Below are 227828 nucleotides of genomic sequence, written 5' to 3'. Positions count from 1 at the left end.
CTCGACCTGGTAGGCGGCGGCATCCAGCTCGTTGCGGGCATCTATGACCTCGCGCAGGGCCAGGTCGGAGCTGCGGTGGGCCTCGGCTTCCTGGATCATCCGCTCGACCTCGGACGGGTCGAGGTTGGAGCCTTCACTGATGGTGATGCCCTGCTCGGCTCCGGTGTCCTTGTCCTTGGCGCTGACCTTGAGGATGCCGTTGGCGTCGATGTCGAAGGTGACCTCGATCTGGGTCTCGCCGCGGCGGGCCGGCCTGAGGTTCTCCAGTCGGAAGCGGCCGAGCACCCGGTTGTCGGCGGCCATCTCGCGTTCGCCCTGGAGCACCACGATGTCCACGGCCGGCTGGTTGTCCTCGGCGGTGGAGAAGGTCTCCGAGCGGCGGGCCGGGATGGTGGTGTTCCGCTCGATGATCTTGGTCATCACGCCGCCCGCTGTCTCCACGCCCAGAGACAGCGGGATGACGTCCAGCAGCAGGACGTCCTTGACCTCGCCCTTGAGCACGCCGGCCTGGGTGGCGGCGCCCAGCGCCACGACCTCGTCCGGGTTGACGCTCATGTTCGGGTCCTTGCCGCCGGTCAGCCGCCGTACCAGCGTCTGCACGGCGGGGATACGGGTCGAGCCGCCGACGAGTATGACCTCGTCGATGTCGTTTTCGGTGATCTTGGCGTCGCTCATCGCCTGCTTGACCGGGCCGAGGCAGCGCTCCACCAGGTCGGCGGTGATCTGCTCGAAGGTGGCGCGGCGGAGCGTCTCGGTGAGGTGCTTCGGCCCGGAGGCGTCTGCCGTAACGAAGGGCAGACTGACCTGGGTCTGGGTGACCGAGCTCAGTTCGGTCTTCGCCTTCTCTGCCGCCTCGAACAGGCGCTGCAGTGCCTGCGGGTCCTTGCGCAGGTCGATGCCCTCGGCCTTCTGGAATCCGTCGGCCAGATGGTCCACCACCCGGCGGTCGAAGTCGTCGCCGCCCAGGTGCGAGTCGCCCGCGGTGGCGCGGACCTCCACAACGCCGTCCCCGACGTCCAGGATGCTGATGTCGAAGGTGCCGCCCCCGAGGTCGAAGACCATGACCGTCTCGTGGCCCTTCTTGTCCAGCCCGTAGGCCAGCGCGGCGGCGGTCGGCTCGTTGATGATCCGCAGGACCTCAAGACCGGCGATCTTCCCGGCGTCCTTGGTTGCCTGGCGCTGCGCGTCGTTGAAGTACGCCGGCACAGTGATGACCGCCTCCGTGACCCGCTCGCCGAGCGCCTTCCCGGCATCGTCGGTCAACTTCCGCAGCACCTGCGCGCTGATCTCCTCCGGCGCGTACTGCTTGCCCTTCACCTCGAAGCGAGCCACACCGCCCGGCCCCTCGACCACGTCGAAGGAAACCGCCTTGGCCTCGTCGGAGACCTCGTCGTAGCGACGGCCGATAAACCGCTTGGCCGAGGTGATGGTGCCTTTGGGATTGAGGATCGACTGCCGGCGCGCGAGTTGCCCGACCAGCCGATCACCACTGTCGGAGAAGGCGACGACCGACGGGGTGGTCCTGTTCCCCTCGGCGTTCGGGACAACGGAGGGCTCACCGCCCTCCCAGACCGCGATGACCGAGTTGGTGGTACCGAGGTCGATACCTACTGCCTTCGCCATGGGAATCTCCTCCGTCGCGGCTTAAGACCTTGTCGGCGGGCTGCCGGGACCGCACACCTCGCAGCCTTGCTGGAACGGCGGCGCGTTTCCTCGTCCCGGCAGGACCAAACCGCCCCGCCGTTCCAGTCCGCCAGGACGGGAACGCGGCACAGCTGGCAGCAGGGACCCGCGCCGAGCGGCGTAACGTGGAAGGGGAAGCCGCTGTCGAGCCGCGAAGGGACCTGCGATGGGCGCTGTTCCCTCTCCGACCGCCGGACCCACCCCCGCCATCCCAGGGCCGGGGGCCGCGCGACACGCGCTGCTGCGGCTGGTGACGGTCATGCTCGACGGCGGCGACGAGCGCGAGGTGCTGTGGGGTGCCATGGCGGCGATCGTCGCCACCGGCCCTTTCACCGCCGAAGCCGCGTATGCCATGCACCACGGCCTGGCGCGGCGCTGCCCACCGCGCCGGATGGCTGCATTCGCCCTGGGCCGGCCGGGGGACCCGGCAGCGCGGGAGCCAGCGGTAGACGCCAGTGGCGAAGCCCCGGATGAAGCCACCGCCGCCGAAGTGGCGGCCGCTGACAGGCTCGACCAGCAGATCGACGCTCTGGACGGCCACAGCCAGCACCTGCACGAGCCCGGCCGGCCGTGGGTATGGGCCATCGCGCTGCGGTACCGGAACCACTGCCTCGGCTATCTTGTCGTCCGCTCCTTGACCACTCCCTCTGTCGAGGAGATCACCCTCACCGATCTGCTCGCACAGCAGACCGGGATCGCCCTCGCGCGCCACACCGGGCGCCGGGGAGAGTCAGACCACGCCGGGTCGGAGAGCTTGCGGGGGATTGAGGGCGCCGGCCCCCGCGCAGCGATCTCCGCCCTGACCTCGCAGCTCGCCGTCCACGAGGCGCTGTCTCGCGCCGCCGTCTCCGGCAGGGGCGAGGCAGGAATCCTGCAGGTCCTGTGCGACCACACGGGATTCGCTGTTCTCACCGAGGACCGCTTCGGCAACCCGCGGGCCTGGGCGGGTCCCGGTCGGAGCGAACCCCGGAGAGGATCCCCCGCGGAGCGGGCGCGGGGCCGGAGAGCCGGCGCAGGAACGCCCTGATGGACCGCGCGCGGTGTCGGCCCGGCGCTGTACGGGACCGGAACCGGCTGATCGCCCCCATCGAGATGGCCGGTGACCTGCTCGGCGTGGTCGCGCTGGTCGATCCGGACCGGCGGGCGGCGGAAACGGACACCTCGACGCTCGAACATGCCGCTCTGGTGCTGGCTCCCCTGCTCTTTCACGAGCGCAGGCTGGCTGAGCTGGAGCAGCCCCACCTGAGGTGCGACGTAGTCGACCGGCTGATCTCGGGTGAAGCAACCGAAGACGTCCTCGCCCAGGCGGCATCCCTGGGCCACGACCTGCGCCGTCAGCACCGGGTCGCCGCACTGGAATGGGCCGGGATGACCGGAAGGGCCGCGCTCGGCGACGCGGTGCTGCGCGCGGCCGGGCGGCTGCGATGGGACGTGCTCATCGGCTCTCGTGGCGAGACCACCGTTGTCCTGATCGCCGGTGAGGACCGGCGCGATCCGGGAGGCGAGCTGCATCGGGCCGTCTCGGACGAACTCGGCACCGGGACCGGCGCGATCGGGGTCGGCGGCCACTGCGACGTCTTCACCGATCTGCCGCACTCCTACGACGAGGCCGTCCGCGCCCTCACCGTCCGCCGCCAGTCCCGGCATCCGTACGGCAGCACCGGTTTCGAGGAGCTGGGCCTGTGCCGCATGATGGGCACCGGCGACGGCGAACGGGAAGCCGACCGCTTCGTCCACGAATGGCTGGGTCGGCTGCTGCACTACGACGCCCGCCACCACACCGAGCTGGTGACGACACTCTCGCGCTATCTGGAGAGCGGCGGCAGCTACGACGCGACCTCCGAGACGCTCCTCATTCACCGCAGCACCGTCCGCTACCGCCTCCAACGCATCCGCGAGATCACCGGACACGACCTCAGCAACGTCGAGACCCGCCTCAATCTGCACGTCGCCACGCGTATCCGCAACGTGCTCGACACACCCCGCTGAGCCGCGGACGTGCCCGTTCAGTCACTGCGTGAGCCGCCGACACCGTCCGGGCCGCCGAGGGGGTGATCCCCTCTTCATACAGATCATGGAGGTCAGAACCGAGAGCCCGGCCGAACGAGGTGCGTTCCCCGGCCGCCACCGTGCGCAGGACGCTGTCCTGGAGGACGCGTCGCCCGATGGCCGCAGCCTGCCTGCCGTGCACGCCCGGTGCCCCGGCGGCCAGTTGCATCAGTGCCGCCCTCGCCGCTGGCCACGTTCCCTAATCCACCGGCCACTGCTCGGACTCGGCAGCCGCGACGAGGCCGGCCATGACCACCGCAGTCGGCGCCCGGCCATGTTCACCCTCCCCCGTCCGGCGATCTGCGGCTCGTTCCGCAGCTCCTGCTCGACGAGCACCGCGTAGATGCGGCCGAGCCTCTCGTCACCGAAGTCCTCGGCCCGCAGCCAGCCACACAGGTCCCTGGCTGCGGCGGGCTGCGTCATCAACGCTGCGAGCAGCGCCTGCTCGCTGGACTCCCCGTCCTCACCGAGAGGCCTATCGACCGCCGCGCCGGCCACGACCTGCCCGTAGTCCACCACCAGGCTCGGGTCCGGCACCGCGTCGGCCGCCAGCCACGCCACGTACTGGCCGACCTGCTCCCACCCCCGTATTCAGGCTCCGTGCCGGCTGCGCCTGAGCGCGAAGGCGCTCGACAACGGCAGTGACCAGCCCTGCGGTCGCCGCCCCTGCTCCTCTCCGACGTATCGTCCCTGACCTGGGCGTAGAGGACCTGCGCGACCAGGACGGTGTAGATCTCCCGGTGCCAGACCGGCGGGAAGTCGGCGGCGCGCGGCCACGTGCGGATCTGCCGGGCCTGCCGAGGTTCTCGCAGGACATCGCCGAGGACGGCCGCCTGCACGGCTTCGCTCACCGCCCGTCGGCCGGCCCCGGGTTGGTCCGGCACGGCCGCGGCGGTGGCCGGCCGCCACCGGGCCGCGTCCTGGTCACGCACGGCGGCCGCCGCTTCGTCCAGCGGCTCCCACGGCCCGCTGTGGGTGACGTGTCGGGGAAGGTCTACGGCGGGGTGCGCGAGGGTCCGTGTGCTGACGTGTTCGGGTGGCGCGTGGTCGTGTACGCGGGCGGCCGGCTGGCGCTGCCGCCGGTCGCTGTGCTGGTGCGTGTGCTCGGTCTGCGGCGCTGGCACCTGAGCACTCGGGCCGGGGAGAGCTCCGAACCGGTCACCGGGGCGGCCGCCCCCGCTCCTACCCGGGCCCGGTGATGGCAGCCGTATGTGGTGCGGGTCGGCGGTGGGGGCCGATTCAGTGGCCGGCGGTCGGGCGTCGGGTCCGTGCGCTCAAGGTGTGGGCGGGTGGCCGCGGTGGTGGCGGGTGGTGTCGAGGGCGTGGCGCAGGGCGGGCAGGTCGGTGAGGGTGGCCTGTTCGGCGAAGCGGGCGAGGAGCCGGCGCAGGCCTCGTTGGTCGCGGTCGTGGACGGCTTCGGTGATGGCGGCCGCCAGTGATGCCTGGGTGTGCGGCGCGGGTGGGCGCACCGCGGGCTCTGCCTGAGGTCCTTCCACTGCCGGCCTTTCGTTCGTTCGTGGCCCCGGGGGTGCTGGACGCGCGGGGCTTCCTCCGTCCTGCGTTGCGGCCGGCCCCGGTCGCAACCCCCGTGGTTGTGGTGAGCGGGCCGCCTCTCGTGCGGGAGGGAGGATACCTCTCCAACACGTGCGGAAAAATCTGCTCTCGCTGGAGTAGACATTGGCCATTGGTGTGGCTAGTGTTTGTCTCGTAGGAAGTAGTCGAGAGGTACCCGGCAGACACGAACTGCCGGGAGAAGTTCGCAGTTCGGCACGGCGGCAGGGTCCTGAAGCCAGGAAGCCTCAGCAAGGTGACAGGACCGGCGGCCGGGCCGGGCGGCCCGCAGGTGTCAGGGGCCGCCGCAGCGGTATCGCAGTACAAGGCAGTACAGGTAGGTGCAGTACCGGCAAGTGAAGTTGAGTGAGCGGTACCGGCAGTCGCAGGACGCGGTATCCCAGCAAATGGCGCCAGGCTGCCGGCGTGCGTGCTGGGAGGTCCGGGCAGTGGGGTTCCAAGCCGAGCGGGTGAGCAGGACGGGCGACGGGGCTGGCTGCCGGACAGGGGCGGGCCCTCGGGACCGCCACAGCAGTAGGGCAGTTCGCAGTACCAGTGGTTGGCAGTTCAGCAGTTCCCGCAGTTGCAGTAAGTCAGTTCCCGGTCGGTACACAGAGGAATGGAGGGACAGAGCGCCATCAGGATCGCCCGGCCCGTGAGGTGGTTACCCGGGCGGACACCGCAGACCCCTGTGAGTACGAGGACGGTGGTTTCCGGTCACGCATACGCGATCCCCGCACGCCCCATGGGCGATGCGGACCTAAAAAACCCGGCCCAGGGCCGGTAGATGGTGTTGTTTCCCCTTCGGGGCCCCGGAGCCACTACGGCACCGGGGCCCCTCGACGCGTCCCCGGCCCCCGACAAGAAGAGGTGCAGTGACCACGACCGCCATCCGACCCCACACCCCCCACACCCCCGAAACCCCGCACACACCCGATCGTCTCGACGACGACGACTACCCCGCCTACACCATGGGCCGCGCCGCGGAGATGACCGGCACCACACCCGGCTTCCTACGCGCCCTCGGCGAACACGGCCTCATCACCCCACTGCGCTCCGGCGGCGGACACCGCCGCTACTCCCGCTACCAGCTGCGCATCGCGATGCGCGCCCGCGACCTCGTCGACCAGGGCACCGCCATCGACGCCGCCTGCCGCATCGTCATCCTCGAGGACCAACTCGAGGAGGCCCTGCGCATCAACGAACAGCTCCGCCGCTCCCCGCACGGCCAGGAGCCGGAAGCCGACACCTGACGCCTTGGGCAGCGGGAGCGGTCCATGGTGGGCGGCATCCGCTCACCGCAGGCCGCCAGCGAGGCAGGGAGCGTGCCGACGTGCTGCTGGACCGGAGTTCACACCCGGGGCGTTCATCCGCTCCCGTTTTGCGCCGGTCATGACGCCTGCCCCGCGGCGTGGGCCCGGGCCCGGCGCCGTTTCGTCGACCGGACCGCGCCCACGCTCCCACCACGCCGCGGGCAGCGCCCGGTCGATGCTCACCCCGCGACCGTCGGCGCCGCGCGTGAAGCGGCCGGGACGCGGAAGCCCACCGGCAGCCCGGCGGCTCCGGCGAGGGCGACCCGCGTTCGGCATGCCGGCCCGAGGTGCTCGTGGCCCTCGTTTCACCCGTTGCCGAGCACCTGCAACCATTCCCGAGTGGGCGGCCCAGGGCGGTGCGGGGGCCGGGAGCCGGTGTCCTAGTCTGGGTGTCATGTCGAACCCTGACGGGCTGCTCGTCGACATCGCCGCGATGGTCGAATCCGAGCACAATAATCAGATGTCGTTGACAGTGGTGGTTCCCGGTGCGGTGATCACCGGCCGGCTCGCGCCGGTGGCCCTGTGGTGGGAGCGGGTCGCGGAGGTCCTCCGGGCCTCGGAGCACCTGAAGCCGTTCGCGGCCCTGTTCACCCCGACTGTGGGGGTCCGCCGGCGCGCCCCACCCACCTCCACCTGCACCGGGCGAGGATCCTGCAAGGTAATTTCGGGCTCCCTCACACCGGCGGGATGTACCGCATCGCGATCGAGGACATCAGCAGCTGGACGGTTGGGGACCTCAGCTACTCCGATATCTGACGATCACTTCGGGTGATCGGCCCGCACCTGTAGCAGCGCCCGCCGGCTCGACACGTCATATCGTCGATGGGTGCGCGGTCGCCTGCACACCGGCTCGGCCCGGCCGCTACCTCCCGCGTCGGCCGGGCCGCGCCTATGCCGGCGTCGGCCTCCGTTCCCGCAGACAGGGGCGCACACGCACCGCTTCACTCCGGTGTGCCGCACCGGTCGGCGCGTCGGTGCTCGCGCTGTCGTGAGTGGTCGGGCGGACTGTGCAGCGCATCGTTTCCGCTTGGGTGCTCGCCAGTCGCCTGCGGACGGTGACGCCCCGCAGGGGGCCGGGTACTCGCGCTCCCGGTCACCCGCTTTCGTGTCTGCGCCCGTAGGAGCTTGCATCTCCGCTGGTCGGTCAGGCCGGGACCAGCGGTGGCCCGCACTGATCTGGTCCGCCAAGGGGCCGCACTGGCCCGGAAGATACCGCTACGCCCGCCAGGCGCCGCCTGCGGCCGGGCCGGAGGCATCATGACCCGACGGCCGGTCACGGTTCGGCACTCGCCCGCGGCCGCCTCGCCCCGACGTGACGAGCATCCGGATGTGCTCCACAGCGGTGCGCTCGATGGGGGCCAACGGCAAATGTGAAACCGGGGCCCTCCGGAGAAATCGAATTCGCGGAGCGGAAGGTTGACCGCACGGTCAACCTTCCGATGGATGGAAATCGCAGTAGTGCGCGGTGCACCCGGCCCGTCCCTGGCTGCCGGGAAGGGCGTTTCCGCCGACTGATCCCTGCCCGCTGCGCCACTGTGCGCCGGGCGCCTCTGCAGGTTCCCCTGCTCGGTCTGAGCCTGCGGCCAAGTCGGCAACTACCCCAGGAGGCATGCATGCTGGCGGCTGTGACCCCGCAGCGCCGTCGCCTTGGGGGAGGAGCCGACACTACTGGGACGGAATATTCCACCACCGCGCACTCGGGCCTGCTACAGTTCAGGGTAGTTGCAGTAGTGGTTCCCATGAACTTTGTGTGCGCCTGCTGATGTATTGCAGGCGCATTTTTGTTTCCCGGCTCTTCCCCGGGTGGGTGCTCATCGCGGCGACTCGGAGCCCGCACTGTGTGTGCTTCGGACAGCCCCTTGAAGGAGATTTCTTTATGGCTAATGGCACTGTGAAGTGGTTCAACGCGGAAAAGGGCTTCGGCTTTATCGAGCAGGACGGTGGCGGCGCTGACGTGTTCGCCCACTACTCGAACATCAATGCCAATGGCTTCCGTGAGCTGCTCGAGGGCCAGAAGGTCGAGTTCGACGTCACGCAGGGCCAGAAGGGCCCGCAGGCCGAGAACATTCGTCCGCTGTAGTTCTTCTGCCACGGCACCCGCCTAGCAGCGAGGGGCCCGCACCGCGTACACGCCCGGTGCGGGCCCCTCGGCATTGCACCAACGCGCCCCATCCTGGCCGTTCCGGCCCCCGTGGCTCCACCACTGGCGGCCATCCTCACGCGAGATGCCCAGCGCCGCGTCCGGATAGGCGCCCTGCCGTGACATCCCACGGTTCGAGGATCTTCGCTCCCGCCCTGCCGGTGAGCGCTGGCCTGAGGTGACGTGCCGCACGGTTTTACCGTCCACGCCCCGCTCTCCACACTTACGGCCCGTTCCCTCGCGGCCTCCTGCCGGCACCCCGCGCTGCGGAGCCGCCTCGCAACGTGCCGACCCAGGAAGGTTTCCCATGAACCGCTCCAGTCGCTCCTCGTACCAGAACACCAACTCCCGCTCCTCGGCCTCTTCCCGCGCTGGAGGTGGCAGCGGCTCCAGGGCCGGGTCCGGTGGCAGCTCCTTCTACGGCGACCGCCCCTCTGGCGGCCGTAGCGCTCGTCAGAGCTTCTCCCCGCAGGGCGAGTTCGCGATGCCGGTGAGCACCATCCCGGCGCTGCCGGCCGTCGAGGCCTTCGACGAACTGAACATGCCGAAGGCCCTGCTGGCGGTGCTGACCCGCCAGGGCGTCACGGCGCCGTTCCCGATCCAGGCCGCGACGCTGCCGAACTCGCTGGCCGGCCGTGACGTGCTGGGACGAGGTCGTACCGGCTCCGGGAAGACCATCGCGTTCGGCCTGGCCGTGCTGGCCCGCACCGCCGGGCAGCGTGCCGAGCCGCGCCGCCCGCTGGCCCTGGTGCTGGTCCCCACCCGCGAGCTTGCGCAACAGGTCACCGACGCCCTCACCCCCTACGCCCACGCGGTGCGGCTGCGGATGGCTGCCGTGGTGGGCGGGATGTCGATCGGCCGCCAGGCGCAGGCGCTGAACCGCGGGGCGGAGGTCGTGGTGGCCACCCCCGGCCGGCTCAAGGACCTGATCCAGCGGGGCGACTGCCAGTTGGACGGGGTCGGCATCACCGTCCTTGACGAGGCGGACCAGATGGCCGACATGGGTTTCCTCCCGCAGGTCACCGAGCTCCTCGAGCAGGTCGCTGACGGCGGCCAGACGATGCTGTTCTCCGCCACCCTGGACCGCAACGTCGACCGCCTGGTGCGGTGCTTCCTCAACGACCCGGTCACCCACTCGGTGGACCCGTCTGCCGGGGCGGTCAGCACCATGGAGCACCACGTGCTGCACGTGCAGAACTCCGACAAGAACGCCACCATCGCCCACATCGCGTCCCGCGACGGCGGGGTGATCATGTTCACCGACACCAAGCACGGCGCGGACCGCCTGGTCGAGGACCTGCTCGCGAACGGCGTGAAGGCCGCGGCCCTGCACGGCGGCAAGTCCCAGCCCCAGCGCACCCGCACCCTGGAACAGTTCCGCACCGGCCAGGTCACCGCGCTGATCGCCACCAACGTCGCCGCCCGGGGCATCCACGTCGACGGCCTCGACCTGGTCGTCAACCTGGACCCGCCGGCCGACCACAAGGACTACCTGCACCGGGGCGGGCGCACCGCCCGCGCCGGCCAGTCCGGCACCGTCGTCACCCTCGTGCTGCCCAACCAGCGCCGCGAGATGGCCCGCATGATGATCACAGCCGCCATCACCCCCGTCACCACCCGTGTCAGCGCCGGCGACGCGGACCTGGCTCGCATCACCGGCGCCCGCGTCCCCACCGGCATCCCCACCGTGATCACGGCCCCCATCGTCGAACGCCCCCGCCGCAGCCCGTCCACCACTCGCGGCCGCCGCAGCCGCCCCGCCAACGCCGGCCGCAACGCGCAGAGCGCCAACGGCTCCAGCAGCACCGCTCCCGGGCGCCTCGCCGTCGCCGCATAGCCCGGCTGGATGCTGCCGACCGGACCCGACAGCCTGCCGCCGCCCGCTGCCCGCGACGGCCGCACGTGAAGTCTGTCAGCAGTACCGCGGCCCGCTCCGGCGGATCGTCGGCCGTCCCACCGCCAGTGATCCGCTCGCCGCGGCCACGGCGGGCCAGACACCAAGGAGTCCGCCCATGACCACCACCCTCGACCGCCCCGCCACCACCCTCACGGTCGGCGACCTGATGACACGCCCGGAGCTGCAGATCAGCGACCACGTCACCGTCGACGCCGCGATAGACGTCCTGCTCAGCTCCGGCGCCGACCACCTCCTGGTCCGCGACGAGGACGGCCGCTGCGCCGGACTGCTGACCCGCCTGCACCTCGCGCCGTTCCAGGGCCGGCCCTGGTATACCGAACGCACCCCGGTGCGCGACATCGTCCTCGACCGTGCCCCGTTCGCCACCATCGGCATGCCCGCCGCCGCCGCGGCCGCCGCCATGCGCGCCCGCGGCCTGGACATCTGGCCGGTAGTGGACCACGACGGCCACGTCATCGGCCTGCTCAGCTTCTAGGACCGGCCACAGGCGCCAACACGCCGCATAGGGGCGCCTGCTCTCCACGGCTCCGATACGAGGGGCAGTGGAGTCCGTGAGTCGGCGGGTTTCCCAGCCGGGCCCGTAGCCGCCGCTACCTGCGCAGGCGAACGGAAAGCCGGCCCGCGCCGGAGCCGGCGGGGAGAGGTAGTCGCGCGCTGAGCGCGGTTTGGACGATCCGGTCCTCATGGAGCGGTCCGACGGGTGGGTCTCGCGGAAACCGTGTCGACGCGGAGCGGCGGTCACGTAGCGACCACCGGGTGCAGCGGCGCGCCGGACGCGCGCGTGGGCACGGTCCGGCCAACGGGTAGCGTCACGGCCGGGCCGAACGGTAGTTCGAGGTATGGCAGCGGTCGCGGTCGTCTACCGGGTGTCGGGCGGCCTCGAACGGCTCTGCGCCGGTACGGCAAGGTCTTGGGCCGCCGAGACGGCGAAGACGGCCTGGCGCGCAATCGAGGCTTGGCTGCAGCGAACCCCGCTGTGGTTGGTCCCGCATGACCCGGAGGACCGCGCAGTACAGGTTCCAGCGATGAAGAGACGAGGTCGCGGGCGCCTCAACGAGCGGTTCCGCCGTTACCCGCCCGGCTGGAAGCACCCCGCACCCGACCTGCCCGGTGCGGCCGGAGACGAGTGCGACAGTCGTTCACTTCGGGCCTCAGCGCGACCCGGTGGCTCCCATTCCCGAGAGCTCGACCGTCGGTACGCCGGGAGCCCGGAACTGGTCTCCAGAGCGTCACGAATCGGGCAGACCGCCCCGCCGGGGGCCGGAGCGCAAGCTCATACCGAATGGGGCCACGGGCAATGACCCCTCAATCGGCTCCCGCGCAAAGCTGGTTCGTGCAGCACGCGTCGCACGCGCTCATCCGCCGTGGCTACGCGTTCCGGCTTCAGCTTGCCCTGGTGGTGGGCCGGGTGTCGATCGCTCGTCAGGCCCAGACGCTGGCTGCGGGAGTGCTGCATCGGTGACGCCGACACCGTCCCCCGTCGAGCCGGGGGACCGGCTGCTGATGGCCGCGACGGGGTGATCGATGCTCGCGACTCCGGGCTGATCTTCTACCTCTTCGACGAGCGGATCGGCCGCTGGGCCCGGGGTTCCCCGGCCGCGCTGCTCGCGAAGCTGCGGCGCGACCTGCGGGCGCATGCCGGCGGTCACTTCGGCGCCGCCGCCGCGCTGGTCGCCGTCGAGCGGCTTCGCCTTGGCCCGGACGAAGCCGCGCCTAGGATCTGAGCAGACGCTTCCGCCGGCGGACCCGGACGCGCGCATGTGGCCGACTGTGCGCATCCTGCCGCTCCGCGGTCAGCCGCCGGGCTGTGGCCGGGGCGGCAGTGGCTGCGGCCCGGGCGGCAGCGGGACCGGCCATGGCGGCGGCCAGGGCGGCGGCCAATTCGCTGTGCCGTTGCGCCAGGCGGGGCGGGTGGGGGAGCGCCCTCGGCGGCTGGGCCCAGGGACGCGGCGGTGAGGATCCAGGGGGCCAGAGTGCTGTTGCCAGGGGCGGCCGCCGAAGCCATCGCGGTGCGGGCCGCGGCCGGACGGGTCCGTGGCGGGACGACCAGCAACAGGAAGCGGTCCTGGTGTCCGTCGCCCACACCGATGGTGTGGACGCTGGAAGAGAAGCGATTGATGCGTACCACCTGCCCGTCGACCGTGACCCGGTGCGGCACCGTGTTCCTGGCCGTCCGTTCCACGCTGACGGGCAGGATCGGGCCGACTCGGCCGCGCAGCGCGGCGATCAGAGAGGGTGGTTCGCTTCTCGGCTCGTGCGAGCGCGGCCACCGGGCACCGTCGAAGAGTCCGGTGATCGGGTACGGGAAGGTGCGGTCGGTGGCCATGGCGTGCCCGTCTCCGGCTCGCGACGAACCGGCTGAGTGCCCGAGGTTGACGCCGGTTCGGGTGCGGGCGTCTGTAACGTCCTCGGTGCGTCAACACTACTGCGGGCAGGGGCCGATCCGGGGTCGTCCGGAGAGCTGGATCCGGCCGGATCTCGCGTACACTCGGCGGTACCGAAGGCTTTCCGCATGCCGGGCTCCGTTCCCGGCGTCGTCTCCGGAGAACGACAACGCCGGCTCCATGCGAGTGGCGCCGGGGACTGGTCCCACGAGATGACCGCGACCTTCGACCGTACGACGATGTCCCCCGCCCAACCGTCCACCCCCGACGTGGTGACCCGCCTGTCACTGTCTCCCGCCGGTCTGCGACCTGGCCGGCTTGACGGCGCCTGGTGGCCCGGGTCGTACGACCTCCTGCTGGAACTCCCCGCCTTGGTGGCGGTCCTGGACGCCCGTTGGGGCCGGGTCACCCGGGTCACACTGAACCCGACCCACTGGCCGGTGATCCCGTCCCGGATCCCGGTCGCCGGACACGTCGTCCACGGTGGCTGGTTCGGCGTGGAGCAGGATCCGAACGCGATCATGGTGCGTTCCTTCAAGACTGCCCGGCTTGACCTGCTGGTCGTTCCGCCAGGGACGGACGACGCCGCGGCGGCCCGGCTTATGGCGGCGGCGGCCGACCCGGCCAACGTCCGCACCGCCTCCGCGCTGACCGCAGCCGAGGCTGCCGGACTCCTGGCGGGAGCGGCCTGCCAATCCTGAGCCGCCGGGCAGGCCCGCTCCCCGCCCGGGAGCGTCCGGTTTCCGCCGCACAGGTCGCCGCCCGTCGCGCAGGTCCTGCCCTCTCATGCCCGGGCACCCCGACCCGGTGGCGCCGGGCTGTCGTCGTCCACTCCTGAGCCAGGTCCTCCGGTCGAGCACCACGCGCCTCCCAAGGCCGGGCCTCGCACCCGCTGACGTCCGGCCGGGCGAACTTGTCGGAAGGAGTCCTGGGCCCCGGCCGAGTCGCCACGGGACCCGCTGGCGACTCCGGGAGCGTCAACACGCTCACCCGCGCCCACCTGCGCGCCCGCGAGGTGGGCGCCGTGCTGCATTCGGTGTCCCCGGCCGGACAGGTGGTGGCACTGTGGTGCCGCACCGAAGTGGACCAGCTGCTGCTGCACTCAGCCTCAGCGGCTACCCGCGCCGCGAGGAGCTCCCCGCGCGGGAGAGGCGCTCGCGTGTGGGGGCGAGAGGTGCACCCGGGGCAGTGGGGCTGAACCACCGGCTGTGCCATACCAGCGGCTCAGCAGTGGCTGCGCCGGTTGCCGGAATCCGCCCCTTACGTCTTCCGGTAGCGGTTGAACCAGCCGCCGGCCCGCTACTCGGGCTTGACGGCTCGGAGTCGGCCATCGTCTGCGAGCCCGCCGCAGTGGCCGGGCCGGCCATCACCGGGGTGTGACGGCGGTTCATGGCGGGTCGCTCAGCCCGACGGTACCCGGAAGGCGAGAAGTGCCGTGTCGTCGGTGCTGCCGGGAGGCACGACCCGAAGGATCTGGTCGCAGAACTCCTCCAACGGGTAGCCCGCCACCTGGGCGGCGTGACGGCGCAGCTTTTCCAGTCCGGCCCCGAGATCGGCACCCGGGACTTCCACGAGGCCGTCCGTGAACAGCAGCAGCGTTGAACCGGCCGGTAGCTCCTCTGTGCCGTCATGACGTTCGGGATCCCCACCCGCTCCAAGGACGAGCCCTTGCCCGGCCTCCAGATATCGCGCCTCGCCGCGGGACGGCGTCGCGGCCGCGGGAAGCAGCAGCAGCGGCGGCGGATGCCCGGCACTTGTCCACCGCAGCCGCCACGACCCGGCCAGAGGCTTCTCGACGTAGGCGAGGATCACGGTCGCCATGGGCACATCGGTCAGGCTCGTCATCGCGTCATCGAGTCGCGCCATGACGGCGGCCGGCGCCTCGTGCCGATCCCAGGCCAGAGCGCGAAGGATGTTGCGCAGCTGGGCCATCCGGGCCGCCGCCTGGAGATCGTGTCCGATCACGTCGCCGATCACCAGCGCCATCGCGCCGTCGCTGAGCCGGAACGCGTCGTACCAGTCACCCCCGACCCGCGAACCGGCAGGAGCGGGCTGGTAGCGGGCAGCCAGCGACATGTCCGGGTCGCGCGGCAGTTCGGTGAGCAGATGGCGCTGCATGGCAGTCGCGATATCGCGCTGCTCGCCGAACAGGCGGGCGTTGTCGATGGCCACGCCGGCCCGGTGACCGATGTCGGCGAGCAGGGCCAGTTCGCCCTCGGTGAAGGGCCGGCCCGCACCGGTGCGTACCGCCGTGAGCGCCCCGGTGGTCTCGCGGGCACTGGTCAGCGGGACGACAGCGGCGGAGGTCGCGCCCAGGGCGCGCAGGAATCCCGTCTGGACGGCGGCGAGCGGCGCATCGGGCGGCTCGGCCATCTCCCGCACACCGAGCACGACGGGCGCTGCGCCGTGCAGCACCCGCACCAGCGCCGAACGCGACAGGGCCGTCGGCGGCGGCAGCGGGCCCCGCCATGCCTCCAGAGCGGAGTCCCGCCCCGCCGGGCCGAGGACGGCGACCCGGCGGACGTCGCCCTCGGGGGTGCGCAGATCCACGGCCACCCAGTCCGCCAGCGCGGGGACGAGCAGCGGGCCGAGCCGATCCACGGCCTCCTCGACGTCCAGCGTCTCGGACAGCACCTCGGTGATCGCGCCGACCAGGGTCAGCCGTTCGGTCAGGCCCTCCAGATGGCTCATCCGGGCGGCTTCCCGCCCATTGGGCGCAGTGCTCCCCGCGACGTCGGCGAACAACACGGCCAGACCCACCGTGCGGCCCCCACGCAGGACGGGTGCCGCCGACCAGCGCACCGGCAGAGACCTGCCGTCACCGGTCAGAAAGGCGTCGCTCTCACCCCAGGCCGGCCGCCCCTGCGCGGCGACCGCCAACAGCCGGCACCGCGAGCGCGGAACCGGGGCGCCGCCGGGACCCCGATGCAGCAACTCGTGGGCATCCGCCCCCGCCATCGCCGCTGCCGTGCGGCCCAGCAGTCCTTCGGCCCACGGATTGACGGCCAGAATCCGTCCCTCCGCGTCGAGCAGGAGCACCCCGGCCGCCAACCCCGCGAACGCCGGGCCCAGCAACCGCTGCTCGTCTCTCCGACCATCGCCGCCGGGCATCACCGCGCCACCGTCAGCCCGCCTACAGGCGCTGTTCAGGACTGGAAGTGGCCGGCGCCCCGAGGCTGCCGGTCACCAGCGCGTACGCATGCGCCAGCTCCACCAGGGCCCGATGGTGCTGCCCGCTGTACTCGCCCAGCGCCCGGGTCTCCGCGCTGATTGCCTTCAGCAACTCGTTGCGCGCCTCCGCCTCCGGCGAGACTTCCGAGGCCGGAGACTCGTTCGACACCATCACAACTCCTTTGCGCAGTCCGTCGGCGGCCTGGACACAGCGGCTACCCCAACGATTCCATACTGCAACCCTGCCGCCGCCGCGCCGTCAGTGCCTGTAGCTGGATCGGCCCGCCCGCCGTATGGGCGAGCCGAGGTCCGGCGGGCGCGGTGTTGTGGGACAGGCGCCCAATGACGTCCTCCACTGGCGGCACCGCCGGCCGACCGCACGTGCTGCCGCCTCCAGGGCCACCTCGGCGGTGGTGGCCTCTTCCCCGTACCCGAGAGCGCACTGCTGCCAGACTCGGACCGGTGAGCGGATCCCGCCCGTAGCCCCGTTCAACTCCCAAGCCCACTCCACGCCGTGCTGGGCGAGCTGCGCGAGCTGTCCCGGCGTCAGGTTCGGCCGCCTGCTCTTCTGGTTGTTGAGCCACACACCCAGGGCGAAATATGATATAATCACCTGTTACTCACCCCCGGGGCCGGCCTCCACGGCCTCCAGGAGCTCCTTGTGCGGGCGCCTGACGTTGGCGTGGCGCTCACGCTCAACGAACTGCGCTAGCGCCGCCAGACCCTGCTGGAACCGGTCCACACGGGACACCCTGAGCTTCCCCTCCGCGGCCTGCCGCGCAGCCACCAGCTCCTCGTCGGCCTCGATGCCGAGCGCCGCGAGGAGATCCTGCTGATCGGGATCCAGGCCGGGCCAGCCGGCCCGCTGCGTCACGATCCAGCGGCCGAGCTGCTCGCCCTCGAACACCGTCTCCTCGGGCAGTGCCGGCTAGTCCACCTTGCCGGCGGACTCCAGCCACCACATCCGTGCCACAGAGTAGGCGCGCTGCCGGACGATGGGCCAGGTGGGGCACCAGAACGGGTCGATCTCCTCCAACGAAGCCCGCCTCGCCGCAGCGAGCGCTCCCGGCTCCCCGGCCGGCACCTGGGCCGCTGCCCGCAGTTCTGACAACCAGGTCCCGATCGGGTAGGACCCGATCGAGGCCCGCGCAGGAGCAGCGAGCGACGAACCGTGCTCCTTCGCCCAGACCCGCGCCCAGGCCAGGCCGGCCTCGAACCGTGCATCGGACACCGACCAGATCATGCCGAGCGCATCCAGCATCTTCGCCCGGTGCGGGCCAATTCACCCGCGGCGTGCTCAGATCGCCTGTCGGGCACCCACTTACCAAGCGGATAATTCCCCTCCGGACCAACCATTTCTGAAGATGGAACGTCAAGCCCGCCCGTTTCCTAAAACCGGCGCCGAGCATGATTGATACCCTCCCGCCAGAACTGATTCTTTCCCTTCAGTACCCGCGAGGCGAAGAACAACGCGAGCACGTTCTCGTCCACCGGCGTCCGGAACCGCACCGGCAACGTGAACGCATCCGACCCACCCTCACCCGACCCACCCTCACCAGGCAAAACAGCAGCCTCCGCGCTGTGCCCCTTGGTACGCTTGCCGGACTGCTGAGGCACCGCCAGGGCCTCCACCACGCGCTCGTCGTGAGACCTCAAAGCAGACAAAATACGGACCGGAGGTCCGTAACTGTCCGACTCCAGAACCTCTCCGGGTGCCAGGAAAATAGGCACGATAAGAGAAGCGGTCTTGCCTTCGCCGGGCTGGATCTGCAGGGCCCGGCCGATGGCCTGGACGATATCGACCATGCTGCCACGTCCGTTTAGTACGACAGAGTCTGCGTTCGGGTGTGAAGTTGCAGTTCGTTGTCGCGGGAGAACCTGCAGCGGCCTGTGGTGGCGGGTGAGGTTCAATGCCTGGTCAGGGGCGGTGACGGGCAGGGCGGCGACTGCGGGGTGCGGTTTCCAGCGTCATGCTGGTGCTGCGCATGTCCGGCGTGCACTTCTGCGACTCGGGCGGCCCCAGCGCGGTCATCCGCATCCACCTGCGCACCGGCGAGGCGGGCGCCGTGCTGTGCCTGGTGTCCCCGGTGCGCAGGTGGCGGGGCGGTTCCGGCGCACCGGTGTGAACCGGCTGCTGCGGTGAACTCCGGCGGCGCCCGTTCCCGGCGCACGCGCCTCACGGAGCGTGGTTCGGCGAGGGGCGTCCCGTCGCCCCTTCTCGTTGCTCCGGGGTGTCGGAGCCGCGTCCTCGACCGGCACTGCTGCCGGGACGGCCGACTGCGCCCGCGGTCTCCAGGTCACCCTCACCGGACTGGAGCGGGCCGACTTCTCGAGTCCGGGCACAGGGGCGGGCGCTGCTGCCGCGCCGGGATCGCAGCGCCGGACCCGTGCATGTTTCCAGACCGGGCGTGTGTCCTGTCCGCGTCTTGCCGTGTCGTCTGTCCCGTCCGGCGGCCTCATGCCGCGTCACGTCGCTGTGCGGCCGGCCCGGGGCGGTTGTGTCGGGCTGCCTGCGGGGTGTCGGGGGTGGGTCGGGTCTGCCGCGGGTTTGTTGTGCAGTGGCGGTCGGCGGTGTGTGCGGGGCGTCTGCCAGAGGCTTCGGTGGCCGGCGCGGGTTGTCGTGGTGCGACGGCCGCAGGCTTGCCGGGAGCGGCGCGTGGGGGCCGGGGGTCCTGGGCGAGGCTTTGGCGGATGGCGTCGAGGTGTGCGAGGCGGCTGTCGAGGGCGGCGGTGGCGGCCGCGCTGGTCTCGCGGATCCGCTGTTCGAGATCTGCGATCCGGTCCTGGATGCGTTGCCAGCGCTTCTCCGCGGTGTCGCTGTGGCGGTCAGGCGCGTCGTTGGTTGCTGTCATGGCGGAGGTGGTCGGTGTGGTGGGTGAGGTCGTCGAGGCGGGTGGCGAGGTCGGCGTGGCCGGTTTCGAGGTGGGGTCGCATGGCGGTCAGCGGTGCCACGAGGTCGGCTGGGTCGGCGGTGCCGAGGGCTGTGGTGAGGGTGGCCCGGTGGGAGTCGGCCGCGGGGGCGAGGTCTGTGAGAGCGGCGATCTGGGCGGCGAGGACGCGCAGTTGGGTGGCGTTCTCGCGGGCCCAGGTGGTGACGGCGCGTTCGGCGGCGCGGCGGTCGCGGACGGTCTTGACCCGCTCGGCGCCGGTGCCCGTGCCTGCGTGGGGGGTGCCAGGGGCGGGTTTGAGGCGCAGGTAGCGGTTCTCGGCGGCCTGGCGGCTGGCGACGCCCATGGGGTGTGCGAGGTCGGCCCAGGTGGCGCCGGCGGTGCGGGCGTTCTCCACGAGGCCTGCTTCCCAGCCGGCGAGTTGGGCGCGCAGTTCGCGCAGCAGGAGGAGGGCGGCCAGGGCCGGTTCGGGGCCTTCCTGGGTGTCGTGGGGGCCGCGCCGGCCCTCGGGGCCCGGGGCGTGGGCGGTGCGGACGGCGTCGTCTATGGCCGCCAGCGCCGCTGCGGCGGCGACGAAGGAAGCGGGCTCGAGGGGCGCGGGAGGACCGGCGGTGGGTGTGGGTGGCCTGTCGTTCATGAAGTCACTCTATAGGCGACGTGCAGACTTGTCATCGGATGGATGACGCGCTAGAAAGGTGTCAGGTGAAGCGCACTGGCCCCTTCGATCCCTTCTGGAGGTGTTTCGCGATGCTGATGCGCACCGACCCGTTCCGCGAGCTGGACCGGCTGACCCAGCAGTTCCTGAGCACGACGGGTACGTGGTCGCGTCCGACCCCGATGCCGTTGGACGCCTACCGTGCCGGCGACGAGTACGTGATCTGCTTCGACCTGCCGGGTGTGGACCCGGAGGCGATCGACATCGACGTCGAGCGGAACATGCTGACCGTCAAGGCCGAACGCCGCCCGCGCCGCGAGGGCGAGGACGTGAAGTGGGAGATGTCCGAGCGCCCGCTGGGCATCTTCTCCCGCCAGGTCATGCTGTCCGACACCCTGGACCCGGCCGGGATCAGCGCCGACTACGACGCGGGCGTGCTCACCCTGAAGATCCCGGTCGCAGAGAAGGCCAAGCCCCGCAAGATCGCCATCAGCCACAGCGGCGACCGCAAGCAGATCCGGGCCTGACCCCTCCCGATGCCGTTCCGCACCGCTCCCGAACCCCCGAGGAGCGGTGCGGAACACCCCGCACCCCGCCCGCCGGCCCCCTCCCATCCCAGGGCCGTCCTCGCTGCGGAGCAGCCGGACCCCCGACCAACACCACGCACGGCCGGATACCCGACACCTCCTGGTGCGGGGCGCGACGACCTCGACCTCGACCTGGCCCCCTTGCTGCGCCGTGCTGTGACTGCCGCGCTCGAGTCGTATCAGGAGGCGGTGCCCGATGCTCAACCTGTCGGAGGTGACGTTCATGGACGGCTCGGGCCGGGGAGCCCTCGTCCGAGCCCGCAACCCGGCCGACCGGCGCAGCACTCACCCGGCCCTTCACCGGGCCACCCGCTGCGTGGTCCCGCCGCTCGGGGTCACCGGCCCTCACCGGCGCCTTGCCGCGCGGCACGGAATGCCCCGTCCACTCGGTGAACTCCTTCGAAAGACGGAGGGAGACATACGGTGACTGTCCGCTGGGAGGCGTTCCTGGACCAGGTCCGGGAACGCGGTGAATACGGCACACCCGAGGAGGCCGAACGGGCCGCCCGTGTCGTCCTGGCCCTGCTCGGGGCCCACTTGGTCGGCGATGTCCGCACCGCCCTTGCCGCGCGTCTGCCCGAAACCCTCGCTCTGGTCCTCCTCAACCCGCTCCAGGCCGCCGAACCGCTCAGCCCGGAACGGTTCGTGCGGGCTGCCGCGGCCTGGATCGAAGGCGCCACCGAGCAGACGGCCCTGTGGGACACCGGCGCCGTGCTGAGCACCGCCGCGGACGCCGCCGGCGACGACCTCATGGACCGCGTCCTGTTCCAGCTGCCCCCGGATACGACCTCCTCTTCGGCCGCCCCGATCCCGGCCACCGCCCTTGATGTCCCGTGCCGCCGCGCGCCGCGCGGCCGGCCCCACTCCTGGAAGGCCACCGTCATGACCCGGCACCGCCGTCTTCTTCAGCAGGTCCGCACCCTCGGCCGCTACACCACCGACGATGAGGCCGAACGCGTCCTCGACGCGGTCCTGGCCGTCCTCGGATCCCAGCTCACCGGCGAAGAGCGCTGCGACCTCGCCGTCATGCTGCCCGAACGGGCCCGCGCCGTGTTCGCCACCCAGATCCCCTCCCCGAGCCGGTCCCCGCCCCCGCCTTCGTCGAGGCCGTCGCCCGCAACCTGGACACCAGCCTCACCGCCGCCCGCTGGGACACCTCCTCCGTCCTGGCCGCCCTCACCGACCTCGCCGGCGACCACCTCACCGACCGCCTCCTCGCCCACCTGCCCGGCGGCTACGCGCTCCTGTTCGGCCGCGCCGATCTGACGGTCGCCGCCTGAGGAGCGGAGCCTGAACGCCCGCTGAGGCGTTCCCGGTCCGACCGGGCGTCGCTCCAGGTGGCGCCGTGCGCCGGGCGAAGCCCGGGCAGCCAGCGACATATCCGGATCGCGCGGCAGCTCGGTGAGCAGATGGCGCTGCATGGCAGTCGCGATATCCCGATGCTCACCGAACGAGCGCGCGTTGTCGATAGCCACGCCGGCCCGGTGACCGCTGTCGGCGAGCAGGGCCAGCTCGCCATCGGTGAAGGGCCGGCCCACACCGGTGCGCACCGCCGTGAGCGCCCCATTGGACTCGCGACTGCTGCTCAGCGGGACGACAGCCGCCGAGGTCGCACCCAGGTCACGCAGCCCGGCAACCGCTGCTCGTCTCTCCGACCATCGCCGCCGGGCATCACCGCGCTGCCACCGGCCTACAGGCGCTGTTCAGGACTGGAAGTGGCCGGCGCCCCGAGGCTGCCGGTCACCAGCGCGTACGCATGCGCCAGCTCCACCAGGGCCCAGTGGTGCTGCCCGCTGTACTCGCCCAGCGCCCGGGTCTCCGCGCTGATTGCCTTCAGCGACTCGTTGCGCGCTTGCGCCTCCGGCGAGACTTCCGAGGCCGGAGACTCGTTCGACACCATCACGATTCCCTCGCGCGGTCCGTCGGCGGCCTGACACAGCAACTGTCCCAACGGCTCCATACTGCGTCCCTGCCCACCCTGCCGCCGCGCCACCGGAAGTGCCCGTGGCTGGATCGGGCGGCCGCCGTATGGGTGAGCAGGGTTCGGCGGACGCAGTGTGGGGGACAGGCGGGTAATGACTCCCTCCACCTGTCGGCAGGGGCCTGGACGCCCGTGATCAGGGCCGACCGTTCGGTGCTCTGGGGACCTCGTCACGGGTGGCACCGAGTTTCCTCAGCGTATTGGCGACGTGATGTTCGACGGTCCGGGGGGACAGGGGCCACGGTCCGCGCCATGTCCTGGTCGCTGGCGCCTATGGCGAGGAGCTCGGCAATTTGCCGTTCGCGCGGGGACAGATCGGTGCCGGAGCCGCGGCGACCGCGAGGCTCCGGGCGGAGCCGGCCCCGGTCGCGCAGGGTCTGTCGGCAGCGGTCCCCGTCTGCGGTGGCGTCGAGGCGGGCCAGTGGATCCCACTACGGCGCGCCTGTTCACCTGGCTGGCGAAAGGGTTCCAGGTCACAGCCCTGTTCTCGGTGAGCGGGCGGGGCTGGCATTCCCGGCGCGGCAGACCCGTGGCCCCCTGCGAGGTGCTGCTCGGCAGAGCGGCCGCGCCCCCACCGCGGCCGGACCTCCCTGCCGCCGGAACCGGGACGTCCCCCGCCCCGGTGCCAGCCGGCTGCCACCACCCTCTCGCCCGCCCCCGTGCCTACCCCGGCCCCGCTCCCGCTGGGCAGGGTCTCGCCGGCGTCGGCCGGTCGGCGAGCCGTCCCGCCGTCGGCGGTGTCGGCGCTTACGGTCGACTGCAGGAGCCCGATCCCAGTCCAGCTCCGACCACGGCCCGGCCTCTCATCAGGGGGCCGGGCCGCACGGTTTCCTCGCGCGTCCACCGCTGCGAGCCCGGTCATGCAAATCGACGCGAGAGGAAACATTTTTCGACGCGGGAGGAATTGACGCACCGGCAGCCGAACCCGCCCGCCCCGAGAGCGGCACCGCGCTGCGCACCGGCGGCACCGGCCGGCGCCCCCTCCACTGCGGCCGCGGCTGCTCCTTCACGGCGTCCCGGCGGCGTCGTCAGGAGGCGTCGGACGCCGCGCTGGCCGTGGCCGTCCACACGGCGCGGCAGAATCCGCGCCCGCGCACCACGGCGGTTCCATCTGTCTGCTGAGCCCCGGTCTGGTGTTGCCCTGCCTCGGCGCCGCTGTGGGGGTTGGCCCTGTGTCAGTTGGGCGGCCGTCCTGCAGGGGCATTGGACGCGCGGTCGGTTCCGCCTGTGCTATTTTTTGTGAGCAGTCGTTCAACTACTTGGGGTGGGGATGGGGCGTAAGCAGCTCTGGGAGCAGGACGAGGTACTGGCCTCGGCAATGCGGCTGTTCCGGCACCGGGGGTATCTCGGTGTTTCGCTGCGGGACATCGAGGAGGCCACCGGTCTGCACCCGGGGAGCCTGTACCGGACCTTCGGGAGCAAGGACGGTCTGTTCCATGCGGCTCTGAACGCCTACAACGAGCGGGTCGTGCAGGGCCGTGTCCGGGTCCACCTGCTGGAGCCCGCCGATCCTGTGGCCGGTATCCGCTCGTTCTTCACCTCGGCGATCGAGACCGGGGCCGAGCCCGACCCGGGCTGCCTGCTCACCAACACCGCCGTCGAGTCCTTCACGCTCCCTGGGGTCACCGACGGCGTGCACCACGGCCTGGCCGCGATCGAGAGCGGCTTCGCCGACGCGTTGTCCCGTGCCCGAGGCCGTGGCGACACCCCGGCGGACCTCGACGTCGGGGCCACTGCCGCCCACCTGCTCGCCGTCTACCAGGGCCTGCTGGTGCTCGTCCGGGCCGGCCTGCCCCGCACCACACTGCACAGCGTCACCGACGGCGCGATGGCGTCGATCGGCTCCCTCAAGACCCATGAAAGCAAGGACGACCATGAGTGACACCCAGCAGCTCTGGAACGACTACGCCGCCTGCTGGTCGGCCGAGCCCGCCGACCGGGTCGCCGCACTCGGCGCGGTCGCGGCGCACGAGGTCGCCTACCGCGACCCGGGGACGGAGGTCGCCGGCCTGACCGAACTCGCCGCCTACATGGCCGGCTTCGCCGCGGCCTTCCCCGGCCACCGGTTCCGCATCGACGAGGTGCTGGAACACCACGACCGTTCCCTGGCCCGCTGGACCCAGCTCGACGCCCACGGCACAGCGGCATCGACCGGCATCAGCGCCGCCCGCCACCACGAGGACGGGAGCCTCGCCGACATCACCGGCTTCTTCCTGCCGGCCTGACCAGCTCCCCGCCACCCGACCACCCCCGACCACCCGCTGCGGGCGACGCCGTCGTCCGGCGGCCCGCCTGCGCCCCGCCAGACGTGGCGCGGCGCCGTGCCGCTGATCCCGGCAGCCAGGTGCTCGCCCGTGGCCGAGCTGGTGGCGTGGTGGACAGTTCAGTGTCGGGGAAGGGGTTCCAGGTCTGGCTGGTGTGGGCGGGCCGGTGCGCATGACCCACACCGGCCAACCGGCCGGCGGGTGCCCGGCCGCCAGGGATCCCGAGGCGGTTGGCGATCCAGCCCACCACCGAGAACACGGCATCCGCCGGATCGCGGCCGTCCACTGCCTTCTCCGCCATCGCCGGCCTCGTCTCCGACCGCACCGCCACCGCCTGAACAAGGTCCCAGCTCGGGCCGGCATATCCCCGCCGCAATCACGCACCAGCTCGTTACTGGCTGGCAGCCTGTACGGCGAGCAGCGGCCCCGCCGACCACATCGTCTGCTGGGCCGCCGACGCCCGGAGCGCCCCGAAGCGCTCCGTGGCTCATGCACACCTTTACTACAGGCTTGCCCGGACCTGCCGCCCGCGGAGTGGTCAGCTGATCCTCTGGGACCGTGGGACCTCCTCCCCGAGCCGCGCCGACGGGCGTGACCGGCGCCCCGAAGCGTCTAGCGGCTGACTGAGGGCCTCCGGCGCGCTTCAGTAGCGCAGGACGGCGGCGATCCGATTGTGGTCGGTGAGGTGGTCGTCGGGGAGGAAGACCACTTCGGCGCCGTTGTCCAGTGCGGCTTCGACGAGTTCGTCGACGATGTCCTCGCGTACCCCGTCCTCCCACCCGCCGGCGGGTTCGCCGTTCAGTGGGGTGAGGTGCCCGTCGGTCAGGCGCACGGTGCGCCGGAAGTGCTCCTCGACGGCGACGAGGTGGGCACGGCCTGTGGTGACGGCGTCCCAGACCTCGTCCAGGCCGGCAGCGAAGGTGCGCCGGCTGCGGGCGTCATCGAGCGCGGCGTCGATGCGGCTTGCCGCCTGCTGCACAAGCCCGGCGCGGGCAGGGGCGAGTTCGTCGAGCAGCACGCTCTCGGGGCCTTCGGTGAGATTGCCCTTGAGAACGGTGGCCGCAGGGGTCCTGGCCGCTTGGCCGACCTCCTGGAGCAGTGCCACCGCCTGGGCGAGGCCAACCAGGAGCAGCGGGCGGGGGTCGTCGGCGAGCACGGCGGCCAGCGCGGCGTCGACGGTGCGCAGGAAGCGGCGGGTGTCCTCATCGCGGAAGGTGCTCGGCTGGTCGCCGACGCGTTCCTTGTGCTGGACGTCCCACTCGCCCTCCTCCAGCACGGCAGGGAAGCCGTCGCGCTCGTGCTGGTGCAGGGAGTCGCCTGCGCCACTCCAGAGTGTCGCCCTGTCGGCAGCGGCAACCAGGACCCAGTAGGGGAGCGCCTGTGCCTTCGCTGCCACGAGGTTGCGGGTGAGAAACGTGTCACTGAGGACCACTCGCTCGGGTACCTCGCGGGGCAGATGCCAGATCTGGTGGCTGTCGGTTGTCGCATACAGGACGAGGCCGTCCTGGGCGTGGCGCAGGTCTGCGTCGGCCAGGGCGCGTTCCAGCTGCTGGCGCAGGTCGATGCGGGCCTGGCGCGCGACCGCCGGGTCCTCGTCGATCCGGCGCTCGGCTTCGGCGAGAAGGTTACGCAGCCGCACCGGGTCCTGGGCGTTGTCCGGCTCGCGTCGGTGGGTGGGCATCGTGAGGGAGACCACCGGGTACGGCCGCACGGTGCGCAGGTCCCGCAGGAGATCGGCGGTCAGCTCGTCGGTTTCCATAGGGTCCTCACCGGGCGTCGAAGCAAAGGCGATGGGCAGGCGAGAGGTGTGCGAGCCGTTTGGCGCTCCGGCGTCGCAGCCGTTCCTGCAGATTCCCACGGCCCGCGCCCTGGCGCCCCCGAAGGCGTGAGTCACGGTGCGGACCGCACGCGCCAGCGTCCGACACGTGTCGTTGCGGTCACCAGCGAATAGGCATTCAAGGTGTGCGTCGCGCTGATCGACGCGACCCGTCCCAGATGGATGACGACGGACCTTCAGCCGGGCGGTGTGGCCGAGAATGCTGCCGACACATGGCAGTCCTGGACCGGCAAGTGGAGGGCGACCCTGGGGTTCAGGCCCGCGCATGGTGCCGGCGGCCGGCCGGGCCGCTCGTCTCGCTCTCAGTCCTGTGGTCCGACGCGCGCCAGGTAGGCGCGGTAGGCGGCTGCCACGTGCTCGAGGTAGCGCAGGGCCCCTTCGCGCTCCTGGTCGCTCAGGCCGTCGGAGGCGTCGAAGAGCAGGCCGAGCAGTGGTGCCAGTTCACCCATGACGTGGTCGAGTCCGCTGGGAGTGACGCCCAGGACTTGGCGGCGTCCATCGAATGGGTGCGGGTCCCGCGACAGGTGACCCTCCGCGACAAGGCGGTTCACGGATTGCGTTCCCGCCGCGCTGGTGACTCCCAATCGCCGGGAGAGCTCGACCGGGCCGATCGCGTTGCCGGCCCCCTGCGCCATGACGACGTGCTCGACGGCCTCGACATTCGTCAGCGGCATGCCCAACCGCTCTGCCAGTGCGGCGCGGGCCAGCTGGGTGAGGGTGAGAACCTCGCGCAGGGCCTCCGACAAGTCGTCGCCCGCCGGAACTCCGGACGTTGCCGCCGGTCCGCTGGCGCCATCCGAACGGCGGCCGGCTCCGAAACCTGGTTGTTGCGCCATGCAGGTAAGTCTGACACGGTAGAAATCGCTAAGTTACTTAACGATCCGAGAGAGTGCGTTCCCTTGACCTCACCCCCGACCGGCAGGCTGCGGTCCACACCTGACTCTCCCCAGGCCGCCGACCGACCGAGGCGACCGCGCGCGACGGCCTGGCTGGTCCTGCTCCTCACCCTCATCGGGCTGGGCGCGGCCTTCATGCTCGGGCCCTCCGGCGCGACCACCACTGATGCCACGGGCACCGGGCTGCCCGCTGCCTCGCAATCCGCCCGTGTCGCCGACCTCGTGAAGACGTTCCCGGCCGGCGCGGTGGCACCGGCAATCGTCGTCTACAGCAACACCGACGGCACACCCCTTACCCCGAACCAGCAGGCTCTCGTGGCCGCGCGGGCCGAGCCGCTCGGAGCACTGGGTCTCGCACCTGGGGCGGCACGGCCGGAGACCGTCCAGGGCAAGGTCGCCACCGTGGCAGTCCTGCTGTCCACGGGCGCCAGTGACACGGAGAACAGTTCGGCCGTCGATCGGATCCGGCGCACCGCCGCGGAGGACCTCCCCGCCCCGCTGCGGGCCCAGGTCACCGGAGCGCCCGCGATCCGCGCCGACATCGGCAAGGTCTTCGAGGGCGCCGACACCAACCTCCTGCTCGCCACCGCCTCGGTCGTCGCCGTTCTGCTGCTGATCACCTACCGAAGCCCGATCCTGTGGCTTGTCCCGCTCCTCGTCGTGGGCGCCGGAGACCGCCTCGCCGGCATTCTGGTCGGCGTCCTGGCCCCGCATGCCGGCGTCCAGGTCGACGCCTCGGCGGCAGGCATCCTGTCTGTCCTGGTCTTCGGCGCCGGCACCGATTACGCCCTGCTGCTGGTCTCCCGCTATCGCGACGAACTCCATCTGACGGACGACCGCTTCGCCGCCATGGCCAAGGCGTGGCGCGGCACCGCCCCTGCCGTCCTGGCGAGCGGGACCACCGTCGTCCTGAGCCTGCTCACCCTGCTGACTGCGGAACTGACCGGTAACCGAGGGCTCGGCTTCGCGGGCGCCATCGGCATCCTCACCGCCATGCTCTTCGGTCTCGTCGTCCTTCCCGCAGCACTCGTCCTCCCCGGCCGCTGGCTCTTCTGGCCGCTCGTGCCCAAGGTCGGCGATCCCGTCACCGCCGACCGCCGAGGCCTGTGGTCACGCATCGGAGCTGCGGTCGCCACCCGCCCCGCACAGGTCGCCGTCGCCGGAACCGCCGTCCTGCTCCTCCTCGCTTCCGGAGCCCTCGGACTGCGCACGGGCCTCGCCCAGGGCGACTCCTTCCGCAAGACCCCCGAAGCCGTCCTCGGCCAGCGCACCCTCGCCGCCGTCCAACCCGCCGGCGCGGCCGACCCGCTGACTCTCCTTTCCACCGCAGCCACCGGCGACCAGGTCGCGGAAGCTGCCCGCCGGGTGCCCGGGATCGCCTCGGTCACCCCGACGGACCGCACCGACCGCTACGCCCGCGCCGATGTCGTCCTCACGGCCGCCCCCGGCACGAAGCAGTCCGACCGAGCGATCGAAACCCTCCGCGCACGGGTCAACGCAGTCCCCGAATCCGCCGCCCTGGTCGGCGGCGCCACCGCCGAGGCCTACGACACTGCACAGGCCAACGCGCACGACACCCGCGTCGCGGTGCCCTCGTGCTCACCATCGTCTTCGTCGTCCTCGTTGTGCTCCTTCGCGCCCTCGTCGCCCCGGTACTCCTTGTCGCCACCGTGATCGCCTCCTACTTCGCCGCCCTCGGCGCGAGCTGGATCCTCTTCCGCACCGTCTACGACTTCCCCGCCCTGGACACCAACGTCCCCCTGCTGTCCTTCCTGTTCCTGGTCGCGCTCGGAGTCGACTACAACATCTTCCTGATCGCCCGTACCCGCGAGGACACCGTTGCCGGACACGACACCCGCCGAGCGGTGCTGCGCGCACTGGCCTCCACCGGCGGAGTCATCACCAGCGCCGGCATCCTGCTCGCCGCGGTCTTCGCGGTCCTCGGCGTCCTACCGCTCATCACGCTCACCCAGATCGGCGTCATCGTCGGCATCGGCGTCCTCCTGGACACCCTGCTGGTGCGCACGGTCCTGGTCCCGTCGCTCGTCCTCCTCGCCGGCCGCCGCTTCTGGTGGCCCGGCCGGCCCGAGAGAACTCCCTGATCGCCCGTCCGCCGACGACACCCGGAGCAGGCGGGGCCGGCCGCCACCGCGCTCGGCCCCCACGCCCCCGTCCAACGCCCTTATCCACGAACGGATCACCGCCCATGACCGGGAACACGACCACGCAGGCTCCGGCCGACACGGCGTCGTCGCCGCGTACTCGATGGTGGGGGCTGGTCGCGATCAGCCTCGGCGTCGCACTGATCATCGTCGACTCCACCATCGTCAACGTCGCCATCCCCAGCGTCATCCAGGATCTCGGCATCAGCTCCAGCGACGCCCAGTGGGTGCAGGAGACCTACACGCTGGTCTTCGCCGCCCTCCTGCTCGTCGCCGGACGCACCGGCGACCGCCTCGGGCGTCGGCGCCTCTTCCTGATGGGGACCGCCGTCTTCACCCTGGCCAGCGTCGTGGCCGCAACGGCGGCCTCGGGTGCGTTGCTGATCGCCGGCCGGCTGCTCCAGGGCGTCGGCGGGGCCATGATCCTGCCCACCTCGCTGTCCCTGATCAACGCGAACTTCCGCGGCCCCGACCGGGCACGCGCCTTCGCGGTGTGGGGCTCCACAATTGGCGGTACCGCCGCCCTCGGCCCGCTCCTCGGTGGATGGCTCACCTCCCACCTGTCCTGGCGCTGGGCGTTCGGCATCAACCTTCCTCTCGGCATCCTCGTTGCTGCCGGGGTCTTCCTGCTCGTGGCCGAGAGCAAGGACCCGCATGCCGAACACGGCGTCGACCTGCTCGGCGCCGTCCTGTCCGTCATCGGCTTCACCGGTATCGTCTTCGCGCTCATCGAGGGCCGTACCTACGGCTGGTGGCAGATTGAGCGCCCCTTCTCCGTGTTCGGGGCCCGCTCGGCAGAGGGCCTGTCCCCGGTGCCCGTCGCCCTCGCCCTCGGCGTCCTCGCCCTGGGAGCCTTCGGCGCCGTCGAACTCCGCCGCAACCACCAGGGCCGCACCGCCCTCCTCGACCTGCGCCTCTTCACAATCCCCTCCTTCCGGAACGGCAACATCGTCGCGGGGGTGGTCAGCCTCGGTGAGTTCGGCATCCTCTTCTCACTCCCGCTCTGGTTCCAGAACGTACTCGGCTACACAGCCTTCGACGCAGGCCTCGCCCTGCTGCCGCTGGCCGTCGGAAGCTTCGCCGCCAGCGGCCTCAGCGCCGTCCTCGCGCCCCGCATCGGCACCATCAACCTCGTCCTCGCCGGCATCACCTGCGAGATCATCGGCGTCGCCGGCATCGGCCTGATCCTCTCCCCCACGGCAGCGGCTGGCAGGTCGCCCCCTTCCTCCTCATCTACGGCGTCGGCGTCGGATGGGCCACCGCGCAGATCACCGGGATCGTCCTCACCGACATCCCCGTCACCCGATCCGGCCAAGGCTCGGGCATCCAGAGCACCACCCGCCAAGTCGGCTCCGCCCTGGGCATCGCCCTCCTCGGCACCGTCCTGTTCACCACCCTCGGCACCGACCTCCGCAGCACCCTTCTAAACCACGGCACGCCGGCCGACCGTGCATCGGCGCTGACCACGAGCGTCCAGTCCAGTGCCGGGACCTCCATCCAACCACTGCTCCACGACCCGGCGACCCGCCAGGCCGGCAAACTGGCCCGAGAGTCCTTCACGACGGCCACCTCGGTCGCCGCCTACACCGCCGCCGGCGCCCTCACCCTCGGCCTGGTCGCAGCCGTCCGCCTCAAGCGCAGACTCGCTCCCACGAACGAATCCATCGCTACGTCCCGAACTCCGTGACGAATCCGCAGACCCGAGCCGAGCCCCAGGAAATCAAAGGGACTTGATGAGGGAGTGCAGGGGACGTTTCCCGCGTTCCGAATCGTCGGGTGACTCCTCCTTCGGCAGGAGCCGGTGGCTTCTCGTCGGCCGGGTCGGCATGGCGACGTGCCGGCCCGGTCGAGAGAACGTTGACGGCTGCCACGGTGTCGATGTGCGCCGTTGCCCCGCGGTCGCCTCCAGTGAGCTCCGGCAGTTGGCGCGTCGGCGACTTCGCCGAGCAGCTGCCTGGGCGGCGGCGCGCTCACGGGTGTCCGCGCGAGTTTCCGGCCCAGGGCTACCCCGGTTGTGGTGCGGCGTTCTCGCGCCATGGTTCGTTTGTGGGCCGGCGCAACTGTGGGCACCTGCCTCTTCGCTGCGTAAGCAGTGCAACCGGCGCCACCCGCCGGACGCGCAAAGAGTGGGAGCACAGCCCCGCCCCCGCCCCGCGCGGCTACGCCCCTGGCAGCGCCGGGTACAGCGGCGTCGGCGACAGACCGGCCAGGTCCAGCCACAGCTCGCTGAACATCGCGTTTGCCCAGCCGAACCAGGGGCGTGTGAAGCGGGTTGGGTCGTCCACATGGAAGCTCTCGTGCATCAGGCCGGTGCCTCCGTCGGTCGCGGCGAGCAGCTCCAGCAGCCGCAGTTTCTCGTCCCGGTCGCTTGAGGTCAGTCCCTGCATCGCCAGCGCGATGGGCCACACGAAACTCTCCGGCGTGTGCGGACTGCCGATGCCGCGGGCGGCGCGCCCCTGAAAGAACCACGGGTTGGCCGGGCCCAGCACCGCCTCCCGGGTGCGCAGGTACAGCGGGTCGTCGGGGGTGCACCAGCCCAGGTAGGGGAGCGACAGCAGGCTGGGCACGTTGGCGTCGTCCATCAGCAGCGCTCCGCCCAGGCCGTCCACCTCGTACGCGTACACCCGTTCTCCCTGGTGCGCCATGGTGCCGTATGCCCGCACCGCCGCGGCGAGCTCCGCCGACAGGGCCGACGCCTCGGCCGCCAGGGCCGCCCGGCCGGCCGCCGAGGCGAGCTCCCCCAGACCGTGCAGGGATACCGCGGCCAGCGCGTTGGACGCCACGGGGTAGCCGTACGCGCACCGGTCGTCGCTGGGTCGGAAGCCTGACCAGGACATGCCGGTGACCGCCACCGGTGCGCCGCGTCCGCCGCGCGGCAGGGTGTCCCCGGCGGCCGGGCCGCCCACCCGCCGGAAGGTGTACGACGATCGCGCCTCGTGGTCCTGCTCGGTGCGCATCACCTTCAGCACGGCCCGGCAGGCCCGGGCGAATTCTTCGTCCACGTGTTCCAGGGAGCCGGTGGCGCGCCACAGGGCGTACCCGACTTGCAACGGCGCGCACAGCGAGTCCAGCTCGTACTTGCGCTCCCAGATTCGTGGCCCGGGCCGCGGCTCGTCGGGGTAGCCGGCGCCGGCCCCGTCCGCGGTGACGTTGAAGGCGTTCGCGTACGGGTCGATCAGCACGCAGCGGACCTGCCGTCGCAGCACGCCCCGCAGCACCCCGCCGACCTCGGGATCGGCGGCGGCCGGCAGGTACGGGCGGACCTGCGCGGCGCTGTCGCGCAGCCACATGGCGGGAATGTCGCCGGTGATCACGAAGACGTCCCCGTCGGCGGTCGGACGCATGCTCGTCAGCCAGGTGTCGGCGAAGCAGCGCGCGAAGCACGCGGCAGCGCGCGGACCAGCGCCGACCTGGGCCTTCCGGGCCCGCTCGGCCAGGTCCCGCAGGGCCTGCGGCAGGCGGCGATCGGGTGCGGGGTCGTGCGGGGTCACGTCGGCTCCAGTCGTCCGCCCGTCGGGAGGGGCACGGCCCGGGAGTGAACGGCCGTGCGACGGCGTCGCCGTGCGACGACACCGCAGCGACCGTAGATCGGCCCGGCCGGACCCGACCATGCCTTCCAGTCACCTGTTCCTGCCCGCCCCGCGCACTGACGTTCTCCTCCGGTGACGCTCCGCCATTGACGCCGGGCCTTTGAGCGGCTTTCAACAGGGTGACGTTGCCTGATGCGGCACCAGTTGTGGCGGAATGGCGATGTGCGGGCTTCGGTCTCCTGCGGCCCGGGTGGTTCGCTGTGCTGCCTGTTGCCGCGGTGCTCCGAGAGACTCGCCGCACACCTGGACCAGGGGCCGGGCCGCGCACGGGTGGGCGGAGGATCAGGTGTGCGCGGCGGCCGGTCCCGCTGGCAGTGGACCTTGACGGCGTTCCTACCGCCATCGCCCGCGTTCCCAACGCCCTGTGACCCGCGGCCACCCGGCGAGGTCGACCTCGTCCATGCCACCCGCGACTGCGAACCATCGTCGGTCCGCTGCGGACCCAGCACGACGTGGATCGTCAGGGATCCGGCTGCGGCCGGTGCGCCGCCGCTCGAGGGCCCAGGTCCTGCAACGGTGCCGTCAGGGCGGGATCGTCCATGATCCGGTGATCAACCGCCATGGCCGCCGCCGCGAACCCGGGACCACGATGGTCGCAGCGGGGCCGCGGCGGGTGCCCGGTTTGCGGCGGTGCCGCCGGAGTTGGACGGCAGGTGGGAGAGACATGACGACGACTGGCGGGCGCCCCGACCGGGTAGCCCGGGGCTCGGTGGCCGAGTGGGTGTTCGACGCCCGCGGGTGCCACCCCAACCCGTATACCGATGTGGTGGTCTCGGCCGAGTTCTGTGGCCCCGGTGGGCAGGTCTGCAGCATCGAGGGCTTCTTCGACGGGCAGCGGTTCCGCGTGCGTTTCAGTCCTGACGAGGTGGGGCCCTGGCACGTCAAGGTTTGCTCCCGGCCGCACGACGACGGACTGTGCCTGGAGGCCGCCTTCGAAGTGCTGCCGGGCACCAGCGGCCCGGCCCGCGTCGCACCTGGCACTGGCTGGGGCTTCACGGACGCCCGGGGCCGGCCGCTGTTCGTCCTCGGGGACACCGCGTACCACCTGTTCGGTATGGCGCACTGCGGTGCCGACGTGGGCGCCTATCTGCGACGGCGGCGCGAGCAGGGCTTCGACCTGGTCCGCGTCCGGGTGCCGGTCAGCCCGTTCCATCCCCGAACGGGCACAACGACTGGCAGGCGCGGTCCTGCTGGCCGTGGGGTGGCAGTCCGCAGTACCCGCTCTTCGACCGGTTCGACGCGGCCTGGTTCGCGACCGTCGACCAGGTGGTCGCTGAGGCCTCCAGGATCGGCATCGGGCTCGAACTCATTGTCGAGGGCTGGGGGACGGAGTTCCCCTTCAATGCCCGCGGGACGTTCACCGCGGAGTGGGAGGACCTGTGGCTGCGCCATCTGGTCGCCCGCTACGACGCCTGGGACAGCGTCTGGATCTGGACGCTGATGAACGAGTACGAGTTCTACCCGGACGGCGTTGCCCGGTACGACCGGGTCGCCGACCTGTGGGCCCTGCGGATGGCCCGCCGCCTGAAGCAACTCGCGCCGCATGGAAAGGCGGTGGCCGTCCACAATGGCCCGGCCGGTCCCCCGTTCGCTGAGCGATTCGCTGTCGACCCGGGTGCCGTCGACGCTGTCATGGTGCAGTCCTGGGGCAGCCACGACGCCCACGAGGGCTGGCTGGCCACCGGGTTGGAGACCAGGATCGGGGAACTCCTCGACGGCTGGCAGGGATCGGCCCTGCTGTCCGAGTACGGCTACGAGCGCAACCCCGCCCTGCCGCTGAACCTCCCGCTGCACGAGTTCTGCGACGTCGAACACACCCGGCGCGGAGCCTGGCGCGGGGCGATGTCGGGGCTGGGCGTCGTGCACGGGTTCGACAACACCTGGGGCCCGTTCCTGAACCTCCAGGACGACCAGGAGGGAGTGGCGGCCCTGGTGCACCTGGCCCGGTTCTTCCGCGAACATGTCGACTTCCACCGGCTGCGTCCCGCCCCCGGCCTGGTCGCCGGACCGCGCGCCGAGGAGGGCCGCTCGGCCCTCGCGATGCGCGACTGCGCGGACGGCACGGTGGTGCTCTACCTGCCCGTCGGCGGCAGCGTGCGCCTCACCGGGCTGGGCACGGCGACGGCGGCCGTCCGTGGCTACGACCCGTGCACCGGAGTCCTGTCGGAGCCCCGGGTGCAGGCCTGCGACCTGCCGTTCGGCGCGGCCGTCGGTGCGGGGGACGACCTCCGGGACCACGTGCTGCTGATCACGCCGGGCTGACCGCCGCCCGGCCGGCCGACCACGGCGACCCCTTCCCGAACCTGTCGGGAAAGGGCCGCCGTGCCGGGTTCGAGCCCGGACTCACCGCTCCACGAGGTCGTTGACGCAGCGCACGGTCAGCGGGTGCTGCCAGCGCGGGTCGTCGGCCGGCGCCGTGGTGCGGGCATGGAAGACGTGCTCCTCCCCGGGGAGCAGGGTGACCATCTGCTCGTCGACCGAGGCGTCGTCGTCAAGCCGGTCCGCGTGCAGCACGACGTCGCGCAGGAAAGTGCGGGCCAGGACGCGCACGCGGACGCCGTCCGGGACGGCTTCGGTGGTCACGGAGAAGCGCGCGGCGGGCAGGTCGGCTGCGATGTCCTCCACGGTGAGAATCCGGTCCCGGACGGCTCCGTCCTCACACACCGTCACCACCATCGGGAAGCCCGCCGGGTGGTCCGGCGCCAGTTCGACCGGCACGGAGGCGGTCGCGCCGACCGACAGGGCTACCGGGTGGACGGCCTGCGAGAGCAGCTCGCCGGTCACCGTGTGGACCTGGACGGTGATATCGGTCCGCCAGGCGTCGGCGCCGTTGTTGGTGAGCCGGACGAAGGGGCGGCGGCCGGTGGCCAGCGACACGGCGGCGTGCCGGGGCCGGTAGGCGGCGCGCAGCGCGTACCAGGCGAGCTTGCGGTGGCCATCACCGTCGACCGTCGCCCAGGAGGCGACCGGCCAGCAGTCGTTGAGCTGCCACAGGATGGTGCCGGAGCAGCGCGGCCACTGGCCGCGCAGGTGGTCGACGCCGAAGCGGACGGCACGGGCCTGGTTGAGCTGGGCGAGGTAGATCCAGTCGGCCATCTCCTGCTCTGGGTCCTTGCTGCGCCGGTCCGGCAGGTGCGGCAGGATGCCGCGTTGCAGCTTGGCGACGCCGTCCTTGGCCTTCTGGTGCGCGTCGGCGACCGGTCCGGTCGGGGCGGGTGGCCCGTCGTCGATCGCGCGCCGCACGGTGGGCCAGCAGGCCGGCCCCTGGAAGCCGAACTCGGCGACGAAGCGCGGCTGGTACTCGGCGTAGGCGGTCCAGTCGCGTTCGTTCCAGACGTCCCAGATGTGGATCGGCCCGTGCAGCGGGTCGTTCGGGTGCAGGTCGGAGGAGCCTGACCAGGGGCTGCCCGGCCAGTACGGACGGGAGGGGTCGAGCTCGGCTACGATCGCGGGCAGCAGTTCGGTGTAGTAGCCGAGCCCCCAGGTGCGGTCGCCGAGGACCTCGGGCCAGCCCCAGTCGCGGTGGCCCCACAGGTTCTCGTTGTTGCCGTTCCACAGCACCAGGCTGGGGTGCGGGGCGAGCCTGGTGACGTTGTCGCGGGCCTCGGCGAGGACCTCGCCGCGCAGTGGCTCCTCCTCGCTGTAGGTGGCGCAGGCGAACAGGAAGTCCTGCCAGACCAGCAGGCCCCTCTCGTCACACAGGTCGTAGAAGTCGTCCTTCTCGTAGATGCCGCCGCCCCACACCCGCATCAGGTTGACGTTCGCCTCGACTGCGTGGTCGAGGGCGGCGGCGTAGTCCTCGCGGCTGAGGCGGGAGACGAAGCAGTCCTCGGGTATCCAGTTGACGCCGCGGACGGGCACGTGGACGCCGTTGACCAGGATCTCGAACGGGGTCCCGGCCCGGTCGGGCGCGGTGTGCAGGGCGGTGGTGCGGAAGCCGATCCGGCGCGTCCAGCGGTCCTCGGTGCCGACGCCGGACGACAGGCCGACCTCCAGGTCGTAGAGCGGCTGTTCGCCCAGGCCGATCGGCCACCACAGGCGGGCGTCGGGCACCTCGACGGTCAGTTCGGCGGTGTCCGCCCCCGCGGGGACCGGGCCGGTGGCGCGCCGCCCGGCGATGGTGGCGGTAAGCAGCAGCTCGGAGTCCGGGGCGTCGGGGTCCCGGCGCACGGTGACGTGCGCGGTGGCCGCGGCGGGGCCGTCCTGGCCGGGGCGTTCGACGGTGACGACGGGCCGGACGGACTCCAGCCGCGCGCCGCTCCAGCTGAGCAGTTCGACTGGCTTCCAGATGCCCGCGGTGACCAGCGTGGGGCCCCAGTCCCAGCCGAAGTTGGCAGCCATCTTGCGGACGTGGTTGAACGGCTCGTCGTAGGTCGTCGGCAGCTCGCCCGACTCGGCCCGGCGGGCGTCGGTGTAGGCGTACACCGAGTCGATGCGCACCCGCAGTTCGTTGCCGGCCGGGACGAGCAGGTCGGTGACGTCGAAGACATGGGTGCGGTGCATGTTCGCGGTGCGGCCGACGACGCGGCCGTTGATGCTGATCTCGGCAACGGTGTCTAGGCCGTGGAAGACCAGTTCCCGCCGGGTGGCGCCGGCCGCAGCTGGGAGGTCGAAGACGGTGGTCCACGTCCAGCCGGAGCGGCCGATCCAGTGCTGCTCGGCCTCGTTCAGGCCGACGTACGGATCGGGGAGCAGGCCTGCGGCGAGCAGGTCGGTGTGGACGCAGCCGGGGACGGCGGCCGGCACGACCCGCCCGTGGAGGTCGGCGGGTGCGTCGGGGTGCGGGTCGGTGAGGGTGAGGCGCCATCCGGCGTCGATGGTCGACCTGACGGTCATGGTGGTGCTCCTGGGTGGGTCGAGTCGGGGGCCTGAGGGGGTCAGGGGGCGGTGCGACCGGTGACCTGCGCCACGAAGGCGACGTGTTCGGCGAGCTGGTGGTCGCCGCCGCCCTCGTGAGCGGCGTACTCCCAGACCCGGATGGCCTTGTCGGCGCCGCCGGCGTGCTCGCCCCAGCGGTGGTATGCGGCGAAGACCGTGGACGGCGGGCAGACCGGGTCCATCAGCGCGACGGAGTACCGCACCGGGGCGGTGGCCCGAGCCGCGTGGTTGGCGCCGTCCAGGTAGGACAGCGTGGCGAAGACCCGGGCCACCTCGGCGGGGCGGCCCCGCAGGTAGTCGGTGATCTCCCGGTACGGGTGAGCGGCGGTGATCTGCGTGGCACGCCGGAAGTGGGAGAGGAACGGTACGTCGACGCACGCCCCGGCCAGGCCGGGGCGCAGGCCCGCCACCGCGGTGGCGATGCCGCCGCCCTGGCTGCCGCCGGCAACCACGATCCGGTCGGGGTCGACCTCAGGGAGAGCAGCGACGGTGTCGACCGCCCGGACGGCGTCGGTGAACAGCCGCCGGTAGTAGTGGTACTCGGGGCCGGCCAGGCCGCGGGTCAGCACGCCGCCGGTCTGCGGGGCGAGGTCACCGTCGTGGGTGTCGGCCGCGCCGTACGGGCTGGACTGGCCCCGACTGTCCATCAGCAGGTGCGCGTAGCCGAGCGAGGACCACAGGGTCGGGTGCAGGGTGGTGCCGCGTCCGCAGCCGTACCCGAGGTACTCCACGACGGCGGGCAGCGGGCGCCGCACCCCGCGCGGCAGCCACAGCCAGGCGCGGACCGGCTGGCCGTCGAAGCCGGAAAATGTGACGTCGTAGGTGTCGACGTGGATCAGGCCGTTCTCGACGCGCCTCAGTAGGGGCGGTAGCGGCGGCGCGGGACTCCGCCAGCGTCTTCGTCCAGAAGGCGTCGAAGTCCTCGGGCTCGGCGCCGTCGAAGCGGTAGGCGTGCAGGTCTGCCAGGGGAAGGTCGGTGAACACGGGGACCTCGGGGAGTGCTGGGCCGTGAAGGCGGGGAGCCCGGAGCGGGATGCCCGCGGCGTCGGCGATGGAGAGCCCGGGTGCGGGGCTGCGGTGACGTGCGGTTCACCGTAGTCGGGGACGGGTCGCGGGAGGAGGGGCGGAACCCGACTGCGCACGGTCGTCCATGTTCCGCAGCCGCGGTGCTCCGCACGGGACGCGCCGGTCACGGGCGTCCATGCGACGGGCATCCCGGGCCATGTCGGCCGGACCGGCAGGTGCCTACGCTGCGGGTCTCGACGGCCCGGGAGACGGGCACACCGCCGGACCACCGGCACCAGGGACACGGAGGCGCACATGCTCGCCCGCTCGCTCAGTAGACCCGCACCGTACCGCCGGGCCACGGACCCGCCCCGGCGCCGCCGGGCCCGGACTTCGGCGGCCGCCGGATTCGGACTGCTCCTCGCGCTCGCAGTTCCGGCCCTCCCGGCGCAGTCCGCGGCGGCGGCAGCGGACCGTCAGGAGAGCGCGGCCTGCGCCGGCGCCAGGGCCGCCGACTACCGATGGCAGCCGCTGCGGATCGGCGGCGGCGGCTTCGTCACCGGCCTAGTGATCCACCCCCGCACCCCAGGTGTCGTCTACGGCCGGGAGGACGTCGGCGGGCTGGTCCGGTGGGACGAGGTGACCCGCAGCTGGACGCAGCTGCTGCGCGCCGACCGGGTGCCGGATCCGAGGGACGCCGACTACGGCGTGGAGAGCGTGGCCGTGGCCGCGAGCGACGACCGGGTGGTGTACGCGGCCGTCGGTGACGGCGGCCCGGACGGACGGGTGCTGGCCAGCCGGGACCGCGGCGCGCACTGGAGCGACGGCGGGCAGCGCTGGCTGGTCGAGGGCAACAACAACTACCGCACCGGTCCGGAACGCCTCGCGGTCGACCCGGCCGACGCGCGGACGGTGTACTTCGGCACCCGCACCCAGGGTCTGTACGTCTCCACCGACGCCTCCCGGCACTGGACGCAGGTGGCGCCCGCCCAGCTCCCGGTCGGAACCGGCGGCACCGGCGTCGTCTCGGTGCTCTTCGACCCGTCCGGCGGGACGCTGGGCGGCCGTACCCGCGGCATCTGGGCGACGGTCGCCGGTGCGGGCGTCTACCACTCCACCGACGCCGGCAACAGCTGGCAGCTGGCGTACCCGGAAACCGGCCGCACCCCCACCGACGCCAAGATCGCCGATGACGGCACCCTGCTGGTGGCGTTCGGCCCCGCCGGCGGCGCGGCCTCCTCGATCCGCCGGTTCACGGCCGCCGACCCGGCCGGGCACGACCTGACCGCGCCGCTCGCGCAGGGCGGCTCCTGGTTCGTGGCCGTCGAACCCGGCGACTCCGCCAAGCTGCTGGCCGCCGACGACGCCGTCCGGGCGGGCCACCTGTTCCGCTCCATCGACGGCGGCGCGAGCTGGCAGCCGCTCGGTTTGACCCTCGACTACCCGGACATGTCCTGGCCCAAGGACACCACCGAGAGCGGCTGGCTCTCCACCGGCACCCTGGTGTTCGACCCGACCGCGCCCGGCCGGGTCTGGTTCCCGCAGGGCATCGGGGTGTGGCGCGCCGACGACGCCTTCGCCGCCGATCCCGTCCTGCACTGGCGGTTCGTCTCCGCGGGCATCGAGGAGACGGTGACCTACGACCTGGTCACGCCGCCCGGCGGCGACCCGATCAGCGCCGTCGCCGACCGCAACGGCTTCCGGCACACCGACCCCGGCGCGTACCCGGCCGCCCCGATCCTCACCGACCAGTTCTCGGCGGGCACCAGCCTCGCCTATGCCGGCCTGAACCCCCGGTACGTCGTCGCCGTCTCCAGCGACACCCGCGCCCAGTATGCGCCGCTGGACGCGAGCTGGACCAGCGACCCGGCGTCCGGCTACTCCACCGACGGCGGTGCCACCTGGACCCGCTTCGGCGGGCAGAAGTCCGATATCACCCGCCGCTACGGCGGCAACATCGCAGTCTCCGCCGACGCCTCGTCGATCGTCTGGATGCCGACCATCCCCGCGAACTACGCCGCGGACCCGGCCAACGCCGACCGCCCGGCGGAGCAGGCCCAGCCGCTGAACGTCCCCTACGTCAGCCGCGACAACGGGCGGACGTGGACCGCCGCCACCGGCGTGGACCCCGGTCCCGGCATCCACGACATGATCTGGTGGGGCGCCAAGCGGGCGCTGGACGCGGACCTGGCCGCCCCCGGCACCTTCTACCTGGCCACCACCCGCGGCGACGGCGAGTTCTTCCGTTCCACCGACGGCGGCTCGACCTGGGCCCGGGCCACCGGGACGCCCCCGCCCACCGCCGGGACCGACGCGCACGTCTTCGGTCAGGTCCACGCGGTGCCCGGCCGTGCCGGGAACGTCTGGCAGAGCACTGCCCAGGGCGGCCTCTGGTACACCCTCGACGGCGGCGGCTCCTGGACCAGGACCGCCGGGGTGCAGCAGGCCCGGGCGTTCGGCTTCGGCCGGGCCGCCACCCCTGGCGGCTACCCGACGGTCTTCGCGTACGCCCAGGTCGGCGGCTTGTGGGGCGTGTGGAGTTCCGCCGACCGCGGTACGACCTGGACCCTGACCGCCCGTTACCCGGCCTGCTACTACACCGGTGTGAACGTCGTCACCGGCGACATGAACACTCCCGGTCGGGTCTACGTCGGCTTCACCGGCAACGGTTTCGTCCAGGGCGACCCGGCGCGCCCCCGCCACTGAACACCCCATCCCGTGACGGTCGTCCATGACCCCGTGCCCATCCGTCATGGACGGCCGCCCGCGGAGCGTCCAGGCTGTGGAAGTGCGGCCCGTCGACGGGCGGCGGGACGGAGTGGCGCGTGGACGGGACCGGGCAGGGGATCCGGCTGGTGGTGCGGGTGGACGATGCCGGGCTGAGCGAGGGCGTGAACCGGGCCGTTGTCGAGGCGCTGCGCGGCCCGGCCGCCCGCAGCGTCTCGCTGATGGTTCCCGGACCGGCCGCCGCGCACGCCGCCGCGCTGATCGCCCCGCTGCCCGGCGTCGTCTGCGGCCTGCACGTCACCCTAACCAGCGAGTGGGAGCGCCCGCGCTGGCGGCCGGTGCTGCCGGCCCGCGCCGTCCCCTCGCTGCTGGACCGCGACGGCTTCCTGCCGCGCACCGCGGACGAACTGCACGCGCGCGGCGGCGTCGACCCGCGTGAGGCCGCCGCCGAGATCACCGCCCAGCTCGACCGGGCCCGCGAGTGGGGCCTGCAGGTGCGCTACCTCGACGAGCACATGGGCGTCGGTTGGGTCGCGGGCGCGGGCGAAGCCGTCCGTGCGGTCGCCGCCGCGCAGGGCCTGATCGACGCCGATCGCCTGGTCCCCGCGCTCCCCGTTCCGACCTGCGGCGACCTGCAGGCCGCGCTCCGGCAGACGCGACCGGGCCCGCATGTCCTGATCACCCACCCCGGCCACGACGACGACACCCTGCGGGCCCTGCGTGGCACCGGCTTCCCCGACGGCGGCGTCGGCACCGCCCGCGACGCCGACCGCCGCCTGCTCACCGACCGCGCGCTGTGGTCCGCCGTGCGCGCGGACGGCACCGAACTCACCGACTACGCCGCCCTGTTCCGGCCTTAGGGCACCGTCCCGGCCGGGACGGCCGCGGGTGTTCGTGCCCTACCCACCGCCCCTCCCCATTTCCGCACCCGACCGAGGAAACCCGTGTCCCACACCCCCGACCCCGCCCGCTACGACTCCATGCCCTACCGTCGGGCCGGCCGCAGCGGACTGCTGCTGCCCGCCGTCTCGCTCGGCCTGTGGCACAACTTCGGCGCGGACAACCGCTTCGAGACCCAGCGCTCCGTGATCCGCCGCGCCTTCGACCTCGGCATCACGCACTTCGACCTCGCCGACAACTACGGGCCGCCCCCGGCGCCGCCGAGGAGAACCTCGGCCGGATCCTCGCCGGCGACCTGCGCCACCACCGCGACGAACTCCTCGTCTCCACCAAGGCCGGCTACCACATGTGGCCCGGCCCGTACGGCGAGTGGGGCTCGCGCAAGCACATGCTCACCGGCCTCGAACAGAGCCTGCGCCGACTGGGGACCGACCGGGTCGACGTGTTCTACTCGCACCGGCCCGACCCGAACACCCCGATCGAGGAGACCATGGGCGCCCTCGCCACGGCCGTCCAGCAGGGCAAGACCCTGTACGTCGGCGTCTCCAACTACTCGCCCGCGCAGACCCAGGAGGCCGCACGGGCGCTCGCCGACCTCGGCGTGCCGCTGCTGCTCCACCAGCCCTCGTACTCGATCTTCAACCAGTGGGTCGAGGACGGCCTGCTCGACACCTTGGACGAGTTGGGCGTCGGCTCGGTCGCCTTCTCCCCGCTCGCCCAGGGCCTGCTGACAGACCGCTACCTGACGGGCGTGCCGACCGGCTCCCGGGCGGCGGGCCCCAGCCCCTTCCTGTCCGTGTCGAACATCAAGGACGAGACCCGGACCAGGATCGGCGCGCTGAACGAGATCGCCCGCTCGCGCGGTCAGAGCCTCGCCCAGATGGCCATCGCCTGGGTGCTGCGCGGCGCCCGCGTCACCTCCGCGCTGGTCGGCGCGAGCAGCGTCGCCCAACTGGAGGACAACGTCGTGGCCGTCCGCAACCTGGCCTTCACCGACGAGGAGCTCGCCGCCATCGACGAGCACGCCAACCCGCCGGCCGAATGACCCAGAGCCCGGTCGGTGTGGCCGCCGCCGCGTCGACCGGGCGATCCGTCACGGGTGCGGCCCGCAGAACCGATCGGTCACGATCCGCCATGCTGCCCGGCCGAGCGCCGCGCCTAGGCTCGGGGAGTCGATCAGCGAGGAGACCCCCATGACCGTGGTCCACCACGACCCGGCCGCCCGCCTGTGGATGCTCACCACCGCGCACAGCAGTTACGTCGTCCGGCTGGACGACCGAGACCGGCTGCGGCACCTGCACTGGGGCGCCCGGCTCACCCCCGAGCAGGCGGCCGCCCTGCCGTACGTTCTGGACGTCGCCACCAACTTCGACGGCGAACTCGCCGAGGAGTACCCGGGGAGGGCGGTGCCCGCTTCGGCGCTCCGGCGCTGCGCGTAGTGCACCCCGACGGCAGCCGCAGCACCGAGTGGCAGCCGGACGGGCACCGTGTCGAGGACGGCCTGCTCGTCCTCTCCTTCCGCGAGCGGCTCGGACCGCTGGAACTCGACCTCTTCTACCGCGTCCACCCGGACAGCGACGCCGTGGACCGCTGGACGGAGCTGCGGCACACCGGCGCGGACGGGCAGCCCGTGCGGATCGGTCAGCTATCCGCCGCCCGCTGGACGGTGCCGCTGCGCGCCGACTACCGGCTCGGTCACGTCACCGGCGGCTGGAGCGCCGAGAACCAGCTCGTCCGTGAGCCGCTGGCCCGCGCCGAGACGGTCCTCACCAGCCGCCGCGGCATCACCGGGCACCAGGCCAACCCGTGGGTCGCCATCGACGCCGGGGACACCGGTGAGGAGTACGGCGAGGTGTGGACCAGCGCGCTGGCCTGGAGCGGCAGCTGGCGCATCACCGTGGAGCGCACCGTGCACGGCTTGGTGGCCGCCACCCACGCGGCCGGCCATGAGGGCCCCGAGGTCGTCCTGCGCCCCGGGGAATCCTGGCGCACGCCCGTCTCCACCGGCCTGTACGCGGCGGACGGCTTCGGCGGTGCCAGCCGCGCCTGGCACGCCCACGTGCGGGCCCACGTCCTGTCCCGCCCGGACGAGCTGCGGCCGGTGCTGTACAACTCCTGGGAGGCGACCGGCTTCGACGTCGGCCTGGCCGGACAGCTGGACCTCGCCCGCCGGGCCGCCGCGCTCGGCGTCGAGCTGTTCGTCATGGACGACGGCTGGTTCGGCGCCCGCAAGGACGACACCGCCGGACTCGGCGACTGGACCCCAGCCCCCGACCGGTTCCCCGACGGCCTCACCCCGCTCGCCGCCGAGGTGCGCCGCCTCGGCATGCGCTTCGGCCTGTGGGTGGAACCGGAGATGGTCAACCCCGACAGCGACCTGTACCGCGCGCACCCCGACTGGGTGCTGCACGAGAGGGGCCGCCCGCGCACCGAGCTGCGCAACCAACTCGTCCTCGACTTCGGCCGCCCCGAGGTCGCCGCCTGGGCCCACGCCTGGCTGGACGGCCTGGTCCGCGAGCACGGCGTCGACCACCTCAAGTGGGACATGAACCGGGTCCTCACCGAGGCCGGCCGCCCCGGCGACCCGGACGCCGACCGGCTCTGGCACGGCCACGTCCACGCCGTCCACGCCCTGATGGACCGGCTGCGCGCCGACCACCCCGACCTGCGCATCGAGGCCTGTTCGGGCGGCGGCGGCCGCACCGACCTGGCCATGCTGGCCCGCACCGACCAGGTGTGGACCTCCGACAACACCGACGCCCTCGACCGGATCGCCATCCAGCACGGCTACGGCCAGATCTACCCGCCCGGCACCATGGGGGCCTGGGTCACCGACAGCCCCAACCCGCTGACCGGCCGCCGCCTGCCGCTGGAGTTCCGCTTCCACGTCGCGATGACCGGCGCGCTCGGCATCGGCGGCGACCTCACCCACTGGCGCGGGGACGAACTCGCCGCGGCCGCCGAACTCGTGGCCCGCTACAAGCGGATCCGGCCGACCGTCCAGCACGGCCGCCTGTACCGGCTGCGCAACGCCGTCCAGTACGTCCACGGCGACGAGGTCGTCCTGGTGGCCTGGCAGCTGGCCGAACCGCACGGCGCCCCGGTCGTCCCGCTGCGGATGGCCGCCCTCGACCCCGACGCCCGCTACGTCGACCAGGACACCGGCGAGGTCCACCACGGCGCCGTCCTGACCGCCCGCGGCCTCACCACCGGGCTCACCCGGGACCACAGTAGCCGCCTGCTGCACCTGCGCCGCCAGGACTGACCCCGAGGACCGCCACCGGAGCGCACCGGCCCCCCGCCGCCGCGCCCCGGCGGTCCCGCACGCCCCGAACCTTCCAGAGAACGCAGCACGGAGGCCCCCTCATGTCCGCTCGCCCCCGGGTGGGAATCGTCGGAACCGGTTTCATGGGCGGCGTGCACGCCCGCGCCGTCACCGCCGTCGGCGGCCGGATCGCCGCCGTCCTGGGCTCGAACCCGGCGCGCACGGCCGCCGCCGCGGCGCGCTTGCCCGGTGCCCGGCCCGCCGCCGACCTCGACGACCTGCTCGCCACCGGCCTCGACGCGGTCCACCTATGCACCCCCAACCACCTGCACGCACGCGACGCCGAGCGGATCATCGCGGCCGGAGTCCCGGTGGTCTGCGAGAAGCCGCTGGCCACCACCGTCGCCGACGCCGAGCGACTGACCGCCGCGGCGCAGGGCGCGGGCCTGGTGACCGCCGTTCCGTTCGTCTACCGCTACCACCCGCTGGTGCGCGAGGCCCGGGCCCGGATCGCCGCCGACCCCGACGCCGGCCTGTGGCTGCTGCACGGCTCCTACCTGCAGGACTGGCTCGGCGACCGGACCGCCGACAACTGGCGCACCGACCCCGAACGGGGCGGCGCCACCAGAGCGTTCGGCGACATCGGGGTCCACTGGTGCGACCTGATGGAGTACGTCACCGGCCACCGCATCACCCGCGTCCTGGCCCGCTTCGGCCGGGCCTTCGACGCGCGCGGACCGGTCGGCGCCCGCACCGCCGTGGCCACCGAGGACGGCGCGGTGGTCTCCTTCGAGACCGACCGCGGCGCCATCGGCTCGCTCGTCGTCAGCCAGGCCAGCGCCGGCCGCAAGAACCGCCTGTGGTTCTCCTTCGACGGCCCCGACCGCTCCTACGCCTTCGACCAGGAGGACCCCGAACAGCTCTGGATCGGCGGCCGCGACGCCAGCACCGTGCTGCGGCGCAACCCCGCGCTGCCCACCGCGCACGCCGACCGCTTCGACCCGCTGCCCGCCGGCCACCCGCAGGGCTACCGCACCTGCTTCGAGGACTTCGCCGCCGACGTGCACGCCGCCCTCGAAGGCCAGCCCCACGACGGCCTGCCCACCTTCGCGGACGGCTTGCGCGCCGCCCGCATCAGCGCCGCCGTCACCGCGTCCGCGGTGCACGGCACCTTCACGGAGGTCCCCACATGAAGCTCGGCTTCCTGACCGCCTGCCTACCCGACGTCCCCCTGCCGGAACTCGCCGCCTGGGCCGCCGACCACGGCTACCGGGCCCTGGAGGTCGCCGCCTGGCCCGCCACCGGCGACCGCCCGTTCACCGCCTCCCACCTCGCCGCCGAATCCCTCGACCGGGCCGGAGCCGAACAGGTCGCCGCACTCCTCGACCAGCACGGCCTGACGCTCTCCTCCCTCGCCTACTACGACAACCCGCTGCACCCCGACCCCGAGGAACGCGCCCGGGTCCACGCCCACCTGCACCGCTGCATCGACGCGGCCGCCCTGGTCGGATCGCCCACCGTCGGCACCTTCGTCGGCCGCCACCCCGGCCGGACCGTCGCCGAGAACCTCGCCGACGCCGAGCGGATTTTCCCCGAACTGACCGGCTACGCGGGCGAACGCGGCGTCAAGGTCGTCATTGAGAACTGCGTGATGGAGGGCTGGCACCCCGACGGCTACCCGGGCAACCTCGCCTACTCGCCCGAGCTGTGGGAATGGATGTTCTCGCTCGGCCTGTACCTCAACTACGACCCCTCCCACCTGGTCTGGATGGGCATCGACCCGGTCGCCGCCCTGCGGCCCTACGTCGACAAGGTCGCCCACGCCCAGGCCAAGGACATCCAGACCGACCCGGCGGCCCGCACCCGCTACGGCTGGCCCGGACGCGCCGTCACCCGCCCCGACCCCTGGGACACCGGCTGGTGGCGCTACCGGGTGCCCGGCCTCGGCGAGGTCGACTGGCGCCGCCTCGTCGACACCCTGGACGAGGGCGGCTACGACGGGGTGCTCTCCGTCGAGCACGAAGACCCCGTCTGGTCCGGCGACCGCCACCGCACCGAGACCGGCCTGGAGATCGCCCGCCGCACCCTCGCCCCGCTGCTGGCCGGCTAAACCGCCGCTCCCCGCACGACAACCATCCCCCACCCCGCCGCCGACCGGTGCGCGCGGCCCCCGCCCGCACCGGCCGGCCCGCCTCCCCAGGAGCGCACCACCGTGGACATCACCAACGTCCAGCACAGCCCGATGGGAGCACACGCCTCCTTCACCCTCGGACACCCCGGCCCGCACGGCGGCCTCGGCCTCGGCCTAGCAGGACCGGCCGGGCAGAACGTCTACGTCGCCGTCGAGGACGCCCCCGGCAGCGGCACCTACCACGCGCTGCCGTTCTTCGCCGCCGACCAGGACGACCAGCTCGCCCGCTTCCAGGGCGGCGAGGAGGGCCGCCCCCGGCGCCCGCCGGACCGCTGACCGCACTGGCCGCCGACCAGGTCCGGCGGGTGCTCGACCCGGTGACCGACCGCTGGACGGCCGGCCCGCTGGACTTCGCCGTCCACTCCCCGCTCGGCGCGCTGCCCGAACCCGGCACCGCCCCCGACGAGGCGCTGCGCCGCGCCGTCCTGCCCGCCGTGCTCGCCGAGTTCACCGTCGACAACACTGGTGGCACCGCGCCGCTGCGCGCCTTCGTCGGCTACGCGGGATCCGACCCCTACGCGGGGATGCGCGTCGTCGAGGGCCCCGGCTTCACCGGGATCGGCGAGGGCACCAGGACCGCGATCGCCACCGACGCCCCCGGGGCCCGCACCGCCATCGGCTTCGACATTCCGTTCATCCTCGGCGACGAACGCCACCCGGGCGACGGCTTCGGCCTCGGCCAGACCGGCCTGCTGGTCTTCGAGGTGCCGCCGGGCGAACGCCGTACCCACCGGCTCGCCCTGTGCTTCCACACCGCCGAGTACCTGACCACACCCGAGCGCTGCCGCTACCTCTACAACCGCTACCACCCGGATCTGGAGGCGGTCGCCGCCACCGCCCTGACCGAGTTCGACACCCTACTCGCCGACTGGCGACAGGCCCACGAGGACCTGGGGGCGGAAGCTCTGAGCGAGGACCGCACGTTCATGCTGGCGCTCGCGATCCGCAGCTACTACGGCAGCACCGAACTGCTGGAGGACGCTGACGGCAGACCCGTCTGGATCGTCAACGAGGGCGAGTTCCGGATGATGAACACCCTCGACCTCACCGTCGACCACTCCTTCTTCGAAGCCCGCCAGCACCCCTGGACGCTGCGCAACGTGCTGGAGCGCCACCTCGCGCACTACAGCTACACCGACCGCTACGGGATCAGCTTCACGCACGACATGGGCGTCGCCAACGTCTGGTCCCCGCACGGCCACTCCTCCTATGAGCGCCCCGGACTGACCGACTGCTTTTCCTACATGACCGGCGAGCAACTGCTCAACTGGGTGCTCGCCGCCGCCGTCTACGCCGCCACCGGCGACACCGCCTGGTGCGCGGCCCACGCCCCGACCCTGCGCGCCTGCCTGGACAGCATGCTGGCCCGCGACCCGGGGGCGGACGGCGTCCAGACCGTCGACTCCGACCTGGTGGCCGGCGGCGCCGAGATCACCACCTACGACAGCCTCGACACCTCGCTCGGCCAGGCCCGCTCCAGCAGCTACCTGGCCGTCAAGGGCTGGGCCGCCTACCGCTGGCTGGAGCGCACCCTGCACGCCCTCGGCGACACGGACGCGGCCGCCGAGGCCGGCTTCCGCGCCGGACGCGCCGTCAAGGCCCTGCTGGCCTCGGTCGGCCCGGACGGTACGGTTCCGGCGCTGCTCGACGAACCGGACGGCGCCCGGATCATCCCGGTCGTCGAGGGGCTCGCCCTCGCCCACCTCACCGGCACCGATGTGCACGGCGAACCGGAGCTCACCGCGGCCCTCCGCGGCCACCTGCTGGCCGTCCTCGGCTCGGGCCGGTGCCGATTCCCGGACGGCGGCTGGAAGCTCTCCGAGACCAGCGACAACTCCTGGCTGTCCAAGATCTACCTGTGCCAGTACGTCGCCCGCGCACTGCTGGCCGTCCCCGACGACGCCGACATGGCCGCCGCCGACCGCGCCCACGCCGACTGGCTGCGCCACCCCACCGAGTCCCGCTGGTCCTGGAGCGACCAGATGATCACCGGCGTCGCCGCGGGCAGCCGCTACTACCCGCGCGGCGTCACCGCCGTCACCTGGCTGCTGGAGAGCGGCGCCCGCTGAGGCGGAGTCAGGAGCGCACCATCGTCCATGCGGCCGTGCCCATTCGTCATGGGAGCGGGGACCGGACCAGGACATCCTTGAGACGGATCGAGCGGGGCGAGCCGCAGCCGCGGTATCCCCACCACCGCTGTGCCCCGCCCGGTCCCTCCCACCCCCACGGACCCATGGAGCCACCGTGAACCTCCTGCACCGCTTCGCCCGCACCCGCCGCGGCGCCGCCACGGCCGTGCTGGCCGCCGCTCTGCTGACCGGCGTCGCCGCCGCCCCCGCCCAGGCCGCCACCGTGCAGAACTGCGCCGTCGAGGGCACGATCATGTACGGCAAGTACTACGCCCACAACAGCGAGTGGGGAAACACCTACAACGGCTGGGGCTACGGCAGCCAGTGCGTCTCGCACTCGGACACCGAACTCGGCAACAACTGGTACTCCAGCTTCAACTGGTCCAACAACAGCAGCATCCCCGACGACGAGTGGCACATCAAGGCGTGGCCGTCCGTCGTCAGCGGCTGGCAGTGGGGCTACGCCAACCCCGACCACGGCGGCTTCCCGGTGCGCCTCGGCGACGAGCACCAGGTCGTCACCAACTGGGACTTCGAGGTCAACGCCAGCAACTGGAAGGGCGACTCGATCTACGACCTGTGGGTCGACCCGTCGCAGAACCCGAGCAGCCAGCCGCAGAACGAGGTAATGGTCTTCCTTAACTACAGCGACGGCGCTATCCCGAGCTCCGCGGACAAGGTCGGCAGCGTCTGGGCCAACGGCGCCAACTGGGACGTCTACCGCAGTTACGGCTCCTGGCAGGTCATCAGCTACGTGCGCACCTCGCAGACCTGGAGCGTGTCCGGCCTGAACCTGCGCGACTTCCTGGACCACTCCCAGAACGCCGGCTGGCTCGACCCCAACCTCTACCTGGTCAGCGTCCAGGCCGGCCACGAGATCTGGCACGGCTCGGGCACCACGCACACCTGGAACTACAGCGTCGACGTCTCCTGACGCACCCGCGCCACCACACGGCCGCCGTCCCTCCCGGAGACCCCGGGAGGGACGGCGGCTCGCGCCGCCCGCAGTGCGGACGGGCTCAGAAGTCATCTCATTTGGGCTTGTAGGCTGCTCGCGTGACGATCGTGGAGCGCCTGGTGCCGGACGAGCTGTGGGAGCTGTTCCAGCGGGTGGTGCCGCCGGCGCCGACCCGGCCGCAGGGCGGCGGCCGACGCCGCCACGGGGACCGGGAGGTGCTGGCCGCGATCGTGTTCGTCGCCACCTCCGGGTGCACGTGGGCCCAGCTTCCGCCCTGTTTCGGGCCGTCCGGGCCGACCGCCCATCGCCGGTTCGCGGAGTGGACCGCGGCCCGGGTGTGGGCGAAGCTCTACCGCCAGGTGCTGGACGAACTCGGCGCCCGGGGCGAGCTGGACTGGTCGCGGTGCGCGGTCGACTCGGTGAACATGCGCGCCACGAAAACGGTAACGGGGACCTGACGGGTCCGAATCCTGTCGATCGGGGCAAGTTCGGGTCGAAGATCCACTTGCTCACCGAACGTACCGGTCTGCCCCTGTCGCTGGCGGTCTCCGGCGCGAACCTGCACGACAGTCAGGCCCTGATCCCGCTCGTCGAGGCGATCCCGCAGATCCGCTCCCGCCGCGGCCCTCGTCGCCGGCGGCCCGGGAAGCTCCACGGCGACAAAGCCTACGACCACCGTTTCACCCGCTCCTACCTGAAGCGACGGCAGATCACCCATCGCATCGCCCGCCGCGGCATCGAGTCCTCGACCCGCCTCGGCCGGCACCGCTGGGTCATCGAGCGGACTGTCGCCTGGCTCGGCGGCTTCCGCCGCCTCCACCGCCGCTACGAACGCAAGGGCACCCACTTCGCGGCCTTCGCCACCATCGCCGCCGCCCTGATCTGCCACCGCAGAATCACCAAATGAGATGACTTCTCAGATGCCGGTCAGCCGCACGAGCGTCCGCACCGCCGGGCTGTCGCAGCGACGGACGGCGGCCTCCGGGGTGCGGCGGAAGACCTGCGGAGCCAGCCCGTGGGTGGCCCGGAAGCGGCGCGAGAAGTGCAGCGGATCGGCGAAGCCGCAGGCACGGGCCACCTGAGACACATTCAACTCGCCAGCCTCCAGTAGCTGTTCGGCATATGCAAGCCGCACCTGTTCGAGCGCCGTGATCGCGCCGACACCGAAGTGGGCCTGGAACATCCGGGCGAAGTGCCCCCGCGAGACGGCGGCGGCATCGGCCAGCTCCACCAGGGTCAGCGGGCGCGGCCCCTCCCGCCAGGCGTCCCGAACGTACCGCAGAGCGGCCGCCAGCTCCGGCCGCCCGGGCTCGACCCGCCCCTCCGACTCGTGCCCGCCGACATCGGGGAACCGCGGGTCGGCGCTGCGCGGGGCAGGACGGCCTGGCGCGTCGACGTGGCCCGTCTGCAGGCCGGTCGGCGGGCAGCCCTCCAAGAGGACCGAAAGCACCATCCACAGGGACTGCGCGGCCAGCTCGCGCCACCGTTGCGGGCGCGCGGTGCCCAGCCACAGCAGGTACTCCAGCAGCACCGGTGACGGGTCGGGGGAGCGCGGCATCCGCACCCACGGCTGGGCCTGCTCCGGCGGGTGGCCGGGCCAGCAGAACTCCGCCTCGCCGAGCGCGGTAGACGCCGCCGCCGCCTCGATCCAGTCGGACCGGTGCGGGGGCACCAGGGCGATCGCCCCCGGTGGGAGCAGCGGCCGCCAACCCGGCACCGCCGCCCTCCGATCCCCGCCGGCCCGTGGTGGGGGTGGGGCGCCGAGCGACCAGACCAGCCGCCATACCCGCTCGGAGGCGGCGTGCTGCACTGCGGCGGCCGGGTGCGCGGCACCGACGGCCGCCCGTGCCCGGAGGGCGCCGGGCAGATCGTGCTTGCGCGGTTCGGCGCGGCCGTGGTCAGGGCGCGGGCGCATGCCGGTGCGGCCGGTGCTGGCCTGGGTCGGGACCGGCCCGCGGCTCCGGGCGGGCCGGACAGTCGGTGCGGATCGGAGCACCGGGAGCGCCACCGCCTGGACGGCGGCGGCGTAGCGGGCAGGGGTGGCTGCGGGGGCGGGAACACGCGGTACCTCCCAGGGGCCCGTGACCGGGCCACGCGGCTGTGTTCGGGAACCAGGTTCCAGGCTGTGCGACCGAGCGGGCCCGGTGCGGCCAGAACGCGACGGATGGTGGCGGATCCGAGGGCCGTCCCGGCCTGACCGCCACGGAAAAGTTTCGGTAAGATTTACCGCCCGGAAGTCTAGGAGCGCCGTTTGCAGCGGTCAACCTCCACGCACCGCCGACCGACGTCCCTGACCGTGTCTCGCTACCCTGGCTGCCACCGCAGGGCCGCAGGTCGGCCCCGCCGGCGGCGGACGCGTCCGGCACGGCCACACGAGAGGAACTGCGGATCAGATGACAGAGGACACGACCGGCGGCGGCCGGGGCGGACGCGTCACCCTCGCGGCCGTCGCCGCGGACGCCGGGGTCTCGGTGGCGACCGTCTCCAAGGTGCTCAACGGCCGGGGGACATCTCGGCACTCACCAGGAGCAAGGTGCAGAGCCTGCTGGTCCGCCACGGGTACCAACTGCCGCTCGGGCGACGCCAGGTGGGCATCGTCGACATGCTGATCGACAACATGTCCAGCTCCTGGTCGGCGGAACTCGCTCGCGGCGCTGTCGAGGCGGCGGCCGAGCACGAGGTCAGCGTGGCCATCACCACCCGCCAACTGCGCGGCGCGGCCGAGTCGCGCTGGATCGACCAGGTGCTGCGCCGCGGGACCGACGGCCTGATCGTGGTCCTCGACTCGCTGACGGCCACCGAGCGCGAACTGCTCGAAGCGGGCGTGCCGTGCGTCCTGCTCGACCCGGTCGGCGAGCCGCAGCCCGGGTTCCACATGGTGGGGGCGACCAACTGGCAGGGTGGCCTCGACGCGACGCTGCACCTGGTCGAGCTGGGCCACCGGCGCATCGCCTGCCTCGGCGGGCCGCCGGAGCACTGGTGCGCCCGGGCCCGCCTCGACGGCTACTACGCGGCGCTGGCCCGCAACGGTTTGCCCATCCGGCCCGAGCTGGTGCGCACCGGGCTCTTCCAGGAGGAGTCCGGCCACCGCCTGATGAGCGAACTGCTGGAACTGCCCGAGCCCCCGACCGCGGTCTTCGCCTGTGACGACGTGCTCGCCATGGGCGCCATCAAGGCCGCAGCCGAACGCGGGCTGACCGTGCCCGGCGGGCTCAGCGTGGTCGGCTTCGACGACGTGCCCTTCACCCAGTGGACCGCTCCGCCGCTCACCACGGTGCGTCAGCCGCTCGCGGCAATGGCCAATACGGCCGTGCGTATCCTCATGCAGCAGCGTGACCGGGCCCTCCAGGAGCCGCAGCGAATGGAGATGGCGACCACCCTGATCGTCCGGGGAGCACCGCGCCGCCCGCCCCCTGACCTGTTGCCCCGGCCCGCGCGACATGGACGTTCGTGCTCTCCGTGCCCCGATCAGCCGGTATTCGGGCCGATCTGCCCCCTAGTTTTCGGAAACAAAGCGAAAATTCTGTGGGATGCCTTGACAGGCAAGGCCGCTGGGGCGGAGCCTCACTGCGGTCGGGATCACCGCCTGACCGGCGGACAGTCGACGGAGCCAGACTCCCGAGCCGCCCGCACAGCCCCCACCCACCCGCAGACCGGTTTCGTCACCATGCCGAAACCGGGCCGACGCCCAGCCGCAGGGCCCGGCCCGCCCCACCCGCACCGCCGGGCGACGGTCCTGCGCACCCACGCCAAGGCACGGCAGCGCCCGTCGCCGCAGGCAGGGAAGGAACGACGATGTCCGTAGAACAGGTCGCGAGGGAACGCCCCCACGCCCGCCCCACGCCGAAGGCCCGCCCGGCCGGATCGCTGCGCACCCGCATGTGGCGGGCCCGCACGATGTACCTGATGATGCTGCCTGGCCTGCTGTACTTCGTAGTGTTCTGCTACGTCCCGCTGCTGGGCAATATCGCCGCCTTCCAGGACTACTCGCCCTTCCTCGGCTTCTCCGCCAGCCAGTGGGTCGGCTTCCACAACTTCGCGGTGATGTTCGACGACCCCCAGCTGGTCACCGCGGCGAAGAACACGGTGGTGCTGAGCTTCCTCCAGATCGTCTTCGCCTTCCCTGCGCCGATCGCCTTGGCCGTGATGCTGAACAGCGTCATGAGTGAGCGGATCAAGCGCTGGGTGCAGGCCGTGGTCTATCTGCCGCACTTCGTCAGCTGGGTGATCGTCATCGCCATCTGGCAGCAGCTGCTCGGCGGTGACGGGCTGCTGACCAACCTGATCTCCGACCACGGCACCCAGTCGGTGGCCATCATGAGTGATCCGCACTGGTTCAAGTCCTTGATCACCGCTCAGGTGATCTGGAAGGACACGGGTTGGAACACCATCATCTTCCTCGCCGCCATCACCCGGATCGACTCTCAGCTCTACGAGTCGGCCGCGGTGGACGGTGCCGGGACGTGGCGCCGGCTCTGGCACGTCACCCTGCCCGGCATGCGTGGCGTGCTGGTGCTGATGCTGATCCTGCGGCTGGGCAACGTCCTGACCGTCGGCTTCGAGCAGATCCTGCTCCAGCAGCACACCGTCGGTGCGGAGACCGCGCAGGTCCTGGACACCTTCGTCTACACCCGCGGCGTGGTGGGCGGGGACTGGGGCCTCGCCACCGCGGCGGGCCTGCTCAAGGGCGTGATCGCTACGACTCTCGTGGTCGCCGCCAACAAGTTCGTCAAGCGGACCGGATCGGAAGGGGCCTTCTGATGGCCGACACCACCACCCGGCCGCGGCCCCACAGCACGGCGGCCCCGACTCCCGGCAACCGGCCGCGCCCGACCCGTCGTCCCTCCGCCCGGCCCGTGTGGGCCGAGCGCCCCTCCCGGGTCGGCACCGCGGCCAAAGGGTTCGTCCTCGCGGTGATCTGCCTGGCCGTCCTCTACCCGATGGTCTACATCCTGGCCGTCAGCCTCAGCGCCCAGAACGACCTGGCCGGCGACGGCCTCCTGCTGTGGCCCGAGCACTGGTCGCTGCAGTCCTACCGGACCATCCTGGAGGGCGGCCTGGTCACCCGGGCTCTGGTGGTCAGCATTCTCGTCACCGTCGTCGGCACCGCGCTGTCCATGGCGCTGACCGTCCTCACCGCCTACTCCCTCACCCGCACCCGCGAAGTGCCGGGCTCGCGCTTCGTACTGTGGCTCGTACTCGGCACCATGCTGTTCAGCGCGGGCATCATACCGAACTTCCTGATGGTCAAGCAGACCGGCCTGCTCAACAGCTACTGGGCACTGATCATCCCCGGTGCGATCAACGCCTTCAACCTGGTCGTCGTCCGCAACGCCTTCATGGAACTGCCCGCCGAACTCCTCGACTCGGCCAGGATCGACGGCGCCGGCGAGTGGCAGATCCTCTGGCGGATCGTGCTGCCGCTCTCCAAAGCAGTCCTCGCCGTGGTCTCGCTGTTCTACGCCGTCGCCCTGTGGAGCGACTTCTTCAGCGCGATGATCTACCTCAACGACACCACGAAGTGGCCGATCCAGCTGGTCCTGCGGCAGTACGTCCTTGAAGGACAGTCGATGACCCAGCTCGCGCCCAACCCCAACCGCCCCCTCCCGCAGCCGCAGACTCTGCAGATGGCCGTCACCGTGGTCGCCACCCTGCCGATCCTGATCGTGTACCCCTTCGTGCAGCGGTTCTTCACCAAGGGCATCCTGGTCGGCGCGATCAAGGGCTGAGCCCCTGCCCTCTACCCCTCCCCTCTCCACCACGACGCCGCACACCACGGCGCGGTCAGCCCTGCGCCGACCCCACCCTCACCCGGACACCAGAAAGGCCCCGTCATGAGACAGCCGATCACCTCCCCCTGACCTCCCGTCGCACCCTGCTCGCCGGCGCGCTCGGCCTCGGCGCCGGACTCACCCTCGCCGCCTGCGGAAGCAGTGGCAGCGGCAGCAGCGGTCACACCCCCGGCGCAGCCTTCCGCACCCCCAGGCCGGCCCGGTCCCCTCCCCGATGCCCGGTGAGCACCGCGACCCGATCCACGGCGTCCCCGCCGCCTACGACCGCTACCCGTCCGCCGCCGAGCAGTTCACCTCCGTGGCCAAGGCACCCGGCAGCGGCGGCACCATGACCGCCCTGATGCAGCTGGCCACCACACCCGCCCCCGGCCGCGGCGACAACCGCTGGTGGCAGGAGCTCGAGAAGCGGCTCAACCTCACCTGGCAGCCCACCCTCGTCGGCGGCTCCGACATCGGAGACCGCGCCCAGACCATCATCGCCAGCGGTGACATGCCTGACCTGTTCAACGTCAACCACTACTTCTCCCCGGCCATCGACCGCAGCGTCAAGCAGGGCGCCTTCACCGAACTCTCCGACTTCGTCGGCGGATCGGCGATCCTCGACTACCCGAACCTGGCCCGGCTGCCCGACTGGGCGTGGCGCAACAGCTCCATCGACGGCGGCATCTTCGGCGTGCCCCGCCCGACCCCGCTGGTCAACAACGTCGCCTTCTACCGCCAGGACTGGCGCAAGAAGCTCGGCATGGACGTGCCGCGCAACGCCGACGAGGTGTACGCGCTCCTGACCGCGTTCACCAAGTCCTCCCCGGCCGGCGCCGGCGTGAAAACCTGGGGCCTGTCCGACCTCAACAGCGGATTCTTCGCCGCGATGCACCGCGTCCCGTCCACCTGGCGCCTCAACCAAGACGGCACCCTCACCAAGGACCACGAGACTGACGAGTGGGAAGCGATGCTCGCCTACATGCGCAAGCTGTGGGTCGGCGGCGCCTTCCACCCCGACGCCCCCACCATGCCCTGGGACCAGCAGCGCCAGCTCTTCCTGAACGGCTCGATCGGCATGCACGCCGAAGGCTTCAACGGCATGGTCTCCGTCGGCGGCGACCTCGGCGTCATCCAGCGCAACAGCCCCGGCGCCGACCTCCAGCCGATGCTCCCGCCCGGCTTCGACGGCGGCAAGCCGCTCGTCGCCCAGGACACCGGCTACTGGGGGTACTACAGCATCCCCGCCAAGCTGCGCGGCAACAAGGACAAGATCCGCGAAGTCCTCCGGGTCTGCGACTACTTCGCCGCGCCGTTCGGCAGCAGCGAGTACACCTTCGTCAACTACGGCATCGCCGACCACCACTTCACCTACGCCCAGGACGGCTCCCCGGTCCCCACCAAGAACGCCGCCCGGCTCTCCGAACTCAGCATGGCCTACATGTGCCAGCCCTCCGAGCTGAACTTCTTCTTCGCCGGCCAGCCCGCCCAGGTCGCCAAGGACGCCCAGACCTTCCTGCACGACGCGATGCCCGTCAGTGCGCCCAACCCGGTCGTCAACCTGTACTCCGAGACCGCGATCTCCAAGACCCCGGTGCTCAATCAGCTCATCGACGACCTGATGGTCGCCGTCGTCACCGGACGCAAGCCGATCAGCGCCCTGGCCGAGGCCCGCAAGGCGTGGAAGAGCCAGGGCGGCGACCAGATGCGGGCCGAGTACGAGAAGGCCCTGGCGAAGAAGAACTGACCCGCCGCCCCGCCCGCACCACCCACTGGAGCACCCGTGACCATCAGCATCGGCATCGTCGGAGCCGGGCAGTTCGCCCGCGCGTTCATCCCGCTCTTCCAGGCCCACCCCGGCGTGCACGACGTGCGCCTGACCGAGGCCGTCCCCGAGCGGCTGGAACGCGAGGCCGCCCGCCACGGCATCACCACCACCTACGCGTCCTTCGAAGAGATGCTCGCCTCCGACGTCGACGCCGTCGCGATCTTCACCCAGCGCTGGACCCACGGCCCGCTCGTTGTCCAGGCCCTGGAGGCCGGCAAGCACGTCTACTCCTCCGTCCCGATGGCCGTCTCCGAGGAGGAGATAGCCGCCGTCGTCGAGACGGTCGGCCGCACCGGGCTCACCTACATGATGGGTGAGACCAGCTACTACAACCCGGCCGCCGTGTACTGCCGCAAACGGCGCGAGGAAGGCGCGTTCGGCGAGATCTTCTACGCCGAGGGCGACTACGTGCACGACATGGACCTGGGCTTCTACGACGCCTACAAGTTCAGCGGCGGCGACGGGTGGAAAGCCGATGCCAGCTTCCCGCCCATGTACTACCCCACCCACGCCCTGGGCGGGGTGCTCGCCGTCACCGGCTCCCACGTCACCCACGTCTCCTGCCTGGGTGTCACCGACACCCGCGGCGACGGGGTCTTCGACCGCGAGGTCAGCCGCTGGGGCAACGACTTCTCCAACGCCACCGCGCTGTTCCGCACCGCCGACGGCGGCGTGGTGCGCACCAACGAGATGCGCCGCGTCGGCTACCCGTCACCGCTGCGCGAGTCCCGGTTCCGCTTCTTCGGCACCGAGGGCAGCTTCGAGCAGCTCGCCACCACCACGCTGTGGCAGGACCGCGAGAAGGCCGAGGACATCGAGGAGCTGATGCGCACCGTCCCCACCGCCCGGCTCGACGACGAAGCGCTCGCCGACATCGACCCGTCGCTGCGCGACGCCTTCGTCAGCGGCTTCGCTCCCGTGCACGACCTGAGCCGGCTGCCCGCAGAGTTCACCGGGCAGCCCAACGGGCACGAGGGCTCCCATCAGTTCCTCGCCGACGACTTCGTCACCGCCTGCCTCACCGGTGACCTCCCGCCGGTCAACGCCTGGACCGCCGCCCGCTACACCCTGCCCGGACTGGTCGCCCACCGCTCCGCGCTGGCCGGGGAGTCCAGCTGGAGGTCCCGGACCACGGAGACGCCCCGCGCTGACCCGTCACCGCCGTCCCGCCCGCCCCTCCCCGGACGGGCGGGACGGCCGCACCCTGCCACCGCACCGGAGGAACCGACCACTGTGACCGCAACCACCCCGCTGGCCGTCCAGCTCTACGGCCTGGAGAAGGCCGTGACCGCCGACCGGCGCGACACCCTGCGCCGGCTCGCCGCCATGGGCTACTCCGGCGTCGAACCGTACGACGTGCTCACCGACCCGCACCGACTGCGTGCCGACCTCGACGAGTTCGGCCTGCGAGCGTGCAGCGCGCACGCCTGGATCACCGGCGACCAGCAGGCCGAGATCCTCAAGGCGCTGCCCGTGGTCGGCGCCGACACCGTGATCCTGCCCTACGCCGCCCCCGAGCGGTTCGCCGACCGCGATGCGGTCGCCGCCCTCGCCGGCGAGCTCAATGCCGCCGTCCGGGCCGCCGCCGAGCACGGCATTCGGGTCGGCTACCACAACCACGAGTTCGAGCTGTCCACGCTGCTCGACGGCGTCCCCGCGCTGGAGGTGCTCGCCGACCTGCTGAACCCGGCCGCGGTCCTGGAGGTCGACACCTACTGGGCCGCCGCCGGGGGCCAGGACGTGCCTGCCCTGCTCGGCCGCCTCGGCGACCGGGTCCGCCTGCTGCACGTCAAGGACGGCCCGATCACCGTCGACCGGGAGCAGCCGAACACCGCGGTCGGCGCTGGCCGGATGCCTGTCCCCGCGGTCCTCGCCGCCGCGCCCGCCGCCGAGTGGCACATCGTCGAACTCGACCAGTGTGCTGGGGACGTGTTCGACGCCATGGCGCAGAGCCACACCTACCTCACCACGGAGGGCGTGCGATGACCCCCGCGAACCAGCACCGTACCGGTCCGATGGGCGTCGCCGTCGTCGGCTGCGGCACCATCAGCGACCAGTACCTGACCAACCTGACGGCCTTCCCCGACCTGCGGGTGCTCATCTGCGCCGACCTCGCCCCGGAGCGCGCCCGCACCCAGGCCGAGGCGTACGGCGTCCCCGCCTGGGGTGGCGTCGCGGAGGCGCTCGCCCACCCGGACGTCGAACTGGTCGTCAACCTGACGGTCCCCGCCGCGCACGCCGAGGTCGGCCGGGCCGCCATCGAAGCGGGCAAGCACGTATGGAACGAGAAGCCACTGACAGCAGACACGGCCGGTGCCCGCGAGCTGCTCAAGGAGGCAGAGGCCGCGGGCCTGCGGGTCGGCGGAGCGCCGGACACCTTCCTCGGCGCCGGTCTGCAGAGTGCGCTGCGCCTGATCAGCTCCGGCACGATCGGTGCGCCGCTGACCGCGCTCAGCCTGATGCAGATCCCCGGCCCGGAGTCGTGGCACCCCGCCCCCGAGTTCCTCTACCGCGCGGGCGGCGGCCCGCTGTTCGACATGGGCCCGTACTACCTGACAGCCTTGGTCGCGGCCTTCGGCCCTGTCCGCCGGGTCAGCGCCGTCGGCTCCCGCTCCCGGGACCGCCGCACGATCGGGTCCGGCCCTCGGGCGGGTACCGAGTTCGACGTCACCGTGCCGACTCACGTCTCGGCGCTGCTGGAGTTCGCGGAGGGCGGCTCGGCCACCACGGTCTTCAGCTTCGAGTCCCCGCAGCTGCGGCTTGGGTTCGTCGAGGTCACCGGCACGGACGCCACCCTCGTCCTGCCCGACCCCAACCACTTCGACGGGCCTTCGCGGATCGAGGATGGTGGCCCCGGTCGCCAGGTCGCGGCCACCGGCACCACGGCGGGGCGCGGCACTGGCGTCCTGGACATGGCCCGTGCGATCCGCTCCGGCGAGCCGCACCGGGCGACCGGCGAACTGGCTCTGCACGTCCTCGCCGTGATGGAGGCGGTTGAGGCCGCCGTGGACACCGGCTCGCCCGTCGAGGTGGCGATCGGCGCCCCGTCGCCGCAGGCCCTTCCCGAGGACTGGGACCCGTACGAGACCACCCTCCGTACCTGACCTCTCCGCACGACCGCGGCCGGTAGCGACTCTGATCGGTACCGGCCGCGACGATTGCCCTAAAGAGGAGCTAACACAAGCCCTCGTGCGGCCATGTCTCGTGGTCTGTCAGCTCGTTGGTCCATCCGTGGGGAAGGTGAAGGGACCGCCGTGGGTGGTATCAGACGATCGGCTCTGTCGCTGATTCGGTGGTGACGGAGAGCGTCATCATGTGACGATCTGTTGTGCTTGATGCCAATGAGCTTGTGAACACGGTGTTTTCGGGACTGTTGCCGCTGGTCCTGGAGAGCGTGGCGGACGAGGTGGAGCTGATCCGGGTCCGTGCCCGGACGCCGGGCGGTCCGGTCACGTGCCCGACCTGCGGGGTCGAGACCGAGCGGGTGCACGGCTACCACTGGCGGACCGTGGCAGACGTGGCCGCGGACGCGCGCCGGGTCGTCGTGGTGGTCCAGGTCCGGCGCCTGGTCTGCCCGACGCGGGGCTGCCGCCAGACGTTCCGCGAAAGCTCCCCGGCGTCCTGGAACACTACCAGCGCCGCACACCCCGGCTGTCTTCGCAGGTCAGCGCCGTGGTCCGCGAACTGGCCGGCCGGGCTGGCGCGCGGGCGTTATCGGCCCTGGGCATGCGCGTTTCCCGACATACCGCCCTGCGCATGCTGCTGCGGCTGCCCTGGCAAAGCCCCGGACGCCGCGCGTGCTCGGGGTGGACGAAGCGTGGGTCCGCAACGATCCGAGGCGAACCGTCGCCCGGGTCCCGTCTCACGGAGGCACCCCAGCCATGACCGCCACCGGCTCCGAGCTCACCGGGGACTACGTCCTCGACCCCGCCCACACCCGGATCGGCTTCGTTGCCCGCCACGCCATGGTGACCAAGGTCCGCGGCTTCGAGGGCACCGCCCACCTGGACGGCACCGATCCCGCCCGGTCCACCGCCCGGGTGGTCATCAAGACCGAGAGCATCGAGACCGGTGTCGAACAGCGCGACCAGCACCTGCGCACCAACGACTTCCTGGACGCCCCCGACTTCCCCGACATCACCTTCCGCAGCACCGCGGTCGAGGCCCGCTCCGACATCGAGTACCGCGTCACCGGCGACCTGACCATCAAGGAGACCACCCGCCCGGTCAGCATCGACTTCGAGTACACCGGCAACGCCGTCGACCCCTACGGCAACCTGCGGGTCGGCCTGGAAGGATCGGTGACCATCTCCCGCAAGGAGTTCGGCGTGAGCTGGAACGCGGCCCTGGAAGGCGGCGGCGTGCTGGTCGCGACAAGATCCACCTGGAATTCGACATCTCCGCGATCAAGCAGAGCTAGCAGCACGGGACCGGCCTCCGTACCCGTCGCAGGCAGTCGAACGTGCGGCGCGACTGCCGTCCCCGCTCTGCACGGCAAACATCGTGCGGGAGCGGGCGGTGAGCCGCCGTCGATGCCGGGCGCCCGGCTGCGCTGGTGGATCCACTGCGATGCCCAGTCCATCTGCCCGGGGAAAGTTTCCAGGTCACGGCACTGTCCTCGGTGCGTGGGCGGGACTGGCATTCCCGGCCCGGCAGCCCCATGGCCCTCATGAGGTGCTGCTCGGTAGAGCGGCCGCGTCCATACGGCGGCCGAACCTCCCACGGCCGAAACCCGGGACGTTCCTCGCCCCGGTTCCGGCCGGCTGGATCACCCGCCCGTCCCCGTGCGTACCCGCGGCTCCACCGCACGGTCGTGCCGGTGCTATGCGTTGACGGACGCCGGCGCGGTGCGCTTCGCGCAGGTCTGTCCGCCTCCGGCAGCCGGCCGATCTTCGGCGCCGACCTCGCCCGCGACCGCAGCCCCGGAGTCGCCGTGGCGCAGCGGCGCCGCAGTCCGCCCCGCGGCGGGGCGGTCGTGCCCGGTCCCGCCTCGGAACCCGCCCCAGGCCCTCGTCGCCAGGCGACCGGACACCGCGACGCAGCTCCTCGCCCCCTGGCGTGAGATCCGAGGAGCACGCCGTCGGCGTCGCCCCCGGCACCTCCACCGGCGTTCCGCGTAAGCGCTGCGACGCCGCGATGGTCCGCGGCGGCTGGCTACCTTGACGAACGTGCCACACCGTCCCAGTTCCAGCGGACCCAGCCCCTGCTGCGAGTTTCCGGGACGGGGGAGGCCGAGGGCGATCCTCACCCGTCCCGGTAGGTGCAAGAGGAGAACTTCTGCCGGACTGCGTCCCCACGTGGTGAGGCCCACCGAGCTGGTCTCGGTGGGCCTCGTTCGCGCTGGTGGCGTCAGCAGACCGGGGTGCCTGCGTACAGGTTGCTGTCTGCGACGCCGTTGGTCACGCTGCGGGTGTAGTAGCCGCAGGTGGGGCGGTTCTTGAAGTCGTAGGTGGCGCCGGGGCTGATCCGCCAGATCTTGTAGTTCGAGTAGGTCAGGGGCTTGCCGGACGCGGCCTGCTCAGGCTGGTGGTCGCCCAGGACCACGTAGGCGTCCTGGCCGTAGAGGGTGGCCAGGCCGTTGTTGTCGATGAACAGGGAGCCGCCTTCCTCCACGCCTACGCCCCATGCCTTGCCGCCGGTGGTCAGGCCGTCCTTGATGGCCCGGGCGACGAAGGCCATGGTGCGACCCATCCGATCCCTTGTGACGAAGTGTGAATCGTTGATCGTGTCGGCATAGTTGGGCCAGTTGAACATGCCGGTGGTGAAGGTGATGCTGCGGTCGTAGGGGTTCGCGAGCGCGGTGGCGGAGTCGGTGCTTGCCGTGCACGCGTCGTAGACGATGGCGCTGTTGACGTGGTGGCCCGCACTCCCGCCGCCGACGCCGCCGCCCTTGTTCACCACCGACTGAACGGAAGCTTGCAGGGGAGTTCCCTTCCAGTGCACGTAGTTGCACTGGTTTCCGCCGGCGAAGTACACGAACTCTGCGTTCCGCACGTCCGTGTTCACCTGGGCGTTGGAGGCGTCCTGGGTGGCGGTGAGCACGTCTGTGGTGCAGGAGTTGACGTTCGGGAGGCCGATGATGACATCGCACTCGGGGGTGGGACTGCCCGAGGCGGTGGAGGCTGCCAGGACGACGACGTCGATGGTGCCGCTGCCGCCGCGTACTGCGTCCACCGCTCGGGTCATGCTGGCGGGAATGATGGCTCCCGACCCGTTCATGGTGTAGGCGGGCCCGCTCCATGAAGGGCGCGTGACGTCGGTCGCGCTTCCCTGGCGGTAGCGGCTGACCTTGGCTTCTGCGACGGCCGGCAGGGCCAGCACTGTGCCTGCGGTGAGAAGGCCTGCGAGCAGAACCCGCACGGCTCGGCGTCTCCGGGCGGGAGACGGTGGTGTGGTGGGCATAGTTCCTCCAGCTCGCGATGGGGGGTGATGAGCCGACTCGACCCTGCAGGGGTGGAACGTAAAGTACAGAGTCGCGAGAAGTTGCGGTAGATGTATCTCTTGTTTCTCTGGTGGCGTTCGAGCGACGCCTGGCCCGAGGCGGAGGGGTAACGGGGCGGCGGACCCCGGCCGTCGCCGAAGGTGCGGGTCGCGGCCGTGGTGTCATCTGCTCCCCGCCGCTCCGCGCCGGACCCCCACCGCCAACGGACCGGTGCGCCGAAGGCGGCGGTGGCCCAGCAGCGACAGCCCTCCGGATTAGTGCCGCCTCACGCTTCGGCCCATGCGTTCCGATCAGTCCAGGGCGCCGTTGATCGTCGCCTTGGGGATCGCGATGCCGGGCAGGTGCCGGGCGGCCAGGATCTTGCCGTATGTGCCGTCGTCCATCAGGGACTGCAAGGCGCCCTGGATGGCCTCCTTGAGGCCGGAGGCACTCTTCGAGACGCCGATTCCGATGGGGGAGGCGCTGGTCTCGCCGACCGCCTCCCGGCCGGTCACGGCGTCGAAGACGGTGCCTCCCTCCGCGGTCTCGGAGACGTAGACCGCCGTCACCTCGTCCAGGAAGTCCGCCACCACCTTCCCGCTGCGCAGGGCGAGCTGCGCCTCGGAGTCCTTCGGGAAGGCCATCACGGTGATCGGAGGCTTGCCCTGGGACTTGCAGAGCTCCTGGCGCTGGTCGAGGATCTTCTGGTGGTTGGTGCCGGTCTGCACCGAGACGGCCTTGCCGCACACGTCGGTGACGACCTTGATCCCGTCCGGGTTGCCCTTCTTGACGAGCCATCCAGGGCCGGCGTTGATGTAGTCGACGAAGTCCACGGCCTTCTCGCGTTCCTTCTTGTCGGTCATGGCCGACATGACAGCGTCGAATTTCCCGGCCTGGATCGCCGGGAGGATCCCGTCGAACTTCTGGGCCTGGAAGTCGAACCTGATGCCGAGGCGGGCTCCGACGGCGGCGCCGAGATCGACGTCGATGCCGACGATCTTCTTGCTGCCCTCGCTCTCGTACATCTCGAACGGCGGGTACGGGACGTCCGAGGCCACCCGGATGACGGCCGCCTTCCTGATGTCGGCCGGCAGCTTGGCGGCGAGCTCGGGCGAGGCGCTGATCGCGATGCCCTGGACGGACACGGGGGCAGATGATGCCGGAGCTGAGTCCGAGCCGGTCCTCGCAGTGCTTCCGCATGCGCTGAGGAGCGGGCTGCAGAGGGCTGCGGTGGCCGTGATCACGGCGAATCTGGTCATGGTCGAGCGGTTCGCGGGCATGGGGGCCTTCCAGAGCTGCAGGAGGTGAGCGGCGAGCGCGCCGAGCCGGCGTGAACAGAAATTACATGTAGTCGAAGTCAGTCGTGAATGTATTGAAGGTTACGTTCCAGCAACATGCGGTCGGCGTCGGCAAGAAGGTGCCCTGCGGTGGCACCGTCCGGCACGCCGGCGTCCCAGGCATCGCTCACTGTCAGCGCGAACGCGAGCCGCATCTGAGCCCACCTGCTCCGGGGCTGCCATGGACGCGCCTGTCTGCAAGGCGCAGGGGATGGCGATCTGTTAGTTCGGCGCCAATCGGTGGCCATGGCAGCGATCCGCGGCAGGAGTGCAGGGCGCGCAATGAGTCCGCCGTGCGGGCGGGGGTGTTGATCGAAGCGAGGGGCTCCCGAGTGGCACCGCCAAAGCCGACTGGCATGGATCAAGCGAAACATCTATCGCATAGACAGCTGAAAATGTAACGTATAAGACAACCGGGCAGTGCAGCCCACCGATTGAGACGGGCGTTCATGGACCCTCAGCGACTCGAGCATGACCTGATCGGCGATCGGCATGTTCCGGCGGACTCGTACTACGGCATCCACACCCTGCGTGCCCTGGAGAACTTCCCCTTGTCGGGCGTGCCGATCTCGGCCCACCCCGAACTCGTCGTCTCGCTCGCCGAGGTCAAGCTCGCCTGCGCCCGTGCGAACTCCAGCCTCGGGCTCCTCGACTCGGCGCGGGCGCACGTGATCATGGAAGCTGCTGATGAGATCCGCCATGGACTTCTCCATGAGCACTTCGTCGTCGATGTGCTGCAGGGCGGTGCAGGGACGTCGTCCAACATGAACGCGAACGAGGTGATCGCCAACCGGGCCCTCGAACTGTGGGCCGCATGCGCGGCGACTACAACCACCTCAGCCCCAACGACCATGTGAATCTCGGGCAGAGTACCAATGACGTCTACCCGACAGCCGTCAAGCTCGCCCTGCACGCAGCTGTCGGCGGTCTCCTGCCGGCGATGGGGCGACTGGCGGACACGTTCGCCGACCGAGGGCGGGCCTTCGCCGATGTCGTCAAACTGGGCCGGACCCAGCTCCAGGACGCCGTCCCGATGACACTCGGGCAGGAGTTCGCCGTCTTTGCGCTGACTGTCAGGGACGACCGCGACCAACTCGAGCGAGCGGTCGGGCCGCTGCGCGAGGTGAACGTTGGTGGGACGGCGATCGGCACAGGATTGAACGCAGCCTCCGGCTATGCCGCGGCCGCTGTCAACGAGCTCGCGGATCTCACGGGGGTGGCAGTGAGGCCAGCGCGCGACCCGATCGAGGCGACCCAGGGAGTGGGGGCCTTCCTGCAGCTCGCTTCGGCGTTCAAGTGCTTCGCCATGCGGCTGTCGAAGATCTGCAATGACCTCAGGCTGCTGGCTTCGGGCCCCCAGGCCGGCCTTGCAGAGATCAGGCTTCCGGCACTGCAGGCCGGGTCGAGCATCATGCCAGGCAAGGTGAACCCGGTGCTGCCGGAGGCCGTCAACCAGGTCTGCTTCGAAGTCGTCGGAGTCGAGGCTGCTGTCGCCCTCGCGGGGCAATCGGGGCAGCTGCAGCTCAATGCCTTCGAGCCGCTGATGGCGCATCTCCTGCTGACGGCCGCCAACCGGCTGGAGCGCGCCTGCGATCTCCTGGCAATCCGTTGCGTCGCAGGGATCGAGGCCGACGCCGGCAGACTCCGGGGTTATGCCGAAGGAAGTGCGGCCCTCGCCACGGCGCTCAATCCTGTCCTCGGCTACCAACGTGCGACCGAGGTTGCGCAGCGGTCGGTCGCTGAGCGCCGGCCAGTACGCGAGATCGCGCTGGAGGGGGCTTGGTTTCGGCGGCCGCGCTCGGCGATCTGCTCGACCCGATGCGTCTTGCAGGTCGATGACCGAAGGGCTCTTGGCCGGGCGTTGAGAACCCCTCCGATTTCGGGTCGGCATCGCGATGCGTCAGCAGAGGGAGGAGTGGGCGGGGCGGGTCGGCGAAGGGGCGGCGCAGCTGCTCCTCCAGGTCCGGTGGCTGGCACGCCCTTGTCCAGCGTACGTGCAGGGGTTCGACGTTCTTGCCTGGAAGTTGGCCGGGCGTGACACCCGAGGGGGAGTTCCACCCCAGCTTGTGAACGGTCTGCACAGATGAGGTGCCGCCGGCGCCAGATGTAACAGCCAGTGAAGATGATCTTGGCGCTGACATGCGAATCTTTGGCCTCGGGCTACGCTCTGTGCCGTTACACCTTTGTATCCTGCGTTACATCTAGATATTTAGATGGCGCATGTGTAATTTTTGATCTCGTTCGATGGACCGGCCCAGAAGGTCGGACGTGCCAGCCCGAAAGAAGTTGCGACCATGAAGATCTCCAGCTCCGGCAGACTCGCATCCGCTGCGGCTCTCGCCCTCTGCGTCAGTCTGGCCACCGCCGCATGCGGGAGCAGCGGCGCCGACTCAGCTGGGTCCGCCGATACGCGTGCCGGAGCGGCGGTGACCGTCGCAGGCATCGAGGTCCGGCCGGACGCGGCCCTGCACGCCGGTCTCCCGGATGCTGTGAAGAAGGCCGGCAGGGTGCGGGTCGCCACCGACATCCCCTACCCGCCGTTCGAGATGTACGTCTCGGAGGGCAGTAAGGAGATGACCGGCCTCGACTACGACCTGGGCCAGGCCATCGGCGCGAAGCTCGGCGTGAGGTTCGAGTTCCAGGCGCAGAAGTTCGAGGGCATCGTGCCGGCCATCCAGGCGGGCAAGTACGACGCCGCGATCAGCGCCATCACCGACAACAAGGACCGCGAGCAGGTTGTCGACTTCGTCGACTACTCGGCCTCCGGGACAGGCCTGATGGTGGCGAAGGGCAACCCCGAGAAGATCGTGACCCTGGACGACCTGTGCGGCCGCAGCGTCGCGGTGCAGACCGGCACCAACCAGCAGAAGCTGCTGGAGAAGCATCAGGACGCCTGCCGTACCACCAATCGCGGGCCGATCCACATCCAGGCGTTCCCCAAGGACTCCGACGCCCAGCTCGCCCTGCGCTCCGGCAAGGCCGTCGCCGATGTGCTCACCAAGCCCGCGGCCGGCTGGACGGCGAAGACCGCCGACGGCGGTGCCTCCTTCGAGGTCGTCGACGACCCCGCAGCGGCCGGCGGCTACAACGCCTCCCCGAACGGGATCGCGATCGCCAAGAACCTCCCGCAGCTCACTGACGCGGTGCAGAAGGCGCTCCAGGAGCTGATCGACGACGGCTCCCTCGCCAAGATCTACGACAAGTACGGCGTCGCCTCCATCGCCGTGAAGCAGGCCACCAGGAACGGCGCGGTGGACTGACATGGCACCCACCACCCACCAAGCCACGACGGCGCCCGCGGGCGAAGCCGCCGCCGATCGACTGATCGCCGTCCCCGTGCGGCACTGGGGACGCTGGATCGCCGCTGCCCTCGCCCTGCTCTCCCTGGTCGGACTCGTCGGCTCGCTCGCCAAGAATCCGAACCTGCACTGGGACGTGGTCGGCCACTACCTGTTCGCGGACCTGATCTTCGAGGGTCTGGTCACCACCCTGTGGCTCACCGTCGCCGCGATGGCGATCGGCCTCGGCCTCGGCACGCTCGTCGCCGTGATGAGGCTCTCGAACAACTCGGTGCTTTACGGATTCTCCTCACTGTTCGTCTGGCTCTTCCGCGGCACGCCGCTCCTGGTGCAGATCATCTTCTGGGCGTACGCCGCCGCCCTCTACAAGCACCTGATGATCGGCATCCCGTTCACCACCGTCACCTTCGTGCAGTTCGACACCAACAGCCTGCTCACCCCCTCGATCGCCGCCCTGCTCGCACTCGGACTCAACGAGGCCGCCTATGCCTCCGAGATCGTCCGCGCCGGCATCCAGTCCGTCGACCCGGGCCAGGCCGAGGCCGCACACTCCTCGGCATGAAGCCCGCGCTGACGATGCGCCGCATCGTCCTGCCGCAGGCCATGCGCGTCATCATCCCCCGATGGGCAACGAGACCATCAACATGCTCAAGACCACCGCCTACGTCTCGGTGATCGCCGCCCACGACCTGATGTCCAACATCCAGGACGTGTACGCCCAGAACTACCAGGTCATCCCGATGCTCGTGGTCGCGGCACTCTGGTACCTCGCGCTGACCACGGTGCTGTCCGTCCCCCAGGCCTGGCTGGAGCGCCGCTACGGCCGCGGCACCGCCCGTATGGGCCAGGTCTCACCACTGCGCCGCATGTTCGTGGGCGTCACCGACCTCTTCACTGCCAACCGCAACCGGAAGGGCTGAACCCGTGGCCCAGCCCATGGTGCACGCCGAGGGCGTGCGCAAGCACTACGGGAAGCTCGAGGTCCTCAAGGGCATCGACCTCACCGTCGAACGCGGCCAGGTCTGCTGCCTGCTCGGCCCCTCCGGCTCCGGCAAGTCGACCTTCCTGCGCTGCATCAACCACCTGGAGAAGGTCGACGGCGGCCGCCTGACCGTCGACGGCGACCTCGTCGGCTACCGCCAGGCCGGCAACCGGCTCCACGAGCTCCGCGAGACCGAGGTCGCCGAACGCCGCCGCGAGATCGGCATGGTCTTCCAGCGCTTCAACCTCTTCCCCCACATGACCGCCCTCGAGAACATCATCGAGGCTCCCGTCCGGGTGAACGGCGTCAACAAGAGCGATGCCCGTGCTGAGGCCCAGCGCCTGCTGGACCGGGTCGGCCTCGGCGACCGCGCAGACCACTACCCGTCCCAGCTGTCCGGCGGCCAGCAGCAGCGCGTCGCGATCGCCCGGGCGCTGGCGATGAAGCCCAAGCTGATGCTCTTCGACGAGCCGACCTCCGCGCTCGACCCGGAACTCGTCGGCGACGTCCTGGATGTCATGCGGGACCTCGCCTCCGAGGGCATGACGATGGTCGTGGTCACCCACGAGATCGGCTTCGCCCGCGAGGTCGGCGACACCGCCGTCTTCATGGACGACGGCGTCGTCGTCGAGGCCGGCGACCCCCGCACCGTCCTGGTGAACCCGGAGCAGGAGCGCACCAAGGCGTTCCTGTCCAAGGTCCTGTGAGCGCCAACGCCAACCAGGCGCCGACCACGGACCGCCCGCGGGCCAGCGCCGCCGACCTGCGGGCCGCTGCCGAGGCGGCCATGCCGTCCTACCTCGCGGACCTTGCCGACCTAGTCGCCATCGACTCCGGCTCCTACAGCCCCGAGGGTGTGAACCGGGTGGCCGACTGGGTCGAGCGGCGTCTGGAGCGCATCGGCTTCACCACTGAACGGATTCCCGCCCGCCTGCCCGGCGGACCGTGCGGCGACGTGCTCGTCGGCCGTCTCGCCGGCACACTGCCCGCCGCCGACGGTGGGGCCCGGATCGTTCTCGTCGGGCACATGGACACCGTCTTCGAGGAGGGCACCGCTGCGGCCCGCCCCTTCCACACGGACGGTCACCTGGCCCACGGGCCCGGCGTCAGCGACGACAAGGGAGGCCTGCTCGCCGGCATCACCGCCGCCGACCTCCTTGTCCGGCAGGGCCGGACCGCCTTCGCCGAACTGGTCGTCCTCGCCACCCCGGACGAGGAGATCGGCTCGCCCGCCAGCCGACCGATCACCGAACGTGTCGCCGCCGGAGCCGACTACGCCCTCGCGCTGGAGTGCGCCCGGGAGAACGGCGACCTTGTTGTCGAACGCAAGGGCGTCGCCGACCTCCTCGTGACGGTCACGGGACGCGCAGCCCATGCGGGCATCGAACCCGAGCGCGGCGCCAATGCCGCCCTTGCCGCCGCGCACCTTGTGGTCGACCTCCAGGCACTCAACGACCGCTGGCCCGGCGTCACCCTCAACGTCGGCGTCGTACGGGCCGGCACCCGCACCAACATCGTCTGCCCCCAGGCCGAATTGCAGGTCGAGGTTCGCGCCACGACCACAGCCGGCCTGCACACCGCGATCACTGCGATCCGGCAGTCCGCCGCCCGCACCGCGGTCGAGGGCACCACCGCCCGCGTCGACCAGCTCGACCTGTGCCCGCCGATGGAGAACACGCCAGCCGCGCAACGCCTGCTGGCCCTCGCCCGCGGGGCTGCCGCCGACCTCGGCCTCGACGTTAACGGCGCCTCCACCGGCGGCGTCGGCGACGCCAACCTCACCTCCGGCCTCGGCATCCCCACCCTGGACGGACTCGGCCCGATCGGCGGCGCCGACCACACCCCCAGGAGTGGCTCGACACCGCCAGCGTGCCCAGCCGCATCGCCCTGCTCGCGGTCCTCGTCGACCGCCTGCGCAAGGCCTGACCCCGACCACCGGGTGCGCGCCGCCGGCGGGCCGCACGCACCCGGCCCTTCCGCTCCATCCCTTTCGGCTCCACCCCCTCACCCCGACGGGAGACCCCGGATGCACCGAATCCCGCTTTCCCCGCGCGCAGGTCGCGCGGCCCTTGCCCTGACTGCCGCCGTCATCCTGACCGCGGCAGCCGTCCCGGCCGCCTGGGCCCACACCGAACAGGACAGTGGAACACTGATCCTCGTCGGCGGCGGCCTGAAGGACAACAACTCCGAGATCTACGGCGAGATCATCACCAAGGCCGGCGGCGAAGGCCACGCCCGCATCGGCGTCCTCACCGCCGCATCCGTCCCCGAGAGCCAGGACCCGAACGCCGGCGACCCGGCCACCTGCTCCAACTCGGCCTGCAACGGCGCCTACTACGCCGACCTGTTCAAGCAGTTCGGCGCCGCGGACGCCCAGTGGATCCCGATCGACATCGAGCACGTCGACGCTGCCGACTCCGACGCCGTGGTCGCACAGGTCAACTCCATGACCGGGTTCTTCTTCGGCGGCGGCGACCAGTACCGCTACGTCACCAGTCTCCTGCACGGCGCAGCGCACACCGACTCCAAAGTTCTCGCCGCGATCCGCGCGAAGCTGGCGGCGGGCGCCGTCGTCTCCGGTTCCAGCGCGGGTGCCCAGATCGCCTCCGGCCCGGACATGGTCACCGGCGGCGACAGCTACCAGGCCCTGCGGGACGGCTCCGCACCGGGCTACTTCGACGACGCCACCAAGCTCGGCTACCTTCCCGACGGTGGATTCGACTTCCTCCGGGCCGGCCTGCTCGACACCCACACCGGCACCACCGGCCGGGAGGGCCGGGCCATCCGGCTCGCCGCAGACACCGGCCAGGACCGGGTCTTCGCCCTCGACGAGGACACCGCCATCGAGGTCGAGAACGCCGGCACCCGCCGGGAGAGCCTGCGGGTCCTGGGCAGCCACGGCGTCTCCGTCCTCGACCTGAGGAATGCCCGCACCCGCCAGCGCGACGCGGGCTGGTCCATCGACAACGTCCGCTACAGCTACCTCACCGACGGCGACCGCTACAACCCCCTCACCTGGCACGCAGAACCCGCCACCGGGAAGACCGTCCTGCGCGCCGACTCAGCCACCCCCGTGCCCTCCAACAACGACGTCTTCTACTCCGTCGACAACCCCGAGGGCACCCCGTACTCGTTCTCCGGAACCGCTCGGGCCCTCACCGCCACGACGGCGCAGCGCACCGCCACCGCCACGACCTACGAGTCCGCCCCCACGTTCCAGGTCACGTTCACCAAGACCGGTGCCACCCGCGCCTGGACGACCGACGGACACACCGCGGCCTCGCTCACCGAACTGACCATCGCCATCGCCCCGCACTGACACGTTCCGGGTCGACCGGGCCCAGCCCGGACCGGCACGATCAGCAGGCGTCACCTCCGCAGCCCGGCCCGCTAGGCTCGGAGGTGACGCCCCTACCCCGTCCCTCTCCGGACGCGGGCACACATTCGGAAGGAACCTCCCCCATGGCCACTGGCGCCCTCGCCGAAGAGATCCGCCAGCGGCTGGGCCAGTGCAGCCCCGCCGAACGCAAGGTCGGCCGGGTCCTCCTCGCGGGCTGGCCGGCAGCCGGCTTCGAGACCATCGCCACCCTCGCCGACCGTGCCGCCGTCAGCGCACCCACCGTCATCCGCTTCGTCAACCGCCTGGGCTACAAGGGCTTCCCGGACTTCCAGACCGCACTGCGCGCCGAACTCGACGAACGCAACGCCTCCCCGCTCTCCCTGTACGCAAGCGGCTCCTACGCCGACGAGGCCGAAGGGTCCGCCGCCGGAAAGGCCGGTCCTGCCGGGCTGTTGCGTCACGGCAGCGAGGTCTTCACCACCGCCGTCGGCCGCACCCTGGCGGAGCTGACCCCGCACGACGTGGAATGTGCCGTCCAACTGCTGGCGGACCCGAAGCGCAGGATCACTCTTGCCGGTGGCCGGTTCACCCATCTCCTCGCCCAGTACCTCGGACTGCACCTGATGCAACTGCGCGACGATGTGCGCTTCCTGCCGGACCGGCCGGTCGAGCGCACGGCGGTGCTGGCCGCGCTGAACCGCCGGGACGTCCTGGTGGTCTTCGACTACCGCCGCTACGAGGACGACAAGGTGACCATGGCCGACATCGTCCAGGAACGCGGCGGGAAGACCGTACTCTTCACCGACACCTGGCTCTCCCCGGTGGCCTCCCGGGCCGAGGTCGTGCTGCCCAGCCAGGTCGCCGCACCGTCGCCGTACGACAGCCTGGTGCCGACCCTGGCCGTGGTCGAAACCGTCGTGGCCGGCATCCTCACCACACTCGCCGAACCGGGCCACCGTCGCATGCAGGTGGGGGAGGACACCGCCAAGCGCCTCGGCCTGGCGTAGCCCCCGCATCGATCCAGGAACGATCGCTTCCCCAGCGGGGCAATGAGATGAGCTACCCCAACGCTGGATTGCGGCCAGATCTTCTTGCGCTGGCTCGTTGGTCCGTCCGTGGGGAAGCTTAAGGAGCGGCCGCGCGCGTGGTGCCGGACGATCTGTGGGATCGGATCGAGCCGTTGCTGCCGGTGCGGGAGCGCAGGTCGCGCAATCCGGGCCGGTTCCCTGTAGATGATCGTGGGTGTCTGCAGGGATCCTGTTCGTGCTGCACACCGGCATCCAGCGGGATTGGCTGCCCCAGGAGCTGGGTTTCGGCTCGGGGATGACGTGCTGGCGCCGGTTTCGGGACTGGCACGAGGCGGGCGTGTGGGACCGGCTTCACCAGGTCCTGCTGACCGAACTGCACCGCGCGGGGAAGCTGGACTGGTCCCGGGCGGTGATCGACGGCTCCCATCACCAGGCTCGTAGGGGCGGCACAAAACAGGCCCGAGCCCGGTCGACCGCGCCCGGCCGGGCTCGAAGCACCCCGCTCGCATCACTCGGACCAGCGGCAACCGCCACGACGCCATCCGGGTGCCGCCGCTGCTGAACGCGATCCGGCGTATCCGCCGCGCCACCGGCCGCCCCCGTCATCGCCCGCGCCAGCTGTTCGCCGACCGCGGCAACGACTACGACACGTTCCGCCGGATGCTGTGGCAGCGCAAGCGCGGCATCAAGCCGGCCACGCCCGCCGAGGAGTCGCGCAGGGCTCCGGCCTGGGCACCGTCCACTCGGTAGTGGAGCGCACCAACACCTGGATCCAAGGCTTCCGACGCCTCCGCATCCGCTGAGGATACGCGACGACAACCACAAGGCTTCCTCAAGCTGGCCTGTCGCCTGATTACCTACAGACGCGTCCGCGCTGTGCGTGTCATCCACTCAATGTAACGCCAACTACACGTGCCTGAAAAGATCTCGTCTAGTGGTTCGAAGTAGCTTCCCCTGGAGATTCCTCCTGCATGCAGGGGTGATCTCTGCGGTTGGGAAAATCTTTGCTGTTGAAGCATGAGTTACATGTTCCCAGGCTGTTCATTCATCTGTATGTTCCATTTCGACGCCATCCCCACGATGGGTCACCCCCACGCCCCCGCAGCCAGGAGGACTCGTGAGACCGAGCCTGTCCAGACTTCCGCGTCGACCCGCCATCGTCCTTGCCATCGCCCTGCTGGCCGGCGCGAGCGCCGTGGCCGTACCGCAGACTGCCCACGCCTCCGTCAGCCGGGTGCGCCTCGGCAGCTCCACCGATGTCAGCCGGAGCAGTTGGAGCGGCCCGGCCTTCACCATGAACGGCGACGGGGCCGTCGTCCCCGCCACCATGACCAAGGCGATCAACGCCATCACCGGCGGGACGGGCAGCATCGACGTCACCGTCCTCGCCGACTCCGCCCCGAGCTCCGGCAGCGCCACCCCGGAGTGCGACGTCATCATGGGCCTGAGCGGCATCAACTCCTGCACCACCGACGTCGTCACCTCCGCCGCCGACGGCAACAGCAGCCAGGTCAACACCGATGTCCGCAATGCCGAGTTCGTCTACTTCGCCGGCGGCAACCAGTGCGTCTACGCGTCCTGGAAGGGCACCGCGCTCCAGGCGTCCGTGCAGTCCGTCGTCGCCAAGGGCGGCGGTTCCGGCGGCGGCAGCGCAGGCACCCACATCAACAGTGCGATCGTCTACGACGCCTGCGGCGGCGGCACCGACTCCCCACCGCGCTCGCCAACCCGTACGACAGCACCGTCACCTTCACCACGGGCATGTTCTCCTGGCCCAACTACGCGGACACCATCGACGACTCGCACTTCGTCACCCGCGACCGGATGGGCCGTACGATGGCGTTCGTCGCCCGGGCGGTCAAGGACGGCCTGACCACCTCCGGCAAGGCCTGGGGGTCGGCATCGAGCAGGGCGGCGGGTCGCTCTTCCTCGACAGGAACGGCCTCGGCACGCTCTCCGGCGCCGACGCCTACATCGTGCTCGGCGACCACCAGCCCGAGAAGGCCGTCTCCGGCAGCCCGCTCACCTACTCCGGCTACAAGATCTGGCACCTCACCGACGGCAGCACCTTCGACTTCAAGAACCGGCCCACCTGCGGCTACTACCTCAGGAGCGTCACCAACGGCGTCGCCGACGCCAACCTCTACAGCGGCACGCCGGTCACCACCTGCCAGAGCGGCGGCAACACCGTCACGGTCACCTCCCCCGGCAACCGGACCACCGCCCTCGGGACGGCCGTCAGCCTCCAGCTCAACGCGACCGACTCGGCGGCGGGCCAGACCCTTTCGTACACCGCGACCGGCCTGCCCGCCGGACTGTCCATCAGCGGCAGCGGCCTCGTCACCGGCACCCCGACCACCGCCGGGACCTCCACCGTCACCGTCACCGCCACCGACACCACCGGCGCCAGCGGCTCCACCACGTTCACCTGGACGGTCACCAACAGCGGCGGCGGCTCGACATACACCGAAGCCGAGCCGAACGACTCCACCAGCGCCGCCAACAACATCTCCGCACTCGCCTTCCCCCTCACGCTCACCGGAAGCATGAAGAGCACCTCCGACCGCGACTACTACGCCCTCACACTCACCAACGGTCAGACCGTCACCGTCAACTGCTCCATCCCGACGGCCTACGACGCCGACCTGTACCTCCTCAACTCCAGCGGCAGCACCCAGACCCGGTCCGTCAACAACGGCAAGGGCGTGGCCGAGGCACTCACCTACACAGCCGGCAGCTCCGGCACCTACTACATCGACCTGGAGGCCTACAGCGGCTCCGGAAGCGCGACCTACAGCTGCGCCGTCAGCAAGAGCTGACCCCGAGGTGGGGCGAGCTCGGGCGTGCCGGCGGCGAGCGGTCGAATGAACCCAATGTTCGCCCGTCCGCCGGTGCGTGATCGCGTTGTACATGTGCCACGGGTCCGGGATGGCGAGATTCTGCTCCCCCGAGCATGCCAGTCCGCTCGTCGGCACGAATCGGCCCGACTCGCACACGGTCAGGGCAGCAGTGCGTACCACCGCGCTGAGCACACTCGGGGTAGATCCTTCACCAAATCGATCGAGCCGTCGGCCGCTGCGGGCAGCTCCGCACGGTCGGCGGTCTCATCGTCGGTGAATCGGGCTGTGCGCGCGTTGTTTCGAATCGCCGGCCTGGAGCCGAGCGCACCCGGTTCCGGACCGCAGTTCCGAACCCATGGGCGGCGTCGGCCCGGATCTGCCGGTCGTGCGCGTCCGCTGCAGACTATCGTGTGCCGACTGCCACCCAGTGCATCGACGCCAGCAAGAAGATCCTCGGAGGCAAACGCAGCATCGTCGTCGACACGCTCGGCCTCCTCCTACTCGTCACGGTCACCGCCGCCGGCGTCTCCGACACGACGCCGGCAAGCAACTCCTGACCCGACTCGCCGAATCGCACCCCGCAATCACCAAGCATGGGTCGACACCGGCTACAAGACCCAGGCGATCGAACACGGAGCGAAGCTCGGCATCGACGTTGATGGCGTCCCGCGAAACGCCCAGGTCAAGGGCTTCTCGGTCGTGCCCAGGAGATGGGTCGTCGAGCGCACCTTCGGCTGGATCATGATGCACCGGCGACTCGCCCGCGACTACGAGACCAAACCCGAGCACTCCGAAAGCGTGATCCGCCTCGCGATGATCTCCAATCTCGCCGAGCGGGCAACGGGCGAAACCGTCATAACCTGGCACAATCCATGAATTATCCCGCAAACGAGCAGGACGTCCTCTCAAAGATGGCGGCCGCCACCCGTGGCGGCGAGGTGGACGGCGTGATTTTCCACGGTGACCGCGGCAGTGAATATACGAGCGAGGCGTGCAACGGCCTTGGCGACACGTTGGGCGTGGTGCAGTTGACGGGGCATGTGGGCTCGGCGCTGGACAATGCCGCCGCCGAGAGCTTCAAATCGCTGATCAAGGTCGAATACATCCACCGGCACCATTTCACCGCGCGGGACCAGGCCCGGATCAAGATCGCCACCTGGATCACCGACTTCTACAACACTCGCCGCAGGCATACCTCGGCGGCCGGCCATGCACCCGCCGAGTTCGAACGGCTCATCAGCAACGCCCGCGCCGAACACATTCAGCTGGACCGACCGCGTAAGGAAGGTCTCTACGGTTCGAGGGGATGGACACCTGGCGCCGTCACCAGGCCCGTGTCCGTCAGGGCACGCAGGCTCGGGGGCCGTGGCCGCGTCCTGCCCGGGAGCTGGTCCGCGATGCTGCCCGCCGGCACACGCTCGAGCACCCGGCGTGGGGTCATCGGAAGGTGTGGGCGATGTGCCGCCGCGACGGCCACCGCGTCTCGCAGGCCACCGTGCGGCGGCTGCTGCGCGACGAGGGTCTGCTGCTGGAGGCGAACTCCCAGCGCGAACGGCGACAGCTTGCAGCCCGCCGCAAGGCCGCCTTTGCCACCGGACCGGTCCGAACCAGGTCTGGCAAATGGACTTCTCCGAGTTTGAGACCACCGTTGGCGGCACCTGGCGACTGGCCTGCTGCCGGGACTACTGGTCGAAGTACGAGCTGGGCTGGCACGTCGCGCTGACCGGGACGCTTCGATCGCCGCGATCGAGCTTGCGCTCGCCAAGGCCGAGTTCCTGGCCCGCTCCCGGCTGGCCGACCTGGCCCCGCGCGACGCCGACGGCGCCGTGCAGCCACTTGTCATGATGGTCACGGACAACGGCGGACCGTTCCGCTCGTTCCGCTGTCCCATGTTGGTGCGTGGGTTGGCTGTCACGGAAGATTCCAAACTCTTCAGTCACCAGTTCCTGGGCAGCCCCGGGATGTTTGGTGGCAGCTGATGTTGTGGTGGGTGAACGAGGTAGATGATTCCGCCGCCGGCCATCCATACGCGTTCGAAGTCGCCGCGCGGGTAGGTTCGGCGTACGTCCTTGTCCGTGGGAGAAAGCGGATCGTTGACAACGACATCGCCGTTCTCTTCGAAGCCGCGCACGACCATGATGTTTCCCGCGGTGGAGTAGCCGCCGAGTTCGTTGCTCCGGGCGGACTGTGCTGTGGCAATGGGGATTCCGGCGGTGATGAAGTGCTCGAGTTCTGTGAGTGACCGGAGGCGGGTGACGATGCCAAGTAGGCCGTATCTGGCGGGGTAGGCGGCGTTGAATGCCCAGTTGCCGCAGCCTTTGTAGGCGTAGTCGTAGACGGCGCGGGCGGTGAAGTCGACGTCGGGGGCCGGATCCTTCGGATCGATCCAGAGCAGTTCGTCGTCGGCGGGGCCACGGCCGAAATATGCGGTGAGCATGGCGGTGCAGGCGGGGCCGGCCCAGGCCTCGCCGCCCCCGTCGTACTGCGGACAGTGCCCGGTGTGGACTTCCTGTGAGCGCTGGGGTACTTCGAGGATGGTGCCCCAGGCGCCGCCGTGGCCGCTGACCGTGTGGCGCGTCGGCGCGGCCTTGTTGGAGACCATCATTGTGAGGGAGTGCAGTGCGGGTGGGGCGTCCGAGGTGGCGGTCCCGCGGGGATCGGGTTCCTGGTCGTCGGCGAGGAGGAGGAGGGTCTGGATCCGGAAGGCATGGGTGGTGCGTCCTGGCGCGGCGGTGAAGGTGTCGATCTCGATGGTGCCGAATGCGTCGGACTGTGCGGGGACGGTGGTGCGGTGCACAGTCTCGTCGCCGGGCGCCCACTGGGCCATGGTGTACCAGTCGGATTCGTTGCCGGTGGCGTCCCGTACCTGGAGGCGTACGGTGAGGCGGCTGTGGGTGGGGCCGGTGGCGGTCCAGGAGGGCACCAGCTCGTCCGCGCCGACTGGGTCGGGAGCGTTGTGGGCCTGGGGGGCGCCGGGTCGGTCGAGCTCGAGCCCGACCGGCGTCCAGGGTGAGGTCCATCGGGCGTAGCGCCAGGTTCCGGGTCCGTGGCCGAAGGGGTCGGTGTATGAGGTGGAGCCGACGTGTTCGTGCCAGGCCAGGGCGGTCCGTCCGGGAAAGGCGGGGTGGTGGTCGGTCAGGACGAGTCCTTCGGCGGTGCCGTCCGCGAACGAGGCTGAGTCTGCCCAGCGATGGAGCGCGGCCAGTCCGGGGCCAGTGTCGCTGCCGGAGGAGCCCCTGGGCTCGCTTTGCCGGCTCGGGTGGGGAGAGGACCTGTCCGGCGTGTGCCCTGTCATCGTGCTGTCCTGGCTCTCTGGCCGCCCGTGGCCGGTCGTGGGTGCCGGCGGCGCGGCGCCGGCACCCACGCTACCGGCCTCAGCCGCCGGTGGGTGCGGGCGCCCAGCTCGGCACCAGCTGGACGTCGTCGGCGTTGACGAACATGAATCGCTGGCCGAACTGGATCTGGTAGTAGACGTTCGTGCCGCGGACGACTGTGTGGTTCGCCTGGTCGAACGTGTTGGAGAAGTAGTACTCGCCGTGGACGGCTCCGCCGAAGGAGTAGCGCTGTCCTGGCTGGAGGGTGTACGGGAGCGGCGTGATGGCCTGCGGGTTGATGCCCGTGGGATAGGCCGAGGCCTCAGGGTAGGCGCGTCCGTACACCGGTACCGAGGTTCGGCCCGGTCGGGTGACGACTGTCAGGCCGTATTCGGTGAGCGTGACGGGCTTGGCGGCGGGGTTGCGGAACCAGCCCTTCTGGCCGAGGTACCAGATCGCGGTCCAGTCGCCGTCGCGGTCGGCGATGACGTACTGTTGACCGGTGCTGACACGGGCCGCGTGGTCGTACACCGACCAGGTGCCCGGGGTGGGCCGGATGCCGATGTCGGTGACGAGTGGTGCGTCGTCGTGTGGTGCGGTGCGGAGCGTGATCGACGCGGAGCCGTGCACGGGGCACAGGTCGGCGGGTGTGTCGCCGCAGTAGTAGGGCTCGGCGTTGGTCTCGTAGTCGGGGGCGATGGTGACCAGGCCGGCCGTGGCGGCGGGGCCGGAGCCCGTGAACGGGTGGCCCAGCAGATCGAAGTAGTGGCCCCAGTCCCAGTAGGGGCCCGGGTCCTGGTGCATGCCGGGGATGCTGGCGGGGGTGCTGCCGGGCACGTTGTCGTGGCCGACGATGTGTGCGCGGTCCAAGGGGATGCCGTACTTGCCGGCCAGGTACCGCACCAGCTTCGCCGAGTTGCGGTACATGGCCTCGGTGTACCACTGGCCGCCCTGCGCGAGGAAGCCTTCGTGTTCGATGCCGATGGATTTGGCGTTGACGTACCAGTTCCCGGCGTGCCAGGCCGCGTCCTTGGGGTTGACGTGGTTGGCGATGTGGCCGTCGGCGGAGCGCACCGTGTAGTGCCAGGAGACGTAGGTCGGGTCCTGGACGAGGCTCAGGGTGGGCTCGTACAGCGTCTCGGTGTCGTGGATGACGATGTAGTCGATTTTCTGGTTGAACGGCCGGTTGGACAGGTCGTGGTTGCCGTAGTCGCCGGGTGCGTCCGACAGCTGCTGGTAGGGGGCGGGGATCCATTCGCAGCCGAGGGAGGGCGGGCAGTCCGCGCCGCTCTGGGCGTGTCGCAGGTGCAGTTTGGCGAGCTGATCGGTGCGCGGGGCGATCCGGGCGGCGGGCAGGGTGACCGGGCCGCCGTCGGCGTCGGTGAGGCGGGCTTCGCCCTCGGCGATCACCTCGAACACTTGGTCGGCGAACTGTCGTGCGGTGGCGTCGTCGTCGGCGCCGGAGTAGCGGGCCACGGCTCCGTACCAGGCGGCGGGGTCGGTGGAGGCGGGTTCTCCGAGGGCGGCCTGGTGGGCGGCGAGGAGGGCGGCGCCGCCGCGGATGTTCGTCGAGGGGTCGCTCTTGAGCTGCTGGCTGGTGGCGCCGGTGAGGCGGGCGGCTTCGTCCACCGTCTGGAGCCGGGTGGGGATCTGCGACGCGGGGGTGGGCGTCGGTGGCATGTGGATGTTCAGGGGCGTGTCGTCCTTGCCGCGCGGGTCCCCTGTGCCGTCGCTCTGCTGGTGGAGGCCGTTCAGCGCGCCGCGGGCGTCAGTCAGGTGCATCGGGCCGTAGCCGGCGTCGGTGCTGGGGGCGCCGTTGTGCGTGTCCCAGCGGCTCTCCAGGTAGGAGACGCCGAGCAGGACCTGCAGCGGCACCTTGTACTCGGCGGCGGCTGCGGCGAAGCCTGTGGCCCGCGCGCCGCCGGTGGCCTGGTCGGCGGCCTGGGCCTGGGGCACCACTGCGAGGGTGGGCAGGAGGCCGACGGCTGTCATCAGGGCGAATCGGGCGTGGGCGGAGATGCGGCGCCGGTGGGTTCGTCCGGGCCGTGCGGATACGTCTGGCATGAGTGCGGCGCTCCTTTGTCTCATGGCGTCGACCGGGTTGGAGGGAGCACGGTCCCGGGGCGGGACCGGTGGAACGGGGTGCGGGTGCGTGGAGCGGTCGTGCGGCCAGCGTCCGTGCGCGCAGGGCGTGCCCGGCATCCGGGGTCCTCGTGGTGCGGCCCTGCGGCTGGCGGCCGGAGCAGTCTGCAGGGCACCGTCCCGCCCGCCAGGAGCGGCGCGCCGGGCGGGACGGCGAGTGCAGGGCGCCTCTCGGCAGGCCGTCAGGAGGGCTCCGTGGCCGGGGCTTTTGTCACGGGCGCCGGCACGACTACCAGGGGGAAGTGGCAGGCGGTCGGGTGGTCGGTGCCGGGCCGGACGGTCAGCTCGGGCTCCTCCTGTGCGCAGCGGTCCTGTGCCTGCGGGCAGCGGGTGCGGAAGCGGCAGCCGGACGGCGGGTCTGTCGGAGAGGGGAGGTCGCCTTCCAGCAGTGGGCGGGGCAGGCCTCGGTGGGACGGGTCGGGCACGGGTACGGCGGCCAGCAGTGCCCGGGTGTAGGGGTGGTGCGGTTGCCCGTAGACCTGCTCGCGTGTGCCCGTTTCCACGATCCGTCCCAGGTACATGACGGCGATCCGGTCGCAGAGGTACTGCACCACCGCGAGGTCGTGGGCGATGAAGAGGCAGGCCAGGCCGAGGCGCTCGCGGAGGTCGGCGAGGAGGTTGAGTACCTGTGCCTGGACCGAGACGTCGAGTGCGGACACCGGTTCGTCGCAGAGCAGCAGCTCCGGGCCGAGGGCCAGTGCTCGTGCTATGCCGACTCGCTGACGTTGGCCGCCGGAGAACTGGTGGGGATAGCGGTCCGCGTGTGCCGGGTCGAGGCCCACGAGGCGAAGCAGCTCGTTGACCGTCTCGCGACGCTGGGCCCGGGGTGCCGTGTCGGGGTGGATGACCAGTGGTTCGGCCACGATCTCGCCGACTGTCATCCGCGGGTCGAGGGATGAGTACGGGTCCTGCAGGACCATTTGCGCTCGGCGGCGCATGGCGCGCAGCTGGCGGCGGTCCAGCGCGAAGAGGTCCTGTCCGTCGACTTCGACGGTGCCGGAGGTGGGCTGTTCCATTCCCATGAGGACGGAGGCCAGGGTCGACTTGCCGCAGCCGGATTCGCCCACCAGGCCGAGTGTTTCGCCGCGGTGCAGGTCGAGGTCGATGCCGTCGACGGCTCGTACGGTGTCCCGTGGGCGGCGGGAGAGCAGGTGACGGGTCATCGGGTAGTGCTTGGTCAGATTGCGGACCCGCAGGATCGGGGGCTCCTCGTTCGGTTCGGGCCGGGCGGGCGAGGCGGTGGCGGTGGCCTGCGGGGTGGCGGTGGTCTCGGTGGTCACCGTTGGCCTCCTCGGTTCAGGACCTCCTCGGTGAAGTGGCAGGCGCTGCGGCGCTTGCCGGGCGGTGGGCCTACGGGGAGAAGGGCGGGTATCTCGTGTGTGCAGCGTGTCTGTGTCTGCGGGCAGCGGGGGTGGAAGGCGCATCCGGTCGGTGGGTCGGCGAGGTCGGGCGGTGTTCCGGGGATGGGGTGGAGTCGTTGGCCTGGGCGGTCGAGTCGGGGTACCGAGTTCAGCAGGCCGAGGGTGTAGGGGTGGGCGGGTGCGGTGTAGAGCGGTGGTGCGTCTGATTCTTCGACGGCGCGGCCGGCGTACATCACAGTGATTCGGTCTGCGACGGAGGCGACCACGCCGAGGTCGTGGGTGATCAGGAGGAGGCCCATCGCGGTTTCCTGCTGGAGCTCGGCGAGCAGGCGCATGATTTGGGCCTGGACGGTGACGTCCAGGGCTGTGGTCGGCTCGTCGGCGATGACGATGTCGGGGTCGAGTGCCAGGGCCATGGCGATCATGACGCGTTGGCGCATCCCGCCGGAGAACTGGTGGGGGTAGTCGTCCGCGCGGCGGGCGGCCGCGGGGATGCGGACCCGGTCCATCAACTCGATGGCCTTCGTGCGTGCTTCCTTGCGCCGCAGTCCGCGGTGGACGCGGAACATTTCGCTGAGCTGGGTGCCGACGGTGAGGACGGGGTTCAGTGCGGACAGTGCGTCCTGGAAGACCATGGCGATTTTGGTGCCGCGTAGTTTGCGGTGCTCGGAGTCGGGCAGTTGCAGCAGGTCGCGGCCGTGCAGGCGGACCGCGCCCCGGGTGATCCGGGCGGGTGGTGTCGGCAGGAGGCCCATGACGGCCTGGGCGGCCACGGACTTGCCGGAGCCGGATTCGCCGAGGAGGGCGAGGGTCTCGCCGGCGTGGAGGGTGTAGCTGAGGCCGTTGACGGCGCGCACGGTTCCGCGGGAGGTGCGGAACTCCACGTGGAGGTCGTCCACTTCGAGCAGGGGGTGTCGGCCTCGCCGGTGGCGGGTGCGGTGGCTGTCACGGGGTCACCTGAGCTTGGGGTCGTAGGCGTCGCGGACGGCGTCGCCGAGCAGGATGAAGCTGAGCACGGTGGCTGACAGGAAGAGGGCGGGAAAGGCCAGTAGGTGCGGGTGGTCGAGGAAGTAGCTCTGGGCCGTGTTGAGTTGCAGGCCCCAGCTGACTGCGGGGTACTGGAGACCGACGCCGAGGAAGTCGAGGGTCGCCTCGCCGGAGATGACGTTGCCGATGTTGAGCATGGCCACGACCACCACGGGGGTGATGGCGTTGGGGAGGATGTGGCGGAGCATGAGCCGGGTCGGTCGGGCTCCGCACATTCGGGCGGCCCGGACGTAGTCGGCGTCCTTGACGGCGATGACCTGCGCGCGCATGACCCGGGTCATGGTGCTCCAGCCGAGCGCGACGAGGACGAGGGTCATGGCGCCCAGCCCGTGCCGGGGGAAGGCGACGAGGATGACAGTGGCGCCGAGGACGAACGGCAGGCCGAAGAAGACCTCGGTGGCGCGGGAGAGGAGGTTGTCCACCCAGCCGCCGTAGAAGCCGGAGAGAAGACCGAGGACGACGGACACGAGCAGCGCTCCTGTGGTGACGGCCACGCCGGCCAGCAGGGAGGGGCGGCTGCCGTGCATGACCTGTGCGAGGTAGTCGCAGCCCTGCAGGTCGTAGCCGAAGGGGTGGCCATCAGTGGGGCCGAGTTTGGAGCGGGAGAGCTCGCAGCGCCCGTTGTCGTTGGTGAGCAGGGTGGTGAAGAGGTCGGGGACGGCGGCCATCAGGCCGATGAGTGTGATCGCCGCGAGGCAGACCCAGACCAGGGGGCGTCGGCTCAGCTGATGCCAGGCGTCGCGGCTCAGCGATGCGGGCGCGGTCTGCTGCGGGCCCTGTGCCTCGGAGGATGTGGGAATGCCGGTGGGGGCGGGCGGCAGCAGGGTGTCCCCGGGGGCCGACGGCTGGGGGCTAGTCATGGCGGATCCTCGGGTCGAGCAGGCCGTAGAGGACGTCGACGACGAGGTTCGCCAGGATGAACACCAGGACGAGTGCGGTGGTGATGCCCACGACGGTGGGGCCCTCGCGCAGCTGGATCGACTGGAAGACCTGTTGGCCGATGCCGGGCAGGTTGAAGATGTACTCGGTGACGATGGCCCCTGCCATCAGTGAGCCGAGCTCGACCCCGAGGAAGGTGACCACGGGGATGAGGGAGTTGCGCAGGGTGTGCCTGATGATCACCCGGCGTCGGCTGAGGCCTTTGGCGTCGGCGGTGCGCACGTAGTCGGCGCGCAGGTTTTCCACCAGTGAGGAGCGCGTAAGGCGGGCGACGTAGGCGAGGCCGAAGGAGGCCAGGACCAGCCCCGGGAGGAGGTAGGCGGTGGGCCAGCCGGCGTCGGCGCCGGAGACGGGGAACCAGCCCAGTTTCACGCCGAGGACCAGCTGGGCCAGGTAGCCGACGATGTAGACCGGGACGGCGATGACGATGGTGGTTGCGCCGAGGACGATGTTGTCGGCCCAGCGGCCCTTGTTGAGTCCGGCCCACACGCCGAGTGCCATGCCGAGGACGACTTCGAAGAGCCAGGCTGTGAGTGCGAGTCGGACGGTGACCTGCCAGCGGTCGGCGATGACGTCGCCGACCGGCTGGCCCCGGAAGGTGGTTCCGAAGTCGCCGGTGAGCAGTCCGCGCAGGTACTTGGCGTATTGGACGACGAGGGTCGTCCAGGTGGTAGCGCTGGTGGAGTTCGTGGAGCACCGAGGCCGGGACGGGCCGGTCTCCGGCGAGGCCCTGGATCGGGTCGCCGGGGAGGACGAACACGAGCGCGTAGATCAGGAAGGTGGTTGCCAGCAGCACGGGGATCGCGTGCAGCAGGCGCCGGGCGATGAATCGGCCCATGGAAGGCTGCCCCCGGGGGTTCGGGCCGCCGGCCCGGACAGGGGGCCGGGCCGGCGGGCGTGTGGGCTGGGGTTCTCGGTTGTCCGCGGGAGGAGGCCGAGGCTCGTGGTGGTGGGCGGGGGCCGCGGGGCGCGGCCGGCGGTCACCGGTTGACGGTGACTTCGTCCAGGTGCAGGCCCGTGACGTAGGGGTCGATGAGGACGTGGCCGACCTTGGTGCTCCAGGCCGACTGGTCCTGCCAGTTCCACAGCGGGATCAGCGGCATCTCCTTGAGTGCCACGTCCTCGGCCTTCTGGTAGGCGGCGAGTCCGTCCTTGGGGTCCTTGGCCGCGTTCCCCTGGGCGACGAGGGCGTCGAATTCCTTGCTCGTCCACCCCATGCGGTTGTCGGGGTTGTACAGCCCGTCGAGGTAGTTCTGCATGCTCGGGTAGTCGATCACCCAGTTCTGGCGGTAGGGGCCGGTGCCCTGGCGCTTGTTGAGGATCGGGCCGAGGTCGGCGGAGGCCATCTTCTTGAAGCTGATGTCCTGGATGCCGAGGTTCTGCTTGAGCTGGTTGGCGACCGAGGTCATCCACTGCTCGTATGTGGGATCGGAGTTGGAGAAGTACAGCTCCAGCGGGCCTGTGAAGCCGCCGGCCTGGTCGAACAGGGCCTTGGCCTTCGCCGGGTCGTAGGTGCAGGCTTCCCCGCACGCCTGGTCGCGGTGGCCGGGAATCATCGGGGCGACCACGGAGTCGGCGGGCTTGAACACCCCGTTGTAGATGGCCTGCGTGACGCCCGGGCGGTCGATGGCCATCGACAGTGCGCGGCGCAGGTCCGGGTTCTGGAAGCGCTTGTCCCACAGCGGCAGGCCCAGGTAGTCCATGGTGCCGCTGGGGCGCACGGAGTAGCGGTCGGCGAAGGCATGCTTGGCTTCGGGGGCGCGGGCCGCGGGGACGGTCGTCATGATGTCGACGTTGCCGGCCTGCAACTCGGTGAAAGCGGTGTCCTTACTGGTGAAGATCTTGAAGGTGACGCCGTCCGCCATGGCCTTGCGGCTGCCCGCGTAGGCCGTCGACTTCTTGAGGGCGATCTTCTGGTTGTGCACCCAGTCGCCGACCATCTGGAAGGGACCGTTGCCGATCGGGTGCGCGTCGAAGCCCTTGGCGTCGGTGAACGCCGCCTTCGGCAGCGGTGCGAAAGCGGTGAAGGCCAGCATCATCGGGAACTGGCTGAACGGTGCGGTCAGGGTGACCTGGAGGGTGGTGTCGTCGACCACCTTGAGACCGGACAGCTTGTTCGCCTTCGGCTGCTGGCCCTCGGCCGGGTTGAGGTCCGCGTAGCCGTCGATCTGGGCGAAGTAGTAGTTCGACTCCCAGCCGTTGGGCCCGTAGGCGGCGGCGTTCCAGGCATCCGCGAAACTCTGTGCGGTGACCTTCTCGCCGTTGTGGAATATGCCGTCCGGGCGCAGCTTGATCGTCCAGACCTTCTGGTCCGCCGACTCGACGGACGAGGCCGCCAGCGGCAGCACGTGGCCGTCCTTGGGGTCCAGGGTGACCGGGGTGTCGAACAGGCCCTGGATGACCTGGATGGCGTAGCTGTCGGTGGTCTGGCCCGGCGTCAGGTGGTTGGGCTCGGTGAGGGCGACGGTGTAAGTTCCGCCGGGCTTGCGGGCCCTGGTCGGCGGACGTGCTGGCGCGGTCTGCCGTGCCGCCGCAGGCGGACGCTGCCAGGGCGAGGGCTGCGACGGCCGCCATGGCCGGAAGCGCACGCGCGGGGCGAGCGGTGCGGGAGGGTCTGTGCGAGGGCGTGTGCATGGCCGCTGTGTTCCTCTCGGTTCCTGCCGGTGGGGCGGGAAGGGGTACCGGAGACAGGGGTGGTGCAGGTGCGTGGGGGTCGTCGGCCGCGCTGCCGGACGGACCGGGGCTGGTGTTTCGGCGGCGATGCGTTGGCTGCCGTCACCCGCGGGCCTTCACCGTAGGGGCGGTTGCGGGGCGGCGGCGATGGACGGTGTGTCGATGCCTGCGCTCCGGGCGCGGACAGTCTGTCGATGCGTCAGCGGGGCCGATCAGGGGACCGTTTCCGGCTCAGCCTGTGCGGAAGACCGTGGTGGCAGGGGCCCGGCGCACTGCGGCCGGTCGCGGAAGCCCGCCGGGGCCGGGTGCCACGGAGCCCAGGACCCGGGGCCCGCGTGCGCCCGTGCGGGACGGCAGGGAGGCGGGAAGCCCGTGGATGGTGTACCAGCCCAGAACTGCGAACGCCGCCGCCTCCTTCGCGTCCGACGGCAGTCCCACGGTGCCGCTCGGCACCAGCCGTACTCCTGGCAGTTCGGCGGTCAGCACGGGGTTGCGGCAGCCGCGACCCGACACCAGCACCTCGCCCAGGGCGTGGCGCCGCACTTCGTCCGCCACGGTGCGTGCCGTCAGGGCCGCGAGGGTCGCCAGGTCGGCAACGGCCGGTTGTGTGCCCCCGACGCCCGGTGCTCCGCCAGCCTTCTGTCCAGGTAGCCGGAGTGGAACAGTTCCTTGCCGGTGGATTTCGGTGCCGGCCGCCGATAGTACGGCTCCGTCAGGAGACGCAGCAGGAGCGCGCCGTCGACGTGGCCGGAGGCCGCCAGGGCCCCGTTCGCGGTCGTAGTTCCTTCTGGTGGCTTGCAGCACGGCCGCGTCCAGGAGCGCGTTGGCGGGGCCGGTGGCGTACGCGACTGCCTGGCCGTCCATGGTGCCCGCAACGGTGAGGTTGGCGATTCCGCCGAGGTTCAGCGCGCCGCGATACGCGCCTGGGACGCCGACAGCGGGGCTCGTTCCGCACGGCACGCCGGCCAGCACCAGCGGGCTGCCGACCACCTCCGCGATCCATGAGGGGCTGCCCAGCTGGAGGGTGCCGCGCACGACCCCGTCGTCGGCTCAGTGGTAGACGGTCTGTCCGTGCGAGGCGACCAGGTCCACTCCGCCGACCGCGCCGGATGCCTCGGCTGCTGCCCGCGCGAAGGACTGCCCGATCAGGGTGTCGAGCCGGCACACGGCGGCCATGTCGACCGGGCGCGGCGGCAGCGACGCCGCCAGGACGGTGCGCAGCCCGTCGTCGTACGGGACCGCGGCCTGGTGGAGCAGCCGTCCGCGCAGCACCGTGCCCGGCAGGGCCGGGATCGGGCCCCGGGCCGACGCGTCGCTGTCGTCGAGTACGAGGTCCACGTCGATGACGTCGTGCGAGGTGCCGGACATCATTCCGAGAACCTTCACCTGACGGCTGCCTTGCGTCGTGCGTGCCGGTGACTGCCGCGGCCAGCGGTGCGGAGGCGCGTGGCGGGATGCGGCCGACGGTAGCGGGCGGGCCGGTGTTTCCCCGCTGCGGTGCCGGGAAGTTGCCTGACAGGGGAAATCACGCCGCATCAGTTGCCCAGCCCTTGACGTGTCTCGTGGCGCACCCGGCACAGTGGGCACGCCCTGCCGAGAGCGCGCCCTGCTGCGCCGCTGCGCGGACGGTGGGGCCTCATACCCCTTTGCCCGCCCACGTCTCCCACGGAGCCGCCATGTCGCCTTCGCCCGAACCTTCCCGCCGGAGCGTGCTCTCCGCACTGGCCGTAGTCGCCTCGGGCGCGTCCGGCGGGCTGCTAGCCGCCGGCCCGGCCCGGGCAGCGGATGCCTCGACATCGCCCGCACCGGCGGTGGCAGGGCCCAAGGCCCAGCTGCGTGGCGTGTGGATCGCCTCGGTCGTCAACATCGACTGGCCGTCACAGGCCGGCCTGTCGGCCGAGCGCCTGCAGACGGACTTCGTTGGCCAGCTGGATCGGGCCAGGGCCCGCAACATGAATGCTGTCTTCGTGCAGATCCGTCCCACCGCGGACGCCTTCTGGCCGTCCCCGTACGAGCCGTGGTCGCAGTGGATCACCGGCGTGCAGGGCGAGGACCCCGGTTGGGACCCGCTGGAGTTCATGGTCCGTGCCGCCCACGAGCGCGGCTTGGCCTTCCATGCCTGGTTCAACCCCTACCGGGTGTCCATGCAGCCCGATGTCACCGCGCTGGTGGCCGACCACCCGGCCCGGACCCACCCGGAGTGGACGGTCTCCTACGGAGGCAAGCTGTACTACAACCCGGGTGTGCCGGCTGCTCGGCGCTTCGCCCAGCAGGCCATGCTGGACGCAGTGCGGCGCTACGACGTCGACGGTGTCCACTTCGACGACTACTTCTACCCGTACCCGGTCAGTGGCCAGGACTTCCCCGACGATGCGGCGTTCGCCGCCTACGGCCGGGGTGGACTGACAGGGCCGCCTGGCGCCGCGCCAACGTCGACCTGATGGTCAGCGAGATGCAGCAGCTCGTTCGCGAGGCCAGACCGGAGGCGTACTTCGGCATCAGCCCGTTCGGCGTGTGGCGCAACGACACCAGGGATCCGGGCGGCTCGGCCACCAAGGCGTTCCAGTCCTACGACGGCCTCAACGCCGACACCCGCGGCTGGGTCCAGAAGGGCTGGCTGGACTACATCGCCCCGCAGCTGTACTGGCACATCGGCCTGGCCGTCGCCGACTACGGAGTTCTCGCCCCCTGGTGGGCTGCGCAGACCGCCGACACCGGAACACTGCTGTGGACGGGGCAGGCCGTGTACAAGGTGGCCGACCCTGCCCAGCCGGCTCCGTGGCAGGACCAGGCCGAGCTGTCGCGCCACCTCGACCTCAATACCACGCTGCCCCAGATCAGCGGCGACATCCTGTTCAGTGCCAAGGACACCTGGGCCGACCGCATCGGGTCGATCAGCCGGTTGCAGGCCGACCACTGGCAGCGGCCCGCCCTGGTGCCGGTGCTTCCACGTCTGGCCGACGGCGCTGCTCCGCGCCGCCCCGTTGTCCGGGTGGAGCGCCGCGGTGCCCGGGGGCTGGCCTTCGAGTCGGCCTGCGGCGGCGCTCACCCCGCGCCGTTCCAGTACGCGGTCTACCGCTACGACGCGCGGCCCGTTGGCCCGCGTCCGGCCGCGGACGCCGACCACTTGGTGGCCTTGGTCCCGGCGGCCGTCGGATTCTTCGACGTGCCGGACGACGCCCGCGGCGCCTGGTACGCGGTGACGGCCGTTGACCGGGTTGGCCGCGAGAGTGCCCCCAGTGCTGTCGTGCGTGCCGGGGCCGGGCCGCGCCCAAGGTGACGCCCGGCGCGCGGCCGCAGGCCCACCCCTACGCGAGCGCGGCGACTGCGCGGTGGAGGCGGTGGGCCCGGGCGGGCGGCACGGTCGGGTGGAGGCCGAGGGCCGCAAGGGCGGCGGCGGTGGCGGCGTCCCGCACCGGCACGGTGGTGGCGCCGCCGGCACGCAATACGCGGGTGACCGGTCGGCAAGCAGAGTCTCACCGGTGAGCAGTCCGCCGGCCAGGACGACCGGCAGGGCCGCGAAGTCCGCGCTGGCCGCCGGCGCGAGCGAGTCGAGGGTGGGCAGCAGACGCCGCGCGCTGTGGGTGACGATGGCATCAGCGATGGGGGCACCGGCCCGGGCCGCCTCGTCCACCAGCGGGGCAAGGCGGCTGAGCTCGGCCGGTTCGGCGGCGTGGACGGCGCTCACCATGCGGCGGGCCAGCGCGGTTGCGGTCAGCGCCGCGGCATCGTGGAGGCCCAACGCCCGAGGCAGAACATGCAGCAGGGTGGTTTTCGGCCCGCGGCCGTCCAGGCCGGCCAGCGCGGCGACAACCGCCTGGCGACCCAGCCAGACGCCCGAGCCTTCGTCACCGAGCAGCCAGCCGTATCCGTCACGCCGTGCGACTTGAACGCCGCGACGGTACAGGGCGGCAACGGCGCCCGTGCCGGCCAGCTGGAGCAGAGCGTCGGGACAGGCGGTGGCGCCGGCGACGGCGGGAGTACCGGACAGTCCGGCCCTGCGCCAGACGGAGGGCGGCCAATTCGCCTTAAGCCGCGGCGTCCTGGCCGGCAGCGCCCGCGAAGGCGAGGTGACCGGCCAGGACCCGGCGGCGCTCCACTCCGGCCAGGGCGCCTTCCAGCGCCCGATGGAGTGCGGCGGCAGAATCAGAGCTGGAGCGCAGGTTCCCGCCGGCGCCGCGGCCGCGGTCGTGCACCCGCCCGTCCAACCCCACCACGGCGCAACGCGTGCTCGTGCCGCCGGCGTCCACGCCGACCACCGCGGGCGCCGGTTCCACGGGAGCGTCGGGACGTCTCACAGCGCTGCTCTCCTTCCGTGTCGTAGCTGTCGATGGGTTCGCATACGAAGCCTATCGGCGGGTGGGTGGGACGCCGGCCACCGGGAGGAGTGCTCCGGCGGCCGGCTGCGTGCTGCGTGCGACCTGCGGTCGGGTCAATCCCACATGCGGCCTTGCACGCCATGCTGCCCAGCGTCGGTCTCGGCGCCGGGGACGCGGTCGACCTGCGCGCGCAGCGCCGCGGGCGCTGAGGGCCGCCCGCCAGCCGGACGGCGATCTGGTCGATCACCGAACGCGGGCGTGCGCCAGCGAAGTTGTTCAGCAGAACAGTGAAGGCGAGCTTGCGTCCGTCGGGAGCGGTGACGTACCCGGCGATGGTGTCGACGCCGCTCATGGAGCCAGTTTTGGCGTGGACGTTGTTCTGCGCCGGAGTGCCCTGCATGCGGCCGGCCAGGGTGCCGCCCACCAGGCGGTCGGGGTTGCCCGCGATCGGCAGTGCCTCGTACCAGGTGCTGAACCAGGGCTGGTGGCGCGCGTAGGACAGGAGCGCCGTGTAGCGGTCGGCGGTGACCAGGTCGTAGCGGGAAAGCCCCGATCCGTCGGCCTGGCGTGCCGGCGTGGTGTCCAGTGCGTTGCTGTGCAGGAAGTCGCCGATCTGGGCGAGTCCGGCGGCCCAGCTGCCGTCGTCGGCCTTGACCCGGCCCATTTCCTTGACGAGGTGCTCGGCGATGCCGTTGTTGCTGAGCTTGAGGAACGGTACGAGGAGGTCGCCGAGCGTGGCGGAGTCGTGACTGGCGACGGGCCGAGCGCCGGCGGGGGTGGTGCGGGCGACCGGGGTGCGGCCCAGGACGTGGACACCGTGCCGCCGCAGGGCGGCGGCCAGGACGTTCGCGGTGGCCCGGGCCGGGTCGTCGACGGTGACCCATTCGTCGTCGGGGCCGTTGTCGGCGGGCAGGCTGCCGGACAGCACGATCTCGTTGGTGCCGTGGCGGCGGGTCACGTCGACGCTGTAGTCGCTCCCGGCCGAGCCGGTGGTCACGGCGCCGGTGATGGTCACCCCGGTGTCGGCGGGAACCACGTGCACCGCGGCGGGCTTGCCGGGTGCACCGGGAGTAGGGTGACCTGCAGTGTCCCCATGTCGTCGTCGGTGTCGCTGGCGATCGTCAGGGCGGAGATCTGCGGGCTGTAGTAGTACGGCTCGTCGTCCCAGGCCCAGCCGCTCCCCAACGGCACGTCGTCGTAGCGGGAGGCGTCGTAGGCCAGGGAGCCGGTGACCAGACGGACCCCGCTGTCGGCAACCTGCTGGGCGAGCGCGTCGAGGTCCTCGGCGCGCAGGCTGGGGTCGCCGCCGCCGCGCACAATCAGGTCGCCCTGCAGGACGGCGCCGGTGCGCCTGCCGTCCGCCAGGATGTCGGTGGTGAAGCGGTGGTCCGTACCGAGCGTGTCCAACGCGGCGGCGGAGGTGATGAGCTTCATGGTGGAGGCGGGCAGTTCCAGCTGCTGGGAGTTGTGGGTGTACAGGACCTCTCCGGTCCCGGTGTCCACGACCTCCACGGCTGCCATCGCGCCGACCAGTCGAGGGTCGGTGAGCAGTCGGTCGATGTCGGCGGTCAGCACAGGGTCAGTGGCGGCGGCGACTGCCGGTCGTGGCGCGGTGGCGCCCGGGGCGGCGACCATCAGCATGCCGGTGGCGAGGGCGACGGCTGCCGGCAGGGCGATGCGGTGGCGGTGGGGAAGGCGCATGCGGGGGTTCCTGTTCGTGGTCTTCGCGGGCCGCCGGGGTGGTGACGGGTGGCGCCGGTTCGGGGTGGTGGGCCGGTCCAGGAGCGGGGGATCCCGGACCGGCCCGGGGGCGGTGTGGCTGGGGGATGACCGGGCCGCTCACCTGCGGGCCGGGGGAGCTGGCGGTGTGCGGTCCTGTCGGCTGTGCGGGCGGGCTGCTGCGGGCGGACGTGCGGTCAGTAGAAGCAGCCGGTGGTGGGCAGCGACTGCGGGGACGGGGGAGTGGTGCCGTCCCACAGGGCGGCCAGCATCTGCTGCGGGCAAACCGAGACACCGCCCCGGAAGATGCCGAAGTGCAGGTGCGGTCCGGTGGTGTTGCCCGTGTTGCCGGTGTAGGCGACCAGCTGGCCCGGGGTCACGCGGGTGCCGGTTGCCACCAGGCGGCTGTTCAGGTGGCAGTACTGGTAGGTGACGCCGTCGTCGCCGTCGATTGCCAGGCCGTACCCGCAGGCGTCGCTCGCACCGCCGTTCTGCCGGGCAGTTCCGGAGGTGACGGCGAAGGCGTCGGTCCACTCGTCGACCGGGATGTCGTCCGCCGGGTAGTCGTGGTGCGGCTGCAGCAGACTGTCCCGGCCTCCGGCGACGGCGCCCCTTGGCACGACAAAGGCGTAGCCGCCGTAGACGCCGCCGCTCCCGGGGGCTGCGCCGAGCAGGTACTGCCAGGTTGTGCTGCCGACGGTGCTGCCCCCGGTCAGCTGCTGCTTGCTCTTGAAGTCGTTGACGGCGGTGGTGGTGTCGCCGGCGAACACTCCGTCGGTGGGCACGTTGTAGCCGATCTTCTGCAGCTGGAACTGCATCGCCCGTACGGCATCGGCCTGGGCGTCACCGGGGGAGACGGTGACGACCAGCTTGCCCCAGGTGTTGGTTCCGACGATGCCGTCGGCCGTCAGGCCACTGGCTGTCTGGAAGGAGACGACGGCGTTCTGCGTCTGGGCGTCGAAGTAGCCGCCGGCGACGAGGGTCTGGCCCCGCTGGCGCAGCAGGAACTGCATGCTGGCCACGTCGTTGCCGCCAGCGCCCTGGGAGAGCACCGGCCAGGCGGGGGCGGCTGCGTGTGCGGGGAGGGCGGTGCCCAGCATCATCATCAGGGCACCGGCCAGGGCCGCAGCCAGTCGGAGCAGCGCGGGCCGGCGCCGGTCGGTACCGGCTTGTGGGTAGTGGGGGAGGCTCACCATCGGTCCTTGTCTCGTGGGGATCGGGGATCCCGGATTCGGGTGACGCGTGGGGTCTGATGCCGCGCTGGGCCTGTCCCTGGTGTCGTGTCGGGCTTTGGGGCACGGCCCGGGTGCCCGGGATCTCCGGAGTGCGGGTGGCGTCGGTCGGTCGTCCGAGAGATCCTATGGGGCTGTCGGTGGTCCCTGTGCGGTTGCGTCGGCCGGCTCGCCGTCAGGAGGACACGAGGGCAAGCCAGGTCGGCTTGAGCACGGCGCCGTCGGCCGGGAGTCCCTGCGCGATCTGGTACGTCAGAGCCGCGTCGCGCGTGCCGGTGCCGTACTGCCCGTCGACGGTCAGGGTGGCGCCGTGGGCGTTGAGGCCGACCTGGGTGGCCTTGACTACGCTGCCCGAGGAGCCCTGCATGACCGTGCTCGCCAGCGACTGCCAGGTGGCGGAGCCGACAATGCCGTCGGCGCCCAGCCCGGCGGAGCTCTGATACGACACGACGGCGCTGCGCGTTCCGGAGCCGAACTGGCCGTCGACGGTCAGTGAGGCGCCGTGCGCGTTGAGGAGGTGCTGCAGGATGCTGACCCGGGTCCCGATGTCACCCTGCTGCGTCTGAGGCCAGACGGGCGCGGCGGGCGCGGGCGGGGTGGCGGCTGCGGTGTTGGCGGCAAGGGCCTTGAGGTCGGCCGTGGTGCCGTTGAAGACGTCCTGGTCGCCCGCGAAGACGCCGGCGTCGGCGTACTGCCAGATGGACTGGCCCGTCCAGCCGTTGGGCATGGGGGCGGCAGTGCCGGTGTAGTTGGCGACGAACAGCGGGTAGGCGCTTGCGGCGGAGGAGTTGCCGGTGCAGGTTCGCCACCAGTCGGTGGTGGTGTACAGGCTGGGGTAGCGGCCGGTGCGGGCCTTGATCTCGTTTCCGAAGTCGAGCACCCAGGAGACCATCGTCGTAGTGCTCAGGCCGAAGCAGGTCGCTCCGTAGGGGTTGTACTCGATGTCGAGGAGCGGGGGCAGCGTCCTGCCGTCGGCCGCCCAGGTGCCGCCGTGGTCGACGAAGAAGTCGGCCTGGGTCTTGCCGCTGGAACGGTCCGGCAGTGCGAAGTGGTAGGCACCGCGGACGAATCCGGCCGATGCCGAGCCGTTGTACTGGGACGAGAACGTCGAACTGGTGTAGGTGGTGCCTTCCGTGGCCTTCACGTAGGCGAAGGAGGCGCCGGCCGCGGCGGTGGCGGTCCAGTCGATGTTCGGCTCGTAGGCGGCCACGTCGACGCCGAGCGGTTTGGCGCCGGCGGGCAGCGCGGAAGCCTTGAGCTGTGCGGTGAGCTGCGCGCCGGTGGTGTGGGTCGTTCTGCCGGGAAGTGGGCGGGCGTTCGTGCCTGCGGCAGAGGACCGACCGGGGAGGGTGGAGCCCAGGTGGTCGGCGTCGGGGTGGGTGATCGGACCGGACGCGGTCTGTACGGCTGTGCCCGTTGCCGTGAGGGGCGCTGCGTGGGCGGGGGCGCCGAGTGCGGTGATGGTCAACGGCAGCAGGACGGCAGCGATCAGGGTTGCTGCCCGGTTGTTCAGGAACGACGGCGCGCTGCGCGGCATGGCTGCTCCTGCAGGTGTCATGTGGGGGTCCGCCGGAACGAGGGGTGCGCGCCGGCTGGGGACCAGTAGTGCGGAAATTAACCTTGCAGGCAAGCCCTAAGGCGAAAAGTTTCTTTCGCCGTAACACGGCGCTCCGTGGGCCGAAGTGGCTCTCCCATACCACTTCTGACTGAGCATCAGATTATGTGTTCGCAGATGAGCCACCTGTCGACGCGGACTCGTCGGCGCTCAAACCGCTGCGGCAGCGCGCAGTGGTCCCCTGTCTGCCCGTGGGCGCCATCTCACGCGAGGCAGAGCGGCGGAGGTGAAATTTGACGAAACTCTTGTCGACGAGGCCCGTGCCGGGGAGAGTGGTCCCGACACCGGCGCCTGCGTGCGGTGCTGCCACTCCGAACCAGACGTAGGTCGGCTCAGCGCTCGAGGTGGGCCGCCACCGCCTCGGTGCGCACCCGCGCCGCACCGTAGGCCGTCACACATAGCCCGCCGGAGGGTTCCTGCTGCGGCGCCCCCAGTTCCACCACCACGGCGTCGCGTCGCCGGACTATCCAGCGCTGCCAGACACGCGCCAGGCGTGCCGACGGGCATTACGCACGACCGGGACCAGCGGCCGGTCCGCGCCGGCCGCGCGCACGGCTGTAAGCGTGCTGGCAGGATCGAGCTCGGCCTCGTGCTGGGTCACCTGCCGCGCGTCGGTGCTTGGCAGGAGCGCGGTCAGTGGGTGCGGCCAGACCCCCGCGGTCACGGGCCTACGGCGACGGTCACCGCCGATCGGAACTCAACCGCGAAGGGATCCCCGCGGCCGCGGGACGGTCACCCGAGGGCCGTGCCGTCACCAGCGTCCTGCGGGCCGCCGACCGACCTTGCTGCAGCGCCGGCAGGCGCCGCCGATTGCGGCTCCCGGCCCCATCGCGCGAACGACGCCACGTTCGCTGCGGCCTCCGCCAGTAATCCGCCTCCACATCGAGCCTGCGCTTGGGTCCCCGCCTCGCCATCAACATCCCCATCATGATCAAGGAGTGTTGCGATAAGTTAAAGCCCAAGATCGCGCCCAGGGTCAGATTGCCCGGCTACGAGGAGCCGGTCGCCCATCCAGCCGGGTCACGTCGCCGTCCTCCTCGTCGACCGCGACCAGGACGTCCGGATTGACCTTGCGCAGGTGCGCGATCAGGGCGGCAGCCTTGGTGTGCCTGTCGGGTCCCGCGGCGAAGTTGTGGCCGAACAACAGGACGGACGTCAGGCCGTCGGCGAGTTTGCGGCGGATCCAGCCCGGGGTGGTCCGTCCTTGGAAGGCAGGCTGCAGCACCCCGTCCGCCAGGCGCAGGAGGCCTTGGTCGAGCGGCGCGCGGGCGTGGTGCTGCCCGTCGATGTGCTCATCGGGCGTCCCCGGGGGCCGTCGCAGAGAGGGCCGTCGTCTCGCCGAGGGTGCGGGCCACGATGTCCGCTACCGTCTCCTGCCTGGACAGCACTGTGAAGTGGACGTCGCCTGCCGCGTCCACCTCGAAGGCGTGCACCGCGGGCTGCGGCAGGCTGTTGTAGTGGAACGGGGTGGAGAAGTAGTACGCGCCCGTGTCGGGCACTACCACGAGGTCGCCCGGCGCCAGCGGCGGCAGGTCGCGTGCGCGCGCCACCAGGTCGCCGGCGAAGCAGCACGGCCCGGCGATGTCCTGGGTCACGGTTGCCCCTTTGCCGACCGGATGGGGCAGGCCCTTGGCGTCGTACGCGAGGACACGCAAGGGCCAGGACTCCGGGAGGAAGACTGTGCGGGCGGCGACTTGCACTCCGACGTGCGTGAGTGCGATGGCCCGCCCGCCGGAGGACTTGGTGTACTCCACCCGCGAGGCCATGAAGCCGTTCTTGGCCAGCAGTGAGCGGCCGAACTCGGTCACCAGCAGGTACCTGCCGGTCAGCAGTCCGGGGGCGCCAGCGTGCAGAGCGGCGACCTGGTCGGCGAAGGACGGGTCGTCGCGATCGTCGGCGAAGTTGACGGGCAGGCCGCCACCGATGTCGATGCCCTCGATGCGGCTGCCGCCGGCCAGCGCGTCGATCTCCGCGGCCAGCTCGACGACGGCGGCGACCCCGGCCACGGACAGTTCCAGCGGGCAGCCCTGGGAGCCGACGTGCACGTGGAGCCAGCGCAGCCATGGCCGGGCCAGGAAGGCGCTGATGATGTCCTTCCGTGCCCCGGGGTCGCTCAGGGCGAAGCCGAACTTCGAGTCACTGCCGGCCGTCGACATGGCCGCGATACTCCCCAGTCCCACCTGTGGATTGATGCGCAATCCGATCCGGGATGAGCTGCCGGCCCCGTCCATCAGGGCATCGACGCGGGCCAGCTCCTGGTAGTTGTCGACGTTGACGGCCACTCCGGCGGCCAGCGCCGCCTCCAGCTCCGGTCGGGTTTTCGCGGGCGAGTCCAGGACCAGGTGCTGCGGCGTGAAGCCGGCGGCCAGCGCCTGCGCGAGCTCGCCCGGGCTGGCAACCTCGCAGCCCAGCCCGTGCCCGAGCATCACGCGCAGGACCGGCACCAGGCTGTTGGCCTTCGCGGCGAAGGTGTGCTCGACCGCGATCTCGGGGGCCAGGCGCTGCGGAGGGCAGCAACGGTTTCGGCGATGCCCGTCAGGTCGAGGAAGGCGGCCAGCGGCGTCTCATCGGGGGCCAGCAGGTCGGCGCGCACGGCCGCGCGGACCGCGCGGTCGCGCCGCTCGGAGCGGCCGAACACGGGTCGGCCGGAAGGGGGCAGGAGGCGTGGGCTGCTCATGTGTACCGCTCCAGGGAGTGCAGGGGCGTGCCGGGTCGACTTGTACCGTGGTGCAGTGCTCGAAGCTCAGACGGGATCCTTGTGGTACAGGCGGAAGGTTCGTTCCAGTCGGGAACCGACCGCGCGGGCGTAGAGCCGGTAGGGGCCGGTCCAGGCGATCTCGGCTTCGCCGATCCCCGCTTTCTGCTGGTCGCTCAGGCAACGGCGCGGCAGTATCGCGCCCACGCCCAGGCCCCGCCGGGACTCGGCGGTGCCCATCGGGCCAAACCACGTGTCGCGTTTGACGCCGTGGCAGCCGAAGCCGACGACCTCCGCCTGCTCGCCGTCACCGTGCACCGCGATGTGGCAGCGCGGTGGGTCGTAGGCGATGGCGACCTCCCCGACCCAACTGCCGCCCCAGGTTGGCATCCAGGACAGCAGGCGCTCGCGGTCGTCCGGCACGGCCCGGCGTACCCGGACGCCGTGCGCGCCCAGGCGTTGTTCGTCCTGGGCCGTGTCCAGGTCGGCCGTGGCCAGGTCCGTGAGCATGTTGACCGCGTCGGGGCCGCGCTCGTAGCCGGCGGACTCTACGAGGCACACGGCCGGGGTGTAGCGGATGTCGATGCCCGGCCAGGCGTAGTGCGGCGGGGTGCCGCGCACCGCGAGCCGCTCCGCGCCGGCTGCTCGCAGTCGCTTCTCGACACCTGCCAGCAGTGCTCGCCCGTGGCCCCTGCCGTGGCGGCCGGATCGACGGCGAGGAGGAGGTGTGACCGGTGCGCGCGATGGCCGGCGGGCTCGTGGACGCGCCAGGGTCGGACAGCGGTTGCGGGGCGAGCCAGCCAAGGGCCAGGCCCGTGACAGCGCCGTCGATTTCTGCGACGATCCGCAGTTCGGGGCGGTCGGCCGTGATGCCCCAGAGCAGATTCAGCACACGGTCGGCATCGGTGTCGTACACGAGCGAGGCTGCTGCGATCTCATGCAGCCGAGGGAGGTCGTCGTGGTGTGCTACACGCAGCAGGGACTGCCCGACGCCACTCATGCTATCCACCCCAATCGTCACTTGCCAACGTGATTTGGTTTTCAAGCGGTTAAAACTTACCAATCATCGCCCGGGGCCACCAGAGGTCCCCGGCCCCCATACCTGTGGTACCGACCCGTTCGTGGAGGACGCGGCATGACGGCCCCCCGCACCGCCCGCCCCACCCCGATCCCTCCCGGGCGCCTCGCCCGCGGCACCACCGCAGCCTCCCTCGTCGCCTCCGACGACCTTCTCGGCACCGTCCTCGCGACCTACCGCGGCGCAGACGGCGAACCGCACCACCCGCATGCGCACCGAGGCACTGCAATGCCACACCTAAGGACTGAGCAGCCGCAGGCCTCGGCTGGAGCCTGCGCGACGACCCCTGGAACCACCTGGCGCAACACTGGCCGGCCACCGGAGCCGAACACCCCGGCTTCACCGCCACCGGCGTTGCCCACGCCCCGCCAGCGGCCTGTGAACGGTCCTCCTCACCACATCCGCGTCCACCTCGGCCGCGACGCGACCGCCACCATTACGCTGCGCCATGCCGTCTGCGACGCCCTCGCCGATCCCGACCTCTGAGCCATCCCTGCAGACAGGCTTCCACCCCGCCGGATCCCCTGTTCATGAAAGGCACACCCATGACCTCAGCTGACAAGGCCCACCCCAAGCGCACCACCACCGACCGGACGGTCGATCACAACCCTGCCGAGCGCAAAGCACCCGCCCCCCGAACCCCCACCCCCGCGCACAGCGCCCCGCCGCAAACCGTCCTCGTTCAGATCAGAGCCCTCCTGCCCTCACTGCCTCCCGCCGAGCGCCGCGTCGCCGAGGCAGCACTCGCCGACCCGGCGAACGTGGCCGCACAGACCATCACCGAGCTGGCCGCCGAATGCCGAACCTCCGAGACCACCGTGATGCGCTTCTGCCGCACCCTCGGCCTCAAGGGCTACCCCGACCTGCGGATCGGCCTGGCCTCCGCAGCCAGCGCCGAGGAAAGCAGCGCCGGCCGGACAGCTGTCGGGCCTGACATCGGACCACGCGACACGCTGGCCGACATCGTCGCAAAACTCGGCTTCGCCGACGCCCGCGCCGTGGAAGACACCGTCGGCCAACTGGACCTCCACGCCCTCAAACGAGCCGTGGAAGCGCTATCGTCGGCAGACGGCATCGACGCATACGGGGTCGGCGCCAGCGGCCTGGTGGCACTGGACCTCCAGCAGAAACTGCACCGCATCGGCCGCAGGATAAACGCCTGGGTCGACCCACACATGGCATTGACCTCCGCCGCCCTGCTGCGCGGTGGCGATGTGGCGATCGGCATCTCGCATACTGGCGACACTGCCGCGACGGTCGAAGTGCTTTCGGAAGCACACCGCAACGGCGCCATCACCGTGGCCATCACCAACTTTCCGCGCTCGGCCATCACCGAATACGCCGACCATGTGCTGACCACGGCGGTGCGTGAGACGACGTTCCGCTCTGGGGCGATGGCCAGCCGGATCGCGGCGCTGACCGTCGTCGACTGTCTGTTCGTCGGGGTGGCCCAGCGCAGCCGCCCCCGGACACTCAGGGCTCTGGAGCGCACCTACGCCGCAGTGCGCAGCCGCCGCCTATAACGCCGGTTCATCAAATCGTGGGCATAGCTTGTGATTTGCCCAACGGGCTTGAACAGGGTGTGTATCGCTTGAAGGCAAAGGCCAGGCGGGGGACCTGGAGCGTCAGCCCGAACGAAGGTCGGATCTCGGCGGCGGGCCATGGTGTCCGTGCTCGCCGTCGATAGGAGAGCCGTGAACGTGCACGTGGACTGGTCAGGAGTCCGGGAACACGTCATCGCCGTCGACGAGGCCGAGCGTCGGGCGCGTGGCACAGAGCCGTCGTCCTACCCGTTGTTCGAACCAGTCCTGACACTCGCCGAGATCGCCGAGGCCGAGGCACAGTTCGGCGTCACGCTCCCTGAGGAGTACCGCACGTTCCTGGCGGAGGTCGGGGCCGGCGGCCCCGGACCAGGCCGCCTCTCGCCATTGTGCCGGATCAACGGGGTCTGGGGATGGCAATGGGACACCGCAGGACATCAATGGAGACCAAAGATCGACCTGGAGTCGCGTCCGCGTCCCGTCCTCCCTTATAGACGTCCTCGCGCGCCACCGCGAGAGCGACATCACCGGAGACCGGCGCTGACTGTGATCAAGCCGAGCGTCCAAGGCAGAAGGGCCCGCCTGACCATCGCCACCGGGCGGAGGGACATTTCGGCGGTTCGCGGGTCCGGGGCAAGGGTCGTAGCCCCGTCGGGTCTGAAGGCCGGGATTCCCAGGGAAGATCATGGGTGGTTCGGGCGGGCTGGACGCTGCCGGGCGAGCGGGACTCAGGTTACGGCGCGTGGTTGAACTGGGCGAGACCCGGCGGTAGGCCTGGACCGGAGGTCGTGTGCTGCGCGCCAGGACTCGACCTTTCGTCGATCGCTCGGGTTGTCGGGGTGCCCGTACGGTGGAAGGCGTGGAGATTCCCGTACTGCTCGGCCGGCGGGTGTCGGCAAACCTGGAGTGGTGGCCGGCCGCTGAGTCGACCTGCGCTCTAGGATCGCCGCGGCGCGGCGGCCGGGCTGGCCACGATGAGCAGGTAGCGGCTGTGGCCGTCCAAGGCGGCCAGGCGGTGCACGATGGTGGAGTCGTAGTGCAGGGCGTCTCCGGGTTCCAGGACGAATTGTTCCTTGCCGACCTGGGCAGAAACCCTTCCTGTCATCACCACGCACAGTTCTTCGCCTGGATGGGATGTGTCGAAGGCGTGGTGGGCTGGGGTGCCTTCGGCGAGCACGGCCTCGAAGCGGCGTGCCCCGACCGGGGTGAGTGGCACTGTGCGTCCTTCACCTGGCGGCCATGTGCGAGGTGGTCGGTGCGGGCGGTGCAGGGTGCTGTATGGGGCTGCCGCAGGGGTCCGCCCTGCCAGTGGCGCTCCGCCCAGCAGCACCGACAACGGGGTCTCCACGGCCTCGGCGATTCGTTCCAGGCTGTCCAAGGTGGGGTTGGCGCGTCCGGCTTCCAGACGGCTGAGGAAGCTGCGTGACAGTCCGCTGCGCTGGGCGACGCCCTCCAGTGTGAGGTGTAGGCGGGCGCGGGCTGCGGAAAGCCGCATCCCCAGGCGCGCCGCTGCGCTCTCCCTGTCGGATTCTCCCGGGCCCGCTGGGCCGTCGAGTGCTCCGGAGCTTTCCCTACCTGCCACTGCCGCCTCCTGTGACCACGTGAAGCCGTGGGATCTCTGTCGCACAGGTGTGTGGCTCCCGTGCCGACCGAAGTCCTGAACGCTACAGGCCGCCCGCCGTTCCAACGCCAGGGAGTCCGCCGTGATCCTTCCTCGTCGTCTGTCTCGTTCCCGGTGCCGCAGGTGCTGCATTTGGGCCAGCGCCGGATCCGTCGGTGGTCGGCGGTGACGACGGCTGGGTACGCGTCGGCGTGGTCCGAGCCCGCGGAGCTGCTGGCCGACGCGGGTGACGAACTGGGCGGCGCCGAGCAGCTGCTGGCCCACGCCATGCTGGCGGACTGGCCGCGGTCGGCGTTGGAGCCGGCGGCGGCTCTGCTGGCCGGGACCGGTGCTGGCCGTGGCGATCTGCACCGGCTGATGAGCAGGGCGGGATTCCGCGACCTGGGCGAGCTGCAGGCGCGGGTCGCCGAGCGCCTCGATGGGCAGCTGATCGACCCGAGGGCGCGGTTCCGGGCTCGTCTGCGGCCGGCTCAGATTCCCGGTCTGACCGCCAGGATGGCTGAGCAGGAGGCCGCGAACGTGACGGCGACGCTGCACGGGGCGTGCGATGACGGTACGTTGCACAGCGCTGCACTGGCCTTGCTGGCGGCCCGGCAGCGGTTCGTCCTCGGCACCGGCCGAAGCCGTGGTCTGGCACAGCTGCTGGCGGCTGATCTGGAGAGCGTTCTGGGTCGTGTCGTCCTTTTGGACGGGAGCGCCGACCGTGCGGTGGAGGCGCTGACCGACGCGGGGCCCAAGGACGTGGCGGTTGCCTACTCGGTGCGCCGGTACGACGGCTGGACGCTTCGTGCGGCGGGTGCTCTGCGTGAGCGCGGTGTGTTGTTGGTGGCCGTCGCGGATGTGCACGGTTCGCCGGTTGCGAGGATCGCCGATCAGGTGCTGACCGCGGCGACCAGTGGCGCTTCCTTCGCCGACTCGCCGACCGCGCTGGTCGCCCTCGGGCATGCGTTGGTGACGGCTGCGGCCGCCCGGTCGAAGGGAGCGCTGCGGCGTCTGGAGCGCAGGGAGGAGGCCAACGTCATGCTGGAACGCTTCCTGGGCGATTGATGGCCCGCTTCGATCCTTCCCCTGACCCGGTGCCGCGTGCACGAATTTTCCATAAGAAGCATTGGTGGAACCCATGACTGGAACACGGGGCCGGCAGGCCCGCAGCGGTCGGTTGGCGCCGGGCGCCTGGCCTTCCCCGATCGGGCCCGAGGATGTGGCGCGCGAGGACGGAATCCCCGGCTGGGTGGAGCTCGTGGGGGAGCCTGGCGACGCTGCTGTGTGGTGGGACGAGCCGCGTCCCCTCGAGGGGGTCGGCGCTGTGTGGTGCGCCGGTCCGTGGACGGTGTGGTGGAGGATTTGCTGCCCGTAGGGTTCAACGCCCGCAGCCGGTTGCACGAGTACGGCGGTCGTGCCTGGCGGCCTGTCGGGTTGCCGGATGATGGTTCGGGGCGCGGTGCCACTGGTCTGGTGTTCGTCGATTGGCACGATCAGCGCCTGTGGGTGGCGGGTCCGGGTGTGCAGCCGGTGCCGTTGACGGCGGTGGTGCCGGATGGCGGTGGCGGCCCTGCGGTGCGCTACGGCGACCTTGTCGCGCCGTCCGGCCGGGCGGAGGTGTGGTGCGTGCGGGAGAGCGTGGGCGCACATCCGCGCGAGGTTGTGCGGGAGGTGGTGGCGGTGCCTATGGACGGGTCCGCCGCGCTGGACCCGTCTCGGGTGCGGGTGCTGGCCGGTGGCTACGACTTCCTGGCCTGTCCGCGGCAGTCCCCGGATGGGCGGTATTTGTCATGGATCGGCTGGAATCATCCGCATATGCCGTGGGATGAGAGCGAGTTGTGCGTCGTGGCGCTGGACGGTGGTGAGGACGCCGGGTATCGCGTCCTGGCGGGCGGCAGGGGGTGCTCGGTCGCTCAGGCGGAGTGGCGGGACGCCGACACCCTGTGGGCGGTCACCGATCCGGACGGGTGGTGGAACCTGCACCTTGTTCCGGCCGACGGCGGTGAGGTCCGTGCGGTCGCGCCGCGGCAGGAGGAGTTCGCCGGGGCGCTGTGGAAGCCGGGGGCGGCGTGGTTCGCGCCGCTGCCCGATGGGCGGGTGGTCGCGGTGCACGGGACGGGCAGCAGCCGCCGGCTGGGGGTAGTCGATCCGTCCGACGACAGTGTGCGTGATCTGCCGCTGCCGTACACGGACTTCGCTGCGACGGTGCACGCGGCCGACGGGAAGGCAGTCTGCGTGGCGGGCTCGCCGGACTCGCACCACCGTGTCGTGCTGGCCGACCTGACCGCCGCAGCCACCGGCGATGGCATCCATGAGTCGGTGACGGGAGGCGACAGCGGTGCGCTGCGTTTCGCCGACTGGCTGCCGCAGCCGTACGCGGAGGTGTTCCACCGGCCGGACGGACAGGCCGTACACGCGGTGCTGTACCCGCCGCGCAACGCGGATCACCGTGTGGCGGCAGACGAGTTGCCGCCGTGGGTGGTGTTCGTCCATGGCGGCCCGACCGGCAGCTCACCCATGGCGCTCGATTTGGAGGTCGCGTACTTCACCAGCCGCGGTATCGGCGTGGTGGACGTCGACTACGGCGGCTCCACCGGGTACGGACGGACCTACCGCGAGCGGCTGCGCGGCACCTGGGGCCTGGTGGACGTTGGAGACTGCGCGGCCGTGGCGCGCGGCCTAGTCGCGCGCGGGCTCGCCGACGAGCGACGCCTGGCGGTGCGCGGCGGCAGCGCGGGCGGCTGGACGGCCGTGGCCTCACTCACGCGGGCGGGCCTATACGCGGGCGCTGTCTCGCATTACGGCATCACCGACCCTGTTGCGTGGGCCGCCAACACGCACGACTTCGAGTCCCGCTACCTGGACGGTCTGATCGGTCCCCTGCCGGAGGCGGCCGACCAGTACGCGGAACGGTCGCCGGTGCTCAACGCGCACCGGGCGAGCGGTCCGGCGCTGCTGATGCATGGGCTGGAGGACGTCATCGTCGAGCCGCAGCAGTCGCGGGTGTTCGCCGAGGCGCTGGCCGCCGCCGGCGTGCCCTGCACGCTGCTGGAACTACCGGGGGAGCAGCACGGGTGGCGGCAGGGGAGACGATCGCCACCGTTCTGAAGGCCGAGCTCGCGTTCTATCAGGAGATCTTCGGCATCGCCGGGCAGGCGCCCGCGGAGGGCGGGCGGTGAGCACGCTCTGGGCGGCGGGCGGCGTCTGTCGCCGCCCGCCGGCGCTGAGGTCGGGCGACACGGTAGCTGTCGTCGCGCCGGCCGGCCCGGTGCCCGCCGGGCAGCTGGATCGTGGTGTGGCGCGGCTGGAGGAGTGGGGCCTGGAAGGTCCGGGTCATGCCCCACGTGTCCGACACCCACCTTGGCCACCTCGCGGGCGCCGACCTGGATCGGGCGGCCGATCTGCAGCAGGCTTGGTTGGACCCGGCCGTGGCTGCGGTGTTCTGTGCGCGCGGCGGGTACGGCTGCCAGCGGATGGCGGACCTGCTGGACTGGGGTGTCCTCGCGCGGGCCGCGCCGAAGCCGCTAGTGGGATTCAGCGACGTCACCGAGCTGCACCGGCTGTTCGCGGCCCGGCTGAGGGTGGCGACCCTTCACGGGCCGATGCCGGGTACTGGGGCGTTCGCCGATCCGCAGTCGGTGGAGCACCTTCGCCGGGTGCTGTTCGAACCGACGTCCGTGCGCGCCCTGCCGCTGGCAGCGCCGGCGCTGGTCGCGGGCACGGCCGAGGGGGTGCTGGCCGGTGGCAACGCCAGCCTGCTCGCCTCCTCGATCGGCGTGCCCGGGTACGGGCTGCCGGACGGGTGCCTGCTGTTCTTGGAGGACACCGGTGAGGAGCCGTACCGGTTGGACCGGATCCTCACCCAGCTCCGCCGGGCCGGGGTCCTGCAGTCGGCGGCCGGAGTGGTGCTGGGGGACTTCACCGACTGCGGCGACCCGCAAGCGCTGGCCGACGTCATGCACGACCGGCTGGCCGGGCTCGGGATACCGGTGGCGGCCGGATTGCCGGCCGGACACGGAAAGCTCAACCTGACGGTTCCACTGGGACTACGGGCCCGCATGACCGCCTCCACCGCGCCCGGCGCCGGCGCCCTCGTCCTCGCGCAGCCGCCCCTGTCGGCGCGCGCCGGCACGCGCGAAGGGCCCGCCAAAGCCGGTGGGGGCCCGATGGGTGGGACCGACACGAGATCCGGAAAGGACGAAGAATCGTGCGCATCATGATTTCCGCCGACATGGAGGGCGTCACGGGCGTCACCTGGCCGGACGACGTGGAGCCGGGCACCGCCTCCTGGGACCGGATGCGACGCTTCCTGACCAGTGACGTCAACGCGTGCGTGGCCGGTCTGTTCGCCGGAGGCGCGAGCGAGGTGATGGTCAACGAGGCCCACTACACGCAGCGGAACGTCCTGATCGAGGACCTGGACGACCGCGCGACCCTTCTGACGGGCCGTCACAAGCCGCTCGGCATGATGCACGGCGTGCAGGACGCCGACGGTGTGGTCATGCTCGGCTACCACACCGGGGCCGGCGAGGAGGGCGTGCTCGCCCACACCTACCTCGGAACGGGCCTGGTCGACTTCCGCATCGACGGCGAGGCGGCCGACGAGGGCCGAATGAACGCCCTGGTCGCCGCTGAGCACGGTGTTCCGGTGCTGCTCGTGACCGGTGACGACCTGACCTGCGCCGCCGCCGGGCGCTGGGCGCCGCAGGCACGGACGGCCGCGGTAAAGCGGGCTGTGAGCCGGTACGCCGCGATCTGCCTGACGCCCGCCCGGAGCGCGGCGCTGATCGAGGCGGAGGCCCGGGCCGCCGTCCAGTCAGCAGCCACTGCCCGGCGACCGACCGGCGGGCCCGCGGAACACCGCTTCGAGGTGACCTTCCACGCCACCCACCAGGCTGCGGCGGTGGAGGCCGTGCCGACGGTGGACCGGACCGGCCCGCGCACCGTCGCCTACACCGCGCCGACCGCCACCGACGGTGCTCGGACGTTCAAGGTGTGCACCACCGTGGCGGCGTCGGCCGCCGAGGCGCACTACGGCTGATGCCGCCTGCGCCGTTTGTTGCCGCGCCAGTCCACTACCGGAACAGGACCTGATCATGCCATCTCTGCGTGATACCGACCCTGCCGAGGCCTTCGCCGACGTGTCCGTCCAACGCGAGGACGCCCTCGCTGCCGCGGGCCACGACGCCGTTCGGCTCTGCCACGACCTGCTGCGCATCGACACCACCAACCCAGGCGACGGCAGCGGACCGGGCGAGCGGGCCGCCGCCGAATACGTTGCCGCCGAGCTGGACGCTGCGGGCATCCCAGCGACACTGGTGGAAGCCGCTCCGCGGCGTTCCACCGTGTTGACCACCATCAGTGGCTCCGACCCCTCGCTGCCCCCGCTGCTCGTCCACGGCCACCTGGACGCCGTACCGTTCGACGCCGCGGACTGGACGCACCACCCTTTGGCGGGCGACCTCGCCGACGGCTGCCTCTGGGGTCGCGGCGCCGTCGACATGAAAGGCACCTTGTCGATGGTGCTGGCCGTGGCCCGGCATTGGGCGCGCACCGGGACGCGGCCACGGCGGGACATCGTGCTGGCGTTCCTGGCGGACGAGGAGTCGACCGGCGAGTTCGGATCCCGCTTCGTGACGGCCTCGCACCGTGAGTGGTTCGAGGGCTGCACTGAGGCGATCAGCGAGTCCGGCGGGTTCTCGATCACCGCCCACCCGGAGAGCGGACCGCAGGCGGGGCGTCCGCTACGCGTCTATCCGGTGGCGGTCGGGGAGCGCGGCACCGCGTGGATGCGGCTGACCGCGAAGGGCACCGCCGGGCACGGCTCCAAGCACAATCCGGACAATGCCGTGGCGACGTTGGCCCACGCCCTGTCACGGCTGGCTTCGCACCGGTGGCCGACCACGCTGACGCCACCCGTTGCAGCCCTCGTCGACGCGCTGGACCGCGTGCTGGGCGTGCGCATCGACCGCGAGCACCTGGAGGAGGAGGCTGCCCGCCTGGGGCAGCTCGGCGAGCTGTTCGACTGCACGGTGCGTGACTCCGCCAACCCGACGGTGCTGCGGGCCGGCGGCAAGGTTAACGTGATCCCGGCCGCGGCCTACGCCGAGGTGGACGGCCGGTTCCTCCCCGGCCATCGCGAGGAGTACCTGGCCGTCGTGGACCGCCTCCTGGGGCCCGGAATCACCCGGGAGTTCATCAACTGCGAGGACGCGGTGTCGGCGGAGCACGAAGGCGCGGCGTTCTCTGCGATGGCAGACGCCCTGCGCGCCGAGGATCCGGACGCGCACCCGGTGCCGTTCGTCATGTCGGGCGGCACCGACGCCAAGTCGTTCGCACGGCTCGGTATCCGTTCGTACGGCTTCGCTCCGCTGATGCTGGATCCGTCGCTGCACTACTACGGCATGTTCCACGGCGTGGACGAGCGGGTGCCGGCCGCGGGGTTGAGCTTCGGAGTTCGCGTGCTGGACCGGTTTTTGCGCGCGTACTGACCGAGCCCGTGCCGGGCGCCCATCCTGCGTGAGGGGAAGGTCATTGGCCGGCTGCCTCACGCGCGCGCAGGGCCAGCCACAGGTCCACCCGGTCCTCGGCGCGGTCCATCCGGCGGCCGGTCAGCTTCCCGATCTTGGCGATGCGGTTTTGGACGGTGTGGCGGTGCAGGCCGAGCAGGGCGGACGTCTCGGCCCAGCTGCCGTTGGTCTCCAGCCACACGCGCAGGGTCTCGAGCAGTTCGCCGCTTGGGTCGGCGGCGTCGAGAGGGGCGAGCGTGGTGTCGGCGAACGAGGCGAGCAGTGCGGGGCTCCCCAGGCTCAGCAGCAGGCGGACCGACCCGGCCTCGGTGGCGGTGACCGGTCTTCCGGCTTCTTTGCTGACGGGGAGGAGGGCGACGGCCTGCCGTAGTGACAGTGCTGCGTGCTGGGGGGCGACGGGCGGTCCGATGCCGGCCGGGCGGCCGGGGGCGAAGCGGGCGAGGAGGGCGAGGGTGTCGGTGCCGTCGGGCACGACGGCCTCGACGCTGTCGCCGGCGACTCGGGCGAGGCCGCCGGGTATGGCGAGGGCGAGGTCGGCGGCGACTTCCGCGGCCTCACCTGCTGCTCTTGAGGGGGTGGTTGCTTCTGGTCGGCGTACGCCTGCGAGGGCCGTGTCGGTGGCGATGCGGACGGCCACGGCACGCAGTGGGCGGGCGGGCAGGTTCACCGAGGCCAGCAGCGCGTCGGCTCGGGAGGCGCTGATTTCGGCGCTGAACAGGCGGGCTAGTACGGCTGTGCGGTGGCGACGGCGCGGCTCGTCGGCGAGGTGACGGCGTTCGAGTTCGACCGACAGGAGCGAGACGAGGACACTCCCCAGAAGCCTGGATTCGGCGCTGCTCGCGCCGACGAGCAGTACGAAGCCCCGTAGCCGGGCGGCTCCGAGGGGTTGCACGTGCACGGGACCTTCGGGCAGGTCCCCGCCGGCGCTGCCGCGCAGTTCGCGCAGAGCAACCGCTTCCAGGATTCCCGCGGCGCTGGCCAGGGTTTGTGTCGGTTCGGCGCCAGCGGCGCCGAGAGGTCAGGCCAGCACGTCACAGACGATGACGGCGACGCCCGTCGCCTGGTGCCAGGCGGAGAGCAGGTCGGTGAGTCCGTCGGCGGATGCCGCGGCTGCGGTGAGGCGTCGCTGGGTGCGCAGGGTGCGCTCCAGCAGGCGGCGTTCTTCTGCGGCGCGGGCGTCGAAGACTGTTTTCGTGATCGCGGCGAGCGGAGTGCGTTCGGGGACGGTGAGCAGGGGCAGGCCGCGCGCCTCGGCTGCCGTGGCGAGTTCCTGCGGTACGTGACGGCACGGCAGGGACGAGCCGATGCCGAGTATCAGGGCCGCGGCGCGTCCGCGGTCGAGGTCGGCGACGAAGTCGGCCTGGTCTTCGGGGCCTGGGCCAAAGAGCAGGCCGGTGGTCATGACCACCTCTCCGCCTTCCATCCACATGGAAGGGGTCATGCTCTCGGAGGCGTGTGCGGCCTCCACGGTGCGGCCGAGCCCTGCCGCGCCGGCGGCTAGCTGCAGACGCAGGGCGGGGATGGCCAGGAGATCGCGGACGGTGAGTGGCATAGGCCAATCGTTCGACGGAGCTGGTACTGACCTCTGACGTGATAGCACAGATGACCGTGTACGCGCACTGGCTTCTGGTGCTCGGCTCGGCCGGGTATGGGTGGCGGATGGGATGGTCTCCGCTCAGCCTCTTGCGGCTTTGTGCGTTGGGTGGCGTTCGGCAGGCAGGTGGTCGGGGCCGGCCGAGGGCTCCGCGGTGTGGTCGTCCCTGCCGGGCCTCTGCCCGTGCCCTCCTGCTCGAGTGCAGGAAGGCACGGGCAGAGGCAAAAGGTCTGTGCTGCGCTGGTGTCCGGTTCGGGGCCCGCGTTCGCTGCTGGCCAGAGCGGACGTGGGGGGCGTCAGATACTTTCGAGGAGGAGCTGGGAGCCTGCCGTGATCAGCCCCGGGACCTCGAAGTCCAGTTCGACGAGAGTGCTGCTGCCTGCCGGGAGCGTATAGCGGCCGATTTCGCAGCGTGGCACGGTGGGTCGCACGTAGAGGGTGATGATCTGGGGGGATCCGCCGTTGACGGACACTGCGGCCGCGCCGTTCCAGGTGTCGCCCGGCACATCGGTCGTGCCGGTGACGTTGGAAGCGAACGTGAGAACGACGGTCCTGGTCTGCGCGGAGGAGTTGGTCAGGCGCGTGCGGATCGCGTAGCGCATGCCGTAGTTGCCCCAGCTGCGCTGAGAGGAGTCGGACAGGGCGGCCGTGGCGGGCACGGTCTGGTCGAGAGCGGCGACCTGGCGCTGGGTGGTGTTGACGGCCAGGCCCAGGTAGGAGCCGGCAGGTGCAACGTCGATGTCGCACACGCCGGTGTCCCAGCGGGAGGCGGCGTAGACGCCGGCCTCTCGGCCGTAGGTGGTGTCGGTCTGGCCGATGATGTCGCCCGGTGCGGCCTGGCTGTCGTTCTGGGTGTAGTTGATCGCGGTGGCCGTGCTGCCGGTGGTGGTCACGGCCGTGTAGACGTAGACGCCACCTGTGGTGGTGACGTCCAGGAGGCCATCGACGATGGAGGAGGTCATGGCAACCTTGGCTACCTCCACCATCGTGCCGGGGTTGACGGTTGTGGGGGAGAGGTAGGGGCGGGTGGTGCCGGCGGCAAAGTCCTGCGACGTGGCGTAACAGGGCCCCGTTCCGGCGCGCTGCGCCGGATCCTGGACGAGCGGCTTCTGCGAATTGGTCCAGATTGCGCCCGTGGCCTGGACGGTGACGGCGGAGCTCCCCGGGTTCGACGCGAGTACGTGGAGGTAGACCGTCCCGCCCGTGCTGTTCTGGTGGTAGACGTACACCGGGAATGTGCCGGTCAGCGGGTGGGAGGCGCCTCCGCGGTTGGTGGTGGTACGGCCGCACTGGGCGAGCCAGCCGGGGCCGGTGAAGGACTCGGGGTTGTTGGACACGAACATCTCTGCGCCGGACGGGCCGCCGGGCAGCTGGAGCAGCTGCTCGCGGGGGACGGTCGGCCCGGGCGACGTGGGCGTGCCCGTGGTCCAGGACCCGGCGCCGATGCTCGTGTTCGTCATCGTGCTGGGCGTCGGGCGGCGGCTGTTGCCGGTTGCGGCCCGGGCCGTGGTCGCGCCGAGGGGCAGTGCTGCGCCGACGAGCAGGGCGGGGGTGAGGCTGAGCAGGCGGCGGCGCGAAGGGGTTGGGCGGTTGTCCATCGATTTGGACCTCTCGGTGGGGGTGCTGCCGCCGGAGGGGCCGCAGGCAGCCGGTGAAATGAGCGGGACGATTCCCGTCACCAGAGGTAGATACCAGATGGGAATGGTTGGCAGAAGTGGTCGGGACGGACTTTCGGTACCGGCTGGCCCGGTAGTTGAGGTGTCCTCGCCTAACACGTCGGCAACTTGTACCTTTAATAACCTTTGTGGCGCTGATTCGAGCCCGGGCTCGCGTTCTTGATCAGTTGGTGACCCGAAAGGGTTGACGACGGCCGGTGGCTCCTGCCACCTTCTTCCCCAAGTGGTCCCTACCACTTCGGATGACATCATCCGCTCTCTTCCCCCACCGTCGTAGGAGAGTCATGCCCAGCAGTAGAGGTATCCGCCTGGCCGTCACCACCGTCACCCTGGCGCTCGCGACGAGCGCGTGCGGTCTCGGCTCGAGCGGCTCCTCCCCCGGTGCGGACGCCGCGTCCCCGACCGGCAAGGTCGGCGGGACCATCACGCTGGAGACCCTGCAGCTCAAGCCCACCTTCACCGACTACATGACCGGGGTCATCGCCGCCTACGAGAAGGACCACCCGGGCACCAAGGTCAACTGGGTCGACATCCCGTTCCAGGGCGCGCAGGAGAAGCTGACCGCCGACGCCGCCGCCGGCGCTCTGCCCGATGTCGTCAACCTGAACCCCCAGTTCGCGCAGGCTCTGGAGGCCAAGGACCTGTTCATCGACATGGACAAGGGCGCCTCTGACGTCAAGTCCGCCTATGTCCCGGGGGCCTGGGACGCGTTCAAGGTGCCGGGCAAGGACGGATCCTTCGCCCTGCCGTGGTACCTGACCTCCGAAGTCACGATGTACAACAAGGACCTGTTCACAAAGGCCGGCCTGGACCCGCAGAAGCCGCCGGCGAGCTTCGACGAGCTCCTCGCCGACGGCGCCAAGCTGTCGGCCGCCGGAAAGGGCTCGTTCTTCGGCATCCACCCCGCCCTGGAGAACCGCTTCATCACGGACCTCGCCAAGCAGGGTGTGCCGCTGCTGGACGCGTCCGGCAAGAAGTGGACCTTCAACACGCCGGACGCCGCCGCCTACCTGCAGAAGCTGGTGGATGCCTACAAGGGTGGCGTGTACCCGCAGGACTCGCTGACCCAGAACCACAGCAAGGAGAACGAGGCCTACCAGGCAGGCCGCATCGGCCTGCTCCCCTCCGGCCCGAACTTCCTTGCGGTCATCAAGAAGAACGCTGCCGCGATCGCCGCGAACACCGGAGTCGGCCCGCAGATCACGGGCGCCTCCGGCGCCACCAACATGTCCGTGATGGGCCTGCTCGTGCCGAAGGCGAGCAAGAACCAGGCGACCGCGATGGACTTCGCCAAGTACCTCTCGGACGCGCAGAACCAGCTCGCCTTCAGCAAGATCGTGACCATCCTGCCGAGCACCCTGTCCTCCCTCAAGGACCCGTACTTCAGCACCGACGGCGACGGATCGCCGGAGTCCAAGGCGCGCAAGATCTCCGCCGCGCAGATCGCCACGGCCAAGAACCTCGTGCCCGTCCAGTACGACTCGCGTGTCACGGCCGCAGTCATCGGCAAGGTGCAGCTCGCCCTCCAGGGCAAGCTGACCCCCAGCAGGCGCTCGACCAGGCTGTCGCGGAAGCCGACAAGATCAGCGGCGCCACCGGCTGACGCCCGGCCCGCCCGGCGCCCGACGGCTAGCCCGAAATCCCGCCGGGCCCACGACCACCGGTGCGGGTGGCACTCTCCCTGGCCACCCGCACCGGTCCCCTCTCGCAAACCCCGCCCTTCTTCCACCGACTGATCGACTGGAGGCCCCGTGACCGGCCGACGCTGGTACGTCCCCTGGCTCTTCCTTCTCCCAGCGCTCGCCGTGGCCGTGGCCTTCTTCATCGTGCCGTTCGCCAACACCGCCGTGCTCTCGTTCACCGACGCCAGCACCCTGGGCGGCGGCACCTTCACGGGGACCCGCAACTACGCCCGGCTCTGGAGCGACGACCAGTTCTGGCTGTCCGTTCGCAACACTCTGCTCTACATCGCCGTGGTCGTGCCGCTGCTCGTCGCGCTACCCCTCGGGCTGGCCCTGCTGGTGCAGAAGCGGGTGGCGGGAATCGGCTTCTTCCGGGCCGTGTTCTATTCGCCCGTCGTCGCCTCCATGGTCGTCGCCGGCCTCATCTGGTCCTGGCTGCTCTCCAGTGACGGCCTGGTCAACTCGGTCCTGCGAGGCCTCCACGTGATCGCAGCCCCGCTGCCCTTCCTCACCGACTCCCGGCTGCTGCTATTCAGCTCCATGGCAATGACGGTGTGGAAGGGCCTGGGCTACTACATGGTGGTGTACCTGGCGGCGCTGGCCAACGTCCCCAAGTCGCTCCTGGAAGCGGCCGAAGTGGACGGCGCCGGACCGGTCCGACGCTTCTTCCACGTCACGCTCCCACTGGTGCGCCCCACCATGGTCCTGGTCGCGACCCTCGCGGCCATCGGCTCCGCCAAGGTCTTCGCCGAGGTCTTCACCCTCAGCGACGGCAGCGCCGGGCCCGGAGGCGAAGCGCGGACCCTGGTCTACACCATCCGCGAGGTGGGCCTCGGTCTCGGAGGCGAAGCCGGATACGCATCCGCAATGAGCATCGTCCTCTTCCTCGGAACGCTCGGCCTCTCGGTGGCCGTCACCCGCCTCAACACCCGGGAGGAGCGGGCATGACGCCGCTACAGACCCCCGCCGCCCCGGCGGCCGAGCACCGCACCACCGACAGCGCGCCCCGCGCCGACCTCGCCGCAGCGGCCAAAGCCCCCGCATCCCTGCGCCTGCGCCGGTCCGGCGGACTCGCCGTGCGCTACCTGCTGCTCCTGGCCGTGTTCGCGCTGACCGTCGGACCGTTCCTGTGGCAACTGTCGACCTCGCTGAAGGGCAACGGCGAGCGGGTGTTCGGCTACCCGCCGCAGCTCCTGCCCACCCACCCCACCCTTCACCACTACGCCGAGGTCCTCGACACCGTCCCAGTCCTGCGCTACGCCGGGAACTCGCTGCTGGTGGCGACCGGCTCCGTCCTGACCAACTGCCTGCTCGGATCCATGGCCGGATACGCACTGGCCCGCATGCGCTTTCGCGGTCGGGCGGTGGCCACCGGGATCTTCCTCGCCACCATGATCATTCCCTTTGAGAGCATCATGGTCTCCGAATTCCTCGTCGCGCGCTCCCTGCACCTGACGAACACCCTGCTCGGCGTGATGATCCCCGGCGCGGCCTCCGGCCTGTCGGTGATGCTGATGCGCAACGCGTTCCGCCGGCTTCCCGCCGAGATCGAGGAAGCCGCGATCCTCGACGGCGCGGGGGAGTGGCAGCGCTTCTGGCGCATAGCACTTCCGTCGGTGCGCGGCACCATCGCCGCCGTGGCGGTCTTCAGCTTCGTGTTCAGCTGGGACGACTTCCTGTGGCCGCTGGTCTCCCTCTCCGACCAGAGCAAGTACACCCTCACTGTCGGCATCCAGTACCTGTCCGGCACCTTCACGAACGACCAGCGGGTGATCGCCGCAGGCACGATGATGGCGGTCGTGCCGCTGCTGGCGCTGTTCTTCGCCCTGCAGCGGTTCTTCTTCCGTGGCGTGGGTGAGGGAGCGGTCAAGGGATGAGTACCACAACGGACGGCAGCCGTGGGACCGTACGACCGGGCGTGGCTGCGGCCGTCCCCCGGCCCGCGAGCCGAAGCACGAAATCCTGCGCCGATCGCTGCTGGACCTGGTCGAGGCGTCCGCGCCCCACGACATGCTTCCCAGCGAGCGCGAGCTGATGCAGCGCTACGACGTCAGCCGGGTCACGGTGCGTCGGGCCGTCGAGAGGCTCAGCCAGGAGGGTCGGATCTACCGTGTCCAGGGCTCCGGCACCTTCGTCGCCGACCGGGACACGATCAGCAAGTCCTTGCGGCTGACGTCGTTCTCCGAGGACATCCGGGCGCGACGCATGACGCCGGCGGGGCGCATGATCCTCATGGAACGCGTCCCGGCGGACGTCGTGAATGCGCGGGACCTGTTCGTCGAGCCGGGAGCGCCGCTTGTCCACCTCGAGCGGCTGCGGACCGCCGACGGAGAGCCCATGTGTCTCGAGAACGTCTGGCTGCCCGAATCGCTCGTGCCGGGGCTTCTCGACCACGGCGAGCCCACCTCGCTCTACCACTGGCTCGAGCGGGCCGGCGCGGCTCCCGAATCCGCGGAGCAGACCGTGCGCGCCACCGTGGTGGACGCCGCCCAGGCCGCCCTGCTCAAGGTGCCGCCGCAGTTCCCCGCCCTGCACGTGGAACGCGTCACCCGCGACGCGCGCGGGCGCGCCGTCGAACGGGCCGTCAGCCTCTACCGCGCCGATCGCTACGACTTCCGATTCACCATCACCCGGGAACGCCATACATGAGTATCACGTCACCCACCGGAGCCAAGGGTCCGGTGCTCGCCGTCGACATCGGCGGAACCAAGACCAGCGCCGCTGTCGTCCTAGACGATGGCCGGCTCGTCGCCCGGGTCACCGCCCCCACGCCCGCAGCGCAGGGGCCAGGCAATTCTGGCGGCCGCGCTGCGGCTCGCCCGGACCGCGTCGGAGAACGCCGTCGAGCGCTCGGGCAGCACCCCGCCGGTGGCGGTCGGGTTCGGAACGGCGGGCGTCGTCGACCCCACCGGGCGCCGGATCCGCTCCGCGACGTCCGCCCTCCCGGGCTGGGCCGACACCGACGTCGCCGACGCCGCCGAGCAGGAATTCCAGGTGCCCGCCACCGTACTGGGCGATGTGCAGGCATTCCTGGCCGGTGAGAGCGCCCACGGCGTAGCCCGTGGAGCCTCGGTCGCCGTCGCGGTGATGGCCGGCACCGGTATCGGTGGCGCGGTGCTGGTCGACGGCCGGGTCCTGCGCGGCGCCGGCGGCGCGGCCGGCCACGTCGGGCATGTGCCGGTTCCGGGCGCCGAGCTCCGCCCATGCCCGTGCGGGGCCAGCGGGCACGTGGAGGCGCTCGCGGCCGGACCCGCGATGACCGCCGAGGCCCAGCGCCGCCTGCCCGGGCACGACATTCCCGATCTGCAGGCCGCGGCGGCCCTGGCCCGCGCCGGGCACGGGGAGGCCCGTGCTGCCATCGAGGCAGGCGGCGCGGCACTTGGGGTCGCCCTCGCCGGTGTGATCGCGCTGCTGGACCCCGACCTGGTGGTGCTCGGCGGCGGCGCGGCCGCAGCAGGCCCTTGGTTCGAGGCCGGACTGCGCGAGGCCCTCACCAGGAACGCCCTTCCCCTGCTGACCCGCGTGCCGGTAGTGCGCTCGTCCATGGACGCCGATGCCGTGCTGATCGGGGCCGCAGTAGAGGCCCGGACGCTGCTCGCCCACCCGGCCAGCACCGAGCGGAACGAGGTCGTCCTGTGAGCCGCCCCCGGATCGCCCTGGTCCCACTGGACGAACGACCCGCCTGTGCCCGGCTGCCGCGCCTGGTGGCCGCAGTGGCCGGGGTGGACCTGTTGGTTCCGCCTGCCACGGCGATGCCCTCGCTGCGTCGCCCGGGCAGCCCACAGCTGATCGGGGAGTGGCTCACAGCCACGGCCGCGGACGCCGCCGTGGTGTCGCTGGAGACGCTCGGATTCGGCGGACTCATCGCCTCGCGTACCCGGCCCGCCTCCGTCGCTGCGGTCACCGCGGCCTGGCAGCCGCTCGGGATACTTGCCGCGCGCGGCACCCCGGTCCGTGCCGTCACGCTGATCACGCGGACCCCGGATTCGTCCGACGCCATGGAGGAACCCGACTACTGGGACCCGCACGGGCCGGCCCTGCACCGGCTGTCCGCCGCACTCCACCGCGCCTGCGGCGACCCGGCACGGTCGGCAGCCCCCGGAGGGGAGCCTCCCGTGCCGCCCGAGGTGCGGGCGGACTTCGTGACCCGGCGGGTCCGCAACCATGCCGTCAACCTGGCGGCGATGGAGCTGGTCGCGGACGGCACGTTGCGCTCGCTGGTGGTCGGGGCCGACGACACCGCGGTCGAGGGTCTGGCCACAGCGGAGCTGCACTGGCTGGACGGGTGGACCTCCTGGCTCGGTCTCCGGGAGCGCATCACCGTCCGCCCCGGCGCGGACGAGGCGTGCACCGCCCTGGTTGCCCGCACCCTGCTGGACATGCTGGGCGGTCCACCGCCGATGGTGCGCGTGGAAGCTGCCGACCCGGCCGGCCTGGAACGCGTCGCCGCCTACGAGAACGTGCCAGTGGGCACCACCGCCGCCCGCCAGTTGGAGGCGTGCGGGGCAACCCCGCGCCGCCTGGCGGCCGGGAGGGCGCCCCGCCCGACGTGGTGCTGCTGGTGCATACCCCGGACGGCGCCGGCGACTGGGCTGTCGCCCCGCCCTCCGGCACCGACCCCACCGCGGCGCGAGCGCTCGCCCGCCGCGCGGCAGAGCTTCTAGACGCCGGGCACGAGGTGGCCGTCGCCGACTGCGCCCAGCCCAACGGCGCCGACCCCCAGCTGGTAGCCGCGCTCGCGGCAGAGCGCGTGCTGGAGCGGTTGACGGCGTACGCCGGCTGGAACACGGCGGGCAACACGCTCGGCACGGTGGCCGCGCACATCGTCGCCGCCGTGGCCGCCCGCCGGGCCGGGCACTTCGATGAACAGGCCCACCGCCGTCTGCTCCTGCACCGTCTGGTCGAGGACTGGGGGTGGATGAGCAGTGAGCGGGCCCGCGTCCGCAGGCTGCTAGGAAGCGATCCGACCCGGCACGACCATGTGCCGCCAGGGCACACCGTGTACGGCGACATCGCGGCGGGCCTGGTCGCGCGCCGTGCCGAACTGCCCGGATTCGCGCAGCTGACCGTCGACACCGCATCGGTGCGACTTCCCTGGTCGCGAACCTTCGAGGTCGACTTCACCCTGACCGACACCAGCACGGAGAACTCCCGATGAACCGGCAGGACGACACATCCCGCGGACAGGTGCAGGCCGAGGTCGCCGTCATCGGCGGTGGCCTGGGAGGCGTGGCGGCGGCACTGGCCGCCGCGGACGCCGGGCGGAGCGTCGTGCTGACGTGCGAGCAGTCTGTTCTCGGCGGTCAGATCACCACCCAGCTGGTGCCGGCCCTCGACGAACATCCCCACGTCGAGGAGCGCGGTGGCGCCTCCGCCTCCTACCGTGAGCTGCGCCGCAGACTGCGCGCGGAGTACGGTGGCGTGGCCAACCCGGGGGCGGCTGGGTGAGCCGGCTGTGCTTCGAGCCGGCCGCCGCGGTGCGGGTCGTCGACGCGATGCTCGCCCCCCATCGCGAGTCCGGTCGACTCCGCGTGGTGACGGGCGTGCGCCCGGTTGGGGTCGCGCGGACGTGCGACAGCATCGGCGAAGTCCGCCTGCGCGACACGCGGGGCGGTGAACTGACGGTGCGTGCAGAGGTGTTCCTGGACGCGACGGACTGTGGTGAGCTCCTGCCATTGGCCGGCGCGCCGTGGGTGGTGGGTTCGGAGGGCCGGGCGGCGTTCGACGAGAGCCTTGCGCTGCCGGGTGGGCCGCAGCCGCATGCCGTGCAGTCCTGTACCACGGGGTTCCTGGTCGAGTACTGCCCGGGTGAGGACCACACCGGGCCGCGGCCCGTGGGGTACGAGCGGTGGCGCGCGGGGCAGCCGTTCACGCTGGAGATCGCGGGCTGGGACGATCGGCAACACCGGTACCGCATGTTCACGGACGGCCCGGACGGGCATCCGCCGTTCTGGACATACCGCCGGTTGCTGGAGGGTGGCCGGTTCGACACTCGGGACGTTGCGCTGATCAACTGGTCCGGCAACGACTACGCCGATGCCTCCCTGATCCACGAGCCCGGGCGGGCCCGGAGCGAGTCGCGGCAGTTGTCGCTGGCGTTCCTGCACTGGCTGCAGACCGAGTGCCCCCGCGACGACGGTAGCGGGTATGGCTACCCGGGCCTGCGCCTGGTGGCGGACGTGGCGGGAGCTCCGGACGGGCTGGCGGTGGAGCCGTACGTGCGGGAGTCGCGCCGTCTGGCGTCGAGGACACCGGTTCGTCAGCAGGACCTGGAGCCGGTGGACGGCCGGGCCCGGGCGGCGAACCTCCCGGACAGCGGGGGCCTCGCCTTCTATCACATGGATCTGCACGCAAGGATCGGGCATCCCGAGTCCGCGTACGCACCGACCGCGCCGTTCCAGGTGCCGTTGTCGGCGCTTGTTCCCGCGGAGCCGGTGAACCTGCTGGCCGCGGCCAAGAACCTGGCCGCCACGCAGGTGGCCGCCTCGGCCTACCGGGTGCACCACGGGGAGTGGGCGGTGGGCGAGGCCGCGGGTGTCCTCGCCGCGCAGGCGCTGGCCCGCGGTGCGACACCGCGCGACGTCGTCTCCCGGCGCGAGGAGCTGACGCTCGCCCAGCTCGGGCTGGTGCGGCGCGGGGTTCCGCTGGCGTGGCTCACCGACCTCGACCCGGCGGATCCTCTGTTCGTGCCGGGCCACCTGCTGGCAGCTGCGGGAGGAATCGCGGGTGCCCGTGCCGGGAGGTTGACGGTGGATCCGGCGGAGCCGGTGGACGCGGGGGAGCGGGCGGCGCTGGTCGGTGCCGCGAACACGCTTGTCCCGGGTGCGGGGGCAGTGGCCGACACCGTGCCCGCCGGAGCGCCGTGGCAGGACGTCGTTGCCGTTCTCGGGGCCGAGGTGCTGCGGGTTCTGGATGGGCCCGAGGCGGGCGTCCGCCGAAGGAAACCGAACCAGGAGAAGCAGACAGTGCCCACCGACATCGTGACCCGCACCTCCCGGAGGCCGGCCCTGCCGGCTGGCCTGGCCGGTGGCCTCGTCGTCTCGTGCCAGGCACTGCCCGGCGAGCCGTTGCACGGGCCGCACTTCATGGTGCAGCTCGCGTTGGCGGCCGAGGCGGGGGGTGCGGTGGGGCTACGGCTGAACGGCCTGGCGGACATCGCGGCCGTACGGTCGGCCGTCTCGCTGCCGATCATCGGCCTGTGGAAGGACGGGGACGAGGGCGTCTACATCACGCCGACCCTGCGGCACGCCCTTGCCGTCGCCGATGCCGGCGCCGACATCGTTGCGCTGGACGCGACCGGCCGGCCGCGCCGCGACGGTCTGACGCTGGCGGAGACCATTGCTTCGCTGCACCGGTGCGGGGTCCTGGTGATGGCGGACGTGTCGACCTTCGGGGAGGGTGTTGCGGCCGCCGAGGCAGGGGCGGATCTCGTGGGGACCACCCTGTCCGGCTACACCCCCGAGAGCCCGGATGTGCCGGGGCCGGACCTGGATCTGGTGCGGGCGCTGGCCGCGGCCCTGTTGGTGCCGGTCGTCGCCGAGGGCCGGATCTCCACCCCCGACGAAGCGTCCGCGGCGATTGCGGCGGGGGCGCACACAGTGGTGGTCGGCGGGGCGATCACCCGCCCGGCCGCGTTGACCGCTCGTTTCTCTGCCGCGCTCGCGGCCCACACCACTCCGGAGGACCAGCCGTGACCAACCTCACCGACCACGGAACGGACGACGCCGCCACCGCGCAGCCGACGACAGTGGACTGCCATGTGGTGACGCATGTGCATTGGGACCGGGAGTGGTACCGACCGTTCGAGTCGTTCCGCGCGCGGCTGGTCGAGCTCGCCGAGCGGATCTGCGAGGAGCTCGACGACGGCCGGATGTCGACCTTCCATCTGGACGGGCAGACGATCGTGTTGGCGGACATCGAGGCGTTGCGTCCGGATCTCGCGGATCGGCTCGCCGGCCATGCGCGGGCGGGGCGGTTGACGCTGGGTCCTTGGCATGTGCTGGCGGACAATCAGCTGGTGTCGGGTGAGAACCTGGTGCGGAATCTGTTGACGGCGCGGCGGTGGGGGGCACGGGTGGGTGCGCTTGCCGATGTGGGGTATTGCCCGGACACGTTCGGGCATCCGGCGGATCTGCCGCGGATCCTGAACGGGTTCGGGATGGACATGGCTCTGGTGTGGCGGGGGGCTCCGGCGGGGCTGGCGAGGTTCCGGTGGCGTTCACCGGACGGCTCCGAGGTCCTGGCCGCGAACCAGGGCTATCACGAGGCCGAGGTCCTGTGGCCGGGAGCTGACGGCGCGGCGGGCCGGGCGCAGCGCATGTCGGATTTTGCCGCCGCCGAGCGCGGCCGAGCCACGCCCGGGCCGTGGCTGCTGATGAACGGCGGGGACCACCTCGCCCCCTCGGATCCGGTGGGGGCGATCGCCTCCGTGGCGGCCGCCGCCGACGAGCAGGGTGTGGTGCTGCGCGAGAGCACACTGGCCGGGTTCTTCGCCGAGGTGCGGGCCGCGGCGGACCGCGGGGGCGTGCCGCTGGTCGAGGGCGCCTTGCGGCACCGGCCGGGCCGGCTGACGTTCCTGCTGCCCGGCACGCTGTCGGCCCGAATGTACCTCAAGCAGGCCAACGCCGCCGCCCAGACGGCGCTGGAGCGCTGGGTGGAGCCTCTGCTGGCCCTGCACGCACCTGAGGACGCCACGCTCGCCGCGGAGCTGCGGCACGCGTGGGAGCTGCTGCTGCGCAACTCGCCGCACGACTCGATCTGCGGGTGCAGTGTGGACGAGGTGCACCGGGAGAACGAGGTCCGCTTCGAGCGGGTCGGCCAGACGGCCGGGCATCTGGTCGGGCGGGCCCTGGGCGCGGCGGGCCTGGACACCCGCCTGTACGGGGACCCCGAGGTGGAGCGGGCGCGGTTCGTGGTGCTGAACCCGCATCCGGACACGTTCACCGGGCCGGTGACGGTCGAGGTGCGGACCGCGCCAGGGCGCCACCCCGCAGCGGTCCACGGTCCGAACGGGGCCCGGGTGCCGTTCGAGGCGGAGGTGGTGGGGGAGGAGACCGCGTTCGAGGCGGACCTCGACCTGCTGCCCGATTCCCGGCCCGTGCTGGTGCACCGGCTGCGGCTGCTGGCGGCCGACGTGCCGGCGCTGGGAAGCGCCGTCCACACGGTGGTCCTGGGCGGGGAACCCGCACCGCACGCGGCCGCCGTCCTCGAGGACGGCGTCGCCACGCTCGACCTCCCCGACGGGTCGGTGCTGGCGGCCGCGGCCGACGCGTCACTGACCCTGCACCTGCCCGACGGCACGAGCATGCCGGGTCTGGCGACCCTGCGCGACGAGGGCGACCGCGGCGACACCTACAACTTCGACCCCGTCCCCCACGACACCCCGCTCACCCCGCGGCTGACCTGCGCCCGCCGCCGCACCAGCCCGGTCCGTACGGTGCTGGAGTTGTCCGCGGTCCTCGACCTGCCGGCCGGCCTGGCCCCCGACCGCGCCGCCCGCGGCACCCGCACCACGCCCGTCCCGCTGACGATCACCGTCGAGCGGTGGTCCGGCCAGGACCCGCTGAACTGGACGCTGTCCCTGGACAACACCGCCGACGACCACCGCCTGCGCGTCCACTTCCCCACCCCCACCCCCACCCCCACCCCCGATCCCACGTCCGACTCCGGTCCGGGGGCACGGTGGTGGACCGCCGACACCCACTACAGCCTCATCGACCACCCCGTCGGCCCCGACCTCGGCCCTCTGCCCACTGAACGCGCCCACGAGGCCGAACACGGCTGCGCTCCCGTCCAGAGCGTCGCCGCGATCGGCCACGGCCCGCACCGGATCGCCGTCGCCGCCGCCGGCCTGCCCGAACGCACCGGCATCGCCGCCGACGCCAGCCCCTCCGGACACGACGAACTCGTCATCACCCTTCTGCGCTCCGTCGGCTGGCTCTCCCGCTTCGACCTGACCACCCGCACCACCGGCGCCGGCCCCATGCTCGCCACCCCCAGGCCCAGTGCCACCGCCCCCACAGCTGGCACCTCACCCTCACCACCGGCACCCCCGCCCACCACGACAGCGCACTCGCCGACCTCGCCGACCACGCCACCGTGCCCCTGTGCGCCCTCCAGCTCCGCCCCGGCACGGACCCCGCCCCCACCCGCCACCCCGGCCTGCGGATCCGCGGCGCCCGCCTGACCGCACTCAAATGCGCCGAGGACGGTAACGGTTTGATCCTGCGGATCTCCAACCCCACCCGACACCCCGCCACCGCCCACATCGACCTCCCACCCCACACCCGCGCCACCCCCACCCGCCTCGACGAAACACCCACCGACATACCCCACGCCCCCGGCCCCCTCCACCTCCCCATGCCCCCGCACGCCCTCACCACCCTCCGACTCACCACCCCATAACCACCCACCGCCAAACCGTGAACAATCAGAAGTGACAGCGACTCCGCGCAGGTCACACTGGGTCATCGGGCGCCGGACCGGTCCTCGCTGTTCTTCGAGGACCGGTCCGGCGCCCGATGACCCGGGCGTGTCAGCGACTTCGTGTAAGTCGCAAGGGGCTGTCGCATGCTGAGCCGGTCCGCGAAGAATAGTGAGAACTGGTTCAGCGCCTCCTTCCGGTGTGTGGCGACGTGGTTGACGTCGCGTGCCTTCGGGTCGATCTGTTCTCGGACCGCAAGGTAGAGCAGCTTCAATGCGGCCTGCTCGGAGGGGAAGTGGCCGCGGTTGCGGGTCGCCTTCCGGAGCCGGGAGTTGATCGACTCGACCATGTCCGTCGAGTAGACAACCCTCCTTATGGCTGGCGGAAACGCGAGGTAGGGCGTGAACTCGCTCCAGGCCGTCCGCCAGGTGCGGGCCACGGCCGGGTAGCGTTCGCCCAGCTCGGAAGCAGTGAACTGATCGAGGGCCCGTTGGGCGGCCTGCTCTGTCGGCGCGATACAGACAGCCCGCAGGGCCGAGACCAGCGTGGAGTGGTCCTTGCTCGAGGAGAGCCGCAATGATGTGCGGACCAGGTGGATCACGCACGTCTGGACCGTCGCACGAGGCCAGATCGCGGTCACCGCGTCGGGCAGACCCTTCAACCCGTCGCAGCAGACGATGCACACGTCCTCGATGCCGCCGTTGCGCAGTTCGGTCAGCACGGCCATCCACGTGGTGGCGCCCTCGCCGCCGTCACCGACCCACACCCCAGCACGTCCTTGCGCCGGTCCATGTCGACGCCGACGGCCAGGTGGACCGGTTTGGAAACCACCGAGCCGGACCGGATCTTCACCCACAGCGCGTCGATGTAGATGATCGGCCAGACAGCGTCCAGCGGGCGGTTCTGCCGGCTCACCAGCTCGTCGACGATCGCGTCGGTGAGCTTGCTGATCAAATCCCGACTGACCTCGACCCCGTAGATTTGGGCCAAGTGCGAGCGGATGTCCTGCACACTCATGCCGCGCGCATACAGCGACAGAATCCGGTCGTTGAACCCGGCCACCCGCCGCCCGCTCCTCGGCACCAGCTGCGGTTCGAAGTCGCCGTTGCGATCCCGGGGCACCGCCGCGGTGACCGCGCCGACATCGGGGAGCACGGTTTTGAGCGAGGTCCTACTGCGGGAATTGCCCGAGCCGCGACCTGCCGGGTCATCTCGTAGCCCAGGTGCTCTGCCTTCTCCGCTTCCAGGGCCCGCTCCAGCGCGGCCCGGGTGATTTCCGTCAGCAGCCCGCCCTCGCCCAGTAGGGCCGCCCCGGAGGCGTCCGCGCTGTCCATCAACCGCTCGACGACCTCGCCGACCAACGCCTCCCCGGTCGCCGCAGCACTCGGCAACGTCTTCTCCGTCATGACTCGCCCGTTCCGCCTGGCCAGAGGCCCGAGGCCGAGCCTCCGGCCAGACCGTCACATCACGGACTTACACGATCTTTCAGGCGTGTCCCTCCGCGACTGCCTCCGGAGTTGTTCATCGTGTGTGGCCGGCATCGCGTGCGAGGAGGGCTGCCTGCACCCGGTTGGTGACGTCGAGGGTGGTCAGGATGCGGCTTACGTGGGCTTTGACGGTGCTCTCGCGCATGCCGAGGCGGTGTGCGATGTCGGCGTTGGTCTCGCCCTCGGCAAGCAGGGCCAACACATCGCCTTCCCGGGGAGTGAGGGCAGCGATGCGGCTCTCGGCGTCAGTGGTTCGGGGGCGTGTGGTGCGGTGGTAGCGGTCGATGAGGCGGCGTGCGGCGGAGGGATGGAGCATGGCGGAGCCTGTGGCGACGAGGTGGACGGCGCGCAGGATCTCGGCCGGGTCGGTGTCTTTGAGGAGGAATCCGTCGGCGCCTGCGGCGAGGGCGTTGTAGACGTATTCGTCGAGGTCGAACGTGGTCAGGGTGATGATCTTCGGCGGATGGGGCAGGGCGCGCAGTCGGGTGATGGCGGTAATGCCGTCCATGCGGGGCATGCGGACGTCGACGAGGGCGACGTCGATGCGTTGGGTGGTAGCCAGTTCGATGGCCTGCAGTCCGTCGGTGGCCTGGGCGACGACGTCGATGTTCTCGTCGGTGTTGAGGAGGTCGGTCAGGCCGAGGCGGACGAGGGCGTCGTCGTCGACGATCATGGCGCGGATCACGAGTGGTGGCCGTTCTGCTCGGCGGTTGGATGGGGGATGCGCGCAGCCACTCGCCAGGCGCCGGCGCCGTGGGGGCCTGCGTCCAGGTGCCCCCGAGGGCTTCGACGCGTTCGTGCAGGCTCACCAAGCCGAAACCGGAGGGCACGGCCTGTGCGGTGCGGGCGCCGGGTGTGTTGGTGACTTCGATGAGGGTGGCGGGCGGGCGGTAGTCGATGCGGACACGCACGGGTGCGTCGGGGGCGTGTTTGCGGGCGTTGCTCAGGGCCTCTCGCGCGAGGCGGAAGACGGCGAGCCGGTGGGCCGCGGGGGCCTGCTCGGGTGTGCCGTCGACGACGGTCTCGACGTGCTGCCCCGCGTTTCTGGCCTCCTCGATCACCTCTTCGACGTCCCGCATGACCGGCACGGGCCCGTCGCCTGTGCCAGCGCCGGCATGCAGGGCGCCCAGCACGTCACGCAGGTCGGTCAGGGCGTCCGTGGAAGCGGTCCGCAGCAGCGCGAGGCGTTCGATGACGGGAGCGGGTAGATCGTCCTTTCGGGTGGCCAGCACGCCGGTGTGCAGGGCGATCAGGCTGAGCCGGTGGGCGAGCACGTCATGCATCTCCGCCGCGATCGCGGAACGCTCGGCGATGCGTGCAGCGTCCTCGCGCAGTTCCCGCTCGATCCTCAAGTGCTCGATCTGTGTGCTCATCGCCAGCACGAGGCGACGCCGGTTGCCCATCCACAGTCCTCCCACAATGGCCAGCAGCAGGAACACGCTGGATCCGTACTGCTGGGGCCGCCATAGGGACACAGTCGGAGGGAAGATCGCGTTCGCGGTCAGTGCCGCGGCGGCGCAGGCAACCGCGGCCCGCGTGTGGCGGGCCGCGGCCAGATCGAACAGAGCCAGCACCAGCACCGGCAGGGCGGCCCAGCCCCACGCTCCGGCGGCGGCGGTCGCCACCGCGGGAGTGAGCAGCCAGTGGCCCCGGCGCATCAGCAAGAGCACACCGCACGCCACCAGCACGGCACTCTGGACCGTGAGATAGCGGCCGCCGACGGTCGATGCCCCGTTCTGCACCGATCCCAAAGTCAGCAGCCCCACCAAGCCGTATCGGCCGTATAAAGCCAGATTCTGGCGGTACTTACGATTCACCCGTAGATCGTAGGCACGAAGCAGGTCCCCCTCCGTCCGCCGTTCTGCCACGACCTTCCCCTACTTTCGTAGGGGACTGTGACGACAGAACGGCGGATTCACAGGAACGCCGCTCTTTGTAGCGTCGAAGACATGGACGACTGGACCACCTCACACGACCGTGTCCTCACGCAGCGAAACGCCGAGGGCTGGACATTCCTCCTCGAAGCAGCCCGCGACCTGCGCACCACTGGCGCCGTCGCCCCCAGCGGCAGGACACTGGCCCGCCTGCTCACCGATCCCGTAGATGAGCCCGGCGTGGGCCCTCTGAACGTCCTGGAAGCCGGCGCCGGCACCGGTTCAGTCACCCGTGTCCTCATCCCCCGCCTCGCCCGCGGCAGCCGCCTGGACATCGTCGAGTCCAACCCCCGCTTCGCCGCACGACTGCGCCGCCTCGTGCGCACCCACCCGCATCTCGCAGGTGACAGCGAACGCGCCCGAGTCCACCACGCCCTCGTAGAAGAACTCGACACCGGCCACCGCTACGACCTCATCGTCTCCGGTCTCCCCTTCACGAACTTCACCCCCACCCAGGTCCAGAAGATCATGGACCGGTACATGGATCTGCTGCAGCCCGGCGGCACCCTGACCTACTTCGCCTATCGAGGCACCCGCTACGCCCGTGCTCTGACCGCCACCCGCACCGAAGGCCGCCGCCACCGCGGCGTCGAGGAGGTCCTCGCCGGCTACCAGCGCCTGTACGCCACCGGCTGCTGGACCGCATGGGCCAACGTGCCCCCGGCACGGGTCTGGCAGCTGCGCCGTCCCGTCGCCCAGGCCCCGGTGGCGGCGTCGTCGGCAGCCCTGACCGGAGCGGGCCGATGAGTGCACTGACCGGCCTGATCGGCCAGGTCCCCGCCCCCGCCGCCTACGCGATCCTGGCCGCTGTGGTGCTGTCCGAGTCTGTGCTGCTCGTCGGCGCGTTCGTCCCGACCCTGACTCTGCTGCTGGCCTGCGGTGTGCTGGCCCGCGCCGGTGACCTGAATCTGTCCCTGGTCATCGCCATAGCCTCGGGCGCGGTCGTTGCCGGGGATTTCCTCGGACACCGCACCGGGCGCCTGCTGGGCAGCCGCCTACGGACCGGCAGCCTGGGCCGTCGCATCCCCGCCTTCGCATGGCGGCGAGCCGAAACCTTGATGGAGCGACACGGCGGCCAGGCCGTCTTCCTCGCACGATTCGTCGCCGTCGTACGCACCCTGGCCCCGCACCTGGCGGGCGCGACCGGACTGCCCTACCGGCGCATAGCCCCGTACAGCCTGCTGGCCGCCCCGCTGTGGGCCGGCGCCGAAGCCACGGCGGGCTACGCCGCAGCAAACTCCCTGCAACACGTCATCACTCTCAGCGGCCCTGCCCTCGCGGCCGCCGCCGCACTGACTGCCGGCGCCGCCCTGACCACCCGCCGGATCCGCGGTCGTGCCCGCGCACGCGCCCACCAGCCGACTGCTACTCACGGCCCGGTCGGTCTTCACACCGTGATTGCCGACAGGATCGGGCACAAGACCAGGTCCGTCCTCCGTACGGAAGGGGCCCGTGTGGCGAGCTGGTCCACGACCGGGTCTCGACCGTCCAGCAGTTCACCACCTGGCAGAACCTCGTTCCTGACGGGGCCGGGACCGAGCACCCGGTCGCCTTCGAGGCACTGGGGCAACGTCGGCGAAGCCAGCGGGTGGTCGGGGCCCTGGAAGCAGCTCAGGTCATCGACGTGGGCGGCCAGGAAATCCACGCCTGGCAAGCGGCGGTGCACCCCGACGGGCGGTGCACCGCCGCCGGGCAGGCCTGCACTGCCGGGACTCTCTTCTCGCGGCAGGGGTCAGAGGTTCTTCTCGTAGTTCGCGAGGGCAAGGCCGAGTCCGAAGAAGGTGGGGGCCCATTCGCCGACGTAGATGCCCCACCGGTCGGCGCGTTCGATGTCCTGGCCCTTCTCGATCTTCAGGGAAGTGGCCCAGGTGATGACGGACAGGCCGATGGAGGCGAAGGCTGCGGCGTAGGCATGCTCGCTGCGGATGCCGGAGTCGTGGAGCTTCTTGACGATCATGGCGCGGTCTCCTTGCTGGTTGGCCGGCGGTCGTGGCCGGGGCCGGGGCGACCAGGCCATGGTGAGGCCCCGGCCACGGTGTCGAGCCTGTTGCCGCGACGGCGGTCCCGCACCCCGGGGGACGTCCGCGGGTGAACGGTGCGCAAGACCTGACGCGGGGCAACGCGACGACCCTGCCGCCGCGAGGTCCGGTTCCTGTGCCGACCGGGGGTTGCCCGGCCGAGGGACGAGCGGCAGCCTGGCAGGCATGGGTGACTGCGAAGGATCGGGCACGGTGGCGGTTCCCCCGGCGCGGCTGTTCACCTACCTCGCCGATGTGCGCAACCTGCCTGCCTTCCTGCCCCGGGGCTGGGCGGATGAAGCCGGCCCAGGCCAGCGAGGTCGCCCGGAAGGGCAGCGTCCGCTTTGGGGTGGCCGGCATCGGTCAGGCGGCCAGGGCGAGCCCGGCCAGACGGTCCGGATCGGTGAGGATGTCGAGTGCGGTGATGCGGCCGTTCCGGATGGTGAACGACATGACGGACAGTGGTCGTCCCTCGGCGAACGAGAGGACGCCGGGTGTGCCGTTGACCAGCACCAGACGCGCGTCCGCCGCGAAACGGGCGAAGGTGATCGCCTCGGCCTCACCAACTTCTTCAACCGCATCAACACCACCATCGAGGAGCCCGCCGGCACCACCTGGTAACCGGCGCCGCTGACGTGTCGCCCGGACCCGAGGTGCATGCTATCCACAGCCACGGTGCCGGCAGCAGCGAGACCTGCCACCAGCACCGTCTCGGGCCCCAGGCGAAGTCACACGCGAGATTGCGTGTCCCTGCCCCAGAAAACAGAGATTCGCCCCGCGAGACGAAACCCCCGTCAGGCTGCTGACCTTGATGACTACGATCCCGAACATGGGCAGCGCCCCGCCGACCACCACCGACCAGCCGGCCGACGGCACGGGCCAGGGCCCCGCAGCGCGCCCGCCCCGGCTGCCCCAACCCGGTGCCCAAGAGCCCGACCGGACGGCCGAAGCAGTACTGCTCCCGCTCGTGCCGCAGCAAGGTCGACCGCGCCAAAGCCAAAACCCGCGAAGCAGCAGGACCCTAAGCTTGTTGTTTTACCTCTGGTGATCATCTTGAGGTTGTTCGATCTGGTCACCCACATGGGGATCCGCCGGACACGGCGACGACCTCCGTTTCACGCTGTGTGATGTCGAGTCGCACAACGGTCACGGAGGTCGTCGATGTCGAGTGTGGTCTTTGAAGCCCTCAGCCGACAGGCTGTCGCGGAACTGTCCTCCTTTCGGCTGGACTTGTACGCCGCGATGCCCCGCCTCGCGGACGCGCTCTTCGAGCTGTCGGATGCCCTGCTGCGCGCCGACGGGCCGGTCCGAGCCCTGGTCGAGTTGGCCCTCGCCCCTGAGCACCGGCGCTCTCACGGCTCTCTGTACGCCGCCTTGAACCGGGGGATCTCGATGCGGACCGCCTGCGATGCGCAATCGCGGCCCGCAGTCTGCCCCGCGGCCCGGGCGGGCGGATCGTCCTCGCCGTCGACGTGACCGCCTGGCTGCGGCCGGACGCCAACACGAGTGATGCGCGCTCCTTCTGCCACACCTACGGCCGCCGCGAGAACACCCACGAGATGGTGCCCGGCTGGCCCTACTCCTTCGTCGCCGCCCTGGAACAGGGCTCGACCTCCTGGACGGCCCTGCTGGACGCACAGCGGCTGGAACCCGGCGCGGACTCCGCTGCCGTCACCGCCGCCCAGCTGCGCGAAGTCCTGCGATGCGTCTTCAACGCCGGACACTGGAAGCTCGGCGACCCGCCGGTGCTGATCGTGGCGGACGCCGGCTACGACGGCCCGCGCCTGGCCTGGCTCCTGCGGGACCTGCCCGTGCGGATCGTCGTGCGGATGCGCTCCGACCGTGTCTTCTTCAACCCCGTCCCCGACGGCCACCGGGTCGGTCCGAAGGGCGGCCAACCTCCGCGCCACGGAGCCCGGTTCGAGCTTGCCGACTCCGCCACCTGGCACGTCCCCGACAGCGAACACGCCACCCGCCACTACGGCGCCGCCCGCGTCCGTGCCTGGCACCGCCTGCACCCGCGCATCTGGCGCCGATCGGCCTGCAGCGACTATCAGGGCCAACTACCCATCGTCGAAGGAACCCTGATCCGCCTCGACGTCGATCACCTGCCCTCCGGCGGGACCCCGAAGCCGGTCTGGCTGTGGTTCTCCGATCCCACGCCCTCCGATGAGGACACCGACACCGCCTGGCACGCGTTCCTGCGGCGCTTCGATCTGGAGCACACCTTCCGCTTCCTCAAGCAGACCATGGGCTGGACCCGTCCCCGCCTGCGCGAACCCGCGGCGGCAGACCGCTGGACCCGCCTGGTTCTGGCCGCCCATACCCAGCTCCGCCTCGCCAGGTCCCTCGCCGCGGACCTGCGCCGGCCCTGGGAACGACCCCAGCCCGCCGACCGCCTCACTCCAGCCCGGGTCCGACGTGGGTTCCGCAACATCCGCACGACCCTGACCTGCCCGGCTCATGTTGCGAGACCTTCCCGGCCCGGCCCCGGTCGCCCACCCGGCCAGCCCAACCGCCGCCGAGCGCCCGAATACGACGTCGGACTCGCCCTGGTCACCAACCCGTAGCGAACAGGCAGGCGAGGATCCGAACGCAACACAAGATGATCACCGGAGGTAAAACAACAGGCTAAGCAGCAGCAGTAGTAGTAGCTGCCGCACCGCAGCCCGACCCGGACGCTACCGCTGCTGCGCCGTGAGTTCTGGGCCCTGGACCAAGGTCCGGCCGAGTCTTGCTCAGCGCATCTCGTGAGTCGAGCGGGAAACGCCCGGCTCGTCCGTCGAGCGGCTCGCCTTGGTCGGGCTTCCCTCTATGAGGGGAACCCCGACCGCGCCTGACCAGCCAACTTCGTTGGTGCACGGGATTCGCAGGGGTGCCCCGGGAATCCCGACACCATCACGCCCCCGTGCCCGGCGAGGCTGCGTCAGCTGGCCCGGGGTGGGTTTGGCGTGGCGAGCGGTCTTCTGGTTGTTCAATCATGCGCCGAGGCCGACGTGCACGACCTCGGCGGCGTCGTCGCCGCCGGGGCCGGCCACTACGGTCTCCAGCTGCTCCTTGTGCGGGCGCGGTATCCGGACATGGCCTTTTCCCCGGCGAGCGCGGCCAGGCCCTGCTGGAAGCGGTCCGTGCGGGACGTCTTCGGCCTCGCCCGGGCCGCGGCCTTCGCGGCCGGCCCCGCGCCTGCCTGCCTGGCCGGTGGCTGGACGTGCCAAGGCGGCGTCGAGTGCTCGCGGTCTGGGACCACGACGTGACGGGCCATCATGAATCGGCCTGGAGAGCGAGGAGCGCCGGGAACCGGGCACAGGTACTGACGACGGTCGAACCGCAACTGCTCTGGTGGTAGGCGGAGTCCCTGAGGAGCTCTGAGCCGACCGACCCCTGACAATGACCATTACACCTTGCTACTCCCGGGAAGGAGACATGCCCGTCCTTTGTGCGGACCCGGCCGGAGCCGGTTCGGTCAGTTGACGGGGAGGAGCAGGACGGGGTCGGTGGTGGGCTGGGGGAGCCGGCTGCGGGTTCGTCGGTGAGGGCGAGGGCCCGGGCGCCGGCGATGCCGGTAGGCAGGAGCAGGGTCGAGTCGGCGGAGCGCAGGAGGCCGGCGGGGCGTGGTGCACCGCCCTCGTCGAGCCACAGCTCCCATGCGCGGCCTGCGGGCAGGGCGGGTAGCCCGGTGGCGAGGAAGGCGGCCTGGTTGCGTGCCCGGGACCAGATGGCGGTGCCGCTGCCGGTGCCGTCGGTGGTGGCGGCGGTGGTGCTGCGCACGTCCGGGGCGGTCAGCAGGGCGCCGAATTCGGTGAGTTCGGTGTGCAGCCGGGCGGATTGGGTCTCGGCTTGCTGGGCTTGGTCGTGCTGCTGGACGGCGATGGTGCCGAGGCCGGCGGTCAGTGCGAGGCAGGCGGCCAGGACGATGCGGGCGGCGATTGTGCGGGGGCGCCGGGCGAGGATCCGGGGGCGGATTCGGTCGGTAAGGGTGCGTGGCGGCAGTTGCCGGAGGCCTTCGATGGCGGCGATGGCCCGTTCTTCCATCCCGGGCGGCGGCGTGAGGGCGCAGGCGCAGCCGAGCCGGGCCAGGGTGGCGGCGAATTCGGTGACCTCGGTGCGGCACGCCTCGCACTGGGCGAGGTGGCGCTCGAACGCGTCCTGTTCGCCCTGGGTGAGGGCGTGCAGAGCGTAGGCGCCGGAGAGGGTGTGCAGGTCGGGTGCGGTGTTCATGAGCCCACGCCCAGGCAGTCGCGGAGCCGGACGAGGCCGTCGCGCATGCGGGTCTTGACCGTGCTCAATGGCGTCTCCAGGAGGTCGGCCACTTCCTGGTAGGTGAGGCCGCGGTAGTAGGCGAGGGTGAGGGATTGCCGTTGCGGGCCGGTGAGGGCTTTGAGGCAGTGGCGGAGCCGTTCGTGCTCCAGGCGGTCCTCGACGAGTTCGGAGACTTCGTCGACCGGCGTGGTGTGGGCGCCGGCGGCTGCCTTCTCCTCGCGCCTGGCGGCGTTCTCCGCCTGGCGGACCCGGTCGACGGCCCGGTGATGCGCCATGGTCATCACCCAGGGGTCACCGCGCCGCGCTCGGGGCATCGGCCGCTTCCAGGCGTGTTCGCTGCGGGTGCCGCAGTCGCGGAGCTTCTTGACGATCACGGTGGGTTTCCTCGCGGGTGTGGCGGTGGGTGGCCGAGGCCGCAGGCGACGGGGCCTCGGCCACGGTGCGGAGCCTGTCGGCCTGCGGGCGGTGCCGCATCCTGGGCGCGGCCGCCGGGTGACACATGGGCCGTTGCCGGGTACGACCGGGCGCAGCCGGGTAGGTGCCCGCCGGTAGGTGCGTGGAGTGGGTGAGTGTGGTGGCGGGTCGGTATCTGGTGACGTTCCCGGGCCGGGTGGGCTGCCATGCCCCGCAGCGCCGGATCGTGGTCTACGCCCTGGGCATCCAAGGACCCCACGGGCATGACCTGTATGCGGACGACAGCGGCCGGCTGCAAGTGGAGATCGCTGCCGACGGCACGGTCCTCCCGGTGGGCACGGACCTCGCGGGGGCCCTGTCCCATGCCGAGCCCCTGGCCTGATCTTGCCGCTGCGCCCGCGCAGATGTCCGACGGCTTGTCCGGAGAGCGGCCCGTGCCGGGGCGGTCGGTCGCATGCCCGCGACCGTCGTGTCCTTCGTTCCTTGGGCGTGCCGGGCGATGCAGGGCCGCTCGCAGCCTACGATCACGGCCGTGACTCATGATCATGACCTGGCCAACCGCACGGGTATCGACCCGCTGCCGACCGGGAGCCGGTGCCCACGGTTGCCGAGCTGCGGCTGGTGTGGCGGCGCGCGAAGGCGCTGTGGAGCTCGGACCCCATGGACGGGGGAGGCCCTGCCGGGGTAGCCAGAGCGGGCGGTCTAGTGGGCCGCGGGGTGGAGTCCGCGGCGTCTTCGGGCCTGGATGAGGCGGGCTCGTGCGCGGGCCCCGGCCTCGATCCGGTGGGAGCGAAGACCGGCGGCCGTGGTCATGCGCTGGTAGCGGTCGACCACGCGGATGCTGTGCCGGTGGTGGGCGAGGCAGAACGGGCAGATCGACAGAGCGACGCTGACGCCGTCCAAGGTCGCGGTCCCGTGCGGGGTGACGTCTCGGACCTGGAGGCGCTCGCAGCACATTCCGGATGCCCAGGGCAGGCCCGGCGGGATGTCCGGGAGGATGCCCGACTCGATCGTCATTCCGGCTCCTCGTCGGGCACCATCACCCAGGCGAGCTCCGAGAGCTGTGAGAACCTGCGGTGGTCCGGGTGAAGGCGGGTGTGGCCGGCGGCCCACCGCTTGGCGTCCTCGAAGGTCTCCCGCTCCCCGGAGTGCTCCTGACACCGCACGCCGTCCTCGGACTCGCCGAGGCAGGCGAGGAGGTGGCGCTGCGCGGGATAGGGCTCGTTGTCGATCCGCATCGTCCAGACGGTCAGCCGGCATCCGATCACCAGGCCGGAACTGGCAAGGGGCGTCAACGGTCTCAACGGAGTCGTCCGATCTTCGAGGGGCACTGGGGTAAGTCGCATTCGCACAGCGCGAACGCCGCCGCGGGGTGGTAGGCGTAGGGGTTGTTGCTGCCGGTGAACACGGCCTCAGGGAGGATCTCGGTCTCCTTGCCGTCGGGCCCTCGCCCGTACACGCGGACCCGCATCTCGCTCACCCGGCCGCCAGAGCGGGCGCGGGTGCCGGCTGGGCCCCGGGTTCTGCCGGGGCGTCCTGGGCGAACAGCGCGTAGACGGTCTTGCCGTCGCCTCTCGGCTCCCAGCCCCACGTCGTCGCGAGGGCGTCCACCAGCAGCATGCCGCGACCCCGGATGGCGTCCCATGCGGGCCGATCGGCGTTGGGGACTGCCTCGGAGGTGTCGATGACGTCCACCCGCAGGTGACTGCCGGTCCAGGAGGCCCGGACCCGGCAGGTGCCACCACCATGCTCCACGGCATTGGCCACGAGCTCGGAGGTACACAACCGGACGGCTTGGAGAATCTCCTCCGACAGCGGCAGGCGCCAGTCCTGCAGCATGCACACCACCCGGTCCCGAGCGTCCCGCGCCGCGTCACCCCGGCCCTGAACGTCGAACTCGTTCGTCAGCGGAAGCACGACACCTCCCTGGCCTTGTCGGCCTCAACCCTGGCAATCACTACGTTCTGCTGATAGCCCGTCACATACCGATCATCGGACGGAAATCGAGGACGTCCTACTCCGTTCCAGGGACGTTTGGAACGTTTTGCTGGTACACCTTTACTCGTCCTTGCAGACCTGAAGGGGTACCCCGTGAATGAACCTCTGAGGCGGGCCATGGCTCGTGCGAACATGACCGAAGCTCTGCTCGCGCGTGCAGTAGGTGTCGACCCGAAAACCATCGGACGATGGGTCAGCAACCCCGCACGCGTGCCCCACGCTCGGCACCGTGCAGCGGCCAGCCGAGCCCTCGATGAGGAGGAAACCGTGCTCTGGCCAGCCGTGCAGACCCTGGTGAAGTCCGGACCCGACCGAGAACTGGTCCAGCTCTATCCATACCGATCCGCTGCGCCAACATCGCTGTGGGCACAGCTGATCCGCCGGGCGGAGAGCGACCTGGTGTTCGCTGGCTACACCAATTACTTCCTCTGGCTGGAGCAGGCACGACTCGGTGAGGTTCTGCGCAGGAAGGCCGCCTCGGGCTGCCGGATCCGCTTCATTCTCGGTGACCCGGCATCCACCGTCACCCGCCAGCGCGAAAGCGAAGAAGCTGTACCGCTCACCCTGTCCACCCGGATCGAGGTGACACTGGCTGAGCTCAGGAAGCTCCGCGATGTGCCGAACATCGAAGCTCGATTCGAGACCGGCCACGCCCCCTGTCGGTCTTCCGCTTCGACAGTGACATGATCGTGACGCCCCTCTTGCCAGGTAGAGTCGGGCACGACGCCCCGATGATGCACCTCCGCCGGGCTCAGGACAACGGCGTATTCGACCGGTACTTGGACCATGTCGAGGGGCTGTGGGGCCGCGGCCGCGACGTATGGACGAACTCGGAGGTGGAGCATGCCACGGCGTGACTTTGAGAACGACCCGAACGCCCCGAAGGCGAACAGCCTGGTCCCAGCTGCCTCCGTGGTCGTCGTCGACCACGAGGGCCGAGTTCTCCTCCAGCGCCGCACCGACAACGGCATGTGGGCACTTCCGGGCGGCAAGATGGACCTCGGCGAATCACTCGCCGGCTGCGGAATCCGGGAAACTCGCGAGGAAACCGGCATCGACATCGAGATCATGGGTATCGTCGGTACCTACACCGACCCGGGCCACGTCTTCGCCTACGACGACGGTGAAATCCGCCAGGAGTTCTCCATCTGCCTCCTCGGCCGGCCCATCGGCGGGCAGCTCAGCACCAGCAACGAATCCACCGACGTCGCATGGTTCACCCCGAAACAAGTCGAGGCACTACCGATGGTTCCAAGCATCCGCAAACGAGTGAACGACTGGCGCTCCGGCGACATCCCCGTCGTCCGCTGACGAAAGCTCCTTATGTCGGCCCTGGGGCACCCGTGCCGGGCCGGCACTCGGTGATAGGTATCGAACGAGACCTACGCTGACCCGCGATCGGAACGGGCCTGGCGTCCCGTCAGTTCCACGGATCACAGATTTACAGCCTCGCAGGCCACGGACCTCCAGAGCGAGCCGCTCCCGGCCACCCGGCCGGCCACCAGCGCGCATCGCCCGCCACACTGAGGAGAACGGCACCCCGCTGCCTGCTGCATCTGGAGGATGGCGGCCGTTCTCGGAGAACGCCAGTACGCCGTTCCGCTTCGGAGAGCGTCACCGAATGGGCTCTGGGCGGCTGGGCAGCTTCGCCCCGGCGCTGGCGGCGGCGAGCTCTCCCGTTACGTGCCCGCCGGGCCGGGCCACGATGGGGCCGAGCTCGTCCTCAAGCTCCTTGTAGACCGTGCGTGCGCTGCCCTCGTGGGCGTATCCGGCAAGCCGGGCGAGGGTTCCTCGGGACAGCTCCCGTCCTTCGCGCTGGTGCTGTTCGTAGATCAGACGAGCCCGGTCCTTCTTCGAGAGGGGCCTGCCGTCGACTTGCTGCTCTGCTCGCGACTCGCGCTCCGACTCCGAGCTCAGCGGTGCAGGCTCCGGCTCGGCGGCAGGCGGATCGTGCGGGCCCTCCAGCGGTTGCGGTTGCTCGACACGGAGGTGAGCCGAGCTGCTGCGCTGGATCGGAGCCGGAGCGAACGGCGTCATCTCCTCGGCATCCGGCGCCGAGACACGCCGCGGCGGCCCGTGCAGCTCCACTGCTGACGGAAGAGGTGCCGTGAGCGACTGGATCACCTGCAGCAGGCCGCCCGGGTCGGCGCCCGGGTCGCGCTCGTACTCGGCGCGGAGCACCGCTGCGGCTGGCGCACCGTCAACCAGCGCCCCTGACGTGGCCAGCTCCTGCCATCCGGGAGGGACCGACTTGACGTCCCGAACCGGCAACGCGGAGACGAACTCATGCCCAGCTGCGGAGGACGACTCCACCGTCCCTGCTTCCCACCGTGCGTGCCGAGCGGCGGCATCCTCTGCGATGGGCAACGGGCCACCCGCGGCCGGGAAGTCGACGGCCGCAGCACGAGAGGCATCAGCGGCCGGCTCGCCTCCTCCCACCGCGATCACCACCCCTGCATCGGACTCCTGGCGGGCCGAAGCAGAGGCGATCGGGGACAGAGCCGGCGAAGGCGCGGGAGCCACGAGGTCCGACGCGGCACTCACAGGAATCCGCTCCACCACCGTCTTCTCCGCCGGCAGCGCCTCCACGGGCCGGTCACCTGAGGGCAGCTCAGGAGCGTCGACGAGGACCTGGTGCATCGCCTCGGTCCAGATGCCGTAGCCAGCCATCCGCAACGTCCGCAGAGCCTCAATCGGGGCGTTGGATCGCCAGCTGCGGCCGTACCGGATACGCAGCTCTTTCCGGTACAGCACACGGGCGCGCTCCAGCCGCACGACCTCGTCGTAGGAACGGATCTCCCACAGCTTCATCCGGCGCCACATGCGGAAGGTCCCCACCGGTGACAGCGCCCAGCGCCACCATCGGATCGAGTCCATGTGCCGGTCGTCGGCGAGATCAGCGGTACGGCGCACCACGTGGCGAGCCGCCTCCACCACGATCACGAAGAGGACCGGGATCAGAGCATGCATGGTCGTGCCCACGGGGTCCGGCCAGCTGACGGAGGCGTTGAAGGCGATGGTCCCGGCCGTCAGTATCCACGCGATCATGCGCAGGGGCCAGAAGGCCATCTTCTTCCACGTCAGGTACACGTCCAGCGCCAGGATGACCGCGATCCCGACGTCCACACCGACCGGGAAGGCATACGAGAACCAGGAGAATCCCTTCTCCTGGGCCAGGCGGCGCACCGCCGCGTAGCTTCCGGTGAAACCGATGCCCGCGATCACACCGGACCCGGCCACGATGGCGCCCAGCAACGCCTTCTCGCCCCGACGCGGCTTCTGTGCCGTGCGCCCTCCACGGCCGCTCGGTGATGTGGCGGTGAGCTCCAACGGATCGGTGCGGTGCTCCAGTTCCCCTGAGATGGGCTCCATGCGCTCCCTGTTCTCCCTGTCGTCGTCAGTGCGCACGCGGCGCCTGTCGCCCTCCATAGATGGCGCGGTCGAGCCCGGTGTGACCGCCGAGCGATGACGAATCGACGAGACGTCATGTCCAGCGTGCCTGCGGCGGGACTTGATCAAGCGGTTGCGGTACGGCGTCCCTTCAGCAGCGTCTCGAGCAGTTCGACGGTCTCCTCCTCCGGGTCTACGCCGAGTTCTTCGTTCAGGTCGTGCAGTCGGCGCGCGGCGCGCTCCAGGCTCTCGCGGTCCCCGGAGGCAGCGTGGACCTCGAAGAGGTCGCGGTAGAGCAGTTCGCTCTCCGGAATGGCCTCCAGGCCGCGGGCGGCGGCCATCGCGGCCGCCCGGTGGTCCCGCTCGGCCAGGCGCCGCTGGGCGAGCTCGTGTGCGGCGTCTTCGATCGCGGAGATCATCTCCTGGACCCAGGCCTCGTTCCAGTTGTACTTGGTGGCCAGGGTGCCGGCGAAGGGCCTGCCGCGGACCAGGGCGAGCGCCTGGGCGAGCGCGATGTCCGCGTCCAGGCCGCTGCCGTGGTGGCCGGTCCGGTAGAGCTCCTGGAACTGCGCCCAGTCGCAGGTCACCGCTAGGTCGAGCCCGTACACGCCCTCGGTGATGGGGGGCAGGTAGGGGCTGCCGTCCGGCTTGTTGCCGAGCCATCGTCGGGCCCGTGACATCAAGGTGTTGCGGGCCTGGTTGTCCACCCGGGCTCCGGGCCACATGGCCTCGTCGAACTCCAGGCGGCTGCTGCCGGGGTTCAGGACGAGCCAGGCCGCCACTTCGGTGAGCTGACGGCGCCGCGAGTCCTGCTGCTTGCCGCTGCCCAGACCGAGGACCTCGACGCGCCCCAGCAGCCGGACGTACGGGATGGATGGCTCCGCGGCGTCGGCGGTGAGCGCAGCCAGGACCGCAGAGGAGTTGTGCAAGCGGTGGCTGACCCGCGCGTTCGCACCAGTCGGGGCCGGGCTCGGGACGGTGACCGGCTGCGCCTCGGCACCGACCACAGTGTCGTCCTCCCCATCCTCCGCGGCCTGCTGCTCGGCGTCCGGCTCTGCGTCCCGGACTCCGCCGTGGTCCTCTGCCTGCTCGGCGCCCTGCTCGTCGTCAGCGTCCTGGGTGTAGCGGGCGATCAGGGCGTCGAGGTCCTTCTCGTCCTCGCCCCAGTCCGGATCCTCGTCGTCTTCGGTGCCGGCCAGGCCGAAGACATCCTCATCGGGGTCCGCATCCTCTTCCTGGTCGGCTTCGTCCGCGCCGGCGGCACTGATTGAGGCTGCGGCGCGGGCGCGCTGCTCCTGCTCGTCCTTCTCGGCGATCAGGTCCAGGTCCTGCGGCTCCCGGGAGGAGCCGGCGGCGCCTGCGGCCGCAGGGAGCGGGCCCGGTAGGGCGGGTGCCGCGCCGGTGTTCGTGGCCAGCGCGACCGGCACGGTGACGGTGACCGGAATCGTGGACGGCCCCAGCGCGACGGCCGGGGGCCGACGGTGTAGGTGACCTGGGCGGCGAGCGCGGACCCGGTCGCGGCGTCAGCCCCGACGAGCACCGGCTCCTCGCCCATCTCCGTGCCCTGGTCGGCGCCGTCCTCGGTCTCGGTTGGTTCGGCGGCCACCGTGGTGGTGGTCGGCCGGGTCCAGGCCGGAGCCGGGAGCGTGTCGCGCCGCTCGGCGGTGGCCAGGACGTCCACCAGATGCCGGTAGGCGTCCGGCTCGATGCGCTGGAGGATCACAGTGAAGGGGAGGCCGTCGATCTCGACCTCGAGGCCGGCCTCGGCCGGGATACGCCAGCCGGTCTCCACCGGCAGATCGGTGCGGTTGCCCGCGATAACGCCGATCGACGTCCTCGGCTGCGCACGGAGGATGTCGATCAGCTGCTCCGCCTGCGGTGCGGCCGGTTCGGCGGTGCTGATCAGGATGTGCGGGGTCCAGGCGTCGCCGGCGGCCGGGTCGCTGACACGGGCGGCCCGCAGGGAGGAGTGCCCGCCCTCTTCGAGGGCCTGGCGCTGGAACGCGTCCTGGGAGGCGAGCGTGGCCAGGGCCTCGGGCAGCATCTCGTAGTAGTCCGCGTGCGCGGGGTAGAGCTCGGCGAGCTGCTCGCCGACGCCGGCGAGCAGCAGCAGACGGTCGTCGGCGAGCATGCTGTTGGCCAGCTCGACGCTGAAAGCGCGCAGCACCGCGAGGACGTCGCCGTCGGATCCGTCCAGGGAGAGCAGCCCCACGGTCTCCAGGTCGACCAGGACCGGGTCGCCTTCGGGGGTGTGGCCGAGGCTGACCAGGGTCGGGTAGGGGGCCGGGGTGCGGGCGGCTTCCTCGGCGCTCAGCAGGGTGGTGTTGCGGGTGGAGGAACCGCAGCGCCACAGCGCCGTGTCCTCCTCGGCGGCGGTGAACGGGGCGATCGGTGCGGCCGGGGCAGCCAGGTACAGCTCGACGGCATCCCCGCTGACGCGTACGGCCTCGAGCTGCGGGACCTCTTGGCCCAGGTGGGCGGCGCGGGCGGCCATCGACCGCAGTGAGCGGTCCAGCAGGGCCAGGCCGGTCGGGTTGGTGGTCGCGCGCAGCTGTCGCTCCAGGCCTGCAGACTCGCCGGCGGGCATGGGGATGCGGCGAGTGGGCTTGCGGCGGCGCTGCTGCAGGAGGCGGCGCAGGCCGATGCTAGCCAGGACGCCGGCGGCGAGGATCGCGCCGCCGACGGCCAGGTTGCGCACGGTGTCGCTGCTGTTGTCGGCGGCCGCGCTCTGGGCGTGCTCGGGTTCTGCGATTGGGTGCTGGGCCGGCTGCGTGGTGGTCGGGATCTGCGCCGGGCCGGCTGCCGGTGCAGCAGTGGGGGCCTCCGCGGGCGCGGTCGGTGCGGGCGAGGCCAGCTTCGGTGAGGCCGTGGCGTCCGGGGCGGGCGTCTGAGCGGGAGTGGTCGTGGCCGGCGGCTGAGCGGCCGGCGCCGTCGCAGGCGGCGTGGCGGTGGCCGGGGCGGGAATCACGATCTTCTCGCCGGGGAACAGCTCGTCCGGGTCGCTCAGGTGCGATCCATCGGGCTGCACCAGGACCTTCGTGGCCTCCAGCAGCAGCGGGTACTTGTCGCCGTCCCCGAGCTCGCGTTCGGCGATGCCGGACAGGGTGTCGCCCTCGGCCACGGTGACCAGGTGCTCGCCCGCCCCGCCGGGGGCGGTCTGGGCTGTCGAACGGTGCAGGTCATCCCCGACGGCGTCGGCCGGAAGCAGGAGCGTCCAGCCCGGGCGGATCCGGCTGTCGGAACCGAGCGAGCCCCCGTCGGGCTGAGGGCGTCCCTCGTTCAGCTGCTGGATCTCCGACCAGCGGGTGCCGTCACCCAGGTGCTGCTCCGCGATGCGCCACAGGCTGTCGCGGTGGCCCTCGGACGGCGCCTTGACGACGTAGGTCGGCAGGGACTGCGCTGTGGCCGGTGCCGCGGTCGTCACCGCGGCGGCCTGCTGCGACACGACGGCGGCCGCTGCAACTGCCCGCGGCACCTGAGCGGGGGTGGCCGCAGAGGCGGCAGAGGCCTGGCCGATGATGAGCGCACCGGCGCTGACCAGCAGCATGGTGGCAACCAGCTGCCGGGCCAGGGCCTGGTTGACGCCAGCCGCCGGCACCCGCATCGGCAGGCGTCCGATCCCCGAGAGCGCGGCGCGGAGTTCGACGGCCACGCACAGCGCGAACTGGGCCCAGACCGCCCAGAGCACCACGGCGAGCGTGTTGATGATGACGGTGGTGCCCACCGACTGGTTGAGGGTGGACCACGTCGGCATGCTGCTGGGCAGGGGGTTACCGATGAACGTGATCAGCCCCCACGGCACGGCCGCCAGCAGCGCGAGCAGGGCCAGGCCGGCCAGGCCGGCGCGCACCAGGTCGCCCGTCGTGCGGGCGGCCGTGGCCGGCTTCGACTTGCTCATGGGTCCGTCCTTCGTGTTGCTCGGTCCAGCGGGAGCGTGGTCAGTGGGTGACCACGGTCTGGATCTCCTTGACCACCACGTCCTGTGGGGCGGCGTCGGTCAGACCGTCCGGCAGCGCGTTGGCAGGCGCCGCGTTCGGGTTCTTGGAGGCGGTCCACGTCACCTTCCACTTCACCCGGCCGGTCAGCGGGTACGTGCCGCCCCTGGAGGACCGCAGGTAGGTGACGTTGCAGCTACTCGACGACGAGTCCACGGTGTAGCCGCCACCCGACGCGGTGAACGGGTAGGTGCAGGTTCGGGGCGACGCGTCGTCGGTACCGGCGTCGATCTCGAGCGAGATGGGCACCGCCAGGGTGGACGCCGCGATGTTGAAGCCCATGTAGTCCAGTGACGCGGTCACGGACACGGACTGCAGAGGGCGGCTGAAGCTGACGAACGTCGGCAGGTTGACGGTCTGCCGGTCGGCGGCTGGCGAGAGCGCGACGTCGGGCGATGGCAGCTTGGTCGCCCCGTAGGCGATCTTGCTCAGCATCTGCGGCGTCACGGTGAGCAGCCCGGCCGGAGGGTTGCCGGCCGGGACCCAGCGAATGCCCGGGCTCTGCGTACAGGTGGTCGTCACCGGCAGGTCCCAGGCCGCGTTGGTCTTCACCATCCCCCACCAGGCGCCGTTCTCGCCGCGGTGGAAGTCGTGGTCGGCCTTCAGCGCGTCGTACTGCTTCTGCGCGTCCGCGCCTCCGGATGTTCCGGCCAGCTGCTGAAGGAGCGCCTGGAACGCGGTGTCGAAGCCTTCCGGGGTGTACTCGGGTTCGTACCAGCAGGCGGGCGGATCCCAGCTGCCGCCGGAGGACACCAGGTGCGTGCCACCCTCGGCGCCGTTCTCATGCATGGTGAGGGTGACGTGCGACTCGATCGACCATGGGGTCGGTGTGCCGCCGCCCGGGTCGTTGCCCCAATCCGCCTGGGCCGGCGATGACAGGACCGATGCGGCAAACAGGGCCAGGGCCGAGGCCACTCTCGCCCGCCGGAGAGTCAGGCCTTCTGGCACCGTGTGGATCCCTTCTCTCCGAGAGTCTGGGTCACGCGCCACACCCCTTGGGTGGACTTCTCGAGGCCGAGGTTCCACTCGGTGTAGTCCCGCACGGAAGGGGTGCTGGTCAGGACCTTGCCGCTCGACTTGTCCTTGGCGTAACCCTTCGACTGGTCCTCGCAATACGTGAACGCCGCGTGAGTGGCGTCCTGGATGGTGATCGTGGGGGCGTAGTACCGCGTCTCGCCGGTCACCGTCTGGTTGCGCTTCACGAGCTGGTCGATCATGTTGGCCATGTAGGGCCGGGCCATGCCGTCGTAGGCGTACTTGAACGCCGGGTCCTGCAGGTCGCCCTTAGCGAGCGCGCCGTTGAAGGCGCGCAGCGCGTACGTCAGGGACTGCGCCACGGCGTCCTTCCCGGCGTCGCCGGTCGCAGGGAACTGGACGGTGACCTTCAGGTCGGCGGGCAGGGCCACCTCGGGCGCGCCGGGAGGCAGGGTCGCGGTGGGGCTGGCGGGGGTGCTGCTGGCCGAGGTCGGCGGGGCGGTGCCAGCGCCGCTGATCGTGCCGTCGCCGGCCGGCTTGGAGCTGCCGCACGCGGTTGCCGCGGTCACGGCGAGCAGGGCGCAGCACAGTGCCGCAGTCCGTCGCGTGCTGCGGCGGGTGCTGGTGGATCGCATGGTGTGTCTCCCGTTCCCCGTGGGGCTCATTGTTCCTGTACGGCATGTGCTGTCGCGTTACCACGCACGGTAATTGACGTTTGGCCAAGCAATCGCATCAAGATCGGCTGGTAGGTCAGCTGTACCTCGACCGTGACGGTGTTTCCGCCGCTGGAGGTACAGGTCGCGCTCGCACCGGCCTGGGCGGCGAAGGACTGGGCGTAGCCGCTGCATGCCGGGTTGGCGGGCACGCTGAGGTTTCCGGCTCGCAGCGACGCAGAGTCGATCTGGTTGGCGGTGTAGCGCGCGGCCTGTTCGGCGATGTCGGCGGCCTTTTCCCGCTGGTGGATCGCCAGGCCTCCGTCGATCACGAAGGACGCGAAGAGCATGAACAGCATGGCGCCGAAGATCAGGTAGAGGGCTCCGCTGCCCTCGTCTTCGCGCAGGCGGGCCTTGAGTCGCTGCAGGATCGTTGTGGTCATCAGGATGTCCGCCTGAAGGTGTCAAGCGGCGCGGTGGCGGTGCTGGTCACCCGCCGGTTGGCGTTGATCCCGAGCCAGGCCAGGCCGCGGACGTCACAGCTGATGGTCACCGTGAACATGCCTCCGGCTCGCCAGTCTCCGGACGGGTTGACCTGCATGTCCCCGTTCGCGCAGACGCCGGCTGCGCTCGCGTGGGCGGCGCTGGTCGCCTCGGCTGTGGCGGTCTGGAAGTCGCGCTGCAGCGCCCCGGCGCGGGCGGCGTCCCGGGCCGCGCCGTCCAGGGAGCTCCGGCTCTGCACCATGAGGCCGAAGCCGACGAGCAGCAGGGCCATGAGCAGGAGTAGGGGTGTGGCGATGACCAGCTCGATGGTGCTGATCCCGTCGTCGGCGCGCAGTCGTTGTGCGAGGCTCGGTCGGGTGCTGTCAGCCGGCATCGGGCACGAACCTCTCCACGGGGCCCTCGCTGGTCGCGGTGGCGGTCAGGTGCAGCCAGGGGATGACGTTGACCACCTGGACCTGGACGGTGACCTTGACCGTGTGCGGGCCGGTGTCCTCCGCCACGATCACCGGATCGCTGCTGAGCGCGGGGCCCAGGGAGTGGATCCGGTTGAGGGCGACGGTGCTGGCGTTGCCCTGCCAGCCGCCGGGGTCTGCGTCGGCGGTGGCCCGGGCCTCCTGGCCCCGGCCTGGGCCGAGGCCAGGGCGACCTGGTCCGCGAAGAAGAACAGCGCGAACTGGACGGCGAGGAAGAGGAGCCCGAAGATGATCGGCGTGCCGATCACGAACTCCACGGAGCTCATGCCGGAGTCGCGGCCTTGAGTACGTCGGCGCTCGATCAGCCGGCGAAGGCGGCGCATCATCGGTTCCCCTTCCTCTCCTCTTCCTTGCCGTCCGGTGGTCAGCTGCAGCCGCCGTTGTTGCTAGAGCTCGCGCCGGTGATGCAGGTGCCCACGGTGGTCGCCTTGGTAGTTAGGGCGCCGCTGAGGATGACGGCGACGGCAACCAGGATCGCGATGATGATCGCGATGCCGATGACCATCTCGACGGTGGAGAAGCCGGCGTCCTTCGTGTCGCGTACGGCGGCCACGCGGGCGCGGACCCACGTGGTGGCCAGGGTGAGGTCTGGGTTCCAGCCGGTCATGCGGTCAAGAACGTCGTTCATGGTGCAGATTCCCCTCGATGGTTGGTGCCCCGCGGGATGCGGGGCGGAGGATCGGTCGGGGCCGCGGCGACGGCACTGCCGCGCGGCCAGGGTGGCCTGTGGGTGCACAGGACGCGGTTCACAGGGACGCCACCCGCACCAGGCCCGGGTAGATCAGGAAGATCATGAATCCGGCGACCAGTGACAGCTGCGCGATGAGCATCGTCTGCGACTGCGCACCGGCCTTGCCTTCGGCCTCGGACAGCTCCCGGTCGGCGAGGGTCTTGGCGGTGGCCATCAGCGAGCTGCGGATGCGCGCACCGTCGTCCGCCGCGAGGGCGATCCGGACGGCCAGATCCCGCAGTTCGGGGACGGCGATCTCCTGCCCGAGCCGGTCGAGCGCCTGCCAGTGGGTCAGGTTCGCCATCCGGGCGCCCTGCAGTTCGCTGCGCAGGCGCAGCATGGGCTCGCTGTCGGTGATCTCGGTGGCCGTCTTGAGTGCCTCGGGCAGGCCGCGGCCGCCGGCGAGACTGTTGGCCACGAGGGTGGTGAACGAGCCCAGGACGTGGGTGAAGTCGGCTCGTGCCTTCTTCGCGTCGCCGCGGATCTCGATGTCGGGCAGGAAGAAGAACAGCGCGGCGAATGTCAGCGCGAGCCACAGAGGCAGTGTCAGGTTGCTGGCGAATCCCGCAGCCCACAGGGCGAGGAACACCAGGGGCCGAAGAGCAGCCCGAGGAGGCTCACCAGGATCTTCGTCGCCATGAACGACTCGAACGAGCGGCCCAGGATCGCCAGGTCCGCGCGAAGCGCCGGGAATTCCCAGCCCTGGCGTGCGCACAGCCGGGAGGCCTGGAGCCCCAGGACCTCTCGGATCTGCGATGTCCGGTCGGTGCGGCCAGCGGTCGGCGCCGCCGGCGCCTGGCTTCCCAGGGGGAGCCGGGCGCGGGCGTCGACGCGCAGCACGGTGGCAGCGGCACTGGGCCTGCCCGGGAACAGGGCCCGGACGAGGCCGAAGGCGCCCAGGCCGAAGCCGGCCCCGTACAGGAGCGGCCACAGCAGATCGAGACTCACGCCGTTCCTCCTGCTTGGGTCTTGACGAGGAACCGGTTGGGGGCGGGCACCCGCGACAGGCGCTGCAGCCAGATGAGGCCGAACGCGAAGAGGCCGAACACGACGGCGAGGACCGCCTGGCCCTGCGCGGTGCCGAACGACTCGGTGTAGGCGGGGTTGAAGACCCGCAGGCCGACCACCATCGCGACGATGACGATCACCACGATCTGCACGCTGCGGCGGGTGCCCGAGCGGCTGGCGAAGATGCGGTTGCGCATCGCGACCTTGGCGCGGGCATCGTTGGCCAGGTCGGTCAGCACCTCGCGCAGGCCTTCGCCGCGCAGGCCCGAGGCCTGGATCAGCGCGGCGATGACCATGTCCGCGCCGCCGTCGTCGAGGTCGGCCGCCAAGTGGTTCAAGGCCTCGCTCATCGGCATGCGGGATCGGATCCGGTCGTCCAAGGCCAGGAGGTGAGGGCGCAGGGTCACACCGGCTGTGCGCGCCGAGGCGCTGATGGCCTGCTCCAGGCCGGCCGCGCTCGCGATCGTGTCGCGCAGGCCCTCCGTCCACGTCGCCAGGGCCTCGACCCGGGCCAGGGCCGTACGCTCCGCGGCTGCACCGCCGAACATGGTCGACCAGAACATCACCAGGAGTACGGCGGCCACCGCGGCGACCGGCCAGCGCATCACCACGAGCACGACCAGGCCCACGACCAGCGCCACGCCGGCGCGCCGCCGCAGGAACTGCGCGATCTGCTGGGAGGCAGGCGTGGTGGTCGTCGCCTTGCGGCGCCATCCCACGAGCGCGGCAACGAAGAGCACGATCCCGCAGCCAGCTCCGCCGCCGGCGAGCAGCGCGAGGAGGAGTCGGGGAGAGGTATCCGCCGTTCATCACCACCTGCCCGGGAAGTCGAAGCTGCCCACCTGGAAGTGTTGACGCTCCAGCCGCGCGCGGGTGCGGTCGGTCAGCGGGGCGCTCGGTACGACGTTGTCGCTCTCGTCCAGGGCGTAGATCTCCGAGGAGGCGACCCGGCCGTCGGCGTACCCGCTGACCTCGCGGATCGAGGTGACCCGTCGCCGCTGCAGGCCGGTGGTGGGGTCAAGGTCGCGGTCGACGAACACGACCAGCTTCAGCGCGTTGGCGACGAGCAGCTGCGAGGCGTCGATCGGCATCCGCTCGACGGCCTGGATCGCGTAGGTGCTGATCTTCTGGAAGACGTCCGCGGAGCTGTTGGCGTGGATGGTCGACAGCGAGCCGTCGTTACCCTGCGACATCGCATTGAGCATCGCGACGACCTCGTCGCCCAGGACCTCGCCGACGATCACGCGCTGCGGGTTCGAGCGCAGCGAGCGGCGGACCAGGTCCGCCATCGACACGTAGCCCTGGCCCTCCGCGTTGGCCAGGCGCTCCTCCAGCGCGAGCACGTTGGGATGCAGGTCGGCGAGCTCGTGCAGACCGAGCTCCAGGGACCGCTCGATGGTGATCAGGCGCTCGCGCGGGTCGATCTCGTTGGCGACCGCCTGGAGGAGGGTCGTCTTACCGGCGTTGACCTCGCCCGCGATCATGATGTTCAGCCGGGCGCGGACGGCCGCGGTAAGGAAGGCCTCGATCTCCAAGGTCAGCGTGCCGTTGGCCCGCAGGTCGGACAGCCGGGCCACACGCAGGCGCTTGCGGCGCACCGACAGGCCCGGCCGGTGTGCCACGCTCATGACCGCCGACAGACGGGAGCCGTCCGGGAGACGGAGGTCGAGCTGGGGTTGGCAGCGTCGAAGGGACGGCTGCTGAGGCCCGAGGTGGCGGCGAGGACCCGGATCTGCTCGATCATGTCGGCGTCCGACTCCGCGATCGGGCCGACCTTCTGCTGGGACCCGTCGGCGAAGCTCACGAAGACCTCGTCGAAGCCGTTCGCGTCGATGTTCTCGACGTCCACGTTCTCCAGCCACGGCTGGAGCCGGCCGGCACCGTGCAGGGCGGCCGCGACCGCGGTGGTGAGCCACTCCTCCTCGTCCAGGGAGATGGGCACCTGCCCATTGTTGATGCGCTCGGCCGACAGCGCCTGCAGCTCGTCCGCGATGATGTCGAGGGAGAGCGCGCGCAGGTCGGCATCCGACAGCTGTCGGTCGCCGGCCTCCAGAGCCCGGCGGCGCTGCTGCAGCACCTGACCGGTCCGCTCCCGCAGCACCTTCACAAGGCCGTAGTCGACGGCCGATTCCACGGCGGTGGTCATCGGAGCGCTCCTTCCAGGTCCTCGCGACCGGGGACGGCTTCCACGGTGCGGCCGAGACCGAACCGGCTCTCCAGGTCGGCCACGATGCCGCGCACCGACCCGACCAGCTGCGTCTTGTGGGTGCGACCGCGCCGCCGGCCGGCCAGCTGCTCGGCTGCGTCCGGGTCGAACGCCACCACACCGGCCACCTGCGCGGGCGTCCCGCCACCGGCCAGAACCCGGGCCGCCGTGTCCACGGCCTGCGCCTTCTTACGCAGCGGGGCCACCAGCAGCACGCCGATGGGAGCGCCACGGCGCCCGCCCACGGACATCTGCTGGTGAACGGTGGCCGCCCGCGCCCGGACATGGGCCAGGTCTTCGGCGCCGGTGCGCGACACCAGCAGGATCAGCGAGGCGTGGCGCAGCAGCGCCGAAGTGGGAGCACCGGGGTAGAGACGACCGATGTCCGCGATGACGTCGGTCGTCCCGGGGGCGGCCAGCACACGGCCGAGCTTGTCCCAGTGCTCGCCCCACGCCGCTCCCTGCTCCGGACGGGACAGGCCCAGGAGGACCTGCTGCTCACCGGGAAGGTGCTGCGTGTGCTCGCGGACCACGTCGGGAGCCAGGACACCGCGGGCCGCAAGGGCCAGCGAGAACATCCCCTTGTTCGGGTCCAGGACGTCCCCGTTCGGGGCGACCTGCCGGTACACCAGGTCGGAGCCGAGCGGGTCGAGTTCGGCCAGCAGGGACTGGCGGGGCCATACCCCGGCCATGGCGAGCGCGGTGGTGCTCGCTCCAGGGGCGCCCTTGGCGGACGCGATGAGAATCAGCGACATATCGGTCTCCGTGCAGCCTTACGGGGCAGATGCGATGAGGACCAAGCCGACTTCGCCGGACGAGGCGGCCTGGATGACACTCCCCGAGGAGGCGGCGGGCACCAGCACGGAAAGGGAGAGCGCCGAGCTGACATCGCCGTTCGCGGGCTTGAACACCTCGCGCACCGTGGCGGAGCCGACCAGCTCGACCGCTCCGGAGGCGCCCTGAGAACCGGCGGCGCTGGACGTCGAACCCTTCGCGGCCGCATCCCGGCCCACCCACATCACCCGCACCCGGTCACCGGCCTTCAGCCCGGGCGGGAACTGGCCCGACTTCAAGGAGAGGCCGACCACCGACTGGTCGCCGGCAAGGCCCGCGGCGTCGGTCAGCATCGGGCCGGTCAGAAGCGTGCCCGCCGGGATCTCGACCGCGGCCGAATACTTGCTCGTGAGGATGCCCCGCTGCTCCCAGGGCACGAACTTCAGGTTGCTGTCCTTGGCGACCTGGACCTCGGCCAGCGCGTCAGCCGGAATCTTCTGGCCGGGCGCGACCCGCGCGGTGATCTCCACGGCGGAGACCCGCTGGCCGGCCTGGCGGAGTAGGACGGCGAACCCCAGGGAGCATGCGAGTACGACCAGCAGGGCCAGGACTGCTACTCCCGGCCGCCGCTCGCGGGGCTGGGTCGGGATCCTGTTTGCAGGTGCGGGTGTCCCCTGCCGGGGGAGGGCTGCCCCCCGCCTTCTCCGCCGGATCGGCGGAATTCCCCGTCTTCCTCATACTCATCCTCAAACCGCTGATCGGCTGTCCGTTATCCCGCCGGGTGCACCGTTAGTCGGATTAGAGTCCGCATCCGCGGCGCGGTCGGCGGGATTTCTGATAGTCGCTCCGCGCCATCGCGGGGCGACTCCCCTACACCTCAACAGAGAGTGATCGAGTCGGGTTACTTTGCGCGAAATCCCCTAGACCAACTCGATGTCCGAGTTGTACGCATATGAGCGCATGGGGTGACCACCCCATGCGCATCATGAGTACCGCAGGGTCACCATACGAAAGTTTTGGCCCACGCCGCAGTCGATTTCGGCCAGTGCGGGGCATGTCACGGGCATAGTCGCCGACAAAGAGGGCTTATATTAACAAATTGGACACTTCTTGCTGGTGGAAAATCGCCCTCCAATCAAACTGTCTGCTGACAACTCGTCAGGACGGTCTGTCAGCGGTGGGATTGAAATGTCGACAGATCTCCTGGCGTGATCTGGAATATAGATCTGACGGATCATCAGACCATGAACTTTTGGCGCCTCCTGCTGCACAATCCGGGACAGCGGCAGCGCCGGACCGCACCGGGATCCGGGTCGCCGAATGCGCGCGCCGGAATGCCCGTCCTCTCCGCGCGGCCACATCCCGGGCACGCTGCCGAAACCCTATAGGAGGTCCTGGGCGGCCAGAAGCGCGGCAGGCAGCCAGAAGGCTCCGGCGAGCCGCACTGGGCGGTTCGCCGGAGCCTTTGATGAAGAAAAGCCAGCTCACAGCCGGAGCCGCTCCCACCCGTGAGCTGCAGAGCGGGCGGCAGCGGGAAAGGAAAGGAAAGCCTGTCCGGCCGCGGTGCGGCTCCTACGGGAGGTGTCCCTCGGCCGCCCGCTCGACCAGGTCGATCACACGACGCACACCCTCGATCGTCGCGACCCGGGCAAGAATGGAGTCCCGCTCGGCGCGCAGCTGCACCCCGCCGCGCCAGCCCGCTCGGCGACCTGCGGGTCGCGCAGCGCATCACCGCGAGCGACCACCACCCGGGGCCCAAGCCCCCAGACGATGGCATTCACAGCCGCCGCAGCGGCCGCCAGGCCGTCGAGCTCGACCAGGACCCACTCGTAGTCCGCCGGATCACCGCCGAGCTCACGCAGCCGCTGCGCCAGCGCCCGGAACAGGCCGCCGGAGCCGCCCGCCGGCTCCAGGAACCGCTCTCCGGCAGGAGGCAGCCCGTCCACGGCAACGTTCGCAATGAGCTGAGAGACCTGGGGCGGCGTGTGGAACTCGCCGAGCCGCTGCCGGGCACCGGGCGAGCGAAGCTCCGTCAGAGTCCACGACAGCACATCCACCTGGCTGCGCTCACCGGGATCGCTGCTCCCGGTCATCTCCAACAAACCGTGCTGCAGACAGGTCTCGACGACCTTCCGCACCGAGCGGGCCAGATCAGAGGGAACCTTCTTCGTCAGCCAGGCCATCATGGGGGCGAACGCCGGGGCCAGCTCGGGCCGCTGCGCCCAGTGGTGGATCCAGACCTCGCGCAGCCCGCGGACCAGGTGCTGGTCGCAGGCCTCGTTGATGGTCCGGGCGATGTCGCCGGGGTGGTCCTTGACAGGGATCAGGGCCAGCGACGCGACGATGCTCAGCGGGATGTCCGGCTGGCTGCTGTAGGGGGTGGTGTGCCAGGTCCGGGCGACGGCCTCGCCCAGACGCTGGGCGTCGTCGTGGCTGCCGGGGCGGCCGAACAGGAGGGTGGAGCGCCGGTCGGGCGCGGGTGCAGTGGCGTGCATCAGGGCTCTCCGTCGGGAGTAGGGAAGACAGGCCGGGGCAGCCGGGCCGGGGCGGAGGTACAGGCCGGCTCAGGTCGCGAGGACGAAGGGGAGCGGTGCTGGTGCGCCTTGGACAGGTAGTGGCGCAGCGGGCTCTTCCAGAGGCGGCCGATGAGGGTGCCGATGACCGGGGGACGACCACCGGGGAGACCCCGTCGCCGATCTGTCGGCACGCTGCGGTGCGCGAGCCTTTCCGCGGGTAGCCGGGTAGCCGGGTAGCCGGGCAGCGGCGCAGCCTCGTCGAGCGCGAATCGCACGTGCGGGTCGTTGACCGGGTACCGGGCCCGGATCTTGCCTGTGATCATCGTGCCGGGCTTGTTCGAGGGGAAGCCGTTCCCGCCGGGGGTGATCCTCTTGCCCTTGGTGCGGATCTTGATGTCAGGCGACGAGTTCAGCGCCTGGGCGGCGGTGCTGGTCGGCAGAGCGGCGACGGGGCGGGTGCCGGAGAGGTCGAGGTGAAGGACGGTGAGCATGAAGGCGCGCTTGCGGTGGCTAGCCAGGCCGTAGTCCGCCGTCAGCCAGCCGGCGCGCCGGAATTCGTCGCGGATGCCGTCGATGACCGCCTGCGGCAGCGAGCTGGATTGCTCCATTGCGGGCTTCCGGGCGCATCAGGAGGCGGGGTTCGTGGCCGCTCGGGTCAGCGGCCACGAACCGGCCGGGGCAAGAGCGGCGCGCTCAGAACAGGGGCTGGGGCAGGCCGTCGTGGTTGTACCCGGACTCGTCCGGGTAGCGGCCCGCGGCGTCGGGCACCACGATCTGCCACACCCCGTGGGCGGGGTCGCTGCCGTAGATCCGGCGCGTCATCGCGAAGCGATCGGTGTCCGTGCAGCGGTGCAGCCGTGCGGTGTAGCCGCCGCCGAGGATGCCGTCGATCAGGTCACCCTCACTCGGCACGGCGGTCAGAAGCTTGGCGGCGTGGTTCAGGATGGGCCCGGCGACCTGGAACGGCATTGTGGCCAGGGCGAGTTCGAAGCCGAGCCGCTTGCCCAGGCCCGTGGTGTAGTTGAACAGCCCGCGGTCAGCGGGAACGACATCCTCGACGGGGAAGACGCCGGTGATGTGCAGCCCGTGCTCCTCGATGTTGTCGAGCACACGGGCGAGCACAGGGTCGACGGTGATCACGAAGGCATCGAGCAGTTCCTCGAATTCGGCGGTCGGGGCCGCGAGATGTGCGGGGACGGTGCCAGTGCGGGCGAGAGCGGAGAGGCCGCGCAGGCGGCTGCCAGCGAGTGAGGCCTCGATCAGGAGGTTCTTCTTCATCGTTCTCCGGGTTCGGGGAGGCTCTGGGATCCAAGACCGAGAGGTCGGATTTGCGGCCTTGCGGCGTTCAGTTGGCTGACGTCCAGGGCACGAGGGCGGTTGCGGGACGCGGCTGGTCGGCGGCCGTGAGATCAGCGCGCCTTGAGCTGTCACTGAGTGCGGCGGAAGCGCAGCGGCAGCGAAAGCTAGAATACATTCCAAATGCTCATGTTGCAATTCCAAGAGTGAGGGTATGCCGCCCTCGTAGCTCCGCCGGTCGAAGGTCCCTGCGAGACGTGGCGCCAACTGGGCGTTTCGTTCCCGGTTGTGATGCTCAGGTTCCGCGCCAAGGGGTTTCGCCAGTGAGTTGGCGGGTCGTGAGACCGATCATCGCGACTCGGGTGGGAGCAGTGCGCCACGGCTGTTGACAGCCCTGTCCCACGGGTAGACCGGCGAGCGGATGCTTGCGACAGTCCAGGGCATCCGTTCACGGCGGTGGCCACCAGCGGCTCCACCGGCACGCGGACCAGGAACTGCTCGTGGGAAGCGCGGCTGCCGCCGGGTGTCACAGGTGGGCGGCTCCGGGCAGGCGGCCGAGGACAGGCAGGGCGGTGAACGCCTCGGCGAAGTCGGTGCCGCTCCGCCTGCCCCACAGGCGTGCGAGGTCTTCGGCCATGGGGCCGAAGTGGTCGTCGATGGGCTGGGACTTGTGGCAGCGCAAGGCCTGCATCTTGGTGGCGAAGGTGGCGGTGACGTCGACCATCACCGTGGGGATGACCTGCCCGGTGGTGGTGAGGGAGTTGTAGGTGTCGCAGGTGTACAGGCGGCGCGGCCGGCCGGTTTCGATCTTTGCCTCGGGCAGGGCCTCGAGGACGGCCTCGGTGGTGCGCCGGTGGGCGGTGTGGATGTCGTGGACGGGGTGGGTGATGACCACATGGGGCGTCAGCTCGATGAGCAGGGACCGGATCGCGGCCGGGGTGAGTTCGGGAAGCTGGTGGAGGGTGGCGCCGAGAACGGCCGCTGCGGCTTGGGCTTCGGCGTCGCGGATCGGGTCGTGGAGGGGGACGGCGATGTGGACGGGCGCGTGCTGGGCGTGTAGGGCGAGGGTGCCGCCGGCCCAGAGCTCGGCGTCGTCAGGGTGGGCGAACACGGCGAGCGCGGACTGCGGGCCTGTCAGCTGGTCGTCAGGGTTGCGCGGCACGAACAGCTCCCGAGGTGTTGGCGGTGGCGACCGGGACAAGGCGGCCGTGATGGATGATGAGGGTGCGCATGCCGGCGGCGAGGGCGGCGGCGATGCCGTCCTTGGCGTCGTCGACGGCCAGGCAACGCATCGGAGCGGCGCCGAGGCGGTGGGCCGCTTCCAGGTAGGCGTCGGGGGCGGGCTTGCCTCGGGGCACGTCGTCGAGGGTGACGACAACCGGCAGCATTGCTTGGAGCCCGAGGCGCTGGATGCCGTCGTGGACGAGGACCGCGGCAGCGCTGGAGGCGACGGCCAGCGGGAGGCCGAGGCTGCCAGCGGTCTGGAGCAGGTCGAGGGTGCAGGGGATGGGGCGCGGCGCCGGATCGGCCAGCAGCGCGGCCCGGCTGCGCGCCACCACCTCCTCGGCCGGGGGCGGCAGGAGAGCGGCATCGGCGGCGAGCCGGGCGATCACCTCGCGCACGGGCAGTCCGGCCAGAGCCCGGTAGCGCTCTGTGGGGACGGGGATGCCGTGCGGGGCGAGAGCGGCTTGCAGGGCGGCGCGGCGGGCGGCGGTGTTGTCCACCACGGTGCCGTCCCAGTCCACGATCAGTGCCTGCGCGCCGCGGAGCAGGGCGGCGGGATCGGTCACCGGGGCACCGTCCTGCGGTAAAGGATCTGCTGGTCGGGCCCGAGGACGGCGATCTCGGTGGGCGGGGGCGGGGCGGCCTGGGGCCACAGCAGCATGCCGAGTCCGGGCAGCCGGATCGGGCGGCATCCGGCCGGGACGGTGACCGGGTGGTCGCCGACGAGCAGCACGCCGACGGGGTGCGGGCCTCCGGTGCCGAAAGCGGCCACATCGGGCAAGGGTCCGCCTGCATCGTGCCAGAGCAGGGTCGCGGCGCGGCCGTCGTCGGGCGCGGGCTGCTCCAAGGCGTGGGTGAGGACCGCGGTGGCGCTGAGAGGGCCGGTGTCTTGGGCGGTGCGCTGGGCGGGGACGGCCAGAGCGGGGCGGACGGTGCCGGCGCCGCCGTCGACCTCGACGACGGCACCGGGGCTGAGGGCAGACAGCACGGTGGTGACGTTGGTGACGCAGGGGATGCCGAGTTCGCGGGTGATGATCGCGGTGTGGGAGAGCTCGCCGCCGGTGGTGGCCACGACGGCGGCCGGACCAGTGAGCAGCGCGGGAACTGCTTCGGGACCGAGCGCTCGGCAGATCAGGACCCTGCCCGCGATGTCGGCGCCGCTGGTGCGGACGGTGGGTCCGGTGCCGCGTCCGGGGGCGGCTGCGATCCCGTGAAGCACCTGGTCGTCGTCGGTAGCTGCCTGGCTGGCGGTGGCGTGGTCGGTGAGAGGCACGGTGAGCGGGCGGGCCTGGACGAGGTGGAGCCTGCCGTGGGGGTCGATCGCCCACTCGACGTCGATGTGTTGCAGATTGAGGGTGGCGGCGGCTGTGGCGGCGACGGCGAGCAGCCGCTCGCGCGCCTCAGCGGTGAGCACGGGACGCTTGGCCAGTTCGGTTGGTGTGTGGAGGTGGAGCACGCCCGCGTCGGACGTCTGGATCTTCGCCCGGACGGAGCCGCCCGGGTCGAGGCGGATCCATTCGCCTGGCGGCATCTCCAACTCCTCCGGTGTTCCGGGCAGCTGGATGATGCCCTGGGCGGTGTGGCGGACGGCGGTGCGGCGGCCCTGGCCGGTGGTGTGGATCTCGCCGGTCTGGGTGCCGCTGACGAGCGGCTCGGCCAGGCCGCGGAGGGCCTCGATCCGCCAGCGGGCGCACCGACTGTCGGTGACGTCGGCGGCCAGGACGCCCGAGCAGGCCGGGCGCAGGGCGGGCTGCACGAGAACGGCCATGCGCGGCAGGGCAATGACGCCTCGGGCCTGGCTGTAGGCGGTGACGGTCGGGTGGTGGGCGGAGGCGCGGACGGCGAGGACGGCGTCGAGCAGCGCGTCGGGCCGGGCGGGGCTGATGCGGGAGATGTAGAGACCGGCGAAGGATGCGGTGGTGCCGTCCTCGGCGACGGCAGAGGAGCGGGCGATCAGCCCGTGGGGGCGGGGCAGCGGGCGAGGATCTCGGCGACGGCGGCCGGCAGGCACTCGTCGGGGTGGTCGACGGGGATGACGATCCCGGCGGGAACGGGCAGGCCGGCGGCGGCCAGGCGGGCCAGGGTGGTGGCCTTCACTCCGGCGGTCGCGGTGTGCAGGTCCTGGTCGAGGCAGGGCAGGTCGGTGGCGGTCATCGGGCGGCTCCCAGGGCCAGCAGGTCAGCGGCGGTGATGGTGGCGGGGTCGGCGGCGGCTCGCTGGCACCAGCGGCGGGCGGCGGCGAGGAAGCGGTGCCGCTGGACCTTGCGGCTCTCCTCGCTGCCGGCCGCCCATCGGCACACGCAGGTCAGCGCCGCCAGCTGCGTGGTGGCGATGGGGTTGCCGGCGGCGGCGAGGTGGGCTGCCAGCGTCCAGGCGCTGCGCAGCTGGACCGCTCGGCGGCGCGAGGCGCCGATGAGGTTGCGCTGACCGGTGGTGTCGGTGGCGGCGGTGGTGGCAAGCAGATGGGCGGCGAGGGTGCGGTCTTCGAGCGGCATCGCGGCGGAGGCCGGGGAGCCGTCGCCGTACAGGGTCCCGGCGCGGGCGGCGAGGGTGCTGGCCGCTGTGGCGAGGCCGCTCCCTTCGGAGAGGGAGGCGGCGCCGTCCAGGAGCACCAGGTGGGCGTCCAGGAGGTGGCCCGTGGCATCGGGTGTGTTCAAGGCCAGGCGGCAGGCCCGCCCGTCGGCGTCACTTCCCAGCAGGCCGGCGAGCAGCTCCTGCCACTGCTCGTCGGGCAGGAGCCAGTTGACGATGTGGGCGCTCATCACCCCGAGGAACGCCTCGGTCGCGGCGGCCAGCTGGTGCTCGGCCGCCTCGCCGTGGTCCAGCTGGTGTTCCAGGGCGAGGAGGGCGGCGTCGGCGTGCTGGTGGCGCTGCTCGGCGGCGGTGACCATCGCGGTGGCGTAGGTGGGATCGGCGAGCAGGTGGTGCCAGCGGTCGGTGAGGGCGAGGTGGTCACTCTCGGGGATGTCGACGATGCCCGCGCGCCGCAGTCGCCCATACGGGCGGGGGTCGTCCATGAAGACCTGCGGCCAGCGGGTGAGCGAGGTGGTGTACAGGTCGAGCTCCAGCGTGGTACTGCCGGGCCTGGTGTGCTCGTAGTCGCAGGTGAGCAGGCCCTTCCAGACTTCGTCCACGGGGTTCTCCCTTGCCGGGGCCGGGCGGCGCGGTGGCCGGATCGGTGACGTTCGGTCATGTGGGTGGTGCGGGGTGTGAAAGGCTCGGCCTCTGCCACCCGGGGGTGGGCCCGGGCGGCGCCGTGGGCCGAGTGCCGAGGAGTAGAAGTGATCAAGGAACCGACGGCCAGCGCGTTCGTTTTCCGCACCGATGGGGACGGTGTCCCGAAAGCGGCTCTGGTGTGGCACCCGCGGCTGGAGCTGTGGCTGCCGGCCGGCGGGCACGTGGAGGCGGACGAGAGTGCGGCCGAGGCCGCGCTGCGCGAAGTCGGGGAGGAGACCGGGCTGCGGGCCGAACTGCTACCCGGCCCGTCGCTGCCTCTCCCGGCTGGGTTCCCGCACAGCGCGGTGCCCGCTCCGTGGTGGGTGGTCGAGATGGACGCCTGCGCCGACAACCACACCCGCGAACCGCACGTCCACATCGACCACGTCTTCGTCGCCCAGGTCCACGACGGCACGGTCGACCAGGGCGCGGTGCACGAGGTGCGGTGGTTCACCGAGCAGGAGATCGCCGAGGTCGAGGGCCTGTCGGAGGACTCACGCCTCCAGGTGAAGCAGCTCTTCGCGATGATCGCGGACGGGTCGCTGCGCCTGCCGGCGTGAGCCCGGGGTCAGAACAGGGCGCTCTGCTCCAGCACCGGCTCCGGGCTGAGGCGCTTGGGCTGCAGCCCGGCGGCCGCGTCGAGGTCGAGGAGGGTGCGCCACCGGCCGGCGGCACACCCGTCGGCCAGCAGCCGGGCCAGGACCTGGACGGTGACCTCGACGTCCGGCATCGCCCGGTGCCGGTCAGCAGGCCGAGGGATGCCGTAGTAGCCGAGCAGGCTGTCCAGCCGGTAGGTGCCGAGGCCGGGCAGTACGGCCTTCGCGAGGCGCACCGTGTCCAGCAGCGGTGTGGAGGCGAGGGTCGGGCAGTGCCCGGCCTGGTGGGCGATCATCCCGGCCTCGGTCGAGGCGTGGTGGGCGACCAGCCGGTACGGAGGCACGCTCAGGTGCGCGTCCAGGCGGGCCATCACCGTGGCGGCCGTCGGGGCGGCGGCGAGCATCGGCGTGGTGATGCCGGTCTGGGCGGTGTCGAACGCGGTGACGGGGACGTCGGCGGGCGGGCGGATCAGGGACTCGAACCGTCCGACCTCGACCAGTCGGCCGCCGTCGGCGCGCAGGGCGAGGGCCGCGACCTCGATCGGCTCGGCGGGCCGGCCGGCCGGGGTGAGTCCTCGAAGTCGATCACGACGAAGGTCGTGCCGGTGAAGCGCGGGTCCTGCATCAACCGGTCCACGCAGCGGCCTCCTGTCGGATCGTCAACGCTCGCTGCTGAATGGCCTGTTCGCTGTCGTGCTCGGTGAAGGGGACGGCCAGCAGGGCATCCACAGTAGCCTCTGCACGGGCAAGATCGCAGGTTGCGAAACGGGCGCCGGCCGGGTGGCGGTGGGCCGCGGTCAGGCAGTGGGTGCCGACGCTGTTGGGCACACCCGCCTCGGCCAGGCGGATGCTGAAGGCGCGCGGCCGGGGCAGGGTCAGCCGCCACAGGGCGCTGTAGCCGTTGGGCTGCTCATTGTCGGCTGCTGCGATCGGCTCAAGCCCCGGGGTGCCGTCGACCGCTCGGTGCAGGGCGGCGGCCTGCCGACGGCGCAGGGCCAGGGCTTCGGGGAAGCGGGCGAGGTGGTGGCGGGCGAGGGCGGCGAGCGGCTCGGCCAGGCGGTGGTTGAAGCCGAGGCGGCTGCCGGCCGGGGCACCGGGGGCGCCGGTCTGCCAGTGGGTGCGGTGCGCGGCGGCCCGGTCGGCGAGGACGTCGTCGTCGGTGAGGAGGTAACCGCCCTCGCCGCAGGAGATGATCTTCCCGTCCTTGAGGGAGAAGCAGCCGATGTCGCCGACGGTACCGGCGCAGCGGCCGCGGGTGGTGGTGCCCTGGGCCTGGCAAGCGTCCTCGACCAGGTGCAGCCCTGCGGTGCGGGTGTAGGCGGCCAGGTTGTGGATGCCGTCGGTGCGGCCGGCCAGGTGCACGGCCACCACGGCCTTGGTGTCGGGACCGGTCTTCGCCGCAACGTCCCTGAGGTCCATGCCGAGGCCCTCGACGGCGGCGTCGACGAACACCGGGCGGGCGCCGGTGGCCGTGACGGCTGCGACGGTCATGACGACGGTGACGGCGGGCAGCAGGACCTCGTCGCCTGCTCCGATGCCGCAGGCGGCCAGCGCGGTGGTGATCGCCGCGGTGCCGGAGGAGACGGCGACGGCCCGGCGGGCGCCGAAGACGTGGGCGAGCTCAGCCTCCAGGAGAGTGGCCTCCTGGCGGCTCGTCGGGGCGGGCATGCGGGCGACGGCGGCGGCCATCGCCCGGTGTGCGGGGTTCTCAGGCACGGGGGACCTCCGGTCCGGTCGGTGCGAGGACGGGGAAGCCGGTGAGCGGCCACATGTTGACGCAGTCCACGGAGAACAGTGCACAGTCGCTGCCGCAGCCGGTCGGGGCCGGGAACAGCTCCCGTGCCTTGGCGCCCTTGATGCTGCGGTGGCGGCCGGGCGGGGTGGCGGCGATCTTCAGGGACGACGGGCAGTCCCACACCGTGCCGTCCGGCTGGACGAAGAAGAGCGTGTCGCCGCCGAAACAGCCCGGTACGAGGTCGGTCGGGCGGGCGACGGCGGAGGCGATCTGGCTGGCGTAGCTGCGTTCGGGCAGGACCAGCGGTAGCTCGGCGGCGTACAGGTCGTCGAAGTGCTGCCGCAGCTCGGGCAGGTGCTCGGCGGTGAGGGACAGGTCAGCGGCCAGGCGGTGGTCGGGGTCGAGGGCGATCGGCTGCGGGACGGCGTAGTCGCAGCCGAGGCTCGCGGCGAGTTCGGGCAGGGCGACGATGTCGGCGAGGTTGCGGCGGGTGATGACGCTGTAGACGCCGACCTTCGGCCGAGGCCCCGGGCCGCGGGCCGCGATCAGCGCGCTGATGCCCGACACGACGGCCTCCCAGCCGTCGCCCCCGCGGCGCGGAGGCCGCCACTGGTCGTTGTGGACGGGGTCGGCGCTGTCCAGTGACACCGACACGGCGTCGACGCCGAGCTCGATGAGCGGCTCGCGCAGGTCCGGGCGGTTCAAGGCGACGCCGCTGGTGCACACCACCACCTCCAGGCCGCCCGCCTTGAGGACTTCGATCAGCCTGATGATCGGCTTCCACAGCAGCGGCTCGCCGCCGGCGAGGAACACCCTGCCGACCGGCGAGTCGTGAAGCGTCTCGGCGAAGGCCAGGACGTCGGCGGTGGTCAGGTCGTTCGGCGACAGGTGGGAGAGCACCCCGGGGGCGGTGGGCATCTGCTCGCGGTGCTCGCTGACCGTCCCGAAGTAGCAGTAGAGGCAGCCGTGGGAGGCGCAGTACGAGCGCAGCCCCCACAGCAGGCTGATGGGCTTCACGGGGTGGCCCCTTCCGGGGTCGTGGCGGCCGCCGCGCGGCACGCTTCGGTGATGGACTCGACCGCTTGGTCCTCGGAGAGGACGCGCCGGTCGAGCACGAGGTACTGCTCGGGCCGGTCGGCGGCGAGCAGGTGGTAGAGGCGGCCGGCGCGGGCCATCAGCGCCCGCTCGTCGGCGCCGGCCGGCTGGCCAGCGCGCTCCTCGAACCGGGTCAGGCATACCGCGGGGTCGTCGGTGAGCAGCACGGTGGTGCTGGGCGCAGGCCGCCAGGCGGTGATGGTCTGTTCGATGGCCAGGGCCTGCTGCAGCGCCCAGGTGTCGGTGGTGCCGGCTGCCTCGGCGAGTACGGCGGCCTGGTAGACGGCGACCGAGGCGGGGCCGCGGTCTTCCAGCACCACCCGGCCAGCGGCCACCGGCGCCAGCGCCTCCCAGCGGTGGACCTGGAGCGCGGCCAGCAGCAGCGTCTCGGTGTGTGGGTGCCCGGTGCGCAGGAAGCGGTCGCCGGTGCCATGCAGCGCGGCGATCACCTGGCCGGGCAGGCCCGCGGGCGGGGAGTCGGGCAGCTCGACCAGCGCCGCGCACCGATGACCCAGCGCGGCGGCGGCCCGGCGCCCGAGGTAGCTCTTGCCGACCCCGTTCACCCCTTCGAGCGCCACCCAGGCGGTCACCGGCTGGCTCCCGTCATCGCCGCCGCGCGGCGCAGCCGCTCGGTGAGCAGCGCGTCGCAGGCCAGGGCGGGAAGCAGGTACTCGGTGGCGGTGCGCGCGCCGTGGGCGCGCACCCCGCGCACCGTCATGCACTGGTGCTCGCCCACTGCCCACACCGCGACCGCCTGGCTGCCCGTCAGCCGGGCGACTTCCTCGGCGACCTGGGCGGTGAGGCGCTCCTGCAGTTGCAGGGCGTGGGCGTGCTGCTCGACGATCCGCACGATCTTCGACAGGCCCAGCACCTGTCCGTCGGGGCGGTAGGCGACGGACACCTCGACGGTGAAGGGCAGCAGGTGGTGCTCGCACATGCTGGCGGTGCGGATGCCGCCGACGGCGACGCAGTCCTCGCCCTGCACGGTGTGCTCGAAGACGGTGCCGGTGGAGCCCGGTTCGTGGCCGAGGAATTCGGCCCAGAACCGGGCGACGCGTGCGGGTGTCTCCAGCAGGCCGGGCCGGTCGGTGTCCTGGCCGAGCGCGCGCAGCAGCTGGCGCACGCAGTCCTCGACGGCCGCGGTGTCGACCGGCCCAGCCGCAGCCTGGGAAGGGGCCGGCGGGGCGGGTACGGTCAGGGTGTGGGACACGGGGGTCCTCCTCTTTTCCGTGGGAAGGAGCGACGGGGCCGCGCGGTGCGCCCGCGCGGCGTGGCGGCGGTGCTTGAGGTAGGCGGCTGCTACAGACCCAAGGCGTTCAGCAGCGCGCGGGCGGACCTCTCGGGGGTGAACCGGGCGACCTGCCGGGGCGCAGCGCTGCTTGCCTGCCGGTAGCGGTCCGGGTCGGCCAACAGGCCGCCGAGTGCCGACCACAGTGCCTGCGGGCCGGCGTCCAGCGGGACGGTGCGCCCGGCCGCCCGGGCCAGCAGCGGCACGTTGCCCAGGTTGAAGCCGACCACCGGGGTGCCGACGGACAAGGCCTCGGCCGCGGTGAAGCAGAACGTCTCGGGTACACGGGTGGCGATGACGGTGGCCGCTGCGCCGGCGAAGAAGCCGGGCACCTCGCACCAGCCGAGCGCCGGCAGGATCGACACGACGTCCGGGCGCCGGGCCGCAACGGCCCGGCAGGCCGCGAGAGTCTGGGCCTGTCCGCCGGGTTGGAGTTCGAAGCCGGCCTCGGCGAGGACCAGCTCGACAGGACGGCCCCAGTCGTCGGGCAGGGCATCAAGGAGTTCGGCAAGTCCCTTGGCCCGGTCGGCACGCGAGACGATGCGCACCGGCCCCGCCTCCCGCAGCTCCTCCCGCTCTCCGGCAGGCGGGGGCGGCAGCAGGGTGTGCAGGGCGTTGGAGACGGTCACCCAGCAGCTGGTGTCCAGACCCGCCGCGGCACCGCTGTCCGCGAGGTAGTCGCTGGCGGGGCAGACGACGCCGGCCGCGGTCAGCGCGCGCTGCCACCGGTCCTCGCCGCTGGGGCGGATCTTGTGGACCATCAGGGCCGTGGTGACACCGTCGGGCGCCGGGTCGAGGTAGCCCAGGCCCCACAGGGTGTCGCCCCAGCACGCGGCGTCCACCCGGCAGTCGGCGAGGATGCCGCGGACCTCCTCCACCACCGGGCCGGGGTCGGCGAGGGCGGCGAGCACGTCGGCGTTGGTCGCCGGCTGCGGCAGGCTGACGCTCTTCAACCGGATCACACCCGGCTCGGGCCGGTGCGGGGCGGGTCCGGCCGCCAGGACCAGCGGCGTGTGTCCCAGCCGGCGCAGGCCCTCGACCAAGGCCCCGATGGACCGGTCGATCCCCGAGGGCTGGTCGAGCCGGTAGGACAGCAGGCACAACGCGACCGTGCTCACGCGCCCTCCCCGCCCGGACCGCGGCGCTCTCCCACGGGAAGACCACCCAGCAACCCACCGTCTCCCCGATCACGGTCACTGCCTGGGCCGGCGGCCGGTCGCCGCCCCAGTTCGCCGCGTTGACCACCAGCACCGCGCTGCGCACCCGGGCTGCACCGGCCTGCTCGACCAGGCGGACAACGGCGGCGAGGGTTTCGCCGGTGCCGGCCACGTCATCGACCACCAGGACGTCCCGTCCGGCGACGTCTCCCAGCGAGGCGCTGTTGCGGGTCACCGGCCGGTCCGTCTTCGCGGCGTTGGTGGAGTCGTCGACGGTGTGAGTGATCTCCAGCACGCGCACGTCGCGGACACCGAGCCGGTGCGCGAGGATCACCGCGGGAATGAGGCCGCCGCGCACCACGCCGACCACGATCTGCGGCACAGGGTCCGGTTGCAGGACGCGGGCGATCCGGTCCGTCTGCTCAGTAATGTCGTCCCAGGTCAGATCCCCGGTGTCGAAGTCAGCGGCCACGTTCGTCCTCCCAGATCAGGGTGTGCAGGCGCCCGGAGACGTTCCATCCGCGGTTGATCGCGGGGCCGGCTATGGCGCGCAGGCCGGTGATGACGGCCGCGGCGGTGGTGGCCTGCGGCATGACCCACACCTGCTCCAATCCGTGCTCGTCCTGGAGCGCGGCGACTTCCTCGACGTCGGCAGGGGTGTCGAGGACGAACTTGAACACCGCCCGGCCGCTCTCCTGGAACGCCTTGAGTACGGCGGGCTTGATCCGGCGTGAGGTCGGCATGCCCATGTGCGAGAGCTTCGGCGAGACGGCGTAGAGCGAGACGTGCTGGTCGAATGCGGGCTCGGGGGCGATCGTGCCGTTGGTCTCGATCTCGATGCGGCGCCCAGCCCCGGTGAGGCGGCTGACGACTGGGACGAGCTGGGTCTGCTGCATCATCGGCTCGCCGCCGGTGATGATCACCAGCTCCGTCGGGTGCCGGAGGAGCTCGGCGGCGACGTGCTCGGCAGGCATGCGGCTGGTCTGCTCGGCACGGGAGTAGCGCTTCCAGTCCCACGAGTACGGGGTGTCGCAGGAGCCGCAAGCCAGATTGCAGTCGCCGATGCGCAGGAACGACGCGAGCTGTCCGGCCGACGGGCCCTCGCCCTGGATCGTGGGGCCGAACGCCTCGCACACCAGCACATCCGGTGGCCGACTCCGGCCGAGGATCACGTCCATCGTCGTCATGCGGGCACCCGCGCGTCCGGAGTGAACTCGGCCCAGGTGCTCTCGGTCTCCGACACCCGGACGGCGAACGGCCGGCCCTGCGCGTCGACCAGGCCGCGGCTGGCCAGCCACCCGGCGAGGTGCGCGGCGAGGTGCTCCGACGTCGGGGTGACGCCGATGACCCGGTTGAGGATCTTCCCCGCAAACCCGGATGCCAGCAGGGCGCGCAGCTCGCCGGGCACGGGCAGCAGCCGGTTGCCGCCCGGTCCTGACGGAAGGGTGACCAGATAGGCGTGGCCGTGCTGCCGGCCGCACCTGTGCCCGTCCGGCAGGCCGTCGAGCCAGTGCCGGGCGCTGAACTGGACGCTGTGTGCTTCGTCGGGGCGCGGGAGCCGGCCGGTCAGCACCCGGACCGCGTGCAGGCGCTCGCGGGCGCCGTCGGGAAGGTTCGCCGCCGCCCAGGTGTGCAGATGATCGGCAATACCCTGATCGCTGGTGTCGACGACGACCTGATCCAGGTCACGGTGGTCAAGGACCCCGTCGATGTGGGTACGGAACGCGGCGAGGTCGCCGAAGTCGGTGACGAACCCGGGAGCGGTCAGCTCACGCGCCGTCAGTGTCATCTCCGCGGTGATCAGGTCGCTTCCGTCGATACCGAGCACCGTGCGGGCGGCATCGAACCCGACGAGCTTGCCGATGGTGTAGGTGCCCACCTGGCGCGGCTCCCGAGAGGACGCGCCCGCCTGGGGCGAGGGTCGGAGCAGGGTTTCGGGGTTCGGCATCGTGCCCCCTTCTGGACTGGCCAACCGGCCTACCGTCGTTGCCTTCTGTGCTGAAACGAGCACACACCGCCAGCGAGGCAGGGACAATGGAGTCGGGCGATCCAACAGCGATCCCAAATCCGAGGAGCGTCGCGATGTCCGAGCGACTGCGGAACGGTATGAGAGAGGCGCGCCGGGAGTCCGGTCTGTCCTGGGAGCGCTTCGCCCGGGACGTGGGCTTCAGCCCGGCGTACCTGCGCAACGTGGAGAACGGGAACCGAGCGGTGACCGCCGACGTGGCCGCCGCCTACGACCGGGTGTTGCAGTCGGGTGGGAGATTCGCCCGAACACTGGCGGCTGACGGGCCGTCGAGCGCAGGCTGGGACGAGGACGGAGCGGCCCTGACCGTCCTTGCCGAACTGGTGGATGGGAGAAGAGTGGATCGCAGGAGCTTCGTCACCGCCGGTGTCGCCCTATCGGCCTCGGCCGGGCACTGGGCGAAGGCCCTCGGCCGGACCCGCCCCGGCCCTCCCGCCCAGGCCGGCGGCGGCCCGGGACTGCTCGCGAACATCGAACACCGCCTGGACCACCTTCGCCGGGTCGACGACGAACTCGGAAGCGGCGAGGTCCGCAAGCAAGCAGCCGGCGAGCTGTCCCTTGCCGTTACCCTGCTCAAGACGGGCCGCTACCCCGGAGCCGCCTCCACCCGCCTGTACCGCATCGCCTCCGAAGCCGCCCGGCAGGTCGCCTGGTGCAGCTTCGACCAGGGCAGGCACGGAACCGCGCAGCGCTACTTCGACGCCTCCCTGCGGGCCTCCGCCGAAGCCGGCGACGTTATCGGCGGCGCCTACGCCCTGTCTTTCGCGGCAGTGCAGTGCTACTCCACGCCGGGCCAGGCTGACCGCGCGGTGGCGCTCCTCGACGCGGCCCGGGCCGCGCGGGGACAGGGCACCCCGCGGATGGAGGCCATGCTCGCCGCCCGCACTGCTCGCGCGTTGTCGAAGACCGGGGCGAAGACGGCGACCGGGCACCAGCTCCACCTGGCGCACGCTGCCCTGGACAAGGGGTCCAGGGGCAACGACCCCGACTTCCTGTACTGGGTGACCTACGGAGAGGTCGAGATGATCGCCGGGTCCTCAGCGCTCGACCTCGGGGACCCGACCGAGGCGCTGCGCCGCTTCGAGGCTGGCATGCGGGCGTACCCCGGAGACGAGGAGTTCCCGCGTAGCCACGCCATCTACCTGGCCCGTGCCGCGGAGGCCCATCTCGCGCTGGACGACCTCGACGCGGCCGTCGCCACCGGCCGCCGCGCGGCCGCCTGTCTTGGCTCCGTCGACTCCGCCCGATCCGCCTCCCAGCTCAAGGGTCTGCGCGACAAGCTTGCCCCGCACACCGCCTACCACCCCGTCCGCGACTTCCTAGAAGAGGCGGGGTAGGCGCAGCAACTCGCGCAGTTGGCTGGCCACCACCTTCTCGTCCAGCCCGAGCAGCGGGGTGATTCCGAGCTCCGCTGCGGTGGCCAGGTTCTGCTCGCTGTCGTCGACGAACAGGCACTCCTCGGCCGACACACCGAGCCGGTCGAGCACGAGGCGGAAGATGGCCGGGTCCGGCTTGCGCAGGCCAACCTCGGCCGACAGCACCACCTCGTCGAATGAGCCGGCAAGGTCGAACCCGGCGTAGGGGTCATAGGGCTCTCGCCCAAGGCTGTTCGACAGCACCGCAGTCCTGACCCCGGCGGCCCGGGCCCGCCGTGCGACCTCGATGACCGGGTAGGCCGGGAAGGCATCGTGCAGGTACCGGGCCATCAGGTTGTCCGGTGCCACACCCATCAGGGCCGCGAACCCGTTGTTCCAATCGGTCTGGGATATGCGGGCCAATTCAAGCTGACGGAAAAGCTCCTGCCCCCGAGGGTCGGCCCAGGCACCAAGGAAGGTCCCGCGGGCAATCCCTTCCCGGCCCTCGAACGCGGAGATCACTTCGACCATGTTGAAGGTCAAGACGCCGAAGAAGTCGAAGATCAGTCCGCGGTATGCGGGTACTTCAGCTTTCACCATTCCCAAAGCCTACGGCGCAACACGCAGTCCCGGCGGCCTTCGCCGACGCTCGACATGGTGGAGATGGCATCCAAGGTGCCGTTCAGCATAAGCCGGGGCCCCGGTTCTTCCAGTGCTGCGCCCACCCTTGCTACGGCCAGCGGGCGTTGCCTTCCAGCGTCCGCGCCCGGGCGCGAGCACGTTCGTCACCGCTCACCCCAAGAGGTGGCGGTGGTGGCTCTCGCGGCGGATCCGAGCGAGGCGCTGCTTCATTTCCCCGATGCCGCGGGCACCGAACAGCGGGGCCTGGAGGTCCGGCCAGACGGCGCGCGCGAGGTCGACGTACCGACTACCGGCGAGCACCGTCACCTCTGCCTCCTCCAGCCCGCGTTCGATGACCTGGTCCCGTACGACGTCTGCGCCGACGCTGCCGGGATCGCCGACGGTCAGGTCGTAGGGGTCGATCTCAGTGTCCAGATCGAGGAGCCCGTGCGCGGCGGAGAGGATGTACAGGCGTCCGCCGCCGCGCAGGAGCTCCATACCCGTGTAGCGGCAGGCCCAGTGGAACGACCCGGTGTACAGCGCGCCGGCGGTGACCCGGCGGTCCTGCTTGGCCTTCCCGCAGCCGACGATGACGATCCGGAAGGCGCCCGCGCCCTCGGCGCGGGCTCTGGCCCAGCCTTCCTCGGTCAGCACGCCGCCCCAGACCTCCAGCGTCTCCTGCGTTGCGTCCCGGCCCCGCAGATAGTCATTGCTCTGGTCGAGGCCGACGTAGCCGAGGCTGGCCAGGGAGACCGCCGTGCGCAGGTTGACGCGCTTCGGCAGCAGGCCGAGCGGGTCCTTGGCCCCGCCCAGTAGCGCGCGGCGGTGGGCCGCGGTGAGGCGGGGCCGGGCCGGGTCGGCCGGGCGCGGCCCGCTGGAGGTCTGCTGGTTGCGTGTGGTCATGAGGTCTCTTTCTCGTGGTGAGAGGTGATCAGCTCGTGGCCCGGCGGGTGGGCAAGGCTGTGTCGCTGGCGTCTTCGGGGCGCTGGTCTCTCGGGTCGGCGGCGCGGGCACGGGCGATGCGCCGGTGGCCGGCGATGTGCCTGCCCGGTCGACGCGAGCGCCTGCCAGGCAGCGCCTCGCAGGAAGGGCACGGGTTCCCGGCTCGTAGCCGTCGCAGGAGGCGCGCGGCGCCCGCCAGCCGTCGGCAGAGACCGGCTGGCGGCGTCGATGGGCAGCCCGGTCTGCCGCCGGGCCTGCTCCGCGTCTCTGGGCGAGGGCGGTCCGAACGGCTGCCGTACCTCGCCCCGGGCGGATCCCCTGCGGTGCTGGCAGTCACCAGCCGACCAGGCAGCGGCCTTCCTCGGCGAGCCGCGCGAGGTGGCCCAGGTGGGCGCGCAGCTGCTCCATGTCCGGCTCGGTGCACCCGTAGCGGTCGAAGACCGCACGGGCGGCGAGGGCGCGGGAGGCTGCCCAGGCGAGCTGGTCGCGCGCCTGCTGGAGGTCGAAGAGGGCCCGCAAAGCGGCGACGTGCCGAGCGGAGTCGATGACCGGTTCCAGCCCGGCGCGGTGGCGGGGGTCGTGAACGAGCTCGGTGACGTGCGGTCCGGCTGTGTCCGTCATCTGCTGCGCCGAGGCGAGCCGCCTGCGGTCCGGGGCCGTCAGGGCCAGGGTCCAGCTGGCGCCCGCGTCGGTGCTGACCAGCCCGAAGCGGAGGGTCAGGTCGACCCGGTGCCTGACGGACACGGTCGCCCGGATGTCCAGGTGCTCGCCGCGTGCGATGCCGCTGTCGCCGAGACCGGCGGTGAAAGTCACGTGGGCGGACCGGCCGTTGATGGCGGTCTGCGCCTCGTAGGACCGGCTGGCCAAGGCTTCGACGTCGAGTCCGGTGTTGACCGCCTCGGAGAGCGTGTTGGCGTGGAGCAGTCCACCGCGAAGCTGCTGGATCAGGTGTGTGGTGAGGTCGTCCGCTGTGCGGGCCCCGGCGGACCTGCGGATGCTGTCGCGCAGGACGGCGATCAGCTGCTCTTCGGCGAGCGGTGCGTCGACTTCGTGCGCGGCGCGGTCGTCGGTCGGCATTGTTCCTCCGGGGCTGTCAGGCCTGGTCGTTGGCGGGCTGGAAGCGCTGGCAGGCGGGGAACCCCGGCTGAAGGTTGGGGCCGGGGCGGCGCTTCGAGGCGCGGACACGGCACTTGAGGCGGGCGCCGTGACTACCGGCGCGCTCGTAGAGGAAGGCGCAGCCGCCGCATACGGGCGGCCCCTGCGCGCCGGGCTCCAGCAGCGGGAGCCGGGTGGCGGGGTGGCGGCCCCGGTCGAAGTGGATCCGGGCGCTGCCCCGGCCCGGATGGGGCGAGTCAGCTGCGTTGCGTTTGGCGATGGCGGACACGGGAGCGGCCTCCGAGGCGAGAGTCGGTGACTGGCGGGCGCCCCGTCCGCTCGGCTTGGCGGGGCGCCCGGTGAAGATCGGATTCGTTACGGCTGCGCCTTTGCGGCGGAGTACGGGCGCAGCCGCCGGGTCTCGACGTCCCAGGGGTCGTCGCCCTCGTGCTCCCACTTGTGCGGGCGTGCCTCGGCCGACAGCAGAAGGCACAGGCGGACCTCGTCATCGTCTGAGTCGTCGAGGTCCTCGGGGAGCCGGTCGAAGACCGCCCCGTTGATGTGGAGGTAGCGCAGCATGGTGCGGAGCGCGAAGGGGTCGTTCGGGGCAAGGTGGCCCCACTGCGCCCGCAGTTCAGCGTGCTCGGGCCCGAGCGGCGGCATGGCGCCCTCGAAGTCGAACAGCACGTCACCGGTGGCGTTGCGGACGTTCTCCGGGAACAGCTGCCAGTCCCGCGGGGTCTCTTCCTGGATCATCAGGGTCAGGTAGGCGGCGCCGGGGAACTGGGTGGTCAGGGTGTCAGCGATCGTGCGGGCGACGAGCCGGGCCAGGCTGCGCTGGGCGTCGACGGTGGCGAGCCACGCCGGGATGGGGGCGGTCTGGTGCTCGGTGGCGGGAGAAGTGGGCATCGCGGATCTCTCCAAGGCTCAGGCGGCGGGTTGTGGCGCTCGTGGGCGCGGTCGGGCTGGGGTTGCTCTACTGGCCCTTGAAGAATCAATGTACATGGACAATGCTTATATTGCAATGCTGATTGGCTGGCTGTCCTTCCGCCGTCGTACCTCAGGTCATCGCTTCCTGCCGGTTGCACTGCGGACTCGTACCGCGGCCGCAAATCTCCGCGACCAGCCCCATCTGGGCGAGGTTCTGCTCAGCCCAGCCGTATGCGCGCTCCTCGTGCGATGTGCGGCTGTCCATGATTCCGCTGGGCGACCCCGGCCACTCCGACGGCCGGCGCAGGTCGTAGCGGTTGTTCCTCCACCCGAGCCAGATCTCACGGTGCGCGGGGCACTCCGTCACGTGCTCGGGCATCTTCACGCCGAGCGGGCTGCCCCAATCGTGCTGCAGGGGGTAGCAGCCCTGCAGCCGGGCCTGCTCGAAGATCTGACGGGAGCGGGCTGCGTCGGTCATGCTGCCTCCTCGAACTGCTTTTTGGCCAAGTCGTGGTACCCGGGGGTCAGGTCGATGCAGGCGGCCCTGATGCGGACGCCAGGAGCCCGAACGCGGTCAGGCCGGAAGGCCGAGGACAGCGACGCGGTGCCAGACCTTGGGGAAGTTGCGCCGCGCCTTCTCCACAGCCGTCGCAGGCGCGCAGACCAGGAACTCCTCGGCAGCGCCGAAACGCATCGGGTTGGGGAGCCGGCGCATGTAGAGGCGCTGGATCGGCACCCCGTGCCGCTGGTCCCGCTCCAAGGCCCCGCCCGCCTCCGCGGCCTCCTCCTGCAGACGGCCGGCGCACGCCGCCCGGGTCCCGGACGCCACGACGGTCAGCGACCGCCAGGGCGTTCCCTTGAGCGCGCGGTCGCGGCAGGCAGGCTCGATGCAGTCATCCAAGTGCTTCTCGCGGCACGCCTCGATACGGCCCGCCGTGTAGACCCGCCGCACCCGGTACAGCGCCCAGTCCTGGCCCGGATCGTTCAGCAGAGCCTCGAACTCGCCGAGCGCCTCGATGCTCCCGTCGGCGGCGACCTGGGTGTGCAAGGGCTCCTTGTTCGGATACAGGGAGCCGTTCTCGTTCAGCGCCATCGACACGTACTCCAGGCGCATCGCCCGTGCCGCGGCGGCGGGCTCCTCGCGCAGCCGGACCAGATGCTCGGGCATCGACCCACACGAAAGGCTGTAGGTGCAGAACCAGCAGTTCGACCGCTTCCAGGGCCGTCCGGTGACCTCCTCCACCCTGCGCACGATGTCGTCCCGGCTGCGCCCGGTCCGTACGAGCGGGTAGTCCAGCGCGACCGAGACCGGGCCCGGTTTCGCCTTGGCCTGTGCCTTCTCGGACTTCAGGGCCCTGCGAGCCTCGGAGGCGTTGTAGCCGATCGCAGTGCCGACGGTCGCGCCGGCGAACGCGTCGCGCACGAAGCCGTCCAGGACGAAGGCCTTGAACTTCAACGAGCAGGTGTTACCGCCGGCGGCCTGGACGACGGTGCCGCCGGTCTCCAGCTCGTCCAAGAGCGTGAAGCGGCCGCGCCGGTGGAGCCGGTAAGGCTCGCGTGTGTCTGCCAGGACCTCCTAGCCGTCGGTCAGGCTGCGACCCTTGCGGGCGACTTCGACGAAGCGGACGCCGCGCCTACGCAGCCTGGGCAGGATGGCCTGCTCGACCGCGGTGTAGGTGCTGTCGAACTCGCTGCCGACGACGGCGTGAAGGACGGTCAGGTCGGACAGGTCGGGCTTCAGGCCGTAGCCCTCCGGGTCGCGCAGGTACTCCAGGAGGACGTCCGTCGAGTCGTAGCCGAGCCCGTATGACAGCGTCTTGTGCGGGGCGGCGCGGAAGCGGGCGAAGGAATCCCGGAGCCGGGCCTCGTTCAGGACGAGATCCGGCTCCGGTTCGGCTGCCGGGCGGTCGAGGTCGAACAGGGTCAGCTTCATGGCGCGGACTCCTTTGCGTGGGTGGGCGCGGCGGCGGTGAGGGCTGGCAGGGCGGGCCCGGCACCGTGCTGCGCGGTCGTGGCCGGCCCCTTCGCGGGGTTGGCTGGGTTGTGTGGTCTGGCGGGTGGGGCGGTCACACCCGCCAGACCGAGAAGGCGCGATCAGGCGTCGGGCGTGTAGCGGCAGGTGATGTGCGTGTAGTCGGGCTCGCCGGCCCGGTGGTACGCGAGCCTCCGGCGCCGCGCCTCGGCGCGGACCGTGGCGGTGTACGTCTCTCCGGGCTCGGTGCGGAAGACCTCGGTGAGTGAGGGGTGCTGGGCTTCGAAGTCGGCGAGGGAGAGGAACCCCTGAACGGTGTAGGTCATGGTGATCTCCAGACGGCTGGCCGGCGGCGGGGTTGAGGCAGGCACCGGCGGTCTTGGCCTCGGCAATCAGGCGTCAGCGGGGTTCGTGATGGTCACGCCGTCGCGGGTGCGGGAGAGGACCCGGTCGTAGGTGCGCTTCGGGTCGTCGAAGCCTCTGGCCGGGGCGTGGAGGGTGAGGGTCTTCGCGTTGGCGCGTTTGACCTGGTAGCTGCTGGTGACAGCCATGTCGCGGCGGAAGTCCCGGACCGTGACGATGTCGCCGGGCAGGAAGTCGGACCGCTGCCAGGGGCGGCTCCGCGCGGCTTCGATCGCCGCGAGATCGGCGACCGCCTCGGCCTGGTTCGCCTTGGCCTGCGCGCGTTCGGCCTCACGCTGGGCCTCGATCGCCCGCCTGGTCGCGTTGTCGGCACGGGCCCGATCGCGGACGGCAGGCCGATAGGAGGGTGGCCGACCAGGAGGGGCTGGCCGCCAGCAAACCGGCCGTACATGCCGCTTGCCCGAGCGGACATACCGTCGGCCATGGCGGCGAGCTCCTCAGCGTGGCGGCGGGCGCGCTCTGCGCGGGCGGCAGCGGTGGCATCGGTCAAGGTGGTGCCCTTCGATCGAATCGGTCTGCGAGTTGGGCGGAGGGGCGGGTCAGAAGTCCACGCCGAGGGCGGTGGTGTTGTCGGGCCTCCTGCCGCCGAGACGGACGGTGATACGGGTGAGGCGCGCGGCGGCCCGGTCGGCGGACCGGAGTCGGGCCGACGCCTGGACCAAGGTACATTGAGAATATTCATAACGCAATGCCAATGGAACGTGTGGTCAGCTCCAGCTCGGGTCGGAGTCCCTGGGCGACCGGTGCATGGCCGAGTCGGCGTGCGGTGGCTGCCCTGGGGAGGAAGGTCCGCGGGCGAGGGTGTGTGCAGGGCACGAACCGGCCGCCGGCCGGGCCCGGGGGCGGGTCCGGCCAGCGGCGGGTGAGCAGGTAGGTGCAGGTTGTCGGGGCGCTGGATCCATCAGCGGGCCCAGCGATCGCGCAGTACCGTGGCGAGTTGGTCCTCCTCCAGGGAGAGTCAGCAGCTGCCCTGTATCCAGGCGTTGGGGCCCTTGAGCGGCCACAGGGCCGGGGCGGCGGCGTCGATGGAACCCTGGACGCGCGCGCCTCCGCGCTCGCGGTACCAGGCGTCGGCAGGGTTGGGACGTCAGGCGCCGTGGAGAGCGGAACGCAGGCGGGCCCCGATCCAGGCCCCGACCTGCGGGGATACGGCGTTGCCGAACCCGTCGACCTGGTCGCGGGCGCTGCCCCACACGACGAACGAGCCCTGGTAGCCGGCGAAGTCGACGTCGAAGCCGCAGCCCCGGCCGATCTCGTACTCCCGCATCATGCGGAAGTAGCAGTCCTCCAGCCGCAGCTCGCTGAGTGCGGCCCGCCACTCGTCCGCGAGCAGCGCGGTGGTGTCGTGGGCGTGGGTGCCGAGAGGGTCGGTAAGGGGGTGCGGCGCCGTCTCGCTCCCGGTGGAGCCGTTCTGCTTGTACCAGCCGGAGAACAGCAGCCCGGGGATCTGTTCGGCGGTGACGGTCGGCATCGCCTCGACATGCGTCGACGGGAGGGTGTTCTTGCGGAACGGCACCATCTCCGCGGACAGAATCCCCATGGTCTCCGAGCCGCCCTGCGTAGGTAGGGTCGTGGGCGCCCCGCGGACCGCCCTGGAAGTTGTCGACGGCGAGCAGGACCGCCTTCTCGCAGGCCATGGCCGCGGTGTCCAGCGGCAGGGTGAGGCGATGCCCGGCGTCGCTCTGCCGGTGCGCGGCCGCCACCGTGCCGGTCGACAGGATCGCGGCCTCCCGCTGGCTGGTCTGCGTCGCCAGCGGCTGCCACGGGTGCCGCTCGCTGCCGTGCACCCCCTTGGCCGGCATCAGGACGGCGGGGAACTGGGCGAAGCGCTGCCTGCACCGCTCCGCGCGGGCCATCGTCGACGGGGCGAGGGGCTTGGTCCGGTCGCCGATACGGGTGCCGAGGACGCTCAGGTCGAGGGCGGCCAGCGACGGGGTCGCCGGAGGGGCGACCGGACGGTGGCAGCTCGGGCACCGGTACTCGTACTGCTTGCCGTAGCGCACCGATCCGGTCGGCGGGAGCCCCGTCTTCCACGACCACACAGCCTCGACGTCCTTGTCGCAAGGCTGGCAGCGCGCCACCGGCCGGTAGTCGAGGTCGGGCGCGGGGATGGACTTGTCCCAGAACACCCAGTAGGCCCGGTCGCGGGACTGCGGCACGCCGAAGAACATCGAGTTCAGGTACAGGACCTTGTGGTGGTAGCCGAGGATGTCGAACTGCCCGAGCCACCAGCGGTAGGTGGAGCCGTCCCCGACCTTGGGGCGGCCGGGGACCGCCGGCCCCCAGGAGGCGAGCTCGGTGGTGCATTCGACGAGGATCATCCGCGGGCGGTGCTGGGCGGCGTAGTGCAGGACGCAGTTCGCAGTAGCGCGGTCGCGCTCGGACTTCGTGACCCGAGCTTCGAAGTCCGGGTCGTCGAAGTCGAACAGGGACAGGCCCTGCTCGTACGCCTTCTGGGTGTTGGCCTGCGAGTGGTGGACGCAGGAGACGCCGGCGACCAGGAGGTCGGCAGCGGGCAGGTCGCGGGCAGAGTGGTAGTCGGCGGCTTCGGGATCGACCAGGTCCGCGATCCAGTGTTCGGCGTTCGGGTGGTTCGCCTCGTGGACCTCGACCTTGTAGGGGTTGTGGTTGGCAGCCATGATCGTGGTGAATCCGGCCATCTCGATGCCACGGGTCAGGCCTCCGAACCCGGAGAACAGGTCCACTGCGACGAGGTCGTCGTTACGGAAGCGGCGGCGCCTGGTGGCGGGCCTGTGAGTAGCGGTGCGAGGGATGGCCGTTGACTTGCCCATGGCGTGGGTTCCTCTCTTCGGTCAGTCGGTCGGCGTGGCAGCGGGTTCGCCGCTGGTGATCGGGGCGACGTATCGCGTCCTGGGGCGCCGCCGAGGGCGGGCGCGTTGGGTGCCGTACGCCGTTACGCGGGCCTGCTTGTCGAGCTGGTAGCGAGGGTGGCTGGCCCTCGATGGCGATCGGCACGAGGTGACAGCCGGGCGGTTGGTGACGGAGTCGGCTTCGCGGGTGCGTGCTGCGCGCGAAGCCGGCCTGGCGCATGCTCTGGCCAACTGACGGCCAAGTTACATTGAAAATGTTCGTAATGCAATGCGCGTGGCGCGCAGTCAACTCCGGCTCTGGCTGGCGTCCTTTGGCGGCCGGTGCGTGGTCGAGTCGGCGCGCCCTGGTCGCCCGGGGGGCGGGTCCGCGGGCGAGGGTGCGCGCAGGGTGAGAAACGGTCGCCGGCCGGACCCATGGGTGGGTCCGGCCGGCGGGTGAGCGGGCAGGCGCAGGTTGTTGGGGCGTGGCCGCGGCGGACGCGGCGCTGCAGGGTCAGTCCTCTGTCTGGGCGTTGCGCCGTTCCTGCTCGGCCTCGGTGACGACCTCCAGGCCAACGACGCGGCGGTCGCCGAGCTGGGCCGGCGCAGCGGACAGGACCAGGTCGATGGCGGCCTGGGCGGCCTCTGCCGGGCCGGCCGCGGCCACGCTGAGGATGACGGCGAAGTTGCCGTTGTCGGCCGTGGTGGGCTGGGCGTCATGCCCGGACAGGACGGCGAAGAGCTCGTCGTGGACGTCGTCGGAGGCGTCGGTCGCGTCGAGCTCGACGTAGACGCTCCAGTTCTGCGGGGTCATCGTGGTCCTCCGGGTCGGGCGGGGGTGGTGCAGGGGGTGACGGCCCGCCGGTCTCCCGGCGGGCCGCTGGTAGTTCAGCGCTTCCAGACGAATCCGGCTCGCCGCAGCGCGGCAAGGTCGTTGAGCCAGGTTCGGCGGTCGGAAGGTGTGCCCGCCAGGGTGGCGATCCGTCGCCCTCCCAGGCGAACGATCAAGTGACCGTTCTTGGAGGGAGTGACCTCGAACCCTTGCTCCTTCAGGGCCTTCGCCAGATCCCGCGAATCCTTCTTCACTTGCCGCCTCCGCAGTTCCCCGGGGGCGTCCGCCGCCCTCGCAAGAACCACTTTACAGCTCTAATGTTCATATTGCAATGCCTGGATCTTTCTTTGTCGCTCGCCCCACACCGCGTCCGCCCACGCCGGGCTGGTCGACGATGAAGTCGTATACCGTCTTGCGGAACCACATATCCTCGTAGACCTCCGGCCTGAGGTCGTCGCCCTCGCGGCGGTCCGCCGCGGGGATCTGCCCGCGGCTGCGATAGGACTGCATGGTCCCGCGGGCGATCGGCCTGCCGCGGTTGAAGTCCCCCAGGAGGGTGCGGAAGTCGTCCAGGTCGAGCAGGTCCCCGGGGCTGCCCTCTGGGAGCCGGCGCAGCGCCGCTTCCTGGCAGCGGCTTCGCCTTCGTGGGTGGCCAGCCACAGCTGGTTCTCGTGGCTGAGGACCCAGTTGTCCACCGCCGCCTCGTCGAACTGCTCCGCTTCGCGGCCGCGGCCAGCCCCTGCGGCCTGCGTAGCCTGTGCGGCCGGGAAGCCGGGCTGGGCGATCCAGCCCGTGACGACGTTGGCTCCGACGCCGTACTTCGACCGGATGTCCTGGCGGGTGACGAAGCTGCGGCCGCCGGCCATCAGGACTCCCCCGTCCGGCTGCGGTTACGGCGACGCGCGTGGCCGACAGCTGCCGGCTCGCGTAGATGCGCTCCCGGACGGTGGACCAGTGCCAGCCCACGAAGTCGACGGCCGGCTCCATGCCGTCCTCTGGCCGGCGGTCCGCCGCAGGGACGAAGCCACGCGCCTCGTAGGTGCGGATGGTCGTCGGAGGTACTGCCCGCTCGCCCTCCGGCAGGTTCGGCCGCAGGTGGGCCATCATCTCGCCGAAGCGCCTGGCGTCGAGCAACTCCTTCTCCGGGAGTTCGGGCAGGCCGAGCGGGTTCTCGTTCCTCGCGGCGCTGGGCGTACGCCCAGGCGCCGGGGTTGTTCACTCGCATCCACCGGTCGACCAGAGTCGGGTCCCAGCGACCCTTTTTCACAGCCTCCGGGAACGTCTCGTCCTTCGTCCAGCGCCGAGCAGCCTGCTCCGCGACGTCGTACCGAGCCGCGATCGCCCGAACCGGCATCGGCAGTGGAGCGTGATCTTGAGTCATTCGACGTCTCCAGGTTCGGCCGGCCGCATGCCAGCCGGAAGGGGAAATCCCGCAGGGGCGGGCGCGCCACGAACCTTACAGCCGAAAGTGCCTTTCTGCAATGCGGGTGCAGTGTCGGGGTCGGCGGCGTGTCCGTCCGCGGCTACCCGTTGGCTGCGCCACGGTCGGTCGGCGGGCCAGGTGCGGGGTCAGGCCGCGAAGGCCAGGCTCTGCTCCCAGCGCCGGCAGGCTTCCTCGCCGAGGTGGCGCCGTACGGCGTCGCCGCGGCGCCAGGTGAGGGGGCCGTCCAAGGCGTCGAGCATCCGAGCGGCGGCGACCACCCCTGCGAGAGTCTGGTCGGGCTTGAAGGTGTGGCCGATCCGGCGCTCCAGGTCGACGTACACCGTGGGAATGGGCAAACCGAGGGCGAAGCACACCCGGGTGGCCAGCACGAGCGCGGCATCCGGTGCCAAAATGCAGTAGGCACACGAAAGGCGCTCGAGGCCGGCGTCGTAAATCGGGTGATACTCCAGGCCGTTATCGCTGATCTCCGACCACACGTCCGTCGTGGACAGGTGATGGATGATGTTCCAGGTCAGCACGAGGCGCTTGCCGCTGCTGGCGCGGGAGTCCAGAGACAGCACGGACTTCTTGGCCCGGGCCGCCGACTCACCCCGCGGACGCCGTAGATCGACACGATCAGCGCCTGGTCGTCCAACCCGAGCGCGGCGGTGATCTGCGTGTAGATGGGGGCCAGCTCGTCGCGCTTCAGCGACGATGTACACAGCCGGCGCTTCGCATCAGGGAACATGCCGCGCTTCTCGACCATCCCGACGAAGCCGCCGTCGGCCGCGACGACCAGGAACCTCAGGCTGTAGCGCTCGGCCTGCCGCTGCGCCAACTCCCGAACACCAGGCCACTCGGTGTCGGGCCCGAGGTCGGCGTGGACGACGACCAGCTTGTGCAGGCACCCTGCGCGCTTCGCGGCCTGGACCGCCCGGTGCAGCCCCACGACCGAGTCCTTGCCGGCCGAGCTGTGGTAGATCACCGCGTCAACCCGCCGCATCAGCTCCACGGGGTCGGCCGCGAGCTCCACGAGGACGGCATCGGCAGCCAGCCGCGCGGAACCACGGAATGCACCATTGCGGCATGCCCGCCACGCCGCCCGCCAGGCGGCCTGCTGCGCCTTGGCCTTGCTCCGTGCAGAGCGCAGACGGGCGTGGTCGGTGCGGGGGTCATGACCGGCCTTGGGCGGCCGGCGGGTCGCGTTGCGGGCGGTGCGCACGGCACCGCTGGTCTGGATACCCAGCCTGAGCTGGTTCAGCAGCATCTGGACGGGATTGGACACGTGGTCTCCATGGGTGATGCTCCAGGGGAGCAGGGTGGGGGAGCTGGAGCAGAGATCAGTGCCGGGCGAGCCAGCCGGCCACTGCCTTGGCGCACAGGGCGGCATCCATGGCGCAGTCGGTGCTGACGCCGAGGTAGAGAGGTCCGCCGACGGGGTTTCCGGCGTCGTCGCAGAGCCAGGCCGTGAAGGCTTCCTCGTGGTCCTGCGGGTGCCGCTGCGTATGCTCTCCGGCAGCGATGGTGATGTGGCAGCTGTCGAGGGGCTCGGCAGGCACCGGTCCAAGAGGCACGACGACGTAGTGGACGCCGCCGCCGCTGTTCGTGAAGGAGTCGGTGACCCCGTACGCCCGCAAGGCGGCGTGCAGCACGTGGGCTTCGGTCGGCACCGGGGCGGCGGTGGCCCGCAGCCGGTACCAACTCGTCGCGCCGACGGCGTAGAACGCCCCGCCCAGGTCGTGCAACAGCCGAAAGCCGCCAGCGCGGCGTGCGGCCAGGTACCGGCGAGCCTGACGGCGGCTGACGGTGCCGAACTCCACGACACCGGAACCCGAGAAGCCCCCTCCTGGTGCCAGGTGATCTCGTAGCCCGGGGCGGTCACCTGCGCCAGGCGCGCTGCTCCCGGCAAGGTGCGCGGAGCGGCGATCCTGCAGTCGTGATGCGTGCCCTCGGCGCGGATCGTCTGGCGGGCGGCTGCAGCCACGACAGAGCGGGCGCGGAAGAGGGCCAGCGCGTCCTGCTCGGCGTCGCCACCGTCGGCGAGCCGCCATGCCTGGTGTGCGGTGCTGGCGGCCGCCTCCGCCTGGTCCAGGCGCCGCTTGGCCGTCGAAGGCAGCATCGTGCGCTCGCTGGGTACCGTGGACGCCCTCATGCGCGCTCTCCGTTGACGAAGACCTCGACCTCGATGCCGCTGATGCCGATGCGGGAGACGCCAGCGAGCTGCCGGGCGTAGGCCAGCGCGTCGGGGCGCTGCTCGGTGGGCCTGAGCTCGTCGGTCCAGGAGGCGTCCCCGGAGGGGTAGCCGAGGTCCTGGTCGTCGTTGGTGGACGTGTGCATGCGCGTGTAGGTGGGGCTGCCGTTGATGCTGATGCGCATCCAGGCGCGGGAGTTCATGGTCTGCGAAGTCCTTCCGGGCGCCGGTGCCGATGCGAAAGCTGAATCGCGCGGCCGAGCTGACTTGTGTGGAGGGGGTGCGGGGCTCGGCTCGCCTACTGCGATGCGGTGCCGTCCGGCACGGAGCCCCGCCGAGTGACATCCAATCTACATTGGTTATTGCTATCTTGCAATGCCATGTCTATGCTCATATCGTCACCCTGACGAAATGCACGCGGTGGTGCGGACATCGGGCCCCTCAGCCGTACGACGTCCAGCACGCCCGCCGGATCTACGAGGAGACTTGATGCCGAACCGCCGCACCAGCACCCGCCGCCCCGCACAGCCCGTGCCGCGGCCGCTGCTGACCGAGATCCGCACCGACCGCGCTGCAGGCGTCCTTCTCGCCGCTGCCGCCGGCGACGCTCTCGGCGTCCACTACGAGGGCAAGGGCACCATGCGCCCCGACCAGCAGCCGAAGATGCTTGGCGGCGGCTACGGCCCGTACCGGCCCGGCGAGTACAGCGATGACACGCAGATGCAGTGGTGCATCGCCGACGTCGCCGCCAGCGGCGCCGATCTGCGCACCCCGAACGCCCTGGACGCCATCGCGAACAACTTCCTGATCTGGCTTCGCGACGGAGCCACCGACGTCGGCGTCCAGACCCGGACCGTCCTCGGCATGGCCAAGAGGGCGCACGCCGAGTCCGATGATCCGCTGCACCAGGTGATGGCCCGCCAGGCCGCCGCCCAGTACAAGCGGACCGGCCTCGGCGCCGGTAACGGGGCCCTGATGCGGACCGGCATCGTCGCCCTCAGCTACCTGGACACCGACCCGCGCGCCATGGCCAGCGCCGCCCGCGCAGTCAGCGACCTGACCCACGGCGACCCCCTGAGCGCCGAGGCATGCATCCTGTGGTGCTCCGGCATCCGCACCGCCGTCCTCGACGGCACCTTCGACGGGGTCCGCGCCGGACTGACCCTGCTCCCCGCGAACCGCCGCGCCCAGTGGGCCGCCTGGCTCGACGAGGCCGAGAACCGGCCCCCGCACACCTTCGCCAGCAAGAACGGCTTCGTCGTCGTGGCGCTCCAGGCCGCCTGGGCCGCCATCACCCAGACCCCCGTGCCCGCAGCCGACCCCGCCAGCGGCTCCTTCGTCGGCCAGCACCTCCAGCTCGCCCTGGAGAACGCCGTACGCATCGGCCACGACACCGACACCGTCGCCGCGATCGCCGGAGCGCTTCTCGGTGCACGCTGGGGTGGATCGGCAGTGCCGCTCAACTGGCAGCGCCTGATCCACGGGTGGCCCAGCCAGGACGCCTCCGACCTGGTCGGCCTCGCGGTCCTGACGGTGAACAAAGGCCGGGACGACTCCAAGGGCTGGCCCAGGGTCGAGCGGATGCCGCACCCGCAGATCGGCGGTCAGCCGTTCGCCGTCCTCCACCCGGACGACCCCGGACTGATCATCGGCAACCTCGCCCAGACCACCGTCGCCGGCCCCGCACCGATCGACGCCGTCGTCAGCCTCTGCCGCGTCGGATCCGGCCCGATTCTGACCCAGACCGGCGTCGAGCACATCCGGGTCTGGCTGGTCGACCGCGCAGGAGCCAACGCGGACACCGCGTTCGTCGTCGACCAGGCCGCGCGTATCGTCCAGCAGCTGCGCCAGGAGGGGAAGCGGGTGTTCCTCCACTGCGTGGCCGGTCGCAGCCGCACCCCCGCCGTCGCCGCCCGGTACAGCTGCCTGCTCAGCGGCAAGAGCCCCGCCGACGCGCTCGCCGATGTCCACACGGCCCTGGAGTGGTGGCGGCTGGACCACAACCGCGACATGTTCGAAGCGGTCTACCGCCTCGCCGGGCACCGCCCCCGTCCCCCACTCGCACCGGTCGATCGCGCCCCAGCCGCTTCGACCAGCACACGCTCCTGGACTGGTAGCAGCCGGCGCAACACCGATGGGCCGCCCCCTCAGCGCGAGGAGGCGGCCCATTGCCGTTCAGGCTCGGAGCCGCGGGTCAACAGCCGGCGTACCCCGGTCCGCACGCTTCGAGCGAAGCGCCGACTTGGTCGAGCAGCCACTGGGCGCGGTCGAATGCCGTGACCTTGTGTCCGTAGCTCGGCCACTTCAGGTGGGTGACCTCGTGCGCCAGGACTTGGTCGGCCTCGGTGCGGGTCGCGAGGGCGGCCTGCTGCAGGTACAGCAGCGGCACCGTGAGACGGGCACTCTCCGGCCCCCGATAGGCCCTGCCCACCACCTCGACACCGATCTGCTGCCCCGTCAGCCGCGTGTACTGAGCCGTATCCAGGACCAGCAGAAACCGCAGCCCGGCCGCCCGGGCGAACCGCTGCGCCCGCGCGCGCAGCCACGGCGCGTCGGCCGGCAGGCCCGCCTCATGTCCCGGCAGCGGGCTGCGCAGCGCCTGGGTCCGCGCGATCGTGATGGCGCTTCCACGTTCGGTGCTCACTCTCATCCCCTCCGCTCTTCGTCCTGGACGGTCTCGATCAGCTCGCGCAGCTCGTCGGGCGTCCGATCCAGGTGGTCGGCCAGGCGATGCAGCGTCCGCTCGGTCAGCCAGATCGGCGCCGTCGACCGCGCGGACGCCACGCTGCGCTGGTGCGCCTGGCGCACCTCCTCCTCGCTGGTGGCGTACGCCGCGGCCAGGGCCGTGGCGACGCTGTCCTTCAACTCGCCCGTTCGGCCAGCCTCCAGCATCGCCAACGCCCCGCGGGACATCTGCGCAGCCGCGGCCGCCGCAGCCGGCCCCAGGCCGCCGGCCTGCTCGCGCAGAGTCCGCAGGTCCGGCTCCTCGGCGGGATCGAGAAGGTCCTTCATCTGGCATCCGACTGCGTCCGCGAGGCCGGCGAGCATCTTGGCGTTCGGCGTTCGCAGAGCGGCCTCGTAGTCGTCGAGTACGGCAGGACGGATGCCGACCTTCTGGGCCAGCTCCTGGCGGCCCAGGCCGGCCTTCGTCCGCTCAGCGATCAGGCGGTCCGCTCTGAAGCTGCTCACCCCGCGGCGCATCGTGCGCTCCTCCCCGTATCGACTGCGTACATTATGTCACTCATACATTATGGACGTCACGCGAAGCGTCCGCTCCAGCTGTCCTCAGCCAGCTCCTCCAAGGCTTGCTCCTCCTTCGGGGAGAGCAGGTCGACGAAGGTGTCCCAGCGCTCCAGCTCCTCCAGCTCCGCCCCGCTGGCCGGCTCGATGCGGGCTGTCTGGCCTTCACCGCCCCCGGAGGCGGCCAGACGCAGGACGATGCGGCCGCGGCCGTCGACGCCAGCGGTGTGCCAGTGCAGCGCTCGCCGCCGGGCGAGGCTGAGGTTGAAGACGTAGCCGAACTCGTGGTCGGGGGATGGCCCCCGCCCACGACTGGCCGGATCCACAGCAGGTTGGCGTCGTCCTCGTCCTCGCGCCAGTGGCGGGCGAGGGCGGCCCGGAAGGCCTCGGTGCCGTCCGGGTTGGTGACGACGATCTGGGCGCCGGCGTCGAGTGGATCGCCAGTGGTGGTGTGGGTGCCTGCGAGCAGGGCGGTGAGCTGGTCGGTCCAGAAGTTCATGGCGTCCCTTCCGTGGGTGTGGGTCAGATATCGACGACGTCGGTGACGGGCTTGCCGCCGAGGTGGGTGATCTTCTTGTCTGCGAAGAACGTCAGAAGCTTGTCGCGGTCGTCCGCACTGCCGCACAGGACGCGACTCGGCGCCTCCGAGCCGAGCAGGTCGATGCCGTCCCTGAACATCACCTCGTTGGAGCCGGAGCTGAACGTCGCGATCTTCATCGGATCGCTGGTCTGCCCGGAGGTGCTCTTCCCGTTGGCGGTGTGCAGCGCCCCGAAGTGGTCGCCGTTGTAGGCGTAGTAGTCGCTGCGCTTCATCAGCACAGCCGGGTCGTCCCAGACCAGACGGACCCCGTGGCCACTGTAGCCGGCCTCCAGCGTGTCCTTGACGCGCAGGAAGACGCTGTTGGCGCCGCCGGAGAACTTGTCCTGGCTCTCGCTCATGCCGACGCCCTTGCTCGTGCCCATGACGGCGCGGCGCTCGGTGGAGGCGAGCACTCCTGTCGCGAACAGGGTGGTGACGTCTCCGCCGCCCATGCCGTGCACGAGGCTGCGCCCCTGCCAGGCGCTGGCGAAGGCCTCGGGGTTGCCGGTGACGTCGAAGCGGCTCCATGTCAGCCACCCGCCCGACTTGGCCGGCGTCGGCTGGTAGCCGGGACTCGCGCTCAGCGCAGCTCCGTCCGCGAAGCCGGCGGCCTGGCCCACGGCGTCGCGGACCACGGCGACGCGCTTGGGCAGGACGTCGTGGGCGGCCTGCAGCTGGAGCTTCTTCGCGAACGCCGAGAGGCCGGCCTCGTCCATGCCGACTGCCTCGTGCGCGTGCGCGTGGAAGAGCTCCTGGACCTGAAGGTCTTCCAGCCCTCTCGCGACGTCCATCGCCTCCTTGACCTGAGGGTTCGAGGCCAGGCCTTGCGCCTTGATGTTGTTGGCAAGGTAGGTCCACTCGCCTTCGCTGGCCGTCATCGGTTTGTTCGCGAGGTGGAGCTGCTCGAGTCGGGAGACGAGCTCGGGCCCGTGGCCGGCCCCTGCGGGGGCGTGGACCTCGAGCTGGCCGCGCATGCTGAACTCGGCCTTCCCAGGCTGGTTGAGGCCGTAGGGCCGGTACACCGCGCTCCAGCCGTCCCCCATGTCGATGAGGTACTCCTTGCCCGTCGCCTGGGCGCGGGACGTGCCGTTCCAGGAGGCCTCACCGGTGGCCGGGTCCAAGGAGGCCTTGATCCGGCTGGCGTTGCGGAGCTTCGCCGAGAGCTGCCCCGGCTCGGGGTTGTCGGCCGGCGCGGGCACCATCTCCGTGACGGTGGCGATGCCGGTGTGCAGGTAGGGAGTCACCATGGGGATCTTCCCGCCGTCGGCGTAGGTCTGATCGCCCAGCCCGGATTTCGCCTTCTCGGCGATCGTCTCCAGCTGCTCCAGGTAGTAGCGGGTCATGGCCGCCTCGTCGGCGGTGGCGCCCTGTGCGGCCGTGGCGACGGCTTTGACAGCCGCCGTGATCTTGTCGTGGGTGGACTGCGGGACGTCCATGCCGTTCTTGAGCTTGTGGTTCACCGACTTCGCCGCCTGGGCCACGAGCTCGTGCAGGCTGGCCTTCTCGTCGAGCTCCAGCCGGCCGGTGACCTCCTTGGTGACCTGCACCGGAACGAGCTTCTCTTCGGACAGCGCGAGCGCGTCCAGGAGCTTCTCCTCGGCTTCCTCGTTCACATGGGCCAGCAGCACCTCGCGGGGGTGCCGTCGGAGGAGTCGTAGGAGACCAAGGTGGCCGCGGAGTTGAGGAAGTCGGCGCCGCCCACCAGGACCGGCTCACCGATCGCCAGCCCCTTGACCGGGGCTTCCGGCACCGGCGTCAGCGGCTGTTCGGCCGGATCCTCCTCCTCTTCCTTGGGCTCCCGAGGAGCGGGCATCCCATCGCCGGTGGCGGCCGGCCCCTCGGCCTCCTCCAGCCCATCCGGCTCGGCCGCTGGGGACTGCTCGACCGGATCCCACTCGCCCTCGCCGGGCGCCGGTGGCTCGTCCGTGGTCCGGGCCTTCCCGGCGTCGGCAGATGCCGGCGGCGGGACGGGCTCCGCGGGCATCTCGACGCCGGCCATCGGCTGCGCCGCCGCGGCGCCGGTCCCGCCTTCGAACGGCGCGTTGAACAGGTCCGCGATCAGCTGGGCCGCCTCGGCCGGGCTGGGCTGCTCGGCCACGGCCGCAGGTGCCGGCGGGTCCAGGGTCGCCGCGGTAGACGGGGCGACCGTGTACGACTGGTGCGTGGACTTGGAGTTCGTTCCCATCGAGGTCAGCTCCCGTGCTTGAGGGCGGCGGCGGAGGACAGCTTCAGTTGCTTGGTGAAGAAGTAGGCGAAGTCGCCGCGCAGCGTCGCCTTGCGTTCGCAGGCGTGGTCCAGGAACGCCTCGGCGATCTGCGTGGGCGTCACCTGAGCCGGGGGACGCCGTGCTGCTTGGCGGCCCGGGCCCGCATCTTCGGCACCCAGTGCAGACCCGCCGTCGCGCCCTGGTGCGCGGTGTCGTGGAGCACGGCCCGCCACTGAGCGTCCGGAATCGCCTCGAACGACTTGATGACCGGGTGGGCGACGGCCGGGTTCACCTTCACCCCCGCGGCCAGGCTGCCGCCCATGAACGCCGAGTACAGCTGCTGCTGGACCGGCACAGAGCCGTACCCACTGTTCGGGGCGTAACCGAGATCGAGCTTGTCCTGCCCGAAGAACTTGAAGGCCTGACCGCGGTCGATGTTGACCAGGCCGCCCGACGGCGTCTCGAGCATGTTCTGGGCGTGGCCGTCGTGGTCTCCGACCAGCCAGGCGCCGACGTGGTAGCGCACGATCGAGTCCACCTGGCCCTGCGTCCAGGACGACGGACTCCCGCCGAGCGTCTTGGCGCCCTTGACCATCGGCTGGATGCAGCCCGGCTGGCCGCCGATCGCCTTCTGGTAGACCGGCACCGAGGGGACGCCACCCAGGTCCAGAGCGTGGGAGGCCGCTGCCTCCGCGGCCGCCCGGGCGCCGCCGGCCTGCTTGTCCGGCTTGAACAGCCACATCCCCCGTCCGGGCCCTGGTGCAGGGTCTTGCTGTGCGCACCGCCGAGCGCCGCGGACTGCGCAGGCCCGAACGACATCGCCGCGACCTGCGCGGACTCGACGCGCTTGGGCAGATCGGAGGCGTTGGCGCCGGCCATCTGCAGCGCTGCGACCAGCGCCTTGTTCTTGGCCGCGAACGCCCCTCCGGACGCTGCGGGGGCTGTTGGCTTGGGGCTGGCGGGCTTCGCGACCGGGGTGACCGGCGCCCCGGTGAGGGTGGCGCCCGCGCCCGTTGCCGCGGCCGCCGGTGCTGCGGAGGTGGCGGGTGCCGTCGGTGTGGGCGGAGCTACCGCAGCCTGCCTTGCCTTGGCCGCCTTCTTCTTCTCCGCCTGCTCCGCCGCGAGGTTGACGTACGCCGGCTGCTGCTTCCAGTTGGGGTGGAAGTGACCCGCGATGAACTTCTGCACGTGCGCCCGAGATGCCTTGCTGGCCGCGGTCATGCCGAGCTGCTCGGCAACCTCCCTCAGGTGGGCGAGCTTCTGCTGCTTGGCCCACGCGTTGAGCGCCTCCGTCTCCTTGTACGGGAGAACGAAGTTCTCCTTGTCCAGGCCGGGGTGCTGCTGTGTCAGATCGGTTGGCGGAAGTACCATCTGGCTCGCCCAGGACGTGACAGCCTGCTGCGCCTCGTACAGCTTGCCGGTGCTGGCGGCCCACTCGGCGGCGGTCTTGACCGCCTCGCTCTGCTGTTCAGCTGTCCCTTTCCCAAGGGGAGCGAGTGTGAGCGCGCCGTTGGTGTCCTTGCCGACCGGGAGGTAACCGCTCATTGCGGCGTCGAGAGCGTCGAGCTGCGCCTGCCGCTTCGCGATGCCTTCCTTGACCATGGTGAGCGTGGCGGCGTCGGTGTTCGGCCGGATCAGCTTTACCAGCTGATGTCCGCTCACGAGGCCAGCCTGCTGCTCGGTGATTAGGCCGGCGTCGATCGCCTCCTTGGCCGCCAGCTCGGTGTTGTGGGCCTTCACCCAGGCCTTGTCCAGGTAGGCGTCGACATCCTGGTGGGCCTTCGCCTTCGCCGCCTGCAGGGCGTCGCCCATCTCGGGGCATTCGGCGCCAGCGAGGTGCCGCTCCGCCTTCAACAGCGCCGCCAGCTGCTCGCCGTTCACCAGCTGGGGCTTGTCCGGCAGCTCGTCGATGGCCGTAGCGAGTGCAGTCTGGGCCTGCTGTACCTGCTCCGGCGTGGCGGGCCAGCCGCCGCTCGTGGGCGGCATGGGTGTGCCTTCGAGCTGGTGGACGTCCCCCAGTGTCAGGCCGCCATAGGTCTCGCCGGCCAGCAGTTGCTGGTAGCGCTTGTGGGCGGCGGCCTGGATCGCGGCCTTGGACTTGATGTCCTGGTCGTAGGCCGGGTCGAGCCAGTGCACCAAGGGGTGCTGCCCCTTGCCGGACAGACCGACGAGTACCGGGTGTTCGAAGCCCTTCGCTGCGGCGATCTGCTGGAGTTCCCAGGGCGGGAGCGCGGTGAGATACGTCAGGGAGGCTGCCTTGATGTCCTTGAGCTTCTCGGCGATCTCCTCGTCTGAGGCGCCGGCGGCCTTCATGGCCTCCACGGCCTCGCGGGCGGCTTTGATCTGCTCGGCGAACTGGTCGAACTTCTCGACCGGGTCGTCCGGCACATCGAGCAGGGGTAGTTCGGGTCCGACTCCCAGTCGATGCCGCCGTCGCCGATGAGCTGGGCGAGCTGCGTGGCCAGGACGAGGCTCGCGGCTGCCTCCGCATACTCCTGGCTGACGGCTTCACCGCTTCCCGGCTGGGCGTTGTCGTCCGAGCTGTCTGCACCGGCTGGTGCGATGGTGTAGCTCTGGTGGCTGGCCTTGGAGTTGGTGCCCATCAGCCCTCCTCGCTCGGGGAGGTTCGGCAGCACCTCGGCGAGGAGCTCGTCGAGGACGAGCCCGGCGGCGTGAGCGAGGTCGACGGCGCCCTCGGGCACATCGACGAAGTCGACGGCCACCGTGGTGTGCTGCGCGGCCCAGTGATCCAGCAGTTCTCCAGTGACGCCGCCGGCCAGCAGCTCGCGCCACGGGTCGGCGGCCTCGAAGGCCAGTGGCACCCAGGCGAGGTGCACCCGGGCTTGGGCGCCCGGGCGCAGGTCGAGACCGACGACCGCCACCGGGTCCAGGGGCGCGCCGAGGGCCGGGTGCCAGACCGACAGTACGGCCAGGCGCCACTGGTCGATGGTCCCGCCAGGGGCCGGGTCGGTGGCAGCGGGCGCAGGGTGGGGCTGTGACATCGGGACTCCTTTCCTCTTCGCCCCTCCATAGATGGCGGCCACGGACGCGGTGTGACCGCGGCCGGGATGTTTCTCGAGTCACCGTCGCGGCAGGAGCGAGGACATGTACCGGACGGTGACTGCGAAGGCGTCGCCGGGCCGCGCGTGGATGTCCTCACGCCCGTTCGCCGTCATCACTGCGCCGTGCAGCGCGTACTGGTGGGGGTTCTGGCTGATCAGCGTCAGCCGGTCACCGAACAGGGCGACGGCCTGGGCGATGCGGTCCGCTCGCGACAGGCCGGTGAGCAGGACCGGCAGGTCCTCGGGGAGGTTCTCCGCCAGCCAGTACAGGCCCGGCAGCGCCCAGGAGTCCCAGTTGTTGTTCTCGCGGACGGTCTGCAGATTCATGGCGACGCCCGGCGCGGGGACGTCGTCGAACCAGGCGCGGTAGCGCTCCAGGTCCTGCAGCCGGTACCAGTACACGTTCGGCACCGCCACGGCGCCGGCCTCGTGGAACTCCTGCGCGATCATGAGGCAGCGGCGCATGTTCAGCAGGTGCTCGGCCCGCGGCCAGTTGCCGTAGATCGAGTAGTTCGGCGAGAGGATCACGTCCCAGGCCTGCGAGGCGAGCTCCTCGACCAGGCCGTCACGGCGCCGATAGGACCAGAACGCCTCCACCAGCGGATCCTCGCCGTAGCCGACCAGCACCGCCTTCTGCTGCTCGCCGAGCCCGAGGACCTGGCGTGCGTCCTTGCCGGCGAAGCGCGGGTAGATGGTGTGGGTGTCGGGGCTGAAGACCCGCCGCAGGCCGACGCCGTACGCGGGCCAGCGCAGGCTGGCGTCCAGCGCGGTGACGGAGCTGCCGTCGGTCATGGGGATGAACGAGGGCAGCTGCGGGAGCTCGCCCTCGACGCTCAGGTCGTCGAAGGCGAGGGTGCCGCCGACGTCGTGCATCCAGGCGGCGATGTCGGTCCGGGAGCCGCAGCGGATCGGGCAGCTGCCACAGGCACCCGCAGAAGAGCCGGCCTCGGTGGCCGCGCAGCCGCAGTAGCTGCAGTCGGCGTTGCTGCCCGAACACAGCGGCTCGACGGTGGCCGGCCCGCCGCGGCCGTCCGGGCCCATCCAGAACGCGCAGCGGGTGCAGTCGCAGCCGCGGCCGGGCAGCGGAACGCCGACCGTGGGCATGGGCAGGGAGATGCTGGTCATCAGGCTGCTACCTCCTGGGAAGCGGGTGCGGTGGTGTCGGTGGCCAGGAACGGTTCGAGCTCGCGCAGCGCCAGACGCAGCGACCCCTGGTCGTAGCGGCCGAGGTCGTGGCCGGTGCGCAGGTCGGCGAGCAGCACCCGCAGCGAGTCGAGCGTGGCGCGGACGACGGCCTGCTCGACCAGCGGCCGCTGCCTCGCCGACGTGTCCGGGCCCTGGACTCCGGGCAGCTCGCCGTCCGGCCCCGGCATGGCGGCCGGCGCATCGCTGGCCTGAGGCGGGGCCTCGCTGTCGGCAGACTCGAGGTCTTCCGGGTTGTCGCCGTGTGGCCCGCTCGCTTCCTCGCCAGCGGGGACGCGGCTGAGCTTCGCCCGGCGGCCGGCGTTGGCGCTGTCGAACCGCTCGCCGGCGGCGTCGACGATGGCGTCGTCATCGAGGTCCGGCTCGGCTAGGCCGATATCGACGGCGCTGGGCAGCAGGTGGAGCCGGCCGGTGTTCTTGAGGAGGCCCAGATCCCGGCCGCGGCATCCGCGCGGCCGCGCTGCAGCTGGGCGTAGCGGATCCGCGTGTTGAGCCGGACACCCGCTTCGTCCATCTCCTCGCTCAGTTCGCGCGGCAACTCCTTGAAGGCGCGCACGAGCTCCATCGCCTTGCGCTCGCTCAGCTGCAGGCCGAGCCGGGTGAGGACCTCGCTCCACGGCGCGGCGCAGCTCCGGTCCCCGCCGCGGATCTTTTCCAGGGCCTGGAACCGCTCGATGGCGTCGGTGATCTCGTAGACCTCGCGCGGCACGGGCTTCCCGGCGCGCAGCAGTTTGCCGACCAGGACCGCGCAGCGCTGGTACATCAGCGCGACGGCCTGCTCGGCGGGCTTGAGGTCCTCCCGGGCGAAGTTCTCCACGAACCTCCAGGTCGAACGCTCCTCGTCCGACAGCGGGCCGGGGCACACGATGGCGGGGATGGACGCGAAGTGCGGGTTCTCCTCCAGGTGCAGGGCGCCCCAGCGCATGGCGCGCAGCCGGCGCTCCCCGGAGACCAGCCGCATGGCCGGCGCGCCGCCGCCGGGGTTCGGCGTCTCCTCGACGAGCACCGGCTCCAGGAGCCCGACCTCGCTGATGGCGGAGATCAGGTCGGCGAGCTCGACCGGGGCGGTCGCATCGCCCGGCTGCCGGCCCTGGGGCTCGGTGTAGGCGCTGCCCGGCCCGCGCAACGGCAGCATCACGAACCGCCGCTGCGCCAGGCGGGTGTGGCGCTGGAGGATCTCCGCCAGGTGGATCATGCTGACGCCGGCGGAGCCGGGCGCAAGGTCCGGGCCGGTGTCGCTGGTCGTCGTCACGGTGCTGTCCTCCTTGTACGGGTGGTGCTGGTGCTCAGCTCTCGGCCTGCGGACGCAGGAACATGTCGGCGGGCGGCTGGTTGCGCAGCAGCGGCTTGAAGATCGGGGCGAACGGACCCTGCTCGCGGAGCTTGGCCAGCGTGGTCACGCCGACGGACAGCTGCGCCGCCAGCGCCGACAGGCCGGGGTTGGCGCCGGTCAGCGCGCCGAGGTCGTTGGTGCGGGAGCCCAGGACACGCGGGGACTGGTGGTCCAGCACGATCAGCAGCCGCGGGAAGCGGGAGTAGGTGCTCTGCCAGGCGGGACGGCTCCTGTTCGGACGGCGGGCACGGTCGTGCTCCTGCGGGATGTAGTCGAAGTACCGCCCGTACGCGGCGACCTTGTCCGCGAGCCGGGTGACGGTCATGGTGCACCGGTCCAGCTCGACGAAGGCCCGCAGCAGCGTGCGGCGGCCATCGCCGGCGACGTGCGTGTAATCCAGGACGGCATCGGAGATGACGTGGCCGTCCTCGAAGCGCCGCTGGCCGTCCCGCATCCGGTGGGCGACCTCCGGCATCCAGTCCAGCGGCCCGCACTCATGTCCCGCCCTCCGCGCGTGCTCCACCATCGCGATGCCGACCTCGTTCACCGCCAGGGTGTGCGCCTGGCGAGGCCCGGTGGCGGTGGCGGTGGTGGTGCGGTGCTGGCGGGTGACGCTCTCCTGCGAGCCGTCCATATGCAGGTAGCCGTCCTCGGTCAGGAACCACAGGAACTGGGCATGGCGGGGGTTGCGATGCAGCGCGCGCACCCGCTCGACCAGCCCGGCATCCTCCAGGCGCCTGAGCTGGTCCAGCAGATAGACGGGCCGCTGCGCCCGGGGCTGGAGCAGTCGGCGCAGCTGCTGGGTGGTCATCAGCCGGTGCTGGTACAGCACGGTCATGGACTCCTGGGCCAGGCGGCTCATCGTGGCGGGGCGGTGAAGGGTGGCGGCGTTCATCCCAGATCAGTGCTCCATGCCTCGTCGGCGTCGTCGGGACGGTCGTACTGCGCCTGCTCGGGGTCGACGGCAGCGCCCGCGATCGGGCTGCCAGGCGCGCCCCGGTTCGGCCGGGGCCGGGGCGCTGTCGGGGCGGCCGGCCGGTGGGCTCGGACTCGATGTCGCCGGCCGCGGCCTCCCGCGCGGAGACCCGGACCGGGGTCAGGTACTGGGTGACGCCGTCGAAGATCCGCTCGTCGAGGGTCTCCAGCTCGGCGAGGATCTGCCCGACGGGGCGCCGCTTCAGGTTGGTGTTCAGCGCATCCTGCAGACGCTCGGCGCCGTCGGGGTTGTCGTAGAGGGCGTACGCCTCCTCGACGCTGGCGCCCCGCACCCGGAACGGGTCGGACATGCCCTCACCCCGGTTCACGGACATCACGTAGTGGTAGGGCCGCAGCTTGACCACGGTGTTCGGGTCGACCGCCCCGCCCCACCGCTTGGTGACCAGCGCGGCCTCCTCGACGTCGGCCGCGGTGGTCGACAGGATCGACAGGTTCTGCAGCAGGCCGGCCCTGGTGGTGGCCGTCAGGCGCTGCATCATCTGCGTCATCGCCAGCAGCTTGACCATGTACTTGCGCAGCTGCTCGGTGATCGCAGCGAGGTGGCCCTTGGAGGCGCCGTCCACCGCGGTGAGCTCGTCGATGAACGTCCAGAACGCCCGGCGCTGGGAGGGGTGGATGTTGCGGCGTGACAGGCCGGCCCGGAACAGGTCGTAAATGATCAGGCAGGAGATGATCCGGTCGGTGTCACCGGAGCCCTCCGGGCAGATGAACACGACCTTGCCCTCGTCCATCGCCCGCCGGATGTCGTAGGTCGACTCCGGGCTGCCGAGGAATGCCTTCAGGGCGTCCGAGCTGTCCAGACGCTCGATGATGTTGGTGACGACCGGCGCCGCCTCGCCCGGGTACTTGGGGAAGCTGTTGCGCCAGAAGCTCTGCAGGCGGGGCGGCAGGTAGGAGACGACGAGCTTGCGCCAGTCCTCGTCCATGAGCAGGGTCTGGATCTGGAACACGGTCGGCGCGAGCTCGGGGTGGCCGGCCTCGGCGAACTTGTACGACAGATAGGCCAGGGACTGCACCGAGCGGGTCAGGATCGTCTTCGCGCGGCCGCTCGTGTCGCCCCAGTTCAGGGCGGAGGCGAAGGAGTCGACGATCGCGCCGACGACCTTCGGGATGTCCTTCGGCTGCCGCCCCTGCATCGACAGCGGGTTCCAGGAGGCGACCATCGCGCCCGGGTCGGTGATCGACAGGTCGATCTCCCACAGCCGGTCGTACAGGCCCTCGTGGGAGAGGAACCGCTGGGCCTTGCGCCAGCCGTCGCCGTGCGGGTCGAGGAACATCACCCCGTGGCCGCTGTGCGCGAGCGCGATCGCCTGGATCAGGGACATCTCCGTCTTGCCGTAGCCGGACTTGCCCAGGAACAGGCCGAACAGCACCCACCGCAGCGGCACGCCGACCAGGCACTCCCGGCCGTCGGGCCCGGTGACGAAGCCCAGCGGCAGCAGGTCCCGCTGGCCGGTGTACTCGACCAGGTCCCCTGGCGGCAGCGGGACGCTCGCGTCCGGCAGCTTGGTGTGCGCGTTGTGGACCGTGGGCGGCTTGAGCAGTCCGGCGATCTCCGAGCCGTTGACCCAGCGCCGGCGGCCGCGGGGAGAACTCCCCGGTGGCGAAACGCCGGTCGAACTGGTGCCGGTACAGCACTGAGTCGGCCCCCACCCGGTGCACGAGGAGGTTGAGGCCGACCTCCTTCCACTGGTTGTCGCCGCTCCAGACCTCCAGCGCCGTGATGATCTCGTCCAGCAGCATCAGCTCTCGGCCCTCGACCCGGGACGAGGCCCGCACCAGCAGCTGGAACGCGAAGACCGGCTCCTTCGGCTCGTGCGGCATGTACTTGCCCAGCACCGCGGTCATGTCGGCCCGCACCGACAGGCCCTCACCGGAGATACCGGAGCTGCCGCGCCCGCTGGCGGAGGAGCCGGACTGCTTCACCTCCCGAGCCACCTGCGCCATCACGGCGCCGAGGTCGAGCGACGCGCCGCCGCCGTGCGGCATGCCGGGCAGGATCGGCTCGGCGCCGCGGCCGCGGCGCCCGGAACGCAGCAACTGCTTGCGACGGCGGTTGAGCTGCTCCGCGGTGACGGGGATCAGGTCGAGCACGACATCCGCCCGCTCTGCGTCCTCCTGGTTCACCGAGCTCAGCGCCGCGGTGATGCCCTGCAGGGGATCGGGGCGCAGGGGAACCCGTCGCAGCGCGAGGTGGTCGGGCATGGCCAGGGTGAGCTCGGCACGGGCGACGAACTCCGGATGAGGCCCTTCTTCGTCCTGCTCCGGAGCGTCGGCAAGTATCGCGTCGAGCCTGGTGGGGGACTCGTTCTCGGGGCTGCGGCGCTTGGCCAGGGAGATGACGTTGGACAGGCTGCTGCTCATCAGGCGGCCACCCCGGTGGTCTCGAGGTCTGCCGGGCCCTCGAAGGTGATGGTGACGCCCGAGGCGGCGGTCAGCTCCTGCTCGGGGTCGCGCAGCTCGCAGCCGACGTAGGCGTGACGGCTGATCAGGGCCAGGGTGCGGCTGCGGGCCTCCACCCTGTAGGAGGGCGGGCCGCCGCTCGACGTCAGGCGGATCCGCACCGCGGTGGCCCGGCGGGGTGTCAGGTGCCAGCGGGAAGCGCTCGCCTGCGCGCGGACGAGCTGGTGGACAAAGCGCAGGATGTCCTCCTCTCCTGGGTCGAAGCCGGGGCGGGGCAGGAGCTCCACGCCGGCCCGGTCGGCGAGTGCACGGCGGGCCAGCACCATCTGCCCGGCAGCGAGCAGGAGCAGCAGCGGCGCGGTGACCAGGACGATGCCGGGGAGATTGGCCGCCACGGCCGGGCCGGCGGACTGCGCGAGCCTGGGCGCGTGCGAGGCGACGCCGAGAATGGAGTCGATCACATCGACGACGGTCATGCGGATGTCCTCTTCCAAGGGCCCCGGCGCCAAGGCCGGGGACGGAGCTGGCCTGTCGCCTCTCCATAGATGGCGGCGAGGCGGCCGGTGTGACCGTGACGGTGAGGAATTTTCCGGGGGCTGACGAGCCGCGGCCGTGCAGTGCGGATAGCCTCCGGCGGGAGCGGGGCGGCTGACAGGAGCGGAGGGAGCCGCCCTTGTCGCCGGTCCACAGGTGGACGTGGGCGACTTCGACATGGTGGCGGCGACGGCTTCGACCTACGTTTTCAGGATCGCTACAGGCCCACGAGCTGCTGCTACGGTGCGCCGACCGGCTGCCAACCGCCATCGCCGGGGGCCTGGGCGAGCACGATGGTGACGGTCTGGCGTTCTTGGGCCTGGCCGTGCGGGTCGGTGCCGGCGTACACCAGGTGGGCGTCGACCTGGCTGCTGCTGCCGGGGTGACGGCGTGCGATGCCGGCCTGGACGCGGACGTGCGACCAGGCGGCCGTGGCGGTCTGGCCGCCGAAGTAGGAGGAAGGCGGAGCGGCCCTGGCCGGTGAGGTCGGCGAGGAGGACCTGGTCGGCCTGGGCGACGAGTTGCTTCTCCTGCGCGGCCGGGAGGTCGGCCGGCTGGGTCTGCTCGAGGACTTGCTGCAGGTAGCTGTCGGGCATGTCGCCGGCGAGCAGGTCGGCCGGTGCGGTCCGGGAGTGCTGGGCGCCGCGGGTGCGGGCGAGGTTGCGCGGGACGCCTGCGCAGCCGGGGTCGGGACGCTCTGGACGCTCGTGCTGGTGGCGGGCTGAGTGGATGGCTTGACGGGCAGCGGAGCCTGTCCCCGGGGCTGCCCGTTGGGTAGGAGCAGCAGAGTGGCCGCGAGGGCGAGCAGCGAGGCCGAGGCGATGAGCGGGCGGCGGGCGCTGCGGGAGGCCGGGCGGGTGGTCATGGTTCTCGCTCCTCGGTCAACGGGCGGAGGTTGGGCGCGGGCCGGCGGGCGGTGAGGGGAACGGGGTCAGTAGCGGCCGCCGCCGGTGTAGCTGTTCATCCAGACCGGCTCCTGGCGGATGTTCGTTCCGGTGTGGGCGGCGTTGATCATCTGGCCGCCGCCGACGTAGATGCCGACGTGGTAGATGCCCTGGCCGCTGCCCGGGTTGAGGCTGAAGAACACGAGGTCGCCGGGCTGCAGGGCGGCCAGGCCGACCGACAACGGGATCTTGGTGGGGGCGCCGTCGTACTGCGCCTGGGCGGTGCGGTCGATGGAGACACCGACCTGGCCGTACGCGTACTGGGACAGGCCCGAGCAGTCGAAGCCGACGGTGTGCGATGCCTGGCAGACGCCGTTGAGGTAGCCGTTCTTGCCGTCGCAGAAGCCGACGCTGGGGCCTGCGGTGCCGCCGCCGCCCCAGGAGTAGGGGATGTTCTGCGCCATCTCCCGCTGTGCGGCGGCGACCACGGCCTGGCCGCGGGCGCTGCCGCCGGGCACCAGGGGCCCGTTGCCGGCGGTCTGCCCCATCTGGTCGTAGGTGGTCTTCCACTGCAGGACCTCGTCCACGTAGGTCTGGCTGTGGTTGTAGCGCAGGATCGCGGCCCGGAGCTCTTCCGGATTGCGCAGGTCGGCGGTGCCGGTCCCGCACAGGTACGTCGCGGTGGTCAGGGCGGCGTCGAAGACGTTCTGCGGGTTGCTGGCGCCGTCGCTGTTGCCGTCCTGTCCGTCGTTGATCCAGGTGGCCGGCATGAACTGCATCGGGCCGGCGGCCCGTGCGTAGGTGCTGCCGCCGGAAAGCTGCCTCTCCGCGTCGGTGGAGTTGTAGATGGGCGAGGTGTTGCCGCCGGCGCCGAGCCATCCAGCAGGGGACCGTAGATCGGCGGGCTGATGTCCCCGTTCGGCGCGATGGAGCTGCCGGAGGCCTGGGTGGACTCGACCTCGCCGATCGCGGCGAGCAGCGACCAGGTCATGCCGGCGCAGTTCGGGCGCAGCTTCGGCAGGTTGGCGACCGCGTTGTTGTACGCGCTCAGCAGCACCGGCGGGATCCCGGCCACACTGGAGACGACGCCCGGTTGGCCGGCCTGACCCGCCTGGGCCGACATGCTGCCGTTCAGGACCGCGACGATCACGACCAGCAGCAGGACGAATCCGACGCAGGGAGTGAGCACGGCCCCGGCGACCAGTGCCTTCTGCTTGCCCGTCACGGCCTACCTCCGCCCGCCGGCCCCGCCGGGCGGGTGGCTCGGCGCCGTGGCCGTGGCGGGCCCGCGGGCGGGGTGCCGGGGGAGTCCTGGGCCGCGGCGGCCGGGGCAGGGGCCGGGGTGGTGGGGGTGGCCGGCGGCCGGGCCGGGCCGGGCGTCGGCTTCTTCGGCATGGCCGACGGGGATGCGTGGTTGCCGGAGGAGTCCCATACGGAGCTCGCCACGAACTTCGCACCACGGCGCACCGCGCGGCCGGCCGTCCTCGAGTTGTCCGCGTACTCCTTGCCGAAGGCCCTGGCTTCGCCCCACTGCTTCTTGGCCGCGCCGCCGAGCCTGGTCTCGACGCGGGCCATCGCCGCGCTGGTCTTCTTGGTGGCGGTGCTCGCTCCGCGCTTGGCGGCTGCCGCACCACGGGGATGCCGACCGGCCAACCCGCAGGGGATGCGAGGAGGCCGTACTTGGCGGCGAATTTCGTGGTGCCGGCCGCCGCCTTGCCGGCGGCGAGCGTGGCACGGCCGCCGCGGGTGTTCGACATCCGGGCGGCGAGGCGCTTGGTGAGCGCCGTCTTCGAGGCCTGCTGCGCTGCGACCTTGGCTGCCGCGGCGGTTCCGCCGGTGCCGACCGCGGTGGCCACGGTGGTGGCGGCGCGCACGGCCTTGCCCAGGCGCCCGCCCTTGGCTGCGCCTCGTCGTCCGGCTTGCGGGCCGACCCACAGGTCCTTGGCGGTGCGTCCGACCTTGGCGAGCGGCTGGGTGACCTTGCGGGCCTCTGACCGGCCTTCGCCCCAGATCTGCTTGAGAGAGGGCGGTCTCCGCGCAGCGGCCGGGGGTGGCGAAGGCGGAGCGGCCCACGCCGCCGACCTTGGCGTTGGCGAGCTTGCGGTTGATGCCCACGGCGACCTGCCGGGCGGTCTCCTTGATCTTCTTGTGGCCAGCCAGGCCGGCCACGGCGACGAGGTCGATCGACACGAACTTCACCGCGAGGACGCTGCCGGTGTCGGACTTCAGCAGGGCGAGGATCATCAGGATGAAGATCGCCAGGAACAGGACGCTGAGAACGACGGCGAGAACGGCCTTGATGAGGGCGGCCACCCAGCGCCACAGTGTGGCGCGGCCTCCGCCGGGCAGGATGCCGACCGTCAGCGCCCAGGGAGCGCGGATGGCTTCGAACGCCACCCAGCCCTGAGCGACCAGGAACCCACCGCTGACGAGGGTGATCAGGATGACGCAGATGATCGCTGCGAGTACCACGAACAGGGCGCTGAACGTGGTGTCCGCGGAGGCCTTCTGCGCCCTGGGGCTGAAGTCCTTGGTCTTGCAGGCGTCCTTGAACTTGTTCGCCGCGTCGTTGATCTGGTTCATGTACCGCGTCTCCAGCACCTGGCCGGACGGCAGGTTCGACGCGTTGTAGGCGACGATGCTCAAGGTCGAGTAGGCCTTGGCGCAGTCGCCGGTGAAGATCTTCCCGTAGGTCATCAGCTCGGTGGGCATGACCACGAACGCGTTGACGAGCCCGGTGGTGATCGGCGAGGAAACCGAGGTCGGGTCGGCGGAGGACTTGCCCGGATCCTGGGAGAGGACCAGGTTCGACACCTGCAGCGACAGGTCCTTGGCCTTGCCCACCACGCCGTCGTTGCTGAGCAGCATGTCGGAGCCCTGGGCAGCGGGTGCGTTGTCGGTGCCCAGCAGGACCTGGGCGGGCGCGAGCAGGACGGTGGTGGCTATCGCGGCGACGACCAGCGAGATGCCGGCCTCCGCGAAGCCGCGGCTGCGCTGCCGGAACAGGATGTGCCAGCCGGCGAACAGCGCTGCGAAGGTCAGGAAGAGTCCGGGGAGTCCCAGTCGGTTGATGACCTGGTCGCGGATGGTCCCGGAGATGTCGGCCACCGGGGTGACCATGATCTTTGCAAGGCCGAAGTTCAGAGCCCAGGTCACCAACCAGCACACGAAGCCGACGAGCCACTTGGCGATCGTGAAGAACAGCGAGGTGAGGAAGCCCCAGATCTTCAGGTCGAAGTCGTCCCAGGAGCCGGTGTCGACGTTGACGGTGTAGACCTGCATGGGGGCGCCGTACTCGTCCGGGGCGTTAAACGGGGCCAGGATCCCGCTGCTGCCCGGAGGGTCTGCCAGGTTCTTCTCGGGGCCGGGGTCGTCGGCCACGCCGGTCAGCCCGGGGGACGGCGTCGGGTTGATGGGGGGACGGCGCTGGGGTTGGTGGCGGTCGGGGTGGGCTGAGGCGTCGGGGTGGGAGTGGCGGTCGGGGTGGAGCCGGGCGCGGAGGGCCCGGGCCCGGCGTCGGGCTCGGGACCGGCGGGTCGGCCCAGGCGATCGACGTGAACAGCGTGATCAGCAGACCGAGGAGGATCGCGACCAGCGCGATACGCCGGCCGCGGCCGCCGCTGCGCCCGACGCGGGGCGCGCCCGTGCGGGCGACGGTGGGGCGGCTCATGAGCGGCCCTTGGCGCCGGTGAGCTCACCGGGGGTGGTGTGGATCGCGTCGGCGGCCTGCTCGTCGGCCGGGATCAGCACCTTCATGCCGCCGATGCGGCGCTTGAGGTCGCGGTAGAGGCACTCGCCGGCGCGGTACACACGCTCGGCATCAGCAACGTTCACCGGGGAGAGGTTCTCGGTGACGACCTTGAGCATGGTGGGGTCGGTGCCGTCCAGGCCGAGGAACTCCAGTGCCCGGGCCGCGAGCTGACGGGAGCGCTGGCGGAAGACGAGGGCGTGGGTGATCAGGCCGCGGATCTTCTCGCCCTGCTCGTTGTCGGGGCCGATGTCGTAGGGGTCGTGGCTGGCGGCGAACAGGCCGGCGTTGTGCTTGCGGCCGTCGCGGACGATCTCGAGCATCAGGTCCAGGCCCTCGGGGCTGGAGGAGAGCCACCAGCACTCGTCGAAGAAGACGCCGGTGAACTCGGCCTCGGACAGGAAGGCGATCTCCTGCACAGGGCGGCGACCAGGTACATCAGCCGCCACCCGAACTTCTTCTCGACCTCCAGCCGCGAGAGGCGGTGCTCGTCGAGCTCTTCCTTGGTGGGCAGCTTGAGGCTGGAGACGGCGAAGACGATCGAGTCGGCGTCGGAGACCCGGACCACCGGCAGGGCGGGGTCGAAGATGACCCGGCCGAGGTCCTTCTTGGCGAGCGAGCGGAGCTTGCGGACCAGTTCGCTGGCGGCGGCGCGCACCGCGTCGTCGTTGGGCTCGTCGGGGTCCAAGGTGCGGGCCCGTTCGACGAGGGTGTCGATCAGGCCCTGCATGCTGCGGTCGGTGCCGGTGTTGGTCGCCTCGATGGCCTCGGCGAGGGTGACGCCCTCGACGGACATGGAGGCGATGTCGAGCAGCGGGGTCAGGAAGCTCTCGGCGTAGCGGGCGGCGCGCGGGCCGGTGAACACCCGCAGGGGGTCCAGGCTCAGGCCGGCGCTCTCGTCGACGTCGATGACCTGGGTGGTACCGGGGCAGGCCTCGACGAAGCGGACCCACTCGCGCTGCGGGGTGCGGTCGATGACCAGGCCGCGGCCGCGGCTGGCGGCCCGGGCGAGCCGGTGACCGGTCGACAGGATCGAGTACAGCGCCGCCTTCAGGGCCACCGACTTGCCCGAGCCGAGCTCGCCGATGAACGCGGCGTTCGCGGCGACGTTGACCCTGGGCCCGTGGGAGAAGTCCAGCAGCACGGGGCGCACGCCGCCGCCGGACAGCTGCAGGCCGAACAGCGAGCCGGCGTCGTCGCCCAGGCCCTGCCCGGAGAACGGCATCCCCATCGCGAAGTCCTTCGCGAGCAGGATCTGCGCGTAGTCGTTCATCACCCGCGGCGCTCGGGCGCCGGGCAGCATCGCGTGGAACAGGTTGACCTGGTCGCCGGCCGGGCGCTCCAGGGTGTAGTCGCTGCCGCCGAAGTGGTTGCGCAGGGCGGCCATCTGCTCGTTCAGGTCGGCAGGTGAGTCGCCCCAGACGCACATGGCCACCGACGCCCGGATCTCCACCTCGGTGGAGGAGGAGGTGAGCCGGGAGCGGTACTCGTCCAGGGACGCGGTGTCCTTGTCCAGGTGCGCGGGCACGCCAGCGACGTCGCCGTCGTACTCGGTGTACTGGTGGGCCAGCTCGTTGGCGCGGCGCCGGGAGCGCGGCTCCGCCTTGGCACCGGACTCGATGTTCAGCCGCACGCACCAGTCGACGGGGAAGGAGAACTCGTCCAGCGCGGACAGGTACTCGGAGCCGGGGAAGACGAAGGAGTCCGGCATCTCCGACATCACGCAGAACGCCTGGTAGCTGCTGCCGTACTCGGTCTCGGCCCGCAGGTACTTGTGCTTGAGCGGGTTGGTGGGCGCCTTCGAGGACAGCTGCCCGCGGCCGCCCTCGTCCAGGAGGACCTGGGCGTGTGCGGCCACCGTGCGGCCGCGGCCGCGGATGCCGCGCGCAGCGCCGTCCTCCGGCAGCAGCGGCTCCTCCAGCCCGCGCCGCGCGCTGTGGGCGTAGATCCACAGGATCTCGGCCTCGCTGGCCGGCCGCAGCCGGACCCCAGAGGGCCAGGTCGCCGCCAGGCGCCGCGCCTGGGTCATGCGGCGGGAGACCTCGCCCGCAGAGACGGCCGGCGGGAGCAGCCCCAGCGAGCCCATCACCTCCGCGGTGGCCGAGGCGGTGACGGCGCGCAGGCTCTCCTTGAAGTCCGCGTGAGACAGCGGCATGGCGAGGAAGTCGACCCGGCCGGTCAGCTTGAGCTCCTCCAGCTGGCGCAGCACCTTCCAGGACAGCTCGACCAGCTCGGGGGACTTGTCCAGGTCCACGCCGGAGGTCATCCGGTCCACCACGGACGCGGCGTCGACCTGCGGGCACAGACTCAGCAGCAGCACCTCGCCGCGCAGGGCCTTGAAGAGCGCCTCGAGCTGGTCGAGGCGCTCACGCTTGGTCTGACGGGAGGCGTGCGCGTAGTTGTCGGACTCGACGCGCCACACGCCCCACACCGACGCGCTCGTGGTCCAGATGAGGTTGCCGCTGATGTGGCGAACGGGCAGACGCATGTCGTCCTCCGAGGAGCGAGAGAAGGAGAGGAATGGAAGAGGGGTCAGTCCTCGCCGAGCTCGGCGAGAAGAGCCTGCAGCGCGGTACGCGCGGCCGGGGTCCGGGCCCCCGAGCGCGAGCCGGCGGCGCTCGGGCGGGCGGGGGCCGCCGGCCGGGAGTCCGCGGGGGCGGGCCGGGGCCCGGCCGGGGCGATCCGCTGCGGCCCGGTGCCGTGCTGGGCGCGCGGTGCGGCGGCGGGCTGCGCCGCGGGCCGCGGGGTCGGCAGCGGCTCGGAGGCCGCTGCCGGAACCTGCGGGCTGACCGTGATCCGGGTGTCGAGCAGCTTCGGGCGCCGCGGCCGCACCGGGCGGCCGGCCAGCCGCCCGGCGCGGGGGGTCGACGCGTAGGTGAAGACCCCCAGCAGCGCCCGGGCCGGGTCCCGGCCGTCCATCCGCGCGTACCGCAGCGCGAACGCCACGCCCCACGGCACGACGATCATGATCAGCACGTTGCCGGGCCCGAAGTGCGCCCAGACGGCCTTGGTGATGATCAGCACCACGAAGACCAGGACCATCGTCACGATCTGAGTGATCGTGTACGGTCCGCCTGGCAGCCGGCCCGCCCCGGGCAGCTTCCCGATCACGAGCGGGCTGCGCCGCGCCCGGGTGTAGGAGCGGCCGATCAGGACGTCGTCGCCGGCGCTGCTCACGCCGCCGCCCGCCCGTGCTGCTCAGGACCGGGCACCACGGGCGCCGCTGCCGCAGGGGACGGGAGGCGTTGACCTCGGTGCCGACCTTGTTCTGGATGCTGGTCATGTTGTTGATGGCCCAGATGACCAGGCCGGCCAGCACGAGGGCGACCAGGGTGGCGACGAAGGAACGGGTCTTCCACCAGGCCATCAGCACGGCGATGATCGCCATCAGGACGGCGGCGGCCAGCGCGAGCGTGTTCAGCTGCGTGATCTTGGTGTTGGCCCAGGTGATGATGTCGCCGGCCAGGTAGACCTGGCCGGCGGCCGGGTGCGTGGATGCGGGCATAGTGCAGGACTCCTCTTACGGGGTTGCGGTGGAGGCCGTCGCCGCGGGCACGGCGACGGGGGTCTGGGTGGTGCCGGCGGCCGGGCTCGGCATCGAGCCGGCGCCGCCGGGGACAGCCGCGGGGCCAGGTCCAGGGCGTTGACCTCCCAGCGCCCGGCGCGGGCGCGCAGGGTGAGCGCGTAGTTCAGCGAGAACGTCCCGGCGCTGGAGGTGGCGTTGACCTGGGCCAGGACGCGGCGCAGCGTGCCGTCGGCGGGCACCGCGGTGCTGCCGCTGGAACCGGCCGGCTTGTCGTCGCTGATCCCGGCGATGGTGAGCGAGGAGTACGGCGCCGGACTGACCGGGCTCATGACCACGCCAGGCGTGGTGTACGGGCCGAGCTGGCCCGTGCCGGTCAGGTAGGCGGCCAGGAAACCGCTGACGGTGGCCTGCGCCGGATCGGTGCTGCTGAGAGTGGACGCCCCGTAGACCAGGACGCCGGGCCGCAGGGAGCTGGGCGCGGAGATCTCCGCGGGCAGCGAGGTTGCGGTGTAGCCGACCGGGCCGACGCCTTGCTGCGCACCGCCGGCCGTCGCCGGGCCGGTCGCCTCGATGCCGACCTGGAAGTAGTGCAGTCCGGTGTCGGTCGCGGATTTGCCCTGCGGGTGGACGACGACGTCGGCCGCCATGGTCACCGACCAGTAGCCGGGCGAGACCTCGGTGGTCGCCATGACCACCGTGGTGGCGGCGGTGCGGGCCCCGGGCGGGTTGTTCAGCGCGAGGGTGCCGGAGTAGTAGGGCGCCACGCTGTTCTCGGTGCCGTTGCCTGCGGCGAGGTAGGCCTGGACGTACAGCTGCGCGAAGCCGGCCGGTCCGGTGCCCGACGCCGCCGTGCTCGAGGCGCTGGGGGTGGGCCGTGCGGCGGCCTCGGTGGTGCATCCGCCGAGCAGCGCGGCCCCGCCGAGCAGCGGGCCGGCGACCAGCGCCGCCCACACGCCGACCCGGGCCAGGCGGGCCGCGCCGGCCATCGCGGCCGTGCTGGTCTGCCAACCGGTCGGCTCGTCCTGCAGCTCCGCCCCGTCCACGTCCTCCTCGACCTGGTCGAGGAGCTCGAGGTCCCGCAGGGAGGTGGCGCGCTTGATGTCCTTGCGGCGCGCGCGGCCGCGGCCGCGCTTCACTTCCGCCCCCGGGCGGCCGCGCCGAGGACCGCGCCGCGGGCCTTGGCGGTGAGCTCCTGGTCGGAGAGCGCGTTGAGCCGTCCCCATGCGGCGCGGGCTTCCGCGGCCCCGCTGGTGAGGAAGTCCAGGAGATCGGTGTGTGCACGCTCGTCGAAGGGGCTGGTGACCAGCACGGTGGCGAGCCGGCGAACCAGGCGCCTGGCCTCGACGACGGTACGCGCGTCCGTGTCGACGGCCTCGGTCTGCGCCTGTTGGGTCTGATGGGGGATCACGGGGTGCCTCTCGGTGGACGGGTTCGCGCAGCGGGTCGGGACTGGCGAAGGAAAGTGGGCGTGGCGGGGCGTCATGCGGCCAGCCAGTACGCGGCGTGGTCTGCGGCGCGCAGCCGGCTCACGGCGCGGGAGCGGGCCTTACGGACGCGGTCGCCGTCGGAGCCCATCGAGCGCGGGGTCCGGCCGTCGCGGCTATCTGCGTCGACGTAGTAGCTCGCGAGCAGCTGCGCCTCGTCGGGCCGCAGGACGCCGGTGCGCACGGCCCAGACGACCAGGTGCAGCAGTTCGGCCCGCGCGGTGTGGCTGTGGATGTGCTCGTGGTCGTCCTCGCACAGCAGCTGCAGCTCGGTGGCGTCCATGAGCAGGCTGAGGCGCTCGAAGCGCTCCTCGGGCTCCGACTCGTGGCCGGCCGGTCGGCGGTCGACGATCTCGGCGACCTCGTCCGGGGGAAGGGGCGCGTCGTCGAGGAGGTGGCCGAGGGTCTGGCGGGTCAGGGTGAGGGTGCGCAGGGCGAGGCCGGCGTAGATGTTCTGCGGGCACCGCTCCAGCGGGTAGGTACGCACGACCTCGAAGAGGGCGCCGACGACGACGGAGAACGCCTCCTCGAAGTCGATGCTCGGCCGCGTCTGGCTGCGGGCCATCCGCGCCGCCTTCGGCAGCAGAGCACGGACAGTGACGAGCCAGGCGACCTCGCCGTCGTAGCCGCTGTGGGGCACGCGCTCGAGCAGCGCGGCCAGAAGCGCGTCGTGGCCCGTCCAGTTGCCGGCCCGGTAGAGCTCGTTCAGCAGCTGCAGGACGTCGCCGGCGCCGGTGCAGTCGGAGAAGAGCTCGCTCTCGGCGGCCCAGCCACCGACGACCACCTCGGCCCGGGGGTCCTCGCACATCTGCAGCCAAGCGCGGTGCATCCGCATGTCGGTGGAGTCGTAGGGGCCGGACTCAGTGCCAGCGGAGATCGGGTGGTGCGCCATGTCCGGGTCCGTCCCTTCGCGTCGATCGGGGTGATGACGCCAAGATGCCGAGACCCCCTTGCCAGCCGTCTGGACAGCCGCGCGGGCGGTGCCTTGTCCAGGGGGTTCGCGCGCGAGATCAACTCGCCCGGCCGTGCCCGCGCGCCGCGCGCCCACGTTCTTGTCCATCGCCCCGCGCCGCGCGCCCGGGGAACGACAGGGCGCGGCGCGCGGCCATGGACAGTCGCAGCAGCGCGCGCCGCGCCCGGCTCGGAAGGCAAGAGGCGTCCGCGTGGCCCCTGCGCGCGAAGCCCTGCGGCGCCGCGCCGCGCTGCGCGCGGGCCCCCGCGGGGACAGCGTCCGGCGTCCGGCAGGAGCCCTCGGATCCGGGCTCAGGGCCGGGGCCGGCCCACGCAAGCCAGCCGGCGGATCGCTGGGTCACCGGCCCGAACCAGTCGCCGGACGCCTGCCTTGGACGAGGCAACGGTCTGGCGAACCCGATCCGCAGGCGGCACTGCCGCCAGGGCTGTCCATCGGGAAGGCCACCGCGTTTCCCCTGGACAATCGCGTTTGTTCAGGGGAAACGCGGCCAGGCGGCAGGGGTTGTCCATAGGCCCGGCCCCCGGCCGCAAGGCCTGTCCATACTCGGCCGCGGCCGGCTCGCTTGGTCGACGCTCGCCCTGCGCCCGGACCCGGATCAAGGGCCGCGCGCTCCGATCGGGCGCGCCCGCACCCCACCAGCTCCTCAGCCTCGCGCCGCCCCCGCTTGGGCACTGCTTGCGGCTGCGGGGGCTGTCCACACCTCCCCGCGCGGCGCGGCCTTCCCGCGGTGCCGAAGGCTCAGCCGACGGCCGCGGCCATGCGCGCGGCGCGCGAGGCGCGGGCATCACGGTGCTCGCGCGCGCGGTCGCAGGAAGAACACAGCCCCGACTCCGGACGCCGCGCGGCGCTGCGGCGCGCGCACCGCGCGTCGGCACAGTGCCAGCCTTCCGGGCCCTCCGCACGCGGCGCGCCCCGGCCCGAGCGGCCCAGATTGCCGCCGGCGGCGGCCACTCCGCGGCCGTGTTCTGCGCGGCCAAGCGCGCGGCGAGCTCCTGCAGCAGCGGGTCAGCGCCCCGGCGCTCAGCCTCGGCAACCGCCCTCCGGACAGCATCCACGACGGCCCGGCGGGCCACCGCCCCGGCGCCCGGCTGATGTACCCGGACGACTTCGGCCGCCTCAGCCGCCAGGTCGCCCGCCCGCTCCAGCACCTGGCGGTGCTCGCACCGGCCGCACTGCCCCCGTCCTCGAACCCACGCCCCAGGCGTCCGCAGACCGGGCAGATCCGCGCCCCGCGCTCCCGGACACCGGCCCCGTGCACGCACTGGTCGCACACAGCGCTGCGCGACGACGCGGCCCCGCTGGTCATCCGGACCCCACAGCGGCCACACAGCGTGACCGACGGGAGCTGCGACAGCAGCCAGGCCAGGGGGCTGCGGATCACTCCGCGGTCCTCCACCGGCCCGCCCATGGTCATCGGCCCGATCCGCGCAGCGAGCTGCGCCGCCAGAGAGTCCGGCGCCACGGTGCGCAGCACCACCTCGGCGGCCCGCACCGCGACCGCGCGCTGGCCCGGCGTCATCGCGTCCAGGACGAACACCACCGGTGCCAGCCCCGCGCGCACCCGGCTCCGCGCGGACTCCTGCCGCCAGGCACCCGGCCGCGCGCCGGCCGCCCGCTGCTCCTCCTCGGCATCGGGTGAGCTGGAAGGGGTTTGTCCCTCCGCGCGGAGCGCGCCTACCCCGGCCGCGCTCCGGAGGGTCAGGCGCGCGGCCTCGGCGCCGGCCCTCGCGCGCCCGCGCGCACCACCGGCAACGGCGGCCTGCCCCCACGCGGCTTCGCCGGAGACCACCCCTGAACCTTCACCCTCTACTTCTGCAGTAACCACCGGGGCGTGAGGGGCGTGCAGGTCTGCCGTACCGTCCGGCTCTGCCACCTCGAGGACGCGACCTTCCGGGGCCGCCGCGACCTGGGACTTCTCCACGGCGGAGGGAGCCTGGTCCCTGACTGCCGCAAGCGCGTGCTCTGCAATCACGGGCCGGCGCGCTCCCGTGCTGCTCGTCGCGCGGCGCGCCGCAGCCACCGCAGGAATCCGGATCTCCCCGCGCGCGGCCAGCCCGGACGCGGTGGGCTTGCGGACCAGCTCCAGCACCCCCGCGCGCTGAAGGCGCGCCAGGACGCGCGCACCCGCGTGGATGCCTCTGCCCATCAGGCGCGCGACCGTCGCCGCAGGACGGCCGACGCGCGTGTCCACCGCCCCGCCGCACAGCCGGACCTGACCGTCCGCGCGCGCCTCCAGCACCAGCAGCACAAGCGCGAGCCGGTCAGTCGCCGCACCGCGCCCGCTCCGCGAGGCGAGCAGCCCCGGCGCGGTCCGCGTACCGTCCTGGTGCTCCCAGCCCGGGCCGAACACCCTCTCCACCAGGCGCAGCAGCGTGGCCAGCTCCGCGCGGGTCAAGGCCAGAGGGTCCGGACCTGCGGTGGCGGCCGCGCTCAGACCCGGCACCGCGCAGTCCAGCCCGGCCACCGCACCGGAGGCCGCGCGCCGCTCCACGGTGTTCAGCGCGCTCGCGCGCCGCAGCTCGGCCAGCGCCTTGTCGACGGTGGAGTTCCCCACCCCCATCCACCGCGCCAGTTCGGGCACGCGGACCCGCGCGACGCAGCCAGCGCGGTGATGGGCCTTGGCGGCGACGACGATCCGCAGCAGCTGCGCCGCGTCCGAGAGTCCGGCGCCAGCCTCGACTAGAGCGCGCACGGCGGCCGACAGCCGGCGGCGCATGGCTCGCCCCAGCTGCAGCGGGCCGGCCAGGGTGTCCCCCTGCGGGACACCACCGGGCAGAGCGACGAGTCCGGTCCGCATCAGGGCGTACGAAGTCGCAGAGCGGGGTGCGGGCACACACATGCCCGCACCCCGCTCGGACCCCGGTGGCCCGGGGCGAATCGGGTGGATGTACGTGCGGCGTCGATCACGTACATCCATAGATGGTCCGCCGAAGGCCGGTGTGACCGCCGGGACCGACAAAGATTCCACAGGGCCGGAGGCCGACGACCCAAGCGGGCCCAGAAGTCACCTTCCTCATCGTGCTGCAGGACTACTTCTGCTCGTCCGCCATCGCCAGCTCGGTCTCGTAGATCATCTGGGCCGTCATCAAGTCCTCCAGCGCCAGCTTCCGGGCCTTGATCTCCGCCTCCAGGACCGCGATCTTCGCCTGCACCGCCGCCAGACGGTCCGGCGCACGGAACGCACCGAACGTACTCGCGAGCGCCGTGTAGTCCTCGCGGTGGAGCCAGTGCTTCACCACGGCCTCCACGATGTCCCCGGCACGCGAAGCCGTGCTCTTCGACGGAAGCGCGAGCGGCGCATGCGTCGGGTGGGCGGACACTGTCGAGCGAAGCCACAGGCCGTCGCCCGGGGTCATACCGGACGGGTCGAAGATGGCCTCGCCCACGAGGAACGGCCCGTCGGGACCGATCGTCGGCACGTCCACCCGCAGCTCGCGCTGCGCCATGTCGCCCTTGCCGAACTGGATGTAGACGCGACCGACCTTGGGTTCGGTCCTGGGGTCGGGGTGAATCACGAACGACCCCATCTTCGTCAACGTGCCGTCGCGGGTGAGGAGCGAGACCTCGTAGGTGGAGCGACCCTGGGCATCGGCGGTGATCTCGACCGACAGGGTGCGGTTCGCGCTGGTGGTGATCTCGGTGGTGGGCATCAAGGCTCCTTCGAGGCGGCATCTCCTGGTGAGAACTAAGCTACAGGGTAAATATATATCTTGCAATGCGCTTGAGGGAGAGATCTCCCCCAACAAGAGGGCCCTCCAGGGGATGTACCGACCGGCCACCCCATGGGAGGAGAGCTCTCCCCTCATGGGGTGGCCGAGATGAGAGGAGAGATCTCCCCCACCGCGCTCGTCTTGTGACTGCGCTTCAGATGGGCGGCGGACTCCACGCCGGCGTAGCGCCGCTTCCCCAGGGACAACAAGCAACGCGCCCCGGGATACACGGGAATGTCCCTGCCGCGCCGGCCGCCGCGCCGCTTGCTTCTGCAGGTTGCTTCTGCTGGTTGCTACTCGGCGTTGCTACTCGCGGTTGCTTCTCGGGGTTGCTACTCGCGGTTGCCCCAGGCGATGCCGTCCGAGATGGCCTTTCCGCAGCTCAGAGCCCATTTGTCCACGGACTGGCGGAAGCCGACTACTTCTCCCAGTAGCTGCGGTGCCGGAACAAGCCCCAGGCGCTGGAGCCATACCCGAACGAAGAGCAGAGGAAGAGCCGGAGAGGAGAATAGGCGCGCAGAGCCGGTGCGGAGAGGAGATCCCGGCAACCTGCTGCTGCGCGCCGACGGCGTGGTGGTTGTCCGCTGCGCGGTGGCCCGGCGGCACGGCTTCGCGGAGCCACCGGCCAGTAGGGGAGAGCGGGGGAGAGGGGCCGACGGGGCGACAGGTTCGATAGCTCGCCGCCCCGACCGGTGTCCGGCACCCCTTCTGCTCCCAGCGCATTCGAGTGCGGTGAGCTGCGCGGCGCGCTCGGTCGGGATGTCGGCGCGTCTGCTGCGGCTGTTGGCGATGAACAGGCCGAGACTGATCTCCACGGTGCGCCGTAGGAGCTGTACCTTCGGCGCGGCAAGGTGGTGATGTACGTCGACGTCGTCAGGACCGGTGCGCCGTTCACGGCCGAGGACTTGCGCAGGCTCGCCCCGATGGCCGTCCGGCGAGCCGCATCGCTCGGATGACGCAGCTGACACAGTCACTGGTTGTGCAGGTCCTGCGCGGGCCGCTTTGATTCGTCACTGGGAGGTTTCCTGCCGCGGCTTGCATGCGCAGCCGTCCGCTACGCATCGGCAGCGCAGCTCCGCGATCGGGATCTGCGTCTCGGTCCGCAGTCCGCCCGGGCAGGCGTGGTGTGCGCCGAGCTGGCACTCTGCGGTGACGTACCGGCCACCGAGCCGCAGGTCGAAGCGGACCATCGTGTCGATGGCCTCGCGGTGCGGCGGCCAGATGCTCTTGTCGACGCGCCGTTCCTCCCCGCGCGCTACCTTCGGGGCCGTGGTCACCTTGCTCCCCGGTGGCGTGCGCAGGCCACGACGGCCCAGCCGAGCAGTTCACCCGGTTCGGCAGGCTCGGTGTACACGTGGCCGTCAGGCCGTAGCTCTCCTGCGTGTTCCCCTTGGTGCCAGCAGGTGCGGGCGTGCAGCTGGTCGTCCCCCAGGCCGTCGCCGGAGCGCTCCATCAAGCGTGTGATGTTCATGCTGCAACCCTCGGGCAACGCTGCGTCACAGCCGATACCCTGTCGGTGATCTCACCATGAGATGAGCTCGCAGGGAGAGCCATGGGGACAGCGCTCGAACCGATCAGCCTGCCCGAGGCCTCGTGGCAGAACGGCGAGGTCCGGGCGGCCCTGCGCGAGCGCCGGATGGGCGACCTGTTCCGCTACGTTCAGCACCACAGCGGTGCCAGTCAGGCCCGCATCGCGGTCCAGGTCGGCATGACGCAGAGCCGCGTGAACGAGATCATCAACGGGCGGCGCGATGTCGTCCGTCTCGACGTCTTCGAGCGGATCGCCGACGGCCTGCGCATGCCGAACGAAGCCCGCCGGCTGCTCGGCCTCGCACCCCAGCGTGAGAAGCGCACCCCTGGTGCGGCCTTCGACCTGGCCGCGTTCCCCGAGATCGTCCGCGTCTTCGTCGACCAGGCCGCAGCCGCCGCCGAGATCCAGCGCGCCGCCCGGTCCGCGAAGGAACTCGACGTTCTGGCCGTCCGCGGCCTCGGCCTGCTCGCACTCCGCGACTCCCTGCTGCGCACCCACCTCGACCGCGACGGCGACAAGCCGCCCCGGCTGCGCGTGCTGCTCCTCGACCCCGACTCGCCCGCCGCGGCCCGGCGCGCTGAGGAGATCGGGGAGTCGGTCGAGTCTCTCGCCGGCGGCGTGCGCCTGGCCGAGGCCCGCCTGCGTGAGCTCGCCGAGGCCGGGCATGTCGAGGTCTACCGCTACCGCACGCTGCCGGTGTGGCGGGTCATCCGGCTCGACACGACGCTGTACGTCAGCGCGTTCGATGCCGGGTGGGAGGGGCACGAGTCCGCGACGTACAAGGTGCTTGCGACGCCGCACGGGCCCTTGTACCGGGGGTGGCGGCGAGGGTTTGATGCCATGGTCGACGACGCTGAGCGCGTGATCTGACGGAGGAACAGCAGTGGCAATCGAAGCGGAGCTCAAGGCCCGGGTGCTAGACCCGGAAGGCGTTATGCGCCAGCTGGAGGACGCGCACGGACCGGGCCGGCCGGAGGTCTACCGGGACACCTACTACGACGCGTCGGACGGCTCACTGATGGGCGCGGACCGGGAGCTTCGGATTCGCACCGTGCACGGGCCGGACGACACCCGCACGGTGCTGACATACAAGAGCGCCCGGGTGGACGAGGCGTCCGGCTCGAAGCCCGAGGCCGAGACCCGCGTTGAGGACGCGGAGGCCGCGCACGAGATCGTGCGCGGGCTCGGCTTCGTCCCGCGGATCGCCTTCGAGAAGCGCTGCCGGAACTACACGTTCGAGCGGGACGGGCGCGAGCTGCTGGCCACCCTCGTCCGCGTGCCCGAGATCGACGGCACATTCATCGAGCTGGAGACCATCGCCAAGACGGAGGATGACCTCGAGTCGGCCCTCGCGGTCGTCCGCTCGGTGCTGTCCGGTCTCGGCATCGCCGAGGACGACCTCACCACCGAGCAATACACCGACGCCGTTGCCGCAGCCCGCTAACGACAAGACCTTTCGCACCCACCCGGCAACGTCCCCGGCAACCAGGACGACACGGCAGTCATGGTGGCGCCCCGGGCAGGCAATGGGAGTGAGCCGGGACGCCACATGCTGATCACCTCACTCATCGGAACCGCTGGGCTGAGGTCGCTGTACGCCGCCGACGTGATCGAGGCCGGCCGGCAGCTCGGGACCGACGTTGCCGAGCGCAACGCCCACGCCATGCTCTACCACCGGCTGGTAGCCCGAGGACTGGACCCCGCGGCACTGCTGCTGTGGGACTTCCACACCCTGGCCCCGCTGCCCAAGCAGGAGGTGCCCTGCGGCTAGTACGGCGCGGGAATCCCTGGCCTGCCGTGGCCGGCGCTGCGGGTTGGGTAGCCGGCGACCGCGTACCCCAACCCGCGCCTGTTCGTTGAGTACACCGAGCGTCCCGACCAGGGCGCGCGGTGATGCCCTGCTCCACCGTCTGGCACGTACACCCCCACAGCGCCCGGACGCCGGCACGGCACCGGCTGCCCGGGGCGGCCGGCCGTACACACCGGCCGCCCCGATCCGAGCCCCGAACACGCCGAAGGCCGCCATCCCGCGCGCGGGACGGTGGCCTTCCGTACCGCTCAGAATCCGGGGTACTGGGGGCCGTCCGGGGCGATGAACCGGGCGCCCATGTCGTTCAGGTTGAGGTAGACCAGCGCGGTGACCGACCCCCAGCGGGCTGGCATGCCCTCGTGCTCGCGGTCCGGCCACCCGCGCCTGCGCGCCGGGTCGTGGGTCAGTCGGTGTCGGTCGGTGTCTGGTCGTTGCCTGTGGCGGGTTTGATGCCGAGTTTGGTTTCGGCGGTGGTCCAGTCGGTGGCGATGGCCTGCTGGGCGGCGGTGAGGGTGATCTGGTTCTTGCAGATGGCGGTGTGGAGGTGGGTTTCGACGCTGTCCTTCGGGTTGTTGGGGCCCTTGCCGGGGATGTGGCCGGGGGAGGGCGGTTCGATCCAGAGGTTGCGGGGGTCGTTGGGGTCGCCGCCGAGCTGGAGGCTGATGAGGTGGTCGTACTCGGCGTCGCCCATCGGTCCGGTGTAGCCGTAGGAGGCGGCGTTGCCTGCCTTCTCCTTGTTCGTGATGTTCACGGGCGGGCGGATGGTGGAGGTGTAGCCGCCGGTCTTGCAGATCGTCTGCGCGATGGTGGCCTGGGTGACGGCGGGGCTGGTCGCACCGGGGGTGCAGGCGGGGTCGGGCAGCGGCTGCTTCGCGGGCGTGTACCGGAAGTGGCAGGTGCCGGGCGCGGGCTGCGCCTGCGCGGTGTAGGTGGCCCTTGGTCCGGTGCCGACCGGGATCGCCGTCGTGCCGCCGGATGCGGCCGCGGGCGGGGAGCGGCGTTGCCTGCGGGCTTCCCGCTCTTGCCGCCGGGGCTTGCCGGGGTGCAGCCGGAAGCGGCGAGCAGTGCCGCCGCGGCGACGGCCAGGGCGCAACGAGCCGTGAACTGCACAGACTCCTCCGAAACGTCAGGAACACAAGGGGCGGCATGGCACACCCGCCCACTGATCGCGGGCGGATGCTCCGCGAACCGGACCCTACCCCCACGAACCCGGACCGATGTGACGGCCCGTACGACAGATGCTGCTGCGCGGCTCCACGGGGGGCAGCACCTGGGCGGCCGGGCACGGGGCTGCCGGGACGCAGTCCGTCCGGCCGGCAGCCCGTGGGTGGTCCTGGCCGTGGTGCCGCTAACTGCCGCGAAGGACGGATCGAGGGACGTGGCAGGGCCGAGTAGCGAGCCCTGCTCGGTGATGTCGGCGCTCCCGCCAAGGATGGCGAGCTGCTCACCCGGAATGGCCAGCGGGGCCATGGCCGCCCGGGGCCGCTCGCCGGTGGTGGCCGATGCTGGGGCGGAGGCTGCACCGTGCTGCGCGGAGATCGGCTCCTGGGTGCCCGGCGCGGCGGGTGGGCGTTGCAGTGTCGTTGGGCGTGTGCGGGTGCTGGATGGTCGGTCAGAAACGGGGTGGCAATGTGGAGTTCATGTCACAGGTCTACCCGCGTAGGCCGGTGGTGCGCTGTCATGGGGACTGCCCGGTTCCGCGTCGCCCCGAACCCCATGGAGGCCCCCCGATGCGTGCCCTGCCCCGAACCCTGACCGCCGCCGCCGGCGTCCTGGCCCTGACCGCCGCAGCCGTCGTGGTCGGCACCGCAGATACCGCCCAGGCCGCGACCTGCTCGCAGTCCTACCTGCCGCTGCCCGACCCGACCTGCACGCCCGGCACCTACAACCCGGACGTCACCCAGTCCACCATCGGCTCCACCATCTGCGTCTCCGGCTGGACCACCACCGTCCGCCCCCCGACGTCCTACACCAACCCGCTCAAGGCCCAGGGCATCATCGACTACGGCTACGCCGACACCAACATGGCCGACTACGAGGAGGACCACCTCGTCCCCCTCGAACTCGGCGGCGCACCCCGCGACCCGGGCAACCTGTGGCCCGAGCCGCACTACGGCACCAAGACCGCCTACACCAAGGACGGCGTCGAGACGAAGCTGAAGAACGCCGTCTGCGCCGGCACCATCACTCTGTCCGCGGCCCGCAACGCGATCCGCACCAACTGGACCACCGCCCTCCAGGTCACCGGCATCGGCTGACCACCCGCCGCAGGTATCGGCCGCCCCGGGAGCAGCGCGCAGCAGGGCGCCCCGGGGGCCGGCCGATCGTTCCCATGCAGCGCCCGCGAACCCTGGTGGGCGCTGTGGCGGGAGTACGCCGCGGCCGCGGCGCCGGCCAGCCGGGGACATCGCAGCCCGGTGGCCTTCTCCCGGAGCGTGCGCTCGGTCCTGCTTCCAGGTGCCGCCTACCGCACCGATGCCGAGCTGGCGGTCGAGCACGGCGGGTGTGTCCTCCCACCGCTGACCGGCCCGGCCTGGAACCGCCTCGCCGACGACGGTGCTCTGCAGCTGCAGGTCCTCGACCCCGCCGGCCGGGGCCCGGACCACCTGGCCTGGTTCCTGGACGATCACGGGCTTCGCACGGTGGAGACGGTCCGGCTGGCGGCCTGATGGGCGAGGCGGGGCGGACACCGGCTCGCCCCCGCCACGAGCCTCCGCAGCGCGCGGCAACGGGTCGCTCTGCGGGCAGATCTCGCACTTCGGGCGCTCGGCGAACTCAGCGAATAGAAAAAGCCCAGGTCAGCCGAGGTCATTTGACTTTCCAAAGGGCAGAGCGGTAAAAAAGTGCCGTGACCCGAGCGGGTTACGACTGCTGCCGCATCAGCCCCGCCATGAGCTAAAGTCCTTGACGGTGCACCAGATGATGGATAAGCTTTTCCAAGCATCAGGGCGAGGCGAAACATCAGCCAAGCCAGAGCATCAATTAGAACGTCAGCAATACACCCGATGTGCATCAATCCGAAGTTTGGATTGATTCGATTCCCGGAAGAATTGGGAATCGAAGGCACCTTCGGGCCTTTTCTGCATCCAATAACTTCATAGCCGCCCCGCAGAGGGGCTTTTTTGTACCCAAAAACGACCACAGACAAGGGAGAGCCATGCCTACGCAGCGCGCATCCGCGACTCTTCTGACCATCTCCAAGGGAGCTTTCAAACTTGGCCTTCCCGTTCCGAAGCCAATCCCGAGGGGGATCACAGCAATCATCAGCCTGTCTATGATCGCGGGACATTACCTTCCGGCTATCATCTCTCAGAATCCTCCCCCGGTTACAAATTCTCCGACGTCCGCAACGTCGACACGGTACCCTGGCAGCGACTATTGAAAGTTGGCGGCATGCATCTTTACAGCTAGTTTTTTGTCGCGAAGCATAGGAATTGCTTCGGGGCTTATTTTTTTGCCTTCTTGTGCCCGGTTTGAACCGTTATGTCCTCTGCGGGATGTTAGGAGGATGTTCATAGCGGAGAGGGAACGGGAAAGCCCGGTCCGCTGGTACGCGGACCGGGTCCCGGGCCTGGGCGGGACGTCGGGCGGTGAGAGGTCGGCCTCTGCATGAAGACGCCGATCTGGTGCCGCGGCCAGTCCTCCGAGGTTGGCGACGCCTGCCGGGAGGTGATCGACCAGCTGCTGGAGGTCAATGCGCTCTACCGGCTCCGCGCGGCCCAGGGGATCCTCGGGCTGCGGAAGAAGTACGGCGACCAGCGGCTGGAGGCGGCCTGCGCCAAGGCCATCGCCGTCGGTGACCCCTCCTACCGCACCATCAAGGGCATCCTGATCGCGAGCACCGAGACCGACCCCGAGCCGGAGACCGGCGGCGCTGGCGCCGCGGCCTTCCTCCACGACGCCGAGGGCCTGTTCGCCGCGAACATCCCGTCCCAGAACTCCGGCGAGCCCGAGGGCACCCCGGGCCGCGATGGCGCCGAGGAGGCTGTTCGATGAGTGTGATGGACACCGCCCTGCGCGAGTCGCTGAAGGCGCTTCGGCTCTCCGGGATGGTGGAGACCCTCGATGCGCGGCTGATCCAGGCCCACAGCGGTGAACTCGGCCACCTGGACTTCCTGCAGGTCCTCTGCCAGGACGAGATCACCCGCCGCGAGACGGTCGCCTTCCAACGGCGGCTGCAGAAGGCGAGTTCGAGCAGCAGGTCACCCTTGAGGAGTTCGACTTCGGCGCTTCCCCGAAGCTGCCCGCGGCCCAGATCCGCGACCTGGCCGCCCTGTGCTGGCTCCATGCCGGCGAGTCGGTGATCTTGTTCGGGCCCGTGGGCGTCGGCAAGACACACGTCGCCGAGGCCCTCGGGCACCTCGCCGTCCGACAGGGCGCGAACGTCCGCTTCACGAAAACCAGCCGGGTCCTGGCCGAGCTCGCCAGCGGCCACGCGGACCGCACCTGGGACAAGCGGATGCGGGAGCTGATCCGCCCGGACGTGCTGATCCTGGACGACTTCGCCATGCGGCAGCTGAGCGCGGCCCAGGCCGACGACCTCTACGAACTGGTCTCCGAGCGGCAGGGCCGCTCGCTGATCATCACCAGCAACCGGGCGCCCAGCGACTGGTATCCGCTCTTCCCCAACCCTGTTGTCGCCGAGTCGCTGCTGGACCGGCTGATCAACACCAGCCACCAGGTCATCATGAACGGCCCTAGCTATCGCCCGAACAAGCGCCCCAGGAATCCCGCCGAGAAGAGCGGACCAGCTGTCTCATAGAACGGCGGACCACCAGGGTCGGTGCCCGGCGAAGGCTCAGGGCACCGACCCGGCGCTAGCTGACGTTGATGTCGAAGGTGCAGACGCTGCCGTCCGCGTTCGTCAGGGTGACCGGCCCGAACGTGATGATCACGTATGAGGAGTTAGCCCCTGGACCTCTGTAATACCCGGTCGCCCCGGTGACCCGGAACGCCAGGGCTGCGAGCGTCGAAGCAGTCTGTTCGTCGGCATCGATCCTGGGCTGGGCCAGCTCGGGATGTCCGTTGGCCTCCGCCCACTCGCAGAAGCTGCGGGAGTCGCGGCTCATGTCGGGGAGGAGGCTCTGGTTGGCCCAGGCCCACATCCATGAGCCGGCCCGCGGGGCGAAGCTGCCCAGGATCTGCGCGGGCGCAGTCGCGGTCTTGTCGGGGAAGGTCCAGGTGATGATGCCGGTCGTCTGGTCCAGATCCCAGCGGTCCGCCGAGCCCAAGCCCCAGGACATGTGAGCCCGACCCACCTGCTCGATCATCTCTTCACCCTGCAGCAGGAGTGCGCTCAGGTCAGCTCGCTCCCCAGCCTGACCTGCACCATCCGCCTTGATCGCCCGCTTGAACATTCCCATGCGGCGGAGTCTGCCAGACGCCTCCGACCGGCCGACGATGCCCCCGCACGACTGGTCCCCTCAGCAGCGACACGGTGGGGAATTACGTGACCAACCGGGTTGGGGAATTACGCGATCGTCCACACCTGCCGGTCCCCGCCCTTCCCGCCGTCCTTGCCGGCGGCAGGCGAAGCACTACCCGGCCCTGGCCTTGGACCGGTTGCGGAGCGCGGTGAAGAAGTCGAGGGCCGCCGCATGGCCGCGGGGGCCGCACAGTTCGTGGCCGCCGAACCGGAAGACCTCGTAGCCGGCCAGCCGCAGACGGCGATCCTCCGCGACCATCGCCGCGTACGCCGCCGGATCCGGAACCCGGTCCTCGACCTTGATGTCCGCGAACGGTGTCCCGGACGGCACAGCAGCTGACGGCCGGGAGTAGTGCTGCGCCCCGTCGACCTCGATGACGATCCGCTCGCGGCCGGGCAGGAGCAGCAGGAAGTCCATCCGCTGGCGGGCAAGCAGGCCCGGCCGTGAAGGGCGGCGGACGTAGGGGTCGTAGTGCAGGTACACCTGCGGGATCAGCGCCGGAAGGTCGAGGCCGCCGGGCTGCGGGTAGAAGGTGCCGTAGGCGTCGAACAGGACCCGCTCCGGCGGGGAGTCGAGGCTGGCCCGCAGTCGCTTGTGCAGGTGGCGAGCCGCTTCGGCGTCCTCATCGCCGGCCCGGTCCGGCTGCCGGCTGCGCCACCAGTCGGCCAGGGCCCGCAGGGTCAGCCCGTCCGGGCCGAGCGGCCGGTCGTAGACCAGGCAGTGCTCGCCGTTCTCGACGATCTCCAGGATGTTGTCCACGGCGTCCCGCAGCACGATCTTCGGCTTCGGCCCGTCAGCCGCGAAGATCAGATTCTTGAAGCTCCCGTCGACGCCGCGCGGACCCATCGACCCGAGCACGGCCTCCAACTCGGCGTCGTCGTAGTCCTCCACGAACCGTTGGGCGACCCGAACCAGGTCGGTCAGGGACAGGTTCTGCAGGCGGCCGGTCACGTACCGGGCCTTGCTGGCGAAGGCCTCTTCTTCGGTACCCGGGGCGAGCCCGAGCCGCTCGCATACCGCGGGGACGTTGTAGGACTTCAACTGTGCGACGGCGCCGGCTATCGCCGACCGAAGCGTCTGCGCCTTCACCACGGACCCCATCCGCGGATGCTACCCAGCCGCACTGACCCGCAGGCGCAGATCTGCATGGCCGGCCCCAGGGCCCCGGCCGCCTGGGAAACCGGGTGCGGCGCGCGGGGCTGCTGCGTTCGGGTGGCGACGGGATTCAACCCGGCACCAGGGAGGGCATCGCCTCCAGCATGACCACACCCGTACGCCGTCGCCGTCGTCCGTCCGCAACCACCGCGCCCGCAGCCGCCCCTGCACCCCGGCCGGTCGGCTGCAGCTGCCGGACCTGGTCCACCGAGCGCATCACACCAGACGGGACCGTCGTTCGGACGCTGTGGCACGAACCTGCGTGCACGACCAAACGGTGACCGCGAACGCGGCTACCCCCCCAGGGGTCCCGACCACGCCCGGCGGCGAGCCCGGAAGCCCCCGGACCCAACAAACCCGCGCACCACTCCCGCCTGCCGGCTCTGGTTGACACCTCCGGCCTGGCCGCCCCGGCCAGCAGTACCCGGCGCACCTCTCGGCCCGCCCGTCAGCTGGTCGGCCGGAGGATGTCGGCAGCGGGAGCTACCGTGCCCCCGTGAACGCCGACGCCCTATCCCTCCCGCCAGTCGAAGACCTGGTCGACCAAGCGGTCGATGCGATGGCCCGCACGGGAGAGTGGACGGCGGGCCAGCTGCTGCTCGCCGAGCTGGAGCACCGCGACGAGGACGCCCTGTGGGAGGGCGCGCTGCTCCTGCTCGGCGTCCTGGCGACGTGCCCGGTCTACGGCCTGACCGAGCGCGCCGGGGTGGACCGCCTGCGGGCCGTGGCCCGCTCGACACCGGACCCGGTCACGTCACTGGTCCTGGAGGTACAGGCCGAGCACCGGGAAGCCGGTCAGGCGGCAGCGCGCGTGGTCTGGGAGCAGGCGGACGCCGAGGTCCGACGGGTCGGTCTGCTGCAGCTGCTGGCCGTGGTGTGCTCGGCGGTCGGTTCCGACCACGGCCGGCTCAGGCCCGCGCAGACCGTGGCCCTGATCAAGAAACTCGTCCGCACCAGCACGCCGGACCTCCCGCACACCCCGCACCCGACCTCCTGACCCCTGCCCGGCCGGTCGGCCGCCGGGGGCGGGGTGGGCGGTCAGGTGGGTGGGGTCGGGGCGGGTTCTGGGTTGGGGGCGTGGGTGACGGCGTCGTCGAGGACGGCACAGAGCCGGGCGAGGTCGGTGGGGTCGAACATGGCGGCGGCGGGCAGTGCGAGGGCGAGGGCGCCGATGGTGCCCAGGGTGAGGGTCTCGGTGGGGGTGAGGGTGATCGGCTGCTGGGTTCGTCGGGCTCCGAGCAGGACGTAGCCGTCGAGGCGGTAGCGGGTTTCCCAGCCGACGCCGCCGAGGTAGCCGTCGGTGGGGTCGAGGTCGGCGCCTGCGCGGGAGACGGCGCTGGCGAACCGTTCCAGGACGGCTGAGCTTTGCCCCGTGACGTGGGCACCCTGACACTTGGATCTTGTAGATCCAGGAAGGGAAGTCCAGGTGGGACGTCCGTCGAGGTACTCGGACGAGTTCCGTCGTGATGCCGTCGCGCTGTACCGGGCCTCGGAGGGCCGGCACACGTTCGCAGCGGTCGCGAGGGAGATCGGGGTCAACCACGAGACGCTGCGGAACTGGGTGCGGGCCGCCGACGCCGAGCCGGCGTCGGCCGAGCAGGCCCTCAACGCGGACGAGCGGTCCGATCTCGCGCGGTTGCGCAAGGCCGAGCGGGAGTGGCAGGCCGAAAGGGAGATCCTGCGCCGGGCAGCGGCCTATTTCGCACGGGAGATGAAGTGAGGGCCCGCCGCTGGGACTTCATCTCCACCCACGCCGCCGAGTTCGGCATCCAGCGGCTGTGCGAGGTCCTGGGCGTCGCCCGTTCCGGGTACTACGCCTGGCGGGCTGGTGCCCGGGCCCGCGCCGACCGGGCAGCGGCCGAGGCCGCACTCGTACGCGAGATCCGCGCAGTCCACCAGGAGACGCGGGGCGCCTGCGGGGTGCCAAGGGTGCACGCCGAACTGCGAGCCCAGGGCCGGGTGGTCAACCGTAAACGGATAGCACGCCTGATGCGCGAGCACGGCATCATCGGCCGCCACCTGAGCAAACGCTGCCGCACGACGATTCCGGACATGACCGCACCGCCGGCACCGGACCTGATCGGACGCGACTTCACGGCGCCGGCGCCCGACACCCGGTGGGTAGGCGACATCACGTATCTGCCGATCGGCGGCTCCTGGATGTACCTGGCCACCGTCATCGACCTGCACTCGCGCCGCCTGGTGGGCTGGTCGCTGGCCGACCACATGCGCACCGGCCTGGTCGCCGACGCCCTGGAGGCCGCGGTGGCCGCCCGCGGCGGCCGAGTCTGCGGCGTGATTTTCCACTCGGACAGGGGCTCGCAATACGGCTCGGCTGAGTTCGCGAGACTCTGCCGACGCCACGGTGTCCGGCGAAGCATGGGAAAGGTCGGCTCCAGCTACGACAACGCCGTCGCGGAGAGCTTCTTCGCCTCACTCAAAAGGGAGTTGATGCCCGGAGTGCGATGGGCCAGTCGGCATCAGGCGAGACTGGAGGTGTTCCGCTGGATCTCCTTCTATAACCTCCGCCGGCGTCACTCCACGCTCGGCTACCTCAGCCCGATCCAGTTCGAACAGCAGCCAGCGGCAACCCGTAAGATCACCCTCGCCGCATGAAACTCCGGTGTCCACGTCCCGGGGGAAGGCTCAAGTAGGCCGTCCACCTCGTAGGCGTACACCCGTCCCTCCTGGTGCGCCATGGTGTTGTGTGCCCGCACCGCCGTGGTGAGTTCCGTCGGCAGGGCCGAGGCCTCGGCCGCCAGAGCCGCCCGGCCGGCCGCCGAGGCGAGCTCCGCCAGACCGTTGCAGGGAGACCGCGGCCAGCGCGTTGGATAGCCGTACGTGCACCGGTCGTCGCTGGGGCGGAAGCCCGACCAGGACATGCCGGTGACCGCCACCGGTGCGCCACGCCCACCGCGCTGCAGGGTGTCTCCGGAGGCCGGGCCGCCCCGGGGCGGCCCGCCGAGTACCTGCGCGCCGAACACGGCGCCGTCGTCCTCCTCGCCCTGCTGTTCAGTCTGGCCATGAACCCGCCCGCGGCACCCGGTCCGGATGACGCACTCCCCTCCCTGCCCGGCATCGCCGACGCGGTCGACATCGTCCTCGAAGGCTTCGTTCCCCACCGGTGGCCGGGGCGGGCCGGCCATGTGGTCGAACGACGGGCTGCACCGGTCGTCGTCACGGCCCCCGCCCCGCTGAAGTCCCGTGATTGCGGCGGGCTGGGGACAGCGCGTCGTCAGTCCCGGGGCCCGCGGAGCCGGCCCGGGAGGTTCACCTCCCGGGGGACGCCCCACGGGTTGCCCTCCCGCAGC

The 227828-nt window shown here is 71.3% G+C and carries 203 protein-coding genes and 31 pseudogenes (2 of these 234 only partly in view); 96 read left to right on the top strand and 138 right to left on the bottom strand.

The annotated features are described in order from the left end of the window. A protein-coding gene (gene dnaK, locus ABEB13_RS01710) for a molecular chaperone DnaK (RefSeq protein WP_345703934.1) crosses the window boundary here: on the bottom strand, positions 1-1623 show its 5' portion. 282 nt of this gene lie to the left of the window's left edge; 1623 of the gene's 1905 nt are visible here — the first part of the coding sequence; the start codon lies at positions 1621-1623; its stop codon lies beyond the left edge, outside the window. A gap of 310 nt (positions 1624-1933) precedes the next feature. Here dnaK and ABEB13_RS01705 point away from each other — a divergent pair, with 310 nt between their 5' ends. Together ABEB13_RS01705 and ABEB13_RS01700 are read left to right on the top strand one after the other, a co-directional pair. Then, positions 1934-2710, top strand: a complete 777-nt coding sequence (locus tag ABEB13_RS01705; RefSeq protein ID WP_345703933.1) for a hypothetical protein — start codon at positions 1934-1936, stop codon at positions 2708-2710. Next, on the top strand, positions 2710-3672 hold the full coding sequence (locus ABEB13_RS01700) for a PucR family transcriptional regulator (protein ID WP_345703932.1): 963 nt from the start codon (positions 2710-2712) through the stop codon (positions 3670-3672). The genes ABEB13_RS01705 and ABEB13_RS01700 overlap by 1 nt, the downstream gene beginning before the upstream one ends. A gap of 228 nt (positions 3673-3900) precedes the next feature. Here ABEB13_RS01700 and ABEB13_RS01695 read toward each other — a convergent pair whose 3' ends face one another. Beyond that, positions 3901-4293, bottom strand: coding sequence for a DnaB-like helicase N-terminal domain-containing protein (locus tag ABEB13_RS01695; RefSeq protein WP_345703931.1), 393 nt, complete (start codon positions 4291-4293; stop codon positions 3901-3903). Between the two features lie 713 nt (positions 4294-5006). After that, a complete protein-coding gene (locus ABEB13_RS01690; protein WP_345703930.1) occupies positions 5007-5201 on the bottom strand; it encodes a hypothetical protein in 195 nt (64 codons plus the stop codon). Between the two features lie 1053 nt (positions 5202-6254). Here ABEB13_RS01690 and ABEB13_RS01685 point away from each other — a divergent pair. From ABEB13_RS01685 to ABEB13_RS01660, 6 genes and pseudogenes are all read left to right on the top strand, one after another. Further along, entirely contained in the window at positions 6255-6536 is a 282-nt protein-coding gene (locus ABEB13_RS01685; protein WP_345709501.1) for a helix-turn-helix domain-containing protein, read from the top strand. A 454-nt stretch (positions 6537-6990) separates the two neighbouring features. Continuing rightward, positions 6991-7352: pseudogene (locus ABEB13_RS01680) on the top strand (hypothetical protein). A gap of 1120 nt (positions 7353-8472) precedes the next feature. Next, complete coding sequence (locus ABEB13_RS01675; RefSeq protein WP_099897249.1) at positions 8473-8676, top strand: cold-shock protein; 204 nt, start codon at positions 8473-8475, stop codon at positions 8674-8676. Positions 8677-9043: 367 nt separating this feature from the next. Next, positions 9044-10573 (top strand): DEAD/DEAH box helicase, encoded by a 1530-nt coding sequence (locus ABEB13_RS01670; protein ID WP_345703929.1) that lies wholly within the window; start codon positions 9044-9046, stop codon positions 10571-10573. Positions 10574-10748: 175 nt separating this feature from the next. Next, complete coding sequence (locus ABEB13_RS01665; protein WP_345703928.1) at positions 10749-11129, top strand: CBS domain-containing protein; 381 nt, start codon at positions 10749-10751, stop codon at positions 11127-11129. A 1042-nt stretch (positions 11130-12171) separates the two neighbouring features. Continuing rightward, positions 12172-12378, top strand: coding sequence for a hypothetical protein (locus ABEB13_RS01660; protein ID WP_345703927.1), 207 nt, complete (start codon positions 12172-12174; stop codon positions 12376-12378). On the opposite strand, the gene ABEB13_RS40160 is transcribed toward ABEB13_RS01660, so the two are convergent. Then, positions 12300-12980 (bottom strand): DUF5994 family protein, encoded by a 681-nt coding sequence (locus ABEB13_RS40160; protein WP_425559847.1) that lies wholly within the window; start codon positions 12978-12980, stop codon positions 12300-12302. The two genes, ABEB13_RS01660 and ABEB13_RS40160, sit on opposite strands and share 79 nt — an antisense overlap. Before the next feature lie 297 nt (positions 12981-13277). Here ABEB13_RS40160 and ABEB13_RS01655 point away from each other — a divergent pair, with 297 nt between their 5' ends. After that, positions 13278-13739 carry a DUF5994 family protein gene (locus ABEB13_RS01655; protein ID WP_345703926.1) on the top strand — a complete coding sequence of 154 codons (462 nt, stop codon included), beginning with the start codon at positions 13278-13280 and terminating at the stop codon, positions 13737-13739. 700 nt (positions 13740-14439) lie between these two features. On the opposite strand, the gene ABEB13_RS01650 is transcribed toward ABEB13_RS01655, so the two are convergent. The 5 genes from ABEB13_RS01650 to ABEB13_RS01630 all read right to left on the bottom strand — a co-directional run bounded on the left by ABEB13_RS01650 (position 14440) and on the right by ABEB13_RS01630 (position 18015). Continuing rightward, positions 14440-16149 (bottom strand): SpoIIE family protein phosphatase, encoded by a 1710-nt coding sequence (locus ABEB13_RS01650; RefSeq protein ID WP_345709500.1) that lies wholly within the window; start codon positions 16147-16149, stop codon positions 14440-14442. Between the two features lie 22 nt (positions 16150-16171). Next, complete coding sequence (locus tag ABEB13_RS01645; RefSeq protein WP_345703925.1) at positions 16172-16381, bottom strand: hypothetical protein; 210 nt, start codon at positions 16379-16381, stop codon at positions 16172-16174. A 444-nt stretch (positions 16382-16825) separates the two neighbouring features. Further along, positions 16826-17116 carry a helicase associated domain-containing protein gene (locus ABEB13_RS01640; protein WP_345703924.1) on the bottom strand — a complete coding sequence of 97 codons (291 nt, stop codon included), beginning with the start codon at positions 17114-17116 and terminating at the stop codon, positions 16826-16828. A gap of 21 nt (positions 17117-17137) precedes the next feature. Then, the gene (locus ABEB13_RS01635) at positions 17138-17470 is read right to left on the bottom strand and encodes a hypothetical protein (protein ID WP_345703923.1); all 333 of its coding nucleotides are present in this window, start codon (positions 17468-17470) and stop codon (positions 17138-17140) included. A gap of 128 nt (positions 17471-17598) precedes the next feature. Next, positions 17599-18015: a hypothetical protein gene (locus ABEB13_RS01630; protein WP_345703922.1), complete on the bottom strand. Its 417-nt coding sequence runs from the start codon at positions 18013-18015 to the stop codon at positions 17599-17601. A gap of 164 nt (positions 18016-18179) precedes the next feature. Here ABEB13_RS01630 and ABEB13_RS01625 point away from each other — a divergent pair, with 164 nt between their 5' ends. Continuing rightward, positions 18180-18335: a hypothetical protein gene (locus ABEB13_RS01625; protein ID WP_345703921.1), complete on the top strand. Its 156-nt coding sequence runs from the start codon at positions 18180-18182 to the stop codon at positions 18333-18335. Positions 18336-19035: 700 nt separating this feature from the next. On the opposite strand, the gene ABEB13_RS01620 is transcribed toward ABEB13_RS01625, so the two are convergent. Next, positions 19036-19734: a type III effector protein gene (locus ABEB13_RS01620; RefSeq protein WP_345703920.1), complete on the bottom strand. Its 699-nt coding sequence runs from the start codon at positions 19732-19734 to the stop codon at positions 19036-19038. Between the two features lie 110 nt (positions 19735-19844). Between ABEB13_RS01620 and ABEB13_RS01615 the strand changes: the two genes are divergently transcribed. From ABEB13_RS01615 to ABEB13_RS01605, 3 genes and pseudogenes are all read left to right on the top strand, one after another. After that, the gene (locus ABEB13_RS01615) at positions 19845-20279 is read left to right on the top strand and encodes an Hsp20/alpha crystallin family protein (RefSeq protein ID WP_345703919.1); all 435 of its coding nucleotides are present in this window, start codon (positions 19845-19847) and stop codon (positions 20277-20279) included. Between the two features lie 483 nt (positions 20280-20762). Next, positions 20763-21166 (top strand): annotated as a pseudogene (locus tag ABEB13_RS01610) (DUF2267 domain-containing protein). Between the two features lie 55 nt (positions 21167-21221). Beyond that, complete coding sequence (locus ABEB13_RS01605; protein WP_425559846.1) at positions 21222-21605, top strand: DUF2267 domain-containing protein; 384 nt, start codon at positions 21222-21224, stop codon at positions 21603-21605. Positions 21606-22029: 424 nt separating this feature from the next. Here the strand turns inward: ABEB13_RS01605 and ABEB13_RS01600 are convergent, their stop codons facing one another. Next, complete coding sequence (locus tag ABEB13_RS01600; protein WP_345703918.1) at positions 22030-22290, bottom strand: hypothetical protein; 261 nt, start codon at positions 22288-22290, stop codon at positions 22030-22032. Positions 22291-23590: 1300 nt separating this feature from the next. Between ABEB13_RS01600 and ABEB13_RS01595 the strand changes: the two genes are divergently transcribed. Together ABEB13_RS01595 and ABEB13_RS01590 are read left to right on the top strand one after the other, a co-directional pair. Further along, complete coding sequence (locus ABEB13_RS01595) at positions 23591-24202, top strand: TetR/AcrR family transcriptional regulator (RefSeq protein ID WP_345703917.1); 612 nt, start codon at positions 23591-23593, stop codon at positions 24200-24202. Beyond that, positions 24195-24545 carry a nuclear transport factor 2 family protein gene (locus tag ABEB13_RS01590; RefSeq protein WP_345703916.1) on the top strand — a complete coding sequence of 117 codons (351 nt, stop codon included), beginning with the start codon at positions 24195-24197 and terminating at the stop codon, positions 24543-24545. Before ABEB13_RS01595 ends, ABEB13_RS01590 begins: the two co-directional genes overlap by 8 nt. A 682-nt stretch (positions 24546-25227) precedes the next feature. On the opposite strand, the gene ABEB13_RS01585 is transcribed toward ABEB13_RS01590, so the two are convergent. Beyond that, positions 25228-26343 (bottom strand): baeRF3 domain-containing protein, encoded by a 1116-nt coding sequence (locus tag ABEB13_RS01585; protein WP_345709499.1) that lies wholly within the window; start codon positions 26341-26343, stop codon positions 25228-25230. Positions 26344-26723: 380 nt separating this feature from the next. After that, on the bottom strand, positions 26724-27257 hold the full coding sequence (locus tag ABEB13_RS01580; protein WP_345703915.1) for a MarR family winged helix-turn-helix transcriptional regulator: 534 nt from the start codon (positions 27255-27257) through the stop codon (positions 26724-26726). A gap of 63 nt (positions 27258-27320) precedes the next feature. Here ABEB13_RS01580 and ABEB13_RS01575 point away from each other — a divergent pair, with 63 nt between their 5' ends. From ABEB13_RS01575 to ABEB13_RS01565, 3 genes are all read left to right on the top strand, one after another. Next, entirely contained in the window at positions 27321-28991 is a 1671-nt protein-coding gene (locus ABEB13_RS01575; RefSeq protein WP_345703914.1) for an MMPL family transporter, read from the top strand. Next, entirely contained in the window at positions 28913-29419 is a 507-nt protein-coding gene (locus ABEB13_RS01570) for an MMPL family transporter (protein ID WP_345703913.1), read from the top strand. The genes ABEB13_RS01575 and ABEB13_RS01570 overlap by 79 nt, the downstream gene beginning before the upstream one ends. A gap of 104 nt (positions 29420-29523) precedes the next feature. Then, complete coding sequence (locus ABEB13_RS01565) at positions 29524-30906, top strand: MFS transporter (RefSeq protein ID WP_345703912.1); 1383 nt, start codon at positions 29524-29526, stop codon at positions 30904-30906. A 732-nt stretch (positions 30907-31638) separates the two neighbouring features. On the opposite strand, the gene ABEB13_RS01560 is transcribed toward ABEB13_RS01565, so the two are convergent. Continuing rightward, positions 31639-32970 carry a glycoside hydrolase family 125 protein gene (locus ABEB13_RS01560; RefSeq protein ID WP_345703911.1) on the bottom strand — a complete coding sequence of 444 codons (1332 nt, stop codon included), beginning with the start codon at positions 32968-32970 and terminating at the stop codon, positions 31639-31641. Positions 32971-33469: 499 nt separating this feature from the next. On the opposite strand from ABEB13_RS01560, the pseudogene ABEB13_RS40155 reads away from it, so the two are divergent. Further along, positions 33470-33952 (top strand): annotated as a pseudogene (locus tag ABEB13_RS40155) (DUF5060 domain-containing protein); the annotation flags it as partial. Positions 33953-33984: 32 nt separating this feature from the next. Further along, on the top strand, positions 33985-35331 hold the full coding sequence (locus ABEB13_RS01555) for an apiosidase-like domain-containing protein (RefSeq protein ID WP_345703910.1): 1347 nt from the start codon (positions 33985-33987) through the stop codon (positions 35329-35331). A gap of 81 nt (positions 35332-35412) precedes the next feature. On the opposite strand, the gene ABEB13_RS01550 is transcribed toward ABEB13_RS01555, so the two are convergent. From ABEB13_RS01550 to ABEB13_RS01540, 3 genes and pseudogenes are all read right to left on the bottom strand, one after another. Then, on the bottom strand, positions 35413-37905 hold the full coding sequence (locus ABEB13_RS01550; RefSeq protein WP_345703909.1) for a glycoside hydrolase family 2 protein: 2493 nt from the start codon (positions 37903-37905) through the stop codon (positions 35413-35415). A gap of 41 nt (positions 37906-37946) precedes the next feature. After that, positions 37947-38783: an acetylxylan esterase gene (locus ABEB13_RS01545; RefSeq protein WP_345709498.1), complete on the bottom strand. Its 837-nt coding sequence runs from the start codon at positions 38781-38783 to the stop codon at positions 37947-37949. An 85-nt stretch (positions 38784-38868) separates the two neighbouring features. After that, positions 38869-38931, bottom strand: a pseudogene (locus ABEB13_RS01540) (hypothetical protein); the annotation flags it as partial. A 336-nt stretch (positions 38932-39267) separates the two neighbouring features. On the opposite strand from ABEB13_RS01540, the gene ABEB13_RS01535 reads away from it, so the two are divergent. The 10 genes and pseudogenes from ABEB13_RS01535 (at position 39268) to ABEB13_RS01485 (ending at position 52029) form a co-directional block, all read left to right on the top strand. Then, positions 39268-41658 carry a WD40/YVTN/BNR-like repeat-containing protein gene (locus tag ABEB13_RS01535; RefSeq protein WP_345703908.1) on the top strand — a complete coding sequence of 797 codons (2391 nt, stop codon included), beginning with the start codon at positions 39268-39270 and terminating at the stop codon, positions 41656-41658. A gap of 119 nt (positions 41659-41777) precedes the next feature. Next, complete coding sequence (locus ABEB13_RS01530) at positions 41778-42539, top strand: ChbG/HpnK family deacetylase (RefSeq protein ID WP_345703907.1); 762 nt, start codon at positions 41778-41780, stop codon at positions 42537-42539. 120 nt (positions 42540-42659) lie between these two features. Further along, a pseudogene (locus tag ABEB13_RS01525) lies at positions 42660-43624 on the top strand (aldo/keto reductase). A 183-nt stretch (positions 43625-43807) separates the two neighbouring features. Further along, positions 43808-45844: an alpha-galactosidase gene (locus ABEB13_RS01515; protein WP_486335361.1), complete on the top strand. Its 2037-nt coding sequence runs from the start codon at positions 43808-43810 to the stop codon at positions 45842-45844. A 101-nt stretch (positions 45845-45945) separates the two neighbouring features. Further along, positions 45946-47037 (top strand): Gfo/Idh/MocA family protein, encoded by a 1092-nt coding sequence (locus ABEB13_RS01510; protein WP_345703906.1) that lies wholly within the window; start codon positions 45946-45948, stop codon positions 47035-47037. Next, the gene (locus tag ABEB13_RS01505) at positions 47034-47954 is read left to right on the top strand and encodes a sugar phosphate isomerase/epimerase family protein (RefSeq protein WP_345703905.1); all 921 of its coding nucleotides are present in this window, start codon (positions 47034-47036) and stop codon (positions 47952-47954) included. Before ABEB13_RS01510 ends, ABEB13_RS01505 begins: the two co-directional genes overlap by 4 nt. Positions 47955-48056: 102 nt before the next feature. Next, the gene (locus tag ABEB13_RS01500) at positions 48057-48311 is read left to right on the top strand and encodes a glycoside hydrolase family 52 protein (RefSeq protein ID WP_345703904.1); all 255 of its coding nucleotides are present in this window, start codon (positions 48057-48059) and stop codon (positions 48309-48311) included. Positions 48312-48340: 29 nt separating this feature from the next. Further along, positions 48341-50104, top strand: a complete 1764-nt coding sequence (locus ABEB13_RS01495; RefSeq protein WP_345703903.1) for a glycoside hydrolase family 52 protein — start codon at positions 48341-48343, stop codon at positions 50102-50104. A 175-nt stretch (positions 50105-50279) separates the two neighbouring features. After that, positions 50280-51098, top strand: coding sequence for a GH12 family glycosyl hydrolase domain-containing protein (locus tag ABEB13_RS01490; RefSeq protein ID WP_345703902.1), 819 nt, complete (start codon positions 50280-50282; stop codon positions 51096-51098). A 128-nt stretch (positions 51099-51226) separates the two neighbouring features. After that, a pseudogene (locus ABEB13_RS01485) lies at positions 51227-52029 on the top strand (IS5 family transposase). Positions 52030-52038: 9 nt separating this feature from the next. On the opposite strand, the gene ABEB13_RS01480 reads toward ABEB13_RS01485, so the two are convergent. After that, positions 52039-53037 (bottom strand): helix-turn-helix domain-containing protein, encoded by a 999-nt coding sequence (locus ABEB13_RS01480; RefSeq protein WP_345703901.1) that lies wholly within the window; start codon positions 53035-53037, stop codon positions 52039-52041. Between the two features lie 478 nt (positions 53038-53515). Between ABEB13_RS01480 and ABEB13_RS40150 the strand changes: the two genes are divergently transcribed. From ABEB13_RS40150 to ABEB13_RS01435, 10 genes and pseudogenes are all read left to right on the top strand, one after another. Beyond that, on the top strand, positions 53516-53731 hold the full coding sequence (locus tag ABEB13_RS40150; protein WP_425559845.1) for a LacI family DNA-binding transcriptional regulator: 216 nt from the start codon (positions 53516-53518) through the stop codon (positions 53729-53731). Then, entirely contained in the window at positions 53656-54927 is a 1272-nt protein-coding gene (locus ABEB13_RS01475) for a substrate-binding domain-containing protein (protein ID WP_345703900.1), read from the top strand. The genes ABEB13_RS40150 and ABEB13_RS01475 overlap by 76 nt, the downstream gene beginning before the upstream one ends. Further along, positions 54918-55883 carry an ABC transporter permease gene (locus tag ABEB13_RS01470; protein WP_345703899.1) on the top strand — a complete coding sequence of 322 codons (966 nt, stop codon included), beginning with the start codon at positions 54918-54920 and terminating at the stop codon, positions 55881-55883. The genes ABEB13_RS01475 and ABEB13_RS01470 overlap by 10 nt, the downstream gene beginning before the upstream one ends. Beyond that, the gene (locus ABEB13_RS01465) at positions 55883-56851 is read left to right on the top strand and encodes a carbohydrate ABC transporter permease (RefSeq protein ID WP_345703898.1); all 969 of its coding nucleotides are present in this window, start codon (positions 55883-55885) and stop codon (positions 56849-56851) included. Before ABEB13_RS01470 ends, ABEB13_RS01465 begins: the two co-directional genes overlap by 1 nt. 277 nt (positions 56852-57128) lie before the next feature. Further along, positions 57129-58640 (top strand): extracellular solute-binding protein, encoded by a 1512-nt coding sequence (locus ABEB13_RS01460; protein WP_345703897.1) that lies wholly within the window; start codon positions 57129-57131, stop codon positions 58638-58640. A 36-nt stretch (positions 58641-58676) separates the two neighbouring features. After that, a pseudogene (locus ABEB13_RS01455) lies at positions 58677-59872 on the top strand (Gfo/Idh/MocA family protein). Positions 59873-59954: 82 nt separating this feature from the next. After that, complete coding sequence (locus ABEB13_RS01450) at positions 59955-60707, top strand: sugar phosphate isomerase/epimerase family protein (RefSeq protein WP_345703896.1); 753 nt, start codon at positions 59955-59957, stop codon at positions 60705-60707. Continuing rightward, positions 60704-61825, top strand: a complete 1122-nt coding sequence (locus ABEB13_RS01445; protein ID WP_345703895.1) for a Gfo/Idh/MocA family protein — start codon at positions 60704-60706, stop codon at positions 61823-61825. Before ABEB13_RS01450 ends, ABEB13_RS01445 begins: the two co-directional genes overlap by 4 nt. Positions 61826-62049: 224 nt before the next feature. Further along, a pseudogene (locus ABEB13_RS01440) lies at positions 62050-62560 on the top strand (transposase family protein); the annotation flags it as partial. Between the two features lie 42 nt (positions 62561-62602). Then, positions 62603-63141, top strand: a pseudogene (locus tag ABEB13_RS01435) (YceI family protein). A 929-nt stretch (positions 63142-64070) separates the two neighbouring features. Here the strand turns inward: ABEB13_RS01435 and ABEB13_RS01430 are convergent. The 3 genes from ABEB13_RS01430 to ABEB13_RS01420 form a co-directional block, all read right to left on the bottom strand. Continuing rightward, positions 64071-64907 (bottom strand): Type 1 glutamine amidotransferase-like domain-containing protein, encoded by an 837-nt coding sequence (locus ABEB13_RS01430; RefSeq protein ID WP_345703894.1) that lies wholly within the window; start codon positions 64905-64907, stop codon positions 64071-64073. 546 nt (positions 64908-65453) lie between these two features. After that, positions 65454-66287 carry an ABC transporter substrate-binding protein gene (locus ABEB13_RS01425; protein ID WP_345703893.1) on the bottom strand — a complete coding sequence of 278 codons (834 nt, stop codon included), beginning with the start codon at positions 66285-66287 and terminating at the stop codon, positions 65454-65456. A 212-nt stretch (positions 66288-66499) separates the two neighbouring features. Further along, positions 66500-66634: a hypothetical protein gene (locus tag ABEB13_RS01420; protein ID WP_345703892.1), complete on the bottom strand. Its 135-nt coding sequence runs from the start codon at positions 66632-66634 to the stop codon at positions 66500-66502. Positions 66635-66928: 294 nt separating this feature from the next. On the opposite strand from ABEB13_RS01420, the pseudogene ABEB13_RS01415 reads away from it, so the two are divergent. The 13 genes and pseudogenes from ABEB13_RS01415 to ABEB13_RS40140 all read left to right on the top strand — a co-directional run bounded on the left by ABEB13_RS01415 (position 66929) and on the right by ABEB13_RS40140 (position 79691). Then, positions 66929-68318, top strand: a pseudogene (locus ABEB13_RS01415) (aspartate ammonia-lyase). Positions 68319-68905: 587 nt separating this feature from the next. Beyond that, a complete protein-coding gene (locus tag ABEB13_RS01410; RefSeq protein WP_345703891.1) occupies positions 68906-69739 on the top strand; it encodes an ABC transporter substrate-binding protein in 834 nt (277 codons plus the stop codon). Between the two features lies 1 nt (position 69740). Beyond that, on the top strand, positions 69741-70340 hold the full coding sequence (locus ABEB13_RS01405; protein ID WP_345703890.1) for an ABC transporter permease subunit: 600 nt from the start codon (positions 69741-69743) through the stop codon (positions 70338-70340). Between the two features lie 61 nt (positions 70341-70401). Further along, entirely contained in the window at positions 70402-70698 is a 297-nt protein-coding gene (locus tag ABEB13_RS01400) for a hypothetical protein (protein ID WP_345703889.1), read from the top strand. A gap of 16 nt (positions 70699-70714) precedes the next feature. Then, positions 70715-71467, top strand: a complete 753-nt coding sequence (locus tag ABEB13_RS01395; RefSeq protein ID WP_345709496.1) for an amino acid ABC transporter ATP-binding protein — start codon at positions 70715-70717, stop codon at positions 71465-71467. Continuing rightward, positions 71464-74079: a M20/M25/M40 family metallo-hydrolase gene (locus ABEB13_RS01390; protein WP_345703888.1), complete on the top strand. Its 2616-nt coding sequence runs from the start codon at positions 71464-71466 to the stop codon at positions 74077-74079. The genes ABEB13_RS01395 and ABEB13_RS01390 overlap by 4 nt, the downstream gene beginning before the upstream one ends. Positions 74080-74222: 143 nt before the next feature. Beyond that, a complete protein-coding gene (locus ABEB13_RS01385) occupies positions 74223-75107 on the top strand; it encodes a MurR/RpiR family transcriptional regulator (RefSeq protein ID WP_345703887.1) in 885 nt (294 codons plus the stop codon). 137 nt (positions 75108-75244) lie between these two features. After that, a pseudogene (locus ABEB13_RS01380) lies at positions 75245-76028 on the top strand (IS5 family transposase). 217 nt (positions 76029-76245) lie between these two features. Beyond that, positions 76246-77001 carry a hypothetical protein gene (locus ABEB13_RS01375; RefSeq protein ID WP_345703886.1) on the top strand — a complete coding sequence of 252 codons (756 nt, stop codon included), beginning with the start codon at positions 76246-76248 and terminating at the stop codon, positions 76999-77001. Between the two features lie 103 nt (positions 77002-77104). Beyond that, positions 77105-77947 (top strand): PPC domain-containing protein, encoded by an 843-nt coding sequence (locus ABEB13_RS01370; RefSeq protein WP_345703885.1) that lies wholly within the window; start codon positions 77105-77107, stop codon positions 77945-77947. A gap of 431 nt (positions 77948-78378) precedes the next feature. Then, positions 78379-78844, top strand: a pseudogene (locus ABEB13_RS01365) (transposase); the annotation flags it as partial. Further along, positions 78841-79185: pseudogene (locus tag ABEB13_RS40145) on the top strand (integrase core domain-containing protein); the annotation flags it as partial. The pseudogenes ABEB13_RS01365 and ABEB13_RS40145, both read left to right, overlap by 4 nt. An 89-nt stretch (positions 79186-79274) precedes the next feature. Beyond that, a complete protein-coding gene (locus tag ABEB13_RS40140) occupies positions 79275-79691 on the top strand; it encodes an IS3 family transposase (RefSeq protein WP_380232234.1) in 417 nt (138 codons plus the stop codon). Between the two features lie 213 nt (positions 79692-79904). Here ABEB13_RS40140 and ABEB13_RS01355 read toward each other — a convergent pair whose 3' ends face one another. From ABEB13_RS01355 to ABEB13_RS40135, 8 genes and pseudogenes are all read right to left on the bottom strand, one after another. Next, the gene (locus tag ABEB13_RS01355) at positions 79905-81263 is read right to left on the bottom strand and encodes a C39 family peptidase (RefSeq protein WP_345703883.1); all 1359 of its coding nucleotides are present in this window, start codon (positions 81261-81263) and stop codon (positions 79905-79907) included. A gap of 79 nt (positions 81264-81342) precedes the next feature. After that, complete coding sequence (locus ABEB13_RS01350) at positions 81343-83346, bottom strand: N-acetylmuramoyl-L-alanine amidase (protein WP_345703882.1); 2004 nt, start codon at positions 83344-83346, stop codon at positions 81343-81345. Positions 83347-83606: 260 nt separating this feature from the next. Next, a complete protein-coding gene (locus tag ABEB13_RS01345) occupies positions 83607-84704 on the bottom strand; it encodes an ABC transporter ATP-binding protein (RefSeq protein WP_425559844.1) in 1098 nt (365 codons plus the stop codon). Further along, entirely contained in the window at positions 84701-85693 is a 993-nt protein-coding gene (locus ABEB13_RS01340; protein ID WP_345709494.1) for an ABC transporter ATP-binding protein, read from the bottom strand. Before ABEB13_RS01340 ends, ABEB13_RS01345 begins: the two co-directional genes overlap by 4 nt. A 45-nt stretch (positions 85694-85738) precedes the next feature. Continuing rightward, the gene (locus ABEB13_RS01335) at positions 85739-86692 is read right to left on the bottom strand and encodes an ABC transporter permease (protein WP_345703881.1); all 954 of its coding nucleotides are present in this window, start codon (positions 86690-86692) and stop codon (positions 85739-85741) included. Continuing rightward, a pseudogene (locus ABEB13_RS01330) lies at positions 86685-87609 on the bottom strand (ABC transporter permease). The gene ABEB13_RS01335 and the pseudogene ABEB13_RS01330 overlap by 8 nt, the downstream one beginning before the upstream one ends. Positions 87610-87751: 142 nt before the next feature. Further along, entirely contained in the window at positions 87752-89359 is a 1608-nt protein-coding gene (locus ABEB13_RS01325; protein ID WP_345703880.1) for a peptide ABC transporter substrate-binding protein, read from the bottom strand. A 316-nt stretch (positions 89360-89675) separates the two neighbouring features. Then, positions 89676-90830: pseudogene (locus tag ABEB13_RS40135) on the bottom strand (anhydro-N-acetylmuramic acid kinase). A 290-nt stretch (positions 90831-91120) separates the two neighbouring features. On the opposite strand from ABEB13_RS40135, the pseudogene ABEB13_RS40130 reads away from it, so the two are divergent. After that, a pseudogene (locus tag ABEB13_RS40130) lies at positions 91121-92385 on the top strand (glycoside hydrolase family 10-like protein); the annotation flags it as partial. Positions 92386-92752: 367 nt separating this feature from the next. Here ABEB13_RS40130 and ABEB13_RS01290 read toward each other — a convergent pair. The 8 genes and pseudogenes from ABEB13_RS01290 to ABEB13_RS01255 all read right to left on the bottom strand — a co-directional run bounded on the left by ABEB13_RS01290 (position 92753) and on the right by ABEB13_RS01255 (position 101645). Further along, positions 92753-92860 carry a twin-arginine translocation signal domain-containing protein gene (locus tag ABEB13_RS01290; protein WP_345703876.1) on the bottom strand — a complete coding sequence of 36 codons (108 nt, stop codon included), beginning with the start codon at positions 92858-92860 and terminating at the stop codon, positions 92753-92755. Positions 92861-92931: 71 nt separating this feature from the next. Beyond that, positions 92932-93387 (bottom strand): annotated as a pseudogene (locus ABEB13_RS01285) (BadF/BadG/BcrA/BcrD ATPase family protein); the annotation flags it as partial. Between the two features lie 203 nt (positions 93388-93590). Next, positions 93591-95284 (bottom strand): annotated as a pseudogene (gene dacB, locus ABEB13_RS01280) (D-alanyl-D-alanine carboxypeptidase/D-alanyl-D-alanine endopeptidase). Between the two features lie 395 nt (positions 95285-95679). Beyond that, positions 95680-96678: a peptidoglycan-binding protein gene (locus tag ABEB13_RS01275; RefSeq protein ID WP_345703875.1), complete on the bottom strand. Its 999-nt coding sequence runs from the start codon at positions 96676-96678 to the stop codon at positions 95680-95682. A 211-nt stretch (positions 96679-96889) separates the two neighbouring features. Further along, positions 96890-98251 carry a GH25 family lysozyme gene (locus tag ABEB13_RS01270; protein ID WP_345703874.1) on the bottom strand — a complete coding sequence of 454 codons (1362 nt, stop codon included), beginning with the start codon at positions 98249-98251 and terminating at the stop codon, positions 96890-96892. Between the two features lie 1054 nt (positions 98252-99305). After that, complete coding sequence (locus tag ABEB13_RS01265; RefSeq protein WP_345703873.1) at positions 99306-99554, bottom strand: hypothetical protein; 249 nt, start codon at positions 99552-99554, stop codon at positions 99306-99308. Between the two features lie 67 nt (positions 99555-99621). Further along, positions 99622-101006 (bottom strand): annotated as a pseudogene (locus ABEB13_RS01260) (type III PLP-dependent enzyme domain-containing protein). A gap of 66 nt (positions 101007-101072) precedes the next feature. Next, positions 101073-101645, bottom strand: coding sequence for a hypothetical protein (locus ABEB13_RS01255; protein WP_345703872.1), 573 nt, complete (start codon positions 101643-101645; stop codon positions 101073-101075). Between the two features lie 106 nt (positions 101646-101751). Here ABEB13_RS01255 and ABEB13_RS01250 point away from each other — a divergent pair, with 106 nt between their 5' ends. The 3 genes from ABEB13_RS01250 to ABEB13_RS01240 all read left to right on the top strand — a co-directional run bounded on the left by ABEB13_RS01250 (position 101752) and on the right by ABEB13_RS01240 (position 104393). Beyond that, a complete protein-coding gene (locus ABEB13_RS01250; RefSeq protein WP_345703871.1) occupies positions 101752-102057 on the top strand; it encodes a hypothetical protein in 306 nt (101 codons plus the stop codon). A gap of 590 nt (positions 102058-102647) precedes the next feature. Continuing rightward, the gene (locus ABEB13_RS01245) at positions 102648-103625 is read left to right on the top strand and encodes a MurR/RpiR family transcriptional regulator (RefSeq protein WP_345703870.1); all 978 of its coding nucleotides are present in this window, start codon (positions 102648-102650) and stop codon (positions 103623-103625) included. Between the two features lie 138 nt (positions 103626-103763). Continuing rightward, positions 103764-104393 carry an SMI1/KNR4 family protein gene (locus tag ABEB13_RS01240; protein ID WP_345703869.1) on the top strand — a complete coding sequence of 210 codons (630 nt, stop codon included), beginning with the start codon at positions 103764-103766 and terminating at the stop codon, positions 104391-104393. A gap of 187 nt (positions 104394-104580) precedes the next feature. Here ABEB13_RS01240 and ABEB13_RS01235 read toward each other — a convergent pair whose 3' ends face one another. Both ABEB13_RS01235 and ABEB13_RS40125 read right to left on the bottom strand, forming a co-directional pair. Next, a complete protein-coding gene (locus ABEB13_RS01235; RefSeq protein WP_345703868.1) occupies positions 104581-104859 on the bottom strand; it encodes a cupin domain-containing protein in 279 nt (92 codons plus the stop codon). A 123-nt stretch (positions 104860-104982) separates the two neighbouring features. Beyond that, a pseudogene (locus tag ABEB13_RS40125) lies at positions 104983-105138 on the bottom strand (helix-turn-helix domain-containing protein); the annotation flags it as partial. A gap of 147 nt (positions 105139-105285) precedes the next feature. On the opposite strand from ABEB13_RS40125, the gene ABEB13_RS01230 reads away from it, so the two are divergent. The 5 genes and pseudogenes from ABEB13_RS01230 (at position 105286) to ABEB13_RS01210 (ending at position 111737) form a co-directional block, all read left to right on the top strand. Continuing rightward, on the top strand, positions 105286-106311 hold the full coding sequence (locus ABEB13_RS01230; RefSeq protein WP_345703867.1) for a MurR/RpiR family transcriptional regulator: 1026 nt from the start codon (positions 105286-105288) through the stop codon (positions 106309-106311). Positions 106312-106587: 276 nt separating this feature from the next. Further along, positions 106588-108354, top strand: coding sequence for a S9 family peptidase (locus ABEB13_RS01225; protein ID WP_345703866.1), 1767 nt, complete (start codon positions 106588-106590; stop codon positions 108352-108354). Positions 108355-108421: 67 nt separating this feature from the next. Next, a pseudogene (locus ABEB13_RS01220) lies at positions 108422-109361 on the top strand (S66 peptidase family protein); the annotation flags it as partial. Positions 109362-109453: 92 nt separating this feature from the next. Beyond that, positions 109454-110287, top strand: a complete 834-nt coding sequence (locus tag ABEB13_RS01215; protein WP_345703865.1) for a M55 family metallopeptidase — start codon at positions 109454-109456, stop codon at positions 110285-110287. Positions 110288-110342: 55 nt separating this feature from the next. After that, positions 110343-111737 carry a M20/M25/M40 family metallo-hydrolase gene (locus ABEB13_RS01210; protein ID WP_380232227.1) on the top strand — a complete coding sequence of 465 codons (1395 nt, stop codon included), beginning with the start codon at positions 110343-110345 and terminating at the stop codon, positions 111735-111737. A 40-nt stretch (positions 111738-111777) separates the two neighbouring features. Here the strand turns inward: ABEB13_RS01210 and ABEB13_RS01205 are convergent, their stop codons facing one another. The 3 genes from ABEB13_RS01205 to ABEB13_RS01195 all read right to left on the bottom strand — a co-directional run bounded on the left by ABEB13_RS01205 (position 111778) and on the right by ABEB13_RS01195 (position 114968). Next, positions 111778-112668, bottom strand: a complete 891-nt coding sequence (locus ABEB13_RS01205) for a PucR family transcriptional regulator (RefSeq protein WP_345703863.1) — start codon at positions 112666-112668, stop codon at positions 111778-111780. Positions 112669-112794: 126 nt separating this feature from the next. Beyond that, positions 112795-113328 (bottom strand): PucR family transcriptional regulator ligand-binding domain-containing protein, encoded by a 534-nt coding sequence (locus ABEB13_RS01200; RefSeq protein ID WP_345703862.1) that lies wholly within the window; start codon positions 113326-113328, stop codon positions 112795-112797. A 338-nt stretch (positions 113329-113666) separates the two neighbouring features. Beyond that, positions 113667-114968, bottom strand: coding sequence for a DUF3370 family protein (locus tag ABEB13_RS01195; RefSeq protein WP_345703861.1), 1302 nt, complete (start codon positions 114966-114968; stop codon positions 113667-113669). 362 nt (positions 114969-115330) lie between these two features. Between ABEB13_RS01195 and ABEB13_RS01190 the strand changes: the two genes are divergently transcribed. From ABEB13_RS01190 to ABEB13_RS40120, 12 genes and pseudogenes are all read left to right on the top strand, one after another. Continuing rightward, on the top strand, positions 115331-116782 hold the full coding sequence (locus ABEB13_RS01190; RefSeq protein ID WP_345703860.1) for an ABC transporter substrate-binding protein: 1452 nt from the start codon (positions 115331-115333) through the stop codon (positions 116780-116782). Positions 116783-116797: 15 nt separating this feature from the next. After that, positions 116798-117676 (top strand): carbohydrate ABC transporter permease, encoded by an 879-nt coding sequence (locus ABEB13_RS01185; RefSeq protein ID WP_345703859.1) that lies wholly within the window; start codon positions 116798-116800, stop codon positions 117674-117676. Then, on the top strand, positions 117673-118605 hold the full coding sequence (locus ABEB13_RS01180; protein ID WP_345703858.1) for a carbohydrate ABC transporter permease: 933 nt from the start codon (positions 117673-117675) through the stop codon (positions 118603-118605). Before ABEB13_RS01185 ends, ABEB13_RS01180 begins: the two co-directional genes overlap by 4 nt. Before the next feature lie 133 nt (positions 118606-118738). Then, positions 118739-119377, top strand: a complete 639-nt coding sequence (locus ABEB13_RS01175; RefSeq protein ID WP_345703857.1) for a GntR family transcriptional regulator — start codon at positions 118739-118741, stop codon at positions 119375-119377. An 87-nt stretch (positions 119378-119464) separates the two neighbouring features. Further along, a complete protein-coding gene (locus tag ABEB13_RS01170) occupies positions 119465-120367 on the top strand; it encodes an ROK family protein (RefSeq protein ID WP_345703856.1) in 903 nt (300 codons plus the stop codon). Continuing rightward, entirely contained in the window at positions 120364-121392 is a 1029-nt protein-coding gene (locus tag ABEB13_RS01165; protein WP_345703855.1) for a DUF4127 family protein, read from the top strand. The genes ABEB13_RS01170 and ABEB13_RS01165 overlap by 4 nt, the downstream gene beginning before the upstream one ends. Further along, positions 121278-121886, top strand: coding sequence for a DUF4127 family protein (locus tag ABEB13_RS01160; protein ID WP_345703854.1), 609 nt, complete (start codon positions 121278-121280; stop codon positions 121884-121886). The genes ABEB13_RS01165 and ABEB13_RS01160 overlap by 115 nt, the downstream gene beginning before the upstream one ends. After that, positions 121883-122176: an FAD-dependent oxidoreductase gene (locus tag ABEB13_RS01155; protein WP_345703853.1), complete on the top strand. Its 294-nt coding sequence runs from the start codon at positions 121883-121885 to the stop codon at positions 122174-122176. The genes ABEB13_RS01160 and ABEB13_RS01155 overlap by 4 nt, the downstream gene beginning before the upstream one ends. Beyond that, positions 122173-123255, top strand: a pseudogene (locus ABEB13_RS01150) (FAD-dependent oxidoreductase); the annotation flags it as partial. The gene ABEB13_RS01155 and the pseudogene ABEB13_RS01150, both read left to right, overlap by 4 nt. Before the next feature lie 453 nt (positions 123256-123708). Then, the gene (locus ABEB13_RS01145; protein ID WP_345709492.1) at positions 123709-124422 is read left to right on the top strand and encodes an N-acetylmannosamine-6-phosphate 2-epimerase; all 714 of its coding nucleotides are present in this window, start codon (positions 123709-123711) and stop codon (positions 124420-124422) included. Next, complete coding sequence (locus tag ABEB13_RS01140; protein WP_345703852.1) at positions 124419-126914, top strand: glycoside hydrolase family 38 N-terminal domain-containing protein; 2496 nt, start codon at positions 124419-124421, stop codon at positions 126912-126914. The genes ABEB13_RS01145 and ABEB13_RS01140 overlap by 4 nt, the downstream gene beginning before the upstream one ends. Next, positions 126827-127132: a glycosyl hydrolase-related protein gene (locus ABEB13_RS40120; protein WP_425559843.1), complete on the top strand. Its 306-nt coding sequence runs from the start codon at positions 126827-126829 to the stop codon at positions 127130-127132. The genes ABEB13_RS01140 and ABEB13_RS40120 overlap by 88 nt, the downstream gene beginning before the upstream one ends. A gap of 164 nt (positions 127133-127296) precedes the next feature. Here ABEB13_RS40120 and ABEB13_RS01135 read toward each other — a convergent pair. Both ABEB13_RS01135 and ABEB13_RS01130 read right to left on the bottom strand, forming a co-directional pair. Beyond that, positions 127297-128557 (bottom strand): annotated as a pseudogene (locus ABEB13_RS01135) (IS256 family transposase); the annotation flags it as partial. A 115-nt stretch (positions 128558-128672) separates the two neighbouring features. Beyond that, positions 128673-129323 (bottom strand): response regulator, encoded by a 651-nt coding sequence (locus ABEB13_RS01130; RefSeq protein WP_345703851.1) that lies wholly within the window; start codon positions 129321-129323, stop codon positions 128673-128675. Positions 129324-129564: 241 nt separating this feature from the next. On the opposite strand from ABEB13_RS01130, the gene ABEB13_RS01125 reads away from it, so the two are divergent. Then, the gene (locus tag ABEB13_RS01125; RefSeq protein WP_345703850.1) at positions 129565-129846 is read left to right on the top strand and encodes a hypothetical protein; all 282 of its coding nucleotides are present in this window, start codon (positions 129565-129567) and stop codon (positions 129844-129846) included. On the opposite strand, the pseudogene ABEB13_RS01120 reads toward ABEB13_RS01125, so the two are convergent. Next, positions 129811-129921: pseudogene (locus ABEB13_RS01120) on the bottom strand (histidine kinase); the annotation flags it as partial. The gene ABEB13_RS01125 and the pseudogene ABEB13_RS01120 overlap by 36 nt on opposite strands. Here ABEB13_RS01120 and ABEB13_RS01115 point away from each other — a divergent pair. From ABEB13_RS01115 to ABEB13_RS01105, 3 genes are all read left to right on the top strand, one after another. Beyond that, positions 129901-130107 (top strand): hypothetical protein, encoded by a 207-nt coding sequence (locus ABEB13_RS01115; RefSeq protein ID WP_345703849.1) that lies wholly within the window; start codon positions 129901-129903, stop codon positions 130105-130107. The pseudogene ABEB13_RS01120 and the gene ABEB13_RS01115 sit on opposite strands and share 21 nt — an antisense overlap. A 480-nt stretch (positions 130108-130587) precedes the next feature. Next, a complete protein-coding gene (locus tag ABEB13_RS01110; protein ID WP_345703848.1) occupies positions 130588-131319 on the top strand; it encodes a class I SAM-dependent methyltransferase in 732 nt (243 codons plus the stop codon). 62 nt (positions 131320-131381) lie between these two features. Beyond that, positions 131382-132323 (top strand): DedA family protein, encoded by a 942-nt coding sequence (locus ABEB13_RS01105; protein ID WP_345703847.1) that lies wholly within the window; start codon positions 131382-131384, stop codon positions 132321-132323. Here ABEB13_RS01105 and ABEB13_RS01100 read toward each other — a convergent pair. Then, positions 132305-132529 (bottom strand): hypothetical protein, encoded by a 225-nt coding sequence (locus tag ABEB13_RS01100; RefSeq protein WP_345703846.1) that lies wholly within the window; start codon positions 132527-132529, stop codon positions 132305-132307. The two genes, ABEB13_RS01105 and ABEB13_RS01100, sit on opposite strands and share 19 nt — an antisense overlap. A gap of 247 nt (positions 132530-132776) precedes the next feature. On the opposite strand from ABEB13_RS01100, the gene ABEB13_RS40115 reads away from it, so the two are divergent. From ABEB13_RS40115 to ABEB13_RS01085, 3 genes and pseudogenes are all read left to right on the top strand, one after another. Then, entirely contained in the window at positions 132777-133211 is a 435-nt protein-coding gene (locus ABEB13_RS40115; RefSeq protein WP_380231482.1) for a hypothetical protein, read from the top strand. A 540-nt stretch (positions 133212-133751) separates the two neighbouring features. Beyond that, positions 133752-135160: pseudogene (locus tag ABEB13_RS01090) on the top strand (NF041680 family putative transposase). A gap of 381 nt (positions 135161-135541) precedes the next feature. Beyond that, entirely contained in the window at positions 135542-135844 is a 303-nt protein-coding gene (locus ABEB13_RS01085) for a hypothetical protein (protein ID WP_345703845.1), read from the top strand. Positions 135845-135851: 7 nt separating this feature from the next. Here the strand turns inward: ABEB13_RS01085 and ABEB13_RS01080 are convergent, their stop codons facing one another. Together ABEB13_RS01080 and ABEB13_RS01075 are read right to left on the bottom strand one after the other, a co-directional pair. Next, entirely contained in the window at positions 135852-136808 is a 957-nt protein-coding gene (locus tag ABEB13_RS01080) for an anti-sigma factor (protein ID WP_345703844.1), read from the bottom strand. Continuing rightward, a pseudogene (locus ABEB13_RS01075) lies at positions 136805-137167 on the bottom strand (sigma-70 family RNA polymerase sigma factor); the annotation flags it as partial. The pseudogene ABEB13_RS01075 and the gene ABEB13_RS01080, both read right to left, overlap by 4 nt. A gap of 248 nt (positions 137168-137415) precedes the next feature. Here ABEB13_RS01075 and ABEB13_RS01070 point away from each other — a divergent pair. Continuing rightward, a complete protein-coding gene (locus tag ABEB13_RS01070; RefSeq protein ID WP_345703843.1) occupies positions 137416-137646 on the top strand; it encodes a DUF6296 family protein in 231 nt (76 codons plus the stop codon). A gap of 320 nt (positions 137647-137966) precedes the next feature. On the opposite strand, the gene ABEB13_RS01065 is transcribed toward ABEB13_RS01070, so the two are convergent. The 3 genes from ABEB13_RS01065 to ABEB13_RS01055 all read right to left on the bottom strand — a co-directional run bounded on the left by ABEB13_RS01065 (position 137967) and on the right by ABEB13_RS01055 (position 139181). Beyond that, the gene (locus ABEB13_RS01065) at positions 137967-138281 is read right to left on the bottom strand and encodes a hypothetical protein (RefSeq protein WP_345703842.1); all 315 of its coding nucleotides are present in this window, start codon (positions 138279-138281) and stop codon (positions 137967-137969) included. Beyond that, positions 138278-138559, bottom strand: a complete 282-nt coding sequence (locus ABEB13_RS01060) for a DUF7848 domain-containing protein (protein ID WP_345703841.1) — start codon at positions 138557-138559, stop codon at positions 138278-138280. Before ABEB13_RS01060 ends, ABEB13_RS01065 begins: the two co-directional genes overlap by 4 nt. Before the next feature lie 181 nt (positions 138560-138740). Then, complete coding sequence (locus tag ABEB13_RS01055; protein WP_345703840.1) at positions 138741-139181, bottom strand: ATP-binding protein; 441 nt, start codon at positions 139179-139181, stop codon at positions 138741-138743. Between the two features lie 174 nt (positions 139182-139355). On the opposite strand from ABEB13_RS01055, the gene ABEB13_RS01050 reads away from it, so the two are divergent. Then, positions 139356-139949 carry a DUF5919 domain-containing protein gene (locus ABEB13_RS01050; RefSeq protein WP_345703839.1) on the top strand — a complete coding sequence of 198 codons (594 nt, stop codon included), beginning with the start codon at positions 139356-139358 and terminating at the stop codon, positions 139947-139949. Positions 139950-140105: 156 nt separating this feature from the next. Beyond that, a complete protein-coding gene (locus ABEB13_RS01045) occupies positions 140106-140573 on the top strand; it encodes an NUDIX hydrolase (protein ID WP_345703838.1) in 468 nt (155 codons plus the stop codon). A 303-nt stretch (positions 140574-140876) separates the two neighbouring features. On the opposite strand, the gene ABEB13_RS01040 is transcribed toward ABEB13_RS01045, so the two are convergent. The 24 genes and pseudogenes from ABEB13_RS01040 to ABEB13_RS00925 form a co-directional block, all read right to left on the bottom strand. Beyond that, positions 140877-142670, bottom strand: coding sequence for a DUF2637 domain-containing protein (locus tag ABEB13_RS01040; protein ID WP_345703837.1), 1794 nt, complete (start codon positions 142668-142670; stop codon positions 140877-140879). 107 nt (positions 142671-142777) lie between these two features. Continuing rightward, a complete protein-coding gene (locus ABEB13_RS01035; protein WP_345703836.1) occupies positions 142778-144079 on the bottom strand; it encodes an AfsR/SARP family transcriptional regulator in 1302 nt (433 codons plus the stop codon). Beyond that, positions 143968-146550, bottom strand: a complete 2583-nt coding sequence (locus tag ABEB13_RS01030; RefSeq protein WP_345703835.1) for a LysM peptidoglycan-binding domain-containing protein — start codon at positions 146548-146550, stop codon at positions 143968-143970. Before ABEB13_RS01030 ends, ABEB13_RS01035 begins: the two co-directional genes overlap by 112 nt. 40 nt (positions 146551-146590) lie before the next feature. Beyond that, positions 146591-147436, bottom strand: a complete 846-nt coding sequence (locus ABEB13_RS01025) for a hypothetical protein (RefSeq protein WP_345703834.1) — start codon at positions 147434-147436, stop codon at positions 146591-146593. Between the two features lie 143 nt (positions 147437-147579). Then, entirely contained in the window at positions 147580-148257 is a 678-nt protein-coding gene (locus tag ABEB13_RS01020) for a hypothetical protein (RefSeq protein ID WP_345703833.1), read from the bottom strand. A gap of 26 nt (positions 148258-148283) precedes the next feature. Next, on the bottom strand, positions 148284-148718 hold the full coding sequence (locus ABEB13_RS01015) for a TadE/TadG family type IV pilus assembly protein (RefSeq protein WP_345703832.1): 435 nt from the start codon (positions 148716-148718) through the stop codon (positions 148284-148286). After that, entirely contained in the window at positions 148718-149152 is a 435-nt protein-coding gene (locus tag ABEB13_RS01010; protein WP_345703831.1) for a TadE/TadG family type IV pilus assembly protein, read from the bottom strand. Before ABEB13_RS01010 ends, ABEB13_RS01015 begins: the two co-directional genes overlap by 1 nt. Then, positions 149142-149279, bottom strand: a complete 138-nt coding sequence (locus tag ABEB13_RS01005; RefSeq protein ID WP_345703830.1) for a hypothetical protein — start codon at positions 149277-149279, stop codon at positions 149142-149144. Before ABEB13_RS01005 ends, ABEB13_RS01010 begins: the two co-directional genes overlap by 11 nt. A 2-nt stretch (positions 149280-149281) precedes the next feature. Continuing rightward, complete coding sequence (locus ABEB13_RS01000) at positions 149282-149578, bottom strand: TadE/TadG family type IV pilus assembly protein (protein WP_345703829.1); 297 nt, start codon at positions 149576-149578, stop codon at positions 149282-149284. Between the two features lie 38 nt (positions 149579-149616). Then, positions 149617-149880, bottom strand: a complete 264-nt coding sequence (locus tag ABEB13_RS00995; RefSeq protein WP_345703828.1) for a hypothetical protein — start codon at positions 149878-149880, stop codon at positions 149617-149619. A 118-nt stretch (positions 149881-149998) separates the two neighbouring features. Then, entirely contained in the window at positions 149999-150571 is a 573-nt protein-coding gene (locus ABEB13_RS00990; RefSeq protein WP_345703827.1) for a type II secretion system F family protein, read from the bottom strand. After that, entirely contained in the window at positions 150529-150930 is a 402-nt protein-coding gene (locus tag ABEB13_RS00985) for a hypothetical protein (protein WP_345703826.1), read from the bottom strand. The genes ABEB13_RS00990 and ABEB13_RS00985 overlap by 43 nt, the downstream gene beginning before the upstream one ends. Next, the gene (locus tag ABEB13_RS00980; RefSeq protein WP_345703825.1) at positions 150927-151730 is read right to left on the bottom strand and encodes a type II secretion system F family protein; all 804 of its coding nucleotides are present in this window, start codon (positions 151728-151730) and stop codon (positions 150927-150929) included. Before ABEB13_RS00980 ends, ABEB13_RS00985 begins: the two co-directional genes overlap by 4 nt. 69 nt (positions 151731-151799) lie before the next feature. After that, positions 151800-153136 (bottom strand): annotated as a pseudogene (locus ABEB13_RS00975) (TadA family conjugal transfer-associated ATPase). After that, positions 153133-153951, bottom strand: a complete 819-nt coding sequence (locus ABEB13_RS00970; protein ID WP_345703824.1) for a P-loop NTPase family protein — start codon at positions 153949-153951, stop codon at positions 153133-153135. The pseudogene ABEB13_RS00975 and the gene ABEB13_RS00970 overlap by 4 nt, the downstream one beginning before the upstream one ends. A gap of 18 nt (positions 153952-153969) precedes the next feature. Further along, positions 153970-154500 carry a hypothetical protein gene (locus ABEB13_RS00965; protein ID WP_345703823.1) on the bottom strand — a complete coding sequence of 177 codons (531 nt, stop codon included), beginning with the start codon at positions 154498-154500 and terminating at the stop codon, positions 153970-153972. Between the two features lie 1083 nt (positions 154501-155583). Further along, positions 155584-156465: an N-6 DNA methylase gene (locus ABEB13_RS00960; RefSeq protein ID WP_345703822.1), complete on the bottom strand. Its 882-nt coding sequence runs from the start codon at positions 156463-156465 to the stop codon at positions 155584-155586. Beyond that, positions 156465-157094, bottom strand: a complete 630-nt coding sequence (locus tag ABEB13_RS00955) for a hypothetical protein (RefSeq protein WP_345703821.1) — start codon at positions 157092-157094, stop codon at positions 156465-156467. The genes ABEB13_RS00960 and ABEB13_RS00955 overlap by 1 nt, the downstream gene beginning before the upstream one ends. A gap of 85 nt (positions 157095-157179) precedes the next feature. Continuing rightward, on the bottom strand, positions 157180-157764 hold the full coding sequence (locus ABEB13_RS00950; protein ID WP_345703820.1) for a DUF4262 domain-containing protein: 585 nt from the start codon (positions 157762-157764) through the stop codon (positions 157180-157182). A 544-nt stretch (positions 157765-158308) separates the two neighbouring features. Then, positions 158309-158944 carry a PIG-L deacetylase family protein gene (locus ABEB13_RS00945; RefSeq protein ID WP_345703819.1) on the bottom strand — a complete coding sequence of 212 codons (636 nt, stop codon included), beginning with the start codon at positions 158942-158944 and terminating at the stop codon, positions 158309-158311. Further along, positions 158928-159572: an HAD family hydrolase gene (locus ABEB13_RS00940; RefSeq protein WP_345703818.1), complete on the bottom strand. Its 645-nt coding sequence runs from the start codon at positions 159570-159572 to the stop codon at positions 158928-158930. Before ABEB13_RS00940 ends, ABEB13_RS00945 begins: the two co-directional genes overlap by 17 nt. Next, positions 159569-161017 (bottom strand): PEP/pyruvate-binding domain-containing protein, encoded by a 1449-nt coding sequence (locus tag ABEB13_RS00935; RefSeq protein ID WP_345703817.1) that lies wholly within the window; start codon positions 161015-161017, stop codon positions 159569-159571. The genes ABEB13_RS00940 and ABEB13_RS00935 overlap by 4 nt, the downstream gene beginning before the upstream one ends. After that, on the bottom strand, positions 160960-161160 hold the full coding sequence (locus tag ABEB13_RS00930; protein WP_345703816.1) for a hypothetical protein: 201 nt from the start codon (positions 161158-161160) through the stop codon (positions 160960-160962). Before ABEB13_RS00930 ends, ABEB13_RS00935 begins: the two co-directional genes overlap by 58 nt. Continuing rightward, the gene (locus ABEB13_RS00925) at positions 161157-162140 is read right to left on the bottom strand and encodes a hypothetical protein (protein ID WP_345703815.1); all 984 of its coding nucleotides are present in this window, start codon (positions 162138-162140) and stop codon (positions 161157-161159) included. The genes ABEB13_RS00930 and ABEB13_RS00925 overlap by 4 nt, the downstream gene beginning before the upstream one ends. 147 nt (positions 162141-162287) lie before the next feature. Here ABEB13_RS00925 and ABEB13_RS00920 point away from each other — a divergent pair, with 147 nt between their 5' ends. Next, complete coding sequence (locus ABEB13_RS00920; RefSeq protein ID WP_345703814.1) at positions 162288-162782, top strand: NUDIX domain-containing protein; 495 nt, start codon at positions 162288-162290, stop codon at positions 162780-162782. Between the two features lie 8 nt (positions 162783-162790). On the opposite strand, the gene ABEB13_RS00915 is transcribed toward ABEB13_RS00920, so the two are convergent. From ABEB13_RS00915 to ABEB13_RS00870, 10 genes and pseudogenes are all read right to left on the bottom strand, one after another. After that, complete coding sequence (locus ABEB13_RS00915) at positions 162791-163318, bottom strand: 3'-5' exonuclease (RefSeq protein WP_345709491.1); 528 nt, start codon at positions 163316-163318, stop codon at positions 162791-162793. Then, a complete protein-coding gene (locus ABEB13_RS00910) occupies positions 163288-163455 on the bottom strand; it encodes a hypothetical protein (RefSeq protein ID WP_345703813.1) in 168 nt (55 codons plus the stop codon). Before ABEB13_RS00910 ends, ABEB13_RS00915 begins: the two co-directional genes overlap by 31 nt. Then, positions 163443-164534: a DegT/DnrJ/EryC1/StrS family aminotransferase gene (locus ABEB13_RS00905; RefSeq protein ID WP_345703812.1), complete on the bottom strand. Its 1092-nt coding sequence runs from the start codon at positions 164532-164534 to the stop codon at positions 163443-163445. Before ABEB13_RS00905 ends, ABEB13_RS00910 begins: the two co-directional genes overlap by 13 nt. Beyond that, positions 164527-165570, bottom strand: coding sequence for a radical SAM protein (locus ABEB13_RS00900; protein WP_345703811.1), 1044 nt, complete (start codon positions 165568-165570; stop codon positions 164527-164529). Before ABEB13_RS00900 ends, ABEB13_RS00905 begins: the two co-directional genes overlap by 8 nt. Continuing rightward, complete coding sequence (locus ABEB13_RS00895; protein WP_345703810.1) at positions 165567-166238, bottom strand: nucleoside/nucleotide kinase family protein; 672 nt, start codon at positions 166236-166238, stop codon at positions 165567-165569. The genes ABEB13_RS00900 and ABEB13_RS00895 overlap by 4 nt, the downstream gene beginning before the upstream one ends. Beyond that, positions 166235-166858 carry a GTP cyclohydrolase I gene (folE, locus tag ABEB13_RS00890; RefSeq protein WP_345703809.1) on the bottom strand — a complete coding sequence of 208 codons (624 nt, stop codon included), beginning with the start codon at positions 166856-166858 and terminating at the stop codon, positions 166235-166237. Before folE ends, ABEB13_RS00895 begins: the two co-directional genes overlap by 4 nt. An 89-nt stretch (positions 166859-166947) precedes the next feature. Next, complete coding sequence (locus tag ABEB13_RS00885) at positions 166948-168054, bottom strand: glycosyltransferase family 4 protein (RefSeq protein WP_345703808.1); 1107 nt, start codon at positions 168052-168054, stop codon at positions 166948-166950. A gap of 88 nt (positions 168055-168142) precedes the next feature. After that, positions 168143-168463: pseudogene (locus tag ABEB13_RS00880) on the bottom strand (phosphoribosyltransferase); the annotation flags it as partial. 91 nt (positions 168464-168554) lie between these two features. Further along, entirely contained in the window at positions 168555-169280 is a 726-nt protein-coding gene (locus tag ABEB13_RS00875; protein WP_345703807.1) for a 7-carboxy-7-deazaguanine synthase QueE, read from the bottom strand. Further along, the gene (locus ABEB13_RS00870; RefSeq protein WP_345703806.1) at positions 169277-170041 is read right to left on the bottom strand and encodes a 6-carboxytetrahydropterin synthase; all 765 of its coding nucleotides are present in this window, start codon (positions 170039-170041) and stop codon (positions 169277-169279) included. The genes ABEB13_RS00875 and ABEB13_RS00870 overlap by 4 nt, the downstream gene beginning before the upstream one ends. A gap of 134 nt (positions 170042-170175) precedes the next feature. On the opposite strand from ABEB13_RS00870, the gene ABEB13_RS00865 reads away from it, so the two are divergent. After that, complete coding sequence (locus tag ABEB13_RS00865) at positions 170176-171456, top strand: helix-turn-helix domain-containing protein (RefSeq protein ID WP_345703805.1); 1281 nt, start codon at positions 170176-170178, stop codon at positions 171454-171456. Here ABEB13_RS00865 and ABEB13_RS00860 read toward each other — a convergent pair. The 19 genes and pseudogenes from ABEB13_RS00860 to ABEB13_RS00770 form a co-directional block, all read right to left on the bottom strand. Next, positions 171439-172074, bottom strand: a complete 636-nt coding sequence (locus tag ABEB13_RS00860; protein ID WP_345703804.1) for an HAD-IA family hydrolase — start codon at positions 172072-172074, stop codon at positions 171439-171441. The two genes, ABEB13_RS00865 and ABEB13_RS00860, sit on opposite strands and share 18 nt — an antisense overlap. Positions 172075-172266: 192 nt before the next feature. Then, complete coding sequence (locus ABEB13_RS00855; protein WP_345703803.1) at positions 172267-172998, bottom strand: DUF6884 domain-containing protein; 732 nt, start codon at positions 172996-172998, stop codon at positions 172267-172269. Positions 172999-173370: 372 nt separating this feature from the next. After that, positions 173371-174114: a hypothetical protein gene (locus tag ABEB13_RS00850; RefSeq protein WP_345703802.1), complete on the bottom strand. Its 744-nt coding sequence runs from the start codon at positions 174112-174114 to the stop codon at positions 173371-173373. A 16-nt stretch (positions 174115-174130) separates the two neighbouring features. Further along, positions 174131-174421 carry a hypothetical protein gene (locus ABEB13_RS00845; RefSeq protein ID WP_345703801.1) on the bottom strand — a complete coding sequence of 97 codons (291 nt, stop codon included), beginning with the start codon at positions 174419-174421 and terminating at the stop codon, positions 174131-174133. An 86-nt stretch (positions 174422-174507) separates the two neighbouring features. After that, positions 174508-175041 (bottom strand): hypothetical protein, encoded by a 534-nt coding sequence (locus ABEB13_RS00840; RefSeq protein WP_345703800.1) that lies wholly within the window; start codon positions 175039-175041, stop codon positions 174508-174510. Between the two features lie 151 nt (positions 175042-175192). Continuing rightward, positions 175193-175540 (bottom strand): hypothetical protein, encoded by a 348-nt coding sequence (locus tag ABEB13_RS00835; RefSeq protein WP_345703799.1) that lies wholly within the window; start codon positions 175538-175540, stop codon positions 175193-175195. Positions 175541-175636: 96 nt separating this feature from the next. Beyond that, positions 175637-176578 (bottom strand): hypothetical protein, encoded by a 942-nt coding sequence (locus ABEB13_RS00830; protein ID WP_345703798.1) that lies wholly within the window; start codon positions 176576-176578, stop codon positions 175637-175639. Positions 176579-176638: 60 nt separating this feature from the next. Beyond that, complete coding sequence (locus ABEB13_RS00825; RefSeq protein WP_345703797.1) at positions 176639-176995, bottom strand: hypothetical protein; 357 nt, start codon at positions 176993-176995, stop codon at positions 176639-176641. 161 nt (positions 176996-177156) lie between these two features. Continuing rightward, positions 177157-177360, bottom strand: a complete 204-nt coding sequence (locus ABEB13_RS00820; RefSeq protein WP_345703796.1) for a hypothetical protein — start codon at positions 177358-177360, stop codon at positions 177157-177159. 66 nt (positions 177361-177426) lie between these two features. Further along, entirely contained in the window at positions 177427-177585 is a 159-nt protein-coding gene (locus tag ABEB13_RS00815) for a hypothetical protein (protein WP_345703795.1), read from the bottom strand. Between the two features lie 959 nt (positions 177586-178544). Then, on the bottom strand, positions 178545-178997 hold the full coding sequence (locus tag ABEB13_RS00810) for a hypothetical protein (protein WP_345709994.1): 453 nt from the start codon (positions 178995-178997) through the stop codon (positions 178545-178547). 958 nt (positions 178998-179955) lie between these two features. Continuing rightward, positions 179956-180117, bottom strand: a pseudogene (locus tag ABEB13_RS00805) (hypothetical protein); the annotation flags it as partial. Between the two features lie 664 nt (positions 180118-180781). After that, a complete protein-coding gene (locus tag ABEB13_RS00800) occupies positions 180782-181081 on the bottom strand; it encodes a hypothetical protein (RefSeq protein WP_345703794.1) in 300 nt (99 codons plus the stop codon). A gap of 74 nt (positions 181082-181155) precedes the next feature. Beyond that, positions 181156-181353 carry a hypothetical protein gene (locus ABEB13_RS00795; protein WP_345703793.1) on the bottom strand — a complete coding sequence of 66 codons (198 nt, stop codon included), beginning with the start codon at positions 181351-181353 and terminating at the stop codon, positions 181156-181158. A 67-nt stretch (positions 181354-181420) separates the two neighbouring features. Beyond that, positions 181421-181759, bottom strand: coding sequence for a hypothetical protein (locus ABEB13_RS00790; RefSeq protein ID WP_345703792.1), 339 nt, complete (start codon positions 181757-181759; stop codon positions 181421-181423). 909 nt (positions 181760-182668) lie between these two features. Further along, the gene (locus tag ABEB13_RS00785; protein WP_345703791.1) at positions 182669-183103 is read right to left on the bottom strand and encodes a phosphoadenosine phosphosulfate reductase domain-containing protein; all 435 of its coding nucleotides are present in this window, start codon (positions 183101-183103) and stop codon (positions 182669-182671) included. Then, positions 183055-183807: a hypothetical protein gene (locus ABEB13_RS00780; RefSeq protein ID WP_345703790.1), complete on the bottom strand. Its 753-nt coding sequence runs from the start codon at positions 183805-183807 to the stop codon at positions 183055-183057. Before ABEB13_RS00780 ends, ABEB13_RS00785 begins: the two co-directional genes overlap by 49 nt. A 55-nt stretch (positions 183808-183862) precedes the next feature. Next, positions 183863-184342 carry a hypothetical protein gene (locus ABEB13_RS00775; protein WP_345703789.1) on the bottom strand — a complete coding sequence of 160 codons (480 nt, stop codon included), beginning with the start codon at positions 184340-184342 and terminating at the stop codon, positions 183863-183865. Positions 184343-184670: 328 nt separating this feature from the next. Then, positions 184671-184916, bottom strand: coding sequence for a hypothetical protein (locus ABEB13_RS00770; RefSeq protein ID WP_345703788.1), 246 nt, complete (start codon positions 184914-184916; stop codon positions 184671-184673). Between the two features lie 286 nt (positions 184917-185202). Between ABEB13_RS00770 and ABEB13_RS00765 the strand changes: the two genes are divergently transcribed. Next, the gene (locus tag ABEB13_RS00765) at positions 185203-186993 is read left to right on the top strand and encodes an ADP-ribosylglycohydrolase family protein (protein ID WP_345703787.1); all 1791 of its coding nucleotides are present in this window, start codon (positions 185203-185205) and stop codon (positions 186991-186993) included. Here ABEB13_RS00765 and ABEB13_RS00760 read toward each other — a convergent pair. The 28 genes from ABEB13_RS00760 to ABEB13_RS00625 all read right to left on the bottom strand — a co-directional run bounded on the left by ABEB13_RS00760 (position 186908) and on the right by ABEB13_RS00625 (position 216066). Next, on the bottom strand, positions 186908-187357 hold the full coding sequence (locus ABEB13_RS00760; protein ID WP_345703786.1) for a hypothetical protein: 450 nt from the start codon (positions 187355-187357) through the stop codon (positions 186908-186910). The two genes, ABEB13_RS00765 and ABEB13_RS00760, sit on opposite strands and share 86 nt — an antisense overlap. 2 nt (positions 187358-187359) lie before the next feature. Continuing rightward, complete coding sequence (locus tag ABEB13_RS00755; RefSeq protein ID WP_345703785.1) at positions 187360-187902, bottom strand: helix-turn-helix domain-containing protein; 543 nt, start codon at positions 187900-187902, stop codon at positions 187360-187362. A gap of 68 nt (positions 187903-187970) precedes the next feature. Next, positions 187971-188279 (bottom strand): hypothetical protein, encoded by a 309-nt coding sequence (locus ABEB13_RS00750; RefSeq protein WP_345703784.1) that lies wholly within the window; start codon positions 188277-188279, stop codon positions 187971-187973. Positions 188280-188475: 196 nt separating this feature from the next. Continuing rightward, positions 188476-190161 carry a hypothetical protein gene (locus tag ABEB13_RS00745; protein WP_345703783.1) on the bottom strand — a complete coding sequence of 562 codons (1686 nt, stop codon included), beginning with the start codon at positions 190159-190161 and terminating at the stop codon, positions 188476-188478. Then, the gene (locus ABEB13_RS00740; RefSeq protein WP_345703782.1) at positions 190143-190718 is read right to left on the bottom strand and encodes a hypothetical protein; all 576 of its coding nucleotides are present in this window, start codon (positions 190716-190718) and stop codon (positions 190143-190145) included. Before ABEB13_RS00740 ends, ABEB13_RS00745 begins: the two co-directional genes overlap by 19 nt. Positions 190719-190723: 5 nt before the next feature. Next, a complete protein-coding gene (locus ABEB13_RS00735; protein ID WP_345703781.1) occupies positions 190724-190861 on the bottom strand; it encodes a hypothetical protein in 138 nt (45 codons plus the stop codon). Continuing rightward, complete coding sequence (locus tag ABEB13_RS00730; protein ID WP_345703780.1) at positions 190858-191061, bottom strand: hypothetical protein; 204 nt, start codon at positions 191059-191061, stop codon at positions 190858-190860. The genes ABEB13_RS00735 and ABEB13_RS00730 overlap by 4 nt, the downstream gene beginning before the upstream one ends. Beyond that, positions 191034-193127, bottom strand: a complete 2094-nt coding sequence (locus tag ABEB13_RS00725; protein ID WP_345703779.1) for a hypothetical protein — start codon at positions 193125-193127, stop codon at positions 191034-191036. The genes ABEB13_RS00730 and ABEB13_RS00725 overlap by 28 nt, the downstream gene beginning before the upstream one ends. Next, entirely contained in the window at positions 193049-193741 is a 693-nt protein-coding gene (locus ABEB13_RS00720; protein WP_345703778.1) for a hypothetical protein, read from the bottom strand. Before ABEB13_RS00720 ends, ABEB13_RS00725 begins: the two co-directional genes overlap by 79 nt. Before the next feature lie 78 nt (positions 193742-193819). After that, positions 193820-194926, bottom strand: coding sequence for a DUF4417 domain-containing protein (locus ABEB13_RS00715; RefSeq protein ID WP_345703777.1), 1107 nt, complete (start codon positions 194924-194926; stop codon positions 193820-193822). Next, positions 194926-195174 (bottom strand): hypothetical protein, encoded by a 249-nt coding sequence (locus ABEB13_RS00710; protein WP_345703776.1) that lies wholly within the window; start codon positions 195172-195174, stop codon positions 194926-194928. Before ABEB13_RS00710 ends, ABEB13_RS00715 begins: the two co-directional genes overlap by 1 nt. A 197-nt stretch (positions 195175-195371) precedes the next feature. Next, entirely contained in the window at positions 195372-196256 is an 885-nt protein-coding gene (locus tag ABEB13_RS00705) for a ParB/RepB/Spo0J family partition protein (RefSeq protein WP_345703775.1), read from the bottom strand. Between the two features lie 34 nt (positions 196257-196290). Beyond that, positions 196291-197148 (bottom strand): replication-relaxation family protein, encoded by an 858-nt coding sequence (locus ABEB13_RS00700; protein ID WP_345703774.1) that lies wholly within the window; start codon positions 197146-197148, stop codon positions 196291-196293. A 2548-nt stretch (positions 197149-199696) separates the two neighbouring features. Further along, positions 199697-200212, bottom strand: a complete 516-nt coding sequence (locus ABEB13_RS00695; protein WP_345703773.1) for a hypothetical protein — start codon at positions 200210-200212, stop codon at positions 199697-199699. Between the two features lie 296 nt (positions 200213-200508). Beyond that, entirely contained in the window at positions 200509-201135 is a 627-nt protein-coding gene (locus ABEB13_RS00690) for a hypothetical protein (protein WP_345703772.1), read from the bottom strand. 66 nt (positions 201136-201201) lie between these two features. Continuing rightward, positions 201202-201924: a C40 family peptidase gene (locus ABEB13_RS00685; RefSeq protein WP_345703771.1), complete on the bottom strand. Its 723-nt coding sequence runs from the start codon at positions 201922-201924 to the stop codon at positions 201202-201204. Further along, positions 201840-202379 carry a hypothetical protein gene (locus ABEB13_RS00680; RefSeq protein WP_345703770.1) on the bottom strand — a complete coding sequence of 180 codons (540 nt, stop codon included), beginning with the start codon at positions 202377-202379 and terminating at the stop codon, positions 201840-201842. The genes ABEB13_RS00685 and ABEB13_RS00680 overlap by 85 nt, the downstream gene beginning before the upstream one ends. After that, the gene (locus tag ABEB13_RS00675; RefSeq protein ID WP_345703769.1) at positions 202376-204535 is read right to left on the bottom strand and encodes a hypothetical protein; all 2160 of its coding nucleotides are present in this window, start codon (positions 204533-204535) and stop codon (positions 202376-202378) included. The genes ABEB13_RS00680 and ABEB13_RS00675 overlap by 4 nt, the downstream gene beginning before the upstream one ends. 285 nt (positions 204536-204820) lie before the next feature. Further along, positions 204821-205321: an ATP-binding protein gene (locus ABEB13_RS00670; RefSeq protein WP_345703768.1), complete on the bottom strand. Its 501-nt coding sequence runs from the start codon at positions 205319-205321 to the stop codon at positions 204821-204823. Next, positions 205225-207390, bottom strand: coding sequence for an ATP-binding protein (locus ABEB13_RS00665; protein ID WP_345703767.1), 2166 nt, complete (start codon positions 207388-207390; stop codon positions 205225-205227). The genes ABEB13_RS00670 and ABEB13_RS00665 overlap by 97 nt, the downstream gene beginning before the upstream one ends. A 44-nt stretch (positions 207391-207434) precedes the next feature. After that, positions 207435-208079 (bottom strand): hypothetical protein, encoded by a 645-nt coding sequence (locus tag ABEB13_RS00660; RefSeq protein WP_345703766.1) that lies wholly within the window; start codon positions 208077-208079, stop codon positions 207435-207437. Between the two features lie 240 nt (positions 208080-208319). Further along, positions 208320-209564: a conjugal transfer protein gene (locus ABEB13_RS00655; RefSeq protein WP_345703765.1), complete on the bottom strand. Its 1245-nt coding sequence runs from the start codon at positions 209562-209564 to the stop codon at positions 208320-208322. Continuing rightward, positions 209561-209836, bottom strand: a complete 276-nt coding sequence (locus ABEB13_RS00650; protein ID WP_345703763.1) for a hypothetical protein — start codon at positions 209834-209836, stop codon at positions 209561-209563. The genes ABEB13_RS00655 and ABEB13_RS00650 overlap by 4 nt, the downstream gene beginning before the upstream one ends. A 71-nt stretch (positions 209837-209907) precedes the next feature. After that, positions 209908-210804 (bottom strand): hypothetical protein, encoded by an 897-nt coding sequence (locus ABEB13_RS00645; RefSeq protein ID WP_345703762.1) that lies wholly within the window; start codon positions 210802-210804, stop codon positions 209908-209910. An 865-nt stretch (positions 210805-211669) separates the two neighbouring features. Beyond that, positions 211670-213601, bottom strand: a complete 1932-nt coding sequence (locus ABEB13_RS00640) for a hypothetical protein (RefSeq protein ID WP_345703761.1) — start codon at positions 213599-213601, stop codon at positions 211670-211672. A 313-nt stretch (positions 213602-213914) separates the two neighbouring features. Next, entirely contained in the window at positions 213915-214535 is a 621-nt protein-coding gene (locus ABEB13_RS00635) for a hypothetical protein (protein ID WP_345703759.1), read from the bottom strand. 1070 nt (positions 214536-215605) lie between these two features. Then, positions 215606-215872 carry a hypothetical protein gene (locus ABEB13_RS00630; protein WP_345703758.1) on the bottom strand — a complete coding sequence of 89 codons (267 nt, stop codon included), beginning with the start codon at positions 215870-215872 and terminating at the stop codon, positions 215606-215608. Beyond that, positions 215869-216066, bottom strand: a complete 198-nt coding sequence (locus tag ABEB13_RS00625) for a hypothetical protein (RefSeq protein ID WP_345703757.1) — start codon at positions 216064-216066, stop codon at positions 215869-215871. Before ABEB13_RS00625 ends, ABEB13_RS00630 begins: the two co-directional genes overlap by 4 nt. An 81-nt stretch (positions 216067-216147) precedes the next feature. On the opposite strand from ABEB13_RS00625, the gene ABEB13_RS00620 reads away from it, so the two are divergent. The 3 genes from ABEB13_RS00620 to ABEB13_RS00610 all read left to right on the top strand — a co-directional run bounded on the left by ABEB13_RS00620 (position 216148) and on the right by ABEB13_RS00610 (position 217897). After that, on the top strand, positions 216148-216996 hold the full coding sequence (locus ABEB13_RS00620; RefSeq protein WP_345703756.1) for a helix-turn-helix domain-containing protein: 849 nt from the start codon (positions 216148-216150) through the stop codon (positions 216994-216996). A 13-nt stretch (positions 216997-217009) separates the two neighbouring features. After that, complete coding sequence (gene cyaB / locus ABEB13_RS00615) at positions 217010-217570, top strand: class IV adenylate cyclase (RefSeq protein ID WP_345703755.1); 561 nt, start codon at positions 217010-217012, stop codon at positions 217568-217570. A gap of 105 nt (positions 217571-217675) precedes the next feature. After that, positions 217676-217897 (top strand): hypothetical protein, encoded by a 222-nt coding sequence (locus tag ABEB13_RS00610; protein WP_345703754.1) that lies wholly within the window; start codon positions 217676-217678, stop codon positions 217895-217897. A 442-nt stretch (positions 217898-218339) separates the two neighbouring features. Here the strand turns inward: ABEB13_RS00610 and ABEB13_RS00605 are convergent, their stop codons facing one another. Beyond that, complete coding sequence (locus ABEB13_RS00605; RefSeq protein ID WP_345703753.1) at positions 218340-219029, bottom strand: hypothetical protein; 690 nt, start codon at positions 219027-219029, stop codon at positions 218340-218342. A gap of 637 nt (positions 219030-219666) precedes the next feature. Between ABEB13_RS00605 and ABEB13_RS00600 the strand changes: the two genes are divergently transcribed. The 4 genes and pseudogenes from ABEB13_RS00600 (at position 219667) to istB (ending at position 222698) form a co-directional block, all read left to right on the top strand. After that, positions 219667-220194 carry a hypothetical protein gene (locus tag ABEB13_RS00600; RefSeq protein ID WP_345703752.1) on the top strand — a complete coding sequence of 176 codons (528 nt, stop codon included), beginning with the start codon at positions 219667-219669 and terminating at the stop codon, positions 220192-220194. Between the two features lie 159 nt (positions 220195-220353). Continuing rightward, positions 220354-220605, top strand: coding sequence for a hypothetical protein (locus tag ABEB13_RS00595; protein WP_345703751.1), 252 nt, complete (start codon positions 220354-220356; stop codon positions 220603-220605). A gap of 940 nt (positions 220606-221545) precedes the next feature. Continuing rightward, entirely contained in the window at positions 221546-221932 is a 387-nt protein-coding gene (locus tag ABEB13_RS00590) for a hypothetical protein (RefSeq protein ID WP_380231706.1), read from the top strand. Further along, a pseudogene (istB, locus tag ABEB13_RS00580) lies at positions 221929-222698 on the top strand (IS21-like element helper ATPase IstB). Before ABEB13_RS00590 ends, istB begins: the two are co-directional and overlap by 4 nt. Before the next feature lie 55 nt (positions 222699-222753). Here the strand turns inward: istB and ABEB13_RS00575 are convergent. Continuing rightward, positions 222754-223299, bottom strand: coding sequence for a DUF6882 domain-containing protein (locus ABEB13_RS00575; RefSeq protein WP_345703749.1), 546 nt, complete (start codon positions 223297-223299; stop codon positions 222754-222756). Positions 223300-223473: 174 nt separating this feature from the next. Then, positions 223474-224463, bottom strand: coding sequence for a hypothetical protein (locus tag ABEB13_RS00570; RefSeq protein ID WP_345703748.1), 990 nt, complete (start codon positions 224461-224463; stop codon positions 223474-223476). Between the two features lie 613 nt (positions 224464-225076). Between ABEB13_RS00570 and ABEB13_RS00565 the strand changes: the two genes are divergently transcribed. Then, positions 225077-225514, top strand: coding sequence for a hypothetical protein (locus ABEB13_RS00565; RefSeq protein WP_345703747.1), 438 nt, complete (start codon positions 225077-225079; stop codon positions 225512-225514). 41 nt (positions 225515-225555) lie between these two features. On the opposite strand, the gene ABEB13_RS00560 is transcribed toward ABEB13_RS00565, so the two are convergent. Next, entirely contained in the window at positions 225556-226056 is a 501-nt protein-coding gene (locus tag ABEB13_RS00560) for a hypothetical protein (RefSeq protein ID WP_345709993.1), read from the bottom strand. Between ABEB13_RS00560 and ABEB13_RS00555 the strand changes: the two genes are divergently transcribed. After that, positions 225944-227133, top strand: a protein-coding gene (locus tag ABEB13_RS00555; RefSeq protein ID WP_345703746.1) for an IS3 family transposase whose coding sequence is annotated in 2 segments (ribosomal slippage) — positions 225944-226169 and positions 226169-227133 — 1191 coding nt in all. Because the reading frame shifts where the segments join, the coding sequence is not laid out codon by codon here. The genes ABEB13_RS00560 and ABEB13_RS00555 overlap by 113 nt on opposite strands. On the opposite strand, the gene ABEB13_RS00550 is transcribed toward ABEB13_RS00555, so the two are convergent. Both ABEB13_RS00550 and ABEB13_RS40110 read right to left on the bottom strand, forming a co-directional pair. Beyond that, positions 227067-227663, bottom strand: coding sequence for a glycoside hydrolase family 125 protein (locus ABEB13_RS00550; RefSeq protein WP_345703745.1), 597 nt, complete (start codon positions 227661-227663; stop codon positions 227067-227069). The two genes, ABEB13_RS00555 and ABEB13_RS00550, sit on opposite strands and share 67 nt — an antisense overlap. Positions 227664-227752: 89 nt before the next feature. Next, positions 227753-227828, bottom strand: a pseudogene (locus ABEB13_RS40110) (aldehyde dehydrogenase (NADP(+))); it runs 1456 nt beyond the window's last position.

This window comes from Kitasatospora paranensis (assembly GCF_039544005.1).
In the GTDB taxonomy this organism is placed as follows: domain Bacteria; phylum Actinomycetota; class Actinomycetes; order Streptomycetales; family Streptomycetaceae; genus Kitasatospora; species Kitasatospora paranensis.
The sequence above is the reverse complement of the archived record's forward strand: the minus strand, read 5'-3'. Positions and strand labels throughout refer to the sequence as shown.

What these genes read in the sequence shown, in the direction of transcription:
- ABEB13_RS01700 (WP_345703932.1), top strand. Translation starts at nt 2,710, where the DNA reads ATGGACCGCGCGCGGTGTCGGCCCGGCGCTGTACGGGACCGGAACCGG.
- ABEB13_RS01685 (WP_345709501.1), top strand. Translation starts at nt 6,255, where the DNA reads ATGGGCCGCGCCGCGGAGATGACCGGCACCACACCCGGCTTCCTACGC.
- ABEB13_RS01675 (WP_099897249.1), top strand. Translation starts at nt 8,473, where the DNA reads ATGGCTAATGGCACTGTGAAGTGGTTCAACGCGGAAAAGGGCTTCGGC.
- ABEB13_RS01670 (WP_345703929.1), top strand. Translation starts at nt 9,044, where the DNA reads ATGAACCGCTCCAGTCGCTCCTCGTACCAGAACACCAACTCCCGCTCC.
- ABEB13_RS01665 (WP_345703928.1), top strand. Translation starts at nt 10,749, where the DNA reads ATGACCACCACCCTCGACCGCCCCGCCACCACCCTCACGGTCGGCGAC.
- ABEB13_RS40160 (WP_425559847.1), bottom strand. Translation starts at nt 12,980, where the DNA reads ATGGCCACCGACCGCACCTTCCCGTACCCGATCACCGGACTCTTCGAC.
- ABEB13_RS01655 (WP_345703926.1), top strand. Translation starts at nt 13,278, where the DNA reads ATGTCCCCCGCCCAACCGTCCACCCCCGACGTGGTGACCCGCCTGTCA.
- ABEB13_RS01650 (WP_345709500.1), bottom strand. Translation starts at nt 16,149, where the DNA reads ATGCCCGGCGGCGATGGTCGGAGAGACGAGCAGCGGTTGCTGGGCCCG.
- ABEB13_RS01645 (WP_345703925.1), bottom strand. Translation starts at nt 16,381, where the DNA reads ATGGTGTCGAACGAGTCTCCGGCCTCGGAAGTCTCGCCGGAGGCGGAG.
- ABEB13_RS01635 (WP_345703923.1), bottom strand. Translation starts at nt 17,470, where the DNA reads ATGCTGGATGCGCTCGGCATGATCTGGTCGGTGTCCGATGCACGGTTC.
- ABEB13_RS01630 (WP_345703922.1), bottom strand. Translation starts at nt 18,015, where the DNA reads ATGGTCGATATCGTCCAGGCCATCGGCCGGGCCCTGCAGATCCAGCCC.
- ABEB13_RS01625 (WP_345703921.1), top strand. Translation starts at nt 18,180, where the DNA reads ATGCTGGTGCTGCGCATGTCCGGCGTGCACTTCTGCGACTCGGGCGGC.
- ABEB13_RS01620 (WP_345703920.1), bottom strand. Translation starts at nt 19,734, where the DNA reads ATGAACGACAGGCCACCCACACCCACCGCCGGTCCTCCCGCGCCCCTC.
- ABEB13_RS01615 (WP_345703919.1), top strand. Translation starts at nt 19,845, where the DNA reads ATGCTGATGCGCACCGACCCGTTCCGCGAGCTGGACCGGCTGACCCAG.
- ABEB13_RS01605 (WP_425559846.1), top strand. Translation starts at nt 21,222, where the DNA reads ATGACCCGGCACCGCCGTCTTCTTCAGCAGGTCCGCACCCTCGGCCGC.
- ABEB13_RS01595 (WP_345703917.1), top strand. Translation starts at nt 23,591, where the DNA reads ATGGGGCGTAAGCAGCTCTGGGAGCAGGACGAGGTACTGGCCTCGGCA.
- ABEB13_RS01590 (WP_345703916.1), top strand. Translation starts at nt 24,195, where the DNA reads ATGAGTGACACCCAGCAGCTCTGGAACGACTACGCCGCCTGCTGGTCG.
- ABEB13_RS01585 (WP_345709499.1), bottom strand. Translation starts at nt 26,343, where the DNA reads ATGGAAACCGACGAGCTGACCGCCGATCTCCTGCGGGACCTGCGCACC.
- ABEB13_RS01580 (WP_345703915.1), bottom strand. Translation starts at nt 27,257, where the DNA reads ATGGCGCAACAACCAGGTTTCGGAGCCGGCCGCCGTTCGGATGGCGCC.
- ABEB13_RS01565 (WP_345703912.1), top strand. Translation starts at nt 29,524, where the DNA reads ATGACCGGGAACACGACCACGCAGGCTCCGGCCGACACGGCGTCGTCG.
- ABEB13_RS01550 (WP_345703909.1), bottom strand. Translation starts at nt 37,905, where the DNA reads ATGACCGTCAGGTCGACCATCGACGCCGGATGGCGCCTCACCCTCACC.
- ABEB13_RS01535 (WP_345703908.1), top strand. Translation starts at nt 39,268, where the DNA reads ATGCTCGCCCGCTCGCTCAGTAGACCCGCACCGTACCGCCGGGCCACG.
- ABEB13_RS01510 (WP_345703906.1), top strand. Translation starts at nt 45,946, where the DNA reads ATGTCCGCTCGCCCCCGGGTGGGAATCGTCGGAACCGGTTTCATGGGC.
- ABEB13_RS01505 (WP_345703905.1), top strand. Translation starts at nt 47,034, where the DNA reads ATGAAGCTCGGCTTCCTGACCGCCTGCCTACCCGACGTCCCCCTGCCG.
- ABEB13_RS01480 (WP_345703901.1), bottom strand. Translation starts at nt 53,037, where the DNA reads ATGCGCCCGCGCCCTGACCACGGCCGCGCCGAACCGCGCAAGCACGAT.
- ABEB13_RS40150 (WP_425559845.1), top strand. Translation starts at nt 53,516, where the DNA reads ATGACAGAGGACACGACCGGCGGCGGCCGGGGCGGACGCGTCACCCTC.
- ABEB13_RS01470 (WP_345703899.1), top strand. Translation starts at nt 54,918, where the DNA reads ATGTCCGTAGAACAGGTCGCGAGGGAACGCCCCCACGCCCGCCCCACG.
- ABEB13_RS01465 (WP_345703898.1), top strand. Translation starts at nt 55,883, where the DNA reads ATGGCCGACACCACCACCCGGCCGCGGCCCCACAGCACGGCGGCCCCG.
- ABEB13_RS01460 (WP_345703897.1), top strand. Translation starts at nt 57,129, where the DNA reads ATGCCCGGTGAGCACCGCGACCCGATCCACGGCGTCCCCGCCGCCTAC.
- ABEB13_RS01445 (WP_345703895.1), top strand. Translation starts at nt 60,704, where the DNA reads ATGACCCCCGCGAACCAGCACCGTACCGGTCCGATGGGCGTCGCCGTC.
- ABEB13_RS01430 (WP_345703894.1), bottom strand. Translation starts at nt 64,907, where the DNA reads ATGACCCGAGCGGTGGACGCAGTACGCGGCGGCAGCGGCACCATCGAC.
- ABEB13_RS01420 (WP_345703892.1), bottom strand. Translation starts at nt 66,634, where the DNA reads ATGCGGCTCGCGTTCGCGCTGACAGTGAGCGATGCCTGGGACGCCGGC.
- ABEB13_RS01405 (WP_345703890.1), top strand. Translation starts at nt 69,741, where the DNA reads ATGGCACCCACCACCCACCAAGCCACGACGGCGCCCGCGGGCGAAGCC.
- ABEB13_RS01400 (WP_345703889.1), top strand. Translation starts at nt 70,402, where the DNA reads ATGGGCAACGAGACCATCAACATGCTCAAGACCACCGCCTACGTCTCG.
- ABEB13_RS01395 (WP_345709496.1), top strand. Translation starts at nt 70,715, where the DNA reads ATGGTGCACGCCGAGGGCGTGCGCAAGCACTACGGGAAGCTCGAGGTC.
- ABEB13_RS01385 (WP_345703887.1), top strand. Translation starts at nt 74,223, where the DNA reads ATGGCCACTGGCGCCCTCGCCGAAGAGATCCGCCAGCGGCTGGGCCAG.
- ABEB13_RS40140 (WP_380232234.1), top strand. Translation starts at nt 79,275, where the DNA reads ATGGACACCTGGCGCCGTCACCAGGCCCGTGTCCGTCAGGGCACGCAG.
- ABEB13_RS01355 (WP_345703883.1), bottom strand. Translation starts at nt 81,263, where the DNA reads ATGACAGGGCACACGCCGGACAGGTCCTCTCCCCACCCGAGCCGGCAA.
- ABEB13_RS01350 (WP_345703882.1), bottom strand. Translation starts at nt 83,346, where the DNA reads ATGCCAGACGTATCCGCACGGCCCGGACGAACCCACCGGCGCCGCATC.
- ABEB13_RS01335 (WP_345703881.1), bottom strand. Translation starts at nt 86,692, where the DNA reads ATGACTAGCCCCCAGCCGTCGGCCCCCGGGGACACCCTGCTGCCGCCC.
- ABEB13_RS01275 (WP_345703875.1), bottom strand. Translation starts at nt 96,678, where the DNA reads ATGGTGAGCCTCCCCCACTACCCACAAGCCGGTACCGACCGGCGCCGG.
- ABEB13_RS01270 (WP_345703874.1), bottom strand. Translation starts at nt 98,251, where the DNA reads ATGCCGCGCAGCGCGCCGTCGTTCCTGAACAACCGGGCAGCAACCCTG.
- ABEB13_RS01245 (WP_345703870.1), top strand. Translation starts at nt 102,648, where the DNA reads ATGACCTCAGCTGACAAGGCCCACCCCAAGCGCACCACCACCGACCGG.
- ABEB13_RS01240 (WP_345703869.1), top strand. Translation starts at nt 103,764, where the DNA reads ATGGTGTCCGTGCTCGCCGTCGATAGGAGAGCCGTGAACGTGCACGTG.
- ABEB13_RS01210 (WP_380232227.1), top strand. Translation starts at nt 110,343, where the DNA reads ATGCCATCTCTGCGTGATACCGACCCTGCCGAGGCCTTCGCCGACGTG.
- ABEB13_RS01200 (WP_345703862.1), bottom strand. Translation starts at nt 113,328, where the DNA reads ATGCCACTCACCGTCCGCGATCTCCTGGCCATCCCCGCCCTGCGTCTG.
- ABEB13_RS01195 (WP_345703861.1), bottom strand. Translation starts at nt 114,968, where the DNA reads ATGGACAACCGCCCAACCCCTTCGCGCCGCCGCCTGCTCAGCCTCACC.
- ABEB13_RS01190 (WP_345703860.1), top strand. Translation starts at nt 115,331, where the DNA reads ATGCCCAGCAGTAGAGGTATCCGCCTGGCCGTCACCACCGTCACCCTG.
- ABEB13_RS01180 (WP_345703858.1), top strand. Translation starts at nt 117,673, where the DNA reads ATGACGCCGCTACAGACCCCCGCCGCCCCGGCGGCCGAGCACCGCACC.
- ABEB13_RS01175 (WP_345703857.1), top strand. Translation starts at nt 118,739, where the DNA reads ATGCTTCCCAGCGAGCGCGAGCTGATGCAGCGCTACGACGTCAGCCGG.
- ABEB13_RS01170 (WP_345703856.1), top strand. Translation starts at nt 119,465, where the DNA reads ATGGCCGGCTCGTCGCCCGGGTCACCGCCCCCACGCCCGCAGCGCAGG.
- ABEB13_RS01155 (WP_345703853.1), top strand. Translation starts at nt 121,883, where the DNA reads ATGAACCGGCAGGACGACACATCCCGCGGACAGGTGCAGGCCGAGGTC.
- ABEB13_RS01110 (WP_345703848.1), top strand. Translation starts at nt 130,588, where the DNA reads ATGGACGACTGGACCACCTCACACGACCGTGTCCTCACGCAGCGAAAC.
- ABEB13_RS01100 (WP_345703846.1), bottom strand. Translation starts at nt 132,529, where the DNA reads ATGATCGTCAAGAAGCTCCACGACTCCGGCATCCGCAGCGAGCATGCC.
- ABEB13_RS40115 (WP_380231482.1), top strand. Translation starts at nt 132,777, where the DNA reads ATGGGTGACTGCGAAGGATCGGGCACGGTGGCGGTTCCCCCGGCGCGG.
- ABEB13_RS01080 (WP_345703844.1), bottom strand. Translation starts at nt 136,808, where the DNA reads ATGAACACCGCACCCGACCTGCACACCCTCTCCGGCGCCTACGCTCTG.
- ABEB13_RS01065 (WP_345703842.1), bottom strand. Translation starts at nt 138,281, where the DNA reads ATGACGATCGAGTCGGGCATCCTCCCGGACATCCCGCCGGGCCTGCCC.
- ABEB13_RS01045 (WP_345703838.1), top strand. Translation starts at nt 140,106, where the DNA reads ATGCCACGGCGTGACTTTGAGAACGACCCGAACGCCCCGAAGGCGAAC.
- ABEB13_RS01030 (WP_345703835.1), bottom strand. Translation starts at nt 146,550, where the DNA reads ATGAGCAAGTCGAAGCCGGCCACGGCCGCCCGCACGACGGGCGACCTG.
- ABEB13_RS01025 (WP_345703834.1), bottom strand. Translation starts at nt 147,436, where the DNA reads ATGCATGAGAACGGCGCCGAGGGTGGCACGCACCTGGTGTCCTCCGGC.
- ABEB13_RS01020 (WP_345703833.1), bottom strand. Translation starts at nt 148,257, where the DNA reads ATGCGATCCACCAGCACCCGCCGCAGCACGCGACGGACTGCGGCACTG.
- ABEB13_RS01015 (WP_345703832.1), bottom strand. Translation starts at nt 148,718, where the DNA reads ATGACCACAACGATCCTGCAGCGACTCAAGGCCCGCCTGCGCGAAGAC.
- ABEB13_RS01010 (WP_345703831.1), bottom strand. Translation starts at nt 149,152, where the DNA reads ATGCCGGCTGACAGCACCCGACCGAGCCTCGCACAACGACTGCGCGCC.
- ABEB13_RS01000 (WP_345703829.1), bottom strand. Translation starts at nt 149,578, where the DNA reads ATGATGCGCCGCCTTCGCCGGCTGATCGAGCGCCGACGTACTCAAGGC.
- ABEB13_RS00995 (WP_345703828.1), bottom strand. Translation starts at nt 149,880, where the DNA reads ATGAACGACGTTCTTGACCGCATGACCGGCTGGAACCCAGACCTCACC.
- ABEB13_RS00970 (WP_345703824.1), bottom strand. Translation starts at nt 153,951, where the DNA reads ATGTCGCTGATTCTCATCGCGTCCGCCAAGGGCGCCCCTGGAGCGAGC.
- ABEB13_RS00960 (WP_345703822.1), bottom strand. Translation starts at nt 156,465, where the DNA reads ATGCACGCCACTGCACCCGCGCCCGACCGGCGCTCCACCCTCCTGTTC.
- ABEB13_RS00955 (WP_345703821.1), bottom strand. Translation starts at nt 157,094, where the DNA reads ATGGAGCAATCCAGCTCGCTGCCGCAGGCGGTCATCGACGGCATCCGC.
- ABEB13_RS00950 (WP_345703820.1), bottom strand. Translation starts at nt 157,764, where the DNA reads ATGAAGAAGAACCTCCTGATCGAGGCCTCACTCGCTGGCAGCCGCCTG.
- ABEB13_RS00930 (WP_345703816.1), bottom strand. Translation starts at nt 161,160, where the DNA reads ATGACCGCCACCGACCTGCCCTGCCTCGACCAGGACCTGCACACCGCG.
- ABEB13_RS00875 (WP_345703807.1), bottom strand. Translation starts at nt 169,280, where the DNA reads ATGACGACGATGGACGTGATCCTCGGCCGGAGTCGGCCACCGGATGTG.
- ABEB13_RS00870 (WP_345703806.1), bottom strand. Translation starts at nt 170,041, where the DNA reads ATGCCGAACCCCGAAACCCTGCTCCGACCCTCGCCCCAGGCGGGCGCG.
- ABEB13_RS00865 (WP_345703805.1), top strand. Translation starts at nt 170,176, where the DNA reads ATGTCCGAGCGACTGCGGAACGGTATGAGAGAGGCGCGCCGGGAGTCC.
- ABEB13_RS00860 (WP_345703804.1), bottom strand. Translation starts at nt 172,074, where the DNA reads ATGGTGAAAGCTGAAGTACCCGCATACCGCGGACTGATCTTCGACTTC.
- ABEB13_RS00855 (WP_345703803.1), bottom strand. Translation starts at nt 172,998, where the DNA reads ATGACCACACGCAACCAGCAGACCTCCAGCGGGCCGCGCCCGGCCGAC.
- ABEB13_RS00850 (WP_345703802.1), bottom strand. Translation starts at nt 174,114, where the DNA reads ATGCCGACCGACGACCGCGCCGCGCACGAAGTCGACGCACCGCTCGCC.
- ABEB13_RS00840 (WP_345703800.1), bottom strand. Translation starts at nt 175,041, where the DNA reads ATGCCCACTTCTCCCGCCACCGAGCACCAGACCGCCCCCATCCCGGCG.
- ABEB13_RS00835 (WP_345703799.1), bottom strand. Translation starts at nt 175,540, where the DNA reads ATGACCGACGCAGCCCGCTCCCGTCAGATCTTCGAGCAGGCCCGGCTG.
- ABEB13_RS00825 (WP_345703797.1), bottom strand. Translation starts at nt 176,995, where the DNA reads ATGAAGCTGACCCTGTTCGACCTCGACCGCCCGGCAGCCGAACCGGAG.
- ABEB13_RS00820 (WP_345703796.1), bottom strand. Translation starts at nt 177,360, where the DNA reads ATGACCTACACCGTTCAGGGGTTCCTCTCCCTCGCCGACTTCGAAGCC.
- ABEB13_RS00815 (WP_345703795.1), bottom strand. Translation starts at nt 177,585, where the DNA reads ATGGCTGTCACCAGCAGCTACCAGGTCAAACGCGCCAACGCGAAGACC.
- ABEB13_RS00810 (WP_345709994.1), bottom strand. Translation starts at nt 178,997, where the DNA reads ATGGGGATTCTGTCCGCGGAGATGGTGCCGTTCCGCAAGAACACCCTC.
- ABEB13_RS00800 (WP_345703794.1), bottom strand. Translation starts at nt 181,081, where the DNA reads ATGACCCCGCAGAACTGGAGCGTCTACGTCGAGCTCGACGCGACCGAC.
- ABEB13_RS00770 (WP_345703788.1), bottom strand. Translation starts at nt 184,916, where the DNA reads ATGAACTCCCGCGCCTGGATGCGCATCAGCATCAACGGCAGCCCCACC.
- ABEB13_RS00765 (WP_345703787.1), top strand. Translation starts at nt 185,203, where the DNA reads ATGCCGAACCGCCGCACCAGCACCCGCCGCCCCGCACAGCCCGTGCCG.
- ABEB13_RS00740 (WP_345703782.1), bottom strand. Translation starts at nt 190,718, where the DNA reads ATGGGAACGAACTCCAAGTCCACGCACCAGTCGTACACGGTCGCCCCG.
- ABEB13_RS00730 (WP_345703780.1), bottom strand. Translation starts at nt 191,061, where the DNA reads ATGGGCGGCAGCCTGGCCGCGGGGGTGAAGGTGAACCCGGCCGTCGCC.
- ABEB13_RS00720 (WP_345703778.1), bottom strand. Translation starts at nt 193,741, where the DNA reads ATGTCACAGCCCCACCCTGCGCCCGCTGCCACCGACCCGGCCCCTGGC.
- ABEB13_RS00715 (WP_345703777.1), bottom strand. Translation starts at nt 194,926, where the DNA reads ATGACCAGCATCTCCCTGCCCATGCCCACGGTCGGCGTTCCGCTGCCC.
- ABEB13_RS00710 (WP_345703776.1), bottom strand. Translation starts at nt 195,174, where the DNA reads ATGCCGGGGCCGGACGGCGAGCTGCCCGGAGTCCAGGGCCCGGACACG.
- ABEB13_RS00700 (WP_345703774.1), bottom strand. Translation starts at nt 197,148, where the DNA reads ATGACCACCCAGCAGCTGCGCCGACTGCTCCAGCCCCGGGCGCAGCGG.
- ABEB13_RS00695 (WP_345703773.1), bottom strand. Translation starts at nt 200,212, where the DNA reads ATGACCGTCGTCGATGTGATCGACTCCATTCTCGGCGTCGCCTCGCAC.
- ABEB13_RS00690 (WP_345703772.1), bottom strand. Translation starts at nt 201,135, where the DNA reads ATGACCACCCGCCCGGCCTCCCGCAGCGCCCGCCGCCCGCTCATCGCC.
- ABEB13_RS00685 (WP_345703771.1), bottom strand. Translation starts at nt 201,924, where the DNA reads ATGCCGGCCACCTGGATCAACGACGGACAGGACGGCAACAGCGACGGC.
- ABEB13_RS00665 (WP_345703767.1), bottom strand. Translation starts at nt 207,390, where the DNA reads ATGCGTCTGCCCGTTCGCCACATCAGCGGCAACCTCATCTGGACCACG.
- ABEB13_RS00645 (WP_345703762.1), bottom strand. Translation starts at nt 210,804, where the DNA reads ATGGCGCACCACCCGATCTCCGCTGGCACTGAGTCCGGCCCCTACGAC.
- ABEB13_RS00640 (WP_345703761.1), bottom strand. Translation starts at nt 213,601, where the DNA reads ATGCGCCGCCGGCTGTCGGCCGCCGTGCGCGCTCTAGTCGAGGCTGGC.
- ABEB13_RS00635 (WP_345703759.1), bottom strand. Translation starts at nt 214,535, where the DNA reads ATGCCCACCACCGAGATCACCACCAGCGCGAACCGCACCCTGTCGGTC.
- ABEB13_RS00625 (WP_345703757.1), bottom strand. Translation starts at nt 216,066, where the DNA reads ATGAACATCACACGCTTGATGGAGCGCTCCGGCGACGGCCTGGGGGAC.
- ABEB13_RS00620 (WP_345703756.1), top strand. Translation starts at nt 216,148, where the DNA reads ATGGGGACAGCGCTCGAACCGATCAGCCTGCCCGAGGCCTCGTGGCAG.
- ABEB13_RS00610 (WP_345703754.1), top strand. Translation starts at nt 217,676, where the DNA reads ATGCTGATCACCTCACTCATCGGAACCGCTGGGCTGAGGTCGCTGTAC.
- ABEB13_RS00600 (WP_345703752.1), top strand. Translation starts at nt 219,667, where the DNA reads ATGCGTGCCCTGCCCCGAACCCTGACCGCCGCCGCCGGCGTCCTGGCC.
- ABEB13_RS00590 (WP_380231706.1), top strand. Translation starts at nt 221,546, where the DNA reads ATGAAGACGCCGATCTGGTGCCGCGGCCAGTCCTCCGAGGTTGGCGAC.
- ABEB13_RS00575 (WP_345703749.1), bottom strand. Translation starts at nt 223,299, where the DNA reads ATGGGAATGTTCAAGCGGGCGATCAAGGCGGATGGTGCAGGTCAGGCT.
- ABEB13_RS00570 (WP_345703748.1), bottom strand. Translation starts at nt 224,463, where the DNA reads ATGGGGTCCGTGGTGAAGGCGCAGACGCTTCGGTCGGCGATAGCCGGC.
- ABEB13_RS00565 (WP_345703747.1), top strand. Translation starts at nt 225,077, where the DNA reads ATGGCCCGCACGGGAGAGTGGACGGCGGGCCAGCTGCTGCTCGCCGAG.
- ABEB13_RS00550 (WP_345703745.1), bottom strand. Translation starts at nt 227,663, where the DNA reads ATGGCCGGCCCGCCCCGGCCACCGGTGGGGAACGAAGCCTTCGAGGAC.